The organism is Rhizobium sp. C104 (assembly GCF_022354505.1).
In the GTDB taxonomy this organism is placed as follows: Bacteria; Pseudomonadota; Alphaproteobacteria; order Rhizobiales; family Rhizobiaceae; genus Rhizobium; species Rhizobium redzepovicii.
Genome location: NZ_CP092355.1, coordinates 115,343 through 344,855, shown reverse-complemented (window position 1 = coordinate 344,855; position 229,513 = coordinate 115,343). Strand labels below are relative to the sequence as shown.

The 229,513-nt window shown below is 60.6% G+C and carries 209 protein-coding genes and 22 pseudogenes (2 of these 231 cut by a window edge); 127 read left to right on the top strand and 104 right to left on the bottom strand.

From position 1 onward, the window contains the following. A protein-coding gene (locus MF410_RS36250) for an LLM class flavin-dependent oxidoreductase (RefSeq protein ID WP_183855800.1) crosses the window boundary here: on the top strand, positions 1–193 show its final stretch. The gene continues 878 nt to the left of window position 1, outside the view; the window shows 193 of its 1,071 coding nt (coding positions 879–1,071); the start codon falls outside the window, past its left edge; the stop codon is at positions 191–193. Between the two features lie 477 nt (positions 194–670). Next, positions 671–2,641 (top strand): methyl-accepting chemotaxis protein, encoded by a 1,971-nt coding sequence (locus tag MF410_RS36245; RefSeq protein WP_239621364.1) that lies wholly within the window; start codon positions 671–673, stop codon positions 2,639–2,641. A gap of 77 nt (positions 2,642–2,718) precedes the next feature. Here the strand turns inward: MF410_RS36245 and mctP are convergent, their stop codons facing one another. The 5 genes from mctP to MF410_RS36220 all read right to left on the bottom strand — a co-directional run bounded on the left by mctP (position 2,719) and on the right by MF410_RS36220 (position 7,224). Next, on the bottom strand, positions 2,719–4,194 hold the full coding sequence (mctP, locus tag MF410_RS36240) for a sodium:solute symporter family protein (RefSeq protein ID WP_222134955.1): 1,476 nt from the start codon (positions 4,192–4,194) through the stop codon (positions 2,719–2,721). After that, positions 4,184–4,381, bottom strand: a complete 198-nt coding sequence (locus tag MF410_RS36235) for a DUF3311 domain-containing protein (protein ID WP_097626160.1) — start codon at positions 4,379–4,381, stop codon at positions 4,184–4,186. Before MF410_RS36235 ends, mctP begins: the two co-directional genes overlap by 11 nt. Before the next feature lie 250 nt (positions 4,382–4,631). Further along, positions 4,632–5,303, bottom strand: a complete 672-nt coding sequence (locus MF410_RS36230) for a response regulator transcription factor (protein WP_183780065.1) — start codon at positions 5,301–5,303, stop codon at positions 4,632–4,634. Then, positions 5,300–6,685: a cache domain-containing protein gene (locus tag MF410_RS36225; RefSeq protein ID WP_183855798.1), complete on the bottom strand. Its 1,386-nt coding sequence runs from the start codon at positions 6,683–6,685 to the stop codon at positions 5,300–5,302. Before MF410_RS36225 ends, MF410_RS36230 begins: the two co-directional genes overlap by 4 nt. Positions 6,686–6,759: 74 nt before the next feature. After that, positions 6,760–7,224, bottom strand: a complete 465-nt coding sequence (locus MF410_RS36220; RefSeq protein ID WP_003577754.1) for an Lrp/AsnC family transcriptional regulator — start codon at positions 7,222–7,224, stop codon at positions 6,760–6,762. Between the two features lie 162 nt (positions 7,225–7,386). Here MF410_RS36220 and MF410_RS36215 point away from each other — a divergent pair, with 162 nt between their 5' ends. The 5 genes from MF410_RS36215 to MF410_RS36195 all read left to right on the top strand — a co-directional run bounded on the left by MF410_RS36215 (position 7,387) and on the right by MF410_RS36195 (position 11,456). Then, complete coding sequence (locus MF410_RS36215) at positions 7,387–8,166, top strand: ATP-binding cassette domain-containing protein (protein ID WP_131711178.1); 780 nt, start codon at positions 7,387–7,389, stop codon at positions 8,164–8,166. 47 nt (positions 8,167–8,213) lie between these two features. Beyond that, positions 8,214–8,987 (top strand): transporter substrate-binding domain-containing protein, encoded by a 774-nt coding sequence (locus MF410_RS36210; RefSeq protein ID WP_239621363.1) that lies wholly within the window; start codon positions 8,214–8,216, stop codon positions 8,985–8,987. Between the two features lie 9 nt (positions 8,988–8,996). Then, the gene (locus tag MF410_RS36205; RefSeq protein ID WP_222134957.1) at positions 8,997–9,722 is read left to right on the top strand and encodes an ABC transporter permease subunit; all 726 of its coding nucleotides are present in this window, start codon (positions 8,997–8,999) and stop codon (positions 9,720–9,722) included. A 13-nt stretch (positions 9,723–9,735) separates the two neighbouring features. Beyond that, positions 9,736–10,425, top strand: coding sequence for an ABC transporter permease (locus MF410_RS36200; protein WP_064832009.1), 690 nt, complete (start codon positions 9,736–9,738; stop codon positions 10,423–10,425). A 122-nt stretch (positions 10,426–10,547) separates the two neighbouring features. Beyond that, entirely contained in the window at positions 10,548–11,456 is a 909-nt protein-coding gene (locus tag MF410_RS36195) for a homocysteine S-methyltransferase family protein (RefSeq protein WP_222134958.1), read from the top strand. An 18-nt stretch (positions 11,457–11,474) separates the two neighbouring features. Here the strand turns inward: MF410_RS36195 and MF410_RS36190 are convergent, their stop codons facing one another. Next, complete coding sequence (locus MF410_RS36190; RefSeq protein WP_222134959.1) at positions 11,475–11,912, bottom strand: helix-turn-helix domain-containing protein; 438 nt, start codon at positions 11,910–11,912, stop codon at positions 11,475–11,477. A gap of 206 nt (positions 11,913–12,118) precedes the next feature. Here MF410_RS36190 and MF410_RS36185 point away from each other — a divergent pair, with 206 nt between their 5' ends. Then, positions 12,119–13,930 (top strand): chloride channel protein, encoded by a 1,812-nt coding sequence (locus tag MF410_RS36185; protein WP_239621361.1) that lies wholly within the window; start codon positions 12,119–12,121, stop codon positions 13,928–13,930. Positions 13,931–14,059: 129 nt separating this feature from the next. Here MF410_RS36185 and MF410_RS36180 read toward each other — a convergent pair whose 3' ends face one another. From MF410_RS36180 to MF410_RS36160, 5 genes are all read right to left on the bottom strand, one after another. Beyond that, positions 14,060–14,830, bottom strand: a complete 771-nt coding sequence (locus MF410_RS36180) for an ABC transporter ATP-binding protein (RefSeq protein WP_097626151.1) — start codon at positions 14,828–14,830, stop codon at positions 14,060–14,062. A gap of 9 nt (positions 14,831–14,839) precedes the next feature. Then, positions 14,840–15,823, bottom strand: coding sequence for an ABC transporter substrate-binding protein (locus MF410_RS36175; RefSeq protein WP_097626150.1), 984 nt, complete (start codon positions 15,821–15,823; stop codon positions 14,840–14,842). Between the two features lie 38 nt (positions 15,824–15,861). Further along, positions 15,862–16,713, bottom strand: a complete 852-nt coding sequence (locus MF410_RS36170) for an ABC transporter permease (RefSeq protein ID WP_097626149.1) — start codon at positions 16,711–16,713, stop codon at positions 15,862–15,864. A 10-nt stretch (positions 16,714–16,723) separates the two neighbouring features. Beyond that, positions 16,724–18,076 (bottom strand): LLM class flavin-dependent oxidoreductase, encoded by a 1,353-nt coding sequence (locus MF410_RS36165; protein WP_097626148.1) that lies wholly within the window; start codon positions 18,074–18,076, stop codon positions 16,724–16,726. 278 nt (positions 18,077–18,354) lie between these two features. Then, positions 18,355–19,140, bottom strand: a complete 786-nt coding sequence (locus MF410_RS36160; protein ID WP_097620086.1) for an IclR family transcriptional regulator — start codon at positions 19,138–19,140, stop codon at positions 18,355–18,357. 222 nt (positions 19,141–19,362) lie between these two features. On the opposite strand from MF410_RS36160, the gene MF410_RS36155 reads away from it, so the two are divergent. From MF410_RS36155 to MF410_RS36120, 8 genes are read left to right on the top strand one after another with little or no spacing between them, the layout of a single operon-like run. Next, complete coding sequence (locus tag MF410_RS36155; protein WP_183780050.1) at positions 19,363–20,433, top strand: ABC transporter substrate-binding protein; 1,071 nt, start codon at positions 19,363–19,365, stop codon at positions 20,431–20,433. Between the two features lie 21 nt (positions 20,434–20,454). After that, positions 20,455–21,969, top strand: a complete 1,515-nt coding sequence (locus tag MF410_RS36150) for a sugar ABC transporter ATP-binding protein (RefSeq protein ID WP_183780047.1) — start codon at positions 20,455–20,457, stop codon at positions 21,967–21,969. Then, positions 21,966–22,928: an ABC transporter permease gene (locus MF410_RS36145; RefSeq protein WP_183780044.1), complete on the top strand. Its 963-nt coding sequence runs from the start codon at positions 21,966–21,968 to the stop codon at positions 22,926–22,928. Before MF410_RS36150 ends, MF410_RS36145 begins: the two co-directional genes overlap by 4 nt. Next, positions 22,925–23,866 carry an ABC transporter permease gene (locus MF410_RS36140; protein WP_183780041.1) on the top strand — a complete coding sequence of 314 codons (942 nt, stop codon included), beginning with the start codon at positions 22,925–22,927 and terminating at the stop codon, positions 23,864–23,866. Before MF410_RS36145 ends, MF410_RS36140 begins: the two co-directional genes overlap by 4 nt. Next, entirely contained in the window at positions 23,863–24,819 is a 957-nt protein-coding gene (locus MF410_RS36135; RefSeq protein ID WP_183780038.1) for an amidohydrolase family protein, read from the top strand. The genes MF410_RS36140 and MF410_RS36135 overlap by 4 nt, the downstream gene beginning before the upstream one ends. Next, on the top strand, positions 24,812–26,122 hold the full coding sequence (locus MF410_RS36130; protein ID WP_183780035.1) for an alanine racemase: 1,311 nt from the start codon (positions 24,812–24,814) through the stop codon (positions 26,120–26,122). Before MF410_RS36135 ends, MF410_RS36130 begins: the two co-directional genes overlap by 8 nt. Before the next feature lie 36 nt (positions 26,123–26,158). Then, positions 26,159–26,503: a RidA family protein gene (locus MF410_RS36125; protein ID WP_097626142.1), complete on the top strand. Its 345-nt coding sequence runs from the start codon at positions 26,159–26,161 to the stop codon at positions 26,501–26,503. Positions 26,504–26,535: 32 nt separating this feature from the next. Then, positions 26,536–27,549: a succinylglutamate desuccinylase/aspartoacylase family protein gene (locus MF410_RS36120; protein WP_183780032.1), complete on the top strand. Its 1,014-nt coding sequence runs from the start codon at positions 26,536–26,538 to the stop codon at positions 27,547–27,549. On the opposite strand, the gene MF410_RS36115 is transcribed toward MF410_RS36120, so the two are convergent. The 9 genes and pseudogenes from MF410_RS36115 to MF410_RS36075 form a co-directional block, all read right to left on the bottom strand. Beyond that, positions 27,546–28,730 (bottom strand): hypothetical protein, encoded by a 1,185-nt coding sequence (locus MF410_RS36115; protein ID WP_183780029.1) that lies wholly within the window; start codon positions 28,728–28,730, stop codon positions 27,546–27,548. The two genes, MF410_RS36120 and MF410_RS36115, sit on opposite strands and share 4 nt — an antisense overlap. Before the next feature lie 107 nt (positions 28,731–28,837). Continuing rightward, complete coding sequence (locus MF410_RS36110) at positions 28,838–29,779, bottom strand: sugar phosphate isomerase/epimerase (protein WP_183780026.1); 942 nt, start codon at positions 29,777–29,779, stop codon at positions 28,838–28,840. 80 nt (positions 29,780–29,859) lie between these two features. Beyond that, the gene (locus MF410_RS36105; protein ID WP_239621358.1) at positions 29,860–31,032 is read right to left on the bottom strand and encodes a Gfo/Idh/MocA family oxidoreductase; all 1,173 of its coding nucleotides are present in this window, start codon (positions 31,030–31,032) and stop codon (positions 29,860–29,862) included. Positions 31,033–31,063: 31 nt separating this feature from the next. Beyond that, complete coding sequence (locus MF410_RS36100) at positions 31,064–32,089, bottom strand: Gfo/Idh/MocA family oxidoreductase (RefSeq protein ID WP_239621356.1); 1,026 nt, start codon at positions 32,087–32,089, stop codon at positions 31,064–31,066. Continuing rightward, a complete protein-coding gene (locus MF410_RS36095; RefSeq protein ID WP_097626137.1) occupies positions 32,086–32,991 on the bottom strand; it encodes a sugar phosphate isomerase/epimerase in 906 nt (301 codons plus the stop codon). The genes MF410_RS36100 and MF410_RS36095 overlap by 4 nt, the downstream gene beginning before the upstream one ends. Before the next feature lie 108 nt (positions 32,992–33,099). Next, a complete protein-coding gene (locus MF410_RS36090; RefSeq protein ID WP_097626136.1) occupies positions 33,100–33,921 on the bottom strand; it encodes an ATP-binding cassette domain-containing protein in 822 nt (273 codons plus the stop codon). Between the two features lie 9 nt (positions 33,922–33,930). Continuing rightward, a pseudogene (locus MF410_RS36085) lies at positions 33,931–34,928 on the bottom strand (ABC transporter permease). 10 nt (positions 34,929–34,938) lie between these two features. After that, positions 34,939–35,985: an ABC transporter permease gene (locus MF410_RS36080; RefSeq protein WP_097626135.1), complete on the bottom strand. Its 1,047-nt coding sequence runs from the start codon at positions 35,983–35,985 to the stop codon at positions 34,939–34,941. Between the two features lie 106 nt (positions 35,986–36,091). Continuing rightward, the gene (locus MF410_RS36075; RefSeq protein ID WP_179867128.1) at positions 36,092–37,066 is read right to left on the bottom strand and encodes a sugar ABC transporter substrate-binding protein; all 975 of its coding nucleotides are present in this window, start codon (positions 37,064–37,066) and stop codon (positions 36,092–36,094) included. Between the two features lie 159 nt (positions 37,067–37,225). Between MF410_RS36075 and MF410_RS36070 the strand changes: the two genes are divergently transcribed. Beyond that, on the top strand, positions 37,226–38,260 hold the full coding sequence (locus MF410_RS36070) for a LacI family DNA-binding transcriptional regulator (protein WP_097626326.1): 1,035 nt from the start codon (positions 37,226–37,228) through the stop codon (positions 38,258–38,260). 72 nt (positions 38,261–38,332) lie between these two features. Here MF410_RS36070 and MF410_RS36065 read toward each other — a convergent pair whose 3' ends face one another. The 6 genes and pseudogenes from MF410_RS36065 to MF410_RS36040 form a co-directional block, all read right to left on the bottom strand. Further along, positions 38,333–39,007, bottom strand: a complete 675-nt coding sequence (locus MF410_RS36065) for a 4-carboxy-4-hydroxy-2-oxoadipate aldolase/oxaloacetate decarboxylase (RefSeq protein ID WP_064841711.1) — start codon at positions 39,005–39,007, stop codon at positions 38,333–38,335. Positions 39,008–39,095: 88 nt separating this feature from the next. Beyond that, a pseudogene (locus MF410_RS36060) lies at positions 39,096–39,933 on the bottom strand (ABC transporter substrate-binding protein). Between the two features lie 32 nt (positions 39,934–39,965). Beyond that, on the bottom strand, positions 39,966–40,730 hold the full coding sequence (locus MF410_RS36055; RefSeq protein ID WP_097626133.1) for an amino acid ABC transporter ATP-binding protein: 765 nt from the start codon (positions 40,728–40,730) through the stop codon (positions 39,966–39,968). Continuing rightward, positions 40,727–41,482, bottom strand: coding sequence for an amino acid ABC transporter permease (locus tag MF410_RS36050; protein WP_097626132.1), 756 nt, complete (start codon positions 41,480–41,482; stop codon positions 40,727–40,729). The genes MF410_RS36055 and MF410_RS36050 overlap by 4 nt, the downstream gene beginning before the upstream one ends. Further along, the gene (locus MF410_RS36045; RefSeq protein WP_222134968.1) at positions 41,479–42,186 is read right to left on the bottom strand and encodes an amino acid ABC transporter permease; all 708 of its coding nucleotides are present in this window, start codon (positions 42,184–42,186) and stop codon (positions 41,479–41,481) included. Before MF410_RS36045 ends, MF410_RS36050 begins: the two co-directional genes overlap by 4 nt. Beyond that, positions 42,183–42,956, bottom strand: a complete 774-nt coding sequence (locus MF410_RS36040) for an SDR family oxidoreductase (protein ID WP_239621354.1) — start codon at positions 42,954–42,956, stop codon at positions 42,183–42,185. The genes MF410_RS36045 and MF410_RS36040 overlap by 4 nt, the downstream gene beginning before the upstream one ends. Before the next feature lie 232 nt (positions 42,957–43,188). On the opposite strand from MF410_RS36040, the gene nac reads away from it, so the two are divergent. Beyond that, entirely contained in the window at positions 43,189–44,094 is a 906-nt protein-coding gene (nac, locus tag MF410_RS36035; RefSeq protein ID WP_239621351.1) for a nitrogen assimilation transcriptional regulator NAC, read from the top strand. Positions 44,095–44,106: 12 nt separating this feature from the next. Here nac and MF410_RS36030 read toward each other — a convergent pair whose 3' ends face one another. The 11 genes and pseudogenes from MF410_RS36030 to MF410_RS35980 form a co-directional block, all read right to left on the bottom strand. Continuing rightward, entirely contained in the window at positions 44,107–45,309 is a 1,203-nt protein-coding gene (locus tag MF410_RS36030) for a pyridoxal phosphate-dependent aminotransferase (protein ID WP_222134970.1), read from the bottom strand. Positions 45,310–45,371: 62 nt separating this feature from the next. Further along, positions 45,372–46,139: a 5-oxoprolinase subunit PxpA gene (locus MF410_RS36025; protein ID WP_239621349.1), complete on the bottom strand. Its 768-nt coding sequence runs from the start codon at positions 46,137–46,139 to the stop codon at positions 45,372–45,374. Positions 46,140–46,160: 21 nt separating this feature from the next. Further along, the gene (locus tag MF410_RS36020; RefSeq protein ID WP_183855771.1) at positions 46,161–47,156 is read right to left on the bottom strand and encodes a biotin-dependent carboxyltransferase family protein; all 996 of its coding nucleotides are present in this window, start codon (positions 47,154–47,156) and stop codon (positions 46,161–46,163) included. Continuing rightward, positions 47,153–47,860, bottom strand: coding sequence for a 5-oxoprolinase subunit PxpB (gene pxpB, locus MF410_RS36015; RefSeq protein ID WP_222134972.1), 708 nt, complete (start codon positions 47,858–47,860; stop codon positions 47,153–47,155). Before pxpB ends, MF410_RS36020 begins: the two co-directional genes overlap by 4 nt. Further along, a complete protein-coding gene (locus MF410_RS36010) occupies positions 47,857–48,282 on the bottom strand; it encodes an acetyl-CoA carboxylase (RefSeq protein ID WP_097626126.1) in 426 nt (141 codons plus the stop codon). Before MF410_RS36010 ends, pxpB begins: the two co-directional genes overlap by 4 nt. Next, positions 48,279–49,673 (bottom strand): acetyl-CoA carboxylase biotin carboxylase subunit, encoded by a 1,395-nt coding sequence (gene accC / locus MF410_RS36005; RefSeq protein ID WP_222134973.1) that lies wholly within the window; start codon positions 49,671–49,673, stop codon positions 48,279–48,281. The genes MF410_RS36010 and accC overlap by 4 nt, the downstream gene beginning before the upstream one ends. After that, positions 49,673–50,104 carry an acetyl-CoA carboxylase biotin carboxyl carrier protein subunit gene (locus MF410_RS36000; protein WP_131711312.1) on the bottom strand — a complete coding sequence of 144 codons (432 nt, stop codon included), beginning with the start codon at positions 50,102–50,104 and terminating at the stop codon, positions 49,673–49,675. The genes accC and MF410_RS36000 overlap by 1 nt, the downstream gene beginning before the upstream one ends. A gap of 315 nt (positions 50,105–50,419) precedes the next feature. Beyond that, entirely contained in the window at positions 50,420–50,800 is a 381-nt protein-coding gene (locus tag MF410_RS35995; protein WP_222134974.1) for a hypothetical protein, read from the bottom strand. A 33-nt stretch (positions 50,801–50,833) separates the two neighbouring features. Continuing rightward, positions 50,834–51,439: a hypothetical protein gene (locus tag MF410_RS35990; protein WP_222134975.1), complete on the bottom strand. Its 606-nt coding sequence runs from the start codon at positions 51,437–51,439 to the stop codon at positions 50,834–50,836. Positions 51,440–51,447: 8 nt separating this feature from the next. Then, entirely contained in the window at positions 51,448–52,782 is a 1,335-nt protein-coding gene (locus MF410_RS35985) for a hypothetical protein (RefSeq protein WP_222134976.1), read from the bottom strand. Between the two features lie 118 nt (positions 52,783–52,900). Further along, positions 52,901–54,776: pseudogene (locus MF410_RS35980) on the bottom strand (adenylate/guanylate cyclase domain-containing protein). Positions 54,777–55,051: 275 nt separating this feature from the next. Here MF410_RS35980 and MF410_RS35975 point away from each other — a divergent pair. Next, positions 55,052–55,306, top strand: a complete 255-nt coding sequence (locus MF410_RS35975; RefSeq protein ID WP_037093691.1) for a type II toxin-antitoxin system Phd/YefM family antitoxin — start codon at positions 55,052–55,054, stop codon at positions 55,304–55,306. Then, positions 55,303–55,725: a type II toxin-antitoxin system VapC family toxin gene (locus MF410_RS35970; RefSeq protein WP_097626124.1), complete on the top strand. Its 423-nt coding sequence runs from the start codon at positions 55,303–55,305 to the stop codon at positions 55,723–55,725. The genes MF410_RS35975 and MF410_RS35970 overlap by 4 nt, the downstream gene beginning before the upstream one ends. A 63-nt stretch (positions 55,726–55,788) precedes the next feature. Here MF410_RS35970 and MF410_RS35965 read toward each other — a convergent pair whose 3' ends face one another. Next, the gene (locus tag MF410_RS35965) at positions 55,789–56,859 is read right to left on the bottom strand and encodes a LacI family DNA-binding transcriptional regulator (RefSeq protein WP_097626123.1); all 1,071 of its coding nucleotides are present in this window, start codon (positions 56,857–56,859) and stop codon (positions 55,789–55,791) included. A gap of 221 nt (positions 56,860–57,080) precedes the next feature. Here MF410_RS35965 and MF410_RS35960 point away from each other — a divergent pair, with 221 nt between their 5' ends. The 7 genes and pseudogenes from MF410_RS35960 to ppk2 all read left to right on the top strand — a co-directional run bounded on the left by MF410_RS35960 (position 57,081) and on the right by ppk2 (position 65,038). Beyond that, positions 57,081–58,034, top strand: coding sequence for a sugar phosphate isomerase/epimerase (locus MF410_RS35960; protein WP_183779975.1), 954 nt, complete (start codon positions 57,081–57,083; stop codon positions 58,032–58,034). 60 nt (positions 58,035–58,094) lie between these two features. Next, a complete protein-coding gene (locus MF410_RS35955) occupies positions 58,095–59,327 on the top strand; it encodes an ABC transporter substrate-binding protein (RefSeq protein ID WP_222134977.1) in 1,233 nt (410 codons plus the stop codon). Between the two features lie 92 nt (positions 59,328–59,419). Next, a complete protein-coding gene (locus MF410_RS35950; protein WP_183779969.1) occupies positions 59,420–60,307 on the top strand; it encodes a sugar ABC transporter permease in 888 nt (295 codons plus the stop codon). Next, positions 60,307–61,191, top strand: coding sequence for a carbohydrate ABC transporter permease (locus tag MF410_RS35945; RefSeq protein WP_097626119.1), 885 nt, complete (start codon positions 60,307–60,309; stop codon positions 61,189–61,191). Before MF410_RS35950 ends, MF410_RS35945 begins: the two co-directional genes overlap by 1 nt. A gap of 7 nt (positions 61,192–61,198) precedes the next feature. Next, positions 61,199–62,281, top strand: coding sequence for an ATP-binding cassette domain-containing protein (locus MF410_RS35940; protein WP_239621346.1), 1,083 nt, complete (start codon positions 61,199–61,201; stop codon positions 62,279–62,281). An 81-nt stretch (positions 62,282–62,362) separates the two neighbouring features. Beyond that, entirely contained in the window at positions 62,363–64,015 is a 1,653-nt protein-coding gene (locus MF410_RS35935; RefSeq protein WP_131711147.1) for a GMC family oxidoreductase, read from the top strand. Positions 64,016–64,124: 109 nt separating this feature from the next. Next, positions 64,125–65,038: pseudogene (gene ppk2, locus MF410_RS35930) on the top strand (polyphosphate kinase 2). Positions 65,039–65,159: 121 nt separating this feature from the next. On the opposite strand, the gene MF410_RS35925 reads toward ppk2, so the two are convergent. Then, positions 65,160–66,035 carry an aldo/keto reductase family oxidoreductase gene (locus MF410_RS35925; RefSeq protein WP_097626115.1) on the bottom strand — a complete coding sequence of 292 codons (876 nt, stop codon included), beginning with the start codon at positions 66,033–66,035 and terminating at the stop codon, positions 65,160–65,162. Positions 66,036–66,131: 96 nt separating this feature from the next. On the opposite strand from MF410_RS35925, the gene MF410_RS35920 reads away from it, so the two are divergent. Then, positions 66,132–67,043: a LysR family transcriptional regulator gene (locus MF410_RS35920; RefSeq protein WP_097626114.1), complete on the top strand. Its 912-nt coding sequence runs from the start codon at positions 66,132–66,134 to the stop codon at positions 67,041–67,043. A gap of 15 nt (positions 67,044–67,058) precedes the next feature. On the opposite strand, the pseudogene MF410_RS35915 reads toward MF410_RS35920, so the two are convergent. From MF410_RS35915 to MF410_RS35900, 4 genes and pseudogenes are all read right to left on the bottom strand, one after another. Continuing rightward, a pseudogene (locus MF410_RS35915) lies at positions 67,059–67,539 on the bottom strand (pyridoxamine 5'-phosphate oxidase family protein). A gap of 95 nt (positions 67,540–67,634) precedes the next feature. Then, on the bottom strand, positions 67,635–67,829 hold the full coding sequence (locus tag MF410_RS35910; RefSeq protein WP_097626113.1) for a hypothetical protein: 195 nt from the start codon (positions 67,827–67,829) through the stop codon (positions 67,635–67,637). Positions 67,830–67,902: 73 nt separating this feature from the next. Further along, positions 67,903–68,135 (bottom strand): annotated as a pseudogene (gene rpsU, locus MF410_RS35905) (30S ribosomal protein S21). A 26-nt stretch (positions 68,136–68,161) separates the two neighbouring features. Beyond that, positions 68,162–68,314 (bottom strand): hypothetical protein, encoded by a 153-nt coding sequence (locus MF410_RS35900; RefSeq protein ID WP_165503923.1) that lies wholly within the window; start codon positions 68,312–68,314, stop codon positions 68,162–68,164. A 448-nt stretch (positions 68,315–68,762) separates the two neighbouring features. Here MF410_RS35900 and MF410_RS35895 point away from each other — a divergent pair, with 448 nt between their 5' ends. The 5 genes from MF410_RS35895 (at position 68,763) to MF410_RS35875 (ending at position 73,526) form a co-directional block, all read left to right on the top strand. Then, entirely contained in the window at positions 68,763–69,470 is a 708-nt protein-coding gene (locus MF410_RS35895; protein ID WP_239621343.1) for a VCBS domain-containing protein, read from the top strand. A 168-nt stretch (positions 69,471–69,638) separates the two neighbouring features. Continuing rightward, entirely contained in the window at positions 69,639–69,827 is a 189-nt protein-coding gene (locus tag MF410_RS35890) for a hypothetical protein (protein ID WP_003572146.1), read from the top strand. A gap of 443 nt (positions 69,828–70,270) precedes the next feature. Next, positions 70,271–71,815, top strand: coding sequence for a DUF4173 domain-containing protein (locus tag MF410_RS35885; RefSeq protein ID WP_222134979.1), 1,545 nt, complete (start codon positions 70,271–70,273; stop codon positions 71,813–71,815). Then, positions 71,815–72,519, top strand: coding sequence for a response regulator (locus tag MF410_RS35880; protein ID WP_131711081.1), 705 nt, complete (start codon positions 71,815–71,817; stop codon positions 72,517–72,519). Before MF410_RS35885 ends, MF410_RS35880 begins: the two co-directional genes overlap by 1 nt. Further along, entirely contained in the window at positions 72,519–73,526 is a 1,008-nt protein-coding gene (locus tag MF410_RS35875; RefSeq protein ID WP_131711082.1) for a HAMP domain-containing sensor histidine kinase, read from the top strand. Before MF410_RS35880 ends, MF410_RS35875 begins: the two co-directional genes overlap by 1 nt. A 90-nt stretch (positions 73,527–73,616) precedes the next feature. Here MF410_RS35875 and MF410_RS35870 read toward each other — a convergent pair whose 3' ends face one another. Continuing rightward, positions 73,617–74,216 (bottom strand): TetR/AcrR family transcriptional regulator, encoded by a 600-nt coding sequence (locus MF410_RS35870; protein WP_097626106.1) that lies wholly within the window; start codon positions 74,214–74,216, stop codon positions 73,617–73,619. A gap of 118 nt (positions 74,217–74,334) precedes the next feature. On the opposite strand from MF410_RS35870, the gene MF410_RS35865 reads away from it, so the two are divergent. Both MF410_RS35865 and MF410_RS35860 read left to right on the top strand, forming a co-directional pair. Next, positions 74,335–74,763, top strand: a complete 429-nt coding sequence (locus MF410_RS35865; RefSeq protein WP_097626105.1) for a Tautomerase enzyme — start codon at positions 74,335–74,337, stop codon at positions 74,761–74,763. A gap of 77 nt (positions 74,764–74,840) precedes the next feature. Further along, on the top strand, positions 74,841–75,236 hold the full coding sequence (locus tag MF410_RS35860; RefSeq protein WP_097626104.1) for a VOC family protein: 396 nt from the start codon (positions 74,841–74,843) through the stop codon (positions 75,234–75,236). A 42-nt stretch (positions 75,237–75,278) separates the two neighbouring features. Here MF410_RS35860 and MF410_RS35855 read toward each other — a convergent pair whose 3' ends face one another. The 7 genes and pseudogenes from MF410_RS35855 to otsB all read right to left on the bottom strand — a co-directional run bounded on the left by MF410_RS35855 (position 75,279) and on the right by otsB (position 82,174). Further along, complete coding sequence (locus MF410_RS35855; RefSeq protein ID WP_131711084.1) at positions 75,279–76,043, bottom strand: SDR family NAD(P)-dependent oxidoreductase; 765 nt, start codon at positions 76,041–76,043, stop codon at positions 75,279–75,281. Between the two features lie 40 nt (positions 76,044–76,083). Then, positions 76,084–76,812 (bottom strand): SDR family oxidoreductase, encoded by a 729-nt coding sequence (locus MF410_RS35850; protein ID WP_097626102.1) that lies wholly within the window; start codon positions 76,810–76,812, stop codon positions 76,084–76,086. 25 nt (positions 76,813–76,837) lie between these two features. Then, positions 76,838–78,098, bottom strand: a pseudogene (locus MF410_RS35845) (sugar ABC transporter permease). Continuing rightward, a complete protein-coding gene (locus MF410_RS35840; protein ID WP_131711085.1) occupies positions 78,095–78,916 on the bottom strand; it encodes an ATP-binding cassette domain-containing protein in 822 nt (273 codons plus the stop codon). The pseudogene MF410_RS35845 and the gene MF410_RS35840 overlap by 4 nt, the downstream one beginning before the upstream one ends. A gap of 68 nt (positions 78,917–78,984) precedes the next feature. Beyond that, positions 78,985–80,049, bottom strand: a complete 1,065-nt coding sequence (locus tag MF410_RS35835; RefSeq protein ID WP_097626321.1) for a sugar ABC transporter substrate-binding protein — start codon at positions 80,047–80,049, stop codon at positions 78,985–78,987. A 261-nt stretch (positions 80,050–80,310) separates the two neighbouring features. Beyond that, positions 80,311–81,195 carry an AraC family transcriptional regulator gene (locus tag MF410_RS35830; protein ID WP_131711086.1) on the bottom strand — a complete coding sequence of 295 codons (885 nt, stop codon included), beginning with the start codon at positions 81,193–81,195 and terminating at the stop codon, positions 80,311–80,313. 199 nt (positions 81,196–81,394) lie between these two features. After that, the gene (otsB, locus tag MF410_RS35825) at positions 81,395–82,174 is read right to left on the bottom strand and encodes a trehalose-phosphatase (protein WP_183779926.1); all 780 of its coding nucleotides are present in this window, start codon (positions 82,172–82,174) and stop codon (positions 81,395–81,397) included. A gap of 123 nt (positions 82,175–82,297) precedes the next feature. Between otsB and MF410_RS35820 the strand changes: the two are divergent. The 5 genes and pseudogenes from MF410_RS35820 (at position 82,298) to repC (ending at position 88,064) form a co-directional block, all read left to right on the top strand. Then, positions 82,298–83,382, top strand: a pseudogene (locus MF410_RS35820) (ROK family protein). Between the two features lie 508 nt (positions 83,383–83,890). Further along, complete coding sequence (locus tag MF410_RS35815) at positions 83,891–84,067, top strand: hypothetical protein (RefSeq protein WP_165503918.1); 177 nt, start codon at positions 83,891–83,893, stop codon at positions 84,065–84,067. A 340-nt stretch (positions 84,068–84,407) separates the two neighbouring features. Further along, a complete protein-coding gene (gene repA, locus MF410_RS35810; protein ID WP_239621490.1) occupies positions 84,408–85,571 on the top strand; it encodes a plasmid partitioning protein RepA in 1,164 nt (387 codons plus the stop codon). After that, complete coding sequence (repB, locus tag MF410_RS35805) at positions 85,568–86,557, top strand: plasmid partitioning protein RepB (protein ID WP_131711090.1); 990 nt, start codon at positions 85,568–85,570, stop codon at positions 86,555–86,557. Before repA ends, repB begins: the two co-directional genes overlap by 4 nt. Positions 86,558–86,756: 199 nt before the next feature. Continuing rightward, on the top strand, positions 86,757–88,064 hold the full coding sequence (gene repC, locus MF410_RS35800; protein WP_239621489.1) for a plasmid replication protein RepC: 1,308 nt from the start codon (positions 86,757–86,759) through the stop codon (positions 88,062–88,064). A gap of 171 nt (positions 88,065–88,235) precedes the next feature. Here repC and MF410_RS35795 read toward each other — a convergent pair. Next, positions 88,236–89,381: pseudogene (locus tag MF410_RS35795) on the bottom strand (site-specific integrase). A gap of 198 nt (positions 89,382–89,579) precedes the next feature. Here MF410_RS35795 and MF410_RS35790 point away from each other — a divergent pair. Next, complete coding sequence (locus MF410_RS35790) at positions 89,580–90,707, top strand: RHE_PE00001 family protein (protein WP_222148680.1); 1,128 nt, start codon at positions 89,580–89,582, stop codon at positions 90,705–90,707. A gap of 30 nt (positions 90,708–90,737) precedes the next feature. Here the strand turns inward: MF410_RS35790 and MF410_RS35785 are convergent, their stop codons facing one another. Continuing rightward, the gene (locus tag MF410_RS35785; protein ID WP_239621341.1) at positions 90,738–91,664 is read right to left on the bottom strand and encodes a hypothetical protein; all 927 of its coding nucleotides are present in this window, start codon (positions 91,662–91,664) and stop codon (positions 90,738–90,740) included. Between MF410_RS35785 and MF410_RS35780 the strand changes: the two genes are divergently transcribed. Beyond that, entirely contained in the window at positions 91,623–92,162 is a 540-nt protein-coding gene (locus tag MF410_RS35780; protein WP_222148678.1) for a hypothetical protein, read from the top strand. The two genes, MF410_RS35785 and MF410_RS35780, sit on opposite strands and share 42 nt — an antisense overlap. A gap of 510 nt (positions 92,163–92,672) precedes the next feature. Then, positions 92,673–93,506: a hypothetical protein gene (locus MF410_RS35775; RefSeq protein WP_239621339.1), complete on the top strand. Its 834-nt coding sequence runs from the start codon at positions 92,673–92,675 to the stop codon at positions 93,504–93,506. A gap of 220 nt (positions 93,507–93,726) precedes the next feature. Here MF410_RS35775 and MF410_RS35770 read toward each other — a convergent pair whose 3' ends face one another. From MF410_RS35770 to MF410_RS35745, 6 genes are all read right to left on the bottom strand, one after another. After that, positions 93,727–94,209: a cysteine hydrolase gene (locus MF410_RS35770; RefSeq protein ID WP_239621338.1), complete on the bottom strand. Its 483-nt coding sequence runs from the start codon at positions 94,207–94,209 to the stop codon at positions 93,727–93,729. Between the two features lie 198 nt (positions 94,210–94,407). Beyond that, positions 94,408–95,142: an IS21-like element helper ATPase IstB gene (gene istB, locus MF410_RS35765; RefSeq protein WP_222135253.1), complete on the bottom strand. Its 735-nt coding sequence runs from the start codon at positions 95,140–95,142 to the stop codon at positions 94,408–94,410. Position 95,143: 1 nt separating this feature from the next. Further along, positions 95,144–96,643 (bottom strand): IS21 family transposase, encoded by a 1,500-nt coding sequence (gene istA, locus MF410_RS35760; RefSeq protein ID WP_222135254.1) that lies wholly within the window; start codon positions 96,641–96,643, stop codon positions 95,144–95,146. A gap of 75 nt (positions 96,644–96,718) precedes the next feature. After that, entirely contained in the window at positions 96,719–97,348 is a 630-nt protein-coding gene (locus tag MF410_RS35755; protein ID WP_239621337.1) for a hypothetical protein, read from the bottom strand. A gap of 57 nt (positions 97,349–97,405) precedes the next feature. Further along, a complete protein-coding gene (locus tag MF410_RS35750) occupies positions 97,406–97,657 on the bottom strand; it encodes a hypothetical protein (protein ID WP_239621336.1) in 252 nt (83 codons plus the stop codon). Positions 97,658–97,670: 13 nt separating this feature from the next. Continuing rightward, positions 97,671–97,868 carry a hypothetical protein gene (locus MF410_RS35745; protein ID WP_131646839.1) on the bottom strand — a complete coding sequence of 66 codons (198 nt, stop codon included), beginning with the start codon at positions 97,866–97,868 and terminating at the stop codon, positions 97,671–97,673. Positions 97,869–98,275: 407 nt separating this feature from the next. Here MF410_RS35745 and MF410_RS35740 point away from each other — a divergent pair, with 407 nt between their 5' ends. From MF410_RS35740 to MF410_RS35725, 4 genes are all read left to right on the top strand, one after another. Then, positions 98,276–99,610, top strand: a complete 1,335-nt coding sequence (locus MF410_RS35740; RefSeq protein ID WP_239621335.1) for an NtaA/DmoA family FMN-dependent monooxygenase — start codon at positions 98,276–98,278, stop codon at positions 99,608–99,610. Further along, a complete protein-coding gene (locus MF410_RS35735; RefSeq protein WP_131646840.1) occupies positions 99,607–100,542 on the top strand; it encodes an amidohydrolase family protein in 936 nt (311 codons plus the stop codon). The genes MF410_RS35740 and MF410_RS35735 overlap by 4 nt, the downstream gene beginning before the upstream one ends. A 188-nt stretch (positions 100,543–100,730) precedes the next feature. Then, positions 100,731–102,335, top strand: a complete 1,605-nt coding sequence (locus tag MF410_RS35730; RefSeq protein WP_239621334.1) for an ABC transporter substrate-binding protein — start codon at positions 100,731–100,733, stop codon at positions 102,333–102,335. A 105-nt stretch (positions 102,336–102,440) separates the two neighbouring features. Continuing rightward, positions 102,441–103,532 carry a rhodanese-like domain-containing protein gene (locus MF410_RS35725; RefSeq protein ID WP_115156491.1) on the top strand — a complete coding sequence of 364 codons (1,092 nt, stop codon included), beginning with the start codon at positions 102,441–102,443 and terminating at the stop codon, positions 103,530–103,532. Positions 103,533–103,627: 95 nt separating this feature from the next. On the opposite strand, the gene MF410_RS35720 is transcribed toward MF410_RS35725, so the two are convergent. Genes MF410_RS35720 through MF410_RS35705 form a run of 4 tightly spaced genes read right to left on the bottom strand, consistent with a single transcriptional unit; the run spans position 103,628 to position 108,673 of the window. After that, positions 103,628–104,788, bottom strand: coding sequence for an acyl-CoA dehydrogenase family protein (locus MF410_RS35720; RefSeq protein ID WP_105008761.1), 1,161 nt, complete (start codon positions 104,786–104,788; stop codon positions 103,628–103,630). A 20-nt stretch (positions 104,789–104,808) separates the two neighbouring features. Then, positions 104,809–105,846: an ABC transporter substrate-binding protein gene (locus MF410_RS35715; RefSeq protein ID WP_131646842.1), complete on the bottom strand. Its 1,038-nt coding sequence runs from the start codon at positions 105,844–105,846 to the stop codon at positions 104,809–104,811. Positions 105,847–105,857: 11 nt separating this feature from the next. Beyond that, complete coding sequence (locus MF410_RS35710) at positions 105,858–107,036, bottom strand: LLM class flavin-dependent oxidoreductase (RefSeq protein ID WP_027690858.1); 1,179 nt, start codon at positions 107,034–107,036, stop codon at positions 105,858–105,860. 32 nt (positions 107,037–107,068) lie between these two features. Continuing rightward, positions 107,069–108,673 (bottom strand): ABC transporter substrate-binding protein, encoded by a 1,605-nt coding sequence (locus tag MF410_RS35705; protein ID WP_027690859.1) that lies wholly within the window; start codon positions 108,671–108,673, stop codon positions 107,069–107,071. Between the two features lie 280 nt (positions 108,674–108,953). Here MF410_RS35705 and MF410_RS35700 point away from each other — a divergent pair, with 280 nt between their 5' ends. The 9 genes and pseudogenes from MF410_RS35700 to MF410_RS35660 all read left to right on the top strand — a co-directional run bounded on the left by MF410_RS35700 (position 108,954) and on the right by MF410_RS35660 (position 117,853). After that, on the top strand, positions 108,954–109,943 hold the full coding sequence (locus MF410_RS35700) for an ABC transporter permease (RefSeq protein ID WP_105008763.1): 990 nt from the start codon (positions 108,954–108,956) through the stop codon (positions 109,941–109,943). Then, positions 109,940–110,947: an ABC transporter permease gene (locus tag MF410_RS35695; RefSeq protein WP_239621333.1), complete on the top strand. Its 1,008-nt coding sequence runs from the start codon at positions 109,940–109,942 to the stop codon at positions 110,945–110,947. Before MF410_RS35700 ends, MF410_RS35695 begins: the two co-directional genes overlap by 4 nt. After that, on the top strand, positions 110,947–111,942 hold the full coding sequence (locus tag MF410_RS35690; protein WP_105008765.1) for an ABC transporter ATP-binding protein: 996 nt from the start codon (positions 110,947–110,949) through the stop codon (positions 111,940–111,942). Before MF410_RS35695 ends, MF410_RS35690 begins: the two co-directional genes overlap by 1 nt. Further along, positions 111,920–112,855 (top strand): oligopeptide/dipeptide ABC transporter ATP-binding protein, encoded by a 936-nt coding sequence (locus tag MF410_RS35685; protein WP_105008766.1) that lies wholly within the window; start codon positions 111,920–111,922, stop codon positions 112,853–112,855. The genes MF410_RS35690 and MF410_RS35685 overlap by 23 nt, the downstream gene beginning before the upstream one ends. 12 nt (positions 112,856–112,867) lie before the next feature. After that, positions 112,868–113,926, top strand: a complete 1,059-nt coding sequence (locus MF410_RS35680; protein WP_105008767.1) for an aldo/keto reductase — start codon at positions 112,868–112,870, stop codon at positions 113,924–113,926. 71 nt (positions 113,927–113,997) lie between these two features. Then, positions 113,998–115,244 (top strand): annotated as a pseudogene (locus MF410_RS35675) (acyl-CoA dehydrogenase family protein). 29 nt (positions 115,245–115,273) lie between these two features. Beyond that, a complete protein-coding gene (locus tag MF410_RS35670; RefSeq protein ID WP_105008769.1) occupies positions 115,274–116,365 on the top strand; it encodes an LLM class flavin-dependent oxidoreductase in 1,092 nt (363 codons plus the stop codon). A 76-nt stretch (positions 116,366–116,441) separates the two neighbouring features. Next, positions 116,442–117,386 carry an FAD/NAD(P)-binding protein gene (locus MF410_RS35665; protein WP_239621332.1) on the top strand — a complete coding sequence of 315 codons (945 nt, stop codon included), beginning with the start codon at positions 116,442–116,444 and terminating at the stop codon, positions 117,384–117,386. Next, the gene (locus MF410_RS35660; protein ID WP_239621330.1) at positions 117,338–117,853 is read left to right on the top strand and encodes a hypothetical protein; all 516 of its coding nucleotides are present in this window, start codon (positions 117,338–117,340) and stop codon (positions 117,851–117,853) included. The genes MF410_RS35665 and MF410_RS35660 overlap by 49 nt, the downstream gene beginning before the upstream one ends. 91 nt (positions 117,854–117,944) lie before the next feature. On the opposite strand, the gene MF410_RS35655 is transcribed toward MF410_RS35660, so the two are convergent. After that, on the bottom strand, positions 117,945–119,564 hold the full coding sequence (locus tag MF410_RS35655) for an ABC transporter substrate-binding protein (RefSeq protein ID WP_239621328.1): 1,620 nt from the start codon (positions 119,562–119,564) through the stop codon (positions 117,945–117,947). Between the two features lie 20 nt (positions 119,565–119,584). Next, on the bottom strand, positions 119,585–121,192 hold the full coding sequence (locus MF410_RS35650; protein WP_105008772.1) for an ABC transporter substrate-binding protein: 1,608 nt from the start codon (positions 121,190–121,192) through the stop codon (positions 119,585–119,587). A gap of 299 nt (positions 121,193–121,491) precedes the next feature. On the opposite strand from MF410_RS35650, the gene MF410_RS35645 reads away from it, so the two are divergent. Then, entirely contained in the window at positions 121,492–122,502 is a 1,011-nt protein-coding gene (locus MF410_RS35645) for a LysR substrate-binding domain-containing protein (protein WP_105008773.1), read from the top strand. A gap of 31 nt (positions 122,503–122,533) precedes the next feature. On the opposite strand, the gene MF410_RS35640 is transcribed toward MF410_RS35645, so the two are convergent. The 8 genes and pseudogenes from MF410_RS35640 to MF410_RS35605 all read right to left on the bottom strand — a co-directional run bounded on the left by MF410_RS35640 (position 122,534) and on the right by MF410_RS35605 (position 129,772). Further along, positions 122,534–123,382, bottom strand: a complete 849-nt coding sequence (locus MF410_RS35640) for an NADPH-dependent oxidoreductase (RefSeq protein ID WP_105009191.1) — start codon at positions 123,380–123,382, stop codon at positions 122,534–122,536. Positions 123,383–123,404: 22 nt separating this feature from the next. Next, positions 123,405–124,729, bottom strand: a pseudogene (locus MF410_RS35635) (LLM class flavin-dependent oxidoreductase). Continuing rightward, positions 124,726–125,945, bottom strand: a pseudogene (locus tag MF410_RS35630) (acyl-CoA dehydrogenase family protein). The pseudogenes MF410_RS35635 and MF410_RS35630 overlap by 4 nt, the downstream one beginning before the upstream one ends. A 13-nt stretch (positions 125,946–125,958) precedes the next feature. Continuing rightward, positions 125,959–126,300, bottom strand: a complete 342-nt coding sequence (locus tag MF410_RS35625; RefSeq protein ID WP_105008776.1) for a DUF3088 domain-containing protein — start codon at positions 126,298–126,300, stop codon at positions 125,959–125,961. 10 nt (positions 126,301–126,310) lie between these two features. After that, positions 126,311–126,847, bottom strand: a complete 537-nt coding sequence (locus MF410_RS35620; protein WP_239621327.1) for a hypothetical protein — start codon at positions 126,845–126,847, stop codon at positions 126,311–126,313. Next, positions 126,772–127,665 (bottom strand): NtaA/DmoA family FMN-dependent monooxygenase, encoded by an 894-nt coding sequence (locus MF410_RS35615; RefSeq protein ID WP_239621326.1) that lies wholly within the window; start codon positions 127,663–127,665, stop codon positions 126,772–126,774. The genes MF410_RS35620 and MF410_RS35615 overlap by 76 nt, the downstream gene beginning before the upstream one ends. Before the next feature lie 11 nt (positions 127,666–127,676). Next, positions 127,677–128,855, bottom strand: coding sequence for an acyl-CoA dehydrogenase family protein (locus tag MF410_RS35610; protein ID WP_239621325.1), 1,179 nt, complete (start codon positions 128,853–128,855; stop codon positions 127,677–127,679). Positions 128,856–129,049: 194 nt separating this feature from the next. Beyond that, positions 129,050–129,772, bottom strand: coding sequence for a GntR family transcriptional regulator (locus tag MF410_RS35605; RefSeq protein WP_115156488.1), 723 nt, complete (start codon positions 129,770–129,772; stop codon positions 129,050–129,052). A 216-nt stretch (positions 129,773–129,988) separates the two neighbouring features. On the opposite strand from MF410_RS35605, the gene MF410_RS35600 reads away from it, so the two are divergent. The 9 genes and pseudogenes from MF410_RS35600 to MF410_RS35560 all read left to right on the top strand — a co-directional run bounded on the left by MF410_RS35600 (position 129,989) and on the right by MF410_RS35560 (position 140,089). Further along, positions 129,989–130,744: an ABC transporter ATP-binding protein gene (locus tag MF410_RS35600; RefSeq protein ID WP_196236932.1), complete on the top strand. Its 756-nt coding sequence runs from the start codon at positions 129,989–129,991 to the stop codon at positions 130,742–130,744. A gap of 12 nt (positions 130,745–130,756) precedes the next feature. Next, the gene (locus tag MF410_RS35595; protein ID WP_027690879.1) at positions 130,757–131,752 is read left to right on the top strand and encodes an ABC transporter substrate-binding protein; all 996 of its coding nucleotides are present in this window, start codon (positions 130,757–130,759) and stop codon (positions 131,750–131,752) included. A 31-nt stretch (positions 131,753–131,783) separates the two neighbouring features. Continuing rightward, positions 131,784–132,532: pseudogene (locus MF410_RS35590) on the top strand (ABC transporter permease). Positions 132,533–132,595: 63 nt separating this feature from the next. Continuing rightward, on the top strand, positions 132,596–134,914 hold the full coding sequence (locus MF410_RS35585; protein ID WP_239621488.1) for a hypothetical protein: 2,319 nt from the start codon (positions 132,596–132,598) through the stop codon (positions 134,912–134,914). A 75-nt stretch (positions 134,915–134,989) separates the two neighbouring features. Continuing rightward, positions 134,990–136,033, top strand: a complete 1,044-nt coding sequence (locus MF410_RS35580; RefSeq protein WP_239621324.1) for a LysR family transcriptional regulator — start codon at positions 134,990–134,992, stop codon at positions 136,031–136,033. A gap of 317 nt (positions 136,034–136,350) precedes the next feature. Then, positions 136,351–137,331, top strand: coding sequence for an MBL fold metallo-hydrolase (locus MF410_RS35575; RefSeq protein WP_105008782.1), 981 nt, complete (start codon positions 136,351–136,353; stop codon positions 137,329–137,331). A 165-nt stretch (positions 137,332–137,496) separates the two neighbouring features. Further along, positions 137,497–138,021, top strand: a pseudogene (locus tag MF410_RS35570) (molecular chaperone HtpG); the annotation flags it as partial. Between the two features lie 135 nt (positions 138,022–138,156). Next, on the top strand, positions 138,157–138,498 hold the full coding sequence (locus tag MF410_RS35565; RefSeq protein WP_155256961.1) for a hypothetical protein: 342 nt from the start codon (positions 138,157–138,159) through the stop codon (positions 138,496–138,498). Positions 138,499–139,015: 517 nt separating this feature from the next. Then, positions 139,016–140,089 carry a PAS domain S-box protein gene (locus MF410_RS35560; RefSeq protein ID WP_222149087.1) on the top strand — a complete coding sequence of 358 codons (1,074 nt, stop codon included), beginning with the start codon at positions 139,016–139,018 and terminating at the stop codon, positions 140,087–140,089. On the opposite strand, the gene MF410_RS35555 is transcribed toward MF410_RS35560, so the two are convergent. Together MF410_RS35555 and MF410_RS35550 are read right to left on the bottom strand one after the other, a co-directional pair. Beyond that, the gene (locus tag MF410_RS35555; RefSeq protein WP_239621323.1) at positions 140,086–140,469 is read right to left on the bottom strand and encodes a PPC domain-containing DNA-binding protein; all 384 of its coding nucleotides are present in this window, start codon (positions 140,467–140,469) and stop codon (positions 140,086–140,088) included. The genes MF410_RS35560 and MF410_RS35555 overlap by 4 nt on opposite strands. 105 nt (positions 140,470–140,574) lie before the next feature. Beyond that, positions 140,575–140,895, bottom strand: coding sequence for a plasmid stabilization protein (locus MF410_RS35550; RefSeq protein WP_222149088.1), 321 nt, complete (start codon positions 140,893–140,895; stop codon positions 140,575–140,577). A gap of 146 nt (positions 140,896–141,041) precedes the next feature. Between MF410_RS35550 and MF410_RS35545 the strand changes: the two genes are divergently transcribed. The 5 genes and pseudogenes from MF410_RS35545 (at position 141,042) to MF410_RS35525 (ending at position 143,396) form a co-directional block, all read left to right on the top strand. Then, complete coding sequence (locus tag MF410_RS35545; protein ID WP_128404303.1) at positions 141,042–141,935, top strand: SDR family oxidoreductase; 894 nt, start codon at positions 141,042–141,044, stop codon at positions 141,933–141,935. Between the two features lie 17 nt (positions 141,936–141,952). After that, positions 141,953–142,086, top strand: a pseudogene (locus MF410_RS35540) (ATP-dependent DNA ligase); the annotation flags it as partial. A 171-nt stretch (positions 142,087–142,257) separates the two neighbouring features. Next, positions 142,258–142,734, top strand: coding sequence for an Hsp20 family protein (locus MF410_RS35535; protein WP_128404304.1), 477 nt, complete (start codon positions 142,258–142,260; stop codon positions 142,732–142,734). 74 nt (positions 142,735–142,808) lie between these two features. After that, positions 142,809–143,108: a DUF982 domain-containing protein gene (locus tag MF410_RS35530; protein ID WP_028734430.1), complete on the top strand. Its 300-nt coding sequence runs from the start codon at positions 142,809–142,811 to the stop codon at positions 143,106–143,108. A 9-nt stretch (positions 143,109–143,117) separates the two neighbouring features. Continuing rightward, the gene (locus MF410_RS35525; protein ID WP_222149089.1) at positions 143,118–143,396 is read left to right on the top strand and encodes a hypothetical protein; all 279 of its coding nucleotides are present in this window, start codon (positions 143,118–143,120) and stop codon (positions 143,394–143,396) included. Positions 143,397–143,545: 149 nt separating this feature from the next. Here the strand turns inward: MF410_RS35525 and dinB are convergent, their stop codons facing one another. Together dinB and MF410_RS35515 are read right to left on the bottom strand one after the other, a co-directional pair. Next, positions 143,546–144,646, bottom strand: coding sequence for a DNA polymerase IV (gene dinB, locus MF410_RS35520; RefSeq protein WP_222149090.1), 1,101 nt, complete (start codon positions 144,644–144,646; stop codon positions 143,546–143,548). 245 nt (positions 144,647–144,891) lie between these two features. Then, a complete protein-coding gene (locus tag MF410_RS35515; protein WP_222149128.1) occupies positions 144,892–145,665 on the bottom strand; it encodes an SOS response-associated peptidase in 774 nt (257 codons plus the stop codon). A 299-nt stretch (positions 145,666–145,964) separates the two neighbouring features. Here MF410_RS35515 and MF410_RS35510 point away from each other — a divergent pair, with 299 nt between their 5' ends. Genes MF410_RS35510 through MF410_RS35500 form a run of 3 tightly spaced genes read left to right on the top strand, consistent with a single transcriptional unit; the run spans position 145,965 to position 151,454 of the window. Then, a complete protein-coding gene (locus tag MF410_RS35510; protein WP_222149129.1) occupies positions 145,965–146,723 on the top strand; it encodes an ImuA family protein in 759 nt (252 codons plus the stop codon). After that, positions 146,638–148,155: a DNA polymerase Y family protein gene (locus tag MF410_RS35505; protein ID WP_222149091.1), complete on the top strand. Its 1,518-nt coding sequence runs from the start codon at positions 146,638–146,640 to the stop codon at positions 148,153–148,155. Before MF410_RS35510 ends, MF410_RS35505 begins: the two co-directional genes overlap by 86 nt. Continuing rightward, positions 148,152–151,454 (top strand): error-prone DNA polymerase, encoded by a 3,303-nt coding sequence (locus tag MF410_RS35500; protein WP_239621481.1) that lies wholly within the window; start codon positions 148,152–148,154, stop codon positions 151,452–151,454. The genes MF410_RS35505 and MF410_RS35500 overlap by 4 nt, the downstream gene beginning before the upstream one ends. A 431-nt stretch (positions 151,455–151,885) precedes the next feature. Here MF410_RS35500 and MF410_RS35495 read toward each other — a convergent pair whose 3' ends face one another. Then, complete coding sequence (locus MF410_RS35495) at positions 151,886–153,232, bottom strand: FAD-binding oxidoreductase (protein WP_239621487.1); 1,347 nt, start codon at positions 153,230–153,232, stop codon at positions 151,886–151,888. A gap of 474 nt (positions 153,233–153,706) precedes the next feature. On the opposite strand from MF410_RS35495, the gene MF410_RS35490 reads away from it, so the two are divergent. Next, positions 153,707–153,982 carry an acyl-CoA dehydrogenase C-terminal domain-containing protein gene (locus tag MF410_RS35490; RefSeq protein WP_239621486.1) on the top strand — a complete coding sequence of 92 codons (276 nt, stop codon included), beginning with the start codon at positions 153,707–153,709 and terminating at the stop codon, positions 153,980–153,982. A 304-nt stretch (positions 153,983–154,286) separates the two neighbouring features. On the opposite strand, the pseudogene MF410_RS35485 reads toward MF410_RS35490, so the two are convergent. The 3 genes and pseudogenes from MF410_RS35485 to MF410_RS35475 form a co-directional block, all read right to left on the bottom strand. Then, positions 154,287–154,907: pseudogene (locus tag MF410_RS35485) on the bottom strand (IS6 family transposase); the annotation flags it as partial. A gap of 13 nt (positions 154,908–154,920) precedes the next feature. Beyond that, a complete protein-coding gene (locus tag MF410_RS35480) occupies positions 154,921–155,574 on the bottom strand; it encodes an SDR family oxidoreductase (protein WP_222149094.1) in 654 nt (217 codons plus the stop codon). 55 nt (positions 155,575–155,629) lie between these two features. After that, complete coding sequence (locus tag MF410_RS35475; RefSeq protein ID WP_345774751.1) at positions 155,630–156,718, bottom strand: NADH:flavin oxidoreductase/NADH oxidase; 1,089 nt, start codon at positions 156,716–156,718, stop codon at positions 155,630–155,632. Positions 156,719–156,972: 254 nt separating this feature from the next. On the opposite strand from MF410_RS35475, the gene MF410_RS35470 reads away from it, so the two are divergent. Both MF410_RS35470 and MF410_RS35465 read left to right on the top strand, forming a co-directional pair. Further along, a complete protein-coding gene (locus MF410_RS35470) occupies positions 156,973–157,866 on the top strand; it encodes an MBL fold metallo-hydrolase (protein WP_222149096.1) in 894 nt (297 codons plus the stop codon). 17 nt (positions 157,867–157,883) lie between these two features. Then, positions 157,884–158,027 (top strand): annotated as a pseudogene (locus MF410_RS35465) (alcohol dehydrogenase); the annotation flags it as partial. A gap of 143 nt (positions 158,028–158,170) precedes the next feature. On the opposite strand, the gene istB (MF410_RS35460) reads toward MF410_RS35465, so the two are convergent. From istB (MF410_RS35460) to MF410_RS35450, 3 genes are all read right to left on the bottom strand, one after another. After that, on the bottom strand, positions 158,171–158,905 hold the full coding sequence (gene istB / locus MF410_RS35460) for an IS21-like element helper ATPase IstB (RefSeq protein WP_222135253.1): 735 nt from the start codon (positions 158,903–158,905) through the stop codon (positions 158,171–158,173). Between the two features lies 1 nt (position 158,906). After that, positions 158,907–160,406, bottom strand: coding sequence for an IS21 family transposase (istA, locus tag MF410_RS35455; RefSeq protein ID WP_222135254.1), 1,500 nt, complete (start codon positions 160,404–160,406; stop codon positions 158,907–158,909). A 312-nt stretch (positions 160,407–160,718) separates the two neighbouring features. Then, positions 160,719–162,245, bottom strand: coding sequence for a sugar ABC transporter ATP-binding protein (locus tag MF410_RS35450; protein ID WP_239621478.1), 1,527 nt, complete (start codon positions 162,243–162,245; stop codon positions 160,719–160,721). Positions 162,246–162,567: 322 nt separating this feature from the next. On the opposite strand from MF410_RS35450, the gene MF410_RS35445 reads away from it, so the two are divergent. Both MF410_RS35445 and MF410_RS35440 read left to right on the top strand, forming a co-directional pair. Continuing rightward, positions 162,568–163,359 carry an SDR family oxidoreductase gene (locus MF410_RS35445; RefSeq protein ID WP_222149112.1) on the top strand — a complete coding sequence of 264 codons (792 nt, stop codon included), beginning with the start codon at positions 162,568–162,570 and terminating at the stop codon, positions 163,357–163,359. Positions 163,360–163,507: 148 nt separating this feature from the next. Continuing rightward, positions 163,508–163,963, top strand: a complete 456-nt coding sequence (locus tag MF410_RS35440; RefSeq protein ID WP_222149113.1) for a RidA family protein — start codon at positions 163,508–163,510, stop codon at positions 163,961–163,963. 312 nt (positions 163,964–164,275) lie between these two features. Here MF410_RS35440 and MF410_RS35435 read toward each other — a convergent pair whose 3' ends face one another. Together MF410_RS35435 and MF410_RS35430 are read right to left on the bottom strand one after the other, a co-directional pair. Continuing rightward, entirely contained in the window at positions 164,276–164,905 is a 630-nt protein-coding gene (locus MF410_RS35435) for a flavin reductase family protein (protein WP_222149114.1), read from the bottom strand. A 4-nt stretch (positions 164,906–164,909) separates the two neighbouring features. Further along, the gene (locus tag MF410_RS35430; protein WP_221973866.1) at positions 164,910–165,353 is read right to left on the bottom strand and encodes an SRPBCC family protein; all 444 of its coding nucleotides are present in this window, start codon (positions 165,351–165,353) and stop codon (positions 164,910–164,912) included. A 311-nt stretch (positions 165,354–165,664) separates the two neighbouring features. On the opposite strand from MF410_RS35430, the gene MF410_RS35425 reads away from it, so the two are divergent. Then, a complete protein-coding gene (locus tag MF410_RS35425; protein WP_222149115.1) occupies positions 165,665–166,051 on the top strand; it encodes a nuclear transport factor 2 family protein in 387 nt (128 codons plus the stop codon). A 779-nt stretch (positions 166,052–166,830) separates the two neighbouring features. On the opposite strand, the gene MF410_RS35420 is transcribed toward MF410_RS35425, so the two are convergent. Then, the gene (locus MF410_RS35420) at positions 166,831–167,787 is read right to left on the bottom strand and encodes a LysR family transcriptional regulator (RefSeq protein WP_222149116.1); all 957 of its coding nucleotides are present in this window, start codon (positions 167,785–167,787) and stop codon (positions 166,831–166,833) included. Positions 167,788–167,888: 101 nt separating this feature from the next. Here MF410_RS35420 and MF410_RS35415 point away from each other — a divergent pair, with 101 nt between their 5' ends. The 4 genes from MF410_RS35415 to MF410_RS35400 all read left to right on the top strand — a co-directional run bounded on the left by MF410_RS35415 (position 167,889) and on the right by MF410_RS35400 (position 170,799). After that, positions 167,889–168,992 (top strand): alkene reductase, encoded by a 1,104-nt coding sequence (locus MF410_RS35415; protein WP_222149117.1) that lies wholly within the window; start codon positions 167,889–167,891, stop codon positions 168,990–168,992. Between the two features lie 69 nt (positions 168,993–169,061). Beyond that, positions 169,062–169,559 (top strand): nuclear transport factor 2 family protein, encoded by a 498-nt coding sequence (locus MF410_RS35410; RefSeq protein ID WP_222149118.1) that lies wholly within the window; start codon positions 169,062–169,064, stop codon positions 169,557–169,559. Between the two features lie 64 nt (positions 169,560–169,623). Further along, the gene (locus tag MF410_RS35405; protein WP_222149119.1) at positions 169,624–169,767 is read left to right on the top strand and encodes a hypothetical protein; all 144 of its coding nucleotides are present in this window, start codon (positions 169,624–169,626) and stop codon (positions 169,765–169,767) included. A gap of 12 nt (positions 169,768–169,779) precedes the next feature. Beyond that, a complete protein-coding gene (locus MF410_RS35400) occupies positions 169,780–170,799 on the top strand; it encodes an alpha/beta hydrolase (protein WP_222149120.1) in 1,020 nt (339 codons plus the stop codon). Between the two features lie 170 nt (positions 170,800–170,969). Here the strand turns inward: MF410_RS35400 and MF410_RS35395 are convergent, their stop codons facing one another. The 5 genes from MF410_RS35395 to MF410_RS35375 form a co-directional block, all read right to left on the bottom strand. Next, entirely contained in the window at positions 170,970–171,857 is an 888-nt protein-coding gene (locus tag MF410_RS35395) for a branched-chain amino acid ABC transporter permease (protein ID WP_239621476.1), read from the bottom strand. Positions 171,858–171,865: 8 nt separating this feature from the next. Then, positions 171,866–172,588: an ABC transporter ATP-binding protein gene (locus MF410_RS35390; protein WP_222149121.1), complete on the bottom strand. Its 723-nt coding sequence runs from the start codon at positions 172,586–172,588 to the stop codon at positions 171,866–171,868. 9 nt (positions 172,589–172,597) lie between these two features. Then, a complete protein-coding gene (locus tag MF410_RS35385) occupies positions 172,598–173,815 on the bottom strand; it encodes an ABC transporter substrate-binding protein (RefSeq protein WP_239621473.1) in 1,218 nt (405 codons plus the stop codon). Between the two features lie 51 nt (positions 173,816–173,866). Continuing rightward, positions 173,867–175,768 carry a branched-chain amino acid ABC transporter ATP-binding protein/permease gene (locus tag MF410_RS35380; protein ID WP_222149123.1) on the bottom strand — a complete coding sequence of 634 codons (1,902 nt, stop codon included), beginning with the start codon at positions 175,766–175,768 and terminating at the stop codon, positions 173,867–173,869. Positions 175,769–176,044: 276 nt separating this feature from the next. Continuing rightward, complete coding sequence (locus MF410_RS35375; RefSeq protein WP_222149124.1) at positions 176,045–176,680, bottom strand: TetR/AcrR family transcriptional regulator; 636 nt, start codon at positions 176,678–176,680, stop codon at positions 176,045–176,047. Between the two features lie 270 nt (positions 176,681–176,950). Between MF410_RS35375 and MF410_RS35370 the strand changes: the two genes are divergently transcribed. Together MF410_RS35370 and MF410_RS35365 are read left to right on the top strand one after the other, a co-directional pair. Next, a complete protein-coding gene (locus MF410_RS35370; RefSeq protein WP_222149125.1) occupies positions 176,951–178,006 on the top strand; it encodes an aldo/keto reductase in 1,056 nt (351 codons plus the stop codon). A 754-nt stretch (positions 178,007–178,760) separates the two neighbouring features. After that, on the top strand, positions 178,761–179,690 hold the full coding sequence (locus MF410_RS35365) for a sugar ABC transporter substrate-binding protein (protein ID WP_222149126.1): 930 nt from the start codon (positions 178,761–178,763) through the stop codon (positions 179,688–179,690). Here the strand turns inward: MF410_RS35365 and MF410_RS35360 are convergent. After that, on the bottom strand, positions 179,677–180,066 hold the full coding sequence (locus tag MF410_RS35360; RefSeq protein ID WP_222149127.1) for a hypothetical protein: 390 nt from the start codon (positions 180,064–180,066) through the stop codon (positions 179,677–179,679). The two genes, MF410_RS35365 and MF410_RS35360, sit on opposite strands and share 14 nt — an antisense overlap. Positions 180,067–180,810: 744 nt before the next feature. On the opposite strand from MF410_RS35360, the gene MF410_RS35355 reads away from it, so the two are divergent. The 5 genes from MF410_RS35355 to MF410_RS35335 all read left to right on the top strand — a co-directional run bounded on the left by MF410_RS35355 (position 180,811) and on the right by MF410_RS35335 (position 186,092). Beyond that, positions 180,811–181,851, top strand: a complete 1,041-nt coding sequence (locus tag MF410_RS35355) for an amino acid ABC transporter substrate-binding protein (RefSeq protein ID WP_222149157.1) — start codon at positions 180,811–180,813, stop codon at positions 181,849–181,851. Positions 181,852–181,923: 72 nt separating this feature from the next. Continuing rightward, positions 181,924–183,111 carry an ABC transporter permease subunit gene (locus tag MF410_RS35350; protein ID WP_239621471.1) on the top strand — a complete coding sequence of 396 codons (1,188 nt, stop codon included), beginning with the start codon at positions 181,924–181,926 and terminating at the stop codon, positions 183,109–183,111. Beyond that, on the top strand, positions 183,111–184,586 hold the full coding sequence (locus MF410_RS35345) for an amino acid ABC transporter permease (protein ID WP_222149158.1): 1,476 nt from the start codon (positions 183,111–183,113) through the stop codon (positions 184,584–184,586). The genes MF410_RS35350 and MF410_RS35345 overlap by 1 nt, the downstream gene beginning before the upstream one ends. Before the next feature lie 2 nt (positions 184,587–184,588). Beyond that, complete coding sequence (locus MF410_RS35340; RefSeq protein WP_222149159.1) at positions 184,589–185,356, top strand: amino acid ABC transporter ATP-binding protein; 768 nt, start codon at positions 184,589–184,591, stop codon at positions 185,354–185,356. Between the two features lie 313 nt (positions 185,357–185,669). Next, positions 185,670–186,092, top strand: coding sequence for a hypothetical protein (locus MF410_RS35335; RefSeq protein WP_239621469.1), 423 nt, complete (start codon positions 185,670–185,672; stop codon positions 186,090–186,092). A gap of 15 nt (positions 186,093–186,107) precedes the next feature. On the opposite strand, the gene MF410_RS35330 is transcribed toward MF410_RS35335, so the two are convergent. After that, on the bottom strand, positions 186,108–186,998 hold the full coding sequence (locus MF410_RS35330) for a LysR substrate-binding domain-containing protein (RefSeq protein WP_222149161.1): 891 nt from the start codon (positions 186,996–186,998) through the stop codon (positions 186,108–186,110). Positions 186,999–187,096: 98 nt separating this feature from the next. Between MF410_RS35330 and MF410_RS35325 the strand changes: the two genes are divergently transcribed. From MF410_RS35325 to MF410_RS35305, 5 genes and pseudogenes are all read left to right on the top strand, one after another. Beyond that, the gene (locus tag MF410_RS35325) at positions 187,097–188,317 is read left to right on the top strand and encodes a pyridoxal phosphate-dependent aminotransferase (protein WP_222149162.1); all 1,221 of its coding nucleotides are present in this window, start codon (positions 187,097–187,099) and stop codon (positions 188,315–188,317) included. A gap of 17 nt (positions 188,318–188,334) precedes the next feature. Then, the gene (locus MF410_RS35320; RefSeq protein WP_222149163.1) at positions 188,335–189,120 is read left to right on the top strand and encodes an SDR family oxidoreductase; all 786 of its coding nucleotides are present in this window, start codon (positions 188,335–188,337) and stop codon (positions 189,118–189,120) included. Between the two features lie 27 nt (positions 189,121–189,147). Continuing rightward, positions 189,148–189,855: a ribonuclease activity regulator RraA gene (locus MF410_RS35315; RefSeq protein WP_222149164.1), complete on the top strand. Its 708-nt coding sequence runs from the start codon at positions 189,148–189,150 to the stop codon at positions 189,853–189,855. A gap of 737 nt (positions 189,856–190,592) precedes the next feature. Next, positions 190,593–193,103 carry a methyl-accepting chemotaxis protein gene (locus MF410_RS35310; RefSeq protein WP_222149165.1) on the top strand — a complete coding sequence of 837 codons (2,511 nt, stop codon included), beginning with the start codon at positions 190,593–190,595 and terminating at the stop codon, positions 193,101–193,103. Between the two features lie 62 nt (positions 193,104–193,165). Next, positions 193,166–193,681 (top strand): annotated as a pseudogene (locus MF410_RS35305) (IS30 family transposase); the annotation flags it as partial. Positions 193,682–193,911: 230 nt separating this feature from the next. Here MF410_RS35305 and MF410_RS35300 read toward each other — a convergent pair. After that, positions 193,912–194,175 (bottom strand): helix-turn-helix transcriptional regulator, encoded by a 264-nt coding sequence (locus tag MF410_RS35300; protein ID WP_003555700.1) that lies wholly within the window; start codon positions 194,173–194,175, stop codon positions 193,912–193,914. 118 nt (positions 194,176–194,293) lie between these two features. Here MF410_RS35300 and MF410_RS35295 point away from each other — a divergent pair, with 118 nt between their 5' ends. After that, positions 194,294–195,184: a LysR family transcriptional regulator gene (locus MF410_RS35295; protein ID WP_222135159.1), complete on the top strand. Its 891-nt coding sequence runs from the start codon at positions 194,294–194,296 to the stop codon at positions 195,182–195,184. Positions 195,185–195,454: 270 nt separating this feature from the next. Then, a complete protein-coding gene (locus MF410_RS35290; RefSeq protein WP_239621467.1) occupies positions 195,455–196,375 on the top strand; it encodes a zincin-like metallopeptidase domain-containing protein in 921 nt (306 codons plus the stop codon). A gap of 63 nt (positions 196,376–196,438) precedes the next feature. On the opposite strand, the gene MF410_RS35285 is transcribed toward MF410_RS35290, so the two are convergent. The 3 genes from MF410_RS35285 to MF410_RS35275 form a co-directional block, all read right to left on the bottom strand. Continuing rightward, positions 196,439–196,684, bottom strand: a complete 246-nt coding sequence (locus MF410_RS35285; RefSeq protein WP_222148905.1) for a WGR domain-containing protein — start codon at positions 196,682–196,684, stop codon at positions 196,439–196,441. Between the two features lie 91 nt (positions 196,685–196,775). Then, positions 196,776–198,461 carry a type IV secretory system conjugative DNA transfer family protein gene (locus MF410_RS35280; RefSeq protein ID WP_239621465.1) on the bottom strand — a complete coding sequence of 562 codons (1,686 nt, stop codon included), beginning with the start codon at positions 198,459–198,461 and terminating at the stop codon, positions 196,776–196,778. Further along, positions 198,458–198,769 carry a mobilization protein gene (locus tag MF410_RS35275; RefSeq protein WP_239621462.1) on the bottom strand — a complete coding sequence of 104 codons (312 nt, stop codon included), beginning with the start codon at positions 198,767–198,769 and terminating at the stop codon, positions 198,458–198,460. The genes MF410_RS35280 and MF410_RS35275 overlap by 4 nt, the downstream gene beginning before the upstream one ends. A gap of 290 nt (positions 198,770–199,059) precedes the next feature. On the opposite strand from MF410_RS35275, the gene traA reads away from it, so the two are divergent. The 3 genes from traA (at position 199,060) to MF410_RS35260 (ending at position 203,838) form a co-directional block, all read left to right on the top strand. Continuing rightward, the gene (traA, locus tag MF410_RS35270; protein WP_239621460.1) at positions 199,060–202,335 is read left to right on the top strand and encodes a Ti-type conjugative transfer relaxase TraA; all 3,276 of its coding nucleotides are present in this window, start codon (positions 199,060–199,062) and stop codon (positions 202,333–202,335) included. Positions 202,336–202,484: 149 nt separating this feature from the next. Continuing rightward, positions 202,485–203,105, top strand: a complete 621-nt coding sequence (locus MF410_RS35265; protein ID WP_239621459.1) for a type IV toxin-antitoxin system AbiEi family antitoxin domain-containing protein — start codon at positions 202,485–202,487, stop codon at positions 203,103–203,105. Continuing rightward, positions 203,095–203,838: a nucleotidyl transferase AbiEii/AbiGii toxin family protein gene (locus MF410_RS35260; protein WP_345774750.1), complete on the top strand. Its 744-nt coding sequence runs from the start codon at positions 203,095–203,097 to the stop codon at positions 203,836–203,838. The genes MF410_RS35265 and MF410_RS35260 overlap by 11 nt, the downstream gene beginning before the upstream one ends. Positions 203,839–204,051: 213 nt before the next feature. On the opposite strand, the pseudogene MF410_RS35255 reads toward MF410_RS35260, so the two are convergent. Beyond that, positions 204,052–204,216: pseudogene (locus MF410_RS35255) on the bottom strand (type II toxin-antitoxin system RelE/ParE family toxin); the annotation flags it as partial. A 112-nt stretch (positions 204,217–204,328) separates the two neighbouring features. Next, positions 204,329–204,610, bottom strand: a complete 282-nt coding sequence (locus MF410_RS35250) for a type II toxin-antitoxin system Phd/YefM family antitoxin (RefSeq protein ID WP_131711309.1) — start codon at positions 204,608–204,610, stop codon at positions 204,329–204,331. Between the two features lie 218 nt (positions 204,611–204,828). Here MF410_RS35250 and MF410_RS35245 point away from each other — a divergent pair. The 16 genes and pseudogenes from MF410_RS35245 to MF410_RS35165 all read left to right on the top strand — a co-directional run bounded on the left by MF410_RS35245 (position 204,829) and on the right by MF410_RS35165 (position 217,436). Further along, positions 204,829–205,820: pseudogene (locus MF410_RS35245) on the top strand (LLM class flavin-dependent oxidoreductase). 23 nt (positions 205,821–205,843) lie between these two features. Continuing rightward, complete coding sequence (locus tag MF410_RS35240; RefSeq protein WP_239621458.1) at positions 205,844–207,193, top strand: LLM class flavin-dependent oxidoreductase; 1,350 nt, start codon at positions 205,844–205,846, stop codon at positions 207,191–207,193. 17 nt (positions 207,194–207,210) lie between these two features. Next, the gene (locus tag MF410_RS35235; RefSeq protein ID WP_239621457.1) at positions 207,211–208,410 is read left to right on the top strand and encodes a M20 aminoacylase family protein; all 1,200 of its coding nucleotides are present in this window, start codon (positions 207,211–207,213) and stop codon (positions 208,408–208,410) included. Further along, positions 208,407–208,964: a GNAT family N-acetyltransferase gene (locus tag MF410_RS35230; protein ID WP_222134895.1), complete on the top strand. Its 558-nt coding sequence runs from the start codon at positions 208,407–208,409 to the stop codon at positions 208,962–208,964. Before MF410_RS35235 ends, MF410_RS35230 begins: the two co-directional genes overlap by 4 nt. A 37-nt stretch (positions 208,965–209,001) precedes the next feature. After that, positions 209,002–210,777 (top strand): amino acid ABC transporter permease/ATP-binding protein, encoded by a 1,776-nt coding sequence (locus MF410_RS36735; protein ID WP_275593063.1) that lies wholly within the window; start codon positions 209,002–209,004, stop codon positions 210,775–210,777. Between the two features lie 92 nt (positions 210,778–210,869). Beyond that, the gene (locus tag MF410_RS35215; RefSeq protein ID WP_239621456.1) at positions 210,870–211,814 is read left to right on the top strand and encodes an ABC transporter substrate-binding protein; all 945 of its coding nucleotides are present in this window, start codon (positions 210,870–210,872) and stop codon (positions 211,812–211,814) included. A gap of 68 nt (positions 211,815–211,882) precedes the next feature. Further along, entirely contained in the window at positions 211,883–212,818 is a 936-nt protein-coding gene (locus MF410_RS35210; protein ID WP_222134897.1) for an ABC transporter substrate-binding protein, read from the top strand. 7 nt (positions 212,819–212,825) lie between these two features. Further along, positions 212,826–213,862: pseudogene (locus MF410_RS35205) on the top strand (LLM class flavin-dependent oxidoreductase). Positions 213,863–213,917: 55 nt separating this feature from the next. Then, entirely contained in the window at positions 213,918–214,514 is a 597-nt protein-coding gene (locus MF410_RS35200) for a DsbA family protein (protein ID WP_239621455.1), read from the top strand. Positions 214,515–214,626: 112 nt separating this feature from the next. Then, entirely contained in the window at positions 214,627–215,187 is a 561-nt protein-coding gene (msuE, locus tag MF410_RS35195) for an FMN reductase (RefSeq protein ID WP_222134900.1), read from the top strand. 11 nt (positions 215,188–215,198) lie between these two features. Beyond that, positions 215,199–215,396 carry a hypothetical protein gene (locus MF410_RS35190; RefSeq protein ID WP_097626308.1) on the top strand — a complete coding sequence of 66 codons (198 nt, stop codon included), beginning with the start codon at positions 215,199–215,201 and terminating at the stop codon, positions 215,394–215,396. Between the two features lie 34 nt (positions 215,397–215,430). Next, a complete protein-coding gene (locus MF410_RS35185) occupies positions 215,431–215,598 on the top strand; it encodes a hypothetical protein (RefSeq protein WP_165503926.1) in 168 nt (55 codons plus the stop codon). A 13-nt stretch (positions 215,599–215,611) separates the two neighbouring features. Next, a complete protein-coding gene (locus MF410_RS35180; protein ID WP_222134901.1) occupies positions 215,612–215,764 on the top strand; it encodes a hypothetical protein in 153 nt (50 codons plus the stop codon). Continuing rightward, positions 215,761–216,342 (top strand): alpha/beta fold hydrolase, encoded by a 582-nt coding sequence (locus tag MF410_RS35175; protein ID WP_097626307.1) that lies wholly within the window; start codon positions 215,761–215,763, stop codon positions 216,340–216,342. The genes MF410_RS35180 and MF410_RS35175 overlap by 4 nt, the downstream gene beginning before the upstream one ends. Before the next feature lie 11 nt (positions 216,343–216,353). After that, the gene (locus MF410_RS35170; RefSeq protein ID WP_097626306.1) at positions 216,354–216,662 is read left to right on the top strand and encodes a hypothetical protein; all 309 of its coding nucleotides are present in this window, start codon (positions 216,354–216,356) and stop codon (positions 216,660–216,662) included. A gap of 57 nt (positions 216,663–216,719) precedes the next feature. After that, positions 216,720–217,436 (top strand): gamma-glutamylcyclotransferase, encoded by a 717-nt coding sequence (locus tag MF410_RS35165; protein ID WP_239621454.1) that lies wholly within the window; start codon positions 216,720–216,722, stop codon positions 217,434–217,436. A 58-nt stretch (positions 217,437–217,494) separates the two neighbouring features. Here the strand turns inward: MF410_RS35165 and MF410_RS35160 are convergent, their stop codons facing one another. The 3 genes and pseudogenes from MF410_RS35160 to MF410_RS35150 form a co-directional block, all read right to left on the bottom strand. Further along, entirely contained in the window at positions 217,495–218,349 is an 855-nt protein-coding gene (locus MF410_RS35160; protein WP_097626305.1) for an ABC transporter permease subunit, read from the bottom strand. Beyond that, positions 218,346–219,134: an ABC transporter ATP-binding protein gene (locus tag MF410_RS35155; RefSeq protein WP_097626304.1), complete on the bottom strand. Its 789-nt coding sequence runs from the start codon at positions 219,132–219,134 to the stop codon at positions 218,346–218,348. The genes MF410_RS35160 and MF410_RS35155 overlap by 4 nt, the downstream gene beginning before the upstream one ends. Before the next feature lie 57 nt (positions 219,135–219,191). Next, a pseudogene (locus tag MF410_RS35150) lies at positions 219,192–219,725 on the bottom strand (glycine betaine ABC transporter substrate-binding protein); the annotation flags it as partial. A gap of 167 nt (positions 219,726–219,892) precedes the next feature. On the opposite strand from MF410_RS35150, the gene MF410_RS35145 reads away from it, so the two are divergent. Then, complete coding sequence (locus tag MF410_RS35145) at positions 219,893–221,263, top strand: FAD/NAD(P)-binding protein (RefSeq protein ID WP_239621452.1); 1,371 nt, start codon at positions 219,893–219,895, stop codon at positions 221,261–221,263. 144 nt (positions 221,264–221,407) lie between these two features. Then, positions 221,408–222,103, top strand: coding sequence for a GntR family transcriptional regulator (locus tag MF410_RS35140; protein ID WP_097626301.1), 696 nt, complete (start codon positions 221,408–221,410; stop codon positions 222,101–222,103). Between the two features lie 386 nt (positions 222,104–222,489). Here the strand turns inward: MF410_RS35140 and MF410_RS35135 are convergent, their stop codons facing one another. After that, positions 222,490–222,651, bottom strand: coding sequence for a hypothetical protein (locus MF410_RS35135; protein ID WP_239621450.1), 162 nt, complete (start codon positions 222,649–222,651; stop codon positions 222,490–222,492). 432 nt (positions 222,652–223,083) lie between these two features. On the opposite strand from MF410_RS35135, the gene MF410_RS35130 reads away from it, so the two are divergent. From MF410_RS35130 to MF410_RS35095, 8 genes are all read left to right on the top strand, one after another. Next, on the top strand, positions 223,084–223,686 hold the full coding sequence (locus MF410_RS35130; RefSeq protein ID WP_131711294.1) for an amino acid synthesis family protein: 603 nt from the start codon (positions 223,084–223,086) through the stop codon (positions 223,684–223,686). A gap of 13 nt (positions 223,687–223,699) precedes the next feature. Continuing rightward, on the top strand, positions 223,700–224,545 hold the full coding sequence (locus MF410_RS35125; RefSeq protein ID WP_131711293.1) for an alpha/beta fold hydrolase: 846 nt from the start codon (positions 223,700–223,702) through the stop codon (positions 224,543–224,545). Further along, entirely contained in the window at positions 224,542–225,477 is a 936-nt protein-coding gene (locus tag MF410_RS35120) for a flavin reductase family protein (protein ID WP_222134903.1), read from the top strand. Before MF410_RS35125 ends, MF410_RS35120 begins: the two co-directional genes overlap by 4 nt. Then, positions 225,474–226,514 (top strand): LLM class flavin-dependent oxidoreductase, encoded by a 1,041-nt coding sequence (locus tag MF410_RS35115; RefSeq protein ID WP_131711291.1) that lies wholly within the window; start codon positions 225,474–225,476, stop codon positions 226,512–226,514. Before MF410_RS35120 ends, MF410_RS35115 begins: the two co-directional genes overlap by 4 nt. Before the next feature lie 4 nt (positions 226,515–226,518). Then, a complete protein-coding gene (locus MF410_RS35110) occupies positions 226,519–227,982 on the top strand; it encodes an aldehyde dehydrogenase (RefSeq protein ID WP_222134905.1) in 1,464 nt (487 codons plus the stop codon). A gap of 5 nt (positions 227,983–227,987) precedes the next feature. Beyond that, the gene (locus MF410_RS35105; protein WP_239621448.1) at positions 227,988–228,362 is read left to right on the top strand and encodes an NIPSNAP family protein; all 375 of its coding nucleotides are present in this window, start codon (positions 227,988–227,990) and stop codon (positions 228,360–228,362) included. Further along, a complete protein-coding gene (locus MF410_RS35100; RefSeq protein ID WP_239621446.1) occupies positions 228,359–229,369 on the top strand; it encodes an ABC transporter substrate-binding protein in 1,011 nt (336 codons plus the stop codon). The genes MF410_RS35105 and MF410_RS35100 overlap by 4 nt, the downstream gene beginning before the upstream one ends. Before the next feature lie 113 nt (positions 229,370–229,482). Then, positions 229,483–229,513 carry the beginning of an ABC transporter permease gene (locus tag MF410_RS35095; RefSeq protein ID WP_064841519.1) on the top strand. 842 nt of this gene lie beyond the right edge of the window, so 31 of the gene's 873 nt are visible here — the first part of the coding sequence; its start codon is at positions 229,483–229,485; the stop codon falls past the right edge of the window.

Sequence of the window (229,513 nt, the reverse complement as noted above, 5' to 3'; positions counted from 1 at the left end):
CTATACCGCGCCGGGCAGGTTCGGCGGCGGCGGTGCCGGCACCACCTGGCTGGTCGGTTCACCGGCAGACGTCGCCCGCTCGCTGCGCAAATACCAGGATCTCGGGATCACGCATTTCGTGCTGTCCGACACGCCCTATCTCTCCGAGATCAAGCGGCAAGGCGATCAGCTCTTGCCGCTACTGCGCGACTGAAGCAGGAGGCGACAGCTCGCCATCGACACGTATCGTTTGCGGCCGGTATTCTTGGCGGCGCAGAGATTGGCGTCGGCCACCTGCAGCGCCGCCTCCAAGTATTGGCCAAGGACCGACAGTCAGGCCGATCGAACAGGTGACTTCGAGCCATGGGGTCACCTCCGACCATTCGTGGTTCTGCAGCAAATACGACGAAATATACAAAAATCGCAGCATAATGACGCCCTGTGGGCTTCGTTTACACTCTCTAAAATATCTCCTCCTATTTTTAAGCATATCGGAGCGACGTTCTGAGGATCGTCACCTACGCCATGATGGCCGGCCAGGTATCCCGAAATCCCGCATGAAATCGACGTTGGTACCCTGACGCGCGCCCGCTTTGGAGGCGACGCGTGTAGTGGTGGCCGGCGGAGGCGTTCGGGGACAGATCCTGGTCACAGACACCTTTAAACCTCGCCGACACGATGGAGCGCGCGAATGAACAGCATTAAGAGTTTCGGGATCGCGATGCGTCTCGCCCTTGGTTTCAGCTTTCTGATCGTGCTGATGGCCGGCCTCAGCATCTACTCGGCGGTGCAGGTCGCGGAGATCAACAACAATCTCGGAACGATCAACGACGTCAACAGCGTCAAGCAGCGCTTTGCCATCAACTATCGCGGCAGCGTGCACGATCGGGCGATCGCCATTCGCGATGTGACCCTGGTGACGTCCGCCGATGAACGCAAGGCGGCCGAGGCATTGATCGAAAAGCTCGCGGCCTCCTACGCCGAAAACGAAAAACGCATGGCGGAGATGGTTGCATCGCCGGCGGGTGCGACGGATCAGGAAAAGACCATTCTGAGCGAGATCGCCGACATCCAGGCGAAAACCAATCCCCTGGTCGCCCAGATCATTGCGCTGCAGGAAAAGGGTGATGGCGAGGCTGCCCGCAAGATCCTGCTCGAACAGGCAAGACCGGCCTTCGTTGCCTGGCTCGGCGCCATCAACAAATTCATCGACTACCAGGAAGCATATAACAAATCGATCGGCGGTGAGGTCCGCAGCACGGCGAGCGGCTTCAAGCCGATGGTCCTGACGGCGCTCGGCATCGCAGCTCTTCTTTCGATCGTTGCGGCTGCGATTACCGCGCGTACGATCGTTGGCCCGCTGGCAAAACTGCAGCTTTCGCTGAAGGCGATGGCGGAAGGCAATCTCGATGGCGATCGCCGCCTCGAAGCGCGCGGCGATGAGATCGGCACGCTTGCGCGCGCCGTCGCCGGCCTGCGCGATGCCATTTCGGCAAAGGCTGAGCGGGAAGCCGACACGGAAGCCAAGCGGGCGGTCGCGGAACGGCATCGACTCGAACAGGATGCCGATGAACGCCGCACCCTTGCCGAGCAGACGGACCGAGCGGTCGGCCAGCTTGGTACTGCATTGCAGGCGCTGGCCGATGGCGATCTCACGCAGCAGATCGGCACGCCGTTCATTCCGTCCCTCGAAAAGCTCAGAGCCGACTTCAATGCCGCCGTCGAAAAGCTGCGCGCCGCCATGCAGAAGGTTTCCCAGAACGCCAGCGCCATCGCAGCCGGCGCGCAAGAGATCCGCTCCGCTTCGGACGATCTCGCCAAACGGACCGAACAGCAGGCCGCCTCCGTCGAAGAAACCGCCGCTGCCCTTGAAGAGATCACCACCACCGTCGCCGACTCGAGCAACAAGGCTCAGGAAGCAGGCCAGTTGGTTCGCAAGACCAAGGACAATGCGGAACGCTCGGGCAGTGTCGTGCGGGATGCGGTCGACGCCATGGGCAAGATCGAATCCTCCGCCACCGAAATCGGCAGCATCATTGGCGTCATCGACGAGATCGCCTTCCAGACCAACCTCTTGGCGCTGAATGCCGGCGTCGAAGCCGCCCGCGCCGGTGAAGCCGGCAAGGGCTTTGCCGTCGTTGCCCAGGAAGTACGCGAATTGGCGCAGCGTTCCGCCAAGGCGGCAAAGGAAATCAAGGAACTGATCAACGCTTCGAACGGCCACGTGAAAAACGGCGTCGCCCTGGTTGGCGAGACCGGAAAGGCCCTGCAGGAGATTGCGGCGCAGGTGCAGCAGGTCGACGGCAATGTCGGCGCGATCGTCGGCGCTTCGCAAGAGCAGGCGAAAGGACTGAAAGAGATCAATACCGCCGTCAACAGGATGGACCAGGGCACGCAGCAGAACGCCGCCATGGTGGAAGAAGCGACAGCCGCCTCTCATAACCTCGCCAAGGAAGCCGATGCATTGTTCCAGTTGCTCAGCCAGTTCAACATTGGCGGAGTAGCAGCACCGAAGCGCGTATCGCAGCCGGCGGCCCCGGCACAGCATGCTCAACCCGTGGCCTCGCCGGCACGCCAGATGATCGCCAAGGTGGGCAGGTCGTTCCAGGGGAATGCCACCCAGGGCAATGCGGCATTGGTTGGCGATTGGGAGGAGTTTTGATCGCCCAACCTCTCCTCAGCTTCTGCTGAAAAATAAAAGGACAAAGGGCAGCGTTTGCTGCCCTTCGTATTTTTGTCTTACGCCCGAGCCGGAACCTTGGCCGGAAGCAGGGCATTGATCACCACCGCGACGGCGATGTTTGCCGCCAGCGCCAGCAGCCCGGTATAGACGGTGAAGGGTTCACCGCCGAGGCTGATCATATGCAGCGGCTTCCAGCCGGCATCCCAGACGAGGAAGGTACCGCCGCAGAAGCCGACGAACCAGCCGGCCAGCAGGGCGGGTGCACGGAACCAGTTGGTGTAGAGGCCGAAAACCAGGGCCGGAAGCGTCTGCAGGATCCAGATGCCGCCGAGCAGTTGCAGGTCGAGTGCGAACTGCGTCGGCAGGAAGATGATGACAAGCAGTGCCCCGACCTTCACCACCAGCGACGTCACCTTCGCGACCTTGGCCTCGCCCGCGTCGCTGACCTTGGGGTCGACATAGGCCTTCCAGAAATTGCGGGTGAAGAGGTTGGCCGCACCAATGCTCATTACCGCCGCCGGCACCAGTGCGCCGATGGCGATCGCCGCGAAGGCGAAGCCGGAGAACCAGCCTGAAAACAGCGTCTTGAACAGGGTCGGAACGACATCATTGGCGCTGTCGAGCTTCAGGTTGGCGGCATGGCCCATATAGCCGAGCAGTGCCAACAGGCCGAGCAGCAGCGTATAGGCGGGCAGCATGATCGCGTTCTTGCGGATAGTCTTGCCGCTGTTGGATGCAAAGATGCCCGTCAGCGTATGCGGATACATGAAGGCTGCGAGCGCCGAACCGAGAGCGAGCGTGGCATAGGCGACATACTGGTTACCGCCGAGCAGCAGGTGGCCGGAGCCCTTGGCCTGGAAGGCCGCATCGGCAGAGGCGAAGACATTGGCGTAGCCGCCGAGCTTCGACGGGATCAGTGCGACGGCTGCGATAACCACGATATAGATCATGATGTCCTTGACGAAGGCGATCAGCGCCGGTGCGCGCAGGCCCGCCGAATAGGTATAGAGCGCCAGCACGATGAAGGCGATCGCCAGCGGGAGTTCGCCATGCAGCCCGAGCGCCTTCAGGACCGCCGTCATGCCGACGAGCTGGAGGGCGATGTAAGGCATGGTGGCGATGACGCCGGTTGCAGCGACGGCGAGTTCCAGGCCGCGCGATCCGTATTGGCCGTGGACGACGTCGGCGGCCGTCACATAGCCGAAATCCTTGGCGCGTTTCCACAGAACCGGCATGACCATGAAGACGAAGGGATAGACGACAATGGTATAGGGCAGCGCGAAGAAGCCGTAGGCGCCGACCGTATAGACTAGTGCCGGGACAGCGATCACAGTGTAGGCGGTGTAGAAATCGCCGCCGACGAGGAACCAGGTGATCCAGGTGCCGAAGTTGCGGCCGCCGAGACCCCATTCATCGATGTGGGCGAGCGTCTCGGGCTTGCGCCAGCGGCTGGCGACGAAGCCCATGACCGTGACGAGGACGAAAAAGAAGATGAAGACGGCAAGCGCCGTGCCGTTGATGTCAGTCGTCATGGCGCACGCTCCGATAAGCGATCCAGGTCAGCGTCGCTGTGATCGGCACCCAGAGAAGCTGATACCAGTAGAAAAAGGGAAAGCCGAAAAGCGACGGCTCGCGGAGATTGTAAAATGATGGCCAGAGCAGACCTATGTAAGGGATGATCAGCAGCCAGAGTGCTGCCTTGCTACGTGGTTTTTCCATGTCGGAATACCTTTCAGGCGCCGCGCGGCGGCGGTCGCCATGTTCCAGTTGTCGGCGTGGAAGGCAGGTCTTTCAGCCGGCGGCGGCAGCAGGCCCGTTTCGGGTCGCTCGAGCTTTTCCGGCGGATCGGAAGCTGATGTAACGCATGTGAATTCCTCCCAACGGCTTGGCACTTGGCCGGCCGTGACTGAAGTCCTCAGGGCGTTGGTTTTATCCCCACAAGATGGGCGCAGAGGCGAAATACCGGGGCCTACCCAGAAGTGGGTAGGCGCGGATTTCCTTCGCTTTTCGAGGCGATGCCATGGTCGAGCGCATAGCGGATAAGGCCTGCCGTGGTGGCGATGCCGAGCTTTTTCTTGAGGTTCTTGCGGTGGGTTTCCGCCGTGGCGGCGCTTATCCCGAGCGCTTCGGCGATCTCGCGGTTGCTCCTGCCGGCAACGATCAGCCCGAGCGTGTCGCGCTCGCGCGGCGTCAGAGGATCGCTCCCTTCTTCTACGCGCTCACCCATCAGCGCGTCGAAGACGCCGGAGGAGAAATAAGTACCGCCGCCCGCCACTGTCTCGATGGCCGCGACGATCTCGTCGGTCGACACGTCTTTCAGCACATAACCGGCGGCGCCATGCAGGACCGACGAGGAAATATACTCGCGGCTGTCATGCATGGAAAGCATCACGACGCGGGTTTGCGGAAGCTCGTTCCGGAACAATTCGATCGCATCGATGCCGCTGAGCTTCGGCATGTTGATGTCCATCAGCACCACCTGCGGCTGGACCTGCCGGGCGATATCAAGCCCGGTTTGGGCCAGTCCGGCAGTGCCCGCTACTTCGATATGGTCGAAGGTTTCGAGCACTGCTTTCAGCCCGTCCAGCACCAGCGGATGGTTGTCGATCAGGAGCACCTTGATTTTCGGGCGTTCGTTCATGCGGCTTCCGCCTGCTTGCCGGCGGGCAGATTGGCCGATCTCGGCATCATCGCCGTCAAAGTCGTGCCGGCCTCGCCGCTCTCGATCAGTAGCAGGCCCCGGAAGTGTGCCATCCGCTCCTGCATGTTGCGCAGGCCGAGACCCGAGCTGCCGGAAGCGCCATCCCTGGCGCCAGCGAACCCGGTGCCGTTGTCGGAGATGGTCATGCGGGCGCGGCCGCCGTCGCTCCAGAGCTTGACCGTAAGCCGGGAGGCGCCCGCGTGTCGCTCGACATTGTTGAAGGCCTCCTGGGCGACGCGGTAAAGCGCGGTGTTGGCTTCCGCCTTCAGCATGCCGGTAAAGCCCGAGGCGTCTATCTCCGTCTCGATCCCCGTCCGTTCGGCAAAGTGATGACAGAGCGCCTCCAGCGCCGCCGTCAGGCCGAGATCGTCGAGCACGCGCGGGCGCAGATCATGCGAGAGCAGCCGTATTTCCTTTATGGCGCCGTTCAGCGCCTCGACGCCGCGCTCGATGGTCAGCGCGGCCTCGTCGACATTGGTCCTGACCTTGCGGCCGGCGAGATCCATTGCATAACGCACGCCGAGAAGGGTCTGGGAGATGCCGTCATGCAGCTCGCGCGCCAGCCGTGTGCGCTCTTCTTCCTGGGTGTCGATGACCCGCTGCGTCAGTTCCTTCAGCCGGCTGTCGGCCATACGGCGCTCATGGAAGGTCAGCAGCATGCAGGTGGTGAACACGACCAGCACCGAAGGCACGGCGATCAGCGCGACGATGACGAAGGTCCGTCTGATGTTGGCGCGCGTCACTGCATTGGCGGCGGCACTCTGGGCAAAGACGTCATCCAGATAGACGCCGGTGCCGACGACCCAGTTCCATTTGTCGAGGCTGACGACGAAGGAGAGCTTGTCGGCGATCTGCCCGGTCGACGGTTTCTGCCATTTGTACTGATGAAGGCCGCCGCCTGCCTTGGCCGTGGCGATCAGTTCGGCGATGACCTTGTCGCCATCCGGGTCGGTAAGGTCGAGCCAATTGTGGCCATGCCGGAAACTCTGGCGCGGATGGACGATATTGTTGCCGGCGTAGTCGTAAACGAAGAAATACCCGTCCTTGCCGTAGTCGAGCGAGGTCAGAATTTCAGCCACCTGCTGCTTGGCGGCTTCGTCGTCGGCCCCGGCTTTGTCATAGATTGTCTGGATGGCGGAGAGGGCAAGATTGGTCAGGTTGAGGATCTCGGCTTCCTTGGTCTTCAGCATGTTCTGCTCGAACGTGTCGATGCTGTTCTTGGCGAGGTTTGCCGATTGCCAGGTGATGAAGGTGGTGATCGCAAGGATCGAAATGACGAGCGGGACGATCGCCAATGCGATGATCTGGTGTCGTAACGTCAAGGCTCGTTCCTCCCGAGAATTTGCGCCCGGAATTATGCCCTTTGCCGATTGCGAGTCCAGCGGCTTATCCGGCGCTATTCCAGGGGCACGAACAGGCCGAGCTTGACGTCGCGCAGCACGACATTGGTGTGCATGCGGCGGATCTGTGGATTGTCAGCCATGATCAGGGCGGCGATATCGTCATAGTGCTCGACGTCGCGGGCGGTGACGATGGCGATCAGATCGACGGCGCCGGTGACGTAATAGACCTGCTGGATATGATCCTGCTTCTCCGCCCAGACGCGGAACTTCGCCAGCGCGTCGTAATTGTCCCGCTCGATTTCCATGCCGACGATGAACACCATCGATGTTCCCGTCGCTTTCCGATCGACGACGGCGACCTCCGCCTTGATGATCCCCTCCTCGCGCAGCCGCTTCAACCGCCGTTGCACGGCCGAGACAGACAGGCCGACCCGTTCGGCGATCGTTTCGGCCTTCAGTTGGCAGTCGCGCTGAACGATATCGAGAATGTCACGGTCAAAACGATCCAGCTGTTCCATTGTCCAGTCCAATTCCAGTTATGGCTTTTCATAGATTTCGCCGCAGTCGAAGCGTGAGGAAGATTATTTTGCGCATAATATGCAAAAGAGGTGATAATTGCGCGAAAAAACCGCGTTGTTTTATCATTATCCTTCGCAAACTCAGTTCAGCCGGACCCCTGCATGTCGGATCAACCCTTTCCTGCTCTTCGCGTCGAAGATCTCCATAAAAGCTTCGGCTCGCAACAGGTTCTCAAGGGTATCTCGACGGAGGCATACAAGTCCGATGTGATTTCGATCATCGGCTCGTCGGGCTCCGGCAAGAGCACTTTTCTCAGGTGCATCAATTTCCTGGAAACACCGGATCGCGGGCGCATTGCGGTGAACGGCGAGGAAGTCGTGTTGAAAGCCGGTCGCGGCGGGCGGCTGCAACCGCAGAGCTGGCGGCAGATCGAGCGGTTGCGGACGGGGCTCGGCATGGTCTTTCAAAGTTTCAATCTGTGGGCCCATCGCACCGTGCTGGAAAACGTCATCGAGGCGCCGGTGCATGTCATGGGCATATCCAAGCGCGAGGCGATCGAAAAGGCGGAAGCCCTGCTCCACAAGGTTGGGCTCTTCGATAAGCGCGACACCTATCCCGCCTTCCTCTCCGGAGGCCAGCAGCAGCGCGCGGCGATTGCCAGAGCGCTCTGCGTCGATCCCGCCGTCATGCTGTTCGACGAGCCGACATCGGCGCTCGATCCGGAACTGGTCGGCGAGGTCCTGAAAGTCATCCGCGATCTCGCGGAAGAAGGCCGGACCATGCTGATCGTCACCCATGAAATGCGCTTCGCCCGGGATGTTTCGAGCCGTGTCCTCTTCCTGCATCAGGGACGGATCGAGGAGGAAGGGCCGCCGGAACAGGTTTTCGGGGCGCCGGTCAGCGCCCGCTGCCGGGAATTCACTCGTCTCAGCGCCCATTGATCCACACCAGCCGTCATCGACACCCACGAACCAGGAGAATCCTGCGAATGAAACTGCTCTCCATACTTTTTGCCGGCGCCGCACTTGCGCTTTCCGCGGTCACCGCGCAGGCCGAAGTCCGCTTCGGCGTCATGAACGAATCCTATCCGCCCTTCTTTGCCAAGGACGCCTCGGGTGAGTGGCACGGATGGGAAATCGACTTCATGAACGCCGTCTGCACGGAGATGAAGGAGAAATGCTCGATCGTCGACATTTCCTGGGATGGTCTCATTCCGGCTCTCCAGAGCAAGAAGTTCGACGTGATCTGGTCGTCGATGTCGAACACGGCGGAACGCTCGAAGGTGATCGATTTCACCGACAAATATTACAACACGCCGAGCACCCTGATCGGTCCCAAGGACCAGAAGCCGGGCGCCACGGCCGAAGACGTGAAGGGCAAGACCATCGGCATCCAGGTGTCGACGATCCAGTCTGAATATTACAAGAAGTATTTTTCCAATGCTGCCGAGGAGAAAACCTACCAGACGCTCGACGAGGCTTTCCAGGATCTGGCCTCCGGCCGCATCGACTACGTCTTCGGCGATTCCCTGGCACTCGACGCCTTCCTGAAGAGCGACGGCGGCAAGGATTGCTGCGCCAAGATGGGAGATGTCGCCGACGACAAGGAAATTCTCGGCGCCGGCGTTTCGGGCGGTCTGCGGAAAGAAGACACCGAGCTGAAAGCCAAGCTGAATGCGGCGATCGCTGCAGTTCGCGCCAACGGCCAGTACGACGCGATCACCAAGAAATACTTCGACTTCGACATCTACGGCGCGAAGTAAGCAATCCCGATGGCGACCGCTCAACAAGGCATTCTGGATCTGCTGTCTCCCTATCCTCCGGGATGGGGCGGCGTTCTTTTGACAGGTGCTGTCTCCACGGTCGCCATCTCGGCTTGCGCCTTCGCCATTGGCCTGCTCGTCGGCACCGGCGGCGCGCTCGGAAAGCTTTCCGGCAATCGAGCACTGCGCCTGGTGCTCGATCTCTACACCACGCTCATCCGCGCCGTTCCCGAACTGATCCTCATCGTCGGCCTCTATTATGCCGGCACCGACGGCCTCAACCGGCTGCTGGCGGCACTCGACCTGCCGCCGGTCAATGTGAACGGCTTCGTCGCCGCCGTCGCGGTGCTCGGCTTCGTGCAGGGCGCCTATATGACCGAAGTGCTGCGCGGCGCGATCCTCGCCATTCCCACCGGTCAGATCGAGGCGGCCAAGGCCTTTGGCATGGGGCCGATGCTGCGGTTCCGCCGCGTGTTGCTGCCGGCGCTTTTGCCGAACGCGCTGCCAGGGCTGGCCAATCTCTGGATGTCGGTCACCAAGGACAGTGCGCTCGTCGCGGTCGTCGGCTACCAGGAACTGGCGCTCGCCACCCGGCTTGCCGGGGCAAGCACCAAACACTATTTCGTGTTTTTCCTCGCTTCGGCCTTTCTCTACCTCGCCATCACCCTTGTTTCCAACGTCGCCTTCAAGCTGATCGAAGGGCGGGTGCGGCGCGGACAGCCGCGTCTCGCCTGAGGAAGCCGCGCCCATGAGTTTCACCTGGATTTCCTCCTATTGGCCGCTGCTTCTGACCGGCGCCTGGCAGACCGTGGCGCTGCTGGTCATCTCAGTCGTGTTCGGTTTCATCATCGCCATCGGACTCGCCTTCGCGCAGGTCAGCGGCGGCAGGCTGACGCGGCTGCTGGCCCGCGGTTACTGCACCTTCTTCCGCGGCACACCGCTGCTGATCCAGCTCTGGCTGCTCTACTATGGGGTCGGCTCGCTGCTGCCGATGATCCCCGGTATCCGCCAGAGCCTATTCTGGCCGATCCTGCGCGAGGGCTTCTTCTTTGCCGCCGTCAGCTTCACGCTGAATTATGCGGCCTATGAGGCGGAGGTTTTGCGCGGCGCGCTGCTTGCCGTTCCCAAGGGCGAACTTGAAGCCGGGCGGGCCTTTGGCCTGTCACCCTGGAAGCTGACCCGCCGCATCTGGCTGCCGCGCGCCATCCGCATCGCCCTGCCGACCATTGCCGGAGAGATCGTCATGCAGCTGAAGGCGACGCCGCTCGCCTTCACGGTGACGGTGATGGATCTCTATGCCGTGGCCAACAAGGTCCGTCAGGATACGCTGCTGGTCTATGAGCCGCTGCTCGTCGTCACTCTCTTCTATCTCGCCCTGACCGCAGTGATTGCCCGCGTCTTTCGAGGTCTCGAAGCGCAAGTGCCGGTTCGTCGTTAGCCGATCGGAAGAGCCCGCTATGAAACCCCGCCGCCTGTCGGAGCGAACAACACTCACTCACTCTTTTGTAAATGAAAAGCACGCCCGCCGGTGACGGTGCGGCGGCCCGAATGGAGACCCTCATGAGCAGGACACGAATCCTCGATGGCGGCATGAGCCGCGAGCTGCTGCGGCTCGGCGCCGAATTGAAACAGCCGGAATGGTCGGCCCTGGCGCTGATCAATTCGCCGGATATCGTCCGCGAGGTGCATAAGGAATTCATCGCCGCCGGCTCTGAGGTCATTACGACCAACAGCTATGCGCTGGTGCCCTTCCATATCGGCGAGGACCGGTTCCAGAAGGAGGGTGCGGGGCTGATCCGTCTTGCCGGCCGCCTGGCGCGCGAGGCGGCCGATTCCACCACCGATCGCAAGGTGCTGGTCGCAGGTTCGCTGCCGCCGATCTTCGGCTCCTACGAGCCGCAGAATTTTCAGCCTGAGCGGGTGCAGGGTTATCTCGAGGTGCTGGTCGAAAACCTCGCCCCCTTCGTCGACATATGGCTCGGCGAGACGCTGAGCCTGATCGCCGAGGGCGAGGCCGTCCGTCAGGCGGTGGCGGGATCGGGTAAATCGTTCTGGATTTCCTTCACGCTGGCCGATGACGAAGCGGATATCGAAAGCAGCGAGCCGAAGCTTCGCTCCGGCGAAAGCGTCGAGGATGCGGCGTCCTGGGCGGCGTCATCGGGCGCCGAAGCCTTCCTGTTTAACTGCAGCAAGCCCGAGGTCATGCGAGAAGCGGTCGAGACGGCCGCCGAGACGTTCCGCAAGATGGACGCCCAGATCGAAATCGGCGTCTATGCCAACGCCTTCGAAGGGGAACAGGGCGCCTCGGCCGCCAATGAAGGCCTGCACGATACCCGCGACGATCTGAACGACGATGCCTATTCGCGTTTTGCCTGCTCCTGGGCCGAAGCTGGTGCGACGATCATTGGCGGCTGCTGCGGAATCGGCGCCGCTCATATCCATCGTCTCGGCAAGACGCTTTCACGATAAGCCGCAGCGCGGCTTCGTTCACTCCACTTTCGGCGCCGTCTTCTGAAGCTCGAGCAGAAGCTCGATCAGCTTCGGCGCCATCACCCTGATTTCCGAAAGGTGGACGGCGCTCAGCCTCGTCAGAAGCTCGTCCGCCTTCTCGGTCAGGAGGAGTGTCTGACGGCGCCTGTCGACCGGATCGGCATGTCGTTCGACCAGCCCGGCATCCGACAGCCGCCCGACGAGCTCGGTCGCCGTATGCGGCGCGATGATCAGCCGCTCGGCGAGCATGCCGATGGTCATGATTTCGCCGCCGCGTTGCCCCTTGATCGCCAGCAGCGCTTGATGCTGCTGCACCGGCAGTCCTTCCGACTGGGCGGCCGACGCGCTGAAGTCCATGAACTGGCGAAGCGCGAATCTGAGGTCGGCGAGCGCCTCGTAATCCTCCTGTCTCAGCGGCGGCGGGATTTTCTTCACACTCATTCTCCTTTGCCGCTTGGTTCGCAGGAGGCGATCCATGCGCGCGCTATTGCCGATCTCGAATAGATGGGCAGCCGCCGGCCGGTCAAGTGAAGCATCTTCCGAGAGATTTTCGCCTACTTGCTTTCGTCCATTGATTTATATCGTATCACGATATAATGACGCCACTCAAGCAGACCCATTTTCGCGTAGCAGAGGCTTCCATGGCGCAGCATCAACCCAGCAACCGCCCGCATGATTTTACCGGCGGTCTTTCCCGACGCGAGGCCGGCGATTTCACTACCGACCGGCGGGTTCTCCTGCTGGTCGGGATGTCCATCATCGTCGGCACGGCGGGCGCCTTTGCGGCCTGGTGTCTCGCCAGCCTGATCGCGCTGGTGACCAATGTCATCTGGTTCGGAGAGATCGGCACTCAGCCTAACTCTCTGGCTTCAGTGCCGCGCTCGCTATGGGTGGTGATGGTGCCGCCGCTCGGCGGACTGGTCATCGGCCTGATGGCCCGCTTCGGGTCGGAGAAGATCCGCGGCCACGGCATTCCGGAGGCAATCGAAGCCATCCTGATCGGCGGCAGCCGGATGTCGCCGAAGGTCGCGGTCCTGAAGCCGCTGTCCTCGGCAATCTCGATCGGAACCGGCGGCCCGTTCGGCGCCGAAGGACCGATCATCATGACGGGCGGGGCGATCGGATCGCTCTTTGCCCAGTTCTTCCACATGAGCGCGGCCGAGCGGAAGACGCTGCTCGTCGCCGGTGCCGCCGCGGGCATGACGGCGATCTTCGGCTCGCCGATCGCCGCGGTCATGCTGGCGGTCGAACTCCTATTGTTCGAATGGAAACCGCGCAGCTTCATTCCCGTCGCCGTTGCCGCCTGCGTGTCGATCTGCTGGCGTCCGCTACTCTTCGGCACCGGACCGCTGTTCCTAACCCATTTCCAGGTTGATTTGCCCTGGTGGGGGATTTTTGCCTGTGCGGCGATGGGCATCATATCGGGGCTGCAATCGGGATTGCTGACGACGCTGCTCTACCGGATCGAGGACCTGTTCGAGGCGCTGCCGATCCATTGGATGTGGTGGCCGATGCTCGGCGGTCTCGTCATCGGCCTCGGCGGCCTGATCGAGCCGCGGGCGATGGGTGTCGGCTACGACATTATCGATGGCCTGCTCAACAATCGGCTGCTCGCGCCGGCGGTTCTGTCGATCCTCTTGGTGAAGACGATCATCTGGCTATTTGCCCTGTCGTCGGGCACCTCGGGTGGCGTGCTCGCGCCGCTTCTCATCTTCGGCGGCACGCTCGGATGGCTGGTCGGCCTCGTCTTGCCTGGCTACGATCCCGGCTTCTGGGCGCTGCTCGGCATGGCGGCGATGATGGGCGGAACCATGCGCGCGCCGCTGACCGGCACCTTCTTTGCGATGGAGATTACCGGCGACGTCAGCACGCTCGTTCCCCTGCTCGCCGCAACAGTGGTGGCCTATGCGGTCACGGTGCTGCTGTTGCGCCGCTCGATCCTCACCGAGAAGATCGCGCGCCGTGGGCAGCACATCACCCGCGAATATGGCGTTGATCCCTTCGAACTCTCCCGGGCAAGGGAGATCATGATCGCCGATGTCGACACGCTTCCCGTTACGATGACAATCGGCGAGGCCTGCGATTTCTTCGCCTCTCAGGAGAAAACCCATCGGATCTACCCGGTGGTGGACGCGGAAGGCAGATTGGCCGGCATCGTCTCGCGCGCCGATGTCCTGCTCTGGCAGGGGAAGGCGGATCTGGTCCTACAGACGCTTTCCGAAAACGTCACGGACGATTCCGTCCCCGTCGGGCATCCGGATGATACCGTTGCCTTCATCGCCGACCTGATGCTGTCGACCGGCGATGGGCGTATTCCGATCGTCGATCCGGCGTCCGGCAAACTCTGCGGCCTGATCGCCCGCAAGGATCTGTTACGGCTGCGCAGCTCCTACCGGTCGGCGGAACTGGATCGGCGGCCTTATCTGACTGCCGGAGCGAAGAGCAAGTCTTGATAGCCGCCTCCGGTTTCTTCAGCGCAATGCGGGGCCGAGACGCGCAACCCTAGGGATTTCGAGGGCTTTGGGATCGAACTGATCGATCCCTGGATCGTATAGTCTTGGCGAAGGCTGCAGCGGCAGCCTTCAATGCAGCCCGAACAGGTTCAGCAGCTGCTCGCGATGCCGGACGAATTCCGGTGCGCTGCGGTCGCGCGGGCGCGGCAGATCGATGTCGATCAGGCGCGGTTCGGCCCCCTTTTCCCGCGGCAGGATCAGGATCCGGTCGGCGAGATAGATCGCCTCCTCGAGATCGTGGGTGACGAGAATGGTCGTCACATCCTCATCGCGCCAGATCCGGGCGAGTTCCTGCTGCATGCCGATCTTGGTCATCGCATCGAGCGCGCCGAGCGGTTCGTCGAGCAGCAGGATTTCCGGCTGGACGGCAAGCGCTCGGGCGATGCCGACGCGCTGTGCCATGCCGCCGGAGAGTTGCCGGGGATAGGCCGCCTCGAACTGCTGCAGACCGACGAGCTTGACGTAGTGACGCGCCCGCGCCCTCGCCTGCTCGCGGGGGAGGCCTCTCGTTTCCAGCCCGAAGGCGACGTTGCCGAGGACATCGAGCCAGGGAAGAAGGCGCGGCTCCTGGAAGATGACGGCGCGTTCCGCGCCGACGCCGCGGATCGCCTTGCCGTCGACAAGCACCTCACCAGTGTCGGCCTCTTCGAGGCCGGCGAGAACCCGGAGCAGGGTCGTCTTGCCCGAACCGCTGGCGCCGACGATTGCAAGGCTTTCGCCGGAGCGGATGTGGAGATTGATATCTTTCAGAACCTGCAGATGGCTGCCGTTCAGCTTGTAGGATTTGGAGAGGTGACGGATTGTCACCTCTCCGCGGCGAATGTCCTGGGCGAGGCTCATCACTCTTCCTCAGTTGCTTACCGGCTTGGCATCGGCCGCGTAGATGATGTCCTTGGCCGCCAGCTGGCCCTGCTTCAGCTTGCCTTCGCGGACCAGCACGTCGATCCAGAACTGGATGTCGCGCTCGACCGGCAGGCCACCGGCGCGCACGCCGTAACCGCGGAAATACTGTGCGATGTCAGGGTTCTCGCCACGTTCGCTGAGTGCCTTTGCCAGGATCTTCTTGGTTTCCTCGGGATGTTCACGGGCATAGTCGAGGGCGCGGGCCGACTGCTCGACGAAGATCTTCGAGGCTTCGGGATGCTGCTGAATGAAATCGCGGCGCAGGACCACGAAACCACCGGCAATGTCGCCGAGCACGTCGGTATCGTCGAAGACCGCACGCAGGCCGCCGTTCTTCAGCGCAGCACCCTCGAAGGTCGTCTGCCAGTAGCCGAAGGCGGCGATATCGACCTGCTTGGAGCGCAGCACCTGCTCGAGCTGCGGCCCGGGAACGACGACCTGATTGGCGGAGTCGCTTGGCAGGCCGACGGAATGCAGGGCTTCGCGGATGGTGTAATCGAGATGGGCGCCGAGCGTATTGACGGCGATGCTCTTGCCGGCAATGTCCTTGATGCTTTTGATCGGGCTGTCTTCCAGCACGTAGAAGGTCGACTGCACCTCGTCATTGATGCCGTTCGATGGGTAGGCGGCGACGAAATCATTGCCACCGATGATCGAATTCAAGACGGCTGACGTGGCGGCGCTGCCGATCTCCACATCCCCGGATGCAAGAGCGATGAGAGAGGCCGGGCCACCCTGGGCATAGCCGACATTCTCAAACGTGATGCCGGTATCTTTGAAGTAGCCGAGTGCGTCGGCGAGTTCATGGGCGGCAAGGCCGCCTTGGCTCGCGAGATAGCGCAGCTTGACCGTATCGGTGGCGGCGGCCGGCGTGGCGAGACCGAGAGCGATCACGGCCGGCAGGAGAAGGTTGCGGGGATGGAAAGTCATGACGTGTCCTTTCGGAGGAGGAAAATCGGTGGAAGCGGTCAGGCGTTCGGCTGAGACCAGCGGCAGAGGCGGCGCTGCAGCAGAACGAGCAAGGCATTGGCGGCAAGGCCGAGAAAGGCGAGCAGCAGGATCGCCGCAAACATCAGCGGGATCTGGAAATTGTACTGAGCGTTCATGACCTGGAAGCCGATGCCCTTGTTGGCGCCGATCATCTCGGCGGCGATCAGCAGCAGAAGTGCCGTCGTCGCCGAGAGGCGCAGGCCGACGAAGATTGCGGGGACGGAGGCCGGCAGGATGACGCGGCGGAAGACGGTCAGCGATCCGGCGCCGTAAGTTCGCGCCATCTCGATGAGCTTCTGGTCCACCTCCTTGACGCCGCTGATCGTGGCGAGCAGCACAGGAAACAGCGTCGCCCAGAAGATCACGAAGATCTTCGATGTTTCGCCGAGGCCGAGCAGCAGGATGAAGACCGGATAGAGCGCCAGCGCCGAGGTCTGGCGGAAGAGCTGCAGGATCGGATCGAGCGCCTGCTCGACCGCGCGAAACTGGCCCATGAACAGGCCGAGCGGAATGCCGACCACGACGGCAAAGGCAAAGGCTGTTCCCGATCGCTGCAGGCTGATGGCGATGTCATCAAGCAGCGCGCCATTGGCAAGGTTGGTCCAGAGGGCCGACAGGATCACGTTCAGGGGCGGGAAAATGGCCGGATTGATCCAGCCCCTGGTGCTCGAAACCTGCCAGAGTGCGAGGAAGGCGATCAGCAGGCCGTAGCGCGGCAGAAGCGATGCGAGCGCATGGCGCACATGCGACGCGAAAGTGGGCCTATTGCTTTCGCTGCTCTTCAGGCGGCCGAAGCTTCTTGGGAGGACCTGATTGATTTCATAAGCCATGGATCGCTCCTCACTCTGCTGCCTGGAGAGCTGCGCGCCCCGCAGCCCATCGGTTGGTCGGGAAAGGTAGGCCGAGGTTTTCCCGCAGCGTCTTGCCTTCATAGGCGGTGCGGAACAGGCCGCGGCGCTGCAGTTCCGGGATGACCAGATCGACGAAGTCATCGAGCGCGGTGGGAAGCCAGGGCGGCAGAATGTTGAAGCCGTCGGCGGCTTCGTTCTCGAACCATTGCTGCAGCGTGTCGGCGATCTGCTCGGCGGTGCCGACGATGGTGTAGTGGCCGCGGGCCGATGCGATCCACTGATAGAGCTGGCGGATGGTGAAGTTATTTTCGTCGGCGATCTGGCGGATGAGGGCCTGGCGGCTCTTCATGCCTTCGGTCGGCGGCGCCGGCGGCAGCGGCCCGTCGAGATCATAGCCGTGCAGGTCGAGCGTGCCGCCGGTCAGGCCGTTGAGGAGGCCGATCCCATCCTCTTCGACGATGAGCGAGGTCAGGCGATCATACTTCTCCCGCGCCTCGGCTTCGGTCCTGCCGACGAAGGCGGAGACGCCGGGCATGACCAGGATGTGATCGGGATTGCGGCCGAGGCCGCGGGCGCGCGCCTTGATATCCCGGTAGAATTCCTGGGCGGTTTCGATGTGCTGATGGGCGGTGAAGATGACTTCGGCCGTTGCCGCGGCAAGCCCGCGCCCGTCGTCCGACTGCCCGGCCTGGACGATAACAGGATGTCCCTGGGGCGAGCGCGAGACGTTGAGCGGACCGCGCACGCTGAAATGCTCGCCGCGATGGTCGGTATCGTGCAGCTTCGCCGGATCGAAGAACACGCCGCTCTCCTTGTCGCGGATGAAGGCGTCGTCCTCGAAGCTCTCCCAGAGTTTGCGGACGACGTCGACATGTTCGGCAGCACGGCGATAGCGCTCGGCATGCGGAAGCTGGGTGTCGCGATTGAAATTCTGCGCCGTGAGGTCGCCCGTCGTGGTGACGACATTCCAGCCGGCGCGGCCCTCCGAGATCAGATCGAGCGAAGCGAATTTGCGGGCGGTCGTATAAGGTTCCTCATAGGTGGTCGAGGAGGTGGCGATAAAGCCGAGATGGGTGGTCAGAGGCGCGAGTGCGGAAAACAAGGTGACGGGCTCGAAGCCTGCGACACGAGCATTGCCGCCTTCGCGTGCGCCGCCAAAACCGACGGCCAGCCCATCGGCCAGGAAGTAGGCATCGAAGAGGCCGCGCTCAGCCGTCAGGGCGAGTTGCTTGTGAAACTCGAAACTGGTGGCGCCGTCGGCCGGCTGGTCGGGATGGCGCCACGAGGCGACGTGCTGACCGCCACCGGGGAGAAATGCTCCAAGCCTGATTTTCCGTGTCATTTCGCGTCCTCTCCGTTTGCCGTTGATCGCCCGGTCTTATTCAAGGCCAAGGCATAGATAGGCTGTCAGGACGCTAAACTACGTTTTCCATAAATTTTATAGAGAAACTACATTTCATAATTTCGGAGGAAGCGTGAATAGTTTTGCGGGATCGGCTTGAATCTGGAAATCGACGATCGCGGCGGCCAACAAGAGATATCTCTTGCGGCGGTCTTTTATCTTTCCATGTCGGACAGGTCGACGAGTGGCGTCCTGCCTTAGCGTGACATGATTTGGCGTCAGCCTCGTTTTGGCCGGGCCGGGGCATGCTCCAAGCCGGCGGCAGCCTTCTTCAGGCAGTCGAGATAGCGGTCCCGGTTGGCGATGCCGTCGTCGCGCGGGGTGACGAGGCAGAGCGTTGCGGCGGCATGGCCTTCCTCGCCGCGCACCGGCACGGCAAAACAATGGGTAAAGCTGTCGACGATGCTATTGAAGGTGAAGAGGCCTTCGCGCTCGGCCTGGCGCACCTCGGCGATGAAGGTCTGGGGCTCGAGCCATTCGCCGCCCGGTAGGCGGAAATCCTGCGGCGGAATGAAATTCAGAATGTCCTGATCCGAAAGATGCGCAACCAGCAGCCGTCCCGACGCCGTCCACGGGATCGGCACCGACTGGCCGACATCGGTCGAAATGCGGAACGGCCGCGCGCCTTCTCGCATGCGCACCACCGTATACCGGTTGCCATCCAGCATGCAGAACTGCGCCGTCTCCCGTGTCTCGTCGGCAAGCCGTTCCAGCGTCGCCTCGCATTCGCGGGTGAAATCGAAATGATTTTCATAGGCGGCGCCGAGGAAATAGAGTTTGCGGCCGAGATAGACCCGTCCCTCGCCGCCGGTGAATTCGAGAATGCCGTTGCTCAGCAGCAGGTTGACGAGCTCGTAGACCGAGGAGCGCGGCGCGCCGATCTGCGCTGCGATTTCGTTCGGCTTCAGCGCCTGCCGTTTCTGGCGCAGGAAATCGAGGATTTCGAAGGCGCGGTCGAGCCCGCGGGCGCGTTTGCCGGCTGCTTCGTCCTGAACTGCATCCATTGCTGTCGATCCCAATTTCTGTTCGGCCAAGCTTTTCAAATCCTCCGCCGCATCTGTCAACCGACCTCCGTGATTTCGCAGCAGACGAAAATTTTTTTCACCCCTCTTGCGAGGTAGAAAAATCGGCATAAGATCGCCTCGTCCGGTATAAAGATCATGTGTACAATATATTGGACATTGATGGCAGGCCGTCAAGGCTGCCGCACAAAAAAGGGGATCGACATGAAGAATTTTGAAAACAGCATTTCCGCTTCACTGCGCCGCCGCCTTCTCGCCGGTGCCGCCGCTGCCGCGGCCCTCCTCGTCTTTTCCACTGGCACGGCCTCGGCCGCCGCCAATTGCATCAAGGGCGATAGGAAAGCGCCCTATACGATCGGCTGGGCGAACATCTATTCGGTGCCGACCTGGATGAAGCAGACCGAAGGCACCATCACGGCCGAGGTGGAGGAACTGAAGAAGGCGGGTCTCGTCAAGGACCTGATGATCACCGACGCGCAGGGCAACGCCCAGACGCAGATCCAGCATATCCAGTCGATGATCGACGCCAATGTCGACGCCATCGTCGTCATCGCCGGCTCCTCCAACGCGCTCGACCGCGTCATTTCGGATGCCTGCGAGAAGGGCATCGCCGTCGTCAATTTCGACAGCCTTGTGAACACCGACAAGGTGACGGCGAAGATCAACACCGATTCCAACGAATGGGGTGCGACCGCTGCTAAGTGGATGGTCAGCCAGCTAGGCGGCAAGGGCAAGATCATCATCATGAACGGCCCGGCCGGCATTTCGGTGAGTGATGATCGCCGCAAGGGTGCCCAGCCGGTCCTCGACGCCAATCCGGGTCTGCAGGTGATTACCGAGACCAATACCGAATATAACGTTGCGCCCGCACAGGAAGCGATGACCAGCCTGCTCTTCGCCAATCCCGATATCGACGGCGTGCTGTCGCTCGGCGGCGCGCTGTCGGCCGGTTCCGTCCTCGCCTTTGAGCGCCAGGGCCGCGACCAGGTGCCGACGACGGGCGAAAACGCCCGGCAGTTTCTGGAGCTGTGGAAGGAGAAGGGCCTGAAGGGCTGGGCGACGATGCAGCCGAACTGGCTCGGCGCGCTCTCCGTCTATACCGCCGTGCAGGCGCTGCAAGGCAAGGACGTGCCCGCTTTCGTCAAGGTGCCGCTTCCCGTCATCGACGACAGCACCATCGGCAGCTACCTCGCCCGGGCCGACAAGTTTCCGGCCGACGGCTATATCTACTCGGATTACGACCAGGCGCTCTTCGACAAGCTGCTGGCCAAGTAATCCCGAGCTGAGGACACCGTCATGACGGAAGAACGGCCCCTGCTGGAAGCCCGGCAGGTGTTCAAGGGATTTTTCGGCAATCCCGTTTTGAAGGGCGTCGACGTCGCCCTTCTGCCGGGCAGGGTTCACGCCCTGCTCGGTGAAAACGGCGCCGGCAAGTCGACGCTGATCAATCTCCTGTCCGGCGCCCTTCAGCCGGACAGCGGCTCCATCCTCATCGACGGCAAGCCTGTCGGGCGTTTCAGCCCGGCGGCGGCGCGCGCGGCCGGCATCGCCGTGGTTCAGCAGGAGCTGAGCCTGACGGCCAGCCTGTCGATTGCCGAAAACATCGGAACCGGCGCCTTTCCGCGCCGGTTCGGCCTGATCGACTATCGAGCGCTGCATCGCGGCGTACGAGAGGTCTGCGACATGGTCGGGCTCACCGAACCGCTCGACATGCCGGTCGCCGATCTGGCCCTTGGCCGCCGTCAGGTGGTCGAGATCGCCAAGGCGCTGTTCCGCAAGCCGCGCGTGCTCATTCTGGACGAGCCGACCTCATCGCTCTCCGCCCATGAAGCCGGCATCCTTGCCCGTCTCATCGAAACGCTCAAGGGTCGCGGCACCGCCCTTCTCTATATTTCCCACCGGCTCAACGAGGTGCAGGCGCTCTGCTCGCATGTCACGGTGCTGAAGGACGGCGGCGTCACGGCCGACCAGTCGCTCTCCGGCATCGACGGCGAGGGGCTGGTCCGCCTGATGGTCGGCCGCGAGACCGGTGACCTGTTCCCGCCGCGTGTCGCCGCCAAGCCCGGCGCGACGCGCATCAGCGTCGAGGATTTTTCCGCCGGCATGGTGCGCCATATCGGCTTCTCCGCCCGCGCTGGCGAGATCGTCGGTATCGGCGGGCTGGTGGGACAAGGCCAGGAAGACCTGCTGCTCGGCCTCTATGGCGCGATTCCCGCGTCTGCTGCCCGGGCGGAAGTATCGGGAAATCCCGGTCTGCCCGCAAACGTCGGCGCGGCGAATGCGGCGGGCATCGTCTATGTGCCGGCCGACCGCAAACATGAGGGATTGGTGCTACCCCACTCCATCGCCGCCAATCTCATCCTGCCCTCGCTCGGACGGCTCGCCCGCAAGGGGCTGCGCGACCTGACGGCGGAAAGCGGCCTGGTCGCCGATCTTGCCCGGCGGCTGACGATCAAGGGCGATACGGCCCGCCTGGTGCAGGCGCTTTCCGGCGGCAACCAGCAGAAAGTGGCGCTCGCCAAATGGCTGCCGCTCGATCCTTCCATTCTGCTCCTCAACGATCCGACGCGCGGTGTCGACATCGAGACCAAGCGGGAAATCTACCTGATGCTGCGCGCCTTCGCCGCCGAGGGGCGGCTCGTCATTCTCGTCAGTTCCGATACGCCGGAGCTCGTCCATCTCTGTGACCGCGTCGTGGTTCTGCGCGAGGGGCGCGTTGCCGCGACGCTCTCGGGCGATGCGATCAGCGAAGGCGCGATCGTCGGTGCGGCCATGGGTATTGCGGCTGCGACGCAGGGAGAGGCGGCATGAGCACGATTGCGTCCTCCCGGCTCTACGGTTCGATCCAGCTCCGCCGCAACCGCGGCCTCGCCGGCCTCTATCTCGTCGTTGCCGGCTTTCTCATCCTCTATGCGGTGCTCTTTCCCGGCATCCTGTCCGTCGGCGGTTTCTCCAAATTCACGCAGAACTGGTTTCCGCTGGCGCTCGTCACCATGGCGCAGGCGCTGCTGATGCTGAACGGCGGCATCACCCTGGCGATCGGCCCACTCGTCAGCCTCGGAGCGGTGATCGCGGCGACGACGATGCAAGGGGTGCTCGGCGTGCCGGGCGGCATTCTGGCTGTCGCGCTCGCCGGCCTTTCGATCGGCGCCATCATCGGCGCCATCGTGACGCATCTGAGGCTGCCGGCAATCATCGTCACGCTGGCCGGTTCCTTCATCATCGGCGGCGTCGCGCTGATCCTGCTGCCGCGGCCGGGCGGGTTCATTCCCGATTGGCTGTCGACGGCGCTTGCCGGCCACACGCCCATCGCCTTCCTGCTGCTGGTCGTCATCCTCACGCTCTGGAAAGCCTTTCTGGCAACGCCGCTCGGCCTCGGCATCTATGCGGCCGGCGACAACCCGGTCGGCGCATTCCGCTCCGGTGTCCCGGTCGAACGGGTGAGGGTCGCTGCCTTCGCGCTCTCCGGCCTGCTTGCGGCGCTGACCGGCCTCTTCGTCGCGGCGCAGACCGGCTCGGGCGATCCCGTGATCGGCACACCCTTCACGCTGAATTCGATCGCCGCGGCCGTGCTCGGCGGTGTCGGCTTCCTTGGCGGCAAGGGCACGATGCGCGGCGCGATCTGCGGCAGCCTGCTGCTCTCGGTGATGATCAACGTGATGTTCTTCCTCGGCTTTCCGCCGGTCGCGCAATATGTCGCGCAAGGATTGATCATCGTCGGCGCGGTCGCCGTGCCGGAACTTGTTAAGGGTTGGAGGGCAAGGCGATGAACATCATCCGGTCCGCATTTCGCAATCCGCCGCTGCTTACCTTCCTTCTGGTCGCGCTCGTCTGGATCGTCGCAAGCGTCACCTTGCGCGGTTTCGGCGCCTACGGCCATCTGCGCTACCTCCTCGAACTCGCCGCGGTGATCGGCATCGTCGCGGCCGGCCAGACGCTCGTCATCCTGATGGGCGGCATCGATCTTTCGGTCGGCGCTGTTATCACAGTCACGGCGATCCTATTGCCGCTGATCTCGCCGGCCTGGGATCCGACCGGCCTTGCCGGCATCGCGGTGGGCCTTGCCATCGCCACCGGCATCGGCCTGATGAACGGTGCGGGCGCTGCCTATCTGCGCGTGCCGCCGATCATCATGACGCTTGCCATGGCGACTTTCCTGCAGGGCCTGCTGGTCATCGTCGCCGGCGGCAGCGCCGTCACCGTCAGCAATCCGGCCGTCATCCTGCTCGGGCAGGCGCGGCCGCTCGGCATCCCCTCGGGCATCTTGCTGTGGCTCGCCGTATCGATCGTCGTCCTGCTGCTCGTCCACCGCATGCCGATCGGCGCCCGGTTCCTGGCGCTCGGGGCAAACCCGCTCGCCGCCCGGCTTTCCGGCGTCAGCATCACCCGTAACACGCTGATCGTCCATACCCTGTCCGGCTTCTTCGCCGGGCTTGCGGGCATTCTCGTGCTGGGCATGAACCGGCAGGGTTATGTCGGCATCGGCGACCCCTATCTGCTGACCTCGATCGCCGCCGTCGTGCTCGGCGGCACCTCCATCCTCGGCGGCCGCGGCACCTATGCCGGCACTATCCCGGGGGCGATCCTGCTTGTCACCACGACGGCGCTGATCACCGTCGTCAATGCCTCGCCCGGCTGGCGCTCGATCATGTTCGGCACGCTGATCCTCGCCCTGCTGCTCGTTTCCGGCCGCGAGGCGCGCCGATGACGAAGTGCTATGACGGGCCGGTGATCGACCCGCACCACCATCTCTGGGACCTCAGCCTGCAGCGCCACCCCTGGCTTGAGAAGGCGCGGGCTTCCGGCGAGGAGATGGTGGTGGGAAACCTCGGACCGATCCTGCGTGATTACGGCATCGACGATTATCGCGCCGATGCTGCGCGACAGAACGTCATTGCGACGGTGCATGTGGAGGCCGGCTGGTCGGTTGCCTACCCGCTGGAAGAGAGCCGCTGGCTTGAGGGTCTCGACCGCAGTTCCGGCGTGGCCCGCCGTTATGTCGCCCGCGTTCCCCTCGACGGTCCGGATGCCGCGCGCCTGCTCGAGGCGGAAGCGGAAAACCCCAACGTCGTCGGCATCCGCGATATTCTGAGCTGGCATCCCGATGTGGCGAAGCGTTTTGCATCGCGTCCGGATCGCATGGCCGATCCCGCCTGGCGCGCGGGGCTTGCCCATGCCACGCGGCTCGGGCTGGTCTGCGACCTGATGCTCTATCCCTGGCAGATGGCTGAGGCGCTCGATCTGGTGCAGGCTTTTCCCGACACGCTTTTCGTGCTCAACCACGGCGGCAGCCCTGCCGACCGGACGAAGGACGGCATGGCGCTCTGGTATCGCGGCCTGCGGGCGCTCGGCGGCGCGCCCAACGTGCGCGTGAAGATTTCCGACCTTGTCGCCTATGACCATGCGTGGACGCTCGACAGCCTGCGACCGGTGATCGAACATTGCCTCGATTGTTTCGGTCCGGCGCGGTCGATGTTTGCCAGCGACTTCCCGGTCGCGGGTCTGCATGCTTCTTTCGACGAGGTCTATCAGACTTTTCGCACGGTTGCCGCTGAGCTCTCTCTCGACGAGCAGCGCGCCTTGTTCTTTGCCACAGCCAACGATAGCTATCGCCTAGGCTTGGACGATCCGGCCGGGATCGGCAGAGGCCGCCATGTCTGATCTTCATGCTGCGATGGACGATATGGTGCTCGATGAGCGGGTGCGAGGCTTTCCGCCGGGCCATCCGCAGTTGCCGCTTGCGGCAGTGGGAGCGCAGGGATGGAAACCTTATGACGGTAGGATGGCGCTGCCGCTGATCTCGCTCGACCGGCAGGCCTTCGCCAGTAATGTCGACTTGATGATGGCCTATGTGAAGAGCTATGGCGCCGAAATCGCGCCGCACGCCAAGACGCCGATGTCGACGGCGCTGGCAGCGGCGCTTCTGGCCGCGGGCGCCTGGGGCACGACCGTCGCCGATATCCGCCAGGCCGCCGTCATGCTCAAGGCGGGACAGCGACGGCTGATCCTTGCCAACGAGATCGGCGGGATCGCCGCCGCCCGCCGGCTTGCGGCCCTGCTCGGCCATTATCCCGATGCGAAATTGCATGTTTTCGTGGATTCGACGCCGCTCGTCGCGGCACTCCGGTCCGCATGGCAGGAGCGCGCGGATCTGCCGCCTCTCGGCCTGCTGGTGGAGTTCGGCGCCGGCCGCGCCGGTCTGCGCAGCACCGACGCCGCGGCGGCAGTTCTCGACGCGATCCTGGCGGTGGAGACGCCGGCCTTCCGGCTGACCGGTATCGCCGCCTATGAGGGTGCGGCCGCGACCGCCAATGCGGAAGAGACGATGCTTCGTATCGACGCGCTGATGGCGATGATACCCGATTTCCTGCCGAAGATACGGGCCCGCATCGGCAAGGAACGGCCGCTGCTTCTGACATCAGGCGGCTCGGTGTTTTTCGATGTCGTGGTGGCGCGGCTTTCAGCGGCCGTCGCGGCCGATCCCGCCTGCCGGCTCGTGCTGCGCAGCGGCGCGATCTTCTTTCACGATCACGGCATCTACGAACGCGGCCTTGCCGGCCTCGATGCACGCGGCGGTCTGCGCATTGGCGACAAGACGGTTTCCGCGGCGGCGGGTTTCCGTCCGGCGCTCAGGGTCTGGGCCGAAGTCCTCTCGCGGCCGGAGCCACAGCTTGCGATTTCAGGCATGGGCATGCGCGACGTGGCGATGGACCAGGGCCTGCCGCGGCCTTTGGCGCTCTATCGCAATGGCGCATATCTCTGCAATTTCGAAAGCGCCGAGGTTTTCCGCCTCAACGATCAGCATGCCTTCCTGACTCTTGCCGAGGATAGCGACGTCTCGGTCGGCGACGTCGTCGAGTTCGGCATTTCGCATCCCTGCACCTGCCTCGACCGGCATGCAATCCTCTATGGCCTCGATCCGGATCATTCGGTGACGGCCGCCTATCTCACAAGCTTCGGCTGAATTCTCCCTGCAAAAACCAAGAAAAGGAAAAGCTGCATGATCCAGCGTTATCAGAAGGGCCCGCGTATGAGCCAGGCCGTCAGCTACGGAGGTCTCGTCTATATTGCCGGCCAGGTCGCGGAAAATCGCAAGGCCGGCATCGAGGAGCAGACCCGCGATGTGCTCGGCAAGATCGACGCCCTTTTGAAGGAAGCCGGCACCGATCGCTCGCATCTCCTCGCGGTCAACGTCTTCCTGCCGGCGATTACCGATTTCGAGGCGATGAACGGCGTTTATGACAGCTGGATCGACATCGAAAACCCGCCGGCGCGTGCCTGCACCGAAGCGCGCTTGGCCGACCCGGACCTGCGCGTCGAAATGACCGCGGTCGCGGCGCTGTAACTGCGCGGCAACCGCCCCGCACTGGAGGGACCATGCATAGCGGCCTCGTCAATCCGATCGACTTTTCGCGTGAGGGCCGGCAGGCCGGCCATCTCGCCATTCCCTATTCGATCGACCGTTCGCCCTATTATCAGATCCGCGTTCCGATCCTTTGCCTGAGAAATGGCGAGGGGCCGTCTTTGCTACTGATGGCCGGCAATCACGGCGACGAATATGAGGGCGAACTGCAGCTCGGCCGGCTGATGCGCCTGCTTGACGTCACCGCAATCCGCGGCGCCGTCACCATCCTGCCGATGGCGAACCTGCCGGCGGTGATGGCGGCCAAACGTTGCTCGCCCTTCGACGGCGGCAACCTCAACCGGGCTTTTCCCGGCGATCCCGCGGGGGCGCCGACGGCGCGCCTGGCGCATTTCCTCGAACACGAACTCTTCCCGCGCCATGACGTCATGTTCGACCTGCATTCGGGCGGCACGTCGATGGCGCACCTGCCCTGCACGCTGATCGAGCGGCAGGCCGACGCCATCCGCTTCGAGCGGTCGGTCGCGCTGATGCGGGCGATGGGCGCGTCGCATGCCTTCATCGCCGACAATGGCCCGGCGGCGCCGACATCGATGGGGGCTGCGGCCAGGGCCGGTATCGTCGGTCTTTCCGGCGAGTTCGGCGGCGGCGGAACGGTGACGCCTGCGACGATGGCCTTCACGGCGGCAGCGATCGACCGACTGCTTGTAACCCTCGGCATTGTCGGGCGTCCGGTTCTCTCCCGCACGCCGCTTGCCGAACCGGGGCCGCTGCAACTCCTCTCGCTATCCCGGCACAGCCAGGGAATCTACGCCGATCGCAGAGGCTGGTTCGAGCCGGCCGCGGCCCTTGGCGCCACGGTTTCGGCCGGCGATCTGGCCGGATGGTATCATGACTTGGAATGCCTGGAGCAGTCGGAGGAAGAGCTGCGCTTTGCCGAGGACGGTATGGTCATTTCCCACCGTCTGCATTGCGACAGCCAGGCCGGTGACTGCCTGATCCAGGTCGCCGAACCGATTTCCGCTTAGAGAAGCCCGTCGACCGCCGCCTTGACCCAATCGAGACGTTTGGCCGGGATCAGGCCGTAATTGTAGAAGTTGACGCCATTAGCGCCAGCGTCGACGGCAGCTTTGGCGCGAGCCGCCAGCACCGCGGCTTCACCGACCTCGGGATAGAAGACGCGCAGGCCGACACCGAGGAATTTCTCCGATCCAAGTGCTGCCCGGCCGGCGCGGATGACATCACCGACGGCATCCGGCGTCATGTCGTAGCAGCAGAGGATCGCCCCGTCGCAGAGCTTGCCGACAGCTGAGAGATCGACGCCGCCGAGCCAGCCGTCCTTCAGGTCGATCAGCACGATCCGGCTCGCCGGATCGGCCGCCGCCTTGATCTCGCCGATCAGGCTGGTCACCGGTTCGCTGCGCCAGGCGAGATAGGCGTGTAAGTCCGGATGGTCGCGGAAGGCATCGATGCCGGCCGCCGGAAAATCCGGGAACTGGCATTCCGGGATATCACGTTCGCAGAGTTCGGCGATGAAACGCGCAACAGTTCGGCGCGCACCTTCGGCCGGCACGCCGGCCTTTGCGGCGCGCGCCGCGCAATGATCGCAGAAGCAGAGCGACAGCAGAAAATCGTCTTCGGCGTTGAGGCCGACGCCGTCTTTCTCGTGATGGTATTCATGCGCGAAGCCCATGAAGTTCGGGCTTTCGAGCTCCACCATATCCGGCTGGTAATTCACGGTGATGTCGCGGACAAGGGTGACGGCATAGGCGCGCGCCGCCGGGCTGGAAGGGCAGAGATTGTAATAGTTGGGATTGCCGAAGGCGTTGCGCGTCACGTGATCAGGATGCAGCATGCCGAGACGGCTGTTGTGGAGGCAGACCGTCCAGCAGGAGACCTTGAGACCGGTCGCGTCGCGTCCCCTGGCCAGCGCCTCCAGCATGTCGCCGCGCTCGGTGACATTCCCCGCCATCAGCGGCCGGATCAGCTTGTCCTGCCACAGGCTCTCGTCCGGCCGGAAGTAGACCGTCCCGTCCTCGGGAAAATAGGCCTTCTGCCGCGGGCTGCGCGGCTGGAGAAAGCGGCCGGCATGATAGGAGGTCGCCATGCTGATCGTGTTGAGGCCTGCCCGGTTGCGAAGCTCTCCGGCAATCGCATCGAGCCCCTGGTCTTGGATATCCCAGGGGTAAGTCCACATGGAAAGGTGCATGGCGCGCTCCGGTTCAACTCTGTCCGCTTTATAGAACATGTGTCCATAATAGTGTCCAGGCTCGTTTGAACGCGGAGGGCGGCGCGAAAGCCGCCCACCCTGCCCTGTCAGCGGCTGATCGTTGCCTGCAGCGCCTCGATGGAGGATTGGATGCCGGCCTCGGTCGACATGGTGAAGTCTTCCATCTCGAGGCTGACCCAGCCGTCGTAGCCGACCATCCTGACCACCGAGAAGAATTCCTTCCACCACTGCAGGTCATGGCCGGCGCCGACGGCGACGTAATTCCAGGTGCGGTTGGCGACGTCGGTCACGTCCTTCAGCTCCAGAAAACCATTGATGTCGGCAAGGCCCCGCTCGATACGCGTGTCCTTGCCGTGGCAATGATGGATTGCGCTTCCGAGCGCGCGTGCCGCGGCAATCGGATCGGCGCCCTTCCAGAACAGATGGCTCGGATCGAGGTTCATGCCGACCGCCGGACCGACCTCGTTGCGCAGACGGAACAGGGTTTCCGGGTTCCAGACGAGCATCGCCGAGAAGTTTTCCAGCGCGTATCGCTCGACCCCGACTTCCCGCGCGAGCTTGACCAGATCATGCCAGAGCGGGAAGGCGCGATCTTCCCACTGGTAGCGGTCGCGTTCCGGCATCTCGTCCGGCCAGCTTTTGGTATAGACGAGCCAGTTCGGCACGCTGTCTCCGCGGGCGGCTTCCGGCAGGCCGGACATGGTAACGATCGTCTTGATGCCGATTTCGCCGGCAAGACGGATCGTCTGTTCCATTTCCTTGCGGTGGCGCTTGCCCATCTCGCCGGGATCGAGCGGGTTAGCCGAGCAGTTCAGTGCCGCGATTTCAAGGCCGCGGGCCTCGATTTCCTGAAGCTTGATTTTCAAAAGCCCCTTGTCTTCAAGCAGTTCGTCGGCGCGGAAATGTGGGGCACGCGACCAGCCGCCGCCAGTCATTTCGATGCCCTCGACGCCGAGTTCAACACATTTGTCGAGCATGTCGGTAAATGACAGGTTGCCCATAACGTCGGTGCAAATGGAGAGTTTCATCGTCTCGATCTTTCCTATGGAAATTGAGGGCGCGCCTTTGTGAGAGGGTGGAGGAGATCCCGGCGCGCCCTTGGAGGGAGCTATTTGAAGTCGATCCAGGCCGCGCCCGCATCAGCCGAGCGGACGCAGTTTTCCAGCCAGCGCACGCCTTCGGTGCCGGCTTCGATGCCGGGATAATGGTGGCTCCTGAGGAAGGCTTCGTCGCCGCGGCGTTTGGCATCGATCGCCTGGGCGATCCAGAGGTAGATGTTCGCCCAGCTGTCGCCGAGGCCTTCGGTGTGCAGCGCGCCCATGCGGTCAGCCGCCAGGCTTTCCTCTTCGAGATAGGGCATGCCGTGATGCAGAGTGCGGTTCGGCTCGCCCTGCACTTCATAGATCAGTTGGTCGGGATGGGCGTCCGACCATTCGATCGAGGCCTTGGAGCCGACGAAACGGTAGCGTTGCGAGCCCATGTTGCCGGCATTGACCGAGGATACCCAGAGACGGCCGCGGGCGCCGTTGTCGTAATGCATGAGAACGGTCGCATGGTCTTCGAGCGGCGCGCGGGTCGGAATGAAGGCCTTGCGGTCGCAGAGCAGCTTTTCGATCTTCAGATGCGGCAGCACCACTTCGGAGAGGTAATAGAGGTGGGTGCCGATATCGCCGAGAACGAAGGTCGGGCCGGCGGTTTTCGGATTGGTGCGCCATTTCACCGCCTCGCCGGCGCCGACATCGTCGCCCGCATTGAAGCCGTGGGTATATTGCATGTCGACGATGCGGATCTCGCCGAGCATGCCCTTCTTGACCATCGCCGCCATCTGATGCACCAGCGGATGGCCGGTGAAGCCATAGGTGACGCCGACGATCAGGCCCTTCTCTTCGGCGAGCTTGGCGATCTCGTCGCATTCGGCGACGGTGAAGAACAGCGGCTTTTCGCAGATCACGTGCAGCCCGGCTTCCAGGCATGCCTTGGTGATCTCGTAATGGGTGAAGTTCGGCGTGGCGATCGAGACGACCTCGACGCCGTCCTCGCGCCCGGCCTCCCCGGCGATCAACTCCTTATGGTCGCCGTAGCAGCGGTCGGCGGCGACGCCGATCTTCGTGCCGAAATCGCGCCCGCGCTCGGCGTCAAGGTCGAACGCTCCGCAGACGAGCCGGTAGGTGCCGTCCCGCTGGGCGCCGGTTCTATGCTTGTAGCCCACCTGCCCGGTGCGGCCGCCGCCGACCATGCCCCAGCGCAAGGGGCGCTCGATGGATCTTTCTCCGTTGATCATCTGATCATTGCTCCTGGAATGGCTTGCCGCGTCATTCCGCCGCCATGGCGGTCGGCAGTGCGTAAAGCTTGGGTTTCGGTATCATGTTGACCGGTTCGAGGCCGCCGCTGGTCACGGCTCTCAGAGCGGCATCGGCGACCAGCGTGGCGGCGTAACCATCCCAGGTGGAAGGTCCGCCGGCCGTTCCTTTAGAGGCGGCGACGATCCATTCACGGAACTCCTGGTCGTAGGCCTCGATGAAGCGCTCGCGCCAATCCTCGGGGATCGCCTGGCGAATGCCGTTCAAATCCGAGATCACGGTCGCCGGGCGGTTTGGAAGGGCAGCGACACCCGCCTCGCAGCTGATTTCGCCGCGGATGTCGTAGCCATAGGCGACATTCACCGAAATCTCGACATCGACAAGCGCTCCCGAGGCCATGTGCAGGAGCACGAACACCGGATCGCGCAACGCGCCGCCGCGCGAGGAGCGGCGCGGCACACGCACCTCCACGCCGGTGATTTCGTCGGAGAGGAGCCAGCGGGAAATGTCCGCGTCATGGACCAGCGTGTCGTTCAGCGGCATCTCCGAGGTGTAGAGTTCTTCGGGAACAGAAGCGTTGCGATGCACAGAGTGGAAGAGCAGCGGCGCGCCGAGTCTGCCGCCGTCGATGACAGCCTTCAGGCGGCGATAATCGGCATCGAAACGACGCATGAAACCCACCTGCACCAGCCGCCGGCCGAACGCCACTTCCGCCTCCATGACGCGGAGTGCGGCCGCCTCCGAGGTCACCAGCGGCTTTTCACAAAAGACCGGCTTGCCGGCGGCAATCGAGGCAAGCAGCTGCTCCTCATGCGCCGGCCCCCAGGAGCAGATGATCACGGCCTGCACCTTTTCCGAAGAAATCAGCGCCGAAGGGGTGGCGAAGACCTCCGCTCCCGCCGGGGCGGCAGCGGCGGCGCGGGCCTGGTCGATATCGGTAACGCCGACGATTTCGACACCGGAAACGACGTTCGTCAGGCGGCGGATGTGATCCTGACCGATCATGCCGGTGCCGATGACGCCAACCTGAAGGGTCATTTCGCCCCCCAGTGCTTATCGATGTAACGCTGCATTTCCGCGCGCATGAAGGTGCCGCTCTGGTCCGCTTTGTCCTCCCAGGCGAAGACGCAGGCGGTCATGATGCCGTCGAAGCCGATCTCGGCGAGCGTGCCGAAGAACGCGTCCCAGGGAACCTCGCCCTGACCGATATTGAGGTGCTGGTGCACCCGGGCGTTGGTGCCGGGCGGATTGAGGATATATCTGAGGCCCGACGAAGCCTTGTGGTTGAAGGTGTCGCCGACATGGACATGCGCCAGCACGTCCTTCGCCTCGCGCAGCATCGCCTTGGTATCGTCGCCGAAATAGAAGGTGTGCGGGGCGCAATAGAGGAACTTGACGCTCTTCGAATTGACCGTGCGGATGATGTCGAGCGCCGGCTGCAGCGTCTCGCACCAGTCTTCCGGATGGGGTTCGACATTGATCTGGATGCCCTCGCGCTCGAAGATCGGCACCAGTTCTTCCATCGAGCGCCACCAGGCATCTTCGCAGGCCTCGATCATCGAGCCTGTGTGGCAGCAGTAGCACGATCCCTTGTCCGGGTGCGGGCCGCGGCCGAACTCGGAATTCATGGTGTCGACTTCCAACTCGACCGCGATTTCGATGGCGCGTTTCCAGTGCTTGACGGCGGCCTGGCGTTCGGTCTCGTCATTGGAAGCCCAGCGATACATCGGCAGCAGCGAGGCAATGCCGACGTCCGCCTCTTTCAGGGCCCTCTTGAAACTTCTGATCCGCTCGGGAAAGACACGTGGCGCCTTGAACCATTCGAGGAAATCGCCGCGTGGGGATAGTTCGATCCAGTCGTAGCCGAGTTCCTTGACCTTTCTGGGCAATTCCTCAAGTGAGAGATGCCGATGCATGAACGGGTCGATTGCGATCTTCATTTTGACCTCCGGATTCCAGACATGATTTTCCTTCCCCGGCGGCGGTCTATTCTGCCGCTGCCGGACGCTGTACGTTTTGCGCTGTGTCGTTTGTGGTGCCGTCAGCGGTTACTCGGCCGGCGGCGAATGGCTCTCATGGCTTGCAATGTAAGTATCGATCTGGGCCTCGAGATCCGCCATGGTTTCCCCGCCGGCCATCAAATCGGTAATCTCCTCGCGGGTCTTCTCGCCCCGGCGGAAATCGGCGGCGATCGCCCCGCGGATGAGCACCGCGAAGTGATCCCCGACCGCCATCGCATGCATCACCTGGTGGGTGATGAAGATCACCGCCAGACCGCGCCGCTTCGCCTCATTGACGATCCTCAGCACGTGCGCCGCCTGCTTCACACCGAGAGCGGCGGTCGGTTCGTCGAGGATCAGCACGCGCGCGCCGAAATGCACGGCCCGGGCGATGGCGAGCGACTGGCGTTCGCCGCCCGACAGCCCGCCGACAAGGCGGTCGCCATCGTCGATCCGGGTGATGCCGAAATCCTGGACGGCTTTGACGGCAATCTCATTGGCTTTCCTGCGGTCATAGACCTTGAAAAGACCCCAGCCCTTGGTCGGCTCGACGCCGACGAAGAAGGAGCGGCCGATCGACATCAGGGGAAATGTGCCGCCGAATTGATGCACCGCCGAGATGCCCTTTTCCTGCGCATCACGCGGCCCGCTGAATTCGACCGGGTTGCCGTCCATCAGGATGGTGCCGCGCGTCGGTTTGTGGACGCCGGCCAGGGTCTTGATCAGCGTCGATTTGCCGGCGCCGTTGTCACCGAGCAGGCAGAGCACCTCGCCGGCGCGGACCTTGAGCGAGATATCGTGCAGCACGTCGATCGGGCCGAAGCTCTTGTCGACATTCTGGAGTTCAAGGATTGGAACATTGTCGGACATGGGTGACGCTCACTTGTTTTTCTTCGGCACGAAGCTCAAAGCCATCTGCCGGAACGTGTTGTTCATCAGAACGGCGGCCATGAGCATCACACCGATAATCAGGTTGGACCAGTTGCGGTCGATGTTGGTGAAGTAGATGCCCTGGCTTACGACCGCGAAGGTCAGCGCGCCGAGAAGATCCCGGCGACCGAACCGAAGCCGCCGGTGAGCAGCACGCCGCCCACCACGATCGAGACGACCGTATTGAAGATGTAGTTCATGCCGCCCGAGACCTGCGCGGAATTGAACAGGATGGCGCCGCACATTCCGACGAAGGAGGCGGCCGTGCTCGAGAGAACGAAGAGGACGATCCTCAGCCGGTCGGTCGGAATGCCGGCATTGCGCGCGCTGACTTCGTCTCCGCCCATGGCGACGATCCAGTTGCCGTAGCGGGTCGCGTGCAGCACGAAACCAAAGACCACCGTCAGTGCCAGCCACCACAGGATGATCACCTGGAATTTGCCGTGGATGAGGTCGCCGAACACCGTCTTGGCCCAGGCGGGGGCGTTGAGCGGAACCGAAGCGGCCCCGGTCAGGATGACGGATCCGGCCAGCACGAGCCCCTGCACCGCCACCAGCGTGCCGAGGGTGATGATCAGCGAGGGCACGCTGGTGCGCACCGCCAGGAGACCGTTGACCAGCCCGACGAGGACGCCGATGGCGAGCACGCCGAGCATGCCGATGACGATTGGCAACTCGTAATAGCCCGAGAGAATGGCGATCGTCATCGAGCCCGCCGGGATCATTGCACCGATCGAGATATCGAGCTCGCCTGATATCATCAGAAGGCCGACAGGCAGGGCGACGATACCGAGATTGGCGGCAAAATTGACCCAGCTTGCCGCGCCGAAGAGCGTACCGAGGCTGACGCCGCCAAAGGCGACATAGAAGACGATCACCGCGACGAAGCTCAACACGGCGCCGAATTCCGGGCGGCGTACGAAGTGTCCAATGGAAAAGCCGTTCATCTCTTCGCCCTCACTTCTTCTTTTTCGCGGCGTAGGACATCGCCATCAGCCGGAACTTGTCGTTCATCATCACGGCGAGCAGCAGGAGCGCCCCGATGATGACGCTGCCGAGATTCGGGTCTATGCCGGTGAAATAAATGCCCTGATTGACGATCGCGAAGGTGAGCGTGCCGAAGACGATGCCCACCACCGATCCGGCGCCGCCGGTCAGAAGCACGCCGCCGATGACCACGCACATGATTGAATTGAAAATGAAGGATTGCCCGCCGAGCACCTGCGCGCTTTGATAGACGAGCACCTGGCTGACGCCGACGAAGGCGGCGGAAAAGCCCGACAGCATATAGAGGGCGATGGTCAGTTTGTCGGTCGGAATACCGGCGTTGCGGGCCGAGACCTTGTCGCCGCCGAGAGCAAAGATCCAGTTGCCTACGGGCGAGATGTGCAGCAGGCAGAAGAACGCCACCGCAAACAGGATCCACCAAAAGATCGTCACCTGGAACATGCCGCCGATGAAATCGCCGAGGATCGCTTTGACGGCCGGGCTTGGCACCAGCGATACGCCGGTGCTGCCGGCGATCAGCACGGTGAAGCCGAGCGTCAGGCCCATGACGGCGAACATCGAGCCGATGGTGACGATCAAGGACGGGACTCGGGTGCGGTTGACGAGATAACCGTTGAAAAACCCGACGAGGAGCCCGACGCCCAGGCCGGCGGAAATCCCGACGATTTCGGGCAAGCCGTAATGGCCTGATATGATTGCCACCGTCAGTGATGATGCCGGGATCACCGCGCCGATCGAGAGGTCCATTTCGCCTGCGATCATCAGGAGCCCGATCGGCAGCGCAACGATGCCGATCTCGGCGGCAACGTTGAGCCAGCTCGCATAGCCCGCAGCGGACAGGAAGACCTTGCCGCCCAGCAGGGCGAAGAAGGCGAACACCGCAATCAAGCCCAGCAACGACCCGGCTTCAGGGCGCCGGGAAAGCTGACCGATGGTCGCTTTGGCATGGCCGCCCGAAGCAGCCGACGGGGCGAGGACATCGTTTCTCGCGTTCATTTGACACCACCAATAAAGCCGCATGACCGGTAAGGGTCGGCGCTTCTGAAAGAATGGAAGCTGCCCGCGTGAGGGGCAGGCAGCTTCACCACGTTCGGCCGATCCCTTACCGGGCGCCAGCCTTCACGCCTGCCAAGGTGGCGTCGACGTTGGACGCGTCGATGACGCCGGGGCCGGTCAGGATCTCCCGGGTCGGGACGGTGAGTCCGTAATTGACGTTGCCGTTCAGGATCGAAACCGCCAGATAGCCCTGCAGGTAACCCTGCTGGTCGATGGCACAAAGCTGGCTGCCGCTCTTGATGTTATTCAGAACGGTTTCATCCATGTTCATGCCGCAGACCTTCACCTGTCCGGCTTTGCCGGCCTGCGTCACGCCGTTGACCGCCGAATTGGTATCGACATTGCCGATCGCGAAGACCGCCTTGATCTCCGGATGCTGCAACAGATGCGCCTTCAGCGCCTGTGCCACGGCAGTTGCCGAACCGAATGACGTGGCGGGCAGCGGCAACGACGAACCGGTGCCGCCCCCTTCGGTCACGCCGTCGGTCATACCTTTGCAGAAAGCTTCGATGTTTGCCGCACCTGGAAGCGTGTTGAGGCAGACGGCGTTCTTCAGGTCATGCTTGGCGAAGTAGCTGCCCGCAGCCTTGCCGGAGAGATAGTCGTTAGAGCCGACATAGTTCATTGCACCGAGGCGATCGGCGGCTTCGATGCCGCCGGCATTATAGATGATCAGCGGAATTTTCTTGTCGACGACCGCTTTGAAGGCGGGGTCCATGGCCTCCGGCACCCAGTCCGGGCCGACGATCGCATCGGCGCCCTGGTCGATGGCCTGACGGATCAGCTCGGCCGCATCGACGCCGAGATTGTCGTAGTTCTGCGGCCCGAGCCAGACGACCTTGCCGCCCTGGGCTTCCGCGACCTTGCCGGCATCCTCGGCGCCACGCTTGACGATCGACCAGAACGGATCGTCCGGCTTGCCGCCCACAACGAAGATGTTGGCGGCCATAACGGCCGTGGCAGTGCAGGTCACGATGGCGGCGGCCGACACGGTTGCCGCGAAGCGGCGAAATTTAGTCATCTCAATCTTCCTCCCATGGCCCGCCTCCCTGGCTTGCCGTGAAGAGAAACATATCACCGCTTGAAATTCGCGAAATGTGAAATCATACTAAACATGCATAAAGTATCACAGAGTATCAGTCATAATGATACGAACGCTCTGACGATGGAGGGAATGATCATGCGGCGGCCGACCATCTCGGATCTTGCCAAGGAGGCCGATGTCTCCATTGCGACCGTCAATCGGATCCTGGCCGGCACCGCCTCCGTCAAAGGCACGACCGTGCAGCGCGTCCAGGCGGCCGCGGAGCGGATCGGCTTCTACGGCGCCGGGGCAATCGAGGATAGGCTGCGCAAATCGGTGCCAAAATACCGGCTTGGCTTTCTGCTGCAGCAATCCAGCCGTGAGCTTTACCAGCTGTTCGGCAAGAAGATCGTCGAGGCATGCCGCGCCAGGCGCGATGAGGTCATCGACCCGGTGGTCGATTTTGTCGATCTCCTGACGCCGGAGAATATTGCCGGCCGGCTCAAGGCGCTCGGCGCAAATTGTGACGCCGTCGCCGTGGTCGCCGCCGATCACCCGGTGATCGCCCAGGCCATCCGCGAGCTGCACGAGAAAGGCAAGCCGGTCATTGCCTATATTACCGACCAATCCGCCCGCGAACGGGCCGCTTATGTCGGCGCCGACAATTGGAAAATGGGGCGGACGGCGGCATGGCTGATCTCGAACATGACCCACGGACCGGGGCGGATCGCCGTCTTCATCGGCAACCATCGTTACCAATGTCAGGACGTCTCCGATGCCAGCTTCCGCTCCTATGTGCGCGAACATGCGCCGCATCTGACCATCGAGGAAAGCCGCCCCACGCATGAGGAGCCGAACGAGGCCTACCGGATGGTCAAGGAACTTTTGGCGGCGACGGATGACCTCACCGGCATCCTGATTGTCGGCGGCGGCATCTCCGGGGTCTTGCGGGCGCTGAGGGAAGTGCCGCAGGAGCGGCGCCGAAGCATCCGCCTCGTCTGCCGGGACATCGGCCCGGAGACGCGAAAAGGCCTGTCAGAGGGGATGATTACCGCGGCTCTCTGTCATCCGCTGGAACAGACGTCCACGGCGCTGGTCGAAACGATGATCGAAACGATCACGCAGGGTGCCTCGGGCGGCACGATTCAGCGGACCATTACCTTCGAAATCGTGACGCCGGAGAATATCTGAGATGACAGCCGCGGCGTTCGCCGCGACTGGAAAGCCGGCCCGGGCTTATCAAGGGCCGACCCGCGTGTCGGCTCAAATGTCGACGACAAGGCCCTTGGCTTTCAGCACCGCTTCCAGATTGCTGACCTCGATGACCGATTTTCCCGCCTTGTAGGCTGCGATGTAACCGGCTTCGGCATCTTCGCGCGCCTGCGACAGCCTCGCTGCTTCCTGCGCTTCCTGTCTGCGCACGACCACCAGGCCGTCGGCATCGCCGACGATGATGTCGCCGGGATTGATGGTTTCGCCGCCGACGATGATCGGGTCGTTCACCGCCGCAATGGTTTCCTTCACCGTGCCCTTGATGCAGACGCTGAGCGAGAAGACGGGGAAACCAAGTTCTCTGAGCTGCAGCGTGTCGCGTACGCCGGTGTCGGTGACGAGACCGCCGATGCCTTTGGCAAGGCAGGCATTGGCGAGTACATCGCCGAAGGATCCCGCTTCCTCGTACTCGCCCGCCGAGACAACGATGATATCGCCGGGCTTCGCGTAGTTGATGGCGAGCTGCAGCATGATGTTGTCGCGCGGCGCGCATTTGACCGTAAAGGCCGGACCGCACAGTTTCATGCGGTAGTCGACGGGCTTGAGGCGCGAGGAAAGCGCGCCGCGGCGTCCCTGGGCCTCGTGGATCGTCGCCGGCGAAAATTTCGAAACGGCCTCGATGTCAGCTTTGCTGGGCCGTTCAGCGATGTCTTTTATATGAATCATGGGTGCCTCACATCGTTGGTAGACGGCGGGCAAATCCCGCCGTCTTATCTCGGTTGAATGTCTTCGGGAGGTTCCGAGACCGGTCGGTCTACGGGATCGGGTCGAATTTCAGCTGCGCGAGCGGCACGACTTTGTCGGTGCGGGTCATCTTGTACTCGGTGTTCGGGCCGAGCCACTTGTCCCAGATTTTGTTGATTTCACCGGACTCGTCGAGCTTGTGCAGGATTTCGTTGATCTTGGCCGTCAGCTTCGGCTGATCCTTGGCCATGCCGATGCCGATCGGTTGATAGAGCATCGGCTCCTCGATCATCCGCATTTGCTTGCCCTTGCTCTTCGAATTCATTGACGAACTTGGTCGTCGTCATGGTGTTGGCGACCATGCCGCGGGCCTTGCCCTGCTGGACGGCGAGATAGGCAGAGGCGGTATCCTGGAAGGTGAGCGGGTCGGATTTGTTCAGCTTGATCGACATCTCAGATGTCGAGCCCTTGGTCGAAGCCAGGCGCTGGCCGGCGTAATCGGCCTTCGTCTTGCCGGCATCGTCGGCTGGCACGATCAGCATCTCCTTGGCGAGATAATAGGGATCGCTGAACTGAATCTGCTCGGCGCGGCTCAGCGTATAGGCAAGGTTGGCAACGGTGATGTCGACGCGGCCGAGCTTGACCTCCGGCACGCGGGCTTCGACCGAAACCGGCTTGATCTCGGCCTTGACGCCCAATTCCTTGGCGATGGCGCCGCAGAGATCGACGTCGAAGCCGGCCATTTCGCGGGTCTTCGGATCCGGCGAAGCGAAGGGAGGAACGTCGGCGAACGTCGCGCAGCGCAGGGTCTTGGCCGACATGATGGTGTCGAGCTGATCGGCTTTCGCGGGCAAGGCGGCTGCCATGCCGGCGAATGCGACGGTGAGGCTTAGGTATTTCCACTTCATTGCTGTTCTCCTTTGTTTTTAATGGTTAGGTATCAATGCCTGAGATCAGCGAGGAACCGCTGAGCCCGGGGATGGGTCGGATTGCTGAAGAAGTCCTCGGGGCTCGCCGTTTCGATGATCTGGCCGGCATCGATGAACCAGATCCGGTCGGCGACATCGCGGGCGAAACCCATTTCGTGGGTGACGCAGAGCATGGTCATGCCTTCGGACGCCAGGCTCTTCATGACCGCGAGCACTTCGCCGACCATTTCGGGATCGAGCGCGCTGGTCGGTTCGTCGAACAGCATCACCGGCGGTTCCATGGCCAGAGCCCGGGCGATCGCCACCCGCTGCTGCTGGCCGCCCGACAGTTGACCGGGATAAGCGCGGGCCTTGTCGGCGAGGCCGACCCGGTCGAGAAGCTTGAGCGCCTTTTCGTGCGCGACATCGGCCGTTACGCCCTTCACCCGGATCGGCGACATCGAGACGTTTTCGGCGACGGAGAGATGCGGAAACAGGTTGAAATTCTGAAAGACGAAGCCAATCCGGCTGCGCATCGCGTTGAGTGCCTTTGCCCGCATGGAGGCGTGAATGTTCTGCCCGTCGAGCGTGATCGATCCGCTGTTGATCTCCTCGAGGCGATTGATCGTGCGGATCAGCGTGGATTTCCCCGAACCGGACGGTCCGCAGATGACCACGACTTCGCCGCGCGCCACCTCAGCGTCGATGTCCTTCAAAACCGGATAGTCGCCATAGCTCTTGCAGACCTGCGAAAGCCGGATCATCTGCGATTCCTGCGTTGAAACGGACATGGTCATAGCTGCTCCGATACGATTTTCGACGGCGTGACCACGGCGGCGGAGACGTTGAGAAGTCCCGCACGCCGCCGCGTGATGCGCCGCTCGAGGCGATTTGCGAAGTAGGTCAGCGTCCAGCAGATGGCGAAGTAGACGATCGCCAGGATGAGGAAGACCTGGAAGGGCTGCGTCAGCAGCTGATTGTTGACCTGGCTTGCGGCAAAGGTCAGGTCCGGCACGTTGATCACGTAACCGAGCGTCGTATCCTTGATCGTCGAGACGAAGGTGGAGAGGATGCTCGGGATCATGTTGTAGAGCGCCTGCGGCAGGATGATGTAGCGCATCGCGCCGATATAGCTGTGGCCAAGCGCCCGTGCCGCATCCATCTGGCCAGGCCCGAGCGCGACGATGCCGGCACGGACGACTTCGCTCAAAAACGCGCTCTGATAGACCACGAGCGTCGTCAGCATGGTGACGAAGCTCGGTACGTCGGCGCCGGTCAGCAGCGGCACCAGGAAATAGCTCCACAGGATGAGCATCAAGAGAGGCACGCCCCTGGTGAAATAGACAAGGGCGGTAACCGGCCAGCGCAGCAGCGGCGATTTGGAGAGCCTCGCTGTTGCAAACAGGATACTGATCGGAAAGGCGAGAGCGATGCTGAGCGCCGACAGGATCAGCGTATTGGCGAGCCCGCCGAGCGGTCCGTTCGGATATTGGCCGATCAGGAGCAGCAGCCAGTAGTCGCGGACGATGGCGATCATGTCGTGGATCATGCGCGCGCACTCCTGGCAGGATCGGCGCGCATCGACAGATAGGCGCCGATGCTCATGATCACGAGCGAGAAGAAGAGATAGAGAACCGTGCCGATCAGGTAGATCTCGAAGGTGCGGAAGCTGAGGTTCTCGATTTCCTTGACCGCATGGGTCAGTTCCGACGCGCCGATGACGACGGCGAGGCTGCTGTTCTTGAACAGGGAAACACTGTGATTGATGAGCGGCGGCAGCGCGTTACGCACGCCCTGCGGCATGATGACGAACCGCATCGCCGAGACATAACCGTGGCCGAGAGCGCGGGCTGCCTCCATCTGGCCGGGACCGACCGAGCGCACGCCCGAACGAAGATCTTCGCTGAAATAGGCTGCCTGGCAGAGCCCGAGCCCGATCACTGCGAATATCGCCTCGGCATTGTGGCTTGCAAGCCATGTCGCCACCCCGTTCGGCATCAGGGTGAATATCCCGAAATACCACAGCATCAGCTGAACAAGGGTGGGCACGTTGCGATGGTAGGATACGTAAGCGGCGACTAACGGATCGCCGAAGCGAAAGGGCGACAGGCGCACAGCCAGCAGCAGCAGTGCGAGCGCCATCGCCAGCGTCCAGGACCCGGCATAGATGATGAAGGTCATCTCGATGCCATGCAGCAGCATGGCGGCATATTCGGGATTCTTCAGGATTGCCGAAAGGTCGAAGCCGCTCACGAGCCTGGCTCCCCGGATGGATCCGTCTTCGGGTGCGGCCTTGCGGTCTGCAGGCCGCCCATGACCTGCAGCGTCGGTGTGATCTCCATATGTCCGATGTTGACGGCAACGGGAGCCGCGATGGCGAAGGCGATCGCGTCGGCGATATCGGTCGCTTCAGGCAATTCGAAACCGTCGATGAACTTTTCCCGGATGCTCGGATCATTGCCATGAACGTGATTGAAAATATCCGTGGCGACCCGGCCGGGGCAGATTTCGGTGACCCGCACCCGCTTGCCGAAAGCGTCGATGCGCAGCTGGTTGGACAGCATGCTCACGCCGGCCTTGGTGGCGTGATAGGAGGAGTTGCCTCCGAAATTATAGGCGCCGGCAATCGACGAAATGTTGATGACATGGCCGCGGTCGCGCGCCACCATGCCCGGCACGACGAGGCGGCAGATGTGTAGAACCGCGCGGAGATTGACGTCGACCAGGAGATCGATATCGCCCTCGTCGGCCTCCAGGAACTTCTTCGGCCGGTCGACGCCGGCATTGTTGACGAGAATGTCGAACTCCACCCGGCCGGCGAGCTCGGCGATCGCCGGGCGGTCGGTCACATCGATGGCATGGGCAATGCAGCCCGTACGTTCTGCCAACTGCTGCAGTGCCTCTGCGCTGCGGGCGACGGCATGGACTTCGATGTTCTCCCGGCGAAGCCGCTCAACCACGGCTGCGCCGATCCCGGAGGATGCGCCGGTCACCAGTGCGGTCTTGTAGTCGGAGAATGGCATTGTCGTTCCCTTGTGGTTGATTGAGACAGTAGCGAAGCTTTAACCCCTTGCCTAAGACCGATTATCTCTGGAGCAATAAGCAACGGTTATGGAGCCGGCGCGGTCTGCCGAAGAAGAGAAAGCGGCGATGCCGGTATTCTCTCGCGGCCCCGCTTCAGGCTGCGCCGCGTTGCAAAAGCAAGGCGCCTCTGCAAACATGCCATCCGCAGATCAGAATGGTACCCCGATCCCCATGGACATCAGACGCCTCAAATCCTTCATCGTGATCGTCGACAGCGGCAGCATCACACGAGCGGCGGATCTTTTGCATATCGCCCAGCCGGCTCTGAGCCAGCAGCTCGCGGCGCTGGAAGAGCATTTCGGCCACAAGCTGCTGATCCGCAGCCAGCAGGGCGTCAGCATGACCGATGCCGGACACGCGGTATATCGCCATGCCCAGATCATCCTTCGGCAAATGGAGCAGGCGCAGGCCGATGCATCGGCGGCGGGCAATTCGCTTGCCGGGCGCGTGTCGGTCGGCCTGGTGCCGTTCAGCAGTGCGGCGACGCTCTCCGTCGATCTGCTGGCGGAAACCCGGAAACGGCATCCCGGTATTCTGCTGCACCTGACCGAAAGCGTCGGCCAGACCTATAGCCAGATGATCATGAACGGCCGGCTGGAGATGGCGCTTCTGCATGGAACCGGACCGATCAAAGGCGTGCGCTTCGAACCGATCCTCAGCGAAGAGTTTTTTCTGGTCGCCCATCGCGACTTTGCCATCGAAGCGGATACGAAAGCCGTTGCGGTCAACGCTCTCGACGGCATACCGCTGCTCCTGCCGCCGGCCTATAACTTCGTCCGCCGCGCGGTCGACACTGCCTTCACCCGCACACGCACCAATTTGAAGGTCGTGGCGGAGGTCGAGATCGTGCGCACGCTCGCCCGCGCGGTCGGCAGCGGCCTCGGCGCGACGATCATGCCGAAGGCGATTGCCGATCGCATCGTCTCGGAATCGAGCGAGCCGCTGATCTGCCGGCTGGTCTCGCCGCGGATCGAGGAAACGCTGTCGCTTTGCGTTTCCGATCAGAATCCCCTGTCGGAGCCGGCGCTTGCCGTCCGCGACATTCTTCTCGAGCTGACGGCGCGGCTGAAAGCCTGAGGTGGCTGCCGGCTAGCGCATATCCTTGCAGAACTGGGCGATCCGTGCGCAGCCCTCACCCAGTTTTTCCAGACTTGTCGCGTAGGAAATACGGAAGAAGGGGCTCATTCCGTAAGCCGCGCCTTGCACGGTCGCGACATAATGCTCCTCCACCAGACCGATGACGAAATCGACGTCGCTCTCGATCTTGCGCCCGCCCTTGCTGGTCTTGCCGATCAGCTCCGAAATGTTGGGATAGATATAAAAGGCGCCCTCGGGCCGGTGGCAGCGCAGCCCTTCCACTTCGGATAATTTGTCGAGAACGAAGTCGCGTCGCGTCTTGTAGATAGCGGCGCGCTCCTTCAGCAGGTCTTGGGACCCGTCCAGCGCCGCGGTTGCCGCCGCCTGGGTCAGCGTCGCAATGCCGCCGCCATTCTGGCCGTTGACGTTGCTAATCGCCGAGATCAGCTCTTTCGATCCGGCGCAGAATCCGAGGCGCCAGCCGGTCATCGCGTAAGCCTTGGAGACGCCGTTCATCGTCAGGACGCGATTGTACAGTCTCGGCTCGACCTCCGCGATCGTGCAGAACTGGAAGTCGTCATAGACTAGATGTTCGTAAATATCGTCGGTCATGATCCAGACGTTTGGATGGCGCAGCATGACCTCGGCGATGGCGGCCATCTCAGCCCGAGAGCAGGCGGCTCCGGTCGGATTGTTCGGGAAATTCAGGAAGAGCCATTTGGTGCGCGGCGTGATCGCAGCCTCCAGATCTTCCGCGCGCAGCTTGAAGCCGGTCTGCTCATGGCAGGGGACCGGAACCGGTACGCCGCCGGCGAATTTGACGATGTCGGCATAGCTGACCCAGGAGGGCGTGGGGATGACGACCTCGTCGCCCGGATTGCAGGTCGCCAGCATGGCGTTGAAGATCACCTGCTTGCCGCCGCCCGAGACGACGATCTGGCTGGCGTCGTAGTCGAGATTGTTGTCGCGCTTGAACTTCCGGATGATGGCGGATTTGAGCGCCGGCGTGCCGTCCATCGGCGGATATTTCGTATCGCCGGCGAGCGCTGCCGCGTGGGCCGCCTCGATCGCATGTGCTGGGGTGGGGAAATCCGGCTCGCCGGAGGAGAGGCTGACGACTTTGATCCCCTTGGCAGCCAATTCCCGGGCGCGCTGGGTCATGGCGGCGGATGCTGAAATGGAGACGTTTTTCAGGCGGTCGGCGATAATGGACATCGACATGATCCTTCGATGAGGAATTGAAAACGAGAGACCGCCCGCAGGCGATCGGGATTGCGTTATTCGGCGAGTTCGGCGGCAGGTGCGAGGGTCGCGCCCGTGGCTTCGATCTCGGCGCGCACGATGCCAGCAAGCTCAAGGGCGCCCGGCGTGTCGCTGTGGACGAGGATGGAGCGCGCCGGCATGGCGATCACACCGCCGTCGCTGGTCCCGACGCTGCCGTCGAGGAGGAATTTTCGCACACGGGCGCGCACGGCGGCTTCGTCCTTGATGACGGCGCCCGGCAGCCCGCGCGCAACAAGCCTGCCGCCGCCGTCATAGGCCCGGTCCGCAAGGAAAAGCACCAGCGTTTTCAGGCGCGCGCGTTTGGCCGCCTGCTCGATTTCGCTGCCTGACGTGACGAAGACGACGAGATTGGCGTCGACAGTTGCGATCGCATCCATCATCAGGTCGGCGAGAACAGGATCGCGGTTGACCATATTGCCCATGGCCGCATGAAAGCTGAGATGGGAGACGGTGACGCGCTCGGCTCTGGCGATCGCCATCAGCGCGCCGAGCTGGTAGAGCATCTGCTGGCGAAGCTCGTCTGCCTGAATGGGTATTTCACGCCGGCCGAAGCCCGGCCGGTCGGGCAGGCCGGGATGGGCGCCGATGCCGACGCCATTCTGCTTTGCCAGCCGCACCATCCGCCCCATCGTATCGGGGTCGCCGCCGTGGAAACCGCAGGCGATATTGGCCGAAGAGACGATCTTCATCATCGCTTCGTCGTCGCACAGCCGGTAGGGACCAAATCCTTCGCCCATGTCGGAATTCAGATCGATCTTCATCAGTTCCTCCTTTCGCCTCGCTTAAGCCATCGCCTTCAGGGCACGCTTGACCATCCCGGATGTCAGCCTGACATCCTCGACATAACGGGCGACGGCCTGTTCGACCGCACGCGCTTCCGCATGCGTCGAGCGGACGAATTTCAGGCGGGCGCCGATGCGGGCCTGACCGAGCCGCCAGAGGTCGCATTCGATCACGCCGGCGATCTTCGGATAGCCGCCGGCGGTATTCGCATCGCTCATCTGCACGATCGGTTCGCCGCCGGGTGGAACCTGGATGACGCCGGGCACGACGCCGTGAGAGCGCATTTCGATGGAGGCAGTCGGCGTGATCGGCTCGCCGGACAGGCGGTAGCCCGTGCGGTCGCTGCGCGAGGAAATCCGCCAGGTCTGGCCCCAAAAGGCTTCGCCGTCTCCGGCGAAAAGACCATGCTCGCCGGCAGGCAGAGCGCGGATCGGCAGCGCGCCGTCGACGGGAGCTGGGAAGACGTCGCGCAGTGCCACGCCCGGCTCGACGACGGCGAGGCCAGTGGCCGGCAGCATGGCGATCTCCGCATCCTCGCCGACCGCGATCCGATCATCCTTCGCCAGCGGCCTGCCGGCATTGCCGCCAAAGCCGCCCCGCAGCGACGTGCTGCGCGACCCCATGACAACTGGAATATCCAGCCCGCCGCCGAACGAAATATAGGCGCGCGCCAGCCGCGGGGGCTGCTTCAGTTCGAGAACCTGTCCGGGCTCTGCCATATAGGCGCACCAGGGAATGAGCTCCGATCCGTCGAGGTGAGGATGACCGTCGGCGCCGGTCACGGCAAAGACGGCGCGCCGCTCGAAACGCAGGCTGAACGGGAAGGTCTGCACCTCGATCACCGCCGCATTTTCGTCATTGCCGACGAGACTATTGCCGATCCTGACCGCAAGCGGATCCATCGCGCCGCTCGCCGACACGCCGATGTCGCGGTAGCCGGGGCGTCCGAGATCCTGCACCGTGTTGAACGGGCCGCTTTCCAAGATCTCGATCATAGCTCGATCCTTGCCGGCAGGAACCGCACCGTATCTCCAGGCGCCATCATGGCGGGGTTCTGGGCGGTCGGGTCGAACATCTCGAGTGTCGCAAAGCCGATGGAGTTCCAGCCATTGGGGCCGGTCAGCATGGCGACACCGGTTTGCATGCCGCCGATCGTCACGCAGCCCTTCGGCATCTTCAGCGACGGCACGGTCTTTCGCGGCATGTAGATGCGCGGATCGAGGCCATGCAGATAGCCGAAACCCGGCGCGCTGCCCACGGCGAAGACCCGATAGGTCGCTTCATGATGGATGCGAACGACCTCGCGGTCGCTTAAGCCCGAGAAATCGCAAAGGGCCGCAAGATCGCTCGCATGTTCGCCGCCGTACTGGACGGGAATCTCGATGGTCTTGCCGTTGAGATCGATGCTCTGCGCATGCTCCCATGCCTCCAGCAGCCGGGCGACCACCGCATCTGGATCCTCGGGCGTCTCCTTGAAGATAACCAGCAGGTTGGTCATTCCGGGAATATTTTCGGCAAGGTCCGCCCAGCTTCTCACCGTCTGAGACAGGGCCCAGATCCGCCGCTGCGCGATCAGATCGAAATCGCCCGGCGCCTCGAGCAGGAAGGATCTGGCCCCGATCGAGGAAACCCGCGCCCGGCTTTGGGTAGCCGGAACGATTTCACGTTGCGAGGCATGTCTGTTCGTCGTGGCGATCATGATGGCAGCTCGATTTCGAACAGAGGGTCACCGAAGCCGACCAGGGCGTCAGGCTCGGCGAGCAGCCTCGTCAAGACACCGGAACGGCCGGCGCGAAGGGGAAGCAGCACATGCCCTACCCTGACGAAGCCGAGGACATCTGCATCGGATACGAAGCGCGGCAGAGTTTGGGGCGTGACAGCGGCGGCCGGATGTTCGGCGCAGAAATGCCCCGCCAGCGGCGCCTTCACAACGACAGGTGCAGAGTTCGAAGCGCGGGGTGTGGCTGCCGGCACGCTGATGCGGGCGTCGCCCTCCTCCGAAACGACGATGCGAAGTTGCCCGTCCGGCCGGGAGATTTCGAGACCCTTCACGCCGGCGGCCGTCAGCGCCTCGGTGAGGAATGCGATGGTTGCGGGATCGCTGAAGTCGATGGCGCTCATGCCGCCCTCCTCCGCAGCTTCAGCCAGTGCTCGAGATAGTGGATATCGGTCTCACCGCGTGCGAATGCGTGGTCCTCGAACAGGGCGCGCAGGAAGGGGATATTGGTGGCAATGCCCTCGATCTCGGTTCCGGCAAGCGCCTCGCACATTCTGGCCATCGCTTTCGCCCGCGTCGGCGCGTGGACGATCAGCTTGGCGATCAGCGAGTCATAATAGGGCGAGACCCTGTAGCCGGCATGAATATGCGTATCGACCCGGATGCCCTGCCCCTGCGGCAAAGTCAGATGAGTGACGACACCGGCCGACGGCAGGAAAGTGTCGGGATCCTCGGCGTTGATGCGGCATTCGAAAGAATGGCCTTCGCAGGTGACCTCGCTCTGGGCGAGATCCAGAACCTCGCCCTGGGCCGCTTTTATCTGCGCCTGGACGATATCGATGCCGCTCGTCAGTTCGGTGACGGGATGTTCGACCTGAAGCCGCGTGTTCATCTCGATGAAGTAGAAAGCACCGTCCTCATAAAGGAATTCGAAGGTGCCGACGCCGCGGTAGCCGATCTGGCAGCACGCCTGGACGCAGGCCATGCCGACCGGCTGGATGATCTCAGGCGCGATCCCGGGCGCGGGCGCCTCTTCCACCACTTTCTGATGGCGCCGCTGCATCGAGCAATCCCGATGTCCAAGCCAAACGGCATTGCCGTGATCGTCGCAAAGAACCTGGATCTCGATATGGCGCGGATGCTCCAGGAATTTCTCCATGTAGAGGGCGGGCGAGCCGAAGGCCTTGCGCGCCTCTTCCCGGGTCAGTGCAATTGCCTCATGCAACTGATCGGCTTTCGGGACGACGCGCATGCCGCGGCCGCCGCCGCCGCCGGACGCCTTGACGATGACGGGATAACCGATCTCCAGCGCAATGCGCTCGATTGTGGCCGGGTCGTCGGGCAGCGCGCTGTCGGGACCGGGAACGCAGGGTACGCCGGCCGCCATCATCGCCCGCTTCGCCGCGATCTTGTCGCCCATGGTCGCGATCGACGAAGCGGTCGGACCGATGAAAGTCAGCTCGGCCTTTTCGACGGCGTCGGCGAATGCGGCATTTTCCGACAGAAAACCGTAACCGGGATGAATGGCGCCGGCGCCGGTCAGGCGTGCGGCGAGAAGGATGGCATCCTGATTGAGATAGCTCCTGCCCGCAGCCGACGGGCCGATGCAGAGAAAATGGTCTGCGGTCGTGACGTAGGGCGCTTGTCGGTCCGCTTCGGAGCAGATGGCGACCGTTTTCAGGCCGAGTTCGCGGCAGGCGCGCTGAACCCGGGCGGCGATCTCGCCGCGATTGGCGATGAGGACGGTATCGAAGCGGCGTTCTGAAGCAGCGGATTGTTCCGAGGTTTTCGGCATCAGACGATCTCCGCCAACAGGTCGCCGGTCTCGACCTCGCCATTGTCGATATCGGTCACGTGCGTGATGCGCCCGGATCGCGGTGCGGCGATCGTATTGAAGACTTTCATCGCCTCGATGATGAAAAGGGTCTGCCCCTCCTCCACCGCGTCGCCGATCGCGACAAATGGCGGCTCGCCGGGCGCCGGCGCCCGGTGCAGAACGCCAAAGACGGGCGCCTTCACCGCATGGGAGGTTTTCGCGACGCTCAAAGGCGCATCGGAGACGAGGTTTATCGTCGATTCCGGCTTTTGCGAGGGCTCGGCAACGCCTGCCTCTGCCGGCGACGTGCGAAAGATCCGAACCGTCACGTCCTTTTCTGTCACGGTCAACTCGGTAATATTCGATCGTCCGACAAAGTCGATCAGCGTCTTGATCTTCGAGAGGTCCATATGCGTGCTCGGAATTTCAAATTCCACCGCGCAGACCTGAAGTCTCACGTTGCCCGGTGTCGTGATTTTCGTAGCACGACGTATGGGCTGATGGGGTCAGACGAAGTTTTGATGGAGCGCAATCCGCGCCCTGTGGAAGATATCGCCGAATGCCCCGATGGCAGCCGGCGCCGTCGAGGTGAATCGAAATCGTGGAAGAGCAATGCGGTTTTGGAGACGGCTCGCGTGCTCATCTGTTGCAGGTCGGAGGAAGCGCCTGATGAACGACGTCAACCCTTTGGACCGCAACCCGTGATTGACAAAGTGACCGCGACGTCAGACGAGTTTGAACGTTTTTCGTGCCGCTTCGAACTTACCGTTCATATCATCCAGTTTTATAGCAACCCAAAATTCTGTTTTTTCGTCGAACGGGCCGGCGTCAAGCTCCGGTTTAACAATTAACGACAACACTTTATCTGTGCTTGTACCAGAAGTGTCAGTATCGATTTTGATTTTATATTTGTCTTTCTGCTTCTCGTCGTAGCCATTTGGGTTTGAAACGTCATCACTACCGTCTTCTTGGGTAGATATATAAACGTATATCTTGTTGTTGAGGCCAGAGCCTATGATCTTGAATGGAGTTCGAACAAGTAACGGAGCAACAACAATCTCCGGCTCAAGGCGCACGACTTTAACTTTAGGGTTCACGATGGCCATATAATCCTCCCGAGTTCCGTCCTTATAATGGGTTTAGTCGTTATCGCTCGATCTGCGAGGGATGAACCCGCCCGATCTTGACATCACACCACCAGAGCGGGACAAGGCGCCGCCCGATCGGGACATTGCGCCGCTGGTCATTCCTCTAGGGTCGGTTGAAACCTCGGCCGACAGCAGGATTTGCTCAAGGGTCCCTGTTTCGGCATCAAGCCTCATTGAGACATCGCCTTTGTCATAAATCCACACCCTCATGTCCTTAGCGAGTGCCCCGAATTGGGAACCAAGGCCGGTTCGTGCACTCGAACCAGGGGATCGATACAATCTGTCATACTCGATATCACCGGCCACGTTCCTCGGGGGTGGATCGTCTGGATCGGCCCCAGGACCGTGGACAACGAAGATGGCTGGCCGACCAAGTTCAATGAATGCTCCCTCGAAGGAGAAAGCAAAGATACGCGCCAGAACCGCGTCGGCTGCACCGAGCTGGTCTCTCAGGAAATTATTTCTTCCTGCAATTGGTACGCTTAGATTCTGATAGATCGGTCCACCTCTGAGAATCAGATCACTCAGTGGGCGCCCGAACAAATGTACCGCTGATAGGCCGAGTAAGGTTTCATTGTCTGCCACTTCTCCCTCCATTTACCGGATTATTGACTGCTCATTGATCTCGACAGCAGAACTTTCTCGCGAAAGGTCATTTTCGGAAGCTCCAGATAATCTATCGGCAGCAACGTCCGAGCAGAGTGGACGTGACTATGATGGCCGCCGCCTTTGAGATGCGGGCCAGCGTGCATTTCACCAATCGCCCGTCGCCTGAAGTTCCTACTGATGATCCGTGCGAACTGACCGCCACTTTCGTCCTGATCAATCGCAAGCATCGTTCTCGCGACGTCGCCGTAATCGAGGAAGTCGGGAGCGAGAGCCCACAAGGTTTCCGCCAGATATGTCCCGACGATATCGCGGGCGTCGAGCAATGCTTCGACAAACCCATCCGAATTCCACGCGAAAGCACGGTCGAAAGCATACTGCACGGGCGCCTCGGCGGCTGGATCGAACTCGGCAACATCTGCCAGATCTTCAACCGCGTGGGAGATCAGGCCGCGCGCCACTAGGCTCTCATGAAAAATGTCGACGAGGATGTCGAATATCGCACCGGTCAGCGGCTGCGAAAGCTCGTGCTCGTCCTTCCACCCACGACGCGCAAACTCGGCCATCGTCCGTTTGTTGTTTGCCGACCGTATCTGGCGATGCGGCGAAAATTCCGAAAAGCGTGACAGGCGGTTTGCCCGGTAGAGGTTCCCGCGCGTCTCCGCGAGAACATTGTCGATTACCGACGGAAAATGCATGGCCGCGATCAGCGACACGCAGTCGGAGAAGGCCTCCTGAAAACCAAGATATTCGGGATACTCAGCTTCGGGGTGCGGCACGCCCAAAACGCTGAAGATGATCGCGTGCCCCACCTCATGCGCGACGACGTCGAAATCCAGGCTGAAGGGAAGGACGCGCCCGTCGCTCTCGAACTGGTTGCCGACTTCGAGGAAACCATAGCCATATTGTGCATTGTCCCAGCGCCGCAGGATCGAGATCTCCAGACGGTCATAATGATCACGAAAATGCCAGGTGAGCGGTTGGCCGAGATAGCGCTCCCACACATCCAGTGTGAACCGCACGCATCCAAAAACATGCGCGGCTTCGAAGCCAGCCATCGACGGTCGGAGATAGTCGAAATTGCCGCACGCGTCGGGGGTGGCGGGCTCAAGGATTTTCCCGGTCCAGGGCGGCAGACACACGTATGGCGTACCGAGCGGCCCGCGGTTCACGCCGTAAGGACCGGTCTTGCCGACCGGCTCCACAACGAACATGCGATCGTCGGCCGGGCCCGCTGTCACGCTACCCAACGGAGACGAAACTTCGACGATCTCGGGACGAGACCGAGGATCTTCAAATGGAGGCTGTACAAAAAGTCTGAACCGGGTGCCCATCCGCTCCCCCCTCAAAAGACTTTTATGCTGCCAGTTTAAGTTGACGATCGGCGCTCGCAAGCATTTTAGCAAGTAGTAAAATAGAATTAGAGCCAGCCTGCAAAAATGTACCGGGGCGTTATTCTGACAGTTCAACCAACCCTAAATAGCGGGGGTGACTGCGAATCGGATCGAGGTCGGAATCGTTCTTGAACCACAGCCGCATCTCGATGCCGACCTGAGGCATCCAGACCTCGAGCAAGTCTATCGCTCGCTCGATTTCGCCAAGCAGTGCATAAGTGCAAGCAGCATTGTACTGAATGTTGATATCATCTGGATCCGTTGCCAGAGAACGGGCCAACCACTCCAGAGCCTGATCGCGGACACCGAGAAAGGCCAGCGCCGTCGCTCCCAGGCAGGCAACATTGGCATTCTCCGGATGTAGCCGCAGTTCTTCCTCCGCCTTTTTCAAGGCGATCCGCGCATAGCTGCTGGCCTTGTCTATTTGCCCGAGCGAACGAAGGACGTTCACAAGCATGATCGGCGCACCATAATCGGCAGGCTTGATTTCCATCGCACGCTGGAAGTGCGTTGCCGCGAGTTCGAATTGACCTTCGGTGACGCAGAATTCGGCATAGTACCGATTTGCCTCGTGGCAATTGGCGTCGAGCGACAAAGCCTGCTCGAATGCAGAAACTGCCTCGGTGCGATTGCCGGCGACCGCCAAAGCAAATCCCTTCGCCGCATGGGCCTCCGCCAGATTGGGATCGATAACGAGCGCCATCGTCGTATTCGCCAGAATGTCCTCTACCGGAATCCCGGTGCCGAACTGGGATCGCAAACGCGCATCGCAAACCGCGAATTCCCGCATAGGCGCGGGCATAATTCGGATCCAATTCGATGGCTCGGGCGAAGCTCTGCCTGGCCATCAGATGGTTCGAGCGCGAGGCAATATGGTAGTATTCCCGCCCTCTGAGGAAATGCGTATAGGCTTCGACACTCTCTGTCGGCGCTTGCTCGATTGCCTCCTTTTCCTCCGGGAGCAGCTTGACCCTTAGTTGCTCGACAATTGCCTTCGTGATCTCGTCCTGAACCTCGAAGATATCGGTGAGGTCGCGGTCGTAACGTGCGGCCCAGACGTGACCGTCGCTAGCTGCGTCGATCAATTCGGCATTGATCCTCAGATGGTTGCCGGCTTTGCGGACACTGCCCTCTACGATGTAAGCAACGCCAAGCTCCCTGGCGATGCGCTGCAGGTTCTCGCTGCGGCCTTTCCATGTGAAGACGGTGTTGCGGCTCAGGACAAAGAGGCCTGAAACATTCGATAGATCAGTGATGATGTCCTCGGTGATGCCGTCGCTGAAAAACTCCTGGGCGGGATCGTCGCTGATGTTGGCAAATGGCAGGATTGCTACGGATGGCTTGTTGACGGGTGCCTGCGTGTGGCCGTTTGTGGCAAGCGGCATGCCTTCACCGGAGGCGACATTGCCCCAATCGGCAAAATAGACGTGCACCGGACGGGAGATGTTCTTGACGGTCTTTTCGCCCTGGTCTGCGAAATCGAGGCCGAGCTTGTTTGCGACTTCGTGGCGCACGGCCGCCGAACAGGCGATACCACCAGGCGCCGCAAGGGCTTGCAGCCGGACTGCCACATTAATGCCGTCCCCATGAAAATCGTCCTCGTCGAAGACGATGTCACCCAGATTCAAGCCTATTCGGAACGCAAAATGCCTGTCCGCAGGAATTCCGATGTTGCGCTCCAGCATGCCGCGCTGGATTTCGACCGCACAACGTGCAGCACTCAGCACGCTGCCGAACTCGACAAGGAAACCGTCCCCCATTATCTTGATGATATGCCCGCCATGGGTTTCGACGGCAGGATCGAAGAGCTCCCGGCGATGTAGACGAAGGGCGTTGAGCGTCTCCTCTTCGTTTGCCTCCAGAAGACGGCTGTAGCCCACCACATCGGCAGCCAAGATAGCCGCCAGCCGACGTTCAAGAAGCTCTGCACACATGCCCGTCTCCCCAACGTGCTGGTGGCAATACTATGCAATTCTAGAAGCTAGCCGGTAATGTTGCCGGACGATTGTATTACTGACAACTAAAATCTCCCTCTCCCGGCCGAAAGAACTCCCGGAGTTGCAAGCTCACGGCAAGATCGGCATGCCACGGGCCCTGCTTAGTCAGAGATATGGCTGATATTGTCGACGAATGAATTCAACGACGACACAATGCTTGTTCTGACGGCCGGCAATGTTATATGTAGGTAAATACCTACATGAGGCATGCCATGACCGTTACCACGCTTTCCAGCCGCGAGCTCAATCACGATGTCAGCAGTGCGAAGAAAGCTGCAAAAAAGGGGCCCGTCATCATAACGGACCGCGGCAAGCCGTCCCATGTGCTTCTGACATATGAAGAATTTCAACGTCTTTCCGGCAGCCGCCAAAGCCTGGTCGATGGGCTTTCCATGCCGGGCTTATCGGAAATCGACTTCATGCCAACGCGGGTCGAGATCAAAACCCGCGGAGTTGACCTGTCTTGAGCTATCTGCTGGATACGAATGTCATCTCGGAGCTGCGCAAGGTTGGTGATGGCAAGGCTGATCCTCAAGTCGTGGCGTGGATCGAAACCGCGAACGCTTCAGACTTTTATCTCTCTGCAATCTCCATTCTCGAATTGGAACGAGGCGTGCTTGCGATCCAGCGACGAGATGCGCGCCAAGGCTCACGCCTGCGCACATGGCTGGACGACCATGTGCGCCCGGAATTCGTTGGCCGGATCCTGCCAATCGACGATGCCATTGCAACGCGTTGCGCGCATCTGCATATTCCCGACCGGCGCAACGAGGCCGATGCGTTGATTGCTGCGACCGCACTCGTTCACAATCTCACCGTGGTGACGCGAAACGTGAGAGATTTCGACGGCACCGGTGTCGTCATTGTCGATCCTTGGCAAGGCTGAGCAGCAGAGCTGCTTGCATGGATCAGATCGCGGCGTCAGAGATACACAGCCGGTGTTGCCGCGTCAGCTCTTCGGAGGAGCGATGCTTTCCCGCAGGATAAGCTTGCTGCGGATGATGGTGCGCACCGAGACCGGGTTTTGCTTTTGGCCAATGGCGTCGAGCAGGAGTTCCACCGCGGCGCGGCCCATCTCTTCCACCGGCTGCTCGATCGTCGAGAGCGGCGGCGCGGAGAATTCGCAGACCGGGGAGCCGTCGAAGGAGACGACGGATAGATCGTCGGGAATGCTCAAACCTGCGCGCTTGATGCGGCTGACGAATGAAATGGCCATGTCGTCGCTGGTGGCGATGACCGCCGTCGGTTTTTCAGCCAACTCCGCGAAATCGTCTGCCGCCTGCACGCCGATATCGAAACCGTGCTGATAATCGAGGCGACCACCCGAGCGATGCACGGACTCCTTCGGTAAGCCGGCTGCCTCAAGCGCCTCGAGCACACCGCCATAGCGCTCGACGTCGTGATAATTGCCTTCAGGTCCTGCAAGATAGAAAAACCGCCGATGGCCCAGCCGGATCAGTTCGGCCGTGACATCGCGCACAGCTTCGCGGTCATTGGTCACGACGCTCTGCAGGCCCGCATCGCTCATGTCGAGCAGCATCGACACGATCGGCAGGCCGGAATTTGCCAGCGAGCGCCCGTCGACCTCGGGAAGCTTCGACGACAGAATGATGGCGCCGCGGACGCTGCCGCCGAAGGCGAGATCGAGAATGTGCCGCTCGGAAATCTCATCACGATCGAGGTTGGCGATCATCAGATTGTAGCCACCTTGGATCAGCGATTTGTTGATGCTCTGCAGGACCTGCGGAATGATCTGTGAGACGCCGTAATAAAGCGATCCGGGCAGAATGATCATGATGATGTTGGATTTGCCGACCCTGAGGCCGCGCGCCATCGCATTCGGCGTATAGCCGAGTTGCTTGGCCGCGGCGTTGATCTTGGCGCGGGTCTTTTCGTTAACCCGCCCCGGGTTGGCGAGCGCACGGCTGACCGTCGATATCGCAACGCCGGCGAGCCGCGCGACATCGGCCATCAATGCGCCCGATTGATCCTCGCTGACCACATCCTTGTTTTTATTCACGTTTATTTCTTTCTCTCGGATGCTTCGATTTGCAACTTTAAGACAGGCTATGGTCGATAGCAAACGTTTGCCAAAAATCGCTTGCCAAAAAGATCAGCTTGGCTATCATCTTCAAATGGCAAACGATTGCCATTTCTTAATGCGTTGAAAACCCATAACTTATTGGATGCGGGACTGCTGTTCCGCACGCCGATGGGTCGTGCCTCGAGAATGGACAAATTATGGCGACTGGCGACAGGCTGCACTTCGGCGTCGATCTCGTGACGTTCTTTCATCCCGGCTTCTGGGGCGTCGATAGCGATGATGCGATCGTCGCCTATGCGCGCGCCGAACCGCGCCCCTTCTGGAACAAGATCCTCGACAGCGTCCAGGCCTCCGGCGTCACCGGGGTCGAACTCACTTTTTCTCCCTTCAACTGGCAGGATGCGATCAAGACCTATGGTTCGGTCGACGCTTTCGCGGCCGAGCTGGAAAAACGCGGCTTGACGCTCTGCAGCGGCTTCTTCGCGGAATTGGAGGCGGCGGGTGATTTTGCCGACCCCGCGGCTCAGCGCGCGCTGATCGACAAGGCGGAACGCTATGCCGACTTCCTGAAAGCCTGCGGCAGCGACATCATGGTGATCGGCGCGCCCTTACGCCAGACGCTCGGTGCCCAACCGGTACAGTTTCATGATTTCGACCGCGCCAAGTTGATTGCCGATTTTCTGAACCGGCTCGGAGCGATCCTCTACGCCAGGGGCGTGCGGCTGGCGCTGCATACCGAGGCGCATTCGATCTTTGCCGCCGCGCGTGACGTCGATCTGATGATGCTTCTGACCGACCCGGCCTATGTGCATATGTGCCCGGACACGGCCCATATCATCGTTGCCGGTGCCGATCCCGTTCAACTCGTCGATCGCCATCACGAGCGGATGATCATCGCCCATTGGAAGGATGCGATCGGCCCCATGCCCGCCGACACGCCGATCGACAAGCATATCCACGATCGCCACCGTCCCTATTTCTGCGACTTCGGCCTCGGTCGGGTCGACTGGCCGGCCTGGATCCGACTGCTGCGCGACCGGGCCTATGAAGGTTGGGCGATCCTCGAACTCGATGCCGCGCCGGATCCGGTCAGCGACATCGCCAATGGGCTAACGCTCGTCCGGCAGGCGCTCCTGCCGATCTATCGCTGACAAGACAATCCTGAAGACAACGAACGCCCCGCAAAGAGGGCATTTTCAAGAGGTGGAACAATGAAGACCATGATGAAGCTTTTTCTTGCCGGTGTGGCATTCGCCGGTCTCTTCGCTTCGGCGCATGCTGAGGACAAGCCAACAATCGAGATCATGTCGTCCTGGACGTCGGGCGGCGAAGCGGCAGCCCTCAACGTCATCAAGACCGAATTCGAAAAGCGCGGCGGCGTCTGGAAGGATTCCTCGATCGCCGGCTTCGGCGCCGCCGACGCGGCGTTCCAGAACCGTATTGTCGCCGGTGACGCGCCCGGCGCCAAGCAGGGTGTCATCGGTCTCGCCGCTGCGGATTTCGTCGGCCAGGGACTGTTCAACCCGATCGACGATGTCGCCGCTGCCGGCAAATGGGCCGACGTCCTGCCGACATCGATCCATGATCTCATCTCTTACGACGGCAAGGTCTATCTCGCGCCGACCGGCGCCCACGGCGAGAGCTGGGTCTTTTATTCAAAGGAAGCCTTCGGCAAGGCCGGCATCGCCGAGGAGCCCAAAACCTGGGACGAGTTCTTCGACGACTTCGACAAGCTGAAGGCTGCCGGCATCGTTCCCGTTGCCTGGGGCGGCCAGCCCTGGCAGCAGACCAAGGTCTTCAACATGATCCTGCTCTCGCAGGTCGGGATCGACGGCTTCCTGAAGATCTATGTCGACAAGGACAAGAGCCAGGCCTCCATTGACGGCGTCAAGAAGACCCTCGAAATTCTCGGCAAGCTGCGCGGCTATGTCGATGCCGGGGCTGCCGGCCGCAACTGGAACGACGCAACAGCCATGCTGATCACCGCCAAGGCCGGCGTCCAGTTCATGGGCGACTGGGCAAAGGGCGAATTCACCGTTGCCGGCAAGGAACCGGGCAAAGATTACGGCTGCATGATCGTGCCGGAGTCCAAGGGCATGGTGTATATCGCCGATTCCCTCTGGTTCCCGAAGACCGGCAATGCCGCGACCGACAAGGCGCAGAAACTTCTCGCCGAAGTCGTCATGGATCCCGCCGTCCAGGTCCAGTTCGCTTTGAAGAAGGGCTCGGTTCCAATGCGCACCGATGTCGACAAGTCGAAGCTTGATGTCTGCGCCCAGAAGGGTGTCGAGCTCATGGCTTCCGGCGCGATCGTCCCGGATCAGGCAATCGTGCTGACACCTCAGCAGGTCGGCGCGCTCGACGATTTCGTCGACGAATACTGGAGCGGTGGCTCGAACGATGCGGCCTCTGCGGCTGAGAATTTCTTCGCCGTCTTCGAGTAGAATAGTGCCGGCGGCGTCGGCCTGATCCCGGCGCCGCGGCCGCCACCCCTGCCTCGCGCGGTGTGCCCCGCTTTCCGTCAACGAGCTGGCCGATGTCCATCAAACGCAAACTCAATCTCTCCGCCACGATCGCCCTGCTGCCGACTTGGTTCGCCGCGGTCGCGGTCTTCATTGGCACCATGGCCTGGTCGATCCGCCTGTCCTTCACCAACTCGACGCTTTTTCCATCCTTGACCTATGTCGGATTTGCCCAGTATTCGAAGCTGTTCTCTTCCGCCAAGTGGCTCGCATCGCTGCAAAACGTGTTGATCTTCGGCGTGCTCTACGTCGCAGGCTGCCTGTTGCTCGGCTTTCTGCTGGCCGCGGCGCTGGATCGAAAGATCCGCTTCGAAAGCGCCTTCAGAACCATATTTCTATATCCCTATGCCATGTCCTTCGTGGTGACCGGGCTGATCTGGCAATGGATGCTCAATCCGACGCTCGGCATCCAGGCGAGCGTGCGGTCGCTCGGTTGGGAAAGCTTCGTCCTCGACTGGGTGGTCAATCGCGACATGGCGATCTATGCGCTCGTGCTTGCCGGCGTATGGCAGGGTGCGGGGCTGGTGATGGTCATCGCGCTTGCCGGCATGCGCAGCATCGAGGCCGAGCAATGGAAGGCGGCGCGCATCGACGGCATTCCCGTCTGGCGCATCTACACCTCGATCATCCTGCCGCAGCTCGGGCCGGCGCTGGCCGCGGCCGGCATGCTGCTCGCCATGGGCGTGATCAAGACCTACGACATCGTCGTCGCCATGACCAATGGCGGTCCCGGCAATGCGACTGAGGTGCCGGCAAAATTCATTATGGACAATCTGTTCGGGCGCCAGAATCTCGGCCTCGCCACAGCCGGCGCAACAGTACTTGTCCTCGGCGTCATCATCGCCGTCGCTCCCTTCCGCTACGCGATGCATATCCGCGCCAGAGCAAAGGGAGCCGCGTGATGACCGGTCCCCATCCGAACGGCCCGAAACCGGCGCGCCTGACGGCCGGGCGGATCGGCCTCTATGCCTTCCTGGTCGTTGCCGCGCTTTTCTTCCTGCTGCCGCTCTACACGATGGTCGTCACCTCGCTGAAATCGATGGACGAAATCCGGCTCGGTCAGATCTTTGCCCTGCCGGCGACGCTCGATTTCTCCGCCTGGGTGACCGCCTGGTCGGGCGCCTGCATGGGAACCGTCTGTGTCGGCATTCGTAGCGGCTTCTGGAATTCGGTGGCGATCACCCTACCCGCGGTGGCGCTCTCGGTCTTCATCGGCGCCGTCAACGGCTATGCGCTGTCGCTCTGGCGGCCGCGCGGGGCAAACCTGCTCTTCGGTCTGCTGATGGCCGGCGGTCTCATCCCCTATCAGATCTTCCTCTACCCGATGGTCCGGGTGATGGCGAATATCGATCTCTACAATTCGCTCGCCGGCATCATTCTCGTGCATGTCATCTTCGGCCTGCCGCTGGTGACGCTGCTCTTCCGCAATTATTTCGTCAGCGTGCCGGAAGAGCTCTGCAAGGCGGCACGCGTCGACGGCGCCGGCTTCTGGCGCATCTTTTTCGAGATCATGCTGCCGATCGCCGTGCCGATGGTGGTTGTTGTCTCCATGCTGCAGTTCACCGGCATCTGGAACGACTTCCTGCTCGGCCTGGTTTTTGCCGGGCGCGACAACCTGCCGATGACGGTGCAGCTCAACAATATCGTCAACACCACGATGGGCGAGCGGACCTACAACGTGAACATGGCGGCGACGATCCTCACCGCCATCGTTCCGCTCGCCATCTATTTCCTATCCGGCCGCTGGTTCGTGCGCGGCATCGCCGCCGGCGCAGTCAAGGGGTAACGTTTCCATGCAATCTGCCGTTTCCGTCAAGGACCTGAAGATCGCCTATGGCGACCATAAGGTGATCGAGAAGCTGTCGATCGATATCGCCCCGCAGGAATTCCTGGTGCTGCTCGGCCCTTCCGGCTGTGGCAAGTCAACGCTTCTGAGCGCAATTGCCGGCCTCCAGGATATTACATCAGGCGAGGTGTGGATCTCAGGCAAGAACGTCAGCTGGGAAGAACCGAAGGACCGCGGCATCGGCATGGTCTTTCAGTCCTATGCGCTTTACCCGCGCATGTCGGTCCGCAAGAACCTTTCCTTCGGCCTTCGTGTCGCCGGTCTGCCGAAAGCCGAGATCGAAGCCCGTGTCGCCCGAACGGCCGCCCTCCTCCATCTCGAAGCGCTGCTCGACAGGCGCCCAGCGGAGCTGTCCGGCGGCCAGCGCCAGCGTGTCGCCATCGGCCGGGCGCTGGTGCGGGAAGTCGATGTCTTCCTCTTCGACGAACCGCTGTCGAACCTCGACGCCAAGCTGCGCAACGAATTGCGCGTCGAGATCAAGAAGCTGCATCAGCGCCTCGGCAACACCATGATCTACGTGACCCATGACCAGGTGGAGGCGCTGACGCTTGCCGACCGCATCGCCATCATGCGCGACGGTCTGATCCAGCAGCTCGCTTCGCCGGCCGAGATCTATCGCCGTCCGGCCAATCTCTTCGTCGCCGGCTTCATCGGCGCGCCGGCGATGAATTTCGTCGAAGGCCGGATCGAGCGCAGCGGCGCCTCGCCGCTCTTCCGGAGCAAAGGGCTCGCCGTCGAGCTCTCCGGCTATGCCTTTAGCGCGGGGGCGGCGGAAGGACCGGCAACACTCGGCTTTCGCCCCGAACACCTCGTGCTCGACGGGGCGACAAGCCGCCTGCCCACCATTCCCGGCCGCGTTTCCGTCGTCGAGCCGATGGGGTCGGATGCGGTCGTCTGGTTCGACTGGGCCGATCAAAGCCTCTCGCTGAGACTCATGGGCGACGTGGATCTGCAGCCGGGCGACGCGGTGGCTCCCGGGCTCGATATCGCCAAGGCGTCGCTCTTCGTCGCCGACGGATCGCGGCTCTGATGCGCCCCTTGGTTTTCTCGCAATTGCCGGCGCGCTGCGTGCCGTTTTGAGCAATTGCTCCAGGACAGGATTTGGAAAGACATGTCTGAGATCGTCTATGATGCGCTGGTGATCGGCTCCGGCGCGGCGGGTTCTTTCGCGGTCAAGGAACTGACGGCGCAAGGACTATCTGTGCTCCTTCTGGAGGCAGGTCCTGCCGTCGGGCCTCAAGATTTCGACCCTGCACGCAAGAAGGCGCCCGCCAGCAGCATCAATATCTGGGAGCGCGCCCGGGCCACGATCAAGGGTCAACCGATCCAGGCGCGGGCGGCTTTTTTTACCGAGCGCTTCAGCCATTTCTTTGTCAACGACCGCAAGAATCCCTATACGACGCCAAAGGGCGAGCCTTTCCTGTGGATCCGCGGCCGCCAGGGCGGTGGGCGCCTCCACAGTTTCGGCCGGGTGCTGCTGCGCTGGACCGACGACGATTTCAAGATCCGCTCACGCGCCGGAAAGGGCGTGGACTGGCCGGTCTCCTATGACGAGCTGGTGCCTTTCTACGACGAGATCGAGGCCTATCTCGGGCTCTACGGCAACAAGGACAACGTGGCCACGCTGCCAGATGGCATCTATGCGAAGCCGGCAAGCCTGACGCCCGCCGAACAGATCTTCAAGCAGGCGGTTGAAAACCGTTGGCCGGAAAGGCATGTCGTTTCCTGGCGCTACATCGCGCCTGACGCCGACCGGATGCCGCGACCGCTGCGAGAAGCAAAGGCGACCGGCAACCTGACCATCCTCTACGACGCCGTCGTTCGCCGTATCACCACGGATGAGAAGACCGGCCGCGCCACCGGAGCGGAGTTCATCGATCGCAATACGGGCGAAGTATCGACCGCGCGAGCCGCGACGGTGGTGCTTTCGGCCTCGCCGATCGAGAGCGTGCGACTGCTGCTGAATTCGGCGTCGGCGAAACATCCTGATGGGCTCGGCAACAGCTCGGGCGCCCTCGGCCGCTATTTCATGGATCAGCTTCCGTGCCTCGCGTTTGGGTCCTTTTCGAAGGCGAAGGGTTGGGCGGTCGACGAGTCTGCGCCGACCGACCCGTTCTACAATCCGTCAGGCGGGATCTTCATTCCCCGCTTCGGCGAGGGCGACGCCGCCCGTGGCGATTTCGACTACCAGGGAAGCGTCGGCCGCGCGCCGGTCTCCGGGGACACAGATGCACGTCTCGCCTTCTTCGGTTTCGGCCGGATGCTGCCCTATGCAGACAATCGCATCACGCTCGACGTCAGGCGTAGGGATGCCTGGAACATTCCCGTGCCGCATATCCGCTGCGTCATGCAGGCGGAGGAGCAGGCGCTGCTTCGCCTGCAGGAGGAGACGCTGATCGCCATGGTGAGCGAGGTCGGCGGAGAACTCGAATTCATCGGCTCGCCCACCGGCCTCAAGGAGATGGGCAAGGGCGCTTTCCCCGACGCCGATGCTTTCAGCCGCTTCATGTTTCGCACATGGTTTCGCAAGACCATGTGCATGGGTGCGGCAATCCACGAAACCGGCGGTGCCCGCATGGGCGAAAGCCCGGACGTGTCGGTGCTCAACCCTTTCAATCAGGTCTGGGATGCCCCAAACCTCATCGTCACCGACGCCAGCGCCTTTCCCGGCAGTGGCATCGCCGGCACGACGCTCACCGTCATGGCCCTGACGATCCGCGCCTGCCGAAACCTGGTCGACCGGTACCGGGCGGAGCAGCTTTAAGGCGCGCTTGGAACGAGAGGCGGGAGTAACCGTTTCAGCTCGATCAGTGGTCGTCATATAACCTTCGCACTGACATGCTCCTGTCAACAAAAGCAGGAAGGGAAAAACCATGTCGCAATCACATCAGGACCAGCTCAGCCGGATAAAGGCCGAAATCGCCGACAGCTTCGATGAGGAGCTGGAAATGCAGATGGAGGAGGACCGGCTGGACGATCTGGTCGCCGAGGGAATGTCGGAACCGGCCGAACAGACGCTCGAGCGAAAGATCTATTTCCGCGAGCTCTTCCGGCTGCAGCACGAACTGGTGCGGCTGCAGGATTGGGTTCAGCACAAGAAGCTGAAGGTCGTCGTGCTTTTCGAGGGCCGGGATTCGGCCGGCAAGGGCGGCGCGATCAAGCGCGTCACCCAGAGGCTCAATCCGCGCGTCTGCCGCACCGTCGCGCTGCCCGCCCCGACCGAGCGGGAGCGCCATCAATGGTATTTCCAGCGTTACGTCCCGCATCTCCCAACCGCTGGCGAGATCGTGCTCTTCGACCGCAGCTGGTACAATCGCGCCGGCGTCGAGCGCGTCATGGGGTTCTGCACCCGGAAGAACTTGAGGAGTTCTTCCGCTCGGTGCCTGAATTCGAACGGATGCTGGTCCGCTCCGGCATCGTGCTGATCAAATACTGGTTTTCGATCACCGACGAGGAGCAGGAATTCCGCTTCAAGATGCGCATCCACGATCCGCTGAAGCAGTGGAAACTTTCACCGATGGATATGGAAAGCCGTGTCCACTGGGAGGAATATACCAAGGCCAAGGAAGAAATGCTGGCGCGCACCCACAGCAAGGATGCACCCTGGTGGGTGGTGCAGGCGGTGGACAAAAAACGGGCGCGATTGAACTGCATCGCCCATCTGCTCGAACAGATCCCTTACGAGGATGTTCCGAAACCGGATATCGAGCTGCCGGATCGTATCCGCCACGCCGACTATAACAGGGCGCCGGTTCCGCCTGAAATGCACGTGCCGGAGCGATATTGAGGCATAACTCTACCTGCCTTCACGGTCGCAGATGACGAGCGGACCCCAGCTTCGCCGAAGTTTCGGCTATCGCTATCCCACGTGTGAGCGTGGTGCAGCGATAGTGCGCGGCCTTAGAAGATCAGGCGGCGATGTTTCCGATTTGGTTGAGTTCGTCGATAGTCTCATCCGGCAGAACGAGCGCGGCAGCGGCGAGGTTCTCCCTCAGATGGCCAACGGACGAGGTGCCGGGGATCAGCAGGATGTGCGGCGCGCGGCGTAGCAGCCAGGCGAGTGCCACTTGCATGGGCGTGGCATCAAGGCGTGCGGCGACATCGGACAGGGTGGACGACTGCAGCGGGGTGAAGCCGCCGAGCGGGAAGAAGGGCACATAAGCAGTGCCATCGCGGGCGAGTTCGTCGATCAGGCGATCGTCGGCCCGATGCGCAAGATTGTACTGATTCTGCACGCAGACAATCTCGGTGATCCCGCGCCCTTCGGCGATCTGCTTCGATGTGGCGTTGCTTAAGCCCACGTGACGGACCAAGCCCTGCCGCTGGAGATCGGCAAGCACCGTCAGGGGTGCTTCTATCGAGCCTTCCGCGGGGCCATGAACGTCGAACATGATTCTGAGGTTGACGACGTCAAGCACCTCAAGCCCTAAATTACGAAGATTGTCGTGGACCGCCGCCGTCAGTTCTTCCGGCGAAAAGGCAGGGTTCCATGATCCATCCGTGCCGCGTCGTGCGCCGAGCTTGGTGACGATGACAAGGTCGTCACGATAAGGATGGAGCGCTTCACGGATGATCTGGTTGGTGACGTGCGGACCATAAAAATCGCTGGTGTCGATGTGGTCTACGCCGCTCTCAACCGCCTCGCGCAACACGGCCAAGGCCGCGCCATGATCCCTGGGCGGGCCAAAGACGCCTGGCCCGGCAAGCTGCATGGCTCCGTAGCCGAGGCGCTTCACGTTGCGGTCGCCGAGTTTGAAGGTTCCGGATCGATCGATGATGGACATGACCTCACTCCTTTCAAGAGATGACGCCAAGATAGGCGTTGTCGGCGCGCTTGATAATTCGCTACAATCCGCACAGGCTGTGCGGAGTGGCGAACAGTGAAAGTCGATTTGGGCGATCTCAATGCCTTCGTTGCGGTGGCGCGGGCCGGTGGTTTTCGCGAGGGCGCGCGTGTAAGCGGCGGCAGTGCTTCCTTCCTCAGCGAGGCGGTGCGTCGGCTGGAGGCCGAGCTCGGCGTCAGGCTCTTCAACCGCACGACACGCAGCGTCGTTCCGACCGAAGCGGGTAGAGGCTTGCTGGAGCGGCTCGGCCCTGCGCTGACCGAGGTGGAATCTGCGCTCGACGTGGTCAACGGATTTCGCGACCGGCCGGCCGGCTCGCTGCGGCTCAATGTACCGGTCAGCGCGGCGCGGCTGGTGCTGCCCGCCATCGTTCCGCCGTTCCTCGAAGCCTATCCCGACATTCGCCTTGAGGTGATCACCGAGGAGAGTTTCGTCGATGTGCTCGCTGCCGGGTGCGATGCCGGCATCCGCTACGACGAACGGCTGGAGCAGGACATGATCGCCGTGCCGATCGGGCCGCGTGTCCAGCGCTTCGCCACCGCAGCTTCGCCTGTCTATCTCGACCGCCATGGCCGGCCGCAGCATCCGAGCGAACTGCTCGGCCATGCCTGCCTGCTGGGCCGTTTTGCCAGCGGCGCGCTGACGACGCCATGGGAGTTCGAGCGAGACGGTGAGGTGGTGCGGGTCGAACCGTCAGGACCGTTGATCGTCAGGGTCGGCGGGGCGACCGATCTGACCGTCGACGCAGCGATCTCGGGCACCGGAATCATTTGCGTATTCGAGGACTGGCTGCGCCCCCACCTCGACACCGGCGCCCTCGAGCCCATCCTGGAACCCTGGTGGCAGCGCTTTTCCGGGCCGTTTCTCTATTACCCCGGACGGCGACTGGTGCCGGCGCCGCTCAGGGCATTTATCGATTTCGTCAAGGCCTCGAACAGGCAGGCTTGAACAGCGCTGGATCCGTCAAAGCTGGACCTCGGCATTGTCGCCCATATCGGGCTTGCTGTTCGAGACCGCTGCGGCGGCCATCTTGATATAGCTGATGATCGTGCCTGGACTGTCCCAGTATTCGGCCGAAGACGGGGTCATCTTGAGGATGCGGATGGAAGGATCGTCGGGATTGTCCCACCACGCCTTGGCCGGCGTCGCCCATAATTCCCTGATCTTTTCGCGGTCGTTCTGCACCTCGGCCGTGCCCGACAGAGAAACGTATTTCTGCCCCTTGGTATCGGCAAAGGCGAGGCACACATTTGGCCAGCGGGCGATCTCATCGTCCTTGTGGCTGGCCACATCGGTCAGAAAATAGACCGCGTTCTCGAGACTGCGCGCTATAGGCGGACATCGGGCGGGCACGCAGATCGTCACCGCTGCGGGTCGTCAGCATGCAAAACCCTATTCTGTCGATCAGTTCCCATACCCGCGTCGCATTGTTATGCTCGGCCATCGTCATCTCCATTTGGCAAGAGGAGACGAAGTAACCATTTGCCGTGGCCAATGTTCCGCAAACTCGACCACTGCCACCGTCCCTGCGCTTGTTTCTCAATGCACGCTTGGGGTTTCCATGACCATTGCGAAGTCTTCAGCGACCAGTTCGCTGACGGCGATGAGAATTTCCTCGCGGGAAAAGCCTGAGATCAATGCGCGTTGGATGAGATCCTGCAGATCCGGCTCCACGACATCGCGGCAATCCTCGAGGCGTTCTTCTGAAACGGTGAGGCTATTCAATTCGTCCATTGTCTGTCCTTTCCAGGGAATGCAACCGTCGAAGCTCGGCAAGCCGGTCGTACGCTCTTTGACTGGAATTGCTCTAACGGGCGGCCGTCCGCTTCGGCTTGGCGATCAGGCCTTCGCGCTGCAGCTGCTTGCGTGCCGCCTTACGCTGCCGGCTGATCGCCTGCGCCTTTTCCCTGACGCGCCGTTCGGAAGGTTTCTCATAGGCGCGCCGTTCCTTCATTTCGCGGAACAGGCCTTCGCGCTGCATTTTCTTTTCAAGACCCTGAGGGCCTGATCGACATTGTTGTCTCTGACAACTACCTGCATTTCGAATTCTCCGATGTAAGGGACGCTTAACCGAGCTGCTCGGCGATGAGCGCCTGCAATTCACGGCGGGTGAGAAGGCATGGAAATGGCTTCCAAGTCTTGGCAGCGCGGCGAACGGTCTCGTCACCCTCACGCGAGTTCGCCGCCGCAATCGCGGTGGCTGTATTGGTATTGATCAAAAAGAAATCCTTTACCGGCCATTGCCGGCTTCATCGATTGTTTTGGATTTGACCACCGCGCTGCCTCAAGGGCGTGCGCCGATTCAGCCGATGTACAAGCGTCCCGTTCCTAAGCCTGCGACGGCTTCGAGTTCCACTTTGGCCCTAAAATAGTTGGCGTGGCGTGCAATTGCAACAGCTGAGCCGGATCGTTCGGTTTCAGGGCCCGGAATCACCCTTAGATATATTCATTGCGGATGTTCAAGTTAGCCGGGTATAGATTCGCTCGAATTTTCTTCAATTTGGCGTGAAAACGAAATTATTCGCCCAGAAATTAAGCAACGCCTGTATCGGTGATGACATTAACCTTTCATTAAATAACCTATTGACTTGCAGTATTAATAGGTTGTTAAAGGGGCCGCTTGCTGAGGTCAAAACTGACCCGCCATAATAATTTAAGGAGAGAGCGATGGCTTCGCCGATACACGCAACCGATGATAGTGCAACATTTCTAGAAACTGACGTAATTTCCGGTAATCTGCTTTCCAACAATTCATCCGATAACGGCCACCTGTTCCTGCGCGCCTTCGACGGCGAGACCGTTGGCGCCAAGAGCGGCAACAGCCAGATCACCGAGATCCATGGCGACTACGGCACGTTCTTCGTCAAGCCGGACGGTAGCTACACCTATGTCCTGAGCGATGCTGCCAAGATCGGCTTCGCCAACGGCGAATCGTACCAGGAAAAGGTTTCCTACAAGATCTCCGACGGCAGCGGTCATACCGACGTCGGCCTGTTCACTTTGAACATTCAGGGCGTAACCCAGGTCAAGCCGATCGCGGTTGATGATGTCTACAACTTCACCGAAGGCCATGCCATTGGTGGCAACGTTCTGGATAACGACATTGCCGGCGACAACGGCAAGATGTTCCTCCGCCAGTTCCTGACCACCAAGGTAGACGGCACTGCCGACGCTGTAACCGACGTTGCCGGGACCTACGGCACGTTCCATGTCAAGTCGGACGGCACGTTCACCTACGACCTGAACACAGATCTGAATGACGGTCAAACCTACACGGAAGTTCTCCGTTACTACAAGATCTCCGACGGCGAAGGCCACACGGACACTGCCAAGGTGACGCTCAACATCACCGGCACCGACGCTCATATCGCCTGATCAGTTGCGATAGTCTGTGAGACGTGACGCCCGCCGTGCAATCGGCGGGCGTTTTCGTATATTCGTGTGTCTTGACGGCACCTGACTTATTCCGCCGAAAATAATTCTTTTTAGCTAGTTCTTATATAAGCTAGGGAAGCGTAGTCTCGAAGTTCGGAGGACACGCCCTTGACCGAACACATCGAACCCAAGCAAATTGAGACCGATGATCTGACGAAAGTCTGGTCGGTAACCGAGTACTGCGCTCGCCATCGGATAGATGCCGAGGAACAGGCGCTGTTGCTCAAACTTTTCGGGCCATTCGCGACAGCCTGCGAACTGCTTCACAATGCCAAGCGCGCACCACGATTCAGATGAGCCTTGTATATTTCCTTTGATCTTCTGGCACATACCAACTCGTCGGCGAACGAGGCTGCCAGACGTCGCGTGACTGGGTGACACCCGGCCACCCTGACTGTTAAAAAAGCGCGGCGCCATTCCACGCGAATGGGCAGCGCCTGCCGCGAGAAGCGTGAATGACAAGCCGTCTTCGGGCGGCCGTGAGCCTTTCCGTATCTTCACGTCCCCGAAGATTCCTGAATTGCTCCTCACCCTCTGCACAAAATCTGCAATCCGGCGCGGCATGTTTCCGCCATGAGCACGAACGACATCCAGCCCGGCGACCCATCCCCAGCTTTGCCGGAACGCCTGCGCAATGACGGGTGGTGGCTTGCACAGGAGCCTCAAGACTCGCCTGCCGCGGCGAGGTTGGGAAGCAGGCTCATCGTGATCGAAACGCAGCATCCGCAAGAGGAACAGCAATGGATACAGCCAATACTTTGACAGAACCGATGCCAATCAGACGCGGCAGCGGCCGAACTGTCGCGCTGCTTGCGCTGGTGGGATTTGCGGATTTTCTGATTTTTGGCCACCAACTCGGTATAAACCTTTTCCTTTTCGCGCTCGCCGTCTTCGCGGGCATTCTGCTTTCGGCCAGGAGGAGACCTCGGCTTTCGATGGCGGCGTTCCTGCTCAGCTTTTCGATTCTGGCGTCGGCGCCCCTAGTGGAATCGCCTTCGCTGACTGGTGTTGCCCTTTGCCTCGGCGCGCTAATGTCGGTTGCGCTCATCAGCGCCAGGCTCCTCCCCCGCCGCCTGCCCGCCCTGCCCCTCGTATTCTTCCGTTTCGCCCTCGTCATTCCCCTGCGGCTTGCCGAAGATATCAGGAAGTCTCTTGCGACACCGGGAAAACGTTTCTCCTTCACCATGGTCCGACAGGGCGTCGGCCTCTGGCTCATGCCGCTCATCCTCGCGGCGGTCTTCGTATCCCTCTTTGCAACTGCGAACCCGCTTATTGAAATCGCGCTGCGCAGTATTGATTTTGCCGTTCTGCTGCAGTTTCTCGATCTTTGGCGGATCGGCTTCTGGATGATAACAGCCGTTGTCGTCTGGGCGATGTTGCGGCCGCGCCTGAAGCGTCGCGCCAAGAGGCCGCCGGCCGGCCGGCCGTTCATGATCGTGCCCACCAGGAGTGCGCCGTTCGGTCATGCTTCGCTGCTGCGGTCGCTCATCCTGTTCAACGCGATCTTTGCCGTGCAGACGCTTCTCGATCTCGTCTATCTCTGGGGCGGCGCAGATCTGCCCGAGCACATGAGCCATGCCGAATATGCCCATCGCGGCGCCTATCCGCTGATTGCCACAGCACTTCTTGCCGCAGCTTTCGTCCTCGTCGCCATGCGGCGCGGCGGGCCCGGTGATCATAGCGCGCTGATCCGCGGCCTCGTTCATGCCTGGATCGGCCAAAATGTCCTGCTCTGCCTCTCCTCGATGCTGCGGCTTGGACTTTATGTCGAGGTCTATTCGCTGACAGAACTGCGTGTCGCCGCCGGTCTCTGGATGGGTATCGTCGCCATCGGCCTTGTCTTAATCCTGCTGCGCATTCTGCTCAACCGATCCAATGAGTGGCTGGTCGCTGCGAATCTTGCCTCCCTGCTTTTGGTTCTCTACATCAGTTCCTTCTTCGATTTTTCGGCTTTCATCGCCCGTTTCAATGTCGCCCACAGCCAGGAGATCAGCCAGGAAGGTCCGCCGCTCGACCTCTCTTATCTCTCCTCGCTCGGTCCCTCCGTCATTCCGGCGCTCGATCTCTATCTCCAGAAGCTGCCGCGCCATCTGATCGACCAAAGAAGCAAAGCGGTGACAGCTCGCTTTTACCTCGTCAGGGATTTTGAGATGCAGCCGCGCGACTGGCGGAGCTGGACCTTTCGGTCTGCACGGCTGGAGACCTATCTTCTATCTCCTGCAGCCATTGCAAGAGAGAACGAGAACGATGACAACAAGCAGGACAAACCAACACAGGACCGCTGATGGCGCCCCGCATTCTTGTCGTCGATGACGAACCTCACATCCGCGATGTGATCTGTTTCGCTCTTGAGCGTGCCGGTCTGATATCGACGGCCGTTCGCAACGGCACCGAGGCGATCGCGGCTTTCCGCCGCGGCAGCATCGATCTGATCATTCTCGATATCGGCATGCCGGATATGGATGGTCTTGAGGTCTGCCGCCAGATCCGTAAGACATCGGGATTGCCGATCCTGTTTCTTTCCGCGCGCGACGAGGAGATCGACAGGGTGCTGGGTTTGGAAATCGGCGGGGATGATTATGTCACCAAGCCGTTCAGCCCGCGCGAACTCGTTGCCAGGGTCAAGGCGATCTTGAAGCGCAGCGGCAGCGAAGCGGAGCCTGAGAGGCGCCGCGCCATCTTTGTCGCCGGCGAGCTCAGCCTGGATCGCCTAGGCAGGACGGTCATGTTCGGGCACAGCGCCATTTCGATGACGGTGCTCGAATTCGCCATCCTGGACGCATTGTTGTCACGCCCCGACATGGTCTTCAGCCGCGAACGACTGATGGAGGCGGCCTATGGCGCCGGAACCTATGTCGCCGACCGCACGATCGACAGCCATATCCGCAACATCAGGGCCAAGTTCCTGGCGGCCGGCGGCCAGGGGATCATCGCGACGGTTCACGGCATCGGCTTCAAACTCGGCAGTAAAAGCGGGAGGAAGGCCTGATGCCGGCACCGAAAGTCAGGACGAAATGGCGCCCGACGCTGGCGCTGATCGTCTATGTCGTACTTCTCGCCGTCATGGCGCTGCCGATCCTGATCGTCATCTGGTTTCGTGCGGTCGAGGCGAGTTCGAACCGGATGGCGCCGGCGGAAATCGTCGCTCTCGCGGTTGTGGCCATGCTGACGCTCGCTATTGCCTATGTGCTGACGCGCACCATCACCGGCCCGATCGACGCCTTGATCGCCCGCACGGAAGAGATTGCCCGCGGCGGCAAGGGAGCAATCCGGCCGCTCGAAAGCTACGGAACGCGCGAGATCGCAGTGCTGTCGCAAAGCTTCCTCGATCTCGCCGGAAAACTGGTCGATCGCACCGAATATGTCGGCTCATTCGCCGCACATGTCTCCCACGAACTGAAATCGCCGCTGACGGCCATTCGCGGGGCAGCGGAACTTTTGCGCGACGACGATGCCGAAAGGCCGATGACGAAAGCGCAGCGTTTACACTTTCTCGATAATATCGTCGCCGATGCAGCCCGGCTCGATGCGCTGTTGCAGCGGCTGAGAGAACTTGCGCAAGCGGAAACCCCGGTAGCCGAGGGCAAAAGCAACATCTCGGATATCCTGCCCGCACTGCGCGGGCAATTCCCCGCCCTTTATATTTCCGGGAAAGGCGATACGGAGACATCAGTTGCTCTTCCACGGGAAGCGGCCGATATCGTCTTCGCCAATCTCGCCGAGAATGCCCTTCAGCAAGGCGCCACGCTGTTGGAATTGAGCGTGTCGGCGGATGCCCGGACAACCGTTATCCTAGTCCGTGATGACGGCGGCGGTGTTTCCGAGTCAAATCGCCAACGTATCTTTCAGCCGTTCTTTTCAACCCGCCGCGAACAAGGCGGCACCGGCATGGGTCTCGGCATCGTTCGCGCCATGCTGAGCGCCCATGGCGGTACGATCCGCCTGCTGCAGACGGCCGGCGCAGGCGCCGAGTTCGAAATCACCTTACCCGTGTAATTCTCTTATGATTGGGAAGGGGTTCACTTCTGCCTGAAGATTGTTCCCACGTTGACCTTCTGGACCTGATGCCGCTCGGAAGCAAGCGGATCAGTTGTGCGGTTTTATTGCCGTCAACGCCGCCTGCGCGATGATATCTGCAATGCGTTCGGACAGCGCCGGGTCGGACACGGCGCGCGCAAGGGTGACACCGCCGCTCAGCGTGGCGAGAAGCAGGATCGCCTGATCTTCCCGGCTTGTTTCGGATCCGCCCTCCATCTTGTGCTCCGGCAGGCCGGCGGCAACTTCTTCGACGAGGCGTTTGATCTCCGCCGTATAGGCGCTTCGCGTTTCATCATCCGCGCGCATCACGTCGGGCGAAAGGCTCGGCAGAGCACAGCTCTCGCCCAAATCGCATGTTCTTTTATAACCGAGATAGTAGCTGACGAATGTCGGCAGCCAGTCTTTCGGCTGATTGGTCTTCAGCGCGGCGATTCCCTGCCGCAGATCTTGGAGCCCCTCCAGCACGGCCGTGCGAAAGGCTTCGGCCTTCGATTTGAAATGTCCGTAGAAGGCGCCGTTCGTCACGCCGGCGGCCTTCGTCAGCGCGTCGATTCCGGCGCCGCCATAACCGTCCTTGCGGAAGACCTGACCCGCGGCTGTGATGACGCGGGCCCGGGTTTCCAGTTTGTGTTCGGCGCTGTAACGCATGAAAACCTCATTTAGAGAGCAATCTCTCTTTATTGCTTGCTAAGAGAGTGACCGGTGTGTATGCATAAAGAGTGATCGGTATATCAGAAACGGTCACGATTCAAAGAGGAGATATCGGATGCCTATCACACTCACCGTGCCGGAGGGCCTGCTCTCGCCGGAGGCTCAGGCGCAAGCCTTTGCAGGATTGACGGACGCTTTGCTTGATGTCGCCGGTTTGACCGGCAACGCCTTCATGACCGCCAATGTTATCGGCACCATCAACGTGCTGCCGCGCGAGCACGTGCTGGCGGCGGGAAAGCCGATCGCCGCAGCATTCGTCGAACTTAAATTGCCGGAGGTCGCGCTGGCGAGCGCTGAAGCGAAGCAGTCCTTTATCGAAAAAGCGGCCGATGTCGTCGAGCAGGCCGCCGAAGGCCGGCTCAAGCGAGAGCATATATGGTCGAACATCGTCTATGCTCCCGAGGGAGCGTGGGGAATTGCTGGCGACAGCTATAGCAATGCCGATTTCGTCGGCGCCATCCAGCAAGCGGCCGCCGCGTCGTAACGATGGCGGCGGATGTGCGAAACCTCAAACCTGACACAGCAATGCGCCGCCATCCGGCGGCGCGACGGAGCCAACCCATGCAGCTTGCCAACTATCTGTTCTTTTCCACCGGCTGCGAGGAGGCGCTCGCCTTTTATGCCGAATGCGGGCTTGGCCGGGTCACGCAATTGAAACGTCAGGGCGCAAATGGAATGCCCGTTGCCAGCGAAGCCATGAGGGGCAAGGTGATGCATGCGCGTTTCGAAGGACCCGGCATTCTGTTCTTCGCCTCCGACAATCACGATGCCGAGCCGATGCGAGGCTCCGCCCATATGCTGATCATGGATGACCGCGACAGGACCGAGGAGCTCTTCGCCCAGTTGGCCGAAGGCGGCAGGATAACGACGCCGCTGGCGGTCCAGCCATGGGAGAGCTATTACGGCAAGCTCACCGATCGTTTTGGCGTCCAGTGGATGCTCGATTGTCTCGTGTGAGCATATGCAGCAGCGGGCGCCCTGCCGCCCCGTGTCCGCTCATCACCGCGTGGTATAGCCACCATCGATGACAAGCACTTCGCCGGTCACATAGCTTGCCGCCGCCGAGCAGAGAAACAGGGCAGCACTGGCCACCTCCTCCGGCTGCCCGACGCGTCCCATCGGGGTCATGCTGCGCCAGATCGGGAACCAATCGGGATTATCGATGCCGCCGCGCGACAGGTCGGTCTCGATATAGCCAGGCGCGATGGCGTTGACGCGGATATTCTCGGCGGCGACTTCGCTCGCCAGGCTCTTGGTCATCATATGAACCGCCGCCTTGGAGGCGTTATAGGCGACCTGGTTCTGCGGAATGTTGGAGACGATGCCCGAAATCGAGCCGATATTGAGGATGGCGCCGCCGCCCTGGCGCCGCATCGGAGCGAGTGTCGCGCGGCAGGCGCGGAAGACAGCGTCGACATTGACGGTCATGATCTCGCGCCAGATCGCATCGGCGAATTCGCCGCTGTCGCCATGAATGGCGATGCCGGCATTGTTGACGAGGATGTCGAGCCGGCCCGCCCGTGACAGCGTCTCTGTGACGAGCGCGTCGGCGGCATCGTCTTTCGTCAGGTCGGCGGCGATGAAATCGCAATCGACACCAGCCTTGGCGAGCCGATCTTCCGCCGCCGCATTGCGGGTCCTTCCCGTGATGACAACCTTGGCGCCGGCCTCGCCGAGTGCCTCGGCGATCGCAAGCCCGATGCCGCGCGTGCCGCCGGTTACCAGCGCCACCTGCCCGTCCAGGCGAAATCTATCGAAGATCATGGTGGTCCCTTTCTGGTTTTGGGAAAGCGACGAGCGTTCATCAGATGTCGGTACTCTGCGGCAGGATGACGAGATCGCGGATTGTGACGTTGCGCGGGCGCGTCAGCATGAAGAGCACCGCTTCGGCCACTTCCTTCGGCTCCATCAAGCCGCCGGCGGCAAGTGCCTCATCCAGCTTCTCCTGCGGCCAATCGCTCAAAAGAGCGGTGACCACGGGGCCTGGCGCGACCGCCCCGACGCGCAGGCCATACTTCGCCACCTGCCGCCGCAGCGTATGGACGAAGGCCTGCACCGCATGTTTGGAGGCTGTGTAGATCGGCTCCCATACCACGGGAACCAGACCGGCGACGGAGCTCGTCAGGATGATATCCCCGGTCTTGCGCTCGACCATATGCGGCAAGACGGCATGCACCGAACGGAATGCGGCGTTGATGTTCAGATTGAGCATCCGGTCCCAGGCGTCGGGATCGCCGCCAAGCACCTCGCCGCCGATATAGGAGCCGGCATTAGCGTGGAAAATATCCAGTTGGCCCGCCTTCGCCAGGATCTCAGGCATCATCCGCGCCACGCCTTCCGGGTCGGTGAGATCGATGACCAACGGAATTGCATTGGCGCCAAGCGTCGAGCAGATTTCCTTTAAGGCCTCCTCATTGCGATCCACCAGCACGACCCGAGCGCCGGCGGCAAGCAAAGCCTTGGCGCATTCCAAGCCGATGCCCGATGCCGCTCCGGTGACGGCCGCGACTTTTCCAGACAGATCCTGTCCCATTTTCTTCCTCTGTTTTCTTAAGTGGTTAAGCGCGGCCGTGCGAAATTCGCGATCGGCGGGCTAGCGAGTTCGACGATGACGGCGACGGCGAGGACGGCGCCGGTGATCATGTATCGAAGCGACGACGACAGATCGAGGAGCGTCAGTCCGCTGGCGATCGACTGGATGACGATGATGCCGAGAAGCGCCGAATAGGCGCTGCCCCGTCCGCCGAACAGGCTGGTGCCGCCGATGACCGCTGCGGCAATGGCGTTGAGATTGACGTCGCCGGTACCGGCCTGCTGGCTTGCGGTCGCCAGTCGCGCTGCCGAAAGCACGCCGCCGGTCGCCGCAAGCAGGGCGCAGGTGACGAAGGCGCTCGCATAAATGCGCGACACATTGATGCCCGAGCGGCGGGCGGCCTCTCTGTTGCCGCCGACGGCTTGCATGGAGCGTCCCCATTTGGTGCGCGTCAGCGCATAGTTCATCGCGGCGACGAGCCCAACGAAGAGGCCGAACATCCAGGGAATGCCGCGCGACTGGTTGAGGTAGAAGGCAACCGCTTCCAGGGCGACCGTGATGACGACGGCGCGCAGCAACAATCCGCCCGTCGATTTCGCCGACAGTCCGGCTGCCCGCCGGCGCGCCGATGTGCGGTAGCCGGCGAAGAAGAAGGCAATGCCGGCAAGCGCCACCAGCAGATAGGCGACCGGATCCGGCATGACCATGATCTGGCCGAAATTCACCAGCCAGGAGCCATAGGGGAGATTGATCGAACCGGTCGCTCCCAGAATATAGAGCTGCAGGCCGAGAACCGCGAGCAGGCCTGACAGGGTGGAGACGAAGCTCGGCATGCCGAAGCGGTTGAACAGGAAGGCGTAGAGCGAGCCGATCAGGGCGCCGACGATCATCGCGATGAGGACCGCGAGCACCACCGGCCAGCCCTGGTTGACCCAGAAGACGCCGACCAGCGCCGAGGCGAAGCCGCTGACCGAGCCGACCGAAAGATCGATCTCGCCGACCATCAAGATGCAGACGATGCCGAGCGAGATGACGCCGACCGTCGAGCAGTCGAACAGCAGGTTGACGAGATTGGCGCTGGAGAGAAACACCGGATTGAGCGCTTGGAATACCGTCCAGATGATCGCCAGGCCGACAATGACCGGCAGCGAGCCGAGGTCGCCGGAACGGATGCGATCCCAAAAGGCGCGGATCGAGCCGGCAAGACTATCGTCATGGCGCACTCTTTCGTCGCGCCGGTCGAGAAGTGCGGGTGCCGCCGGTTCATTCTGCAAGGTCTTCATCATGCCCTGCCCTCCTCGTTCTCTCGGCTTTGCGCCTTGCGGCGCGTGGCGCGGCGGGAGACGGAATTGTTGGATGCGCCGGTGATCGCGCTGACGAGCTCTTCATTGGAAGCATCGGGCATGAAGGTGCCGTTGTTGCGTCCGAGCCGGAGGACAACGATGCGGTCGGCGACCGCGCGCACATCCTCCATATTGTGGCTGATCATGATGACGGCGAGGCCGCGTTCACGCACGCGCTCGATCAGGTCCAGCACTTCGGCGGTCTGGGCGACACCAAGTGCTGCCGTGGGTTCGTCGAGCATGATCAGTTTCGGCTCGAGCAGCAGAGACCGCGCAATTGCCACCGTCTGGCGCTGTCCGCCGGAGAGCGAGGCGACGGGCTCGCGCACGCTGGGGATTCGGGCCGAAAGCTCGTTCAGAAGCTTCCAGGCGCGGATCTCCATGGCAACCTCGTCGAGCTGGAAGGGGTTGAGCTCCTTGCCGAGAAAGATATTGGCGACGACGTCGAGATTTTCGCACAGCGCCAAATCCTGGAAGACGGTGGCAATGCCGAGGTCGAGGGCAGCACTCGGGCTCAACAGATTTGCCTGCTTTCCCTCGAACAGGATCGTGCCCGAGCTCGGCTGATGCACGCCGGCCAGGATCTTGACCAGTGTCGATTTGCCGGCGCCATTGTCGCCGACGAGCGCCACGACCTCGCCGGCATACACGTCGAGTTCGATATCGGTGAGCGCCGACACGGCCCCGAAGTGTTTCGATATTCCGCGCAGGCTGAGAACAGGCTGGCGGGAGCCGTCAGGAATATGAGAGGTTTCAGACATCGCCTGACCTTCCGAAATGAAAACCGGAAGCGCGGCCGGCGTCCGGCCGCGCTTCCCCTTTGGTGCGATTACTTGGTGATGCCGAGCTTCTTGCAGCCGTCGGCATAGCGGCCGGTGCAGAGTTCCTCGGCGGTGTTGATCTTCTTGTCGATGATCTCGGCCTTGAGGTTTTCAGCGGTGACGACGGCAGGGACGAAGAGCTGCGCCGGCGTGTCGTAAAGCGTCATTTCGGCCTTGATCGTTTCTCCTGCCAAAAGCTTGACGGCGACGTCTGCCGCAGCCGCGGCGACGATTTCGCTCGGCTTGGAGATCGTGTTGTACTGATCCCCCGATATGATCAGCTGCAGCGCGGCGATCGTCGCGTCATTGCCGGTCACCGGCGGCACGGGATCGACGCCGGCTGCCTTGAAGGCGGCGATGGCGCCGCCGCCGGTGCCGTCATTGGCGGCGACGACGCCGACGATCTGCTTACCGAAGCGGGTGATCTGGCCGGCCGCCCATTGCTGCGCGTTCGCCGGCTGCCAGTTCGGCGTGTCGAATTCGGCAAGCGTCTTGTAGCCGCCGCTGGCAAGACCCTCGTGAATGCCGTCCTTGATCAGCCCGGCGGCCGCATCGGTGGGTGAACCATTGATCTGCAGGATGCCGCCGCCATCGGTCGGCACATTCTTCGCCTTCAGATGCTGGACGAGCGATTCCGCGATTGCCTTGCCGATCGCCTTGTTGTCGAAGGAGACGTAGAAATCGGCCTTGCCCTTCGGGATCGGGCGGTCATAGGCGATGACCTTGACGCCCTGGCTTTGGGCGAGCTGAACGAGAGAGGCGGCCGCTGCCGAATCCACCGGGTCGAGCACGATGACCTTGGCGCCCTGCGTGATGGCCGAGTTGAACTGCTGCTGCTGCTTGGCGATATCGGCATCGGCATTCTGATAGAGAACCTTGCAGGATGCGCAGAGCTTCTTCATTTCCGCGACGAATCCCGGATGGTCATGCTCTTCGTATCGGGTCGAGCCCTGGTCGGGCATGAGGAATGCGACCGTTGCATCCGCAACGGCGTTTTGCGCAAAGGCGGACGTCCCGCCAAGCAGGGAAAGGGCAAGTGCCGCGGCGCCTGCCGCTTTTGTCGAGAATTTCATCATTTCCGTCTCCTCCCATTGGAAAAATTGTGTAGCTTCGTTCGTTGCAGTGTCTGTAGCTGCCGTTCGGTTGAACGACCCACCACGCTTGTCCCGGCGGTTTGCTGTTTTCTGAGGGCAAGCGTCTCCTCTCGCGAACCGCGCGTTGCGCGCTCGCGTTCAAATCAGCATCGGTTTTGGTTCCTCCTCCTCGTCCTCCCTATCGCCGTCTTCGGCGGACCGTTGCTTTCTACTCCCTGGAACCGTGCCTGTGTGGCTTCCTCAAGCCGCCTTCGCCACGTTGATATTGTCACCCAGCAACCGCCGGAAACGGGAAGGCGTCATGCCCTTTTCCGCGAGAAATTGACGGTTGAAGTTGGACAGGTTGTTGAAGCCGACCTCGAAGCAGATATCGGTGATTGATGCGTGGTCGTCGCTCATCAGTATCTGACAGGCGAGATTGATGCGCAGGCGTTTCACATATTGCACGAGCGACATGCCGGTATGCCGGCGGAAGGCGCGTGAAAAGGCGCCTGTGGACTGTTCGGCAATGCCGGCGAGATCGGCTTCGTCGAAGGATTTCGTCAGGTTCTCCCGGATATAGGCGAGTGCCTTGTTGATGCCGGCCGACATGTAGCCGGACGGATCGGGCAGATAGCTTGGGCTGGCGAGAAGCTGGGCATCCTGCGCCCGGCTGAGCAGGCCGACGATCATCATGAAGAGCTCGATGCGGCGCACGCCCTGCGCCTGCTGCACCTCGTTCATCAGCGGCGCCACCTGCCGGCTGGTGTCAGTGCCGAAGAGCACGCCGCGGCGCGACGCTTCGAGCACCGGCTCGAAGGGGCCAAGCTCGGCCAGCACCTTCATCGTGTCGCTGATAAAATTCTCGCTAAACTGGATGAGCTGGCATCGAAGCGGAATGCTCGACCCCTTCGGGACGTCGCTGATCCAGTTGTGGGGAAGATTGGGGCCGGCAAGCACAAGATTGCCCGGTTCGAACTCGCCGATGAAGTCACCGACGAAATAGCGTCCGGTTGTCGCCACGACGAGATGCAGTTCGTATTCCGGATGAAAATGCCAGCGAACCGTATGGTAGGGATAGCCATGCGCCTTCGTTGCGAAGGATTCGCCCGGCCTGATCTGAACGACTTCCAAGTCAGGTTCCATTGTTTCCTCCTCCGAGGACGGGTTCCAAGCCCGCACGCCAAATTCCCTTTTGGCTTTATTGTTGAAGGCGAGTGTAGTGGGCTCGTTTCAAGCCCGCCACCACGATTCCCGGTCAAAACTGATACTTTTTTGATGATTGATGCTGCGCAGTCGATGCAAAAGGCAACCGCAACCCACATTGGGTATCGTTCAAGTCGGATCAGGCAGCCAAAGCGGCAATAACGTTTCTGACCAATGCCGCCGAAGACAGCCGGCTCGTTGCGCAGCTCGGGGCGCCGATCGCCCCGACACGCACCGACACGCCACCGCGAGCATTGGCGATCGCAAACATCGACTCGTCGGTCAGATCATCGCCGATGGTGATCGGGCAGCGGTCCTTGAATGGGTCGGACTGAAAAAAACGTTCCAGCGCATCGCCCTTGCTTGAGCGCGCCGGCCGCAGCTCGAAGACCATCTTGCCGAGTTGTAGCGCCCAGTTCGGCCCGGCGACCTTGGCATAGTGATGCATGCGCTCTTCGAGCACTTTTTCATATTCGGGCGCGAGCCGATAATGGGCGGCAACGGCCGCGCCCTTGTCCTCGATCAGCACACCTGGATAGTGTTCGGCTTCCTCGGTCAGGGCGTGCTTCAGCGCCTGAAATTCGGGACTGGCCTCGAGCGTGTGCATCCCGGCGGCACTTCTGATTTCCGCGCCGTGAAGGCCTGCCGTCGGAAATGCAAAGGGTTTGAACAGCGCGTCCGCATAGGCAAGCGATCGTCCGGTGACCAGCGCCAAGGCGCCGCCGAGCTTGTTCGACAGGCGGTGAAGCTGTGCGGGAAGAGCCTCCGGTACTTCGATCGCATCCGGCGTGGGCGCGAGATTGAGCAGCGTTCCGTCGATGTCGAGAAACATCGCCCAGCGTTCCGGTTCTTCCAAGACCAGTGAAAGCATTTCCTGGGTAGCGGCGTCGTCCTGCACGGCATTCTCCAAACTCTGCAATGATTGAAGCTAGGTCACGGGTCGACGAGGACAAGGTGAGGTTTCGGACGCCGGAACATCCGGGGCTAGTCCGCGTTGTATCTCGCCGCCCGTTCGAGCCCTCGCCACGCAGAAGGTATTTTGATGGCCAAAAGCAGTTCCGAGCCCCGTGATGAGGTCAATGCCCCGTTGGCACATGGCGCGTTAACCCTGCCATTGGTGACGATCGACGACTATAACAACGAACTGCGTGACAAGGATGGTTTCGTTGGCGACAACGCCAATAAGAAGACGTTCCAACAGAAGCTCGACGATTGGAGAAAACGCATTCGCAAGGTCGGAGACGATCCGATTGGCAATATTGCGACGGAGAAGCTCTCCAAGAAGAAAATCGACGCCATTTTGAAGAGCGATGATTTGGCGGCGGCGGCGTTGGTCATGGGGGCCGTGGAGGACTTTGCCCGGGACTTTGCCGATGTGATAGGCAAGTTTCTGAAGGACAAACGCTGGGGAAAGACAGAACGCATCGTCGTTGGCGGCGGCTTCCGGCGGAGCCACTTTGGCGAATTAACGATCGCCAGGACGATGGTTATTCTCAAGGCCGCCGGCATCGATGTCGAGGTCGTGCCGATCGTTCACCACCCCGATGAGGCCGGACTGATCGGCGCGGTCCACCTGATGCCGCGCTGGATGTTCAAAGGCCACGAAGCGATCCTCGCCGTCGATATCGGCGGCACGAATGTTCGTGCCGGCGTCGTTCAATTCGGCAAGGACGATGTGCCGAATTTTGCGGATGCGAGCGTCTGGGAATCCGCCATCTGGCGCCATGCCGACGACGAGCCAAGCCGCACTGCGACCATCGAGAGGTTGGCGGCGATGTTGCGGGATCTGATCGGCAAGGCTGAGAAGGCCAAACTCAAGCCGGCGCCCATCATCGGGATCGCATGCCCCGGCATCATCAAAGCCGATGGTTCCATCGAACGCGGCGGGCAGAACCTGCCGGGGGAAACTGGGAGAGCGACAGCTTCAACCTTCCCGCCGCGCTGATGAAGGCCATTCCTGAAATCGGCGACGACAGCACATTCGTGATGATGCACAACGACGCCGTCGTGCAGGGATTGTCGCAAATCCCTTTTATGACTGACGTGTCGCGATGGGCCGTGCTGACAATCGGTACGGGCCTGGGCAATGCGCATTTTACCAATCGCGAGACAACGAAGGCGCGATAGGCTCAAGCACCGCCTCACGCTACGCCTACGACCACCGAATTCGGTTCTTCCGCCGCTGCGGACCATCTATGGTAAATAGCAGGTAAACAAGAGGGAATTCCCCAGACGGAAGCGAATTCGCCAATAAGTTCCGTCAGGAAGTGCCGGCTTGAGCTGGAGTTAGGTCAAATGGGCCAGCCGCAACTCTGCGACATCGCAATCATGCCAATGCTGCGGAGCATACCCACCGCGACCTGATTCGCCTAGGATGCGCCGTTGTGATCTTACAGTTGATGTGATCGTGTCGCCTCACGCTCCATTGCCGGCATGGGAGGGATGACACTGATCCCCGATCGTCGGCGTCACCTTCGGAGGCCGCAAGCGGCGCGGCCGTAGAGAGAAGAAGGCTCCTACCCCTCCCCTTCGCTTCGGAAAAGATGGTGATAACGCTGAGGGGTTGTTTTCGGCGGGTCAAATTGCGCTTATCTCTGCAGCGTTAAACAAGCCATGCGCAGACGAAAGATGGATTATGAACTTCAAGGGAATAAGCGCTCCGCTCAACGCCGGTCGTCTCGAACAAATGCTCGGCCTTGCCCCGTCACGCCGCGATCCTGAAACCCAGGATGCACACGACAAGTCTTCCGGCAATGGACCCGTGCGCGGGCCGGAAACCGAAAACCTGTACCATGCGTCCGCCTATAAATGAGAGACTGATTGCTAATCCGCCTGCGCTCAGGGACATCCGTCTTCGGTGAGTTGGCGCCGATGCCGACTCGCATCGAGTATGTCGCGATATTTTGAAGGCTGGCTTCCGCGGATGTGGAGACGGCCGCTGTTGTCAGCTGACAACAGCGCTAAGATTCCGGAATTGCACATGATTTTTCTGTCGAATCCGGTTTGTTATCCATTCGCTAACCAAGAAAACGCTTGACGTCATTGCCAGACTCACGATCATTTGCGCAAAATTACCCGATTTATCAGGATTTGCGTGAATGCCGACCAAGGCCGCGATTGTTGAGAAAGCCAGGAGAGCGAGTTAAGTCTCGATCGACGAGACGATTGCCCAGGATTCGACGATGCTCAGCAGCCAGCTCCAAGTGCTGTTCGAGCGGTTGTTTTCGCCCGACGCCCGCAAATCGCTGCGGCGCTTCAGCAGTACCGAGGCCGCCAAGCTGCTCGGCGTCACCGACAGCTATGTTCGCCACCTCGCCGCCCAGTTGGAAACCATCAATCCCGAAAAGACGGCATCCGGCCGCCGGGTGTTCTCGCTTGAGGAAATCCATGCGATGCGCCAGCATCTCGGGCGCACCAAACCTTCCTACCTGCCGATGCGCCGGCCGGGTGATCATCTGCAGGTGATCGCTGTCACCAATTTCAAGGGCGGCTCCGGCAAGACGACGACATCCATCCATCTGGCGCAGTTCCTGGCGCTGCGCGGCTATCGCGTGCTTGCCGTCGATCTCGACCCGCAGGCGTCGATGTCGGCGATGCTCGGCTATCAGCCGGAATTCGACGTCGGTGAAAACGAGACACTCTATGGCGCCATAAAATATGACGAGACACGCCGTGACGTCGCCGACATTGTTCGCCAGACCTATTTCCCCGGTCTCGATCTCATCCCCGGCAATCTCGAACTGCACGAGTTCGAACACGATACTCCAAAGGCCCTGGCCGACACCAACCGCGACGACAAGGACATGTTCTTCATGCGGGTCGGCAATGCGCTGCATTCGCTGGAAGAGAGCTACGACGTCGTCATCATCGATTGCCCGCCTACCCTCGGCTTCCTGACGCTGTCTGCTCTCTGCGCCGCCACGGCCGTGCTTATTACCGTTCATCCGCAGATGCTCGACGTCGCGTCGATGAACCAGTTCCTGACGATGACCTCCGACCTTCTGTCCGTGGTCAAGGAGGCCGGCGGCAATCTCGATTACGACTGGATGCGCTATCTCGTCACCCGCTATGAGGCCAATGATGGACCGCAGGCGCAGATTGTCGCCTTCCTGCGCAGCCTGTTCGGTGAGCGTGTGCTGACCTCGATGATGGTCAAGTCGACGGCGGTTTCGGATGCGGGTCTGTCCAAGCAGACGATCTACGAGGCGGGACGCGAGACGATGCATCGCCAGACCTACGACCGCGGCGTCGAATCCGTCGATAACGTCAATGCCGAGGTCGAGCAACTCATTCGCAGTGCATGGAGCAGGACATGAGCCCAAAAGGTCGCGACATCCTGAAGAGCATGGTTGGCGCCGTGGAGCCGGCACGGCCGGATGCGCAGAGCGCGCCGCCGCCGCACCGGCCCTCGGGCGCGGTCAAGGCGATGAACCTGTCGCTTGGACGATTGGGGGAGGAAGCGGCGGCCGCCAAGGCGCTGCGCGAATCGCTCGCCTCCGGCGACAAGGTGCTGGAGATCGACCCGGCTGCCGTCGAAATGTCCTTTATCCGCGACCGCATCCCGGTCGACCAGGATCCCGAGTTCGAGCGGCTGAGGCAGTCGATCCAGGAAAGCGGGCAGCAGGTTCCGATCCTGGTGCGGCCGGACCCTGTCAAGGCCGGGCATTACCAGGCCGCCTACGGCCACAGGCGTCTGCGTGCGGCGGCGGAAATCGGGGTTCCGATCAAAGCTGTGGTGCGCAAGCTGACGGATGAAGAACTGATCCTCGCACAGGGTCAGGAAAACGGTCCGCGGGTCGACTTGAGCTTCATCGAACGGGCGCTGTTTGCCCGACGCATGGATGAACATGGCTTCAACCGCGACATGATTGCCCAGGCGCTGGCGACGGATAAGCCGGAAACGTCAAGGCTGCTGCAGGTGGCGCAGACGATCGACCCCGAGATCATTCTTGCCATCGGTCCGGCGCCCAAGGTCGGGCGGCCGCGCTGGTTGGCCTTTGCCGAGAAATTCAGGGAGGCCGGGGGGCAGAAGAGGGCGAAGGCCGCAATCGGCGTTGCAGCTTTCCAAACCCTGGAGAGCAATGGCCGCTTCGACGCCATCTGGAAGGCGCTTGAAGAAAAGAGCGCGCCGCAGCGGGACGAGCAGACGCTTCGGACCCAAGGCGGCACGCAGCTTGCTTCGGTGACCCGCTCCGGGAAGACGTTTCGCATCACCGTCAAATCGGCGGCGTTTTCAGAATTCCTGTCTCAGCGGTTGGTTGGCCTCGCCGCTGAGTTCGAAGAGGAAAGTGAGGGAAAATGAGGCAGTTAGACCGATTGTCAGCTGACAATTCGGATAGGAGATAACGCGCAAAAGAAAAAAGCCCCCGAACGTCACCGTCACGGAAGCTTTCCTCGTAGTCTTGAACACCTCCGAGAATCGCACTTCCGAGAATCGCTGTCAAGAGTTTTTGGCGCCGTTTTGGCGAGCGGATTTTTTTTGCCTCGTCGAGGTGGAAGAGATGGAAACCGGAAGTATAACGACGCCCTTCGGGCGGCGGTCGATGACGCTTGGCATGCTCGCAAGCCAAGTGATGGCAGGTGAGATCAAGCCTGATCAGTCGGTCGACAAATGGAAGCTGTTTCGTTTGCTGTGCGAAGCAAAGCCACTGCTCGGCATCAGCGATCGCGCGCTTGCCGTGCTCAATGCGCTGTTGAGCTTTTATCCGAAGAACGAGCTGGCGCAGGGAAACGGTTTGATCGTCTTCCCGTCGAATATCCAGCTTTCGCTCAGAACGCATGGCATGGCCGAACAGACTGTGCGGCGTCATCTCGCCGCGCTCGTCGAGGCAGGTCTTCTGGTGCGCAAGGATAGCCCCAACGGCAAGCGTTACGTCCGCAGGGACAGGGCAGGTGAGGTCGACGAGGCGTTCGGCTTCTCGCTCGCGCCGCTGCTTGCCCGGGCCGAGGAGATCGAACAGCTCGCCGCCGCGGTAATGGCCGAACGGTTGCATGTCCAGCGTCTGCGTGAACGCATCACCCTTTACCGCCGTGACATTGCAAAATTGATCGAAGCGGCCGTTGAAGAAGAGATCCCTGGGGATTGGCAAGGCCTGTACCACAAATTCAGGGACCTCATCGAAGGCCTGCCACGATCGCCGACGACAGCGCAGCTTGAACTGTTGCTGGATGAATTGACGGCTCTGCGCTCAGATATTCTTAACCGGCTGGAAAGGCGGGTTAAATCAACAAAACAGCGCGGCAATGCCGATTATATCGAGCGTCACATACAGAATTCAAATACCGAATCTATCTCTGAACTTGAACCAAGCTTCGAAACGAAGCAGGGCGCGATAGCTGAGCCAGACAACGACCGAGGGGCCGTGACGGTAGAGAAGGGAAGGGGTAAGGCAGCCCATCCCATCGGGGAGAAGGAGGAAGAGCAAAGTCGACGGCCGGGGGTCCGCAATGATGGTGGCGGGCTGAAATCCTTCCCACTCGGCCTGGTTCTACAGGCCTGCCCGGAAATCCTTGCCTATGGGCCAGACGGCGCAATCCGCAACTGGCGCGATCTGATGGCCGCAGCCGTCATTGTTCGATCGATGCTGGGTGTCAGTCCATCGGCCTACGAAGAGGCCGCCAATGTGATGGGTCCGGAAAACGCCGCGACCGTGATGGCATGCATCCTGGAGCGAGGCGGCCACATTAATTCGGCCGGTGGCTATCTTCGTGGCCTGACGCGGCGAAGCGAAGAGGGCGAATTCGCGATCGGCCCGATGCTGATGGCGCTTCTGCGGGCAAATGCGCCGGCCGGGCGGAAAGTTGGATAGGCCTTCGGCTCCGTGCGGGCGGCGGCGATAGCTAAGCTCGGGCAAAAGTCTGCAGGGTGCTTCGAAAAGCTCTGGCGCGAAAGCCTTCGAAAGGAGATCTTTGTTTTGCGGATCGTATGATTGCGAGGTTTCGCTTTCGCAGGTAGCTACCGCTGCAAAGAGGTGCAAGCTTCACAACAGGCGAGCGGCCCGACCACTTCGCCGAGTTGCACTGTTATAATAACTGGAAGCCTGCTGCACCGATCGATGGCGCGACTGTTCCATGGCCTCGGGGAGAGGGATGCCGCGGGTGGCGGCTTCGGTAAGATACCCTGACCGTAATCCATGTGCCGAGAACTCCCCACGGTCTAATCCAGCCAGTTCCACCCGCTGCTTGATGATCGCGTTGACCGACTGCGGATCGATGGCCCGTCGCGACACAGTCCCCCATCGCCCGATCGCCCGAAACACGCTCCCCCTGTCGATCTTCGCCGCCGCCAGCCAGGCATTCAGTGCTTCCACCGGCCGGCCCGTCAGATAGACCACGTCGTCCTGCTCGCCACTGCTGGTCTTGGTGCGACCGAGATGGATGGCGAGAGAAGGGAGGGGAGGGCCGTCCGGCATCGCGATCGGTGCCTCGACGCTCAGTTGCTCTGCGCGAAGCCCGGCAATCTCGCTTCGTCTCCGACCACCGGCGGCAAACGCGACCATCAGGATCGCCCGGTCGCGCAGATCACGCAGGCTATCGGTCGCGCAGGTCGCCAGCAATTTGGCCAGCACGTCGCCGGTGACCGCCTTGGCGCTCTTGCGACCCCGCGTCCGGGGACGGCGCGCACGGCGAGACGGATGGCCGACTTGAGGGCAGGGGAGGCGAAGGCGCCGTCCAGACCACGCCATTTGGTCAGCGTCGACCAGTTCGCCAGCCGCCGGCGCACCGTCGATGGCGCGTGCGGACCGATGTTTGAGGAACCCCTGGCTCCGGAGGCTGTCGTCGACATCGGCCGGCATGCCGTGATCGGGCTCGGCTGCACGCTTTTCAGGATCCCAGAGATGATGGGCGACAAATTTCAACAACAGCGCCTCGGGCGCCGGCCAGGGCAGGGAGCGTCCGGTGGCGGCCAATCCCCAAGCTTCGAGATAGGCGAGATCCGAAGTCAGGGCGCGCAGCGTATTGTCACCCATGCCCTGGTTGACGAGATGGCGCAGCGTCTCGACATCGTGGTCGGTCAAAAGTTCGGCGAGCTCGTTGCGGCGTTCGATCGGCAGGACGGCGGCGATGGTGTCGAGTTCTTCGGCGCGCCGCTCAACCGCGGACAATGATTTCTTGGGTTTGGCCACAGGCGCTCCAAAAGCACGGTCTCGGCGGCCTCCATGGCCGTGATTTGCTGCGATTCTTTCTGATGTGCGGGTCGAAATCAATCTACCATCGATAAGAGGTACTTATCGATGGTTAGAACACCAGCCCACGACCATACTATGTGAGGAACTGTAATATTTGTATAGAGTTCGTTTCATAAATCATTTACCATAATTTCAATGGCTTACGATCTCGCGAGAATCAGCATGACAGCCCTGATGCGGCCGGCTTTCGACGCCGGTCTCGCGCTCACCCGTCTGGACGAGCGCATCGCCCGTTCTCCCGTCGGCCAGGGATGGATCGAACGATCCCAATTCACCGATGCCTGCGCCTCGCTGTGGATCGACGGCGAACTCGTGCATCTCGAAGACCTCGTCCTCCACGACGCTACCCGCGATATTCGCACGCCCACCCACGAACTGACAATTGCTCGCGACGTCCTGCGCACCCGCCGGCGGATCGCGGCGCAGGAACCCGGCTGGGCGCTGTCGAACGACGGCATTCGCACGCTGCGAAAAACCGCGGAGATCACGCAGCCCGACACGGACGAGGCGACGACCGCCGATGCCATTCGGCCCGCAGTCGCGATCGATCGGGAAGGGGAGGGGGATGACGACGACGTCGCCGAAAATCTCCCCGGCCTCGACTATGCCGCCATCGATGCGCTGCTCGCCCGATCGGACGCGGCGATCGAGAACGCGAAGCGGACCGGCCGGACTGGCGCGGAAAAAGATCCGTTGGTCTACGATCTCGACTGGGACGAGGGTTCCAGGCTCATCGAATGGGGCGGCGTATTGCGCGAGGCGGAGAACTTGCCGGCGGTGCTGCAGACCATTGTTGCCGTGGATGCCTGGAACGAGCTTTCCGTGCTCCAGCACGCGCCCTGGCTGGGCCGGCTGCTGGCCGCCTCGATCCTGCGTCAGGACGGCATCACCAGCGGCGCGCATCTCGTCGCCGTCAATCTAGGCCTCAAAACCATTCCCGTCGATCGCCGCCGGCATCGCGACCGGGAAACGCGGTTGCTCGCTATCGCACACGGGCTCCTCGCGGCCGCCGAGATCGGCATGAAGGAGCATGACCGGCTGGCTCTGGCGCGAACAATGATGGAGCGGAAGCTGGAGGGTCGCCGGACGTCTTCAAAACTTCCGGAGTTGGTTGAGCTGGTGATGGCGCGGCCGCTGGTGTCAGCCAAAATGGTCGCCAAGACGCTCGAGGTCACGCCGCAGGCGGCGCGCCGGATTGTTTTGGAGCTCGGCCTGAGGGAGATGACCGGGAGGGGGAGGTTTCGGGCGTGGGGGTTTATTTGAAAGTGGCCGCACCTTGCGACGCTGAACCCACTAGCTTGTGGAGTTACCTCCAAATAGAGCCTGTCCCTGGCGAAAGTTCATCATGATCTCGACGCAGAGCAACACAACGATCTGCATAAAGATACGCGCGCACCGATCAAGATAGGTCACGTAGGTCATGGACTGCTCCTCCCCGGTGCCCCCCTTACCGGCACGGTATAGAACGGTGTGACGATCCGCGGAAAGCTTGATCCCTCGATGGTGCGAAGCATTTCGGATTTGGTTGTCGATTTCGACGCAGAGGTCCGTGAAGACCGCGTTGCCGGCGAAGGGATTGAACTTGCTCGCGTTGTCGAGTTCCCGATATTTCTTCAAGGTCAGCCGTTCTCCCTGGCCGTATTCTCGCCCGGCATCCAGGTTGTTGAGCATGGTGAAAAGCTCCACCAGACCTGCGAAGGTCTCAAAGGCATCCCCATAGAAGGTCTTCACACTCTCGAAATTCGTCGAGCCAGCGGCCGCGTCTTCTGGCGCTCGGGCGCCAAGTCGGACTTGGTACAGCACCTGAGAAAATTCAGAATAGTTCCGGAAGAAGTCTGTCAGGATCGCGAAGTATGCGTCTCGCCTGGTAGCTCTGAGGTCTGCGAAGTAGTGTTCCATCAGGCCGCTCGCATCCTTGGCTGCCACAATGCGTTCGACCTCTTTGCTAATTTTTTCGAATATCTCGGAATTGTCGGGGCCGACGAGCCTCCGCAGAAACCGGATAACCCAATCGTCCAGACCGTCGAGCCTTTCGCCTTCGTAAAATAGCTCACCAGTAGTTTCGATCTCGCGCCTTGAAAGCTTCGACTTGCCCCTTGTTTCAAGTCCGATCGCTTTTCTCAGATGCGTCCACTCTGTCGGAAACGACAGTCCTCGTCCGCGCGAGGCGCCGGCCATTTGATCGAGCGATATACCGCGCGCCTCGATCGCCTTGACCATCGTCCTCATTTGCTCAAGCCGGGGAAAGGAAAGCGGCGAATTTGCCTGATCTTTTGGAATTACAAAGTTGGGGTCCAGATTAACAGTAAGGGCCTTGGCATCTTCGTCGCAAAATTCAGCGTTTTCGGAACACGAAAAAGCCCCTTCGCGACTTCCGGTCCCAAGGGTAAGCACGACCTCAAGTTCCTCTCCGCAGTTCCTACACGCGAAATGATGCGGCTGTCGCTTTGCATCGCCAATAGCTATGCGCAGCGTGTGGACCTGATCACATGTCAGGCATTGGAGATATTTACGGATGATCACAGCTATTTTCTCACCTGCGGGCGGACAGCCCAGACTTCATGGATTGTTGCGGACCAGCTGATGAGGAAAAAGGCCAAAGCGACCTTCGTCAATCATTCCGGAGAAATGAATGACTCGGTCACTAAGCTCTACGTCCGACGGGGGGGCCATATTCTCTACGATGATCGCCTGGCTGTCGCTTCCAAGACCAAATAAACAGCGCCCTTTAGAGGGAGCTCGCTGGGTGAATATTCGGCGCCGAAAGGCGCGTTCCTCATCAAGCATCTGGTCACTACGTCGCTGCTGAAGTCGAGGGCTTTAGACGTGCGCTAGAAGCTGTCGAGAGTGCCCTCATTCGCCGGCTGAACCGCCATCTCGACAGGCTGCAGGACAAGCTTGGAAAACCAGTCCTGCTTTCCGAGCACTGACTGCCATCGATCGTGACCCGGATGGGGAAGACCTTGGGCTTCGGGCGGAGCCTAGGCGACCGCTATGTGGGCAGCATGAGGGACGCTTCACAGATGCCACCGCCAGGATAGGGACACTCCCTCTACTACTAGCCCACAATGACTAAGGGCGCAGTCGGTGAAGACCACGCCCAGCCAAATTCCGTTTAGACTCTCCAAGTGCCATGGTAAGGCCATGGGCTCGCAACACCATTGTGCCACCACTCAGCGAGTTACTATGTTATAGGGACAAGAGACTCGCATTGCAAGGGGGGACCAGGTGTCCAGCATCACCAAGCGGCATGTGCCGACATCACAGCTCCTCGGTGAATACCTGACCTTCGTCCCCACCCCTCAGCAGGTGGACCACTTCAGGGTAGACATGCGCACCCTCAACCCCACGCTGCTGCGCGACACCATCCGCGAAGGGGTACAGGTCCGGGCCCTGCAGCAGATACCCATACATGACCAGAGGCTCGTGATCCACAGGATCTATACCCGCAAGGTCAAGGAATTCTCGGCAATCTATCCCTTCGTGTTTGCCGTCGAAAACGCCTTACGGTCGGTTCTGGCCGATTACCTGGAAGAGCGCTTCGGGCGGATGGACTGGTGGACCTTGATCCGCAATGCTTGGCAGCATGGACAGACCTATGCCGCCTTCTCGAGCATCCTGGGAACGACCGTCAACCCTGCCTTCGTCAAGGCAGTGTGGCGGGTCTTCGACACCATGACCAACCAGCAGCAAGCCAGCCTTGCAGGCAATGACAAGAGTGACGAGTTTTACTACTGCCTTACACTGGGTGATCTGTGGGCGATCATGCAGGGGGACTGGCCGCTTGTCCGCGACATGTTCGCGCCGGACGCCGCCCTCGGCTTTACTTTCACTAAGACCCTCTTCGTCGATACGATGCGGATCATCAAGGACACGCGCAACGAACTCTTTCACAGCAACCCGATCAAGGACCGCAAGAAAATCGTCGAAGCCTGCGAGCGCATCCTGAACGGCCTGCAGTTCCATCTCGGCGACTACGACCACGATCTCAGCGTCGCCCAGTATGTCCGCGTACCGTCGAGCGTTGCCCGGACCCACCGCCATGTCATCCCAGCTCGGTAGCCAGCGAAATTGCAGACCCGCCATGGTGGGCCTGCAAGGCTGTCTGTCAATCAGCATCCAAAATTTGCACGCCGAAACACACTTACGGATTTCCGCCGCGATCACCGCCGATTCACCCTCCGCGCCGCCTTGGATGTTGGCGTTGAGGCCAGCAGGTTGGTCTGCAAGGTAATGATGAGCCCGTTGATCTGTTCGATCTGGTGAGATCGTTCTCTCGCAGCTAAACGGCCACATCCTTTAACCAGTCTATGACTGCGTGGCTTTCAGCAACCCATCCGAAGTTTTTGTCGACAACGTCCAGCATCGTTTCAGTCGCGCGCGGATCATACGTGGCCACGCCATCTGTGATCACCACTGCCGGGTAATGCAGCTGATAGGCTTGTCGGGCCGTGTCTTCGACACAGCATTCGGCCATGACACCCGTTATGACAACGCCGTCGATCTTAAATTCCCGTAGCATCGCGTCGAGCCCGGTTCCAAGGAAACCACCATAGCCGCGCTTCATTAGCTGGATTTCATTGTCGTTGGGTGCGAGTTCGTCGATGATTGCACAGCAGTCCCGTACTGCATCGATATCGGCATAGTGACGGAGATGACCGGGCCGGCATCCTTTGATGTCCTCGGCAAGTCCCCGCGCCCAGGTGAACTTGTCTTGCATACGCTGGTAAGGGTCGTTTTCGACGCCTATCCACTTTAAAAACACGATCGGCAGCTCGCGCGCCCTGAAGGCATCGATCAGGCGCTGTTGCGGGAGAATGTGTCAATCGGCTTGGTAACGGGACCCCTTATCGGCTCCCAAAAGTGACCCCTGCCTCTGGTTGCATAGGGTCAGCGCGCGTAGGCCCGGAGCTTTTCATTTAGCGCAGGGGCCTGCGGGCGCGGGTTGGTTGTCTTTTCGGCTTTAGCTTTGAGAGCGGTTTTTGAAGCGCCAGGATTCATTTCCGGTTTCCAGGATCTCGCAATGGTGGGTGAGCCTGTCGAGAAGAGCGGCGGTCATCTTGGCGTCGCCGAACACAGCGGGCCATTCTCCGAAGGCTAGGTTGGTCGTGACGATGACCGACGTCCGCTCGTAAAGCCTGCTGATCAAATGGAAGAGAAGCTGGCCGCCGGCCTGAGCGAACGGGAGATAGCCGAGTTCGTCCATGATGACGAAGTCGAGCCTGGTGATGAAGTCGGCAAGCCGCCCCTGTTTGCCATTGCGTGCTTCTGTCTCAAGCCGATTGACGAGATCGACAACATTGAAGAACCGGCCCCGCGCTCCGTTGCGGATAAGAGCACGGGCAAGCGCGATGGACAGATGGGACTTCCCTGTGCCGGTCCCGCCGACCAGAACAACATTGTGTTGCTCGGCGAGGAACGCCCCGGTCGCGAGCTGGCGCACTAACCCTTCATTGACCGGTGTATCGGTGAAGTCAAAGTCGTTGATATCCTTGGCCAGCGGCAATTTGGCGATGGCGATCTGGTATTTGATCGACCGGGCCTGCTTCTCAGCAATCTCTGACTGCAACAAGTCACCGACAATACGGGGCGGTTCATGCTGGCGTTTGATGCCGGAAGCCATTGTCTCGTCGTATGCGCTGCGCATGCCAAACAGCTTCAGCGTGCCCATCATGTCGAGGATTTGGGATCGTTCCATATCAGCTTGCCCTCCTGAGGCTGTCGTAACGTGCGCAATCGGCCAGAGGCTCATGGGTCAGGCGAAGCGCATCGGGAATGGAAAGGATGGCGGCCGGTTGCGGATCACGCTTACGGGCCAGAATGTTGATGATGACGGCGGATGAGAACACGCCCTGATCGAGCGCCTCCTGGCAGGCTGCTTCAACGGTGGGAAGCCCGGCCTCACCGACACATTCCAGGATCGCCACCATCTGCCGGTCGCCGTCATGCATGGCCTTCAACCGGCGGCGCACCTTCTCCATGGCGGCGGGCAAAACCCAGTCATGGAACGGGGCGCCGTTGCGTAGGGCTCCCGGCTTGCGGGTCAGGACCGGAACGTAATGCCATGGATTATAGATCGTCTCGCCGCGGCCGAAGCAGCGGTCGTGCTGACCGATCTCGATGCCATCTTGCCGGATGACGATGCGGTCGGCATAGGCATGTACCTCTGCCGGGCGACCGACCGCGGTGGACAGCACCGAGTATTTGTTGTTGTCGAAACGCACGAGGCAGGTCTTGCCGATCGAGGCCTGGACGGCGTGGAAGCCATCGAACTTGCCGGGATAACTGATCATATGCGGCCGCTCCGCATCGAACACCTCCCAGATCGTGTGCTCCGTCTGATCGACATGCTTATGGGCGCGGGCATAGCTGATGCACTTGTCCAGCAGCCAGCCGTTCAGCTCATCGTAGGATTTGAAGCGCAGACGTGGGGTGAAGAAGCGCTCTCTCACCAGATTGACCTGGTTCTCGACCTGGCCCTTCTCCCAGCCGGACGCCGGCGTGCAGGCCACCGGCTCGACAAGGAAATGGCTGCACATCTGCAGGAAACGACGGTTATATTGCCGTTCCTTGCCAACGAAGACCGTCTCCACCGCCGTCTTCATATTATCATAGATGCCGCGCGTGCAGGCTCCGCCGAAGAACGCGAACGCCTTGTCATGGGCGTCGAAGACCATCTCCTGCGTCTCTCGCGGATAGGCCCTCACAAACATCATTCGGCTGTGGCAAAGCCGGACATGAGCCACCTTCACCGTTGTCGTCACGCCGTTCAGTACGACAATCTCGTGGCTCCAGTCGAACTGGTAGGCTTCGCCGGGCGCGTAATAAAGCGGGACATAGGCTTCCGCCGTCACGGCCCCGCGCTCTTTCGACCATGTCCTCGCATAACGCCGAACGGTGTCGTAACCGCCTTCATAGCCGAGGTCGCGTAAATCCTCGTATATCCGGATCAGCGTCAGGCGCTCGCGGGAAGCCTTGGCCTCATTGGCAAGCAATATCCGATCGAGTTGTTCGCGCCATGGTCCGAGCTTCGGCTGAGGTTGACGGGCTCGCTCGTATTTGAACTCCGTCTCATCGGTGCGCAAAACCTTCCGCACCACTTTCCGCGATATGCCCAACTCCCGGCAGATCGCCTTGATCGACTTGCCTTGCACATGGGCCAGCCGTCGTATCTTCAGAATTGTTTCCACAATAAGCATCCAAACAAAAAGCCTCCGATGAAACCGGAGGCTGTTGTAACCCCATCGCAGATGGGGGTCCCGTTTGGACGCCGATCACCCCAAATGCGGGGTCCTTATTCCATGCCTAATCACAGAATTCGTCACGTTGAGGAAGATCTGTTCGTCTCCAAACACGGTGTATCCGCCGCCCAAGCCCTTTTCCGTTGCGTCTGCTGCCTCGAAGAATTTCTGCGCGACGGTGGCGTTAAGGCTGTCTTGGTGAAACCGCACGACAACAAAGCCCGTCTTACCTGTTGTGTCATTGAGGCGAGAGGCAAGGACGCTATATTGGCGGAAGACGTAGCCCAGGGAGCCGGCAAGCCGATCAGCCGCGGTGTTGTCAAGATCCCCCTCGGTCTGAAGTGACGCATTGGTTTTCAGGAGATACCCGCCGGGCGTCACCTCTGTCTCCAAGGTCGCAGGGTCGATACCATTGGCTGTTACGATCTTCGGCACGATCTCTTTTAGCACTTCGGCTGAAAATGCCGCTCGATCATCATAACTGGCCTGGGAAAGCCGCGGCAGATGGAAACCTGCGGAGGGCGTCGCCTCGTAGGACAGAAGCACCTTTTGGTCTGCAAGCGCCGTATTCTGGAACGCAAACGGGATGATGGCAGCCAGAACGGCTGCTCTCAATGTGGTTCGCAACACGCCGGCTCTTTGGGCGAAAAATCTGCTTTGCATGCCTTGTAGTCCTGGTTGAACGTTGCAATGTTTTGTTGTCGATGACGATGTTGAAGATCACCTGTTGAGGGCTGACGGCGCTGTTCCTGCCATGGTGTGAGGAGCCAGAAGCTCTTTCAATGGCAGTGCCGATACCGGCGCGAAGAGATTTCGATAGTGAAGCTCGGCGCATTTCGATTGGAGTTCCTTGTCCGTGCCGTCTTCGAAATGGTCGTCGAGGAGCAGGGAGCGATACTCTCGAGCGAGCAACCTCGTTTCAAGATCGTCGCGCAGTGCGGAAAGCCGGAAGAATTGGCGTAGCCTGCCCATGGTGTCTCTCCGATTAGGCGGCGTGATGAACGCCGGCGTTTGATGCCGACATCAGTTTGTGGATTGCCCGCAGCACGTCCGACGGCGAGGCAAAGTGCTGGCCGTCGAGGTCATGAACATGAAACTTCACGGCGATGAACTTCAGCAGGTCCTTGTCTGGAACGACGATACCGACCGGAACGCCGGCGTATTCGATCACCTGTTTGGCCATTGCGATCATCCGATAAAATCGGCCCTCTTGCGAAGTGCACTCGGCGGAGGCACGTTATAGTCTATTAATTTTATAGACTATATAAGAAGGAGATACGGGAGACCATTCCCATCGATGCCAACTTCTCCCTGTAGTTTGAGAAAATATTTCTAATTTGAGAGCGTGCGGCTTTCGGGCATGGGTCTAAGTGGCACCCAGACCTTGATTTCCGACGGCGTCAGCATCAGCAAACAAATTATTCTTTTCCAACGCAAAAGAAATTCTGCCTTCCGGCCAGCCACATCCTAAGGATAACTGAACGGGCCGCGGCGACTGCATAATTCATAGTGTGCAGAATCCTCTGTACGTCCAAAAAGACGCGCAGCACCGTAGTCCCGAGCAAGGCAGCGCAGGCGGACACGTTATTCATGCAAAAGCGACTTATCCTTACGGCTGGTATCAACAGTACCGGATATCTTGCCGATTCCTGGCGCCATGTCGGCGGTTCGCCACTCGTCTTCGCGGAGTTCGACCATTATCTGCGCACGACCAGGATTGCCCATGCCGGCACTCTTGATGCGGTGTTCTTTTCAGACCATCCGGCGCTCGGCGCCGATCCTGCGCAGCGGCCACTGCACAGCTTCGAACCGCTGACCCTGTCGACGGCGCTTGCTGTTGCCGTGCCAGATATCGGCTTCGAGATTACGGTTTCCTCCACCTACAGCGCGCCCTATGATCTGGCGCGCCGGCTGGCGACCCTCGATCACATTTCTGGCGGCCGCGTCATCTGTAATATCGTCTCGTCCTTCAACCCTGCCGTCGCGGCGAACTATGGCTCTGCACCTTTGCCGCCGCGCGAGGCGCGCTACAGGCAGGCACATGAATTCATGTCGGTGGTCGGTGCGTTGCTGGACAGCTGGGAGCTGCGTCGGCCAGCCGATCCACAGGCTGGGCTTTGGGATCGGGATTTTGCCCGTCCGATCGGGCACAGGGGCGAATTCTACAATGTCGCCGGGCCGCTCAACGTGCCTCGCGACCGGCAGCGGCGCGCCCTCATCGGCCAGGCGGGAGCCTCCGGGCCGGGGCTCGATTTTGCCGCGACATATGGCGAGATCATTTACTGCTCGCTGCTGTCGCTATCGGCGGCTCGCGCCTTTCGTGACGAGCTCCATAATCGGGCCATCGCGAAGGGGCGTGACGTCGACTCTTTGCGGGTTGTTCCCGGACTGGTTCCGATTATCGGGCGCAGCCGGGAAGAGGCGTTGGAGCGGCACGAGGCGGTGTCGGGCACAGGCAGCGAGGAGGGGCTGTTGCGGCGCTTCGCCAGGGATGCCGGGATCGACTATGGCGCGCTTGATCCCGATGCGCCGGTCTCCGGCGATCTCTTTAAGACGACGGCCGATCAGCAGCGCCCGGCAGGTTTCTCGCAGGCTCTGGCCGAACTTGCGCGCCACGAGCGTATCACGCCGAGGCAATTCGTTCGGCGCATGGAGGGAGGCCACAGGCTCGTGGCCGGCACGGCTGACGATGTCGCGGCCGACATTATCGCCTGGTGGCGTTCTGGCATCGTCGACGGTTTCAACATCCAGGCTCCGGTCCTGCCCGACGATCTCTCCGACTTCGTCGAACAGGTAGTCCCACGCCTGCAGGATGCCGGCATATTCCCGCGGCATTATGAGAGTGGAAGCCTGCGGGAGCGCTTCAGGCTGACGCAGGAAGCATCATCATCAGATCGTTATCTCAAGGAAAGCGGCAGCGCATGAGCGGCAGATTGGACATCGTCGATATTCATACTCACCTCTGGCCGCGAGAATGGGGCCATGATGGCGCCAGGCGCCTTTCCTCCGGGCTTTCCGACGATAGCCTGAGGAAGGTCGTCGATCCGGCCGCGCTGCTCGACGAATTCGAGGCGGCGGGTGTATCGCTTGCGGTGTTGAGCACGACGGTTGAAAGCCTGTTCGGCGTTGCGGGATCGATCGATGCCGAGGTGATCTCCAATGTCAACGATTGGCTGGCCGGACTGGTTAAGGCCAATCCTGGGCACCTTGCGGCATTGGCGACCGTCGATCCTTTTTCAGGCGAGATCGCTGCGCGCGAGGCAGAGCGAGCGCTTGGCGAACTCGGCCTGTCAGGCCTCGTCATCGATTCTTCCCGTGACGGCAAATTCCTGGGCGACGCCAGTGTGCGGCCGACACTTGCGGTCGCAGCCAGGTTCAAACGACCGGTCTTTGTGCATCCGGTCAACGCACCGCAGGCGGATATTCTGATCGCAGGCGCCGGCAAGCTTGGTAACTCCCTTGGCCGTGGGCTGATGAACGGCGTCGCCTTCCTGTCGGTGTTGGAGAGCGGCCTGCTGGACGAATTTCCCGACCTCGATTTCGTTTTCGCGACCCTTGGCCTCGGCGCCATCGTGCAGGCATCACGCGGCGGCCGTTACTCCCGGCAGAACCGCGCCGAGGGCCGTAGGCCGAATATCTATTTCGATACGATGGGTGACGATCCCTCGATCATCGCCATTCTCGCGGAATTCTTCGGTCCCGACAGAGTGCTTGCCGGAACCGACTGGCCGATCCTGCCATCGCTTTCGCAACAATCCCTGGGCAGGAGTTTCAAGAGGGCCGGCCTCGACGCGGCGGCGCAGGCGCTTATTGCTGGCGGCAATGCGCGACGGCTTCTCGGCCGCGCCGACCGGTAGATCGACGGTTCGGCAGATGCTCGATCGTTGCAGCGATCCGGAGACAGGCTCGAAACGCTGACAAGCTTTGCTTTCAAAGAACGATAGAAAATCTGCCTTTGAGTTAGAGGGCTGTACAGGGATCATCCGGACAACGGGGCATGGGGCTCCGTCCGCGGCCTGCCGTGTTTGTGCTTTCGGAGCAGCCTATGTCGATCAATCGCCGCCAGTTCAACCAATTGCTACTCGCAAGCGGGGCGGGCCTCGCGATGGTCGGCGTGCCTCGTTTTGCTGAAGCGGCCGCTGAAACACCGGTCAGGGGTGGTACGCTCAATTGGGCCTATTATCCCGACCCGAGCGCACTGATCGCCATCAACACGTCATCGGGCACCGGTCAGGCGATCGGACCGAAGATCAATGAGGGCCTGTTCGATTTCGACTACGACCTCAATCCGATCCCGCTGTTGGCGACGGAATGGTCGGTCAGCGACGATCAGCTGCGCTATACCTTCAAACTCCGCGAGGGCGTGAAATGGCATGACGGCGCAGACTTCACCGCTGCCGACGTGGCCTTTTCGATTCTTCGGTTGAAGGAAGCCCATCCCCGCGGCCGCATCACCTATCAGAACGTGACCGCGGTCGAGACGCCCGATCCGCATACGGCGATTGTCGTCCTCTCCAAACCCGCGCCTTATCTGATCACGGCAATCAGCAGTTCGGAATCGCCGATCGTACCGAAGCATGTCTATGAAACCTTCAAGCCGGAGGAACAGCCCAAGCTTGCGCAGACGATCGGAACCGGACCGTTCATCCTCAAGGAGTGGGTGCCGGGCAGTCATCTGATCTTCGACCGCAATCCGAACTATTGGGACGAAGGCAAGCCCTATCTCGACCGGGTCGTCCTTCGCGTCATCCTCGATCCCTCGGCTCGCGCTGCCGCGCTCGAAACCGGTGAAATCGACATCGGCGCCAACCCGGTGCCCCTGTCGGACATAGAACGCCTGAAGGCCAATCCAAACCTGGTCGTGGATACGACGACCTACGCCTATTCCGGCCCGCAGCAGCAGCTGTTCTTCAACTATGAGAACGAGATTCTCACCAAGCGCGAGGTTCGGCTGGCAATCGCCCATGCCATCGATCTGCAGAAATTGCTGGATATTGCGCTGTATGGCTATGGCGCCGTTTCGCCGAGCCCAGTCAGCACCGCATTGCCGAAATGGTATGATCCGAGCATCAAGGCCCGGACGCCAGATCCGAAACTCGCAGAAAAACTGCTCGATGAGGCCGGCTATCCCAGAGGCGCAAACGGCAGCCGTTTCAAGCTTCGCCTCGCCTATAACTCTTTCCTCACGCCTTCTTACGCCGACTTCATCAAGCAATCCCTCGCCGTCGTCGGTATCGAGGCGGAGATCCTCAAGTTCGATCTCGCGACCTACCTCAAGACCGTTTACACCGACCGCGCATGGGATCTGGTCATCGAATCTCTTTCGAACACCTTCGATCCGAGCCTCGGCGTCCAGCGCGCCTACTGGTCGAAGAACTTCAAGATCGGCCTCGTCTTCTCCAACGCCAGCCACTACGTCAATCCCGAGGTGGACCGGCTTCTTGAAGCGGCGGCAGTCGAGCCCGATGAGGCGAAGCGACGCGACCTCTGGTATCAGTTCCAGCGCATCATTCACGAGGATGTTGTCTCCGTCGATCTGGTCGCGGCCGGTTCACAGATCATTGCAAGCAAAAAGGTCAGGAACTTCGCGCCGGGTGCGCAGGGCATCAACAACAGCTTCGGCCAGATATGGCTCAGCCCGGAGAGCTGATGCTGGTGACCATGCGATGACGCGGGTGGAGAGACGTCGTCCACGTCTCTCCACCCGCCCCAATATCTTTCAAAGATCAACATCAATGCGTGATGGAGGTCCAGCGTGACCCAGAAGACAATCTCCCGAGACACATTCCGCAACTGGCTCGCAGACGGTGAGGAGCTGGCGGTGTTCGACATCAGAGACCCGGCAGCTGTCGGCTATGCGTCGCCTCTCTTCGCCACCAATTTGCCGGCCGAACTTGTGGAAAGCGAGATCGGCCGCTTCGTCCCGCGCACCGTCGTGCGCACCGTTCTTGTCGATGGAGGCGATGGCGCCGCTATCCTGCTTGCCGAAAATCTGGGGAAAGCAGGATGGGCGAATGTCTTCGCGCTCGATGGCGGCATTCCCGCCTGGACGGCGAAAGCAGAGGCTTCCCTTCCGACATTCGACACGCCAGGCGTCGATTTTTCGCTTGCAGTGCGAGACGAAAGGAACACGCCGGTCATCTCGGTTGAAGAATTGAAGCGCTTGCGCGATGCCGGTGAAGACGTCGTCGTCATCGATACGCGCACTGTTGCCGAATTCAGTCGCGATCATGTCCCCGACGCGGTCAGCGTGCCGGGTGCGGAGTTGCTATTGCGCTTCAAGGACGTCGTGCCGTCGGATAAGACCAAGGTCGTCGTCTCCTGCGCCGGCTTGCCGCGCGCAATCCTCGGCGCCCAGACGCTGATCGACGCGAAGGTCGCCAATCAGGTCTCCTATCTGCATGACGGGACGAAGGCCTGGACCGGCGCCGGCCTGGAACTCGAAACCGGCAGGAGCCGTGTCTACGGCGAGGCAAGCCCAGCGGCGCTCGATTTCGCGCGCGCGCATCTCCAGACACTGAGCGCCGATGACCGTTTTCCCGAGATCGATGTCGCCACCGCCCGCAAGTGGGCGCACGATCCCGGCCGAACGACCTATCTTCTTGATGTGCGCACGCCCGAGGAGTTCGAGAAGAGCCATCTCGACGGGACGCTTTCGTCGGAGGGCGGCCAGTTGCTCGGCGTCGCCTACCGCACCATCGCCGTTCGCGGTGCGCGCGTCGTCCTCATCGACGACCCGCTTGGGGTGCGGGCGCGCACCGTTGCGCATTGGCTTCAGCGCCGTGGCTTCGAAATCGCAATATTGCTGGTTGATTTCTCGGCTCAGCAGCTGAGCGCAGTTGCTTGATGTGAAATTCAGGGGAGCTTGCAAAAGCGAGGTCTCCGCAGCGGTTCGCTGGGAACCATGCGAACGGCTGAAACCGCCGCAATCCCCAGCCTTCGTCAGATCCCCGTCGCCGCCAAACGTGCAAGGGCATTCTTTGCGGCGATCGTTCTGATCATATGGTTCTGTGGCGCGTGCGAGCGGGCGGTCATGGCATCGCGATGCTGGCGTTCGAGCTGGAAGTCGCGGTTCAGACCGGGATTGCCGGCCAGGTCGAGGGCCAGGCTCGTTACGGCGACGCTATTGTCGATGACGACATGGCGAACGTTCATGCCATCCATGCCGACGGCCCTGCCGGCATCGACATCTTCGCCGAGCGATCTGAGCAGTCTGGCGCTGGTCGCGAGCCGGACTTCGATCTCGCCCAGTCCGTCCTGGATGCGGGGCACCGTCGCAATCGGCGCGCCGAGGCTTGCCGGCGTATGGCGGGCGGCAAAGGACAACACCCGGTCGCGCGCGGACAAGGCAACGCCGTGATAGACGGCGCCGATCAGCGAAAAGAAGAAGGCCGTCGCATGCTCTTCACGCCGTATCGGTTCCGATGCGGGCTGCGCCTCGATCACATCTGAAAATGGGATGACGACATCGTCAAGAATGATGTCGTCGCTGGCCGTCGCATGCATGCCGGCCGCGTTCCAGGTTTTTTCTATCTGCAGGCCGGGACTGTCGGTCGGGACGAGGAAGGACGCCAGACGTGGCTCCGGCTCATCGGTGAGCGCCAGCAGCGATACCCATCTCAAGATCGGAATACCCGTGACGTAAGTCTTGCGACCGGTGATCCGCCAAGTGTCGCCGTCGCGCCTGGCGACCGTTTCGGGAAGCGCTCCATGGGCGGGCGAGCCGATGCGAGGTTCGGCCTGAGCGGCGTTGATGAGGGCAGGCCCGAGACGATTTGCCGACAAGACCCGCTGTGCCAGATGGTTCGGCCAGTTTCCGAAGCGGCGCAGGCTGTAGTGACTGTTGTAGTGCATGGCGAGCACCAGTGCGGTCGAGGGTTCGCCACGAGCGATCTCGCTGATGACGGCCTGTGCTTCGACCAGACCGCCGCCATGGCCACCATGTTCTCTGGCCGTCACGAGGCCGAGCAGACCGGCCTCGTAGAGATGGGTGAAGTTTTCGAAGGGAAACTCCCCCGTCGCATCGAAATGGGCCGCGCGCTCGGCAAAGTCGATGGCCAGCCGCCGCGCCTTGCCGACGGGATCGATTGCTTCCTGCAACATGGTCTTACACGCCTTTCTTCTCAGGCTACGGCGCGCTTGGCGAAAGCTTCGAGATGACGGCGATCGACCCACTCGGCAACATCGAAGTCGGCAGCGAGGAAGCCGAAATCGCGCAGGAAATCCTGGTAGTGGCTGACGGCCTCGACCAGTTCGGGCTGCAGACCGAGGCCGAGGTGGCGGTGAACCTCCGCACCATTGGCGGCGAGCACCTGTTCTTCGGTCGCGCCGGCTTCGCGGGCGACGAAACGACGTGTCTCTTCCGGATGCGCTTCAGCCCAGGCGCTGGCCTTGAAGATCGATTCCAGCAGCCGGTGAACCAGATCGGGACGTTCTTCGGCAAGCAGCTCGTCCACGGTCAGCACACGAGGTGAGCCGGAATTGATGCGGATCTTCGGATCGGGATGGAAGCCGAATTCGGCGACCTGAACGGCGCCGACCAGATTGGCAACGTTAATGCCCGCCGTTCCCTTGACGTAGATCGCATCCACCTCGCCGCGAATGAGCGAAGCGATTTCCTCGCCATATGCCTGCCGGCGCTTCAACCCGAAGAGAGAAGGGCTCTCCTGGCTCGCAAGGACGGAATCGGCAAGCGCGATGTCGACGACCTCGACGTCTGCAAGCTCCAGCCCTTCAAGCGAAAGAGCGGAGATGAGGCCCTTCAGCGCGGTCGCCCGCATGAAGTCGACAATGCCCTCCGGGCGGCGGGCGATGCCGAAGCGGCGGCCTTTGAGATCCCTAGTGCTCTTGATGCCGGTCTGCGGCAGCGTGATGATCGCCTGGAACTCATCCGTCCAGGTAATGCCCACCAGTCGGGTTTTGCGGCCTTCCGATCGGGCGCGGATCGGGGGCACGTTGCCGCCATGGCGGAATGACCAGTCGAGCGTGTGGTTGAAATGGCTCTGGCGGATGCTGCGATCGGGCGAGTCGATGATCGATCTCAGCGTCACGCCTTCCTTGCGGAAGTTCTCCTCGAGATAGCCGAGCTGTGCGGCAAGCCCGACGGGCGTCGGCACCGGGCAGCGGGTATACCAGATTTCCGAAATGGCATTGCTCGTCATGATCGTCCCTTTCAGTGGCGCAGCCCCGCCTGTTTCATCAGCGGCAGCACCTCGCTGCCGAAGAATTCGAGATCGTCGCGGAAATCGAAGAAGCTGAGTTGCAAACCGTCGACGCCGGCTGCCTTCAGCTTGACGAATTGGTCGACGACGCTCTCGGGCGATCCAATCACCCTGATATTGCCGCCGACAAAACGATAGGCGTCCTGCGGATCGCGGCCCTTCCACGCTTGCGCGTCGGAATTCAATGACTGGAAACCCTGTGGCGAGCGCTGGTCGGCATGCGCGACGATGCGGTCAGCGAAGGCCCATGCCTCCTTCTCGGTCGGACGGCAGATGACCATCGGATTGAGCAGCGTGCGCACGGTGCGCCCGACATCGGTCGCAGCGTCCTTGACCCTTTTGGTGTGTGCCGGCAGCGACTGCAGCGCGCTGTCGATGTCGGCACCCGTCGGACTGGTGATGAAGACGATGTCGGAGTAGCGCCCGGCAAAGGCAATGCCGGCATCCGAACCGGTGGCGTTGACGAGGATCGGACGGCCGAAATTCGGTTTCGGCGTCACGAAGCCGCCGCCAAGTTTCCAGCTGCTTTCGCCTTCGAAGGAGAAGTTCTCGGTGTCGCTCCAGAGACGCTGGACGACTTCGAGGAATTCGGCCGCAAGTTCGTAGCGCTTGTCGTGTTCGATGCGCGGCCAGCCGAACATCTCGTGTTCGACCGCGCGATGGCCGGTGACGACGTTGATACCCCAGCGCCCGCCGGTGATGTGGTCGAGCGTCGCGCCGAACTTTGCCAGATGCAGGGGATGCCAGGGGCCGTAAAGAACGTGCATGGTCGAGATCAGCATGATCTTCTTGGTCAGGCCCGCAAGTGCCGCCGTGGAGACGAAGCTGTCGAGCGCCTGGCCGTCGAAGACGCCGCCATAGCCGCCCTTCGGCAGCCATTGCGACAGGGCAAAGACAAGATCGAAGCCCAGTTCCTCTGCTCTGAGAGTAAGGGCCTTGTTGTAGTCGAACCGCCAGTCCGTCGAGCGTTCGAGCGTCGACTGCGTCCAGCCGCCCGCCTGGATCGGCAGGAAGAGACCGAGAAGAACCGGCTGTTTGAGAGCCTGCGACAGCGGGCTCTCAGGAAAATCGGTCGGGGCGGCGAATTTCGGCAGACCGACGATGGAGCCGGGAAGATGTTGAACGGACATGGTTGTCCTCCGCTTGATCGTTGGCTCGTCGCTCAGGATGCTGCCACATAGGCGTAGGCGAGGCTGCTGGAGACCCCTTCGCCGCCGACCGTGTGATCGGCGATGCGCTTGTTGTAGATGGTCAACTCCGGCTGGCTGACGATATCGATCGCAGGCAGGTCTTCGACGAGGATCCGCTGGATCTCGCGCCACTGTTCGACGCGCTTGTTCGGATCGACCTCGATTGCCGCGGCTTCCAGCAGCGCGTCGACCTTGGGATTGCTGTAGGCCGAACCGTTCGAGAAGGGAACGCCGGGCTTGAAGTTCTTGCTCCAATAGAGGCGCTGTACGCCGACGGTCGGATCGAAGAGGTTGCTCATTCCCTCGAAAGCGAAGTCGAAGTCGCGATCGGTATAGATACGCTTGGTATAGGTGGCGAAATCCTGGCTGCGCACCGTCGCGTCGATACCGACCTTGGCGAGCGCCTGGCGGATATATTCGGAGCCACGGGGGTAGCTTTCTCCGCTCGGCACATAATCGAGATTGATGCGCGCGCGAATGCCGTCGCTGCCGCGAGGGTAACCCGCCTCATCAAGCAGCTTTTCGGCTGCCGCTAGATCGATCGGATAGGTTTTCAGATCCGGATCGTACCATTTCGTCAGGTTGGGACTGATCGGGCCGGGAATGGCGCTGCCATAGCCGTAGTTGATGGTGTTGAGGATGACTTTCCGATCGATGACGTGGGCAAAGGCCTGCCGCACGCGGATATCCTTGAAGAACGGACGCTCGAGATTGAATTCGATGCGGCTGATACCATTGGCATACTGATAACCGCGCGGCTCGAAAGCGATATCGGGGAGGGACTTGAAGCGTTCCAGGTCGCTGAGTGGCACGGGTGTGGAGGGCGCAAGATCGATCTCACCGGTCTCAATCGCGATCGAGCGTGCTGCTGCATCGGGAATGAAACGGACGATAAGCTGATCGAGATAGGGGCGCGGCTGATCCCAATAGTCGGAATTACGCTCGTAGACGATATGGCTGCCGCGGATCCATTCCTTGAACTTGAACGCCCCGGTGCCGATCGGCGCAAGATTTGCCGGGTTTTCGGCCACCTTGGTGCCCTCGTAGATGTGACGCGGCACGATCGGCGTTTCGGACGCCGCAAGCGCCGTGATCAAATAGGGCGCCGGCTTGGATAGCGTCAACACTGCCGTCAGCGGATCGGGGGTCTGGACGTCCACCAGATTGAGGAAAGTGTTGCGGCCGCGCGGGTGAACTTCCTTCAGCGTCTTGATGGAGAAGGCGACATCGGCCGAGGTGAACGGCTGGCCGTCGTGCCACTTCACGCCGTCGCGCAGCTTGAAGGTATAGGCCAGCCCGTCCTGGCTGACCGACCATTCCTTGGCCAGAAGCGGCTTCGGATTGAGATCGAAGTCATAGGTCAGCAGTCCTTCGATGACTTTCGGCGAAACATAGACCGAATTGAAGGCCGTGTTGGCGATGGTCGTCAGCACCGGCGGTTCTGCCGAAAGCAGCAGTGTTGCCGTGCCGCCGCGCGCAGGTGCTGCGAGGGCTGGGATGCGGGCTGTCGCGGTCACGCCGAGTGCGACGGAAGCCAGGAGAAAGCTGCGGCGCGTGGATGCCGGAAATACTGCCATAGGTTCAACCCTCGTCTGCGGGCCGCGTGATGCCGGGCGGCCCTTGCTGTTTCGACTTTCCAACGACAGGCCATCTCGTAGAGTTTTTTACCCGGCCGGAAAGCATCCTTGATCTTTGGTTCCGAAAAGAGACTTATAGACAGTAAATAATTCCAAGATGCGCCGTTAATTGTAGGCAAGTTGGAAATATTTACCAATACGGATTTGACAAAACCCACCGATTTAGTCAACTACTATTGCATCGCTAAGCCGAAATCTTCTCAAGCGGCGAGGAAAAACAATGTCAACTTACGGGCGGCTCGGCCGCACCATCAGAAAGACGATCCTCCAGGCCGTTCCGACGATGCTGGGCATTGTCGTCCTGAATTTCTTTCTGCTGAAGCTCGCGCCTGGCGATGCCGCAGATGTCATGGCGGCGGAGTCGGGATCTGCGACGGTCGAGACCATGGCCGCACTGCGTGAACGTTTCGGGCTCGACAATCCGATTCTCGTTCAACTGGCCAACTACCTCAACAATCTCGCGCATTTCAGCCTCGGCTTTTCGCCGCGCTATGGAATGCCGGTCGCCGATCTCATCGGTCAGCGTTTGCCGGGCACGCTGATGCTGATGCTGGCGGCGCTCGCGATCGCCATCATTGTCGGCCTCCTGCTTGGGTCGCTGATGGCGACATTCTCCGGCCGGGTTGCCGATCGCGCAATCTCGATCGTCTCGCTGCTTTTCTATTCCATCCCAGGCTTCTGGATAGGGCTGATGCTGATCCTGCTGTTCTCGGTCAAGCTCGGCTGGCTGCCGAGCGGCGGGGATAGCACCATCGGCTCACGGCTGACCGGACTGCCTGCGCTCCTCGACCGTGCCCGCTACATGGTACTGCCGGCAACATCGCTGGCCCTCTTCTATCTGGCCATCTATGCACGCCTGACACGCGCTGCCATGCTGGAAGTGAAGTCGCAGGATTTCGTTCGCACGGCCCGCGCCAAGGGCGTCTCGCCATTTTTCCTGACCACACGCCATATTCTGCGAAACGCGCTGATCCCGATCACCACGATGGCCGGCATGCACTTCGGCGGCATGCTCGGCGGCGCCGTCGTCGTCGAAACGGTCTATAGCTGGCCGGGTCTCGGCCGACTTGCCTTCGAGGCCGTCATGGCGCGCGACTTCAGCGTTCTCCTCGGTATCCTGCTGCTTTCGTCCTTCATGGTGATCGTCGCCAATGCGGCTGTCGATCTTCTGCAGGCCTGGATCGATCCGCGAATTGGAGCAAGTCGATGAACAGCCATAAACTTGGAACCTATGCGGCAGAGACGATCGATCTCGCGCCGCCGGCAAGGGCAGAGGCCGCACGCCCCGCAACCCAACCGGCAGCCCAACCGCGCTGGACTCACGTCCACGCACCGGATGTGCGCGCTTCCGCCGTTCACGGCACGGCCTGGCGTGGCTTGCGCCGCGAGTTCAAGGTTTTTCTGTCCAATCCGAATGCATTGTTCGGCGTTGCTTTCCTGCTCGTCGTTGCCGTGTCGGCACTTCTCGCTTCGCTGATCTATCCCGGCGATCCGATGGAAATGGTGGCGAGACCGTTTCTCTGGCCAGGCCAGGATGCAGCTTATCCACTCGGTACGGATTCGATGGGCCGTGACGTGCTTGCCGGAATCCTGCATGGGGCCCGCATCTCGCTGACGGTCGGCATCGCCGCGACACTGCTCGGGCTTTCGGCCGGGATATTGATCGGTGCGGCCGCTGGCTATTTCGGCGGATTGGTGGACGACATCCTCGTCAAGTTGGTCGAGATCTTCCAGACTATTCCGAGCTTCGTCCTGCTCGTCGTGCTGGTCGCCATCGCTCAGCCGACCACCGGAACGGTGACGGTGGCCATCGCCCTCGTCAGCTGGCCGACCGTTGCACGCCTGACCCGGGCCGAATTCCGCGCGATCCGGGAGAAGGATTACGTGCTTGCCGCGCGCAGCCTCGGCTTTGGCCATGCGCGCATCATCTTTCGGGAAATCCTGCCCAACGCCCTGCCGCCGCTGATCGTCACATCGTCAGTCATGGTGGCCAGCGCAATCTTGATGGAGTTGGCGCTCTCGTTCATGGGACTTGGCGATCCCAATCGCGTCTCCTGGGGTTCGATGATCGGCGCCGGCCGCGACGTGATCCGCACCGCTTGGTATCTCACGGCCCTGCCAGGCCTGGCGATCGTCTTCACCGTGCTTGCCCTCAACCTGATCGGCGACGGCCTCAATGACGCGCTCAACCCGCGTTTTTCGGAGGAGCGCTGATGGCAGCCTTGCTTGACGTTCGCGACCTTTCCGTTCGCTTTCCCTCGGCCGAACCCGTCAAGGGCGTAAGCTTCACCGCCAATCCCGGCGAGATGCTGGCGATCGTCGGCGAATCCGGATCGGGAAAGTCCCTCACGGCATTGGCGCTGATGGGGCTTTTGCCGAGGCAGGCGCGGGCTGGCGGTCAAATCGCCTTCGACGGCCACGACCTGCTGTCGCTTCGCGAGCGGGACCTGCGGCGCATTCGTGGTCGCGACATCGCAATGATCTTTCAGGAACCGATGACATCGCTCAATCCGGTGCTGACAATCGGCGATCAGATCGTCGAGGTGCTGCGCATCCATGAGGATCTCAGCCGCCGGCATGCCCGCGCCAGGGCGATCGAACTTCTGGAGCTTGTCAGTATCCCGGAACCTGCCAGGCGCATCGATGACTATCCTCACCAGCTCTCCGGCGGCATGCGCCAGCGGGTGATGATTGCGATTGCCGTTGCCTGCAATCCGAAGCTCCTGATTGCCGATGAAGCAACGACCGCGCTCGACGTCACGATCCAGGCGCAAGTGCTGCAGCTGCTCGACAATCTCCGCGTCAAACTGAACATGGCCGTCATCCTCATCACCCACGACCTCGGCATCGTGGCGCAATGGGCCGATCGTGTCGTCGTCATGTATGCCGGACGTAAAATCGAGGAAGGCTTTCCAGGCCCCGTGTTCGACGCGCCGTACCATCCTTACACCCGCGGGCTGCTTGCCGCCTCTCCGCGACTGAAGGCCGACTATCACTACAGCGATGGTCCGCTTTCCGAAATCCCGGGTTCGATCGTCTCGGCATCAGGCGAAAAAGGCTGTTCCTTCCGCCCGCGCTGTCCCGTCGCCCGGCCGGCCTGTGGTTTGGCGGTACCGGAACTGCTGTCGGTTTCCGCCGAGCGGCAGGTCGCCTGCCCCTATGTTCCGGTCCTTTCGGAGGTAGCCCATGTCGCTCCTGTCGGTCGATAGTCTCTCGACCCATTATCCCGGGGCCGCCGGTACGGTGAGAGCCGTCGACGGCGTATCGCTTGAGATTGCCGAGGGCGAAACGGTGGCATTGGTCGGTGAATCCGGCTGCGGCAAGTCGACGCTCGGCAAGTCCTTGATGCGCCTCGTCACGCCTTCGTCCGGCCGCGTCCGTTTTCAAGGACGTGACGTCACGGCGATGTCGGCGAAGGAATTGCAGTTAATTCGCCGCAGCGTTCAAATGATCTTCCAGGATCCCTTCGCCTCGCTCAATCCGCGCCAGACGATCCGCACGATCCTGACGGCGCCGCTCGCTGTCCATGGCGTCAGCGGCCGCAAGCGGCGCGAAGCAATCGCCGCCCAGATGGCAGAGCATGTCGGCCTGCCCGCTGATGCGCTTGATCGCTTCCCGCATGAATTCTCCGGCGGCCAGCGCCAGCGCATCGGCATCGCCCGCGCGCTGATCCTGCAGCCGCAGCTGGTGATCTGTGACGAGCCGGTTTCGGCGCTCGATCTCTCCATCCAGGCGCAGATCCTCAATCTGCTCGTCGAGATGAAGACCGAACTCTCGCTTTCCTACCTCTTCATTTCCCACGACCTGTCGGTCGTTCGCTACTTCGCCGATCGCGTCCTCGTCATGTATCTCGGCCGCATCGTTGAAAGTGCGTCGACGAGCGATCTCTGGCGCGGTGCAAAGCACCCCTATACGCAGGCGCTGCTTGCCGCCGTTCCCGACCCGAGCCGCCGCAAGCAGGCGGCTCCCATCACCGGCGATCTGCCGAGCCCGCACAATCCGCCGGCCGGCTGTCGTTTCCACACCCGTTGTCCGCTTGCCACCGACATCTGCCGGACCGAGGACCCAACGTTTCGCCAACTCGCCGACGGCCACGCCGTTGCCTGTCACCACGCTCAATGAATGGAGAATGAAATGGTCGATTATCGCTACCTCGGACGCAGCGCGCTGAAAGTCTCGCCGCTCAGCTTGGGAACGATGATGTTTGGTGGGCCGACACCGGATGACATCGCCTTCCGCATCATCGACAAGGCGCGCGAACAGGGGATCAACTTCATCGATACCGCCGACGTCTATCACGACGGCAAGTCGGAAGAGGTGGTCGGGCGCGGCATCAAGGCGCATCGCGATCACTGGGTACTGGCGACAAAGTTCGTCAATTCCCACACCAAGGGGCCAAACCTTGGCGGCCATTCGCGCAAGTGGGTAATCGAGACGGTCGAGAATTCGCTGCGCCGCCTCAACACCGACTATATCGACATTCTCTATTTCCACCGCGCCGTCTTCGACGCACCACTGGAAGAGCCGCTGCGTGCCATCGCCGACCTCATTCGCGCCGGCAAGCTGCGTTATTTCGGCGTTTCCAACTTTCGCGGCTGGCGCATCGCCGAGATCTCGCATCTTGCCGATCAGCTCGGCATCGATCGTCCGGTGGCAAGCCAGCCGCTCTACAATATCGTCAACCGCACGGCCGAGGCCGAGCAGCTTCCCGCAGCGCATTATTACGGTCTTGGCGTGGTCTCCTATTCACCGCTCGCCCGCGGGGTGCTGACCGGCAAATACGAGCCTGGCAAAGAACCGGCCGCCGATACCCGTGCCGGCCGCGGCGACAAGCGTATTCTCGAGACCGAATGGCGACCGGAATCGATTGCCATCGCCAAAGAGATCGCAGCACACGCGACCCGCAGGGGCATCAACCCGACCGAATTCGCATTGGCTTGGGTGCTGAACAACAGGCTGATCTCAGCAGCCATCACCGGTCCGCGCACCGAAGAACACTGGGACAGCTACGTCAAGGCCCTCGGCGTCAAGCTCGATGCCGAGGACGAAGCCCTGGTCGATCGGCTGGTCGCGACCGGCCACCCCTCGACGCCCGGTTTCAACGATCCGAGCCACCCGGTCGAAGGCCGCGTGCCGCGCAGCCCGGCATCGGGCGCCGACAATGTGGTGCCATTGACACGCGCCGTCGCCTGACAACCCCGGCTGGACCCGCAGATCGCGGATCCAGCCGGTCCTTTCCAATTGGTGCTGAGAAGGTCCACCGCATGCCGAACCCCGCCCCTTCTGCCCTGTCGCCAGTCGCCGGGTCCGCATCTGTTGCAACCGACCTTGCCGCACTGCTCGCCAAGGTGCCGGAGCTTGCGGCCGAAATTGCCAGAGAAGCGGCAAAGCGCGATCTCGAGCGCGAGCTGCCGTTCGAGGCCTTTCGTCGGTTCAAGGAGGCAGGGCTCGGGGCGCTGCGCATTCCAGTCGCGCTCGGCGGACCGGGGGCTCCGTCGTCGACTACATTGAGACGATCATGACGCTTGGCGCGGCCGACTCGAATGTCGCCCACGCACTGCGCAGCCACTTCAATTTCACCGAAAGCCTGCTTCTCAACCCGAATTCGGCCATCGACCGCACCCAGCTCGGACGTGTGCTTGCCGGCAAGCTCTTTGGCGGTGCGCACACCGAGCAGGGCACCAAACGGCCGGGCGAAGTAACGACACGACTGACGAAGTCAGGCGAAAGCTTCCGGCTCAACGGCCGCAAGTGGTACGCGACGGGAACCGCCTTTTCCGACTTTGCCTCCTTCAGCGCCAGGAATGACGAGGATCAGCTGGTCAGCCTTCTCCTGCCGGTCGACCGGAGGGGCATCACCATCCTCGACGACTGGGATGGGATGGGCCAGCGGCTGACGGCAAGCGGCGGCGTGTTGCTCGAGGATGTCGAAGTGCTGCCGCACGAAATCTCCACGCGCGGCCTCAATACGCTGGTCGGGCGCCACACCTCGACGCTGCGCCAGCTCCATCTCGCCGCTTGCATGGCCGGCGCCGTCCGAGGCGCCGTGGCCGAAGGTACCGACTACGTGCGGCGGCAGGCGCGTTCCGCCGCCCATAGTGCGGCCGAAACCGCCAATGCCGATCCGTTCGTTCAGAAGATATTGGGCGAGATCGCCGCCGGCTCGTTTGCTGTCGACACGCTGATCCGCGAGAGCGCCCGTGCGCTCGACCGCTCAGTCGAGGCCTTCGGTGCTGGAGATCCGGACAGGCTGGAGGCGGCGCTGATCGAAAGTGCTTTGACGACGGCACGCACGCAAATCGTCGCCTCACAGATCGCCCTTGCGGCGGCCACCAACGTCTTCGAACTTGGCGGCGGTTCGGCCACGTCCCGTCATCTCAATCTCGACCGGCACTGGCGCAATATCCGCACGGTTCTGAACCACAATCCGCTGCTGCACAAGGCGCGCGTGGTCGGCGATTATTACATCAACGGAACGACGACACATTTGGAGGAAGGCAGGGTCTTCTAGCCCCGTCGTCTCGTGGGAAAGGCTGTTTCATGACTTCGGAATTCATCGGGCATGTCTCGAACCGCGAAGGTTCGGATATCGTGCCACCGCAGGGGTCCGTTATTGACAAGGACTATATCCTGAGACATGCCCGGGCGGCCGAAGGAGCCGGCATAGACCGGTTGCTGATCGGTGCATTCTCGACCTGGCCTGACAACAACCAGATCGCGGCGCATGTCTTTTCCCACACCAGCCGCATCGGGGCGCTTCTGGCTCACCGCACCGGCTTCATGGCGCCGACACTGGCTGCCCGTCAGCTTGCGACGCTCGATCAGTTTTCCGACGGCCGTCTCTGGGTCCATATCATTACCGGCGGCTCCGACGCCGACCAGCAACGCGACGGCGATTTTCTCGATCACGACCGACGCTACGAGCGCACCGACGAATATCTGACCGTGCTCAAGAAGGTCTGGGAAAACGAGGCGCCTTTCGACCACGAGGGTGAGTTCTACAAATTCAAAGGCGCGTTTTCGCAGGTCAAGCCGGTCCACGGCACGCGCATCCCGATCTCTTTCGGCGGCTCGTCGGAGGCAGCCTTCAAGGTGGCGGGAAAGCACGCCGATATCTATGCGCTCTGGGGCGAGCCGCTGGACGGCGTGCGTGAGACGATCGGCAAGGTGCGGGAAGCGGCAGCGCCGTTCGGCCGGGCCGATGACATCCGCTTCACGCTCGCCTTCCGCATTGTCGTTGCCGAGACCGAGGATAAGGCATGGGAAAGGGCTGACGCCATTCTCGAGCGGGTCAAATCGGTCGCGCGGCCGGGCGGCAATGGCGAAAAACTGCCGTCCAATGTGGGTTCGTTGCGGCTTCGCGAAGCCGCAACGCGCGGCAAGGTTCTCGACAAGCGGCTCTGGACGGAGGTTGCCGCGGCAAGCGGAGCGGGCGGCAATTCAACGGCCCTCGTCGGCACGCCAGACCAGGTCGCCGAGGCGATCCTCGACTATTACGACGCCGGCGTTTCCAACTTCCTGATGCGCGGGTTTTATCCGACCGAGGATACCGTCGCCTACGGGCGCGATGTCGCGCCGCCGGTCAAAGCGGGCATCGCGGCACGCCAGGCGCGTGCTGTCGCGGCGGAGTAATTGGCCAGGCAACGATCGCCATCCGCAGCTTTCATATTCCAATCTGATCCCCTGCCGCCGGCGGGAAGGAGTTTTCATGCGCATAGACCATCGTCCTCACCATTCCATTGTTATCGTCGGCGGCGGCTTTGCGGGGGCGTTGACGGCGCTCAACCTCCTCGATCGAACGGCAGTGCCGCTCGCCATCACCATCATCGAACGGCGGGAAGAGCTCGGTCGCGGTGTCGCCTACAGCACGACCGAGCCCGCTCATCTGGTAAACGGACCGGCCGACAATTTCTCGCTCTACGTCGATGATCCCGGGCATCTGTCCCGATGGCTTTCAGAAAAGCCCGCCGCCAATGGCTGGCAGCCGCCGGAGAATATCGGCTCGAGCAGTCCGCCGCGTTACCTTTACGGAACCTATGTGCGCGACGAGCTGAAGCGTGCCGTCGGCGAGGCCCGGTTCGGATCGAGCCTGCGCCATATTCGCGCCTCGGCGTCAACTTTGTCGTCCACCCCGCATCGGATCCAGGTTTCGACGAGCGACGGCCTTGTCGTGGAAGCGGACGAGGCGGTGCTGGCGCTCGGCGTTTTTGCGCCGGATCCACCGACGCATGAGGTTGCCGGCCATCCGCGCTTTGCCGTCAATCCCTGGGATGCGGCAGCACTCGACAGGCTGAAGGACTGTGAAGAAATCCTGCTCATCGGCGCGAGCCTTTCGATGGTCGACGCCGTTGCGAGCATGGAGGCAAGAGGGTTCCATGGCCACTACAGAGTGATATCGCGGCGCGGCCTGTTCGTCGAAGGCAGGCGGGACGTCGCGGCCGCACGAGACTTCCTTGCCGACAAACCGCTGCCCTCGACCGCCCGGTCTCTGCTTTCGCTTGTTAAGACCGAACGACGTGCGATCGCGGCGAGCGGCGGTGACTGGCAAGGCCTGCCGCTTGCCATCCGCCCGCACATCCTCTCTCTCGGCAAAAGGCGGAGGACTTGGAAAGGCTGCGCTTTGCCCGGCACCTCCGAGCCTTCTGGGATGTGACGGCGCATCGCTCCGCTCCGGAGAGCAACCTGATCGTCGAGAGGGTTCTTTCGCAAGGTCGCCTGTCTCACGGCGTGGCGCGGCTCATCGATCTGGCCGTCGACAAGAAGGGCATCGCCGCTAAACTGAAAACGCGGACCGGCATCGAAAGACACGTGTTCGATGGCGTCATCGATTGCCGCGGTCACCAGTTGCACGACTGGCGGCGCATCTCCGATCCCTTCATACGCCAGCTGCTTGCGAGCGGCGAAGTGCGCCCCCATACCACCGGCTTTGGCATCGACGCCACGCCCGAGGGGGATCTCATCGATGAGGAGGGACAGATCCACCGCAATCTCAGCGCCATTGGCCATCCGCTGCGCGGCGTTGCCTGGGAGTCGAGCTCGATCACGGAACAGCGAGCGCAAGCGATCGCGCTTGCGGATCGTATCCTGCTGAAATTCACGCCTGCCCGAGCCGCATCCTGACGGCGCCGTCGGACAAGGAGAAAACCTGACAAAGGAAGGGGCGCATCGCCGATGCGCCCCTTATCCTTGCAAGCCGGCCGCCATTGCCCACTCAGCCTTGCCCGTCCTTGATATAGACCTCGGCGAAATTCGCCTGGACACCTTCGGCGCCGGTCGTGTGGTTCTTCACGCGTTTGTTAAAGACAGTGACGTTCTCGAGCGCGATGAGGTTCACGACCGGAACTTCGTCAGCGATGATCTTCTGGAACGCGTTGAATTCCTGCTTGCGCTTGTCCTCGTCGATTTCGACCGACGCCGTTTCCAGAAGGCGATCGACCTCGGGATTGGCATAGTGGCTGGCATTGGAGAAGGGCAGGCCGAGTTTGAAATTCTTCGACCAGTAGACGCGCTGCACGCCGAGCGTCGGATCGAACTGGTTGCCGAGGTACTCGGCCGTCACGTCGAAGACGCGCTCCTTGTAGACCTTCTGGATATAGGTCGAGAAATCATAGGAATTGATCGTTCCGGCAATGCCGATGCGTGCCAGGTTCTGCTTCAGATATTCAATGACGCGCTTGAAACCCTCATTGTAGGAATTGTGAGTCAGCCGCAGCTTGAAGCGGATGCCGTCTGCGCCGCGCTTGTAGCCGGCCTCATCGAGCAGTTGTTCGGCAGCCTTGAGGTCGAAGGCATAGGGCTTGATCGAGGGATCGTAGTAGCGCGGCAGGAAGACGCTGATCGGTGTCGGAGAAATATGGCCGTAGCCATACCAGACGGTGTTCAAGATGACGTCGAGATCGATGGCGTGGGCAATCGCGCGTCTGACTTTGACGTCCTTCAGATACTCGTTGTCGAGATTGAAGATCAGCTGGGTCAGGTCACCCTTGGTTTCGTATCCGCGGGAATCGACGCCGATGTTCGGCAACGCCTTGATCCGCTCGAGATCGCTGAGCGGTATTGGATTGTCGCCGCCAAGGTCGAACTCACCGGTTTCGAATCCGGCCGCGCGCGCCGCGCCGTCCGGCACGAAACGGATGGCGATCTGATCGAGATAGGGCTTGCCGGCATCCCAGTAATCGGGATTGCGCTCCAGAATGATATGCGAACCACGCACCCACTCCTTGAAGACGAAGGGGCCGGTTCCGATCGGTGCGCTGCCGTTCGGATTGACCGGCACGTCGGCGATCGCGACATTGTCGTAGACATGCTTCGGCACGATCGGCGATTCTGCTGCATAAAGCGCGCGCAACAGATAGGGTGCCGGTTTGGAAAGGCGGATGATCGCCGTCAGAGGATCCGGCGTCTCGACTTTCGTGACATTGGCAAAAGTTCCCCGGCCTCGTGGGTGGACCTGTTTCAGGAGCTCGATGGAATAGGCGACGTCGTCTGCGGTAAAAGGCTTGCCATCGTGCCATTTGACATTCGGACGAAGCTTGAAGGTGTAGCTGAGCCCGTCATCGGCGATCGACCATTCGGTCGCAAGCTGCGGCTTAGGCATCAGATCGAAATCATAGGTCAGAAGTCCCTCGGTGATCTTGGGACTGATCTTTTGGGTGCCGCCTGCCGTATGCGCCAGCGCAAGGATTGTCGGCGGCTCCGGCTCGACGATGAAATTGAGTGTTCCGCCACTCCGTGGCGACTGGTCATTTGCTCTGGCGGCGAAGGACGGCAGAAGCGTGCCGGCCGTCGACAACAGCAGCAATTGGTTGAACCGGCGTCGATTGATGCTCATCGGACCATTCCTTGTCAGCGTCAGGCGTTCTTGAGGATGTAGGTGGAGGAAAGGCTGCCGGAGAGGCCGTCTGCGACGACCGTATGGTCCTGCACCTTCCTGTTGAAGATCGTCAGCTGCCGGAAGGAGACCAGCGTGATGTCGGGCAGGTCACGGGCGATGATCACCTGCATGCGGTTGAAGAGTTCGACGCGTTTGGCGTGATCATTCTCGACCGCCGCCTGTTCGAAGATCGCATCGATTTCCGGATTGCTGTAGCCGGAGCCGTTGGAGAAGGGCACGCCCTTCTTGAAGTTCTTCGACCAATAGAGGCGCTGGACGCCGATCGTCGGATCGAAGGTGTTGCCCATACCATTGGTGACGAAGGCGAAATCGCGATCGGTATAGACGCGTTTCAGCCATGTCGGCACGTCTTGACCGCGCAGGCTGACCTTGACGCCGATTTTCGACAGCGCGTCGCGCAGATAGTTGCCGATCCGCGTGTAGGTATCGCCATAGGGCATGACGTCGTGCGGCACCTCGAAACGGATGCCGTCGGCCCCTCGCGGAAAGCCGGCCTCGTCAAGAAGTTCTTCCGCTTTGGCGGGATCATAAGCATAGACCGGCACGTCGGGATTGTAGAAGGCCTTGAGGAAAGGGCTGATCGGGCTTGGGGCCGGAACGGCGTAGCCGTAGAAGGCGATATCCGCAATCTTCTGCCGGTCGATCGCGTGGGCTACCGCCTGGCGGACCTTGTCATGTTTGAAGTAGTCGTTGGCGAGATTGAACTCGATGCGGTAGACGGTCGGTGAATAGTCGTTGCCGCGGTCGTCCACGGCAAGCGTCGCCGACGCCTTCAAACGATCGATTTCGCTGAGCGAGACGGGCGTGTCGGGTGCGATGTCGACCTCGCCGGTCTCCAGTGCCGCGAGCCTGGCGCTCGCATCGGGAATGAACTTGATGACGATACGATCGAGATAGGGCTTCCCTTTGTCCCAGTAATCAGGATTGCGATCGAGAATGATGTGACTGCCGACGGCCCATTCCCGGAAGATGAACGGCCCGGTTCCGATCGGCGCGCGGCCGTTCGAATGGGCGGCGAAGTCTTTCGTGCCGTCATAGACATGTTTGGGCACGATCGGCGACTCGCTCGCCTGCAATGCGCCGATCAGGTATGGCGCGGGCTTCGAAAGCCGGATGATCGCCGTATACGGATCGGGGGTCACAACCTCCTTCACACTGGAAAAGGTGGCACGACCGCGCGGATGGACCTCCTTGAGCGCCAGGATCGAAAAAGCCACGTCCTCGGACGTAAAATCTCTCCCGTCATGCCACTTGACGCCCTCTCGCAGCTTGAAGCTGTATTCCAACCCGTCGTCGCTGACATGCCATTCAGTGGCGAGCTGTGGGATCGGCTTGAAATCGAGGCCATAGGCGAGCAGGCCTTCGGTGACCTTGCCGCTGACACGGGTTGTCGGGCCTGCCGTATGGGCAAGCGTGACCAGCGTTGGTGGCTCGGGCTGGACGAGAAGGTTGAGCGTTCCGCCCGCGACGGGTTGTGCGGCTTGCGCAAAATCCCTGAAGGGCAGGATGGCACCGACCGCGCTCAAAGCGAGAATCTGGTTAAGCTGACGTCGGCGAATGTCCATTCATACCCCTTGATCCGGAACGAACCCTTTCGGGCAATGCTTTTTCGCGACCATCATCGGGCGGGAAAAGCCAAATCGCGAAGAATGTTTTTCTGCCAGTGACCGAAAGAAAAGCTTGCGTTCGCTCGCGAGCCGCCGGCACGCACGCGCCTATAGTCTAGTGTTTATATAGACAATTCGCGGGTTTTAGTTTTTGCTCCTCATCTGAGCGGCTTAGGGAGAAGAAAATGTCCCCGCCTGCAGGCCTCGCGCAAAGCGGATGCTCGTCTAGCCGGGCCTGTTTGTGGTGCAATCGCCTCATGAACACCTCCGTCCAATCTCGCAAGACAGTCATCCAGCCGACGCTCGCGCGGCTTCCGCCGCTGACGTCGTTGCGCGCCTTTGTTGCGACGGCGCGGCATCTGAATTTCATCCGCGCAGCAGAAGAGCTGCACGTCACTTCAGCCGCCGTCGGTCAGCAGATCAGGCTGCTGGAAGATTATCTCGGTCAGTCGCTGTTTCATCGTGCGCGCGGCCAACTGCAGCTGACGCCAGCGGGCCTGGCATTGGTCCCTGGTCTCACGGCCGCCTTCGATGCCGTGCTGTCGGCGATGACGCAGTTCGTCACGAGCGACCACGAACAGCCGATCCGTGTGTCCGTCGCTCCTTCCTTCGCCAGCAAATGGCTGATTCCACGGCTCGATGCCTTGCGTCGTGCAGCGCCCGGCCTGCAAATCCTCGTCGATGCCTCGACACAGCTGACGGATCTCGATGCGGGCGATGCCGATTGCGTCATCCGCTACGGCAGCGGAGCCTATTCCGGCCTCGCCGTCGACTATCTCTTGTCCGAAGCGGTGTTGCCGGTCTGTAGTCGCGAATTCGCCGATCGCCACGATCTCTGGAAAGGGGCGGAAGCGATCGAGGGGGTGCCGTTGTTGCACGAGGAGGGTGCCGAACACGACCACTCCTGTCCCGATTGGCACAGCTGGTTGCGCGCAGAGGGGCTTTCGTATCGGCTGTCGCAGGGCGGCTTTCACCTCAATCAATCCTCGCTCGTGCTCGATGCGGCAATGGCGGGGCAGGGGCTTGGCCTTGGCAAGATAAGGCTTGCTGAAGCCGAAATCCGGTCCGGCCGGCTCGTCAGTCCTTTTGGAGCGCCGCAGCCGGTGAGCTTTTCCTATTTCTTTGCGACAACGCAGCACAAATCTCGGCTTATGCGCGTTGATCTGTTTCGTAATTGGCTGCTTACTGAGGCGCGCGCCTCGCAGACGATCGATGCGATCGCGATGGGCAGCATCCGTCCGGCGCTCGGCATGATCGCGGCCGAATAAGAGCCTGCGTCAAGCCGGGGCCGATCCGTCTTCACTTCAGTTTGAAGCCCAGCCTGCGCGCGACATCAACGAGGACATGACGTCCCTTGAGGGATTCGACCGTAGCGATGCGGCTGCTCACCTGGTCGGTCCAGTCTACCAGAGGCATTGCCTGCTCGCTCTGGAAGCTTTGGAGCACACGATTATAACCGGCAAGATCTTCCTGCGGCAGCTCGCCGTCATAGCTCTCGCGATGCAGCACCGTGGTCTGCGGCAGGCGCGGCTTTACACCTGCAGGCACCGCCGGATCGGGAAAGCCGACCGTGAGGCCGAACACCGGGAAGACGCCGTCCGGCAGGCCGAGTTCACGGGAGACGGTCTCCGGATCGTTGCGGATCGCACCGATGTAGCATGTCCCGAGCCCGAGCGATTCAAAGGCGACGACGGCATTTTGCGCAGCAAGAGCTGCGTCGATGACGCCGAGAAGGAAGCTCTCGACATAGTCGAGACCCTCTGCCGTCGAGCCGCGCTCTGTCGCGATTGCGCGCGGGCGGGCCAGATCGGCGAGCCAGATGAGCAGGAGCGGCGCCTGTGCGATCTGCCGCTGATTGCCGGCAACGGCATTCAGTCGGCTGCGGCGATCCGCATCCTCGACGGCGACCACGCTCCAGGCCTGCAGATTGGATGAACTCGGCGCCGACTGGGCGGCGGCAATAGCAAGTTCGACCGTTTCGTATGGCACCGGGGTGGGCAGATAGTGGCGTACACTCCGATGACTGAGGATGGTATCGACCGTCTCATTCCAGCGTCTGCCCAGGCGTTGGTCATTGCGATAGCGCTCTCCGCCAAGCTCCCTCAGGCGATCGCTCTCATCTGTCTTGGTCGCTACGGAAGGGGTCATCTCATTCTCCTTGTTGATCTCGTCATTCCGCCGCTGCGGCATAAGGGTTGGCCGGACGGGCGAGACCAAGATGCTCGCGCAATGTCCTGCCGGTATATTGCCGCCGGAAAAGGCCGCGTTGACGCAGGATCGGCACGACCTCGTCAACAAAGACCTCCAGGCCGTGGGGCAGCACATCCGGCATGAGATTGAAACCGTCAGCGGCCCCCGCGCTGAACCACCGCTCGATATCGTCGGCGACATCCTTCGGCGTGCCGACGATGGTACGATGGCCAGTGCCGCCGTTGAGTGCCCGGATGAGGCCGCGCACGGTCAGACGCTCGCGCCGCGCAAGCGCCAGTGTCGCCCGGAAGAAAGTATGGCCGCCGTCCGGCGGGAGCGGAATATCTTCCGGAAGCGGCGCATCGAGATCGAGGCCTCTCGGATCGAGCTGCAACACCCCTGCAAGGCGCGACAGGCTGTATTCCAGTGGGATCAGTTCGCGGAGCTCCTCCTGGCGGCGGCGCGCCTCTCCCTCGGTGCTGGCGATGATCGTTGCAAGGCCGGCCAGGACCAGGATGCCGTCCGCCGGCCGGCCGAAGCGGCTGGCGCGCCGCCTGAGGTCGGCAGCGTACTCCAGGGCTTCCTCGAAGGATTGCGAGGCGGAAAAAACGGCTTCGGCGTGTTCGGCGGCAAGTTCCCTTCCGTCATCGGAGCCGCCGGCCTGGACAAGGACCGGGTGGCCCTGCGGGGGGCGCGGGATGTTGTGCGGCCCATGGACGGAAAAGTGCTTTCCGCGATGGGCGATGGCATGGACCTTTGCCGGATCGACAAAACGCCCCGTCGCGACGTCGCCGACAAAAGCATCCTCTTCCCAGCTGTCCCAGAGGGCCTTGACGATTTCGGCGAATTCGCCGGCGCGCTCATAGCGGCTGCCGTGGGCGACCGGTTTTTCCAGTCCGAAATTGCGGCTTTGAGACAGGTCCGCGCTGGTGACGATGTTCCACCCGGCCCGCCCCCCGCTTGCATGATCGAGCGTCGCGAACCGCCGCGCGAGATTGTAGGGTTCGTTGTATGTCGTCGACGCCGTGGCGATCAGACCGATCCGCTCCGTATGGGCCGCGACCAGGGCCAGTACGATGGTCGGCTCCAGCGACGTCAATGGCCGGAAGTCCACCCGGTCCGAGATCGCCGCCTGGTCGGCGAGGAAGACCGCGTCGAAAGTGCCGCTTTCGGCGATCCTGGCGACATTGATGTAGTGGTTGACGTCGAATGAAGCGCGCGGATCGCTGCCCTCCATCCGCCAGGCGGCGGGGAGAAGCCGGAATGCAGGATGTTGATGTTGAGATGAAGATCGCGCCGGCTCATTGAAAGATCCCAGGCTCGGGATATTCGCCCGTCAGAAACCATGTCCCGACATTGCGGGTCTTATACTCTGCCGGATTGTGCAGCGTGTGAATGCGGACGTTGCGCCAGAAGCGGTCGAGGCCGTAGGGGCGGACGGCCGAGCGCGCTCCCATGACCTCGAAGATCTCGCTGGTCACTTCGAGCGCGACGCGACCCGCAAGGACATTCGCCGAGGCGACGGCGATCGCGGCCGTCCCCCGGTCGGCCTCCGTCAGATCCTGTCCTTTTTCATAGACCGCATCGACCGCTGTCAGGGCGCGGTCGGCAAGCGCGGTTGCCGCCTGGACCTTGATCCAGAGTTCGCCGTACTGGCGTTTGATCCAGGGATCGTCCTGATGACGCTCGACACCGGAAAAAATCCAAGGGCGCGATCTGGAAACAGTGTAGTCCCGCGCGGCGATAAACGCTCCCTGGGCGCTGCCGATGAAGACGTTCAACAGCACGCTTTGCTGCTGCAGCGGCGCAAGCAGCGCGATCGGATCGCGCGGCCGCTCGGGCACGATCTCATCGGCGTGGATTTTCACGTCCTTGTAAAAGACCCGGCCACTTCCCGTCTGCCTCTGTCCGATGCCGTCCCAGTCGTTGGCGATGGTGACACCTGCGCGTGTGGGCGGGATATAAGCGATGCTGCGCGCGTTGGTCTCTTCGTCCTCCCAGGCAACCAGCAGATAATCGGCCACATGCGACCCCGAGGCGAACGGCCTGAACCCGTTGAGGACAACCCCATCCGCTTCGCGCCGCCCGAAAAGGCTTTTCGAAAAGCTGTTGCTGGTATTGCCCCAGAACCAGCGTCCTGCCGCCGAACGACGGAGAAGGTCGCGGGCGTGAGCGTCTGGTCCGGAGTTGATCGCATTTTGCAAGGGGCTGAAATGGTATCCGAACAGATGTCCGAGCGATCCGTCGGCCTTGGCGAACTCGCGAACGATCCGCATCGCCGTCGAGTAACGCTCGCCGATGCCGCCGAATTCCTCAGGGATCAGCAGGTTGACCAGTCCGCTTTCCTTCAACAGCCGGATCTGTTCTTCCGGTCTGCCGCCGGTTTGGTCTCGCTCGATCGCATCCCTTGCGAAAATATCGCGCAGCTCCGTCGCCTTGGCGATATGGGGGTTCGTTCTGTCCGGCTCGAAAAGCTCAGGCGAGGGGTGGGTCGTTCGAAGCTAGCGGGTTTTACGGTCATGGCTCGTCACTCCTCATTTGTGCAGGCGCGGAAAGCCGTGCCGCTCGGAAAGCAGCTCGAGAATGCGATCGGTCGTGTTGACAAAACGCTTGCCGTTCCAATCGCCCGCATCAGGCGGGGCTGCCTCGGCAAGAATGAAGACCGGCAAGGACTGGTTCTCTTCACCGACCTCTTCGATGACTTTGCGACGCGGACGAGGGAAGGGTACCCGCTCGACATCGATCGTTGCTGCAAGCTGCGGAAAACTGGCAAGCAGCCCTTCGATCGCGTTGCAATGAGGGCAGACAAAGGTGATGCCGGGATGTTTCGGATCTGAAAAGCCAGGCTCGATCAGGTAGAGTTTGTCACGCGCCATTGATCTTGTCCTATTCCGCGGCTGCCGCATTGTTGACGGCAAAGCGATTGACTGGACGCTTGAGGCCGAGATTTTCTCGAAGTGTCGTACCCTCGTACTCGGTGCGGAAGAGGCCGCGGCGGCGCAGTCTCGGCACGACGAGTTCAATGAAATCGGCAAGGCCGCCCGGCATCATCGGCGCCATGATGTTGAACCCATCCGCACCGTAGTTTTCGAAGCGCTCTTCCATCACGTCCGCGATCTGAGACGGCGTACCGACGACCTGCCAGTGTCCACGGGCGCCGGCGATCCGCAGATAGAGTTGGCGGATGGTGAGGTTTTCCCGGCGGGCGAGATCGAGCACCAGTTCCTGGCGGCTCTTGCCGGCGTTGGTTACCGGCAGATCGGACGGGATCGGCCCGTCGAGCGGATAGGGGCTAAGGTCAACGCCGCTCAGCTGTGACAACAAGTTGAGGCCAACCTGCGGCTGGATCAGCTCCTGCAGTGCTTCGAACTTCTCCTGAGCTTCCGTCTCGCTGCGGCCGACGACGGGAAAGATGCCGGGCAAGATCTTGAGATCGTCGGGGAGCGGCCGTATGTGCCGAGCTTTCCTTTGACGTCGGCATAAAAGGTCTTGGCCTCATCAAGCGTGATGTGCGCGGCGAAAATCGCTTCTGCGGTGCGGGCGGCAAGCTCTTTGCCCGGCCCCGATGCGCCCGCCTGAACCAGGACGGGGCGTCCTTGCGGCGAACGCGGAATGTTCAGCGGGCCGCGCACCTTGAAGTGCCGCCCCTTGTGGTTGAGCCTGTGCAGCCTTACCGGATCGAAATAGCGGCCACTTTCCCGATCACGGATAAAGGCATCGTCATCCCAGCTGTCCCAGAGACCGAGCACCACGTCGGCGAATTCCTCGGCCCGATCGTAGCGGTCGGCATGCAGGATCTGCGCCTCATGACCGAAATTATAGGCGGCCTCCGGGTCTGACGACGTCACCAGGTTCCAGCCGGCGCGGCCGCCGCTCAACCGGTCGAGCGATCCGAACTGGCGGGCAAGGTTGTACGGGTCGGAGAAACTGGTCGAGGCCGTGGCAATCAGGCCGATGTTGCTCGTGACGCTTGATAGGGCAGACAGGAGCGTGATCGGCTCAAAGGGGTAGACGCCGCTATGCGCTTTCCGGCTTGCGGCTTCGACATCCTTCAGCCGAGCGGCCACGCCGTCAGCGAAGAATATCGCGTCGAACTTTGCCGCTTCGGCAAGCTTGGCGAGTTCGAAATAGTCCTCGAAATCGGTTCCGACCGAAGCCTGCGGATGACGCCATGCCGCAACGTGATGGCCGGTAAACAGCAGGAATGCGCCAAGCTTGATCTTATCTTTACGTCTACCCATGAGATGTCCCTTCAGCGGTACATTGCCGGCACCGGGAATTCGCCCGAAAGGAGCCAGGTGCCGATCGTCCGCTTTTTATATTCAGCTGGATTATGGAGAGTGTGGGTGCGGACATTGCGCCAAAAGCGGTCGAAACCGTTGGCATTGGTTGCCGAACGCGCGCCCATGACCTCAAAAATTTCACTTGAAACTGCCTGGCCGGCCTCGCCCGCGTAGACGTTGGCTGTCGCGATGTCGATTGCCGCAGCACCCCGATCACCGGCAGTCAGACCGGCCCCCTGGTTGAAGGCTTCGTCGAGGCTGCGGGCAGCCTTGTCTGCGAGTTCGGTCGCGGCGAGCGTCTTGATGTAGAGTTCGCCATATTGCCGTTTGATCCACGGATCGTCGGTGTGTTTTTCGACGCCGGAATAGATCCAGGGACGCGACAGGGTCGAGCTATATTCCCTGCCTTCGTCCAGAGCGCCTTGGGCGCTACCGACGAAGACATTGAGAAGGACGCTCTGTTGTAGCAGCGACGTCAGCGAGGTATAGGGCGTCAAAGGGACCTGCGGCGAACTGATCAGCTCTTCGTCGAGGATCTCCAGATCTTTGAAGCTGACGGTGCCGCTGCCTGTCTGGCGCTGGCCGATACCATCCCAGTCGTCTTCGATCACGATGCCGGCCCGGTCAGCCGGAACAGCAGCAGTCAGCCGCTCTCCCTCCGGATTTTCCCATGACACCTGGATGTAGTCCGCAATGTGGGATCCGGAGGAAAACGGGCGCGAGCCGTTCACGACCCAGCCGGTGTCGGTGCGCCGGCCCGACGAGGTTTTCGACATCGCATTGCCGGAGTTGCCCCACATCAGATTTCCGGCGGCTGACGCGCGCAGCCAGTGGTCTTTCTGCGCGCTCGAGCCACGAAAAAGCACGAGGTTGAGGGGAAGATGATGATAGCCGTAGAGATGGGCCAGCGAGCCGTCGGTGCGGGCAAATTCTCGCACGACACGCAGGATCGACAGCCAGGAGGCTCCCCGTCCGCCGTAGCCGACCGGGATCTGGGCCGACGGCAAGCCGCTTTCTTTGAGAAGCCGGATCTGCTCAACCGGCCTGCCACCCTGCTTGTCGCGCTTGACCGCGTCTTGATGAAAAATCGTCTTTAGCTCGATGGCCCTGGCAATGAAGGGATCCGTTACATTGCGTTCGAAAGACATTTCAGCCCCATACCTCTCCGCCATGTGGCAGCGCTTCGGGCTCAAAGGTTCGGCGAATGTCGGTTCAAGTCCAGCAATATCTATTTGAGTTCACGGCAAGAGATTCTTCTCGCGCCAGGTCGCGACGTGGCACGCGAGTTGCCATTGACGTCGGCTCGATGGTCGAGTCCTGCCAAGAGCAAGTACTCGAACACTCAGCGGTCGGGCATTCGACTGCCGAGGACAAATTGGTACCGCTCTGGTCGAATAAAAAATTCAGACTTTTCGGCGCAAGCGCCCGTTTCGAAATAGGAGCTCCGTTCCAGCACAAGCAGGACCGCATGTTCAGCCGCTCCGATCAGCGACGTTATCCGAGGCGAAACAGCACGCGCCCCGATCGCAATCTCAGCGGAGACAATGTCGGCGCCGGCTTTGTCTTTCAGTAGTGCATAAGTTGGTTGCTGTTCGGCGATCTCTCGCTCCAGCTCCGACATGAATGCCGGCAAGAAGCTTCGGCCCAATGCAATCGGCTCGTCGTTCACCACATGAAGCCGTTCCAGAAGTGCGCATGTCGTTCCGAACAGCGGGATGAAAGCAGACGGTGTTTCAATTGCGGTCAACTCGACAATCCGCATCGTAGCATCGAAGCCCTGGACTTTCAGCGATTCATGAAAGCTACGCAGTGTATCAATTTGATGGCGCACCTGCTTGCCGGCCACGAAAGTGCCTTTGCCTTTCCGGCGTTCAATCAACCCATCTCTATCGAGCTGTTGGAGCGCCAGCCGCACGGTGACGCGACTGACTGTGAAGCGTGCCATAATTTGCGATTCCGACGGGAGCCGTCCGGACGGCTCATAGGCGCCTTCGGTGATCTCGGCACGAAGCCGATCGGCGATCTGCTGGTACATGGCCACCGGGTTATTGCGTATGAGACTCATCTATTTTCCATAGGGTCGAAAACACCACGAAGCAGCGAAGCTTTGGAATAGCGTTCCCTTTTGCTGCCACACAAGGGGAACTCTTCACGTTGATGACCTGTATTATAATGTATTAGAAATTGGGACAACTCCAATCCAGGGTCGTCCTAACGCAACATGGCATCTCCAGTTATCCCAAGGCAGGTTTCATCCGGTGCCGCCTTCTCGGTGGACCGCATGGCTTTCGCCTATCCCGAAAGCCGACGCGCCGTGTTCGAACGGTTTTCGCTGAAGGCTCGGCCGGGAGAATTCGTGGCGATCCTGGGTCCGTCCGGTTGTGGCAAGTCGACGCTCCTTAATCTTCTCTCGGGCTTCCTGCGCCCGCAATCTGGGCATATCACCATAGACGGTGTGGCTGTTGTCCCGGAGCATCCGGTCCTCGGATATGTATTTCAGTCGCCAAACCTCTTCCCTTGGTTGAGTGCCCTGGAAAATGTTCGCTTTGGCCTGCGCATGAATCGCCGTGGATCTGCGCAGGAGCAGAGAGCCGTCGCGCTTAATTTTCTTCGACTTGTCGGTCTGGAAGAGCAGGCACATGAGCCACCTCACCGATTGTCGGGCGGCCAGCGTCAACGGGTTGCGCTGGCGCGCTCACTGGCGCTCGAGCCGCGCCTCCTGCTCATGGACGAACCCTTCGCAGCGCTCGACGCCCTGACGCGCGCATCCCTTAATGACGAATTGCTGCGCATCTGGTCGGGCTTGGGGAAGACCGTACTGTTCATCACCCATGACATCGACGAAGCGATCTATCTTGCCGACAGGGTTCTCGTCCTTGGGCTACCGCCGACGGGCATCACCGCTGAAGTGGCGATCGACCTGCCGCGTCCTCGCGATCAGCGCGGCACGAGAGCCAATCCTTTATTCGCGCAACTTCGCGAACAGCTCTCGGAGGAAATTGCCAAAGTCATGATCAGCAATCAACCCGTTACCTGAAGGGAGCATCCGATGAAACACATTCTACCTGCAGTTCTTCTCGCCCTTGCAGCCGCTTTGCCTGCCCATGCCGAGGACCCGCGGCCGCTTCGCATTGGCTGGGTCCAGGCTATGGCGAATGCACCTGCCCTGATCGCCGAGGAGAAAGGTTATTTTCGCGACGAGGGGTTGAACGTCGAGCTCAAGGGTTTCGGCGATGGTCCCGTCATCCAGCAGGGGGTGGCTGGAGGCGAAATCGATGTGGCCTATATCGGTGCGCCCCCGGTCTATCAATGGGCGGCGCGCGGTCTTGAGGCGAAAATCATCGCCAAGGTCAACTATGGTCAGGCAGCGGTAATCGCGAAGACTGACGGTCCGATCCACGCCCTTTCCGATCTCAAGGGCAAGAGGCTTGCCGGCGTCAACAGGGGCAGCGGCATGGACGTGCTGCTGCGTGGCTACGTTCTCAAAGAGGCCGCCGGCCTCAGCCCGGACGCAGATCTTGCGCTGTCGCAAATGCCCGTGGGTAACATGAACGCTGCCCTCGATACCGGCGTCGTCGATGCAGCCTTTTTGTGGGAGCCCTTCATCAGCCAATCGGTGCTCCGCGGTACAGGTCGCGTCGTCTTCGACGTGAACGGAGCTTTGCCCGGCTATCCCTGGTACGTCATAGCAGCGCCTGCCAAGACGCTGAAGGAACGCCCGGACGATCTCGTGAAATTGTTGCGAGCGAATTCGAAGGCCATTGCGTTTCTGCGTGAGCATCCCGAAGAGGCCGACAGGATCATCGCCCGGAGCTTTAAGCTGGAATCCCTGACGGCCGCGGACGGACGTATCGTTCCGCCGGAAGCGATCGTCACGGAGGCGAGGAAGCGCCTTGGGTGGTCGGCGGAAATCGAGCCGTCCGATCGTGCCTTCATCCAGCGGCTCATCGACTACTCGGTGGCCCTCGGCTTTCTCGAAAAGCGCTTGAATGTCGACGACATCATTGACGACAGCTTCGCCGCAAAAGCGGCCGCTCAGCGATGAGATCCGATCGATGAAAAAGTTGGCAGCGCGGCTGCGTTTTCCGCAACCGTCCTGGCGCTGGGCAGCGCTTCCGTTCCTCCTTGTCGTGTGGAGCATCGCGGCAAGCCGCGTTCCCTCCTATGTGCTGCCGCAGCCGTGGGACGTCGCGGCCGAGGGGTTCGCTGGATCCGGTCGGGCGAGTTGGGTCGCCAGGTCATGGCGAGCTTGTTGCGCGAATTCGGCGGCTTCGGCGCGGCCGTCGTGGCCGCTGTGCTCATCGGCGTGTCTGCCGGACTTTGGCGGCCGTTTCGCGAATTCGTCCAGCCGCTGCTCGGTCTCTTCATGGCCATCCCTCCGATCGCCTGGGCGCCGTTGTCGCTGATCTTCTTCGGCCTTGGATATCTCTCCATTGCCGTCGTCATATTCATCGCATCGGCCTTTCCGATGGCCCAGACGATTCAGGAAGGCGTGCTTTCCATCAGCAGCGGCGAGGTGCGTGCAGCGCGCATGCTGGGTGCCAAAAGGCTGCAATTGCTGGCCCATGTATATCTTCCCGCCTCTCTCCCGTTCCTCACTGCCGCCTTGCGCATCGGTTTTGCCCAAGCGTGGCGGGCGCTTGTTGCAGCCGAGATGATCGGCGCATCTCAAGGTATCGGCTGGATGGTCGCCATGGGCGGGCAGGTTGGCAATTCGGCGCAGGTGCTTCTCGGCATCGCGCTGATAGGAGTTACCGCGTGGCTGATGGAGAGCCTCGTGTTTCGACGGATAGAGCGCCGCTACGAAGGCTGGCGCGGACAATAACGGACGTTCCCCATGACAAAGATTTTGCCAGACAAGACGATTCAAGCCAGCGCCCATTCTCCGATGGGCCTTGCCGATCATTTCGATACTCTGCCCTTCCTCGGCCGTCTAAGCTGTCAGAGGCAGACGCTGACGGCGGGCGAGTGGACCGAATTGGAGCTCGTTTATGAGGTCGGAGCTGTCGGTCTCGCAGACGGAGCGTGGCTGAAGCTTGCCTTCAAGTTCTATTCCGACTGGGCGCTGTTCCAGACAACGGAGCCGACGGGCGCCAACTATATTTCCGCCGAATACCACGCCGGTCCTCTGGTTTCGGGGCAAAGCCCAGGTACCGTTCAAGCACTGAAGGTGCGTTTCGATCAAAAGGGACACGAACGTCCCTTCCAGAAGGCGGTCATCATCGACGTCGTCGACGGCTATCTCAACCCCGGCGACAGGATCGTCATCCGTCTGGGCGATCGGCGGCAGGGCGGCGCCGGCACACGTGTGCAGACTTTCGTGGAGAAAGTGTTCCGTTTCCGGCTGTTCGTCGACCCGCTGGGCAGCTCAAAATTTGCGGAGGTGCCAGGCGACTGCAAATTGGAGATCGCGGCCGGGCAGCCGCATGCCCTTCAGGTCATCGCGCCGCGGCTGGTTGGCAGCGGTCACTTCTTCGACGCTATCGTGCGCGTCGACGATATATGGGGAAACACTTGCCAGGACCGCGACCTGCATGGTGCGCTCGTCATTACTGCCCCGGATGGCGGGCAACGAACGGAGCTGGTGGCCTTCGCCACGGAAGGCTGGACATTTGCGCGGATTTCCGCCCTTTCCTTCGCTGCTGCCGGCGAGTGGAAATTGGAAGCATGGCTGAATGACGAACCCGGCGTTGCCCCGGGCGTCGCTTATGTCCAGAGCGAAGAGGGAGCCTTGCGCCCTCTCTATGCCGATCTGCACGTTCATTCCGACGACACCGTTGGCACCAATGATGCCACCTATAATCTCACCTATGGGCGCGACATCGCCGGACTTGACGTGGTGGGCTACACCGTCAACGATTTCAACATCACCGAGACGAACTGGGACGCGGCCGTCAAGACCATCCACGAACTCAACGAGCCCGGCCGCTTCGTCTGCTATCCAGGCACCGAATGGTGCGGCAACTCCGCTGCCGGTGGTGACCGAAACGTCGTCTTCCTGCGCGACGGTAAGCCCCGGTTTCCGTTCGACGAGCAGGGGCGCTCACTTCGCTCTTTCGAATGGAATGAGACGACGGCGGGAGCGATCCGTCCTGGGATATGGCCGGTTGACCGGCTCTATGGAGCCTATGAGGATGATCCGGAAGGCCATTTGATGATCCCGCATGTGGGTGGCCGGCGCTGCATTCTGGACTGGAACCATCCGGAGCTGGAACGCCTCATCGAAATTGGCTCCGCCTGGGGACAATTTCATTGGCTCTACGCCGAAGCTCTAGCTCGCGGACACAGAGTTGGCGCTTCCGCCGCCAGCGACGAACATCAGGGCCGATGCGGCGGTGGTGCGCCGGCCACCGGAACCTTCGGTGCACGTGGGGGACTCACCGGCGTCATCGCCGACGGTTTCGACCGTGCTGGCGTTGGCGCTGCACTTCGGGCGAGGCGCACTTTTGCCACGACTGGTGAACGGAGTTTTGCGGTTCTGTCCCAAGGCAAACATTTCATGGGCGAGGTGTTTGATGCCCAGCCCAATGAGCCGCTCTCTTACCGCCTGCTCGGCCACGCCGGCTGGGAGGAAGTTCAGCTTTTCGACGGCGACCAGATGGTGTGGCAACGCGATCTGCATGCCGAAGCTGGCTTCAGCGAGCGCAGTATGCGGATCCGTTTCGGCGGCGCGCGAATAAAGGATCGCTATCGCGCGGCCTATTGGAGCGGCGAGGTGGCTGTTACCGGTGCAGCGCTTCTGGATGTGCGCGGCATCGGCTTCGATCATCCCGAACAAAGCGTTTGGCGCACTGGGTTAGGCACTCTCAGCTTCAGGACGGCAACACATGGCGACGTCGACGGAATCGAAGTCAAGCTTTCGAATCTGCGCGACGCGCGCATCGTCGTCGCCGCTAAGCTGCACGGCTACAGCAAGATCGGCGATCCGCTTCAGCCGCCGCCACATGTCCATGCTCCCGAGGTGTTGCTAGAGGCATGCGGAAACGAGCTGATCGCAAAGGGCTCCATCTCGGTCGATCTTCCGGGCGTCGAGCTTAGACTTCTGTTGGAGCGTGTCACCGATCGTCCCCTTCCACGCGATCTCTCAGGCGAGATACCGCTGTCGGGACTAAAATTGAGCCAGGGCCGCGAACACCCTCTTTTCCTGACAGCGAGACAGAGGGATCAATCCCGCATTTGGACGTCACCGCTGTTCATGACAGCTTGAAATGAGCATAAGCTACAATCCGGAAGGTGGTGACTGGCTTCCACTATCGGAACGTGAAATGCTGCCAAACGGCCGATGCCTGGAGAAGGCGTCCTGGTACCCAATACGGTCGCCAGCCGGACTGGCTTTGACTTCGCCTTGGAAAAACGCTGCGGAATCCGTTACTTTGACATTGGTCGGATCAAAATCAGGACGTTGGACTTGGCGCATCGTGTGGGCGATCTGGAAATCAATCTTTTGCTCACGCTCGACGCGCTGCTGCGCGACGAAAACGTCACGCATGCGGCCGCAAGGCTAAATATTACCCAATCTGCCTTGTCCGGTCGGTTGAACAAGCTTCGGCAGATCCTCAATGACCCGCTGTTTCTTCCGGCGTCGACTGGACGGGGCGTAACGGCGACGCCGCATGCCCTGGCAATGAAGCCGGAATTGGAGCAACTTCTCGAGCGCTTGAAGCAATTCGCGCAGAGGGCCCATCTCTTCGATCCCGCATCGAGCGATCGCACATTCAGGATCGCAGCTTCGGACAATCCTGCGGCAATCCTCGCTCCCGACCTGCTTCCTCTTATTCATGATCGGGCGCCCGGCCTCAGGATCGCGTTCATCTTTCCCGACAGGAGCAGGATCGGCGAGCTGTCGGAGCATGGCGACCTCGATCTCTACATCGGCGCACCGGATGATGCGCCCCAGGATCTGATTGGCCGCAGCCTGTTCGACGACGAACTGGTAACCGCCCAGCGGATCGGTCATCCCCGCGGAACCGGACCGTTGTCCCTCGATGAATTCTGTTCGCTTGACCATCTGTTGATTTCGTCAAACGGGGGCATGTTTTCGGGGATTATTGACGGAGCCCTGGCTGAGCACGGTCGAAGCCGCAGAGTGACGGTGTCCGTTCAAAGTTATGCGCTCGCTCCTCTCCTCGTGGCGACGACCGACTGCCTGTGCACGCTGCCGAGGCGGTTGCTCCAACGCTTCACCCACAGCCTTGACCTTTTCGAACCACCACTCGCCCTCGGCAGGTTCGCATTGAAATACTTCTGGCATCCGAAGATGGCGGCGGACCCCGCGCATCGCTGGCTGCGGTCCATGGTGGCTGAAGCGGCGCTTGACAAGGCCTGAGGCGGAATGCAGCCATCAGGCAAAGCGATAGGTCACATGATCCATTGCGATTGGTCCTCGACGTCGGAGAATGGCACTTTTGGGTCGGCCGCAAGAACGGCCGCCGAGAGCTGGATCTCGCTCTAGACGTCGAGCCGATCGACATCTTCGAGCGTCGTTCAGTTCAAGCATCAGTTGAGCGGCCGCAAGCCAGCTTGTTGTCTCGCCACTGACGCTCCGGCCCGCAATCCAGGCCACTCGCTCACTCTTTGTCGCTCCTCGCCGACCATCTGTCCGGCGACGGATTTCAACGTCCAAAAAAGCAGGAATGAAAGAACATGACAACTGCAAGAACCCTACTCTTCTCGACCGCCGTGGTCCTTCTGACCGCGGGTTCTGCACCCGCCTTCGCAGTCGACAACGCACCGGCGACGGCGAGCTACCAGCAGGTCACCGACGGCTACTCCTTTCCTTTTGGTGATTTGCGGATCACAGCCCTTTCGGATGGCACCGTCCCGCAGGATCTCTATAAGCTCCTGATCGGAACATCCCACGCCCATACCGACGATCTCCTCGACAAGGAATTCCTCGCAAACCCCGTCGAGGCATCGATCAACGCCTTTCTGATCCAGGACGGGACGCGCACCATCCTTGTCGACACCGGCTCCGGCGACCTCTTCGGACCGGGGAATGGCGGCAAGCTCCTCGACAGCCTTTCCGGCGTCGGCGTGAAGGCCGGTGACGTGACGGACGTTCTCATCACGCATATTCACACGGACCATACGGGCGGCCTGGTGCGCAACGGTCGACCCGCATTCCCCAACGCCACGGTCCATGTGAGCGCTCCGGACCTGAAATTCTTCCTCGATCCCTCCAATGCCCGGAAGACAGGCTATGCGGATCAGTATTTCGACGAGGCGGCCAAGACGATTGGTGTCTATGAAAAGCTGGGGAAGGCGAAGACATTCGGCGACGGCGACACGATCTTGCCCGGCATCGCGACCTCCTTACATCCAGGCCACACGCCAGGCAGCGCCTTCTTCACCGTCACGAGCAAGGGCCGATCCATGACTTTCATCGGTGATGTGATCCATGTCGCAGCGGTCCAGTTTCCCGATCCGAATGTAACAATCGTCTACGACGTCAATCCACGGGACGCCGCGGCCGTGCGGAAGGAAACCTTCTCAGATTTTGCCGCGCGACGCGAACTCGTCGCCGCGCCGCATCTTCCCTTCCCTGGCGTCGGCTACATTCGTGCTGAAGGCCCGGACTCGTTCTCCTGGCATCCGGTCGAATATCGCAACCGCGCCGGCCAATAGAGCCTGACGAAACGTGCCGCCCCCGATTGGATTCAAAGGCTTGAGCCTTGCCAGGCCAGTGAACGAACCGGGGCGGTGCGCCTATCCGAACCTCCATGTAATCCTCGGGCATTGGGGCGAGCTGGTGCTCTTCTATCTGAAGCGGCTTGTCATGCTCGATCGGGTGTCCTGCTGCTAACTGACTTGGTCGATAGCTTCTGGGTGGTGAACGCGCCGGAATTCGAAGGAAAGGCGTTCAAATCGATCACGCAGGGAACTGCGGATCTGGCGCAGTATCCAAGGCCCGACAATCAAACGCCGCCGGAGCAGGACAGCGCCGGTTTGGCGACATTTATTGGCTTCGCAAGAGAAAAACCGGCCGTCAAGGCGCCTATGTTCGGGCATCCCGACCGCTTGACAGAGAGCGCGGTCTGCCTAGTTGCGCCGGTGGACGGCTACGACAGGCAGATGGAAAAGATCCTGCAAAACGCAGGTCGTCTCCAGGGAGCCACCAAACCGATCCTCGAAATCAACTTGGCACATCCCGTGATTAAAGCCATCGCGGCCGTAGAGGACGATGCCTCTTATCAAGAGGACGCAACGTTCCTATTGCTCGACCAAACGCGCATCCTCGACGGCGAACGGCCACGAGATCCCCGAGAATTCGCGCAACGGCTGGCGAGGGTTTTCGAGAGGTCAGTTCGGTCGTAGGGTTAGCCTGTTCACACTTTGCTTACCACTCGACGTGGCGATCTCGCTCGGCTCCATGTCAGGAGCCGAGCCTTCCCGGCCCCTATGGCTAAGGGTTACATTAGCTTGCTGTCGCGGCCCTCGCGGCTCGGGACAATGCGCATCATCACCGGCTGGCTGGGGTTCGATGGCTGCGAGGAGTTCTGTCAATGCTCCAAAGTGCTCCCGCGCCGTCCTCAGTACATCAGCGCCGGCAATAGGAAGATCGATGACGGCTTCAAGCGCACGAACGACACGGCGGGCAGCTCGGCGGATTTCACGAGAAGACATATCGGATTTCAGGATCTCCGTCGCCAGGATGAATTTGGCGCGGTAGCTCGTCGCGTTCTGGGAGGAGAGCTGCCATTGGCGGTAAATCTGTTGCATCTCGTGTTAACGCGTCAGCTGCCGAAAACGTCGCTCATCATCTGCAAACACAGTGAATCGCATTTTAACTAAAACTTAAGCGTAAGTTAGCAGAGTTTTATTAAACTGTTGCGCTTGGAGGCCGGCGCTCGCATTGTTTCAGTGCCCTTCTAATAGCCAGATAGGGCGACGGCCGCCGCGGGCACGCCTCGATGAGAATCCCGTCACATAGGAAGTCGAAACGTGCCGTGTCCGCCGGACGGCTGGGCGCCAGTTCGCCAGCCTACGGCGTCTGGGTGTCCGGGAGATTTCGCTTCGAGTTCGCGGACGCCCTGTGCTGACACGAAGCATCAATCACCGCCACGAATGACATGAGTTCCATAAATTGCTGTTATCCCACGCGATCGAAACAACGTGGTCGCTGGTTCAGATCCGTTCAAGGCGAGGGCATTTTGCCAGCGATCTCGCATTCGGATGGCGTCATACGGATTTGCGACCCCGAAAATGATTCTGACTGTTGTTGGTGGTGTTTAGCGAATATGGTCGGCGGTGCATTAGCGGTCTCGGCCGTCTCGATTTGTTGAAAAATGCGTTGATTGACGGGGCGTAAATGTCGATTTCCGATAACCAGCAACACGAGGGCCAGGCCCAGCTCGGTTTGCGACAGCTGGAGGCCGACATAGAAGCTGCGCAGCATGGACGTAATGCTGCAGCTTTTCTTGCAGCGATCGTCGAATCCTCCGACGATGCGATCGTTAGCAAGAGCCTCAGCGGAGTCATCACGACCTGGAACAAGGGCGCTGAGCGTCTTTTCGGTTATACGGCAGACGAGGCTATTGGACACCCGATCACGATCGTCATTCCACCCGATCGTCTCGATGAGGAACCAGCCATTCTCGCCCGCATCCAGGCCGGCGAGCGCGTCAATCACTTCGAGACGATACGACGACGTAAAGACGGTACCTTGGTCGATATTTCCCTTACCATTTCGCCCATTCGGGACGACAACGGAAAGATCATCGGCGCATCGAAGATCGCCCGCGACATCTCAGAGCGCAAGCGAGCCGCCGAGCATCAGGAGCTTCTGCTCCGGGAAATGCATCACCGGGTAAAAAACCTCTTCGCCATCACCGGCAGCATCATCACCCTTGCAGCGAGGACGGCAACGACGACTACCGAACTGGCCGCCGAGATGAAAGACAGGTTAATGGCTCTGTCCCGAGCGCATGAGATGACATTACCGAGTTTGAACGGTGAGGCCGCGACCGGCACTCCACAGACCACCCTATTTCAGCTTCTGTCGAATATTCTCGCGCCGTACGAGCGGGACGGTGCCAATCATTGGCAGCTGATCGGAGATGACATCGATATCGGCGGCACAAAAATTACAAACTTCGCGCTGCTGTTCCATGAACTCGCGACCAATGCCGCGAAATATGGCGCGCTGTCCGTCGAAGAGGGAAAGCTTGATATCGCAGCGACGATGAAGAGTGAGATGCTGGAGATCGTCTGGCTTGAGAGCAGCGGTCCTCCGCAGGCTGCATTAGAGCCACGTTCGATCGGTTTTGGAAGCCGGCTTGAGCAGATAATTAGTCAGAGCCTCGGGGTCGAGATCGCGCGCGACTGGATGCCAAATGGACTCTCGATCCGACTGTCCGTCCCCCGCGGCGCTATCAGCGGCTAAAACGAGGCAGCGCAGCCAGCCTCGTGTCTCAAACGGCCGGACTGAGTTGCAGGACGTTGGCGCCGATCGACGCGTCGGTGGCTCGTTCGAGGCGGTTTGGCAGGATCGTCACGTAGAGCTCCATCGAACCACGACCGACCTCGAGCGCCAACAGGTGACCACCGAACCGCCTCGAACGAAGCGTTGCCGGCGGTTGCGTGCAGATGCGGCAGCGGTTTTCCGTCCTTCCAGGCAAGCGAGCCGGTCAAATTGGTCACCTCAACGTTTTCGTAGCTCTTCGGCTTGTATTCGCGGGCTTCGAAATCGAAGAAGCCGAAGGTAATCTGGCCAGCGAACCCGAAACCAGACAGCATGGCCGACGGTATTTCTTCGCCGACCATCAGCGTTCCCAGGCGGGCAAGTACGTCGTCTCCCTGTCTCAAGACCATCAGGAATCCGCCAGGTGTTGGGATGTAGCGTTTCTGCTCAGTCACGGGACACGACAATCAATGGTGGGCGCGGTGCTCGGCGTTCCGTTTCTGGGTCGCAGCCGCCTTCTTTGCCGAAGCCGAACGGTCTGCGGCCGATCGCGACGCTGCCGCCTTGCCACCTTTTTCGCCACCTTTGTGGGCCGCGGGATGACCGGTATGCTTGCCTTGCCCGGAACCGCCGGCCTTCTTGCCGCCGCCATCATCCTTGTTGACGGTTGCCCAGGCTCGGCGCTCGGCTTCCTTCTCGGACACGCCGCGGTCTTCGTAACTTTCGGCGATGTGGTCTGCCTTGCGTTCCTGCTTGTCGGTGTACTTGGACTTGTCACCACGGGGCATGACATTTCCTCCTTCGTTGATAATCAGACGAACGACAGCGCAAAAAGTTTGTTCCGAGCCAGCGGCGTTACAGGAACAAAGGGATGAAACGGGCGTTCGCAGACAGTCATTCCGCATGCAATTCGCAAAAAACCTTGGGTGTCATTATGAGCGACAAGACCTCTTTGAACGATCCTCGCACGCTTTATCCAGCACCGCCTTTCCCAGACCAGCCGCAACAGGCGCCCGGTCTCGCTCGCAAGATGGATCCCACGCCGGATCACGGCGAGAAGAGTTATCGCGGCTCGGGCAAGCTCACTGGCCGGAAGGCACTCGTCACCGGGGGCGATTCCGGTATCGGCCGTGCTGCAGCAATCGCCTTCGCCCGTGAGGGGGCCGACGTGGCCATCGCCTATCTTCCGGACGAAGAGGCGGATGCCAAGGAGGTGATTGGCCTTATCGAAGCCGAGGGCCGTAAGGCCGTCGCGCTTCCGGGCGACATCAAGGACGAGGCATGGTGCCGGCAACTGGTCGACAAGGCGGTCACTGGTCTTGGCGGTCTCGATATCCTCGTCATCAATGCCGGTCGCCAGCAGTACCGCGAGAAAATCGAAGAGTTGTCGACGGAGGATTTCGACAAGACGATGAAGACCAATCTATATGCGCTTCATTGGATCGCACAAACCGCCGTGCCCCATATGCCGGCGGGATCCGCGGTGATCACCACCGCCTCCATCCAGGCTTACCAGCCGTCACCGATCTTGCTCGACTATGCCACGACAAAGGCCGGTATCGTCGCCTATACGAAGGCCCTTGCCAAGCAACTGATTGAGCGTGGCATTCGCGCCAATGTCGTCGCACCCGGACCGGTCTGGACGGTTCTCCAGCCGAGTGGTGGGCAGCCAGACGAGAAGGTGAAGAACTTCGGCAAGGACAGCGACTTCGGTCGTCCGGGCCAGCCGGTCGAACTGGCTCCCGTATTCGTCCTGCTTGCATCGCCAGAAGCAAGCTTCATCAACGGCGAGGTCTATGGTGTCACGGGCGGCAAGGGCGTAGCTTGATGGGATCGTCTTCACAGGTTGTCTTCGCCCAGCCGACGCTGATTGCCGAGATCGAATTCCAGGGCTGGACCGACGATGGCAATCTCCGGCACGCATACTAAAAGGCTTGCGCGAAGTTCAGGATAATGCCGCAGTTTATGCGCTTGACTGAGCCGATGGCCGGGTGAAGAAACCGCGTCAAATTTTTTCTACTGCTGCTCTTGAATCCAAATATGCCAAAAACCAAATCGATTGCCGCCAGCCGCTAAAGAAGGGCTGGCCTTGCTGGAGGCACCGTCTTTCGGCGCTTCCGTACCCATGTTGCTTCAAGGAGGATATGGCTATGGCAACATCTTACGACTACGCACCTCTGTTCCGCTCCAGCGTCGGCTTCGACCGGGTTTTCAATCTTCTGGAAAACGCCCAGCGCGCCCGGTCGATCAGCGACTGGCCGCCCTATGACATTGTCAAGACCGGTGACGACACCTATCGGATCTCGATCGCGGTCGCGGGCTTCACCCAGGACGAACTCGACATCACCTTCCAATCCAATCTACTGATGGTCACGGGCAAGAAGCAGGAAGCGGCTGCCGAGGGCTACCTACATCGCGGCATTGCCGGCCGGCCGTTCGACCACCGGTTCGAACTCGCCGACCACGTCAGAGTGAACGGGGCTGATCTGAGCAATGGCCTCCTGTCGATCGATCTGGTTCGCGAGATCCCGGAGGCACTGAAGCCGCGCAGGATCTCCATCCAGACCGAGCCCGCTCTGGTGCCTTCGGCCGCCCCGGCGCAGATCGAAGCGCAGAAGGCGGCTTGACCCGCATTGACCGCAGAACAAGGGCGCCGTGACTACGGCGCCCATCAACATTCCGGGTTGGGAAGGAGAGAGCGATGAAACCCGATATGTTTAGACAGCCTGTTTCCATTCTCGTCGGCCTTGGTTTCCCAGCAGAGGTTCGCTGCGTCATGGATGCCTACCGGCATCTTTCCGAATGGCCGACATCACTCAGGGACAGCACGCATGCGATTGCCCTGAAGGCCTGCAGTGCGGCACTGCGTGGCGAGATTGAAGCGGAAACCGCGCGTGGTCTGTTTGCGGCCTTCGCCGAGAAACATGATCTGCTGGCGCCGGAAACCAATATGATCGCGGCCTCACGCCTGCGGCGTGACCGGGATCCACAGGTACAGTGAGGTGGTTCGATGACGCACGACATGTTGCAGCAGGCGGCCAGCAACGCGAGGGCGATGGGACCAGCGGTCTTGCTTCAGGGTATGCAGCTTCAGCGGCCAATCGACGTGGTGAGAGCGCCGGCTCTTTCCGTCGATGATAAGCGAACGATCCTCGCGGCCTGGGCCTCCGACTTTTACGCTATCGATTCGAAGCCGGCCCTCCGGCAGGTGCCGGGAATGCCAGAGCCGATTTCGATCGATGAGGTACAGTCCGCGCTGAAAGAACTCGATCGGCGCTATGGTATCTGACGGACTGCGCGTTCAAGCGGCCTGCTTCGACGATTTGGCGAGCCGCTTGATCGCCTGTTCGAGGGAACGCTGTCCATCGAAATAATCCTGCCAGGCGCCGCCGCACCTCCCCCGCGGCAGACTTTTTCGTTTTCGGAGGCTTGTTCCTGCTACAGGTTGAGATCGAGTTGCGGCTTCCCCTCGGTCGCGGCGTTGGTCTGATCGTTGGTCAGCGACGAGAGCGTGACGCCCAGCAGGCGCACGGACAGCTTGAAGGGATAGACGGTTGCCAGAAGTCCGGATGCCGTGTCGAACACGTCAGTAACGCTTGCGAACGGGATTGTGCCAGTCCGACTGCGCGTCGCCTGGGTGAAGTCCGAGTATTTGACCTTCACGGTTACCGTCTTACCGCTAATTCCCTGCGCCTCGCAGTAGCGCCAGACCTTCTCGGCAAGCGGTTTTAGCTCAGCCGTTGCGTGTTCGAGATCATCGATATCCTCGGCGAATGTGTCTTCGGCTCCCACCGATTTGCGGATGCGGTCAGGCCGGACCTGGCGCTCGTCAATGCCACGGGCGATGCCGTAGAAATAGGGTCCCGACTTGCCGAAATGCTCCTGCAGGAAGATGAGCGACTTTGATTTCAGATCGAGCCCGGTCTCAATCCCGTATTTACGCATGCGCTCGGCGGTGGCCGGCCCGACGCCATGGAATTTCTTGACGGGCAGGGTCTCGACAAAGGCTGGCCCATTCTTCGGCGTGATGACGGCCTGGCCGCTGGGCTTGTTCAAATCGCTGGCCATCTTTGCGAGGAACTTGTTGTAGGAGATGCCGGCCGAAGCGTTGAGCCCGGTGACCTGCTTGATCTTGGCGCGGATCTCCTGGGCAATCTCGGTGGCGATTTCCATGCCCTTCAAATTCTCGGTGACATCGAGGTAGGCTTCGTCCAGCGATAGGGGCTCGATCAGCGGCGTATATTCGGCGAAAATTTCGCGGATTTGCCGGGAAACTTCCTTATAGACGTCGAAGCGCGGCGGCACGAAAATCAGGTCTGGACATTTCCGTTTTGCGGTGACCGACGGCATGGCCGAATGGACACCATAGGCTCGCGCCTCATAGCTTGCGGCGGCCACCACGCCCCGCGCTGCGGATCCGCCGACGGCGAGTGGCTTGCCACGAAGTTCCGGGTTATCACGCTGCTCGACCGACGCGTAAAAGGCATCCATGTCCACATGGACGATTTTTCGGATCGGCGTTGGCGTCATATCGTTCATGGCGGTTTCTGCAAAAAAGCTACAGGCTCGGTGTCCCCTTTGCAGGCCTTGCCCGAAACAAAGAGAGAACATAGCAGTCTTCGCGGCGATATCAACACGCGTTTTCCCGAAGCAGGGCTGCGAATCGATCACTTCGTCTTAAGCCCGCACTTGCTGACAATCTCAAGCAGGCCAAGGTCGACAAGTTGGACCACACAAGTGATTATGCACCGATGTGGATCGAGTTGCATTAGACCGGTCCAGATTCAGAAAAGGCTCGGCTGCGCGACCGGTTCTCCGGCCTTTGTTACGATCGTCGAGCCGTAAGGCTCCCGGGATACTACGATCAGCGCGTCGTTGGGCAACGGACGGGCAAGCGCTTTGGCCTCGTCCCATGGCGCGCGCATCCAGACATCGGTCTCTTCTTTGGTCAGCAGAAGAACCGGCATGGCTCTCCCGTGGATGGGCTTCACAAGGTCATTCGCATCCGTCGTCAGAAAACTATAGAGATCATCGGTCGTCAGCCCGTCCTTGACCTTCCGCACGCTCGTCCATTGCGGCACATGGACGCCCGCAAAGAACATCAGAGGCTTGCTTTCATCGCGTGCGAACCAGGCGTTTGGAGTCCTGCCGCCCTCTTCCTTGGCGGCTGGATCGGGCTCCGCGAAGCTGGTCACAGCGACAAGGCAGCGATGCTCGACACCAAACCAACGCTTCCAGTGCGGGAAATTGAGAGTGCGGACATTCGTGGTGCCGCCATCCACCTGATCACGCAGCAAGGCCTCGAAGTCGACGTCCTTACCCTTGGCTCGCAGTTTTTTGGCCTTCTTCTCAGCTTCTTTCTTGAGAGCGAATAGCGGGGAGGGCAGACCCCAGCGCGCATGCACCAGCTGCTTTCTTCCGTCGGCCGTATTGCGCAGGATCGGCCCGATCTGATCCGGGTTCATTTGGTACGCTGGCATGAGGTTGATCATGCTCTCGGCGTCCTGAGCCCACTTGGCAACCCAATCCTTGTCTTCCATGCGGTACAGATTGCACATGGGCAGTGGCCGCTCCCGTGAACACTGCGAGCATCGTAACCGATGGAATTGCGAAATGCCAACCGGCCGATAGTAAGTTGCGAATCCGACGAAATTTATTTCCGCTTCGACCAAATCGCCGCAATTGGCGCATGGCCATGATTCGCAAAGCGAATCTCTTGGTTTCCTGAAAGTTGAGAGATAATATTCCTATTCTCGGTTGCTTGACTCTTCGAGCGCGTCGGAACAGATAGAGAACATCTGCATTTGAACGACATGAAGTCGAAACTCCAACACGGCCTTCAAGGGACGCGTGAATGATGACTGCTGCCCGCAACAGGGTAATTACCGATCTACGCGACCGTATCGCCTCGCTCGAGGGCGGATCGACGAGAAAGGTCGGCTGCCTTGCTTTTGGGGTTTCCGAAATTGACGCAGTGCTTCCAGGCGGCGGTCTGGCCTATGGCGCCCTACACGAGTTTGCCGGTGGCGGGTCCGGAACGGTCGATGGTGCGGCCGCTGCCCTCTGTGTGGCGGGGATCGCTGCGCGAACCAAGGGGCAGATCCTTTGGTGCATGACGCGTCCAGACCTGTTTTTCCCGGCCCTGGCTTTGGCGGGTCTTCATTCCGATCGCGTGGTCTTTGCCGAGGCCGATAGGGAAGAGGATGTCCTGGCGACCATGGAGGAAGGTCTTGGCTACGGTGGCCTGGGCGCCGTGGTTGGCGAGCTCGTCCGTCTTCCGATGACCGCCTCGCGCCGGCTTCAGCTTGCGGCCGAGAAGACCGGAACGATGGGGCTGGTCGTGCGACGATGGCGACGCCAGACCGAGGCATCGGATTTTGGTCAGCCGACGGCGTCGACATCAAGGTGGCGCGTCAGCGTACTGCCATCGGAAGAGCTACCGGTTCCAGGCGTTGGGCGGCCGCGATGGCTCCTGGAGCTGATGAGAGTGAAAGCGGGTGAGTGCGCAGAGTTTATTGTAGGAGCGTGCGATGCCACGGGTCGTATCCATTTATCTACCGGATCTCGCGATCGACAGGATCAGGCGGGCCGATGGCGTGGGAATGCTCACCGCTGAGCGGTCACTTGTCGTCGTCGCGAAGAGTGGTTCCAAACGCTGGATCGCGGCGGCTGATGAAACAGCCCGATCGGCGGGCCTTCATATTGGCATGCCGGCCGCGAAGGCGCAGGCCATCGTCCAGGGCCTGCAGATGGTCGACGCCGATCCGATCGCCGACACTGCGGCCCTCGAACGCCTCACGGTCTGGGCGTTGACGCAGTACACGCCGATTGTCGCAATGGATGCGCCCGACGGCATCGTCATGGACACCGAAGGCGCCGATCATCTCCAGGGCGGCGAGGATCTGATGCTATCCGGCATCGTCAATCGCTTCCGTGCCAAGGGGCTGACTGCGCGGGTCGCGATTGCCGACAGCTGGGGTGCCGCGCATGCGCTGGCACGGGTGAGCAAGCGCGATACCGTAATCGCTGCGCGCCATGAAACATCGCGTTTCGTCGAACGGCTACCGATATCATCATTACGTTTGCCTGCGGAAACCGTCATCGGCCTGCGGACCCTCGGGTTTCAGACGATCGGCGAGCTGTCGGCCACACCACGCGCGCCGCTTGCCCTTCGCTTCGGTCCCGAAATCGGCCGCCGTCTCGACCAGATGTATGGGCGGCTGCCGGAGCCGATCGATCCGATCCGTCCAATGGATGTCATCGAAGTCAGCCGCGCCTTCGCCGAGCCGATCGGCGCGCCCGAGACCATTGCCAAATATGTCTCGCGGCTTGTGGTTGAACTCTGCGAAGCGCTCCAGAAAAAGGGCCTCGGCGTTCGCCGCGCGGATCTTCTCGTCCACAAGGTCGACAACACCATGCAGGCGATCCGCGCCGGAACCGCGAAACCCGCCCGCGATGTGGCCTGGTTGACGAAGCTATTCAAGGACCGGATCGAGAAGATCGAGCCGGGCTTCGGGATCGAGAAGCTCTCGCTGGTGGCTGTCATCGCCGAACCGCTCACTGAAGTGCAGAAAGCGTCCTCCCTGATCGAGGAAGAGATCGTGGATATCGCGCCGCTGATCGACGTGATCGGCAATCGCGGGCAGCGTGTCTATCGGATAGTGCCTGTGGCGAGCGACGTGCCCGAGCGCAGCGTCACGCGCGTGAGTGCGGTTGCCGAGGAGACCGGTGCGTTATGGAGCTTGCATTGGCCTCGACCCGTTCGGCTCCTCTCCTGTCCGGAACTCATCGAGGTGATCGCGCTCCTGCCGGATCATCCACCTGTGTCGATGACCTGGCGCGGCAAGCGCCGCCGGGTGAAACGCGCAGACGGCCCGGAGCGGATTTTCGGCGAGTGGTGGACGAGAGGCTCCGAGTTTGATGCAGTACGCGACTATTTCGTGATCGAAGACGAGGGCGGCGAACGGTTCTGGATATTCAGGTCGGGTGATGGCATCGATGCGGCGACCGGCTCGCACAAATGGTTTCTGCACGGGATTTTCGCATGAGATATGCCGAGTTGCAGGTCACGACCCATTTCTCATTCCTGCGCGGGGCATCGTCGGCGGATGAGCTGTTTGCGACCGCCAAGGCGCTCGGCATCGAGGCGCTCGGCGTCGTCGACAGAAACTCGCTCGCCGGCATCGTCCGGGCGTTGGAAGCCTCTCGTGCCACAGGCGTCCGCCTGCTGGTCGGTTGCCGTCTCGATCTGCAGGACGGCATGTCGATCCTGGTCTATCCGACCGATCGCGCCGCCTATTCGCGACTGACCCGGTTGCTGACGCTCGGCAAGGGTAGGGGCGGTAAAGCCAACTGCATCCTGCATCTCGACGACGTCGCGCTCTATGCCGAAGGTCTGATCGGTATTTTGGTGCCTGACCTGCCCGACGAGACCTGCGCCGTGCAGCTCAGAAAGATGGCGGAGATGTTCGGGGACCGGGCCTATCTGGCGCTTTCCCTTCGCCGGCGGCCAAACGACCAGATGCGGCTGCACGATCTGTCGAACATGGCCACACGCTTCAAGGTGAAGACCGTTGTGACGAACGACGTTCTTTTCCATGAGCCGTCGCGCCGTCAGCTGCAGGACGTCGTCACCTGTATTCGCACCAGAACCACGATCGATGACGTCGGTTTCGAGAGGGAGCGTCATGCGGATAGATTCCTGAAGCCGCCCGAAGAGATGCAGCGGTTGTTCCCCCGTTACCCGGACGCATTGGCCCGGACGATGGAAATCGCCGATCGCTGTCGGTTCTCGCTCGAGGAGCTGACCTATCAATATCCTGAGGAGGCGATCGTCCCAGGCAAGGACGCGCAAGCGTCTCTCGAGCATTATGTCTGGGAATGCGCGCCTACGCGTTATCCGGAAGGTCTGCCGCCGAACGTTCTGAAAATCATTCGGCATGAGCTCGACCTCATCCGGGCTATGAAATACGCACCCTACTTCCTGACCGTGTTTTCGATCGTCCGATATGCCCGCAGCCAAGGCATTCTCTGTCAGGGGCGGGGCTCGGCGGCAAACTCGGCCGTCTGTTATATCCTCGGGATCACGTCGATCGATCCCGAGACGAACGATCTCCTCTTCGAGCGGTTCGTTTCCCAGGAGCGCGACGAGCCGCCGGATATTGACGTCGACTTCGAGCATGAGCGCCGCGAGGAAGTCATTCAGTGGATCTATAAGACCTACACCCATCAGAAGGCAGCTCTGTGCGCGACCGTGACCCGATATCGTGCGAAAGGGGCGATCCGCGATGTCGGCAAGGCACTCGGTCTGCCGGAGGATATGATCAAGGCTCTCTCGTCGGGCATGTGGTCCTGGTCGGCCGATATGGTCGGCGACCGGAACCTGCGCGAACTCAACCTCAATCCCGACGACCGTCGCCTCGCACTGACGCTGAAACTTGCGCAGCAGTTGATGGGCGCGCCCCGGCATCTCGGCCAGCATCCCGGTGGATTCGTGTTGACGCATGATCGGCTCGACGATCTCGTCCCCATCGAGCCCGCATCAATGGCCGACCGGCAGGTGATCGAATGGGACAAGGACGATGTCGAAGCCTTGAAGTTCATGAAGGTTGATGTTCTGGCGTTGGGGATGCTGACCTGCATGGCAAAAGCGTTCAAGCTGATTGACGAGCATAAGGGCGAAACGATCGATCTGGCGAATATCGAGCAGGAAGACTCTGCGACCTATGCGATGATCCGCAAGGCCGACACTCTCGGAACGTTCCAGATCGAAAGTCGGGCTCAGATGGCGATGTTGCCGCGGCTGAAGCCGCGGACGTTTTACGATCTTGTCATCCAGGTCGCCATCGTCCGGCCTGGACCAATACAGGGCGACATGGTGCATCCCTACCTGCGCCGCCGCGAAGGCAAGGAACCGGTCGTCTATCCGACGCCCGAACTGGAAGCGGTGCTTGGAAAGACACTCGGCGTGCCGCTCTTCCAGGAGTTGGCCATGAAGGTGGCGATGGTCTGCGCCGGCTTCACCGGCGGCGAGGCCGATCAGCTTCGCAAATCGATGGCCACGTTCAGGTTTACCGGTGGCGTCTCGAAATTCAAGGACAAGCTGGTTTCCGGCATGGTGAAGAATGGATACTCGCCGGAGTTTGCTGAAAAGACCTTTTCGCAGCTCGAAGGTTTTGGCTCCTACGGATTTCCGGAAAGCCATGCGGCGAGCTTCGCGCTCATCGCCTACGCCTCCAGCTATGTGAAATGCCATTACGCCGACGCGTTCTGCGCGGCCTTGATCAACAGCCAACCCATGGGTTTCTATGCGGTCGCCCAGATCGTCGGCGACGCCCGCAACCATGGTGTGGAGATCCGGCCGGTCTGTATCAACCGCTCTCGTTGGGACTGCACGCTTGAGCCGGTCGTGGGTGACGAGCGCCGCCATGCTGTCCGCCTGGGTATGCGGCTGGTGCGTGGCCTGGCCTCAGTCGATGCGGCACGCATCGTGGCCGCCCGTGCCGATCAGCCCTTCGACAGCGTCGATGACCTGTGGCGGCGCGCGAGCGTTCCGGCGGCATCGCTGGTCGAACTGGCGGAGGCCGATGCTTTCCTGCCATCGCTCGAACTTCAGCGACGAGAGGCGCTGTGGGCGATCAAAGCTTTGCGCGATGAGCCACTGCCCCTCTTTGTTGCCGCGGCCGAGCGCGAGATGAAGACGATCGCCGAGCAGCAGGAGCCTGATGTCCAACTCCGGCAGATGACAGATGGGCACAACGTCATCCAGGATTACAGCCATACCGGTCTGACCCTGCGCGAGCACCCGATCGCGTTCTTGCGCAAGGACCTTGCAGCTCGAAGCATCGTCACCTGCGGAGAAGCGATGTCGGCCCGTGATGGCCGCTGGCTGATGACCGCAGGCCTCGTTCTCGTCCGTCAGATGCCGGGTTCGGCCAAAGGCGTGATGTTTCTGACGATCGAGGATGAGACCGGTCCGGCGAACGTCGTCGTCTGGCCGAAGCTCTTCGAGCGGCGCCGGCGCGTCGTGCTCGGATCGAGCATGATGGCGATCAACGGACGAATCCAACGGGAAGGGGAGGTCGTGCATCTCATCGCCCAACAGCTCTTCGATCTCTCCGGCGACCTATCAGCCTTGGCGGATCGTGATGGGGAGTTCAAGCTGCCGACGGGGCGCGGTGACGAGTTCGCCCATGGATCTCCGGGAAGTTCCGATTCAAGGGACCGTGCTCCGGCGGTCAAGCCGCGGGATATTTTCGTCCCGTTATGCCGAGTTCGGCATAAGGGAACTTATCCCGAGCCGGAGCCTATGCCGAACTCGTTTCCTAAAGCCCGAGATTTCCGGTAAAGCCGCGTGGCAAGCTCGGCATAATATCCAGTCTCCGCTGTTACAATTTAGCGGACACGAGCATGACCACTTTACCAGCAAAGAACGCAGTTCTTTCGCAAACTGTCGACGACTGGCCACATCACGCCTGCGTACGCTCCGTCGTCAACTCGATGACGGATGGAGGTTACAGTGCCAAAAGCAACCAATCGACGATCCGAACGATAACGACGTTCATCGAATGGAATAGGGGGTGCCGGAACGGCGACCCGACACATCTTGCCTACGATGATATTGATCGCTTCATCGAATGTCGTGCCGCCGCGAGTACATTGCGACACGGAGAACGGCGCTCTCTCGGGCGTCTGAGAGCACAACGGCGTTTTTACACTTTCTCCGGATGCTTGATGTTGGCATCTCTGCGCCGGCAGTAGCAGACATAGTCGAACTCTTCAGATCGCTGGTCCCAAGCGAATTGCGCTTCCGTCGGTGAAGCGCGAGAGGCGGAAGCGGTGAAGATTATGGCCGATCCCGTTTCCTTGGATCAGGTCGGATGCGACCCTGCCAATTCCAGGGCCAATACCAAAACCATGGCCGCTCATTCCCGTTGCGACGAAGAGCCCGTTGATCGCGGCCACCTGATCCACGACAGGGACCACGTCCGGCATGGCGTCGATCATCCCCGCCCAAGTCGTTTTGAGACGAACCGGGCCAAATCGCGGATACAGGCTGTCGAAGCCGCGCCGTATCGAGGTCAAGTCACTCTTGCCCGGAGCGGGGTTGAGCACCCGCATTTGTTCGAAGGGACTGGGGGTTTCCGCATTCCAGTCGCGTGGGGTCGACCAGCTATCTGGAAAGCCCGAGGGCGCTGCGGGAAGATAACGGGTGCCCAAAGGGTGGGCGAGTAGCGCCGGAAGATATTTCGTCGCATGACGGAACGAGTTTGGGCCGACGTACAGAAGGTGACTACCACCGGGAGCCAAGGTGTACCCACCGTCATGCCTGCGCCTAAAGGCGATATCATCGTCCATGGCCGCACCGGCGTGGAATGCCGGCAGAGGCTCTGTCGCCGCGACCGTTGCCCTAACGCTAAGCTGCGGGATCGACACACCATGCTTTCTGAGTAACAGGGATGACCATGCACCGCCCGCCACTAGCGCGATGGAGGTCGCGATCTTACCGTGCTCGGTGCAGACCCCTGCGACCCTGCCCCCAGCTATATCGAGTGCCCGAACAGCACAATTTTCGATGATCCGTACGCCCTTGCGAGCGGCGAGCCGTGCAAAAGCCGGAACAGCCAGCCATGGCTCGGCTCGCATGTCGGACGGGGTAGTCATTGCCCCGCTGAACCTCCGACTCATACCTGAGGCCACGGACGACACATCGTCGCCGTCTACAAGGCGCGTGTCGAGATCGTGGGCAGCGGCGATCTTCATGAAGTCTTCGAACGCAGCCATGTCCTTGGCCGTCCGGGCCAGATAGGTAACGCCAGTTTGTCGGAGGCCAATGTCTTCACGACATTCGTCCGCCAACTGTCGCCAGAGGCGGCAGGCTTCGATCACTATTGGCAGCTCGTCAGCGTCTCGCCCTTGCTTTCGTATCCAGCCCCAGTTGCGCGAGGACTGTTCGGCGGCAATGCGTCCTTTCTCAAGCAATGTCACTTGCACATCTCGATTAGCAAGGAAGATGGCGGTGCACACTCCGACAATTCCGCCTCCGATGATCACCACCTCGGAGGCATTAGGGATCGGACTGGAATGCTGAACGGGATCGGCTTCGGAGAAGGGAAACATTGGAATCTTTTCTTGATTGGCTTCCGCTGATCCCTAGCTCGTAGGCAATAATCGTTCAAGTTAGATGTCCGCAAGGGCGAAAACCCGCCTTCCAGTGCTTTGAAAATATGCCGAGCTTGCCACGCGGCTTCACCGATAGGGTGACCGAGCGCGCATGCGCCACACTGCGCACTGAGACTGGCATTGAAATCGCCTCGCTTGGCTTGCAGATCCACGGTGGCATGGGATACGTCGAGGAGACCGGGGCTGCTCAACACTGGCGCGACAGCCGGATCACCACGATCTACGAGGGGACGACCGGCATACAGGCAAACACGCTTGTCAGGCGCAGTGTCCTGCGCGACAACGGTGCTGCCGTAGCCGAGTTGATCGCCGAGATCGCGGCGGAGGGTCGCGCACTCGACGGGACCGGTCTCGCGGACGAGGGCGCAGCCCTCGCAAGCTGCAGCGGATGCGGCAACAGCAACGGTCGATCATCTTATCGCGGCGAACCAACGGGATACCCGGCTCGCGTTCGGTGGTGCCGTTCCGTTCCTCACCTTGATGGGAACGCTTCTCGGCGGCCAAATGCTGGCGCGTGCCGCCAAGGCAGCGCTCACCGAAATCGACCGGGGCAACAATGACCCTTGGTGGACCGCCCGTGTCGGTCTTGCCCGCTTCTATGCTGGGCACATCCTGCCACAAGTCGCCGCTCAGCGGACGGCGGTGATCAAGGGTGCAAGCACGGTTTTCGCCTTCGATGAGAGGCTTCTGTGACCGCCGTGACCGCCTGAGGACAATGGGTGTGGATAGCCTGAGCCGGTGCCGGGAGCGTTCGGCTGCAGCTTGGACCGGAATGCTGACAGCGAACGTCGCCTCAATGTTGAACGTGGTCCGTATTGATCGGCCACAAGCATCGAGAGGAAGCGGCCATGAACTAGGCATCGTAAACTTACCGGCAACGAGGGTTGACCATGGCGTCGGCCTATTTCGTCGGTCATGCCCGGCGATTTTCGCCCACAGGTTCATCGCCGCAGAACGCAATTCCGCGATACTGGTTGGAGGGGATGTCGTGGCGGGAGATGTGGAACAGGTTGGCAATCGGGTCGTGGATGGAGATGAAGCGTTGTAGATGTCGCTGTGACTTGAAGCGCTTCATGATCCGCTCTCGCCGCCGGACTGGTTGGCGAGAATCCTCCGCCCGATTGTTCAACCCTTTGTGGGAACGATACTCAACACCGGGCATGATCTCCCGCTTTGCGGCGTCATAAGATCGAAGCTTATCGGTGATCATTAACCGCGGCGCTCGGCCCTGGCTCTTCAGGAGCTTACGCATCAGGCGTTTGGCCGCCTTTGCATTGCCGCGGCTTTGCACCAACACCTCCAGAACAAACCCGTCCTGATCCACCGCCCGCCATAACCAATGCTTCTTGCCCCGGATCGAAATGACGGCCTCATCGAGGTGCCATTTGTCGCCGAGCCGACCGGATGAGCGGCGGCGGATCTCGTTGGCGAAGGTACGTCCGAATTTCTCCGCCCAAAGCCGCACCGTTTGATGCGAGACAATGATCCCACGGGCAGCCAGCCAGTCCTCGACCATGCGCAGGCTGAGAGGGAAACGGAAGTAGAGCCACACGGCGTGGGCAATGACTTCAGCGGGAAAGCGATAGCAATAAGATTGGCCGCACAAATCGCGGCCAATCTTATAAGTGCATTCAGCGTCCCAGTTTAGCCACCGCCTCGGCGACAGCATCGTCCCCGTTCGTCAACTCGACAATGGATCGCCGGACGGCAGGTTCTTCGATGAGTGCAACGATCGTTTCGGCGACATCATCGCGCGTCACGGTCCCATAGGGAATGGCGGCGTTGGCCTTGATCATCCCGGTGCCAGGTTCGTCCGACAGGGTTCCCGGCCTAAGGATGACCCAATCGAGCTCGGTGTCAGCAAGGTAGGCGTCCGCAAGTTTCTTGACGGCGATGTAGTTCTCGAAGCCTTCGCTGTTTTCCTTTTCGCGCCACGCCTCGGGAAAGGCAGAAACCAAAATGAAACGACGCACGCCCGCCAGTTTCGCCGCATCGACGGCTGTTTCAAGACCTCGGCCATCGATTGCATTCGTTTGTTCGACGCCCGCCCCGCCTGCGCCGGCCGTGAACACGACGACGTCACATCCGTCAATAATGTTTGCGAGACTCCGTGCATCGATGATCTGGATGCTGCCGAAAATCGGATTCGCGCCTGCTGCAGCAAGCGTGCTTTCCTGCTCGCGCTTTCGGTGCAATGCGTCGACCCGGTGACCGCGCACCGCCAATTTGCGGACAAGGCGGATTCCGACTTTCCCTGCAGCGCCGATAACAAAAATACTGGCCATAAAAGTATCCTTCGTCGTGCCTTTAATAGAAGTGTGGGTCTCGGGCCGCGTCACGCTATGCCGCCGCGCTGGACTGCGAAGTGTATGGTCCGAGTTGATGCAGCTTACGCTCACGATGATTCAGCCACCATCCGATCTGGGGCGGCCAGCTGCCGAATGGTGATGCAGGATCGGCCGCGTTGAGGGCCTGCTCTGCACGTAGAGCAAAATTTGGCTCACGTAGCGCCTCCCGGCCGATCGCGACGAGGTTAGCCTGGCCCGAGGCAACGATCGCTTCCGCTTGAAACGGATCGACAATGAGCCCGACCGCCATTGTGGCGAGGCCGCTTTCTGTCTGTATGCGTTCAGCGTAGGGAACTTGATGCCCGTAGCCGGTAGGATACTCATAGGGGCGTCCAATCCCGCCGGAAGAGCAGTCGATCACATCCACGCCGATCGCCGCGAGCTCCTTGGCGTAAGCTATGCTGTCATCGAGAGATACGCCTTCGCGGCTGCCGTCAACGGCAGACACTCTCACGAAAAGAGCTTTGTCTTGCGGCCAGATTTCCCGCAGCGTCTTCGCGATCTCGAGCGGAAGGCGCATACGTCCTGCAAGCGTCCCGCCATAGATATCATTTCGTTTGTTCGTCAAAGGAGACAAGAACGAGTTGAGCAGATACCCATGAGCGGTGTGAAGCTCGAGGACTTCGAAGCCCGCTTCAAGCGCGCGGCGCGCCGCGGCGGCGAAATCGTCCTTCACCTGTTGGATCCCCTTGATGTCTAGCGCGCCGGGGACTAGCCAGCCCGTATCAACGGGCAGGGGGCTAGCCGAAACGATAGGCCACGGATGATCACCGCGGGCGTGGTCGTCCCCTGTAAGCGGGCCGTCGCCGTAATAAGGTCGCTGCATGGCCGCTTTTGGTCCAGCATGAGCAATCTGGATCCCAGGGGTAGAGCCCTGCTTCTTCAGGAACGCGGCAATTTCGGCGAGGCCGGAGACCTGCCGATCATCCCAAAGTCCAACATCTCCATGTGTAATTCTGCCTTCAGGCGAGACCGCCGTCGCCTCGATCATGACCAGGCCGAAACCGCCAAGCGCAAACTTGCCGTAGTGAACGAGATGATAAGGCGTCACGAAGCCGTCGATGGCTTCGTACTGGCACATTGGGAGAGAGCCAGCCTGTTCTTTAGCGAGACTTGTCGAATGGTGAGAGGTTGAAAGAGGGATGACATCTGAACCGAGAATCCTTTTGCGATGCTAATTGTCTGTAACGAACATTACAGACGGAAATGTGTTGTCTCAGACTTGAAACTTCAACCCCCAGGATGTGCATCCCCGCGGTGCGACGACAATCCTCATTGACAGATTAACATACAATCTGTCAAACAAAGCGCGCAACGCTTTGGGAGGAGCCGACGATGTCATTCGACGAAGCACACCGAACGAAACTGCCGTATTTCTATCCATTCAAGTTCGGGGACGGCCAGATAACGGTCCTGTCAGACGGACCGCTGGAACTGGGTGATCCGAGCGAAAATTTCCTCGGTGTCACGCCTAAGACGGTCGGGGAAATGCTTGAGCGCAGCTTCTTGCCACTGGATAACGTGGTGCTTGAGCAGAATGTGCCGCTCGTCGAAATCAACGGCAAGACCATCCTTTTTGACACCGGAATGGGCACGTCGAAGGCTTTCGGGCCGACCACTGGCCGCTTGCTGACCAGCATGCAAGAGGCTGGTCGCAGTCCTGACGAGGTAGATGCGGTCGTGCTTTCCCACGCTCACATCGACCATACGGGCGGCCTATGCAACGAAGCGGGAGAACTGAACTTTCCGAACGCGGAAATTTACATAAGCGAAAGCGATTTCAACGATTGGACCGACGGTTCCACGCTCGATCCAGTATTCAAATTCCAAGTTGAGAACGCCAGACGGAATCTCCTCCCTCACAGAGATCGGACCTTTTTCTTCCGCGATGGACAGGAGATTCTCCCCGGCGTCCAGGCGTTGCACGCGCCAGGCCACACGCTCGGCCATCATTGCTTCATGATTGAGTCCGGCAACGACAGGCTGTGCTTCCTTGGCGACCTCACCCACCATCACGTCCTTCTGATGGAGCGGCCCTGGATGGAGTTCAAGTACGATACAGACCCGACTTTGTCCGCCAGGTCGCGCACCAGGGTACTGGATATGCTCGCGACCGACCGCATTCAGGTGATGTCATATCATTTTGCCTGGCCCGGAACCGGACACGTAGCGCGCGAAGGAGACGGCTTCCGTTACTTCCAGTCGCCGATGCGGCTATTAGCTCACTGATAATCGAGGATTCTCCAATGCAAATGCGTTCCGTAATTCTTCGGGAATCGGGCTTGTCGAAGCCGTACGCCCAGTCGAAACCGCTCGTTATCGAGACAGTCGAATTAACTCCCCCAGGCCCGTTGGAAGTTCTGGTCAAAATCAAAGCCGCCGGCGTGTGCTGTCAATCGGCTTGGTAACGGGACCCCTTATCGGCTCCCAAAAGTGACCCCTGCCTCTGGTTGCATAGGGTCAGCGCGCGTAGGCCCGGAGCTTTTCATTTAGCGCAGGGGCCTGCGGGCGCGGGTTGGTTGTCTTTTCGGCTTTAGCTTTGAGAGCGGTTTTTGAAGCGCCAGGATTCATTTCCGGTTTCCAGGATCTCGCAATGGTGGGTGAGCCTGTCGAGAAGAGCGGCGGTCATCTTGGCGTCGCCGAACACAGCGGGCCATTCTCCGAAGGCTAGGTTGGTCGTGACGATGACCGACGTCCGCTCGTAAAGCCTGCTGATCAAATGGAAGAGAAGCTGGCCGCCGGCCTGAGCGAACGGGAGATAGCCGAGTTCGTCCATGATGACGAAGTCGAGCCTGGTGATGAAGTCGGCAAGCCGCCCCTGTTTGCCATTGCGTGCTTCTGTCTCAAGCCGATTGACGAGATCGACAACATTGAAGAACCGGCCCCGCGCTCCGTTGCGGATAAGAGCACGGGCAAGCGCGATGGACAGATGGGACTTCCCTGTGCCGGTCCCGCCGACCAGAACAACATTGTGTTGCTCGGCGAGGAACGCCCCGGTCGCGAGCTGGCGCACTAACCCTTCATTGACCGGTGTATCGGTGAAGTCAAAGTCGTTGATATCCTTGGCCAGCGGCAATTTGGCGATGGCGATCTGGTATTTGATCGACCGGGCCTGCTTCTCAGCAATCTCTGACTGCAACAAGTCACCGACAATACGGGGCGGTTCATGCTGGCGTTTGATGCCGGAAGCCATTGTCTCGTCGTATGCGCTGCGCATGCCAAACAGCTTCAGCGTGCCCATCATGTCGAGGATTTGGGATCGTTCCATATCAGCTTGCCCTCCTGAGGCTGTCGTAACGTGCGCAATCGGCCAGAGGCTCATGGGTCAGGCGAAGCGCATCGGGAATGGAAAGGATGGCGGCCGGTTGCGGATCACGCTTACGGGCCAGAATGTTGATGATGACGGCGGATGAGAACACGCCCTGATCGAGCGCCTCCTGGCAGGCTGCTTCAACGGTGGGAAGCCCGGCCTCACCGACACATTCCAGGATCGCCACCATCTGCCGGTCGCCGTCATGCATGGCCTTCAACCGGCGGCGCACCTTCTCCATGGCGGCGGGCAAAACCCAGTCATGGAACGGGGCGCCGTTGCGTAGGGCTCCCGGCTTGCGGGTCAGGACCGGAACGTAATGCCATGGATTATAGATCGTCTCGCCGCGGCCGAAGCAGCGGTCGTGCTGACCGATCTCGATGCCATCTTGCCGGATGACGATGCGGTCGGCATAGGCATGTACCTCTGCCGGGCGACCGACCGCGGTGGACAGCACCGAGTATTTGTTGTTGTCGAAACGCACGAGGCAGGTCTTGCCGATCGAGGCCTGGACGGCGTGGAAGCCATCGAACTTGCCGGGATAACTGATCATATGCGGCCGCTCCGCATCGAACACCTCCCAGATCGTGTGCTCCGTCTGATCGACATGCTTATGGGCGCGGGCATAGCTGATGCACTTGTCCAGCAGCCAGCCGTTCAGCTCATCGTAGGATTTGAAGCGCAGACGTGGGGTGAAGAAGCGCTCTCTCACCAGATTGACCTGGTTCTCGACCTGGCCCTTCTCCCAGCCGGACGCCGGCGTGCAGGCCACCGGCTCGACAAGGAAATGGCTGCACATCTGCAGGAAACGACGGTTATATTGCCGTTCCTTGCCAACGAAGACCGTCTCCACCGCCGTCTTCATATTATCATAGATGCCGCGCGTGCAGGCTCCGCCGAAGAACGCGAACGCCTTGTCATGGGCGTCGAAGACCATCTCCTGCGTCTCTCGCGGATAGGCCCTCACAAACATCATTCGGCTGTGGCAAAGCCGGACATGAGCCACCTTCACCGTTGTCGTCACGCCGTTCAGTACGACAATCTCGTGGCTCCAGTCGAACTGGTAGGCTTCGCCGGGCGCGTAATAAAGCGGGACATAGGCTTCCGCCGTCACGGCCCCGCGCTCTTTCGACCATGTCCTCGCATAACGCCGAACGGTGTCGTAACCGCCTTCATAGCCGAGGTCGCGTAAATCCTCGTATATCCGGATCAGCGTCAGGCGCTCGCGGGAAGCCTTGGCCTCATTGGCAAGCAATATCCGATCGAGTTGTTCGCGCCATGGTCCGAGCTTCGGCTGAGGTTGACGGGCTCGCTCGTATTTGAACTCCGTCTCATCGGTGCGCAAAACCTTCCGCACCACTTTCCGCGATATGCCCAACTCCCGGCAGATCGCCTTGATCGACTTGCCTTGCACATGGGCCAGCCGTCGTATCTTCAGAATTGTTTCCACAATAAGCATCCAAACAAAAAGCCTCCGATGAAACCGGAGGCTGTTGTAACCCCATCGCAGATGGGGGTCCCGTTTGGACGCCGATCACCCCAAATGCGGGGTCCTTATTCCATGCCTAATCACAGAAAGACGATGCCTATTCCGAACGTCTGAAGGGCAGTCTTCAGATGAACTGTCGGATTGTGGCTCTTTCCGCGCGTCTCCAAAATCGCTTCGTTGGACATTGCATTTCCTTTCGACGGGCACATTGGATCGCCGCTCAAAGCGATCGCTGAGCTGCTGTGTGGTGGTTCACGAAGGTTATGGTTTGGAGACCGTCGCTTAGGCTGCGAGGTCCATTATGTTCTTTTGCGTCGCAACGGATGCATCGAGGGTGTGCGAGAGCTTGCCCCGACGGAAGATCGCTATCCTATCGCTCACGTGGAGCACTTCGGGTGCTTCCGAGGATACCATCAGTACCGCGTTGCCCCGTGACGCAAACTCGCGCAGAAAACGATATATTTCCTGCTTAGCGCCTTCGTCGATGCCTCTTGTCGGCTCATCGCATATGAGAAGCTTCGGATCGCTGGTAAGGCACCGGGCAATGATGACTTTCTGCTGGTTACCTCCACTAAGGCTCTCGACCGTGAGGTTGGGAGAAGCGCATTTGACGCGTTGGGAGGCGATCATGGCGTCGACGATACTGATTTCGCTACGTCGCCTAATCCAGAAAAACCGACTGAGTTTCCGGATGATGGAAAGGGTGATGTTGTGAGCGATCGAAGCTTGGAGAACGAGGCCGGTCATCTTCCGATCCTCCGGAATCATTGTCATCCCGGCTTCGATGGATGCTCTGGGGTTACCGGGACGGACGGCTTTACCGTCTAATTTGACCTCACCGCTGCTTGGCTTGCGAACGCCGTAGACCGCTTCGAGAAACTCGGTGCGGCCCGATCCCAAAAGACCGTAGATCCCCACGATTTCGCCGGCGCGAACATCAAGCGAAATGTTGTCGAATGTTCCCGGCTCGCTCAAGTTTCGAACTTCAAGCACCTTTTTCTCGGTAATCCGGGTGTCGAAATTGCGCTCCGTCTCGACTTCGCGGCCAACGATCTGCGTCACCAGATGTCTGCGATCGATATCGGCTATTCGCCCAGTTTCGATAAACTCTCCATCCCGGAAGATCGTGTATTCGTCCGCGATCTCGAAAATCTCGGTGAGTTTGTGGGAGACATAGATTATGCCCCTACCCTTCGTCTGAAGGCGGCGGATCGCCTTGAAGAGAATGTGCGCTTCGTGCTCGCCGATAGCGGATGTCGGTTCGTCCATGATGATGATATCTGCGTCGCGGCTGAGGGCCTTCGCGATCTCCACCAGTTGGGTCTGGGCCAGCGTGAGTTCATCCATCCTCGCGTTCGCCGGGACGTCGAACTCCAGGTCCGATAGGAGCCGTCGTGCGTCTCTTTGCATCGTCTTGTGGTCCACGAATACTCTGAGCTTCCTCGGTTCATGCCCCAGGAAGAGGTTTTCGGCCACGGTCATGGCGGGAACCGGGTTTAATTCCTGCGAGATCATCACGACACCCTTTGCCATGGCCTCCGAAGGTGTGTGGAACTCGACACGGTGGCCCTTGACGAATATTTCCCCGCCATCGCGCGCAAGGGCACCCATAAGAATGTTCAGGAAGGTGGACTTCCCCGCGCCGTTCCCGCCGCACAGGGCGTGGACGCTACCGGGGCGTACCTCAAGTTTCCCGTGTTTGAGCGCAGGGACTCCGTTGAAGGACTTTGCTATTCCGGCAGCGCTGATCAGTGGTTGAGCCGTCGACCCTTGGCCGGAAACTCCCGAAACGTTCACAGGCATTATCATGATCCTCCTACAGCGGCGTCGGGCTCCAAGTCCTCCACTCAAACCTGCCGCTTCTGTCAGATTGTCTGAAAATCAGTTTGAGTCAATACGCGGGGAAATACTTTTTCTGGTTGTGCAGCGGGCAAAGATGGATCAGGAATGCCTCTAATAACGCGAATAACTCACGAGAATGGCGATTCCGTTGATGAAATGGTGGCTTTTTTGTCCCTTGTATCTTATCAGACAATCAGACCAAGTTGCGGAGGCTATGACGGCGTGAGCCATCCCCTCCCAAAATCCAACGATCTGATTGTTGGGTGGACGAGATACGGAACCAAAATGCATGGGCATTTTCGACAAACCATTCGATGACGCAAACCACCGGGCGCTTGTGACGGGAGCCGGCAACGGCATCGGTCGATCGATCGCCCAGGCACTGACAGGAGAAGGTGTCAGAACTCTTTTCGCGGATGTAAGTGCCGAGCGCGTTGAGGCAGCTCTTGCGGGCGCTCCCCGCCCTGAACTCGCCGTGCCATGGGTCGGCGATCTGTCCAAGCGGGAGCGATGCGACGCTCTCCTGTCTTTCGCTGCAAAGGAAATCGGAGTGACAACCCACTTCGTTCACAGCGCCGCCCCGCCGAGGAAAGAGAGCGATCATTCGCTCGCCGTGACGGACGAAACCTGGGAAACCATGCGCTCGGTCAATGTCGACGCCGGTTTCCACCTTTCCCGGGAACTGGCCAAACCATTGATACGTGCCGGGCGTCCCGGATCGTTTCTGTTTCTCACGTCGCTCCATGCCGGCACCCCTCGCAACCTGCCGCACTACAGCACCTCGAAAGCTGCACTCGCCATGTTGGTCAAGGAACTTGCAAAGACCCTCGGTCAGTTTCAGATAAGGGTGAACGCCCTAGTGCCCGGTATCATCGGTGCGGGCGGTTTCGTCGCCGACCCCTCTATGGTCCGCTTCATTCCGCTTGGCCGGATCGGTAGTAGCGACGACCTCGTGCCAACTGCTTTGGTCGTGCTGTCCGACAGGCTATCGGGCTACGTGACGGGGGCGTCGTTGGTGGTGGATGGAGGCGCTTCGCTGACAAACTGGTTTGACGCCCCGTCGCTTGGCAGGGACATTTAACGCAAAGTTCGGAAAGCAGGAGCCAGACAGTGAATGCCGCCTGCCTCCTCACGCCATCAATTATCGATGACATCGATATTCGCTATGCGGGCCATCGATTGGACAGATGCTTAGAAACGTGACGAACCAGCAAATGGAAGGCTAACTGATGTCGATCTCAAACCGCATTGCCGAACTCAAACTTGAGTTGCCCATCGTCAAGGCACCCGCCGCCAACTATGCCAACGCCGTTCGCTCGGGAAGCTATGTCTACTGCTCGGGAACGGTCCCGGTCACCCCCGAGGGCGAGATCCCGAAGGGCAAGGTTGGGCGCGATCTCACGACCGAACAGGGTGCCGAGCATGCTCGATACGTAGGCCTGCACCTCCTCTCCATTCTCAAGGAAGAGGTTGGAAATCTCGATCGGGTCAAACGAGTGGTCAAGATTCTAGGCATGGTCAATGCCACGCCGGATTTCGAGGAGCATTCGAAAGTCATCAATGGTTGCTCCGACCTGTTCGAGTCTGTCTTCGGCGTGAAGCACGCCCGGTCGGCCGTCGGCATGGGCAGCCTGCCCTTCGGCATCAGCGTCGAGATCGAAGCGATTTTTGAGCTTGTGGAATGATAGCGATTCCATGGGGCCCGACCTCAGCTGTCGATGGATCCGATCGTTATCGGAAGCGCCCTGATGTCCGCCCTTCAGACGGTCGCATCTCGCAGCGGTCGACGCGGTTGAGCTCGGAATAGTCGATGTTCAGGAAGTAACTCCTCGGAGTGCAGCGGCGTTGGTGCAGCACGTTATATCCCACAACTCCAAAGCCTTCGACGGCCGGTGATTGGAGAAAAAAGGCCCGGTGTAAGCCGGGCCTGAAGGTGCGGAGCTGTGATAGTACTCCGCGGGGAAATCAATGCTCGCGTCACCGCGCGAGGTACCGCCCTAGACCGAAACGTCCACGGCGTCGCCGACCGCATAAAAATGACCGCCTGCAACATAGTGCAGGCTTCGCCATTCCGGGTCGGCATTTTCGAACTGCCAGTGCCCGTCTCGAAATATCCGGCGATCGGCCCACGCGCCGACGACTTCGGCTAGGAAGAGATCGAACCAATCTTGAATACCCTTGACGGGTATCACCTTACAAGCAAGCCAGGCGGAACAGCCCGATACGAACGGCAAGTCAAAACCGTCCATCCGGAGCAGTTCCACGCCCGACCGGGCGAGTTTGTCCGGGGTCGTCTTCAGGGAATTGCTTCCAAGCGCGAATGTAAGTGCTGCTTGGCGAGCCGTTGGCACCTGAACGACGAATTGCCCGCTCTTGTCGATCAATTCCCTTGTCGCCGTCTTAGCATCCAGAACCACCGTCAATTTCGGCGGTGAAAAGTCGAGGGGGCACGCCCAAGCGGCGGCCATTACATCGTCAACGCCTCCGCTGCGTGCGGATACGAGAACGGTAGGGCCGTGATTTATCAACCGGACGGCCTTTTCAAGCTCGACCGGAGCGATGTGCGAGCCTGCTGACAGCCAGCCCTCTCGCGGTACCGCTCCGGAAGTATGACCAGCAAGCGTCATGATGTCAGCGTGACTGACGCAAGTAGGCCTGCAGGCTATCGCTGCCGCCGATGATAAGTCCCTGCATCAGCTTCTCGTACTTGCCCTCCGGATCGGGCTCCCTGAGGTCGAACGTTGCAGACCAACGTATGAAGGAACCGCGCTCCCGGGTCAGCGGCGTGACCGCGACCGTGAGGGTGTAGTTGTCGAGCGGCAAGGGAGCCTCCTCGAAACGATACGTCAGACTGCGTCTCACATCGTCCGTGGCGAGCAGGCGTTCTACGATTACGCCGCCGTCGCCGAGGATGAGTTTGCGAACGCACCCAACCATGCCGTCCGGCAGTTCGTTGTCGATCCGGCTCTCCGCGATGTCGGAATGCCACTTGGAAATCTCACCGAATTTTTTAAGCACGTTCCATGCATGATCGGCGTCGCTGTCGATTACGTCGTTGAATTCGACCGATGGCATTTTTGAACCTCCCGATAACACTGCGAGCGTGACGGCCAGCAAGCCGCCAATGATTAGTAGTGATCCCTACAGACACTTTGTGTAATCTTTGCTACAGATGGTCAAGGGTACATTTTCAGAAACTGCGCTGCGGCTTCCGACCCCGTCAGACCCATGCCGCTCAAGCTCAAATTCGGCTTGACTACTACCGCTAAATTGTTCAGATTACCATCTGTAGCGACCACTACAGATGGACGACCAGGCGCACGAGGTTCGCTTCGTGCGAGCGATTTCGTTCGCGGGAACACCCGTCAATCCACCGGAGAAATTCTATGACCAAGAATATCAAGACCATCCCGACGTCGGACTACGAAGAGATCATCGCGACTGTTCAGCACTACGTTGACGGTCTGCGAGTTGGCAAATCCGGCGACGTCGCAAAGGCCTTCAACAAGGACGCCGTGATGTACGGCTTCACCAATGGAAAGCTGCTGGGCGGTCCCATTAAGAACCTGTACGACTTCGTCGACGAAAACGGCATGGCTCCGGAAATCAAGGTGCGTCTCGATATCCTCGGCATCACGCCGACGACCGCCGTTGTTCGCGTCGACATGGAAAAGGACGCTATTGGCGCTGACTACACCGACCTCCACACGCTAATCAAAATGGACGGCAAGTGGCAGATCATCGCGAAGGTCTACCACATGTACGAGGGCTGATTCCTCTCGCGGAAGCCCGTCACCACGTATCGGACGCCGGCCCCGGATTCGAGTCGAGGCTCTCCTCTCGATGGTTCTGCCCCAGGGTCGGCGCTCCGCGTTAAGGTAGCGCAGTGTGGCACAGCGCTACCTTAACACCTCGCTCCCGTCGGTACTCTAGCTTGATCTCTGCGCAGGCTATCTTGGAAAGCGTCATCGAAACTCTCGTGGACACTTGCGGTAGGGCCAACCACCGAGCGGTGCTGGGGCCGGAGACCGAGTCATGAAAAACCCAGCTGTCAATCGGCACCCAAGATTGGACGTCGAAGAGGGGTGAACATTCTCCGCGCCGATCGACAGATATGGCCCGCCACCGCTGCCAAAAACGTGCTGCAGGCCCTTCACAGACAAGCTCCTGGGTATCGCAGGGCCGCTGCGCCTGAGCACGACCTCCGACCAGGGGCGCGAGATGGCGCTGCTCAAGAAGCGCAGCGAGCGCGGGCATCGCCGTGTACTTCTGCGATCCTTACAGCTGATGGCGGCGGGGCTTATACGAGAACTTGAATGGTTTGGTGCGTCAGTATCTACCCAGGAGCACAAATCTCTCGGGCTGCAGCCAAGCACAGTTCGGTGCCATTGCCGATATGATCAACGACCGACCGAAAGGGTCTCGGCGTACGATCTCCGCTGGCTGTCTACCGTGAAATTCTCATCAGCAGTTCCCAGCACGTCGCCCTCGTTCATTGAAATCCAGGTGTTGCGCTTCAGGTTTGAATCCACCGCACCAATAATCAGTAAGGTTATCCTGCGCTAGCATCCAGCATGAAATCAACGAACGCGCGAAGCTTTCCCGGCATATGTTTGCGGTGTGGATAATACAGATGAAACGCATCGTCCATCCCGCTGTGCTGCTTGAGAATGTGCCGCAATTGGCCGCTGGTCAGCTCCTGTTTCGCAAACTGCTCGAATACGAAACCGATGCCTTGCCCCTGTACAGCCGCGTCCACGACAGACCTCATTTCGTCAAATAAAAGACGCCCCTGCACGTCGATTTGAATGATTTGACCCTCCGAACCGAACTTCCATTCAAACCACCGGCCTCCCACGGAATAGCGTTGCCGAATGCAGTTGTGGTCCAGCAGATCATCAATGGTCTTGGGTTCCTTTCGATTTTGAAAATAGTCTGGGGCGGCTACCACAATTCTTTTCTGTACCGGTCCCAGCTGAATGGCCACCATGTCGTTCTGCACTCGCTTGCCCATCCGAATGCCGACGTCAAAGCCGGCATTGACGATGTCGCCGAGCACGTTGTCCAACGATATCTCGACATGGATCAACGGAAAACTCGCCAGAAAGGCATCTATGTGGGGTTCGATCAACATGCGGTATGCGACGTATGAAGAATTGACGCGCACGGTGCCAGACGGCTGATCGGTTGCCAGCAAAGCTTCTGACAAGGAGTCTCTGATCAGTGCGAGCGCGGGTGCCATTTTTGAATTCAGTGACGAACCCGCCTCGGTCAGGCTGACGCTGCGCGTGGTGCGGTTGAATAGTCGGACATTCAATTGCGCTTCCATGGCTTTGATGGTGCGCGACACCGCGGTCGGCGTGACGCCCAATTCTGCTGCCGCCCGGGCAAAGTTCAAATGCCGGGCCGCCGCCTCGAACGTCAGAAGCCCCGGAAGATGCACCGGTAGCGAGGCGGGCACTCCCGCACGGCCGGCATGCGCCGCCTGGATTATGATCTTCTTGTTCATACTGTATGCCTGTTTGTGACTATATACGTCATTGTCACCGATCTCTATACTGCGGGCAACACAAATTCATCATGAAACTTGGTTGCCGCAGGGATTAAAAAATGACGCTCAGCAGTTCTTTCAGCGATCTTTTTTCGCCAATACAAATCGGTGCGCTGAGGCTCGCAAACCGCATCGTCATGGCTCCGCTCACACGTAGTCGCATGGGGACAGATGGCGTGCCTAATGAAATGCACGCCCGCTACTACGCACAGCGCGCGAGCGCGGGCTTGATCATCAGCGAGGCGACCAACATCTCCGCGCAGGGGCGTGGCTATGCGTTGACGCCGGGCATCTGGACGGAGGAACAGGTAGCAGGCTGGAAAAACGTGACCGATGCGGTGCACGCAGCCGGTGGCCTGATCGTGTGCCAGCTGTGGCATGTGGGCCGTTTCTCGCATGTGGACCTGCAGCCGGACGGTGCAGCCCCGGTGGCACCCTCCGCGATTCGGGCAGAAGGGCAGACCTATACCGAAAAGGGGATGTTGGATGTCTCGATGCCGCGTGCATTGGAAACGTCCGAGATTTCCGGCATCATCCAGCAATACCGGCATGCTGCGGAATGCGCACAACGCGCCGGTTTCGATGGCGTGGAAGTGCATTCCGCCAATAGCTATTTGCTGGACCAGTTCCTGCGCGATTCGACCAACCAGCGTGACGACGAATACGGCGGCAATATCGAGAATCGCTGCCGGCTCACGTTGGAAGTCACTGCGGCGGTGGTCGAGGTCTGGGGTCACAACCGCGTCGGCATCCGACTTTCTCCCGTGACGCCGGACGCTGGCAACACGCCGCTGGACAGCCAAGTCATGCAGACATATGGCCATTTGATCGAGCAGTTGAACCGCTTCCATTTGGCGTATATGCACTTTGTCGAGGGTGCCACGGCCACCTCGCGCTCCGTGCCCGACGGCGTGGACCTCGACGCATTGCGCGCACGGTTCAAGGGCCCCTACATCGGCAACAACAACTACGACCTCAACCTCGCGGTGAATCGCCGCGCGGAGGGCAAGGTCGATGCCGTCGCCTTCGGCCGTCCATTCATTGCCAATCCCGATTTGGTCCGTCGCTTGAAAGAGGGTGCTGAACTGGCTGTGGCCCCCCGTGAAACCTATTACGGCAACGGTGCCAAGGGCTACACCGACTGGCCTGTGCTGGCGGGCTGAGCAGGTTGATCACCGAAACGGTATCGATGTGGAATCGAAGAGTCATGGCGACTCCTTAGGAGTGATCGAGTGAAGACGACTTTCATCAAGACTTTGATTATTGCGGCAGTCGCTGTTGGCATGTTCACAACCGCCCAAGCCGCAGACTCGCCAATCCGCCCAACAGCTAACCAAGGAAAAACCATGAGCAAACCAACATACGTGCAGGATTACCAAGCCATCTCCGAAGTGCTGAACAAGTACATCGAAGGCTGCAAGCAGGCCAAGAGCAGCATTATGAAGTCCGCTTTCCACCCCCAGGCAACGATGTACAGCGTTGGCCCGGATGGCAAGCTCACCGGCGGCGCGATTCCGATCCTGTTCGAGGGGGTCGACAAGGATTTCCGCCCGTCTCCCGACGCGACGGCCGCGATAACCCGCATCGAGATTGTCGGTACGGCGGCTGGCGCCCGCATCGACGCCAATGACATGTCGGGCATCTCGTTCACCGATTTCTTCCATCTGCTGAAGGTGGATGGCCAGTGGACGGTGGTCAGCAAGATTTTCCACACGCACGTGGCGCGTTAACCAGCCATCTGCACAACTCATCCGAGACCCAAGACTGAGTCGGCCTGCCGGTTGACCTAGTCCAGTGGGAATGGTGCCCTGGATCGTGGTGCGCGCCACCGTGCCGCGCATCAAACTCGGCTTTGTCCACATCGAGGACATCGGCACCGCCACACGCGCCCGCGTCGACACCGACGCCTCAGGCTTCTGCTTTACACTCACTCACTGAAAAGAAAATATCATGAAAACCCTCACCTCCGCGGTCGCCCTGTCCGCTCTGGCCCTGGCGGTTGGTAACGCTTCTGCAGCCGACCGGCCGGGCGTCGAACACAACATAGCAAAATTCTTGCAATCTCTTGAGGGCGGCAAGACGCTCGACACCATGACGCCTGTCGAGGCCCGCGCCGCGCTGGCGGGTGCCCAGGCTGCCCCCAATGTGGCCTTGCCGGCGGCTGACGTCAGCGAGAAGACCATCCGCGTCAATGGCAGCGACCTGAAGCTGACGATCGTTCGTCCAGCCGGCAGCAAACAGAAGACCTTGCCTGCGTTCATGTACTTCCACGGCGGCGGCTGGGTGCTGGGCGACTTCCCGACCCACGAACGGCTGGTGCGTGACCTGGTGACAGGCTCGGGTGCGGTGGCGGTCTTCGTCAACTACACCCTGTCGCCTGAGGCGGGATACGGCGTCGCCATCGAACAAGGCTATGCCGCCACGAAATGGGTGGCCGAGCATGGCAACGAGATCAAGGTTGACGGCAAGCGCCTCGCCGTAGCTGGAAACAGCGCAGGCGGCAACATGGCCGCCGTGGTTGCCTTGATGGCGAGCGAAAAGGGCGCGCCTGAACTGCGTTCGCAAGTGTTGCTGTGTCCGGTGACGGATGCAAACTTCGACACGCCATCGTACAAGGAGTTCGCCAACGGCTACTTCCTGACGAAGGACTTGATGGTGTGGTTCTGGGACCATTACACGACCGATGTCGAGGCACGCAAGCAGATCTACGCTTCGCCGCTGCAGGCGGCGACCGAGCAGCTCAAGGGCTTGCCGCCGACGCTGATCCAGACCGCCGAATTCGACGTCCTGCGCGATGAAGCCGAGGCTTATGCCCGCAAGCTCGACGCTGCGGGTGTGCATGTGAAGTCCGTGCGCTACAACGGCATGATTCACGATTTTGGGCTGTCGAACGCGTTCAGCCATCTGCCGGCACCCCGCAGCGCGATCGCGCAGGCATCGCAAGAACTGAAGACCAACCTGGGCGAATAAATCAAAGGCATGTAACCCGCAGCTCATGGCAAAGGCTCGAGAGTTCATGATAAAAAATACCGACGCGCTGGAGGAAGCGCGTCGGCGAGAGATGTATGAGCATAACCAGCCGCGTGCTTTCCGTTCTCCTATGATTGAAAAATACGCGCCAGAAAACACGCCTCCTATCCTCACTTTACAGGCATCGCTGCTGCAGGAAGGAGGCCACGAGGACGGAAAAGCAGGAACCCAATCAGGATCGAAAGGATGAGGGGATCCCGGAAAACCAGGTAATCAGACGGAAGGACGATTTGTAGCGCGACTTCCATGACTCCAAGGAAAAACCCTCCTGCTACCGCGCCCGTCAAACTGCCCATACCGCCGACGATCGTTGCGACGAATGCCTTTACCAGCGGCGTGAAGCCCATATCCGGGGTTACCGACCCGCGCATTGAAACCCACAGCAGGGCGGCGACGCCAGCGAGCAAGCCGGACAGCGCGAAGGCTATGGCGTAGACCGTGTTCACCTTGATGCCCATCAATCTCGCTACGTCGAAGTCCTGGGCCGATGCAACAAGCGATAGACCGAACCGCGTGCGGTTCAGGAAAAGGTTGAGGGCGATGGCCAGAAGCGCAACGGTGAAGATTGAGATCAACTGCGCAGCGCCGATGTAAACGCCGCCCACATTGAAAGCGCCCGTCAGGAAGCCGGGCATGTTAAGGGGCTTGGGCAGCGCGCCAAACGCGACCTGGAAAATCACCTGGAGAGCTCCGGATATAGCGAAGCTCGTGACCAGAAGCGTCATGGGGTTAGCCCCGCGCAACGGCCGAAACGCGATACGTTCCATTGCGACCGCGGCGACCATGCAAGCGATCAGCGAGAGGATTACCGCCAACGGAAACGGTATGCCCGCACCCAGCGAATAGAACAACGCATAGCCGAAGAGCGTGAGAAGCTCCCCGTGGGCGAAGTTGATGAAGCCAAAGATACTGAATACGATTGCCAGTCCAAGGGCGATCAGCGCGTAGACACCGCCGAGGCTTAGGGCGTTGATGAGATATTGAATGAAGATTTCCATGGTCGCACCTATGCCGCTTCGATCGGGTCGGCGACCCCGAGGTATGAGTGCCGGACGAGATCGCTTTTAAGGATGTCATCCGAATCCCCACTCGCCACGATACGTCCGCTCTCGAGCACGTATGCCCGGTCGGAGATCGAGAGGGATTGGAAGACGTTCTGCTCCACGAGCAAGATCGTGAATCCCTCGTCCCGCAATTCGCAGATAAGATCGAAGTTTTCGGCCACGATCTTCGGCGCGATTCCAAGAGAAGGTTCATCGAGAAGAAGGACCTTGGGAGAAGACATCAACGCTCTCGCGATGGCGAGCATCTGCTGCTCTCCACCCGAAAGGGTTCCCGCAAGTTGGTTGCGACGCTCATGAAGGATCGGGAACCGGGCGTACATCCGGTTCAGGACCTCTGGGTTGCGCCAGTCCTTGAGGACCATGCCGCCTAAAAGGAGGTTTTTCTCAACGCTCAATCTCGGAAAAACGCGCCTCCCTTCCGGAGAAAGGGTCATGCCCCGCCGAACAATCTGGGCAGCTCCCACTCCCGATATGTCTTCACCGGCCAAGGTGATCGTACCCGATTGCGGTACGATCAGCTTCATCAGTGCGGCAAGAGTGGATGTTTTGCCGGCACCGTTGGGACCCAGGAGAGATACGATCTCGCCCTGGCCCACTTCGAAGCTGATCCCCTTGACGGCTTCGATCGGTCCATATCGAACGACCAGATTTTCAACGCGGAGCATGACGTAACCTTACATAATCGGAGCAGGGATATCGGCAGCGTCGATCGTGGCGGCCTTCATGAAGACGCCCTTGCCGCTTTTGATCTCGAGGAACGAGATCGGCACCATGGGACGGCGCTCGAAGCCCGTGTAGGAGACCTTGCCGTTGGGAACGTCGAAGTCCTTGATCTTGTCCAGGGCGGCGCGGATCGATGCGGAATCCGTCGCGTCGGCGTTCTTGATCGCTTCGATAAGGACCAGTCCGGCGTCATAGCCCACGATCCAGGCCGAGTTATCCACCTGGTCAGGATGCGACTTGCCGAAGACGCTGGCGATTTCCTGGTATTTGCTGCCTTCGACCGGCATGCGGTTGGAGAGGACGATCGTATTCTCGACCAGATCGCCGAGAGCGTAGAACGACGGGAAGTCGATGCCGTCGGCACCCACGATGCGTGACTTGATCCCGGCCGCTCTCGCCTGGCGCAGGAAAGCCGGCAGGTCCGGTTCGAACGCTGCGGTCATGATTGCGTCGGGCTCCGCGGGGAGCGCCTTGATCTCGGCGATGATACCCCCGAAATCGGCTTGTTCGAAAGTGAAGTTTCCTTTGCCGACGACCTTGCCGCCGTACTGTTCGAACGTTTTGGCGAAGTATTCCGGGACGTATTCCGTGTATGTGTTATCCGACGACTTGAGAAGATAGGCGGTCTTGATGCCGAGGTCCTTTGCTGCGAAGACGCCCGTGGAGCCGCCACTGACGTTGTCACTGAAGTTGGCCAGATACATCCAGTCGCCGACTTTCGCGGGGACGTCGACCTGGGTGGATGTTCCAGCGAACATCAACACGCCTTTCTTCTGGCCGGACCGGCCCGCCGCGACGGAACTGGTTGCGTCACAGCTCGTGAAGAGCACGTCGACACCCTTTTCAAGCAGACCGTCGACCGACTTGATCGCCTCCACGGAGCTCGACGCGGTATCCGTTCCTTCGGTGACTTCGATCTTGTACTTGCCGCCAGCGCCGCCCTTGGCGTTCGCCTCGTCGAAGGCCATGCGAAGGCCGAGGGCATAACCGACGTCGTAAGCGGCAGCCCAGCCCGTGTGTGCCAACGAGAAGCCGACGCGCACTGTCTTGTCCGCGGCGAACGCAGGCGAAACGCCGGCAATGCCGACTGCGGCGACACCGCCGAGCATTGTGGCGAGGACGGTTCTGCGGCTGACGTGCGAAGCAATCCTGTGATCTGACCCAGTCATTTGAAACCCCTTTTTGGTTGTTCGTGATCCATTCGGCCTGCGGGAACTCCCTCAGGGCCTTTTCTTTCTCCTGGCGGCGCGTACCTCCTGGCTGCCAAGATATGCTTCGATCACATTCGGGTCGTTCTGGACCTTCTCGGCCGAACCCGAAGCGATCATCTCGCCCTTGTTGAGGACGTAGACCTCGTCGCAGAGGCGCATGATCAGATGCAAATCATGCTCCACGATAAGGATGCCGAGCGCGAATTTCTCGCGGATGGACAGAATTGCCTCGATCAGGCCGGCGGTCTCTTTCGGGTTCATTCCGGCCGCGGGCTCGTCGAGGAGAAGGAAACGCGGCTCCAGAGCCAGCGCGCGCGTGATCTCCAGTCTGCGTTGTGCACCGTAGGGCAGGGCGGAGGATTTCGTGTCGGCGAGCTTTGCCAGATCGAAGTGCTCGAGGAGGGACAAGGCGTAGCTTTCCACCCCCGTCGCTAGGTGGCCGCGCGCGAGCGCGGCCGATACCACGTTTTCCAGAACGGTCATTTCGCTGAAGAGGCGGATGTTCTGAAAGGTTCTGCCGAGGCCAGCACGGGCGATCCGGCTCGAGGGCCATCCGACTATTTCCTGCCCGTCCAGAATGACCTGTCCGCGGGTCGGCTGGTGGACACCGGTCAGATTGTTGATGAGCGTCGTCTTGCCCGCGCCATTCGGCCCGATGAGGCCAACGATCTTCCCCGTTTCGACCTTGATCGACACATCGTTCAGTGCGCGGACACCGCCGAAATCGATTCCGATGGCATTCGTTTCGAGCGTGGCAGCGGGTCTTTCCGAACGGCTTTCCACCGCAGGAAGGGACGCAACGTCGACGGTCGACTCGGACAGCCTGGGACGTTTGAACATGGAGAGGGACAGCTCTCGACTCCCCATGATTCCGGCCGGGGCTTTATACATCACAACGAGGATCATCAAGCTGAGCAGGATTTGGGTAAGGCCCCAAATCGGCGGAAAGCTGATACCGGCAATGCCGCCGCCGCTTTCGATGGGTTTAACGATCTCGACCAGGGCGGTGATGAGAAGGGTGCCGATAACCGCGCCGGATATTGACCGCTTGCCGCCGACGACCAGCATTGCGATAAGCTCGAATGTAAGCGTGAGGTAAAAGTCATGGGGCTGGAACGCGCCGATTACATGGGCGAACAGCGCGCCGCAGAGACCCAGCACCACGGCACTGAGTGCCCACGCTTCCAACAGTCTGCGATTCGGATTGATGGCGCTCGACGTCGCCGCCACCTCGTTGTCTTGAAAGGCGCGGAGCTGCAAACCCAACCGGGAAACCTTGTAGGCGAAGGCAACAGCGATCGTGGCAAACACGAAAATGTAAGCCGTAGGCAGATTGACGAGTTCGGGCACTCCATAGATGCCCTTCGTCCCGTTGGTGATGTTCGTTGCACCCTTGAGCACGAAATTGACGATCACCAGCAGCCCGAATGTCGAAACGATCGCCGATGTCTCCCGCAGTCGCGAGAGTGGCAACCCCGTCACAACACCGAAAACCAAGGAAATAACGGCTACGGTCAGAAGAGATTCACCTAGCCCCATATTTGAGTTGGCGAGGAACGCGGGAAGGTGCCGTAGTGAATCAGCCTTGATTTCCGGCGGTGTGGTGAGAAGGGCCGTTGTATATGCGCCGACCGCGAAGAAACCGACGTGGCCGACCGTCAGAATGCCCGAGTTTCCTGTGTAGATGTTCAACCCGACAACAGCCGCGACATTGATCAGCACGAGGATTACGAGGCGCTCGACCGACGGACCGATCAGGGCGAATGGCAGGGATACCAGAAGCAGGACGACGCACAGAAGAAGCGCAGATCCGGCGGCTTTGCGGAACCTGCGTTCACCCCACAAGCTAGCCTTAGGGGCGTCAAGGTTCGTTGACACGGCGGGGAGCCCGCCTGCCTTCACTTGTTGCATGCTAAATTCCCCTCTACCTTTTTCGGCGAGTTCTATTTTTCTGTAGTGGTTGCTATAGACGTTAATAGCGAGTGATACAGACCGTCAACCATTTTTTGATGGCTATTGCATTTTTAACAGACAATCTGACAATGATGCAATCTCGACGATCAGAATCCACGATCGTAAAGGAAACACGCGCGATGCGGGCATTTCGCACGACCGCTCCTCCTGGGCCCGACGCAAGGGAACATCGAGCACAGGCTGGGTAAAAAATGTTGAGGGGGTTCTAGCTGTTTAAGCGCTGTGTCGCTTTGGAGGGACGGGTGCCGGCGGAATTAGGGTCATAGCGACTGCGGCCACGCGCTCCAGCTCTTCATGAGATACACCGTCCCGGGCTTGGATCGACATACCGTGGAACATCGTGTTGAGGGTCGACGCCAGTGTGTCGACATCGGTCCCCTCGGAAAACTCGCCATCGGCGACGCCCCTTTTGAGGCGAACGAGGAAGCATTCCTTCCCTTCTTCGCGCAATGCTTTGAGCGCATCGTTGACGTCTTGCGAATCCTTGGAAACGTTGGCGGCTCCGAGGACGACCATACAGCCGCAAGGGGCGTCTTGGGACGTTAGAATGACGGCGGCGTCCCGAAAGAAGCCCGCCATTGCCTTTCGGACATCCGGTTCATCTTCCAGCCGTTCCCACGCGTCGTTCCAGTAGACGTTTTCATAGTGATTGACAGCTTCCATGAAAAGCTGGGCCTTGTTGCCAAAGGCTGCGTAAACGCTTGGTGGGTTGATTTCCATTGCCTCGCACAGTTCGGCAATCGATGCAGGCTCGTAGCCACGCTTCCAGAACACCCCGAGTGCCTTCTTCAGGACCGCCTCGCGGTCAAACGTCCTTGGCTTCCCTTTGCTCTGATGCTGGGGGATCATCGAATTCTCCGAATGCTCTCACGAACCGTGCTTTTAATAACGTACATAATCCATCTGTATCGATCTTTAAAGAGTTCCCGTTTGGTTGGATTTTATCGCTCGTGTGACCTTGCCCGCACCGAACATTTCCAATAAGTGTATCGATCGCTACAGTAGATTAGCAGTGAATCTGACAATCTGCAGGCGGCTGGATGGCGGCGTCCGCCTAAGCACGCTCGGCGTGGCGTTCGCCCATATCAATCAAGCTTGACTAACAGGGAGGTTTCGAGAGTGACCGGTAATTCAGAAGGCAAATATCCGACCCGGCAACTGGGAAAGTCAAAAGTCGCAGTAACGTCGGTAGGCTTCGGCACCGTGCCGTTGGCTGGGTTCAAGGCCAAGGCATCCTATGCGGATTTCGAGGCCGTCATCAAAGCCGCCTATGACGGTGGCGTGCGATATTTTGACTGCGCGCCAATGTATGGATTCGGTAAAGCCGAATATTACCTCGGCCATGCATTGCGGGAACTCGGCATTCGCAACGACGTGGTCGTCAGCACGAAGGTCGGACGCGTCATGAAGGCCGCCAGCAGGGTCAAGAAACTCGATACCGTCTACGGAATCGAGTGGGTCGATCCCCTACCTTTCCTGGACACTTACGACTACACCTACGACGGTATCATGCGGTCGTTCGAGGACAGCCAGGTCCGGTTGGCCCTGGACTATATCGACGTGCTCCTCGTTCACGATCTCGGCCGGGCGTGGCATGGCGATGAGGCTGATGTTTACTGGAAACAGATAAGGGAAAGCGGTTACAAGGCGCTCGATGAACTTCGCAACGGCGGTGCGGTATCCGCGCTCGGCCTCGGCGTTAACGAAACGGAGGCCGTGGTAACTGTGGCACGGGAGTTCAACATCGACTGCGCGCTCATTGCGGGTCGCTACACACTGTTGAACCAGGGTCCACTTGCTGGTGATTTCGCCGAGCTTCAGCAGCGCAACGTTTCGGTTATCGCGGGCGGTGTTTTCAATTCCGGCATTCTCGCGACGGGCGTCAAGGGCGCGGGGGCGACCTACGACTATGGTTCCGTGCCTGATGAGGTCGTGCGCAAAGTCAGAACCATCGAGGAAATCTGCGAGAAATATCGGGTGCCCTTGAGCTCCGTAGCAATCGAGTTCGTCTTGATGCACCCCGCCGTTGCGACGGTCGTGCTCGGCGCGCAGAACGTTGCAGAGGTCAAGCAAAACCTCGCGTCGTCGGGAACCGCTATCCCGGCTGAACTGTGGACGGATCTGAAGGCCGCCGGGATTATTCCCGAAAATGCGCCAATGCGCCAAGTGGCCTAAGGTGCTATTAACAGGTCCCGCACTTAGCCTCGCGGCGGAGTGTGGGATCGCGCCCTCGGAAGTATGCAGCGCCATATACGTATGGACTATCCCCATAAATCCTAGACTCTGCGACTCGTACAGTCAGTCCGTCCTTGACCTTCCGCATACTCGTCCATTGCGGCGCATGGACGCCGGCAGAAAACATTAGGGGCTTGCCGGCTGGCGTATGAATGGCTGTCGTCGGTGGACCGGGGAGGGTACGCGACGGCTTACCAAGCATTTGCCGCCGGTGGACTGTTAATCTTCCTGCCAATCGGGTTCGAATTCCTGAAAATGTCGGGGGACTGATGGGGTTCTCTCATTTAGGGCGACGATTCTTTCAAGAATGAGAGGGTCTACAAGCAACGATGAATGGACCGCAAAACGAAATAGATAGAAGCTTGCCGCGATCACGCGAAAGCTGACGGAGAGATTGGACAAATGGCGTGTGTCAGCTTTGCATCGTTGTGGTGTCTTCGGTGAAAGACGCTCGACATTGGCGCTGTTGAAGACTGCGGATTTAAATCATCAAATTCGGCACCAAAAAATTTGGGGTTCGCGCGAGACAACGTAGCGGCGAAGGAGGGGCTAGTCGTCAGCATCGAGATTGTCTTGATGTCTTATGGTGATGTTCGGCCTTTGTCTGGCGGCCCTGATAATTGTTTTTCGCCAGTGTGCTGGAAACCCGGCGTGAGGAGGGTGCAGCCGGGCACCGCTTTGTGGAGGAAGTAAAATGAAGAAGTTTATCCTGGGCACTGCGATGGCGCTCGTCATGTCGACGGCCGCTCACGCAGAAACCGTCGGCGTCTCGATGGCGAAATTCGACGACAATTTCCTGACGGTTCTGCGCAACGGCATGACCGATTATGCAAAGACACTCAGCGGTGTGACGCTGCAGGTCGAAGACGCACAGAACGACGTTTCCAAGCAGCAGAGCCAGATCCAGAATTTCATCGCCTCCAAGGTCGATGCGATCATCGTCAACCCTGTCGATACCGATGCGACCACGGCAATGTCGAAGCTCGCGGCCGATGCCGGCATTCCGCTGGTTTACGTCAACCGTCAGCCGGTCAACGTCGACACGCTGCCGGAGAAGCAGGCCTTCGTCGCTTCCAACGAACAGGAATCCGGCACGCTGGAAACCAAGGAAATCTGCCGCATTCTCGGCGGCAAGGGCAAGGCCGTCGTCATCATGGGCGAGCTCTCCAACCAGGCTGCGCGCATGCGGACCCAGGACGTTCATGACGTCATCAAGACGGATGAATGCAAGGGTCTGGAGATCGTCGAAGAGCAGACGGCGAACTGGGATCGTACCCAGGGCGCCGACCTGATGACCAACTGGCTCTCCAGCGGCATCGAATTCGACGCCGTGATCTCCAACAACGACGAAATGGCGATCGGCGCCATCCAGGCGCTGAAGGCAGCCGGCAAGGATATAAGCAAGGTTGTCGTCGGCGGCGTCGACGCCACCCAGGACGCGCTTGCCGCCATGCAGGCAGGTGATCTCGACGTCACGGTGTTCCAGGATGCCGCCGGCCAGGGCAAGGGCTCGCTTGATGCAGCGCTCAAGCTCGCCAAGGGCGAGAAGATCGACAAGAAGGTCTACATTCCCTTCCAGCTCGTGACGCCTGCCAACGTCAAGGACTTCGTCACCAAGAACTGAGGCGAACGCCAAGAGGATGCGGGCTTTGTCCGCATCCTTTTCTCGGGCGCTCGAAGTTCCACAAATCCTTCAATTCGATATGCAGTTCACGCGCGCCGTCCGGATTGAAGAGGTCATCAACATTCGATGCAAGGTTATGAGAGAAACCCGCACGCTGATACTTCTCGAAGGAAATTTGACGGTGGAAGCCGAAATTGTCGGCTTCTTCGATAAGCTGGCAATGTTTGCGATCCGCGATGCCCCTCGAACAAGCCAGGGAGGCGGTCGTCACGCCAGCGTCAACCGATGCCGAACTGCTATGGGCAATCACCCCGGCGTGCCAGAAGCGCATCCTAGATGCTTCGTCATAGAGGCGTTTCGAAAGCAGCGCTGACATAGCGCATCTGCGGACTCCCTTCACGATCTACGTTCCAGACGCGCTCGATGAGGCCGACCGGAGGTCGATCGCTGCTTTTGTTGGAGATGGGAAAGTCAGTTCCGACTACACGAGGTATATCTAGAGCCTTGGGAAAGAACTGGGACGGCGTAGAGCTTCCGCCGGGATCGATCACGCCACCTGGTGCGATTTCAACTTGGCGAGTGGCGACGGAAGCGTTGTTCCTGCCTGTCGCGGTCCTGTTCCTGGGGCTTTGATCGCTTGGGTGGTCGGAGCAGGATTCCGAGGCGCGCGACAACGGGCGATCTCGAGTTGCAAACCATTCATTACGAACCTCTGAAACTGTCCGCCGGAGACAGCATCCTCTTTGACGCGGACCAGTTACACGCCTATGTCGCCCCGGGGACGATGCAGAGATTTTGATGATGAATAGCGTCGCTGAAGTCGCTACGCCACCCCGAGCAGAGCCTGCGCAGCGACGCGATCGTCAGAACCCGCAAGAATCCCTCGAAGTTAAGCTTTCTCGCTTTTCGAAGCCGAGGAAGGATACGTTTATCGTTTTTCACTGCTGTGTCACATTGCGCCTTCGAGAGGCACGGGTCTTTGACGTTGGGTGTTCAAGCAGGCGGTGCCCTCTCCTTGACAGTCAGAAGTCGTACGTTTTTGGCGAGCCGAACGCACACCCGCGGTTCTCGCACAATCGTATGGACTGGACATCGAATAGAAAACCGGAGGGAACAGCAGATGAAGATTATCGGAAATACCGGACTACTGATCGGTGCGCTTGCGGCAATGCTGGGCGCGGTGCCAGCCAACGCCACAACGCTGGAGAGCGTCAAGCAGAAGGGCTTTGTCCAGTGCGGCGTAAGCCAGGGCAGCCCCGGTTTCTCGCTGCCGGATGCGCAGAACAACTGGACCGGAATGGACGTCGATTTTTGCCGCGCGGTGGCCGCCGCGGTATTCAACGATCCGAAAAAGGTCAAGTTCACACCTCTCTCCGCGAAAGAGCGCTTTACCGCCCTTCAGTCGGGCGAGGTCGACATACTTTCGCGCACCTCTACGTGGACGATGAGCCGCGATACGTCGATGGGCCTGTTGTTTGCGGGCGTGCTTTACTACGACGGGCAAGGCTTCATGGTGAAGAAGTCCCTTGGAATCGACTCGGCGTTGAAGCTTGACGGCGCGGCAGTTTGCGCTGGTACGGGTACGACCACCGAATTGAACGTCTCCGACTATTTTAATGCCAAAGGCCTGAAGTTCACGAGCGTTGCGATCGACGACTCCAACCAACTGCGCCAGGCGTACGAGGAGGGCCGTTGCGACGTGCTGACGAGCGACCAGTCCGTGCTGTACAGCGAGCGTCTTCAGCTCAAAGCGCCGGACGATCACGTTGTCCTTCCCGAAATCATTTCGAAGGAGCCGCTCGGTCCGGCGACCCGTCAGGGTGATGACCAATGGTTCAACATCGTAAAGTGGACCTACTTCGCCCTCCTGACCGCTGAAGAAGACGGCATCACAAGTTCGAACGTGGACGAGATGCTGAAGTCCACGAACCCGGAAATTCAGCGCTTGCTCGGCGTGAAAAACGCCGACGGCACCGCCGCAGGCTTCGGTGGCGGTATCGGCGTCGACGAAGACTGGGTTGTACACATCGTGAAGGGCGTCGGGAACTACGGGGAGATGTTTGACCGGAACCTGGGCGACAAGTCGGACCTCAAAATCGCACGTGGGAAGAACGCGCTCTGGAAGGACGGCGGGCTGCAGTACGCGCCGCCGATCCGGTAACCGCCAGTGCGGCGGCCCTCTCTGGCCGCCGCATCGGGCCTGTCAGGTTTCCACTACGCACAGGTGAATCCAGTGACGTCCGTAAAAACGATTAGCCGCGGCAGCGACGGCGGGTTTTGGCGCAATCCCAAGCGCCGTGCCCAGGCCTTCCAGATCACACTCGGGTTGGCCTTGTTTCTTTTCGTCTGTGTCATCTCGGCCAATACCGCCGCGAACCTGGGAAAGCTGAACCAACAGCTCTCCTTCGGGTTTCTCGGCAGATCCGCGGGGTTCGAGATCTCCCAGACCCTGATTCCGTACAAAAGCGTTTCCACCTACGGGCGTGCATTGCTGGTGGGTCTGGCGAATACGGTTTTGGTCTCCGTTCTTGGTATCGTCGCGGCGACCGTCCTTGGCTTTGCAGTCGGGATCATGGGGCTCTCGAAGAACTGGATCGTGTCACGTGTGGCGGCTGCCTACATCGAGTTCTTTCGAAATATTCCGTTGCTCCTTCAGGTGTTCGTTTGGTACTCGGTCGTCATTGTCCAGACGCTTCCGTCCCCGCGTGAGGCTTGGACTGTCTTCGGCTATGCCTACATCTCCAACCGCGGGCTGATGATCCCGTCGCTTTCGGAAGCACCCGACAAAGGCGCTGTCATCTGGCTCCTGGCGGCAATCGCCCTGGCGTGGGTTGCGATCCTGATCATCTCGCGGCTGGTTTACGCGGACGAGGGTGCGAAAACGAAAACGGGATTGCGCCTGTCCCTCCTCTTTCTCGCCATCGGAGCGCTGCTTGTCTTGGTCATGGGTCGACCATTCGAACTGGAGGCGCCGACGAAAACGGCATTCAGCTTCTCCGGCGGCATTACCATCATTCCCGAACTGATCGCTTTGCTGTTCGCTCTCTCGGTATACATGGCGACCTACATCGCCGAAGCGGTGCGCGCAGGCGTCATGGCCGTCAACCGGGGACAGGTGGAGGCGGCCGCCGCACTCGGGCTTGGCCCCCTCAGGACGACGAAGCTTATCGTCGTCCCACAGGCAATGCGCATCATCATTCCACCGTTGAGCACTACCTACCTCGGTCTTATCAAGAATTCCTCGCTCGCGGTCGCCATAGGTTATCCGGACCTCGTTGCAACCGGGGGCACGATCCTCAACCAGACGGGAAAAGCCATTGAAATTGTTACAATCTGGATGGTTGTCTATCTATCGTTGAGCCTCGCAACCTCGCTGCTGATGAACTGGTTCAACGCAAACTCCAAACTGGTGGAACGCTGATGGCCGCCTTTGTCAGAACCGAAGACAGTCCATGTTTGCCGCCTCCGCCCAGCGCTTCCGGTATCTGGGGCTGGCTTCGGCTCAATCTCTTCGCAGGACCTGGCCAGACCGTCTTGACGCTGTTGTTCGGAGCGACTGTGCTGTGGTTTGCCTGGACCGTGCTGAAATTCGCGGTCCTCGCGGGCATCTGGGACGGCGTTGATCGTAACGCTTGTCTTGCCAGCCCGACGGGTGCTTGCTGGCCTTTGGTGAGGGAAAAAATCGGCCAGTGGATATACGGCTTTTACCCGATCGATCAGCGCTGGCGGGCAAACGTCTGTTTCGCGCTCCTCGTCGCGGTGGGCATACCCATGCTCGTCCCGGCGTTGCCGTTCAAGCGCGTAAACGCTTTGCTTTTGGTGACGGCCCTCCCGCTGAGTGTGGTGATCCTCCTTTCCGGAGGCAACCTCGCGTTCGGACCGGGGTCCTATATCACCGTCGCAGTCTGCCTGTTGTTGATGACCGTGGCTGTGCCATTAGCGTCAACCGGGATAGAAGAAGTCCTGAGAACAAATCGGCTCTGTGTACTTGCCACCGGGATCGCGCTGGCTGCTGGCCTATGTTCCGCCGTATTGGCAGCAGTTTCGACGATGCCTGTGCTCGGTTCCGTTTCGGGCCTGATCGCGGTGTGCGTGACGGTTGCCGCGAGCCTCATCTCCATTGGGGCGTTGGCGATGCGACGCCAGATGAGTTCGGGCCAGGGGTTCGCCCTGGTTGCGGTGTCGGCGTCGGTGTTCGCCGGCATGGCGGCATTGGATTACGACTTCGGGCTTTCGACCGTAGACACTGCCCAGTGGGGCGGACTTCTCGTTACGCTCATCGTCGCCGTTGTTGGGATCATAACGTCGCTGCCGTTGGGGATTGTGTTGGCGCTCGGCAGGCAGTCAAGCATGCCTTTCGTGAGGACGCTTTCGGTCGGCTTCATCGAAATCGTGCGCGGAGTTCCACTGATAACCGTGCTGTTCATGTCGAGCGTGATGCTGCCGCTTTTCCTTCCGCCGGGCATGTCGTTCGACAAGCTCCTCCGCGCGCTGATCGGAGTAGCGCTTTTCTCGTCGGCCTACATGGCGGAGGTTGTTCGCGGTGGCATCCAGGCGATCGATCGAGGACAGTACGAGGGGGCAACCGCCCTTGGTCTTCGGTACTGGCCCATGATGATAAAAATAATCCTGCCCCAGGCTCTCAAAATCTCCATCCCGAACATCGTCAGCAACTTCATCAGTCTCTTCAAAGACACGACGCTGGTGCTGATCATCGGGGTCTTCGACCTGCTTGGGATCGTACAGACCACGTTGCGGGATCCGAAATGGGCCACTCCGACATCCGCTGCGACAGGCTATCTCGCGGTGGCGCTAATGTATTGGGTGTTCTGCTTCGGCATGTCCCGCTATGCGAAGTATACCGAAAGAAGATTGCACAGGGGGCACAAGCGGTGACTATGGCGGAACCAAAACAAGCGGCGCTCGACGGCGCATCCGATGTCGCAGTGGAAATCGTCAACATGAACAAGTGGTACGGCGATTTCCACGTGCTGCGCGACATCAACCTGAAGGTCATGCGCGGCGAGCGCATCGTCATTGCCGGCCCGTCGGGTTCGGGCAAGTCGACGATGATCCGCTGCATCAACCGACTGGAAGAGCATCAGAAGGGCCAGATCATCGTCGACGGCACCGAGCTCACCAACGATCTGAAGAAGATCGACGAGGTGCGTCGCGAAGTCGGCATGGTGTTCCAGCACTTCAACCTCTTCCCGCACCTGACGATCCTCGAAAACTGCACATTAGCGCCGGTCTGGGTCCGCAAGATGCCGAAGAAGCAGGCGGAAGAGGTCGCCATGCACTTCCTCAAGCGCGTCAAGATCCCCGAGCAGGCCAACAAATATCCGGGCCAGCTTTCCGGCGGCCAGCAGCAGCGTGTGGCGATCGCCCGGTCGCTGTGCATGAGCCCCAAGATCATGCTGTTCGACGAGCCGACTTCGGCGCTCGATCCCGAGATGATCAAGGAAGTGCTCGACACCATGGTGGGCCTTGCCGAGGAAGGCATGACCATGCTCTGCGTCACCCACGAAATGGGATTTGCCCGCCAGGTAGCGCACCGCGTTATCTTCATGGACCAGGGCCGGATCGTCGAGCAGAATTCGCCGGCCGAATTCTTCGACAATCCGCAGCACGAGCGCACCCGGCTCTTTTTGAAGCAGATACTGTAGGCCGCGCCAGTTTCCATGAAAAGCGTTCTCATCCTTCAGCATGTGGACCGGGACTCTCCCGGCAAGTATCTCGAGTCCTTCGCGAGGGACGGCTTCGTGCCAACCACGGTTCGGCTGTGGGCGGGCGAAGAGGTTCCCCACCTTGCGTCCCATGATCTCATGTTCGTGCTTGGGGGGCCGCAGGATGTGTGGGAAGAGGATAAATATCCATGGCTGCGCATGGAAAAACAGGCGATCAAGGAATGGGTCGCAGAACGGGCAAAACCATACTTCGGCGTTTGCCTCGGTCACCAACTCCTGGCAGACTCGCTAGGTGGGAAGGTCGGCCTTTCGGACGTCGGCGAGCACGGAGTTCTTCAATATCGATATCCCGCACAATCCCAACCCGTTGGTGGCGGGGCTTTCCGAACGTCACAAGGTCGTCCAATGGCATATGGCCGAAGTCTCCGACGCGCCACCCGGCGCACAAATTCTCGGCAGTTCGGAAGTTTCGCCCATACAGGTCCTCGCCGTCGGCGAACACGCATTGTCGACGCAGTTTCATTCGGAGTGCGGCGCGCAATCGCTAATGGCGTGGACGCAAACCCCCGGCTACATCGACCTCTTCGAGGCCCACAAAGGAAAGGGCTCCTACGAGAAATTCCTCCGGCAGGCATACTCCGCCATGAGCGAAATCAACACGACAAGCGAACGCCTCTACGACAACCTGGTCTCTGCAACGAAACTCGTCGCCTGAACCCACTCCGTCGACTCAAAGCCGCAACGTGAGCTCTTTCGCCTTTGCGGCCTTGCAGGCTTCCTGCGAAAAGGCCTCGACCAGCCTGTCCTTCGATGAAAGCTGCCTGTAGATGACCCCGACATTTCGAGTCGGAGCCCCGTCGACGGCGATCTTCCGTAACTGAAGTCCCTCAGGCCAGGGTGGCAGCCAATCCGGGATCAGCGATACCCCGAGCCCGCGGCCCACAAGGACCACAATGGCCTCCAGGGAGTCGAGTTCGTAGCGATCCAGGAGAGAAAGTTTCTCCCGCCGAAGATAGCTTTCGACGGTGCGTCCGCCCCAATGCTTGCGATCGTAGCGAATGAACGGAGCCTGCCGCAAGATGGTCAGGACATCCGTCTCCTGTTCCGTCGAACTCGTGAGAACGATCAACCGGTCGCGCCGAAGTTCCCGCCAGACGTGCTCTTTGGATATGGCAAAAGGGGGTTCCACCAGGATTGCCGCGTCGAGCGTACCGTCCAGCACTTTCTGATAGAGATCAACAGACTGACCAGGTTGTACCTCGACCAGGATTCCGGGACGTGTCTCCTTCATAGCGGTCAGTATTTCCGGCAGAAGCCCCGTGATCATCGAATGAATGACGCCGACCCGTATCGTTCCCACCTCCTCGTTGCGGGTGGCGATCGCCTTTAGGCTCTCCGTTCCTTCGATCAGCTTGCGGGCCATTTCGAGTATCGCTACCCCCGCCTCGGTCGGCCGCGTCGAGTGTCCTGATCGTCGAAGCAGCACCGCCCCGACATCGGCCTCCAAAGCCCTGATCCGCTGAACTACGGCCGACGGGGTCAACGACTCCATTCGAGCGGCGGCAGCAACCGACGTCAGCTCGACGACATTGAGGAACGTCTTAAGGAACCGGGTCTCCAAATTAAGAATTCCTGTGTTTCAAAATCACGAAAACACATATTTTCTAATGTCGGAGTTAATGTCAATCTCTCCTCGATCTTTCGACCTAGGGGAATACGATGACTCTCCAATTCAACCGTGAAAGCCTTTCCGCAAGGCTGAAGACGGTAAAACCTTCGCCAACGATCGCAATCACCAGGCTTGCCGCAGAGCTGCGTCGAAACGGAAAGAACATCGTTCCGCTTTCACAGGGGGAGCCCGACTTCGATACGCCTGACCATATAAAAATCGCCGCCAAAAACGCCATCGACAACGGCGAAACGAAATACACCGACGTCGACGGTACACCAGCTCTCAAGCGTGCGATCGTCGACAAGTTCAAGAACGAAAACGGGCTTGATTATGAGGTGGCCAACATTTCGGTCGGCACGGGAGGCAAGCAGGTCATTTTCAACGCTTTCTCGGCAACTCTCGACCAGGGTGACGAGGTTATCATTCCGGCCCCGTATTGGGTATCGTATCCCGATATGGTGTTGCTCACGGGCGGTGTTCCGGTGACGGTCTCGTGCGGCGAAAAATCCGGATTCAAACTTACGGCCGAGGCGCTCGAGGGCGCGATCACGCCGCGCACAAAATGGCTGGTTCTCAATTCGCCCAGCAACCCGACAGGAGCGGGTTACTCCGCCGCGGAGCTGAAGGCTATCGCCGAGGTTCTGCTTCGTCATCATCGGGTTCTGGTGATGACCGATGATATGTACGAGCATATCCGTTACGATGGCTGGGAATTCCAGACGATTGCGGCCGTCGAGCCCCGGCTGCGCGAACGGGTGCTGACCTGTAACGGCGTGTCAAAGGCTTACGCGATGACCGGATGGCGCATCGGCTACGCAGGCGGTCCGGTTGACTTGATCAGGGCCATGGCGACCATCCAGTCCCAAAGCACGACAAACCCGAGTTCGGTGTCGCAAGCCGCCGCTGTGGCGGCACTCACAGGTCCGCTTGACTTCCTGACCGAACGCAATGCGGTCTTTCAAGAACGTCGCGATCTCTGCCTCGCCGCTTTCAACGGCATCGATGGTTTGAGCTGCAAGACGCCCGATGGTGCCTTTTACCTTTTTCCATCGTGCGCTGGCGTTATCGGCAAGCAGATGCCGAATGCTAAGGTGCTTGAGACCGACGTCGATTTCGCGACGTACCTCCTGGAGTCCGTCGGCGTTGCCGTCGTGCCGGGTTCGGCTTTTGGCCTCGGGCCGTATTTTCGAATTTCCTTTGCGACATCGACGGATCGACTTCGTGATGCCTGCGAGAGGATCGCAGACGCATGCGCGTCGCTCAAGTAAATAGCGAGGAATGAGCAATGGATTTGGGAATTGCAGGTAAGTGCGCACTGGTCCTGGGCGCTGGCGGAGGCCTGGGCGGCGCGATCGCCGAAGCGTTGGCTGGTGAGGGCGCGAAGGTCGTTGTTGCGGACATCGATCTGGATGCCGCCGAACAGACGGCTACGTCGATCACCTCCAAGGGTGGCGAAGCCTTTTCGATCAAGTGGGACATCAGCGATCTCTCCGTGATCGACCAGAACGTCTCTCTCATCGAGAGTCGCTTCGGCAACGTGTCAATCTTGATCAACAACACGGGTGGCCCGCCGCCGACCCCGGTTTCGGGTCAGGCACCTGAGCAGTGGTCGAAATTCTTCCAGTCGATGGTCCTCTCGGTAATCGCGCTGACGGACCGCGTTCTCCCCGGAATGAAGTCATCGGGCTGGGGGCGCATCATCACGTCTACATCTTCGGGGGTCGTGTCGCCGATCCCGAACCTTGGGCTTTCCAATGCGTTGCGCAGCACGCTTGTCGGCTGGTCAAAGACGCTGGCTAAGGAAGTCGGCGGCGCAGGCATTACCGCCAATATCGTATTGCCAGGCCGCATAGCAACTCCGCGGATCACCTTCCTCGATGAGCAAAAGGCGAAGCGGGAAGGACGTTCAGTCGAGGACGTTGCTGCCGAAAGCACCGCGACCATCCCGGTGGGACGCTACGGCAAGCCGAAAGAATACGGAGACACGGTAGCCTTCCTGGCGAGCGACCGCGCCTCTTTCATCACCGGAAGCATCGTCCGCATCGACGGCGGCATGATTGCCAGTATTTGATAACGAAAAAAACGAGAGGTAATGCCAATGGCAACCGATTCAGAAATCAAATCCACGCTCGCGACAGTCACCACCGCTACGCTCACGACTATCCTCTTAAAGAAGGGCTTGCGCAATGTCTGGATGCGTGGAGCCATGCCCATCAAGCCGGGTCAGGGTCGCATCGTCGGCCGTGCGTTCACTCTTCGCTTTGTCCCGGCCCGCGAAGACCTAGCTACCCCGGAATCCTGGTCTTCCCCGAGGTCCACCCGCGCCGCTATCGAAGCGATGCCGGAAGGATGCATCGCGGTTGTCGACGCCATGGGCATCAAGGATGCCGGCATTTTTGGCGACATCCTCTGCGCGCGTATGGCTAAGCGGAACGTGGCGGCGCTCGTTACGGACGGCGTGGTACGCGATCTCGACGGCGTACTCGGTACGAACTTTCCTGTTTGGTGCTCTGGCGCGGCCGCTCCTCCGTCCGTGGCTGGCCTGACGTTTGTTGACTGGGACCAGCCCGTTGGTTGCGGCGGCGTAGCCGTGTTCCCTAACGACGTTATCGTCATCGACAACGACGGTGCCGTTGTCATCCCGGCTGCCATGATCGACGACATTCTCGACGCTGCTACCGAGCAGGAGCGTCTCGAAGGCTGGATTATGCAGGAAGTCAACAAGGGTGCGGCGTTGCCGGGGCTATACCCCGCGAATGCGGAAAACAAGGCGCGCTACGAAGAGTGGAAGAAGAACAACGCCTAATAAACGATCGTAGAGACGCCAGGGTCGGTGCTCGGCTCTGGCGCTTCTGAAAACATCAGGAAGGGTCGCAGAATGGAAATCCTGCTAATCGGTGTGGCCGTCACCGCCTTCTTTTGCTTCGCTATGTCGATGCAACTTTGTTGAACTACCGACGCCGAAACTGACGTCACGTCGAGGGCAGCGTTCTAGCCACTAGATATGTTGCGTTTGACGAGAACGCTTATCCGACTGCTGTCGTTTCGTACTTGCTCGAGAGCTGCGAACGTTCCGAGAAGTCGGTTCGTATTGCTGGCGTTGACTCGGGGGTGCCGGGAGCTTCATCAAGCTATTGGTGCACCTGCCAGATGGGTCCTGACCGTGGCGAGGGCCTGGGGAACGACATTATTCCTTAACGTCACTCGCTTCCAATATTGAAACGAATATTTCACCATTGGCGGGATATGAAATGTTTATTCCACTGATGCGTCATGCGTACGGCAGGGATTATGTGCAGAGCCGGTTCGAGGGGACCGGTATCTTCACCCGAGATTGATTGTTCTTCTTCAAGCCATTTCCTTCCGACGGATCTACGAATTTCTGAAGGTCGATAGGAAGGAGGGCGAGCAGCCGCTGGTTACGAGCAAACCTGTGTGGCTGCCGCCTCAGGCGGAAGGAGGGTTTTCACTCGAAGGGAGGCGACCTGCAACAGCCCCTGCGCCAAGCGCCGAAACGAGACGCTGTGAGCCGAGGAGGGAGTCATGTTGGGAAGACTGTTGTCACGTGTTCGCATCCAGACGCAGGTGATGGTATTCATCGTTCCGTTCGTCTTCAGCATCATGGCCGTGGGCGCGACCGGTTTTTATGCGTCAAGCCTGCTTCAGGGGCGGATGGATATTTCCAATTCCGTCCTGCAGTCCTTAAGCGGATTTCGGGATTTGTCGGCCGCGATGGGCGAGTTCCTCGCCAATGCCACGCAAGAAAACCGGGATGTCGTCGCCCGCAAACTCGCCGATCAGCGCGTTCTTCTGAAATCCGGCATCGACAAGCTCGCCGCGGATCGCAGCGGTCAGCAGGAACTGGAGCAAGCGCTGTCTTCCATCGATGGAATTTCGGCTCGCATGGATACACTGTGGCAGCTTCAGGAAACTCGGTCGGCGCTCCTTACCGATCTCCAGAAGGCGCAGAGCGTCGTCGTGTCGTCCCAGACGGATATCGTTGAAGGCTCCAAGGTTCTCCAGCGGGCCGCCGACATGCAGGAAGATGAAGCCCGCAATACACTGGGCGATGCACAGCGCATTTCAGACTTCGCCTCCTTCGCCCAATCGTTAAACGACAAGGTTCAAGCCGCCGACCCTATCAGCGGCCCCGATATGGAGGAACTCGCCCGGCAGCAGCGCATCGTGGGAATGGCCCTTGGCGGCGAGGCACCGGAAGCCAAAAAGGCGATTGACGATGCCATTGCTTCGTTGAAGCCGCTTGTCGAAGCCTCCGGCCAGACCGAGGAGCATGCAGCCGGTCTCAGGAATGCGACGAGCCATATCGTCGGCAGGCTGCCCGAATTGCAGGAGGTCGCCGCACGGCGCGTGAAGGCGGTAACGGATAAGGCGGCCGAGACCGCCAAAACGGTCGAGCGCGCCAAAACCAGCCAGAGAGACGGCCAGAAACTCACGACCTCGGCTTACGTGATTCAGATCATAATGGCGAAACTTACCTTGGCGCCAACGGACGCCAATCTCCAGCGGCTTTCGCAGGAAATCACGGCCGTCAGGAAGGGTCTGGACACGCTGATTTCCAATGCCGGCGGTGTCACCCAATTCGATAATCTCAAAGCCAAGCTTCCGCCGGCGCTGGACAAGATGCAGAAGGCTGCCACCGACCTCGTTCGCATCAGCGCCCAGCGCCAGGACGAATTCCGTTTGGCCGCGGCCGACGTGGACCGGATGTGGTCTCAGCTGACGGCCTTCGCCGAAATGCAGCGGCAGAATGCGGCTGACGAACGCACGGACGCCAATTCGATGTCTCTGGGAACGACGATCCTTGGCGTGGTAATCGCAATCCTCGCAGGCGTCGGGCTGACCGTTACGCTCAAGGGGCCGATCAATCAGATCACTTCGGCTATGAGGCGCCTGGCGGACGGCAAACTCGAAACATCTATCGTCGGTGACAGCCGAGCCGATGAAATCGGCGATATGGCCCGCGCGCTGGGCGTGTTCAAGAATAATGCCATCGCCAAGATCCAGATCGAGGAGCGCAGCGAGGTCGAGCGATCGAAGGCCGAGGAGGAACGGCATCGCAGTGATGAAGAAAAACGCACGGTCGAAGAGCAGATAGACTTCGCGGTTACGGCGCTGGCGGAAGGTCTCGGACGTCTGGCACGGGGCGACATTTCTCAGACGATCGCAACCCCCTTCTTCGGTCGATTGGAGCAGCTTCGCAACGATTTCAACTCGTCGCTCCTCCGGCTGCAGGAAACGATCGACCAGATCCGCACCAACACCCGGATGATCGAAGGGAACGCCGGTCAGATGGATCTTGCCGCGAGCGATCTTGCAAAGCGCACCGAGCAACAGGCCGTCGCACTCGAAGAGATAGCCGCAGCCATCGAAGAGATCACCACCACGGTTCGTTCGTCTGCGGCCTGCGCCGATGATGCCCACCAGATCATCACGGACACCAAACAGGTGGCCGATTCCTCGTCCCAGGTCGTTGCAAGCGCCATCGACGCGATGAGCAAGATTGAAGCGGCATCCGACGAGATCGTTCAAATCATCGGCGTCATCGATGAAATCGCGTTCCAAACAAACCTGCTTGCCCTGAACGCCGGCATCGAAGCGGCCCGCGCCGGCGAGGCCGGAAAAGGCTTTGCGGTCGTGGCCCAGGAAGTGCGCGATTTGGCTCAACGCTCCGCGGAGGCCGGCCAAAGGATCAAACAGCTCATCGGACGTTCGCAGACAGAGATTACCAACGGAGCGCGAGTCGTCCGCGAGACGAGCGAAGTCCTTGAAAGCATCTCGGCAAAGGTGGTCACCGCATCTGAGCAGATGGACGTCATCGCTCGCTCGAGCAGAGAGCAGTACAACGCGCTCCACGAAGTGAATTCTTCCGTCAACCGGATGGATCAGATGACGCAGCAGAATGCGGCCATGGTCGAAGAAACCAGCGCAGCGACGAAGGAACTCGCAGACGAGACGAGGATACTCCTCCAGTTGATCGATCAGTTCCAGCTGCGCGAGACGAGTGCCCCGCGGCGGACGACGGCAGTGGCATAGGTTGGCATTCCGGCGCTCTTGTTCCATAAATCTGCTTACGCCGCTGAGACTTGCCGCTCGACTACAGAATCTCCCAACGACCTGATTTTATTGATGATCGATCACAGTTCGGGCATTGGGAGGGCGATCTCCTGATCTTCCGGCGTGAACTCGGAGAGACCAACGTCACCTCTCTCGTCGAGCGCAAGAGCCGCTATACGGTGATGATCAAGAACCGCAGCCGTCACTCGCGACCGATCATGGACAAGATCATCCATGCCTTCTCACCATTGCCGTCTTTTGCACGCCGAAGCTTCACCTTTGATCGCGGCACGGAGTTCTCCGCTTTCAGGGCTTTGGAAGATGGGATCGGCGCCAGGAGCTGGTTCTGCGATCCCAATTCGCCTTGGCAGAAAGGCGCTGTCGAGAACACCAACAAGCGCATTCGACGCTTCATGCCTGGCGATACGGATCTGTCCAACGTCGCTCAGAAGCAACTTGTCGACCTCGCCCATCACCTGAATTCGCTGCCAAGAAAGTGCTTGGGCTACAAAACACCGGCCGAGGTCTTCATGGCGCATTTGCGTGAATGCGGCTGATCCCCTACCCTTCAAACGCCCATGTTGCACTTGGTGTAGATTCTCCATACTGTTTGGTTCTATTCCCAGCAGAGTCGAGCTTAAACACCATATCGGACAGCACAGACCAATCAGAGTGCTCATTTGCACTGCGATTTCCGATAGCGATTGAAGCGCGAAAGAACCTGCCGCCTGACATTGTGACGATCCCTCAGATCAAATCGGAGCCAAGGCTTTTCCTGCACGGATGATCAAGCCTTTGGCTTTCGCCCCGCCTTCATTGGTTCTGGCTTGCCTTCGGACGGTAACGGTTCAGAGAAAAACTCCGAGATATCAATCGAGAGCGCGATTGCAAGTCGATCCATAAGATCAATGGAGGCATTGTGCTTGCCTCTCTCCAAATCGCTGATAACGGTTCGGTCCACCTGCGCGTCCACAGCGAGGTTCTCCTGTGTGACTTTCCGCGAGACCCTGAGATTTCGCAGGTTCCAAGCTATGCGAGCGCGAGTGTCCATATCTCATGGCCACCATCTTGCATTGCGTTAATCCATCGGATATATCCGACATATTACCATTGTTGTCGTAGTTGATCGTCGAATGATGCGATGAAGGGCTTCAAGAGGAGACGTGCAAATGGAACTACGCCAGCTCTCCTACTTCGTCGCGGTGGCCGAGGAACTGCATTTCGGCCGGGCGGCCGCCAAGGTGCGCATCGCCCAGCCGGCGCTCAGCAATCATGTGCAGGCGCTGGAGCGCGAACTTGGCTGCGCGCTGTTCATCCGCTCGACCAGGCGGGTGGAACTCACCAGGGCAGGGGAGATCTTCCACGAGCGCTGCGTCGGGATCCTGAGCGAGGTCGATCTGTCCGCCGAGATCACCAGGGCGGTGGCCGGCAAGACGATAAGGCAGATCAGGATCGGCACCGTCTATCCGGCGACCACCGGCGTGCTGCCGGCGTTTCTTTCAAAGATCGCCCGCAAGTACCCGGATATCCGCATCCATATATCAAGCGGCAATACCGGCGACATCATCCGCGGCCTGGAAAACGGCCAGATCAATCTGGGCTTCATCCGGCCGGTGGAAAACATCGGCTCGTTGCGCTTCTCCTCGATCGCCCATGAACGGTATCTCTTGGCGGTCGCCAGGACAAACCCACTGGCGGAGCAGACGGAGATCGCCATCGACGACCTGCGCTCGGAAAAGATCATCGCCTTCAACCGCAAGAACCTCTCCTACACCGAGCGGTACTTCAATGAGAAGTTCGAGGAATACGATCTGACCGGCAACATCGCCTATAGCTGCGACGACACCTATTCACTGGTGTCGCTGGTCTCGGCCGGCCTTGGCATCGGCTTTGCGCCGGAATGGACCGAGGGCCTGCCGAACCGGGCCTTCGAGCTCAAGGCGGTCAGGGGCATCGACTTCAGGATCGGGCTTGGTGTTGCCTGGAACAAGGAGGATCCAACCGCCTCGCGCGATGACATCGTCGATATCGCGAGGTCTCTGGCACGGCCGGGCAGGTGAGGCGAGTTGCGCCGCAGCTCATTTGTGACGTGAGCGACATGACGCCGCCTCGCGGGGTTTGCCATGTCCGCCTCCGTCTGAACCTCCCCCTTGATTGCGGCCATCGCGTCCTGCCCCGGCTTTTGGTCCTGCCAGGCTCGCGCCGCCGGCAACGGCTTTGCCGTCCTCCACTTCGTTGCGGCCCTGCGGGTGCAGGCAGCGCTTGCAGCCCGGCTTTCGGACCGCCGTAGCAGGTCGCGATGGCCGCGACCTCGAAACGGAGGTTCCAACATGAGCAGCCAGCAATCCAATCAACGATCCGATATCTACAGCCGCATCACCAACACGATCATCGCCGATCTCAAACAGGGCGTGCGGCCATGGACCAGACCCTGGACGACGGGACATGCAACGGCCGAGATCAGCCGGCCACTGCGCCACAACGGCCAACCCTACGCCGGGATCAACGTCCTGCTGCTCTGGTCGGAAGCCATCTCCCGTGGCTTTGCCTCATCACGCTGGATGACGTTTCGCCAGGCAATCGAGCTCGGCGGCGCCGTTCGCAAGGGCGAAACCGGCACGACCGTGGTCTTCGCCAGTTCGTTCATCCGCACCGAGACGACCGAGACGGGGACCGAGATCGAACAGGACATTCCATTCCTCAAAGCCTACATGGTGTTCAATACCGATCAGATCGCCGGTCTTGATGGCCGCTTTGACGACGGCGCACCTTGCCAGGATCCGATGAGCCGCATCGGCGATGCCGGCCGCTTCCTTGCCAATACCGGGGCGCTGATCCGCCACGGAGGATCGGCTGCCTATTATGCCGCTCAGCGTGATTACATCCAGATGCCATGCCCAGATGCCTTCCGGGACGATGCTTCCTATGTCGCCGTCCTCAGCCACGAGATCACGCATTGGACCGGCGCACCGCAAAGGCTTGATCGCGATCTCAGCCGCTACGCCAAAGATAGGAGCGATCGTGCCCGCGAGGAACTGATTGCCGAACTCGGCAGCGCGTTTCTCTGCGCCGATCTCGGCATTGTCCCAGAGCTCGAACCACGCCCCGACCACGCATGCTATCTCGATGGCTGGCTGAAGGTTCTGGGCAACGACAAGCGTGCCATCTTCTCGGCGGCAGCACATGCCCAGCGCGCGCTCGACTTCCTGCATTCCCTGCAGCCGGAACTCGACGAGGAGGAGGCGGCGTGAGCCGTCTCTTCCTTCACTCAACTGTCTCTTCCTTCACTCAGGCATAAGAGACGCGGATGCGGATCACCGTAGGACCCGATAGCCTCGCGACCGCTTCCTGCGCAATAGGGTGAGCAGGAGATCGACGGCTTTTGCCTCGCTGTCGAAGATATTGATCTTCTGCTGCCCGCGGCTGCCGATGCGTCCCCAGCTGCGCACCAGCGATGTCCCGCCGAAGAGGTTCGGCTCGATCGACAGCGCATAAAAGCGGGCCATGTTCTTCGATGGGTCGATGCGTTCGATGTAGAGACGATAGGGCTGAACTGTCATGCGGGCAGAATCGCAAAGACCAGATGCCCGCGTCCAACGACATTTGTGAATCGATCCGGCTGGATCGATTCACGTTGGTGATGTCGCCTCGTCAGATCTGTGATGCAGTGAACAATCCGACGAATTCCGGATCGGAATAATAGCGCAGCTTTGTCGCGACGATGGGCCGCTGGCCGGCGATGAACAGCAGCTCGGTCTCGGCATGCATGTTGCGGACTTCGTCTGGCGTCAGAAGTGGTCGGGCGACATGCTGCTCGGCGAAGGAGAGGCCGGTCCTTTCCGCATCGAGGGCGCGCGCCGCGGTGTTGAACACTACGGTCTCCTGGCCAAGCAGATCGGATACCAGACGGGCGCTGTCGTGATCATTGACGCCGAACACTTGCAGCACGCCGGCGTTGGACAGAAACGTGCCGGCACGCTGGCCATAGGTGGCGCGCAGCTGATGAATGTCCTGGATGATCGGCCAGAGTTGCACACCGTAACCTGCCATCAATCCCATGGCCCGTTCGATCGGCGCCAGATGACCAAGGGCGGTAAACTCGTCGAGCAGATAGAGAACCGGTGGCGCAGATGAATGCGGCGAGGGTAGGGTTCGCGCCATCTCGGTCAGGCTTTGGGCCACCAGCAAACGCAGCCAACGCGAGTAGGCCGCAAGCCTGTCTGGCGGCAAGACCAGGAACACGGTCGCCTTGTCTGCCTTGAGGTCAGCGAACCGAAAGTCCGAGCACCCCAACACCCCGGTCATGCGCGGACTGTCGAGGAAATGCGTGTGTCGTTGGGCCGCCGAAAGCACTCCGCTGGCCTCACGGTCCGACTTGCCGAGGTGGCGATTGGCAGCCCGCGCAATCAGTCCGTTGACCGCGTCACTTGCCTGCATCTCGTCCAGCACGGCGCGGAACGCTTCCGGCGCCAGCGTCAGCAAATGCCTGAGGGTGGTCAGCGTGCGCCTGTCGTCTGGCTGGCTGGCGATCACATGCAGCAGCAAACCTGATATCAGTGCCTTTGCTTCCTCGTTCCAATGCGCATCACCTGACAAGCCCGGTTCGTCGAACACGAGTGCGTCGGCAAGTGTCGTTGTATCCTCGGCGACATCGACGCTGTCTGGATCAACGCCGTCGATCGGATTGAAGGCAGCCGAAGGTCTGCCGGTGATGCCGAATGGATCGACGATATGAACCGGCCCGAACGTCTCGCGTGCATCACCGGCGATGATCGCATTCTCGCCTTTCGGATCGATGCAGATGATCGAGCGGTCGGCGGTCAGAAGGTTCGGGATGATGGTGCCGACACCCTTGCCGCTGCGCGTCGGTGCCATGGTCAGAAGATGAGCCGGCCCGTCATATCGCAGCAAGCCGACCGGAGACCTTGCGCACGGCCGATCAGCAATCCACCTGTCTGCCTTTGTCAAAGGCGCAATCTCTCTTCGGCCGGCAAAGCGCGCAGACCCGTGCGTGTCGTCGCTGACAGTCCCAAAATGCGTGATCAACGGAACCGACAACAATCGAATGAGCAGCACGATGGCAAATGCCATCACCACCCAGTCGCCGACATGCCAGACGATGTCACCTCTGCTACCGCCGAGGATCACGCGTCTGAGGTAGTCGATCCCGAAGTAGACGGTGAACACGACAAGCAAATAGCCGACCGCACCCATGACAAACGACTTGGCATATCGCAGCGGAAACGTGATCAGGGCGACGATCGCCCAGAGCGGATCGCGGGACGCCAGGCGCATCATGTTTGCGAAGGCAGTCTTGATCTGGTTGGCATGGATCATGATGCCGCACTCCCGTTGCCGATATTGCCGAGAGACGGGTCGTGCGGCCGTGGTTCGAGCAGATCGTCGAACAGATCCCGATCGCCATCGCGGGTGAGGAATTTTGGCAGTTCGGATCTGAGCCAGGCTGCCAGTCCTCCGCCGATCTGCACATCGCGATCATTCTCCAGCCGGTGCAGCACCAGTGCGCCGATCAACACCTTGCGGCGTGTGTCGATGGCACGTTCCTGCTTGCTGAGCCGGATCTGCAATGTCTTTCGCTGCGCCTCCAGCTGCGCCAGTCGTTCGCCGATGGTTTTGCGCGCCATGATGATCTTCTTCCTTGCTCCTCGTTCAGCCATTGGCCGCGGCGATGAACGGATGATCGCAGCCGCTGGCGGGCCTGAAACGAGGTTGTCTGCGAAGAGCGGCGCTTCGAAACCCGCAAATCTGCGCGTGGAAGCGACCGGGTGAACGGCTTACGAGGTCATCGGGAGATTGCCGCGTGCTCCCACCAGTGCCCGAAGGAGCCAAGCGACGAAGGCACAAGGGCGCACTTACGAGTTGCTGGCGCAACTCAAAGCGCGGGCCGGCGGACCGCTAACCGAGGGGACATGTGATGGCGATCTATCACTTCAGCATGAAGCCGATCGCCCGCAGCGGTGGCCGCAGCGCTGTGGCGTCCGCCGCCTATCGCGCCGCCGTGAGACTGACCAACGAGCGCGATGGGCTGACGCATGATTTTAGCAACAGGACAGGTGTCGAGCATGCCGAGATCGTCTTGCCGGCTCGTTCTTCTGCCTATTGGGCGATGAAGCGATCTGCCTTGTGGAATGCCGCCGAGCGTGCCGAGAAGCGAAGTGACGCCCGGATTGGCCGGGAATTCGAAGTCGCCCTGCCGCACGAACTGACGCCGGATCAACGCCTGGTGCTGACGCAGGCGTTCGCGCTCTATCTCGCCAATCGCTATGGTGCTGCCGTCGACTTCGCGATCCATCGGCCAGGCGAGGGAAGCGACATCAGAAACAGCCATGCGCATTTGATGATGACGACGCGCCAGCTGACAGAAGCCGGTCTTGGCGACAAGACCTTGCTTGAGCGGGAGAACAGGTGGCTTCTCGCCAACCACCTGCCGCCATCGCAGCTGCAGCTGAAGGAACTGCGCCAGGCTTGGGAGCATCTGGCCAACTCTCACCTTGAGAGGGCCGGCCTCGATATCCGTATCGACAACCGTTCGCATCTGGAAGCCGGGATCACGATCGAGCCGACCGAACATGTCGGTGTGCATGCGACCGAGATCAATCGGCAGGGTGGGGCAGTCTCGCGCGCGCGCATCTCACCGCAATCGGCCGAGCGAAATGCCGAGACCATCCGCAGGCGCCCGGATGAGATCCTGAAGCTGATTACCAACGAGAAGAGCGTCTTCAACCGCTATGACATTGCCAGGGCTCTGCATCGTTATATCAACGACGATCCGCAGACCTTCCAGAATGCTTTTGCCGCGGTCATGGCGTCGAAGGCTCTGGTCGAGCTCAAACCCGACAGTTCAAGCCTTCGCGGCCGTGACGGGGAGGCGCGCTATTCGACGGTCGAGATGGTGGCGATCGAGGGCGCGATCGCAACAGCCGCCGTGGCGATGAAGGCGCGCCAAAACCACGGTGTGGCGAAGCGCAATGTCGATGCTGCGATCGCCGCTCAGGACAGATCGATCCAGGCGGGGAACCCTTCCCCGGGGCAGGGGCTGTCGGCGGAACAACGCCAGGCGATCGAGCATGTCACGGGTCCAGCTCAGATCGCCGTGGTGATCGGCTTTGCCGGTGCCGGCAAGAGCACGATGCTGGCGGCTGCCCGCCACGCCTGGGAAGCGCAGGGCTATCGTGTTCATGGTGCGGCTTTGGCCGGCAAGGCGGCGGAAGGCCTGGAGCAATCGTCCGGGATCGCAAGCCGCACATTGGCGTCGTGGGAATACAGCTGGCAGGCTGATCGCGGACGGCTCAACGCTCGTGACGTCTTCGTCATCGACGAAGGCGGAATGGTCGGCAGCCGTCAGCTCGCCCGCTTCGTCGACGAGGTCAAACGGGCCGGCGCCAAGCTCGTGCTGGTCGGCGACCATGAACAGCTTCAGGCGATCGGGGCAGGCGCGCCGTTCCGGGCGATCGCCGAAGCCGTCGGCCATGCGCAGCTGTCGGAAGTTCGACGGCAAAGAACCGATTGGCAGAAGCAGGCCTCGATCGACTTCGCCTCGCATCGGACCGCAGCCGGACTGTCGGCCTACGAGGCACGGGGAAGCCTTCATCTGAAGACGGATCGCGCTGAATGCCTGAAGGCGATCATTGCCGATTACGTCGCTGACCGATCGGCAAATCCCAACGACACGCGCATTGCGATGGCCCATCGACGCGACGACGTGCGCGCCATCAATGCCGGCATTCGTGCTCGGTTGCAGGATCGCGGCGAGTTGGCAAAGGGCAGCAACCCGGCTGGTGATAAGGGTGAGGAACTCACCTACCAGACCAACAATGGGAAGCGATCCTTTGCGCGTGGCGACCGCATCGTCTTCCTGGAGAATGATCGTGATCTCGCCGTCAAGAATGGCATGCTGGGCGAGGTCATCGCCGTCGCGCCGGACGCAATAGACGTCCGGCTTGACGGCAAGGCGCAGACGCAAGATGGCCAGCGCCACGTGACTATCCCGGTCAACAGTTACCAGGCCTTCGATCACGGCTACGCAACGACGATCCACAAGACGCAAGGCGCTACCGTCGACCGGAGTTTTGTTCTGGCGTCGACGACGATGGACCGGCATCTGACCTATGTGGCGATGACCCGTCACCGCGAGGCGGTCCAGCTCTATGCGGGGCTCGATGCGTTCAAGACAGTGCGCTCGCTGACAGAGACACTGAGCCGATCAGGCGTGAAGGAGACGACGCTCGACTATACGCATGACCTTGCCAATCGGCGCGGCGTGGAGGATCGCCGGGGGCAGGGCGAGAGTGATGTCGCATCTCAGGAAATCAGCAAAGGGATACAGCGCATTCCGGACACGGCGGTTGCCAAGCCAGTGGAGAAACCGCAGCCGCTTGCAGCCCGCACCATCGCCGATAACAGTCCTGCACACCAAGATCTCGGCGACCATGAACGCCGCGTGCTCATTGCGGCCGTGAAGACCTATGCGATGAGCGTCGAAGAGGTTGGACGGTCAAAGGCGATGCCGGCATTCGAACGAGATTGGGACGCGGCAAAGCAGCTTGCGCCGCAGGTGTTCAAGGACGCGCCAGCGACCATGGGAGCCTTGCGCGGCCGGATCCTGGATGAGAATGCAGATCCGGTCGCGCTCGCCTGCCAACTCAGCACTTCGCCCGAGACGATCGGTGCGCTCGCCGGCAAGACCGGCCTGTTCGGAGACAACGCCGAACGCAAACACGCGCTTTCCCGGATCGATGCGCTGGCGTCGCATGTTCGCCAATCCGGCAAGACCTGGCAGCGTCGCCTCGCTGCCGAATGCGGCTCGGAACGCTGGAAGCGGGAAAAGCAGGACGTGGTCGAGGTTCTGGGCCCGAGCCGCCGGAGCGAGGCGCTGCTGCGCCAGCTCGACGATCTCCCCTATAGCGACAAGGCAAAGTTCGTCGAGCAACTGGCGGGGACACCGGAAGGGCGTCGAGCGCTTGCCGAGGCAAAGGACATCGTCAGCGCGATCGAAACGCGCTTCGGTCGCGCCGATCCCTCAGATCTCGCCGACCAGCTGAAGCGTGTGGGACCCGATCAGGATGGTGACGTCGAGCGTATCCGCGAGGTTGCTCGCCTTGCCGGTCGTAGTCATCGTGCCGAGCTCACGCAGCAGATGGAGCTGAAACGCTCGCTGAAGCGCGGCAAGTCCTTGGGGCTTGGGATGTAGAGTTCCATCACCGACTTGCGGCCTTTTTTGATTTCTGGCAGGCGGACGAAAAGGGGGCGCCGCTTTGTCGAAATGGGGATTTCCGAGCAAGCGGCCTTGTGATAAAACCTCTGCTATATATTCGATGAATAGAGGAATCGTCACAGGCGATGATATTCACTACCGCCCAGAGACTTCGAGCGCTCGACCTCCTGAAAGCGCGGGGGATGCTCCGGCTGAAGGATTTCGTTGCCGAAGGCATTGGACCGGAGACGCTCGCCCGTCTCGTTCGGGAGGAGGCAGTAGTCCGCCCGGCACGAGGCCTGTATCAACTCCCGGACACTCAGGCTGAGGCGGCCCATGCACTCGCTGAAGCGGCTGTTCTGGTTCCAAAGGGCGTGGTCTGCTTGACCTCGGCCCTCCAATACCACGAACTGACGCTGCAGATGCCCTCGGCTGTGTGGATGGCGATCGACCGCACTGCCTGGCGCCCCAAGTTCGATTATCCGCCTATCAAGTTCGTACGCTTCAAGGGGTCCGCTCTCACCGAGGGCGTCGAACGGCATCGCATCGAGGGCGTCGAGGTGCCGATCACAAATCCGGCGCGTTCGATCGTCGATTGCTTCCGCTATCGGGCGAAAGTCGGCCTCGACGTTGCGATGGAGGGGCTGCGCGAAGGGCTCCGCCGGCGCAAGACCACAAGCGACGACCTTTGGACATATGCGAAAGAGGCCAGGATCTGGTCGATCATGCGACCCTATGTCGAAGCGACGGTGGCCGATGGCGCGTGAACTCAAGAAAAACGTCGGGGCATCGGTGCGCGCCCGGCTGCTGGATCGGTCTCGCGCAGAGCGTACGGACTTTCAGATCCTACTGACGCGCTACGCGCTCGAAAGACTCCTGTACCGGCTGAGCCTATCGGAGCATCGCGACCGCTTTATCCTCAAGGGCGCGATGCTGTTCGTAACCTGGGTCGCCGACCCGTTTCGGCCGACGCGGGACCTCGATCTGCTGGGCTACGGCGAAAACAGCCCGAAGGCCATCGCCGAAACTTTCCATGCCATTTGCACGCAGCCGGTCGACGATGATGGCGTGGTCTTCGACGTGAATGCACTCGAAGCCGCGCCGATCCGTGAGGAAGTCGAATATGGTGGCGTTCGTGTCCGTACCACTGCGATCATCGGAGGCGCGCGCATTCCCATTCAGGTGGATGTAGGTTTCGGTGACGCCGTCACGCCTGGACCGGTCGACATAGAATATCCGTCGCTGCTCGATGCGCCGGTGCCGCGTCTGCGGGCCTATCCGGTCGCGACCGTGGTCGCCGAGAAATTCGAGGCGCTGGTAACGCTCGGCATGGCAAATAGCCGCCTGAAGGATTTCTATGATCTCTGGCTGATTGCCGAGACGTTCGAGCTGGAGCGGTCCACCCTCGCTGAGGCGGTGCGCCAGACCTTTGCGAGACGAGGGACGGGTATTCCGATGGAGAGACCAACGGGTCTCAGCGAAGCCTATGCTGAGGCCTAGGATCGGCAATGGCGGGCGTTCCTTGGTCGCGAACGGATGGCGGCCGCACCACCTGCCTTGGGCACGGTGGTTGCTGATCTCGGACGCTTCCTATTGCCGCTGACGCAGCCTGTGGAAGGGGAATGGCGCTGGAAGCCTTGTGAGGGCTGGATTCATCCCAAGTAGAGCAACTTGGATATCCAAAGCGCTGAAATACGATATTCCGGACGTCAAGAGGAGCCTTCGCTCGAGAAAGCTTTGCATCTCGCGCCGTCCGTCTACGACGCAGTAGCCGACGACATCGGTGCCCATAATGCGATAGATCATGCGCTACGGCTTATGGTGTAGTTCCCGATATTCGGAAATTCCGATCCCCGCAAACTCCTTCGGAATATTTCCGCCGGCGCATGCTCTCGATTTCAGTCAGGAAGTGGCCCTGGCGTCTCCGTGCCGTCGCGCTGGCGATGAAGCGATAGCGATCCTCAATCTCGGCGAAATGACACGAGATGCCTCAAGGCTGGCTGTCAGCCAGACGATTTCGGATGCACGCGAAGGATTCCGCAGCGGGGCGCAGTTTGCCCTCCTCGACCTGCCGGCTGGTGAGCGCCAGCACCTTCAGGAACGCCAGTGTTTCCTGTGTTTCTTCGTATTGGCCGATGTCCTGAAGGATGGCTTTCGCTTCTCCGTGAAGCGTAATGACGATCGGTTGCGGATTGTCCTTCAGCTGCCGAACGATCTTGGGCGCATGCGCCTTGAGATAGCTGATCGGCCTGACCTGTTCTGACAGCTTCATGCGGTTACTCCCTTTCGACCAGAACATAGACCATCAAGTGGCAATTGAAGGAAGCATTGCGCTGTCGGTGAGATGGTCCTGGCAGGCGAATTTCCATCTTATGTGCCGCCGTTTTTTTTCACGCAACCGCTGCGAAAGAGAATGCCATTTCTTATAATGAAGTTTGTCTACTGATTTTATAGATTAAGCTTTGCAACCAGCGAGCGGATCGTGATCTCATGACCTATCTCCTCAGCCTTCTCGACAAAAGCCCGATTGAACAGGGTTTCACCGCTGCGGATGCGTTGCGAGCAACGGTCAAGATTGCCGCCCGCGCAGAGGAACTCGGTTATCACCGCTTCTGGGTGGCCGAGCATCACAACATGTCCAATCTGGCGAGTTCCGCGCCGGAGGCGCTGATCGCCTATCTTCTTGCCAGGACCTCGAAGATCCGCATCGGCTCCGGCGGCGTCATGTTGCAGCACTACAGCGCCTATAAGGTTGCCGAGACGTTCAATCTTCTGGCATCGCTTGCACCCGGCCGTGTCGATCTCGGTGTCGGCAAGGCGCCGGGCGGATTTCCGCTGTCGACGCGCGCCCTACAGCTCGCCGTCGATCCGTCCAGGAAGCCGGATTTTGCAAGCCAGCTTTCCGATCTCAACACCTATCTCGCCGCCGATCCGAATTATGACGGTGCGCAGGCGACCCCTTTCCCCCGACGGCGCCCGATCGCTTCTTGCTCGGGGCCAGCGTCGAAAGCGCCGAACTGGCGGCCGAGAAGGGCTGGGAACTGGTCTTTGCCGGGCACCTGAACGGCGATCCTGACAATCTGCGCAGAACCTTCGAGACCTATGAGCGGGCATCCGGCGGCAAGCGGCCGATCCTGGCGCTCGCAGCCTTTGCCGCCGAAAGCGAGGACTACGCCCGCGAGAGGATCGGCCATCTGCGCATCGTCAAGGTATTCCTGCCGAACGGCCAGACCGTCAATGTCGGCAGCGAGGAGCAGGCGGCTGAATTTGCCCGCCAGGCTGGCGTCACCGATTACCGCATCGAGGAGAAGGTGCCGAGCGTGCTGCACGGCACGGCAAAGCAGATCCGCAAGGAATTGGACGAGCTTCACCGCCGCTACGGCGTCAAGGAATTCGTGCTCGACACGCCGGCGCTTTCGGTTGCCGAGCGCCTGGCCTCCATCGAGCTGCTCGCCGAAGAGCGGCTTTCCCTCGTCGCCTGACCGTTTTGAAGGAGATCGATCCCATGGCTCAGAAACACGTCACGTTCGGCATCATGCTGCAGGGTCCCGGCGGTCACATGAATGCCTGGAAGCATCCAAGCGGACCAGCCGATGCCAGCGTCAATTTCGACTTCTTCGTCAAGACGGCGCGCAAGGCGGAGGCGGCCGGCATCGCCTTCGCCTTCGTCGCCGACGGGCTCTATATCAACGAGCAGTCGATCCCGCATTTCCTCAATCGGTTCGAGCCGATCGCCATTCTCTCGGCGCTTGCGGCCTCGACTTCGAAAATCGGCCTCGTCGGCACAGTCTCGACCTCCTATAGCGATCCCTTCACCATCGCGCGCCAGTTCGCTTCGATCGATCTCATCAGCGGCGGCCGGGCAGGGTGGAACGCGGTGACCTCGCCGCTCGAGGGTTCGGGGCGCAATTACAGCCGAGAACATCCCGAACATGAACTGCGCTACGAGATCGCCGAGGACTATATCGATGCGATCAAGGGCCTGTGGGATTCCTGGGATGACGACGCCTTCGTCCGCAATCGCGAAACCGGCGTCTATGCCGATAAGACCAGGATGCACCGCCTCAACCACATGGGCCGCTTTTTCCGCATAGAAGGACCACTCAACATCGGCCGCTCGAAGCAGGGGCAACCGGTGGTCTTCCAGGCCGGCGCTTCGGACTCCGGCGTCAGGCTTGCCGGCAAGCATGCAGACGCCGTCTTTACCAATGGCGGGCCGTTCGAGGAGGCGCAGGCCTTCTATCGGCAGCTGAAGGACAGCGTGATTGCGCATGGGCGCCCGGCGGCCGAAGTCGGCATTTATCCCGGCATCGGCCCGATCGTCGGCAAGACGGCCGAAGAAGCGGAAGCCAAATATCAGGCGATCCGCAATCTCGTCACGATCGAAGAGGCGCTCCTCTATCTCGGCCGCTTCTTCGATCACCATGATTTCAGCGTCTACCCGCTCGATGAGGCTTTCCCTGAACTCGGCGATATCGGCAGGAATAATTTCCGTGCCACCACCGACCGGATCAAAAGAACGGCGCGGGAAAAAGGCCTGACGCTCCGCCAGGTCGCGCTCGATTCCGCGACGCCCCGCACGGCCTTCATCGGGACGGCGGAACATATCGCCAACGAGATCATCCGCTGGGTGGACCATGGCGCTGCCGATGGCTTTATCCTCGGCTTCCCCATTATCGCCGAAGGCTTCGCCGACTTCGCCGAACATGTCCTGCCGATCCTCACGGCGCGCGGTTATTTCGATCCGGTCCTGAGGGGCGAGACGCTGCGCGATCATCTAGGCCTGCCCTTCCGGGAAAGCCGCTATGCGGCCGGCGCCGATCAGCTCGATCAGGGAAGGGCTGTCGGCGCCTGAGGCGCCGGCGAACCGCCATGGACACTATCGCTCGGAACCCGCGCAGCAACGATCCGGTCGAGAAGGGCATCGCCGCCTATCTCGACGAGATCATCGCCCTTCGCCACGATCTGCATCAATATCCGGAGCTTGCCTTCCAGGAACTCAGGACCAGCAAGCTCGTGGCCTCCCGCCTTTCCTCCTGGGGCTATGAGGTGGCGACGGGCATTGCCGGCACCGGCCTCGTCGCCAACCTCAGGCGCGGCGAAGGCAAGAAGCGCATCGGCATTCGCGCCGACATGGATGCGCTGCCGATCGAGGAGGCGACCGGTCTTGCCTATGCCAGCAGCAATCCCGGCGTCATGCATGCCTGCGGCCATGACGGTCATACCGCGATCCTGCTGGCTGCTGCCCGCTATCTCGCAGAGAGCGGTCATTTCAGCGGCACGTTGAGGCTGATCTTCCAGCCCGCCGAGGAAATCGGCGCCGGTGCCCGCGAGATGATCTCGGAAGGCCTGTTCGAACGCTTCCCCGTCGATGCGGTCTTCGGCCTGCACAACTGGCCGGGTGTGCCGACGGGCCAATTCGGTTTCGTCGCCGGCCCGGCCATGGCCTCGGTCGATCAGGCGGTGGTCAAAATCGTCGGCAAGGGCGGGCATGGCGCGGAGCCGCACCGTGCCGTCGATCCGGTGCTTGCTTCCGCCTCCTTCATCACCGCGCTGCAAAGCGTCGTCTCGCGCAATGTCGATCCGCAGGATATGGCGGTTGCCACCGTCGGCTCGATCCATGCCGGCTCCGCCTCCAATGTCATCCCCGAGAGCGTGGAGATGAAGCTCACCATGCGGGCCTTCAGCGAGACGGTTCGCCAGTTGCTCCAGGCGCGCATTCCAGCCCTTGCCCGCGCCCAGGCCGAAAGCTTCGGCGCGGTGGGGGAGGTGAACTACCGGCTCGGTTTTCCGGCGCTGGTCAACCACGCCAAGGAAACGGCATTTGCCCGGGATGTCGCCTATAACGCGCTTGGCCTTGCGGCGATCGAAAAGGATTTCCGCCCGCGAACAGCGAGTGAGGATTTTGCCTTCATGCTGCAGGCAAATCCCGGCAGCTATCTCTTCGTCGGGAATGGCGACAGCGCGCCTCTCCACAGCGCCCACTACAATTTCAACGACGCGATCATCGCGCCCGCCGCCCGCTACTGGGTGCGGCTCGCCGAGACCTTCCTCACTGATGACAACGGGTGATGAACGATATGAGCGATACGTTTCTCTATACCAGCCCTCTCGACCCGCGCGCCAAGCCGCTGATCGATGAATTGATCTACGAATACGACAGCCGTTACGGCAACTATTTCAATGCCGAAGGTGCTGCGGCCGAGCTCAACCGTTATCCTCCTGAGGCTTTTGCGCCGCCTCAGGGCAACTTTCTCCTGTTGATCCGTGATGGTGAAACCATCGGCGGTGGTGCCTTCAAGAATTATGACGACCGCACGGCCGAGTTCAAACGCATCTGGACGCGCTCCGATCTGCGCCGTCAGGGCTTTGCCCGCAAGGTGCTGGTGGAGCTGGAGGCTCAGGCCGCTCGCCAGGGCTATTCCCGCATCTATCTGACGACCGGCTTTCGCCAGCCCGAGGCCGTCGGCCTCTATCTGAACTACGGCTACACCGCTCTCTTCGACACATCCGCCGATCCCGAGATCTACAAGAGCCTGCCCTTCGAGAAGGACATCACTCATTTCGCTGAGCCTGCGCACGAAGATGCCGAACCGCGCCTGCGCGTGGCCGGTGCAAATTTTTGAAAACGGCAAAGACCGACAATCATAAAAGGGAAGCACAATGGCACTGACGACGGATTTCGCCGACATCGACGCCGGTAGCAGGGCGGCAGAATCGAAGGATCATTCCCGTTACCGCATCGTGCCGGCGCGCCATCCGGGCCGCCTGGCAGGCACGATCTTTGCCGCCCTCGTCATCATTGCCGTGCTCTATTCCATCTTCACCAATCCGCGCTGGGGTTGGAGCGTCTTCGCCGAATGGTTCTTTGCCGAACCGGTGCTCGTCGGTCTCGGCAGGACGCTGCTTTTGACCGTACTTGCCGCCATATCCGGCTCCATCCTCGGAACGGCCCTGGCGCTTGCCCGCGTTTCCAAGTCGCCGCTGCTCTCCGGCCTTTCCTGGGGCTATATCTGGCTGCTGCGCTCGATCCCGGTCATCGTGCTGCTGCTAATCCTGAACAATCTCGGCTACCTCTATGAGACGATCAAGATCGGCATTCCCTTCACCGATACAGTCTTCCTCGACTATCCCACCGTGCAGCTGCTGACGCCCTTTGCCGCCGCCTTTCTCGGCCTGACGCTCAACCAATCGGCCTTCTTCGCCGAGATCGTGCGCGGCGGTATTCTCTCGGTGGATCACGGACAGTTGGAGGCCGGCGCAGCACTCGGTCTGCCGCGCCGCCGCCAGGCCTTCCGCATCGTGCTGCCGCAGGCCATGCGCTCGATCCTGCCGACTGGCTTCAACGAACTCATCGGACTGGCGAAGAGCACCTCCATGGTCTACGTGCTGGCGCTGCCGGAGCTCTTCTATACGGTCCAGGTGATCTACCGCCGCAATCTGGAAGTCATTCCGCTGCTGATGGTCGCGACCGTCTGGTATCTGATCATCATGACGGTGCTGTCGATCGCTCAGCGCTATATCGAACGCTACTTCTCGAAAGGCGCCGTGCGCAATCCGACGCCGTTGCCCTTTCAGTCATTTTTCGAGCGTTTCCGCCGTCCGCTGCCTGTCCTCGATACGGTGACCGACACCGTGCGCAAGATCGGTTTCCAGGATGCGGCGACGCTGCGGGCCGCAGGAGGCGCGGTGCGCATTCACGGCATTTCCAAAAGCTTCGGCTCGCTGAAAGTGCTCGATGATGTCGAGCTCAGCCTTCCCGCCGGCAGCGTGACCGCCATCCTCGGTCCGTCCGGCTCGGGCAAATCGACGCTTCTGCGCGCTATCAACCACCTGGAGCGTGTCGATGAGGGGTTCATCTCGGTCGACGGCGATTTCGTCGGCTACAGCAGGAAGGGCGACACGCTCTACGAGCTCAAGGAGAAGGATATCCTCAAACGCCGCGCCGATATCGGCATGGTCTTCCAGAGCTTCAATCTCTTTCCGCATCTGACCGTGCTCGAAAACCTCATCGAGGCGCCGATCCAGGTTCGCGGCATCGGCCGTGAGGACGCGGTGCAACTGGCGCAGGAGCTGCTGGCGCGCATCGGCCTCAGCGACAAGGTCAACGCCTATCCGCGCCAGCTTTCCGGCGGCCAGCAGCAGCGTGTGGCGATCGCCCGCGCACTGGCGCTCCGCCCGAAGGTACTGCTCTTCGACGAGCCGACCTCGGCGCTCGATCCGGAGCTCGTCGGCGAAGTGCTCGACGTCATCCAGGAACTTGCCCGCACCGGCACGACGCTCGTCATCGTCACCCATGAGGTCGGTTTTGCCCGCGAAGTCGCCGACACGGTCGTCTTCATGGAAAGCGGCCGCATCCTGGAGGCTGGCCCGCCGGCCCGCATCTTCGCACAAGCGGAACATCCCCGTACGCGGGAATTCCTCGCCAAGGTTCTCTAGCGCCTGACAGCGCTGGCGAAATGCCGGGCTGCGACGGGCTGCTCCGGCCGAATAACAATAACCACAACCTAAAGATGAAATGGAGAAGGGGCATGACATTTACAGATAGGGCAAGGCTTCTGATAGCGGGAGCCGTCACTATTGCCGCGATCGGTTTCGGTTCCGCTCAGGCGCAGCAGAAGTTCGATCTCAGCCCCGAGCAGCCCAACCGGCTGCGGGTGGAAAAGAACGAGAAGCGCATTGCCGAAGTCAAGGACTTCAAGTTCGTCGAAAATGGCGTCTTCACCGTCGGCATCAGCTCGAGCGGCAATCTGCCGCTACATGATTATGCCTCCGATTCCAAGACGGTTATCGGTAACGACGTCGATCTGGCGCAGGCCATTGCCGACAGCCTGGGCCTGAAGCTCGAATTGGTTTCCGTTGCCTGGGCCGATTGGCCTCTGGGGCTGACCTCCGGAAAGTTTGACGCCGTAATCTCCAACGTGACCGTCACGGAAGAGCGCAAGCAGAAATTCGACTTTTCGACCTATCGCAAGGACGAGCTTGGCTTCTACGTCAAGGCCGACAGCCCGATCACCGCGATCAAGCAGCCGAAGGATATTGCCGGCCTGAAGGTCATCACCGATGCCGGCACCAACCAGGAGAAGATCCTGCTGGAATGGGACCGCCAGAACGTCGCCGCCGGCCTGAAGCCCATCGAGGTGCAATATTATGACGACGACGCGGTCAAGGATCTGGCCGTTCAGTCCGGCAGGGCCGACACCGTCTTCAGCGTGAACGCGACGCAAGCCTATTCGGCGGGGATCAACGGCAAGACCAAGCTCGTCGGCACCGTCAGCGGCGGTTGGCCGATCACGGCCGAAATTGCCGTCACCACACGCAAGGGCAGCGGCCTGGCAGCGCCCTTGACCGATGTCGTCAACGACCTGATCGCCAGCGGCGCCTATCGGAAGATCCTCGATAGGTGGAACCTCGGTCCTGAGGCGATCGACAAGGCCCAGACCAACCCGCCGGGCCTGCCGAAGAGCGGCTCCTGATCGATCACTATTGGGCCGGCGGCAATGCTGCCGGCCTTTCCTGCCTGACAATTTGGAGATTGAAGACGATGATTGCCTTTCCGGCATTCCGGACCCTAATGATCGCCGCCATGGCGTCGGCCCTTTCCTTCGGCGCAACCCATGCAGCCGAGGATTTCGACCTCAGTCCGGAACAACCGGGCCGGCTTCACGCCGCCAAGAACGATGCGGCGATTGCCGCAATCCCCAAGGATTTCAAGTTCGTCACGTCAGGCAAGTTCACCATCGCCGTCAGCCCGGGCGGTCCGCCGCTTGCCACCTATGCCACCGACGCCAAGACCGTGGTCGGGGCAGATCCCGATTATGCCTATGCCATCGCCGAGAGCCTCGGCCTGACGCTGGAGATCGTGCCCGTCGCCTGGATCGACTGGCCGCTTGGCCTCGTCTCGGGCAAGTATGATGCCGTCATTTCGAACGTCGGCGTCACCGAGCAGCGCAAGGAAAAGTTCGATTTCTCCACCTACCGCCAGGGCTTGCATGGCTTCTTCGTGAAATCCGACAGCCCTGTGACCTCGATCAAGGAGCCCAAGGATGCGGCGGGCCTCAGGATCATTGTCGGGGCCGGGACCAATCAGGAGCGTATCCTGGTCAAATGGAGCGAGGAGGATGTCGCCGCGGGCCTGAAAGCGATCGAGCTGCAATATTACGACGACGAGGCAGCAAGCCTTCTCGCGCTGCGTTCCGGCCGGGCCGATGTCATCGTCCAGCCGCATGCACAGCTCGTCTTCATCGCCGCGCGCGACAAGAATATCAAGCGCGTCGGCACGCTGAGTGCCGGCTGGCCGGATCGCTCGGACGTCGCGATCACCACCCGCAAGGGAAGCGGGCTTGCCGATGCGCTGACTGTCGCCACCAATGGCCTGATCAAGGACGGCACCTACGCAAAAATCCTCGATCACTGGCATCTGTCCGAGGAAGCCTTGCCGGCATCCGAGACCAATCCGCCCGGCCTGCCGAAATACTGATCATCGGATGGCACGAGTGGGCAACATATCCATCAGCCATATCGGCTTTCTCACCCCCGGCAACTATCCCGACGACGATCCATTGTCGGGATTGGAGCAGACGCTCCAACAACTGCAATTTGGCGAGGAGCTGGGTTTCGACAGCGCCTGGGTCCGCCAGCGTCATCTTGAGCCGGGGATCTCTTCGGCGAGCGCCTTCCTGGCGGCGGCCACACAACGCACCAGCCGGATCGAACTCGGAACGGCGGTCATTCCGATCGGCTATGAGAGCCCCTATCGGCTGGCCGAAGACCTGGCCACGGTCGATATTCTCGCGCGCGGGCGCCTGAACATCGGTGTCAGCGCAGGCCGGCCGCTGCATGCCGAATTGATTGCCCCGCTCGTCTTCGACGGCGATTGGACCGGCCACGATGTCTCCCATGATCGCGTGCTGCGCTTTGCCGACAATTTGCGCGGCACCTATCTGGGCGACGAGCAGACGTTCATCAACACGCCCTTCGGCCCGCAGCGGCCGCGCCTGCAGCCCTATGCAAAGGGCCTGATCGACCGCATCTGGTATGGCGGCGGCTCGCAGCGCTCGGCCGGATGGGCCGGCCGCAATGGCTTCAATCTGTTGACCGGCAATGTGATAAGGGGGAGGGGACGGATGATTTCTTCGTTGCCCAATCGAGGTTGGTTGAAACCCACCGTGCCGCCGGACCTCAGCGCCGTATTGCGCTTGGCCGCGTTATCGTGCCTTTCGACAGCGCCGACAAGGCAACGCGCCGCCGTTACCGCGATTATGCCGAGAGCCGCCATGGGCGCACACTTTCGCCGCAAGGCGAGCGGCGCACCTTATTCGCGCGCGATGTCGTCGGCACCGCGGACGAGATCTTGGCGCAGCTTTATGCCGATCCGATCCTGCCTGAGGTCGGCGAGCTGAGGCTGGAGCTTCCTTACGAGTTTGAGCACGAGGAATACCGCCAGATCCTCTACGACTTCGTGACATCAATCGCACCCGAGCTCGGATGGAAAGCCCAGCCCCAAATTCGGGCCGCTTCCTGAAAAGGCGGAGGTCGAGTCGACGCCAGAAGCATCATCCCACGAGGAACATTCATCAGTGACCAAAAAGGTAGAATACTTCTTTTCGATCGGATCGCCCTGGTCCTACATCGGCTTCGACGCCTTCATCGAATTGGCGGCCAAGAACGACGTCGTCATCACGCCCTATCTGACGACGGTGGTCGAGGAAAATGGCGGCATCTTCTCGCGCAACCGTCCGGAGATCCGGCGCGCCTATTGGACGCGGGACCTAAAACGCTGGGCGCGCGTGCGCGGGAAGGAATTGCGGCTCGAACACCGCCCGGAGCTGAGCGATCCGACGACGGCCTCCCTTTTCGTGATCGCCGCCTATCTCGATGGGCAGGATTGGATCGGCGTCAGCAAGGCCTTGCAGCATGCCTTCTGGAGCGAGGCGAGGGATATCGGCAAACCCGATGTGCGCGAGGCGATCGTCACATCGGCAGGTTTCGATGGCGCAGCCCTTCTCAGGCGGCAACCCGACGAGGACGTCCAGAACAAGTGGTCGGCGGACCGCGTGCATGCGCGCGACAGCGGCGTTTTCGGTTTCCCCACCTATGTCCATGACGGCGAGATCTATTGGGGACAGGACAATCTGCCCTTCCTCGAGCGACATCTTCGCGGCGACAGACCGTAGGAAGATCACCAAGACGAATGTTTTTTCCGCCGAGCGTCAAAGGAGAGACGCTCATTCCTTTAATCCAGTAATTTTATAGACAATATTTGAGGCGATATAGAGAGGAAAAACCATGTCAGGTTTCAAACTCGTCGGCATCGCCGGCAGCTTCAACCGTCCATCGAAGACACTGGCGCTCGTTCGGCATGTCGCCGACCGCGCCAGCTACCGATACGGCTTTACCAGCAAGACCTATGATCTGCATGATCTCGGCCCGTCACTGGGCCACGCCTTGTGGCGCAAGGACCTCGATGAGCAGGCCGGGCGCGTCGTCGACGAGATCGTCAGGGCCGATGCCTTGATCATCGGCTCGCCGACTTACAAGGGCTCTTATCCCGGTCTGTTCAAACATTTGATCGATCTGATCGACCCGCAGGAACTTCGGGGCAAGCCGATCATCATTACCGCGACGGGCGGCGGCGACCGGCACGCGTTGATGGTCGAGCATCAGCTTCGGCCGCTATTCGGTTTTTTCATGGCCCATACGCTGCCGACGGCGGTTTATGCCTCTGACCGCGATTTCGCAAACTACGCGGTTTCATCGGAGGCGCTCTCGAACCGCATCAGCGAAGTGATCGGCGAGTTGGCAGCCTTCTTTCCTGAAGCAAGCCCGGCAATAGCGGCGGCGGAATAGGGATCGTCGCGATGGCCCGGTCTCAGGAGGCAGCAATGGACGATGCGGAGCGGCCGGGATCAGGCGAGCAATTGTGGAGCGTCTTTGAATTCGCCCGACGATATCGCCTCGCCAAGCGGGAAGAGAACCGCCTGTTGATGCTCTACGGACCGACTGCATCGTTTCGCGATCTTCTTGCCAATGCGCAACGTCATTCGCTGATTTCCTAACCGCCGAAGATATTGGTCCCGACAGGAGGTTTGTATGAAGCTTGATTTCTTTTTCCGGCTGAAACGAGTGATCGGCTACTTCCTCCAGCGCAAGGCGCGGAAGCCTGTAATCGGATTGTTTGCTCGTGACGAAGAGCGAGACCGGTCGGCCCGCGAATATGAACTCCATTATTGGGGTGCGATGCCCGGACTTTGGTATTGAGGAGGGCGGTGTGATGGCAATCGTCGTCGAGACCGGCCTCCGCCGGCGCGGCCCGAGAAGACCGGTAGGCAGCGTCATGCCGCAATTCAGGCATGCGGCGGGAATCTGCACGATCGTCGGTTCCTTCACGTTCCTCTTCGCCCTTGCGGTCGGGCGGATCCAATGAGTGCCGTCCTTATTCTTCCCGGACTTTTCGGCTCAGGAGAGGGGCATTGGCAACAGCACTGGCTGCAGGATCAGCCAGGCAGCCTTTGCGTCGCCCAGGACGACTGGGCTCATCCTGACCTCGACTCGTGGCTGGCGCGCCTGGAAGGCGTGCTCGAAGAGGCCGGTGAGGCCTATCTGGTTGCCCATAGTCTCGGATGCCTGCTCGCCGCCCGGCTGGCCGGGCGAAGTGTTGCCCGTCGGGTGAAGGGAGCGTTGCTCGTTGCTCCCTGCGATCTGCCGGCCACGGACATTCTGCACCCCGGGCATATCTCTTTCGGCGGCATGCCGACGGCGCCTCTGCCATTTCCGAGCATCGTTATCGGCAGCATGAACGACGCCTATATGGCGGTCGATCGACTGACCCTGTTTGGTCGCCTGTGGAAGGCCGAGACCAGGAATATCGGCCTTGCCGGCCACATCAATATCGCCAGCGGTTTTGGCCGCTGGCGAACCGGCTACCAGCTGTTGGATGCCTTGAAGATGCGCGCCGGCGATCGAAGGCGCAACGTTTTCGCGCGGCCGGCTTTCGCGCTGTGAATGGAAACGGAATGTCCGATCTCATCGACGATCTCCTGCGCCTCAGCGAAGATCCGAATGCTGACCCGAGGTGCCGGCGCCGGCAAACCATGGATCGATTGGTAGAGACGCTGCTTGCCATGGCTGATGCCGAAATTGGGCCTGAAGAGGTGCAACATCGTCATTCGATCATCCATTTGACGACAATCATCCGCGACATGACGGGCAGGATCGCAGAGGCCGACGATACGACATTTGCGGCGATCGTCAGGGAGGCCGCGATGCTGATCCGCAGCTTGCAGCGGCGCCGAGCCGATGCGGCCAGATTTACGGTGCATTGAAACGTGACCGGTCTTATCGCGCATAAGCAGCCCGGTATGCGACGAAGCGAGGTTCGGATGCTCAGCGCAACCAGGATGGCTCTCACGGACGAGCTCGTGTCGCTCAGCCTTCGCCCCGAGCGCGATCCCGGCCCGGAGCCGCACCGGACACCGCTGACCGAGATGGAGACGGAGATGTTTGCCAGGCGGCTGCTCCAGGAATCCGATGGCGCGCCGCTCTGGGTCTTCGCCTATGGATCATTGATATGGAAGCCGGACTTCGATGCCGTCGAGTGGCAGCGCGGCGCAGCAAGGGGTTGGCATCGGTCCTTCTGCCTTAAGATGACCCGCTGGCGGGGAAGCCGGGCGCAGCCCGGCCTCATGATGGCGCTTGATCGCGGCGGACGCTGCAACGGCATCCTCTACAGGCTTGCCGATGGGGATCGTCTTGGCCAGATTCGGCGGTTGATCCGCCGTGAGGTCGGCACGATCGAAGATGCCGCGACGGTTCGCTGGATTCCGGTTGAAACCGCACATGGCTTCGTGCGCGCCCTGGTCTTTTGGGCCGGCCCGAAGGGGGAGCGCGTTTCCCGCAAATTGCCGCTGGAGACGGTGGCGGCCGTGCTTGCCAGGGCCTGCGGACATATGGGCTCCTGCGCCGAATATCTTTATCTGACGGTCAAGCATCTGGAAGAACGCGGCATCCGCGATCGCAATTTGTGGCGGCTTCAGGAACTCGTCGCCGCCGAACTCCTGTCGATACACGGCTTCAGCGGGGTAACACAAAGCCGTTAAGTGCTGCGCGTCTTTTCAGACCCGCGGCGCTTTGAGGTTTTGAATTGGCTGCATTCCCTCAGAGCTTGCCTTTCCACGGCACAAGGTAGGTCTCCAGGAAACGGATGGCGGCCGAGAAGGTGAAGGCGCAGACCGCGATGATGCCGATGCCGACGAAGACGACGTCGGTTGCCAGGAACTGCGATGCCGACATGATCATGAAGCCAATCCCCCGCGTCGAGGCGATCAATTCGGCGGCGACCAGCGTGCCCCAGCCGACGCCGAGGGCAATGCGGATGCCGGTGAGGATTTCCGGCAGGGCGGAGGGCAGGACGATATCGATGAATAGCTGCAGCCGGCTCGCACCCAGCGAACGGGCGGCATTGACGCGCTCGATCGGCAGCGAACGGACGCCTGCCTGGGCCGAGAGGCAGATCGGCGCGAACATTGCCAGCACCAGGAGCGTGATCTTCGACGTTTCGCCGATGCCGAGCCAGATGATCATCAGCGGCAGGTAGGAGAGGGGCGGAAGCGGCCAGTAGAACTCGATCGGCGCATCGAGCACCCCTTTGGCCCAGCGGTTCAGGCCCATGAGCAATCCGAGCGGAATGCCGACGGAGATGGCGATCAGCGCTGCGACGACGATGCGGAACAGACTCGCGAGGATATGCTCGGAAAGCGATGCGCCGGCATAACCGTCACGATAGACGAGGCCGATCTGCGTCAGCACCTCGTCCGGCCGCGGCAGGAACAGGTGCGGCACGAGACCGAGCGCGGAGACGAGCCACCACAGCAGCAGAATCGCCAAGGCGGTAGCGACGCTGATCGCCATCGTGGATTTCTCGCCGGCGCCGAAACTTGCCATCTTCACCAGTTTGACCTGGCGGTCCTCTCTCCGCGCCGCGACCGGCGATCTCTGGACGATATCGCTCATGCGACGCTCCTCAAATCTTCGCTGCTGTGGAGAATGGCGCGTATCTCCTCGCGCAGCTCGGCAAATTGCGGCGAGGCCTTGATCGATCGTGCGTCGCCGGTTTCGGCGAAGCGGCTGATGAAATCGAGATCGAAGCGGGCGACAACGCGCCCCGGCCGAGGCGACATCACCAGAACCTGCGTGCCGAGAAACAGCGCCTCTTCGATCGAATGGGTGATGAAGAAAATCTTCTTCGCCGTCTTGTTCCAGACGGAAACCAGCAGTTCCTGCATCTGCTCGCGTGTCAGGCTGTCGAGCGCTCCGAACGGCTCGTCCATGAGCAGGATGTGCGGATTGGCTGCAAGGGCCCGGGCGATGCCGACCCGCTGGCGCATGCCGCCCGACAGTTCGTAGGGAAAGGCATTGGCGAATTCGTCGAGGCCGACGAGCCGGAGCAGTTCGAACGCGCGCGCCTGTCGCTCCTTGCGGTTGACGCCGGCAAATTTCAGTCCGAGCGCGACATTGTCGGCCACCGATTTCCAGGGCAGCAGCGAATCTTTCTGAAAGACGACGCCGCGATCGGCGCCCGGCCGTTCGACTGCGCGGCCATCAAGCGTGATCCGGCCATCCGACAGCGGAAGGAAACCGGCAATCGCGTTGAGAAGGGTTGATTTGCCGCATCCCGAGGCGCCGAGCGCGACGACGAAACCCCGTTCGGGGATATCGAAGGAGACGCGATCGAGCGCGTGGACGGTCCGCCCATCCCGAGCTGCAAAGAAAACGCTGGCGTGATCGACTTTAAGCATGGTCCGCTCGCTAGTTCGATGCCGGCGCCACAACAGCCGCGCCGGCATCGGGGAGGATCAGTTGCTGACGCTGGTAAGCGCGTCTGCGGTGACGAAGGCGCCGTAATTTGCCAGCACGTCGGACACCTTGCCCTGCTCTTTCAGGAACGATGCGGTGTCCTTGAGGATCTTGCCGGCGCCGGCCTTTTCGCCGCCGCCGAGCCAGGCGTCCGATGCCTGAACCTCTGGGGTGAGCAGCGTCAGGTTCTTCAGGGCCGAGGCCTGTTGCTCGGCCGTTCCGCCGAGAAGCTTTGCGAGCGACTTGGCGTTGTCGCTGTCGGGACCCCAGGCTGCTTTGTCGGAGGCAAAGGAGGCGTAGTATTTGTTGATGACCGAAGCGAAGCCCTTCAGGAATTCCGGGTTCTCGGTCGCAAACGTCGAGGTGGCGACCCAGGCGGAGAATGTCGGTGCACCCTTGTCGGCCACGTCCTTGGAAGTCACCAGAACCTTTCCGTTCTTCTTGAGTTCGGTGAGCGCCGGATCCCAGACGAAGCCACCGTCGATATCGCCGCGGTTATAGCTCGCCACGATCTCCGGCTGCGGGACTGCGTAATCGTCGAGAAGGGGCTGGCGGGAGGAATAACAAACTATATTTATAGACTATAGAGATAATTGTTTTCGTGATTCTGCCGCTCGTGCGGTCCGCAGGACCGGCGAGCGACGTCAGGGCTTAAATGACGAGATGTCTCGACAGCGTTTGAAGCTTCAGGGAGAATGCATTGATATACGATGTGATCGTCGTCGGTTCCGGTTTTTCAGCGATCGCTGTGACCTGCAATCTCATCCAGCAGCTTCCCGCTTCGGCGAAGGTTGCCGTCGTCGGCGACGATCCCAGTTTCGGGCGCGGGACGGCATACCGGACGGAGCTCTATCTCCATCGCCTCAACGTTCCTGCCGGCCGCATGAGCCTGCTGCCCCACCATCCCGACGACTTTGTCGACTGGCTGAAAAGCAATGGGCGTCCGCTGCAGGCAGGCGATTTCGCCTCGCGCAGCGATTACGGGCTTTATGTCAGGGATACGCTTGCCCGGCTGCTTCGCAAGCGGGAGCGCCGTTGCCGGGTCGATTTTATCAAGGCCAAGGCGGCGGGCTGCGTGGAACGCTATACGAGCACGCTCGCGTTCCATCTCGGCAATGGCGACGAGATTGCCGGCAAAAACGTGGTGCTTTGTCTTGGCGTCGGAAACGCCAACCTTCCGGTCGATCCGACCGGCGTCCCGCCATTTTTGCGATCCCACATCGTCGAGAACCCGTGGCGGCTCTCCTGGCTGAGGCGAGTCGCGCCGTCCGATACGGTTTGTGTTCTCGGCTCCGGCCTGACGATGATCGATCAGGTTCTGGCACTTCGCGCCCATGGCCACAGAGGCAGGATCGAGGTGCTTTCGCGGCGCGGCCTGGCACCGCTCGGCCATGCAAGGACGCTGCCCGCGCCTCTGCCGATCGACGTTCACGCGCTTCCCGCTACGATCAGTGGCCTGTTGAAGATCTTGCGGGGCAAAAGCAGGGAGGTCGCCGACTGGCGAAGCGTGATGGACGGCCTGAGGCCGGTGACGCAGGCTCTCTGGCAACGGCTTTCGAACGAGGAGCGGGCCCGCTTCCTGCGCCACGCGCTTCCCTGGTGGAACATCCATCGCCACCGGGTCGCGCCCGACGTATTCGCCGGCTTCGAGAAACTGGTCTCGGACGGTTCCGTTCGCTTCCACGCCGGCTTTTTGAAATCGCTCGAGGCCAGGGAAGGCAGGCTCGTTGCCGACTATAGGATCAGGGCCAAGCGTGAGATCGCCGAAATCAAGGCGGACTGGCTGGTCAACTGCACGGGGATGGAGCGCGCCGGGATCAGCCATTCGCCGCTTCTGAAGGAAATGAGCCGGTTTCAGCTGATCGTGCCTGATCGGCTTGGCCTTGGCATTCAGGTGGATGCGGCTTCTGAGGTGACGGCTCCATCTCGAATTTCGCCGGCCCGGCTGTTTGCCGTCGGCGCCTTGACGGCGGGGCAATTCTGGGAGATCACCGCCGTCCCCGACATTCGGCTGCAGGCGAAGGCCGTGGCCGAGGAGATCGTCAGGGCAAGACCAAATTCCGGCGCATAGGCTGACAAACTCGGGATCGGCGCAGTGCTGTTGAATTGCTGGCCGCCGACAGCTAAAGTATTTGGTAGGCCATAATACGATTCCCTGAATTCGGCTGCCGCAGAAGTTGAGCCTGCGAAGTCAATCCAAACACTGAGGTACAGCATGAGCGGTGCTCTGAAGGACGCAGCAATCAGGGTGGAGCGTCCTGCGAAGACATTGCGGGAATTGGCGCTCGACAAAGTCCGCGAGGCCATCGTGAACGGATATTTTCGTCCCGGGGACCGCCTTGTCGAGCGCGACCTCTGCGCCCAGCTCGGCGTCAGCCGGACGGTGGTGCGCGAGGTTCTGAGACATCTGGAATCGGAAGGGCTCGTCGCCAATCTGCCGAACAAGGGACCGATCGTCGCCCTGCTGGATATCGAGGAAGCCAAACAGATCTATGAGATCCGCGGTGCGCTCGAAGGCATGGCGGCACGGCTATGCGCGGAGCGCGGCAGCCCCGAGATCGTCGCCGCGCTCGAGGAATCCCTGACCGCCATCCGCAACAGCTATCGCGACCAAGATATGGCGGCTGTGCTTGCCCATACCTCGTCCTTCTACCAAACGCTGTTCACCAGAGTCGACAGGCATGTCGCCTGGGGCGTTGTCAACCTCCTCACCGTGCGCATCAACCATCTGCGCTCGATGACGATCAAGACGGAAGGGCGCGGCACCGAGGGGCCGCTCCAGATGTCGAAGATTATCGACGCCATTCGCCGTGGCGACGGCGAGGGGGCTCAGCGGGCCGCGATGGATCATGTCGCGGCCGCCAGCGCAATTGCCGAGGCGGTGCTGTCCGCTCAGAAGCCTGCCGAATAGGTTGACACGTCAACCACCGCTGCCTTTGCAGGAGGCTGCCAGTGGGGGCCTCGCATCGACACTGTCGATGCCTGTCGCCTGCATCCGTAATCAGTTCCTGGCCGGCGTTGCGTCGGTCCGGAACGATTTTATCGTTCTCATGCGTTGGGAGGCTGAACAATTGCATTGGCGATTATAACTTTGCGAGACTTTAGACAATTCAACACCAGATATAGCATTGCTTTGCCATAATTTAATTTCAGCTCTTTTCATACTAAGTACCAAAGCCCGTACTCCGTGGTTTGCAACCTTTTCATATCATTTTTTATGGTGGTTGATGGTCTCGCTACCTACGAGACCCCGAGAGGCGGCAAGTAACTGACACCTGAGTAAGTCTCAGCGCGGTATCACGATGGCAAGCAGCCATCCTCCGGTGATCCGACGCCGTCGCGCGCCGAGCTCGACATACGAAGCTGTTCATCCAGGCGGCCAAGCCGCTCCACATCAAGGACGGTCGTGTCAGCCTGAAGGGGATTGAAGCTGATCTGAAAAGCAGGGGCAAGCTTCAATTGGCGCTCGTAAAACAATCTGTACATTGACCGAGTACCGAACCCGTTGCTGCATATCCAGACCCAGAGCGGTTCCGTCTCTGGAGCAGCACCTGTCAGCTACCGTATATCCGTGTCCCTTGGATGTTCAGGGCAATGAGGGGAATTCAAACTCCAAGCTTGACACCCAACTTTGCTCGATGTGATGGTATACCATAATCACTAATATCTAAGGCGGTCATAAGGGCCGGGATAATATTGGCGTTGTACGTGTCGCGTCACTACGGACGCGTCACGCCGTCCGGCTCTAGAGCTGAAGGAACAAGCGTTTCCGGGCGACGGGAGCGCACACGCCAAGCCAATCTTCGGACTTTATTTTGTCTCGGCCAAAACCAAGTTGACACACATATATTATGGTATACCATAATACCAAACAGAGAGACGAGATATTCCATGGCCATTCAAATTCGCAAGACAGGACTGCAGATTGAAACGACGCTGATCGAAGGCGGCAAGGCCGCGGCGGTGCCGCTGAAGATGTTTACCGCTTTCGCGGTCGTGAAGAACCCATGGGCGGACCAGGGCTTCGTCGAAGACCTCAAGCCCGAAATCCACGCCGGTGCACCGGTTCTCGGCGAATTGCTGGCCAAGATGATCATCGATGCGGTCGGATCCGGCGATGCCGTCGAAGCCTATGGCAAGGCCGCCGTGGTCGGCCTGGACGGTGAGATCGAACATGCCTCCGCGCTCATCCACACGCTTCGCTTTGGCAATTTTTATCGTCACGCCGTCGGCGCCAAGTCCTATCTCGCCTTCTGCAATACGCGCGGTCCCGCCAATGCGCCGATCATGATCCCGCTGATGGACAAGAACGACGAAGGTCGTCGCTCGCATTACCTGACCATCCAGACCTCGATCCCCGATGCGCCGGCCGCCAACGAGATTGTCGTGGCTCTCGGCGCGTCGGTGGGCGGGCGCCCTCATCACCGCATCGGCGACCGCTACCAGGATCTGAAAGATCTTGGGCAGGACGTCGCCAATCCCGCGGGCGTTTGAAAGGGGCTCCGAGATGCTGACAGCCGGATCGATCTCAGGCGCCGCTGCAGCAAAGAGCGTCGCCGGTGACTTGCCCCGAAGGAAGACGGCAAGCGGAACGGCCTACCACGAGGCCGGCAGCGGTAAGCCGCTGGTTCTCATTCATGGCGTCGGCATGCGGCTCGAAGCCTGGGCGCCGCAGATCACCTTTCTGTCGGCCGGCCATCGTGTCATCGCCGTCGACATGCCGGGACATGGCGAGAGCGCAAAATTGCCGGCGGGCAGCCGCCTCAATGAGTTTGTCGCCTGGTTCGGGCGTTTTCTCGACGAGATGGCAATCGATACGGTGAATGTTGCCGGCCACTCCATGGGTGCGTTGGTATCCGGAGGAGCGGCGGCGACGTTCGGCGAACGGATCAGCCGTGTCGCGTACCTTAACGGCGTTTACAAGCGCGATCCCCAAGCAAAAGCTGCCGTGCTCGCACGGGCCGCGGCCATTCCGGTGACGGGCGTGGACAAGGAAGGTCCCTTGGCTCGCTGGTTCGGCGATGACGCTGACAGCGTTGTTGCGCGGGAATTGACGCGGAAATGGCTCAACCTCGTCGATCCGGAGGGTTATGCTGTCGCTTACGCCGCCTTCGCCGGCGGCGACGAGACCTATGCCGATCGCTGGAAAGACGTGGCTGGGCCGGCCCTGTTCCTGACGGGGTCCGATGATCCGAATTCGACACCTCTGATGGCGCAGCAGATGGCGGCGCTTGCGCCGAAGGGCTGGGCCCGCATCGTCGAAGGCCATCGTCATATGGTGAACCTGACCGCGCCTGATATCGTCAATTCGCTGCTCGCCGAGTGGCTGTCGTTCGGGGAGGATGAACGATGACAATCCAGACTGTCGACCCAAGAGCATTGCGAGATGCATTCGGCGCTTTTCCCACAGGCGTGACTGTCGTCACCGCCTGCGACGGAGATGGAAATCCGATCGGCTTCACCGCGAACTCCTTCACATCGGTCTCGCTCAATCCGCCCTTGCTCCTCGTCTGCCTTGCCAAGACGTCGCGCAATTTCGCCACCATGACCGGTACGCCGCATTTTGCGATCAACGTGCTGTCGGAAACGCAGAAGGACGTGTCGAACACGTTTGCGCGGCCGGTCGAAGACAGATTTGCGGCGGTCGAATGGGCCAAGGGATCGGCCGGCTGCCCGATATTCTCGAATGTGGCCGCCTGGTTCGAATGCGCCATGGAACAGGTCGTCGAGGCTGGCGACCATGTCATCCTGATGGGCCGCATCGAATCCTTCGACAATAGCGGCCGCAATGGTCTCGGTTATGCGCGCGGCGGCTATTTCACGCCGACGCTCGCAAGCAAGGCGGTTTCCGCGGCAAGCGAAGGCAATATCGAACTCGCAGCCGTCGTCGAGCGCCGCGGAGAAGTTCTTCTGCTCGGCGACGATGTGCTCTGCCTGCCGAGCGTCGACGCTCATGATGGCAACCCGACCGAGGCGCTGCAGGAATATCTGGAGACGCTCACCGGGCTGAAGGTGAGCATCGGCTTTCTCTATTCGGTCTACGAGGGCAAGAGCGATGGGAAGCAGCATATCGTTTATCACGCCGTTGCCGGAGACGGTGAGCCGGCCGGCGGCAGGTTCGTAAAACCTGACGCCCTGGCTACGGCAAAATTCAAGACCAGCTCGACCGCCGATATCGTCAACCGCTTCGCGATGGAAAGCTCGATCGGCAATTTCGGCGTCTATTTCGGCGACGAGACCGGCGGCACCATTCATCCTATTCCAGCCAAGGGCGCAAAAGCATGAAGTTTTCCCTCTTCGTCCATATGGAACGGCTCGACGCCAACCAGAGCCATAAGAGCCTCTATGAGGAATTCGTCGCGCTCTGTGAGATCGCCGACAAAGGCGGCATGCATGCGATCTGGACGGGCGAACACCATGGCATGGATTTCACCATTGCCCCCAACCCCTTCGTGACCATTGCCGATCTCGCGCGGCGCACATCGCGGGCAAGGCTCGGGACGGGGACGGTGATCGCCCCCTTCTGGCATCCGATCAAGCTTGCCGGCGAGGCAGCCATGACCGACATCATCTGCGACGGCAGGCTCGATATCGGCATTGCGCGCGGCGCCTATTCCTTCGAATACGAACGGTTGCTGCCGGGTCTCGACGCCTGGGGTGCCGGCCAGCGCATGCGCGAGCTCATCCCGGCGGTCAAGGGCATATGGGCCGGCGACTACGCCCATGACGGGGAGTTCTTCAAGTTCCCCGCGACCACGTCGGCGCCGAAGCCGCTGCAGCAGCCGAACCCGCCGATCTGGGTCGCTGCGCGCGATCCGAACTCGCATGAATTTGCCGTCGCGAACGGCTGCAACGTCCAGGTCACGCCGCTCTGGCAGGGCGATGACGAGGTCCAGTCGCTGATGGACCGTTTCAACGATGCCTGCGCCAAGAATCCCGATGTCGAGCGGCCGAAGATCATGCTTTTGCGCCACACCTATGTCGGCTCGTCGGAAGAAGACGTCGCCCAGGCCGCCCATGAACTCAGCGTCTACTACAACTATTTCTTCGCCTGGTTCAAGAATGAGAAGCCGGTGACCCAGGGCCTGATCGAACGGATTCCGGACGAGCAGATCCGCGCCAACGCCATGCTGTCGGACGAGGTCATGCGCACCAACAACGTCGTTGGCGACGCCGAAACCGTCATCCGCAGGCTCAAGGCCTATGAAGCGCTCGGCTATGACGAATATTCCTTCTGGATCGACACCGGCATGAGTTTCGAGCGCAAGAAGGCGTCGCTCGAGCGCTTCATCGCCGAGGTCATGCCGGCATTTCAGGAGTAGCACCATGCGGCGTTTCCAGCATTACATCGACGGCGAATTCTCGGATGGCGAAGCGAGCTATCCGAGCATCGATCCGGCCACCGGTGCGGTCTGGGCTGAAATGCCCGAAGCGCGAGAGGGCGATGTCGATCGGGCCGTGAACGCTGCCGAGAGGGCGCTTTATGATGGCCCCTGGGCGAAGATGACGGCCACGCAGCGCGGCAAGCTGCTCTACAAGCTCGCCGACCTCGTCACTGCCAACGCGCAGGTCCTCGCGGAACTGGAAACACGCGACACCGGTAAGATCATCCGCGAAACATCCGCGCAGATCGCCTATGTCGCTGAATATTATCGCTATTATGCCGGCATATCAGACAAGATCGAAGGCTCCTATCTGCCGATCGACAAACCCGACATGGATGTCTGGCTTCGCCGCGAGCCGATCGGCGTCGTTGCGATGGTCGTGCCGTGGAACAGCCAGCTCTTCCTGTCGGCGGTCAAGGTCGGCCCGGCGCTCGCCGCCGGCTGCACCATGGTGGTCAAGGCCTCGGAAGACGGGCCGGCGCCACTGCTTGAATTTGCCCGTCTCGTGCACGAAGCTGGCTTTCCCGCCGGCGTCGTCAACATCATCACCGGTTTCGGCCCCTCCTGCGGTGCGGCTCTTGGCCGTCACCCGAAGGTCGCCCATGTCGCCTTCACCGGCGGCCCGGAAACCGCCCGGCACGTCGTTCGCAACTCGGCCGAAAACCTCGCCTCCACCTCGCTCGAACTCGGCGGCAAGTCGCCCTTCATCGTCTTTGCCGACGCCGACCTCGACAGTGCCGCCAACGCCCAGGTCGCCGGCATTTTCGCAGCGACCGGGCAGAGCTGCGTTGCCGGATCTAGGCTGATCGTCGAACGCTGCGTCAAGGACAAATTCGTCGCCCTGCTGCGGGAGAAGGCCGAGGCGATCCGGATCGGCGCGCCGCTCGACATGACGACCGAGGTCGGCCCCCTTGCTACCCGGCGCCAGCAGGACAATATCGGTGCACTCGTTACCAGGTCGGTCGAAAGCGGCGCCCGTCTCGTTACCGGCGGACGCAAAATCGATGGTGAAGGCTTTTACTTCCCGCCGACGATCCTCGATTGCGACAATGTCGCTTCGCCGTCGCTGATCGAGGAGTTCTTCGGGCCGGTCCTTTCCGTCGTCTCGTTCGAGACCGAGGCAGAGGCGCTGAGGCTTGCCAACGACACCCGCTATGGCCTGGCCTCCGGCATCTTCACGCAGAACCTGACCCGGGCGCACCGGCTGATGAAGGGCATCCGTGCCGGCATCGTCTGGGTCAACACCTACCGCGCCGTCTCGCCGATCGCGCCCTTCGGCGGCTTCGGCCTGTCGGGCCACGGCAGGGAAGGCGGCATGGCCGCGGCGCTCGACTACACCCGCACCAAGACGATCTGGCTCCGGACCTCGGACGATCCGATCCCCGATCCCTTCGTGATGAGGTGATGCCGATGTTTTACGAAATCCGCACCTACCGGCTGAAGAACGGAACGATCCCGCAATATCTCAAGGTCGTCGAGGAAGAGGGCATCGAGATCCAGAAAAGCCATCTCGGCACGCTGGTCGGCTACTTCTTCTCGGAGATCGGCACGATCAACGAGATCGTCCACATCTGGGCCTTTGCGAGCCTGGATGATCGGGAGGCGAGACGCCAGAGGCTGATGGCCGACCCACGGTGGCAGGCCTTCCTGCCCAAGATTCGCGACCTCATCGAGGTGGCGGAAAACAAGATTATGAAGCCAGCAAGCTTCTCCCCCGGAGCGAGCAGCACTGACGACATAAGGAATACCCGCAGGACAAACCAGAACAGGGATAAGGGAACATGAAAACGACATTTGCTTTCGCGGCGGTTGCCGCATTCATCGCAGTCTCCGCGCCGGCATACGCCGACAACATGGTCTTCTCGAGCTGGGGTGGAACGACCCAGGATGCACAGAAGGCGGCATGGGCGAGCCCCTTCACCGAAAAGACCGGCATCACCGTCGTGCAGGATGGCCCGACCGACTACGGCAAGCTAAAGGCCATGGTCGAGGCCGGCGAAGTCACCTGGGACGTCGTCGACGTTGAGGGCGACTATGCCGCCCAGGCCGGCAAGAACGGCCAGCTCGAGAAGCTCGACTTCTCCGTCATCGATAAATCCAAGCTCGATCCGCGCTTCGTCACCGACTATTCGGTCGGCAGCTTCTATTATTCCTTCGTCATCGGCTGCAATGCCGACGCCGTCAAAGCCTGCCCGAAAACATGGGCAGACCTGTTCGACACCGCGAAGTTCCCCGGCAAACGCACATTCTACAAGTGGTCGGCTCCCGGCGTGATCGAAGCCGCGCTGCTCGCCGACGGCGTGCCTGCCGACAAGCTCTATCCGCTGGACCTCGACCGCGCCTTCAAGAAGCTCGACACGATCAAATCGGACATCATCTGGTGGTCAGGCGGCGCCCAGTCGCAGCAGCTGCTCGCATCCGCCGAGGCACCCTTCGGCAGCGTCTGGAACGGCCGCATGACGGCGCTTGCTGCGACCGGCATCAAGGTGGAAACCTCCTGGGAACAGAACATCACCGCTGCCGATGCGCTCGTCGTGCCGAAGGGCTCGCCGAATGTCGAAGCTGCGATGAAGTTCATTGCACTGGCGACCTCGGCCGAACCGCAGGTCGCCCTGGCAAAGGCCACCGGATATGCGCCGATCAATGTCGACTCGGCCAAGCTGATGGACCCGGAAACGGCCAAGACCTTGCCGGATCAGCAGACCGCAAGCCAGGTCAATGCCGATATGACCTACTGGGCTGATAATCGCGATGCCATCGGCGAGAAATGGTACGCTTGGCAGGCGAAATAAGCTGAAGCTTGAGATCAACGGGCACGGCGAAGGTCGCCGTGCCCCCCGCAGCGCCAGTGCCAATCGGTTGCACCTATGCGCCTCGCGGAAATTGACGGGTGGGAAGGACTGTCATGTCGACGTTTAGCGATGCCTCCGGCGTAA

Bases quoted from the DNA above. Each gene is read 5' to 3' on its own strand.
- MF410_RS36040 (WP_239621354.1), bottom strand. From the start codon at position 42,956: ATGCCATTCTCCGACTACAAGACCGCACTGGTGACCGGCGCATCCTCC.
- MF410_RS36170 (WP_097626149.1), bottom strand. From the start codon at position 16,713: ATGGCTTATGAAATCAATCAGGTCCTCCCAAGAAGCTTCGGCCGCCTG.
- dinB (WP_222149090.1), bottom strand. From the start codon at position 144,646: ATGAACGATATGACGCCAACGCCGATCCGAAAAATCGTCCATGTGGAC.
- MF410_RS35100 (WP_239621446.1), top strand. From the start codon at position 228,359: ATGAAAACGACATTTGCTTTCGCGGCGGTTGCCGCATTCATCGCAGTC.
- MF410_RS35280 (WP_239621465.1), bottom strand. From the start codon at position 198,461: ATGATCCATGCCAACCAGATCAAGACTGCCTTCGCAAACATGATGCGC.
- MF410_RS35995 (WP_222134974.1), bottom strand. From the start codon at position 50,800: ATGGCCATCGTGAACCCTAAAGTTAAAGTCGTGCGCCTTGAGCCGGAG.
- MF410_RS35315 (WP_222149164.1), top strand. From the start codon at position 189,148: ATGGCAACCGATTCAGAAATCAAATCCACGCTCGCGACAGTCACCACC.
- MF410_RS35180 (WP_222134901.1), top strand. From the start codon at position 215,612: ATGGCAATCGTCGTCGAGACCGGCCTCCGCCGGCGCGGCCCGAGAAGA.
- MF410_RS35860 (WP_097626104.1), top strand. From the start codon at position 74,841: ATGCAGCTTGCCAACTATCTGTTCTTTTCCACCGGCTGCGAGGAGGCG.
- MF410_RS36200 (WP_064832009.1), top strand. From the start codon at position 9,736: ATGAGTTTCACCTGGATTTCCTCCTATTGGCCGCTGCTTCTGACCGGC.
- MF410_RS35580 (WP_239621324.1), top strand. From the start codon at position 134,990: ATGCCTGGAGAAGGCGTCCTGGTACCCAATACGGTCGCCAGCCGGACT.
- MF410_RS35130 (WP_131711294.1), top strand. From the start codon at position 223,084: ATGGCCATTCAAATTCGCAAGACAGGACTGCAGATTGAAACGACGCTG.
- MF410_RS35120 (WP_222134903.1), top strand. From the start codon at position 224,542: ATGACAATCCAGACTGTCGACCCAAGAGCATTGCGAGATGCATTCGGC.
- pxpB (WP_222134972.1), bottom strand. From the start codon at position 47,860: ATGATCGCCACGACGAACAGACATGCCTCGCAACGTGAAATCGTTCCG.
- MF410_RS36130 (WP_183780035.1), top strand. From the start codon at position 24,812: ATGTCTGATCTTCATGCTGCGATGGACGATATGGTGCTCGATGAGCGG.
- MF410_RS35470 (WP_222149096.1), top strand. From the start codon at position 156,973: ATGTCATTCGACGAAGCACACCGAACGAAACTGCCGTATTTCTATCCA.
- MF410_RS35235 (WP_239621457.1), top strand. From the start codon at position 207,211: ATGGACACTATCGCTCGGAACCCGCGCAGCAACGATCCGGTCGAGAAG.
- MF410_RS36010 (WP_097626126.1), bottom strand. From the start codon at position 48,282: ATGAGCGCCATCGACTTCAGCGATCCCGCAACCATCGCATTCCTCACC.
- MF410_RS35140 (WP_097626301.1), top strand. From the start codon at position 221,408: ATGAGCGGTGCTCTGAAGGACGCAGCAATCAGGGTGGAGCGTCCTGCG.
- MF410_RS35650 (WP_105008772.1), bottom strand. From the start codon at position 121,192: ATGGACATTCGCCGACGTCAGCTTAACCAGATTCTCGCTTTGAGCGCG.
- MF410_RS35830 (WP_131711086.1), bottom strand. From the start codon at position 81,195: ATGGAACCTGACTTGGAAGTCGTTCAGATCAGGCCGGGCGAATCCTTC.
- MF410_RS36090 (WP_097626136.1), bottom strand. From the start codon at position 33,921: ATGTCCGACAATGTTCCAATCCTTGAACTCCAGAATGTCGACAAGAGC.
- MF410_RS36160 (WP_097620086.1), bottom strand. From the start codon at position 19,140: ATGGATGCAGTTCAGGACGAAGCAGCCGGCAAACGCGCCCGCGGGCTC.
- MF410_RS36135 (WP_183780038.1), top strand. From the start codon at position 23,863: ATGACGAAGTGCTATGACGGGCCGGTGATCGACCCGCACCACCATCTC.
- MF410_RS35125 (WP_131711293.1), top strand. From the start codon at position 223,700: ATGCTGACAGCCGGATCGATCTCAGGCGCCGCTGCAGCAAAGAGCGTC.
- MF410_RS35645 (WP_105008773.1), top strand. From the start codon at position 121,492: ATGAACACCTCCGTCCAATCTCGCAAGACAGTCATCCAGCCGACGCTC.
- MF410_RS35165 (WP_239621454.1), top strand. From the start codon at position 216,720: ATGCTCAGCGCAACCAGGATGGCTCTCACGGACGAGCTCGTGTCGCTC.
- MF410_RS35750 (WP_239621336.1), bottom strand. From the start codon at position 97,657: ATGGGCAGGCTACGCCAATTCTTCCGGCTTTCCGCACTGCGCGACGAT.
- MF410_RS35935 (WP_131711147.1), top strand. From the start codon at position 62,363: ATGTCTGAGATCGTCTATGATGCGCTGGTGATCGGCTCCGGCGCGGCG.
- MF410_RS35950 (WP_183779969.1), top strand. From the start codon at position 59,420: ATGTCCATCAAACGCAAACTCAATCTCTCCGCCACGATCGCCCTGCTG.
- MF410_RS36105 (WP_239621358.1), bottom strand. From the start codon at position 31,032: ATGATCAACGGAGAAAGATCCATCGAGCGCCCCTTGCGCTGGGGCATG.
- MF410_RS35960 (WP_183779975.1), top strand. From the start codon at position 57,081: ATGGCGACTGGCGACAGGCTGCACTTCGGCGTCGATCTCGTGACGTTC.
- MF410_RS35575 (WP_105008782.1), top strand. From the start codon at position 136,351: ATGACAACTGCAAGAACCCTACTCTTCTCGACCGCCGTGGTCCTTCTG.
- MF410_RS35585 (WP_239621488.1), top strand. From the start codon at position 132,596: ATGGGCCTTGCCGATCATTTCGATACTCTGCCCTTCCTCGGCCGTCTA.
- MF410_RS35940 (WP_239621346.1), top strand. From the start codon at position 61,199: ATGCAATCTGCCGTTTCCGTCAAGGACCTGAAGATCGCCTATGGCGAC.
- MF410_RS36175 (WP_097626150.1), bottom strand. From the start codon at position 15,823: ATGACTTTCCATCCCCGCAACCTTCTCCTGCCGGCCGTGATCGCTCTC.
- MF410_RS35945 (WP_097626119.1), top strand. From the start codon at position 60,307: ATGACCGGTCCCCATCCGAACGGCCCGAAACCGGCGCGCCTGACGGCC.
- MF410_RS35530 (WP_028734430.1), top strand. From the start codon at position 142,809: ATGAAACCCGATATGTTTAGACAGCCTGTTTCCATTCTCGTCGGCCTT.
- MF410_RS35500 (WP_239621481.1), top strand. From the start codon at position 148,152: ATGAGATATGCCGAGTTGCAGGTCACGACCCATTTCTCATTCCTGCGC.
- MF410_RS35745 (WP_131646839.1), bottom strand. From the start codon at position 97,868: ATGGCCAAACAGGTGATCGAATACGCCGGCGTTCCGGTCGGTATCGTC.
- MF410_RS35855 (WP_131711084.1), bottom strand. From the start codon at position 76,043: ATGATCTTCGATAGATTTCGCCTGGACGGGCAGGTGGCGCTGGTAACC.
- MF410_RS35955 (WP_222134977.1), top strand. From the start codon at position 58,095: ATGAAGACCATGATGAAGCTTTTTCTTGCCGGTGTGGCATTCGCCGGT.
- MF410_RS35625 (WP_105008776.1), bottom strand. From the start codon at position 126,300: ATGGCGCGTGACAAACTCTACCTGATCGAGCCTGGCTTTTCAGATCCG.
- accC (WP_222134973.1), bottom strand. From the start codon at position 49,673: ATGCCGAAAACCTCGGAACAATCCGCTGCTTCAGAACGCCGCTTCGAT.
- MF410_RS35895 (WP_239621343.1), top strand. From the start codon at position 68,763: ATGGCTTCGCCGATACACGCAACCGATGATAGTGCAACATTTCTAGAA.
- MF410_RS35875 (WP_131711082.1), top strand. From the start codon at position 72,519: ATGCCGGCACCGAAAGTCAGGACGAAATGGCGCCCGACGCTGGCGCTG.
- MF410_RS35850 (WP_097626102.1), bottom strand. From the start codon at position 76,812: ATGGGACAGGATCTGTCTGGAAAAGTCGCGGCCGTCACCGGAGCGGCA.
- MF410_RS35290 (WP_239621467.1), top strand. From the start codon at position 195,455: ATGAGCAGCCAGCAATCCAATCAACGATCCGATATCTACAGCCGCATC.
- MF410_RS35885 (WP_222134979.1), top strand. From the start codon at position 70,271: ATGGATACAGCCAATACTTTGACAGAACCGATGCCAATCAGACGCGGC.
- MF410_RS35925 (WP_097626115.1), bottom strand. From the start codon at position 66,035: ATGTCCATCATCGATCGATCCGGAACCTTCAAACTCGGCGACCGCAAC.
- MF410_RS35340 (WP_222149159.1), top strand. From the start codon at position 184,589: ATGGCGGAACCAAAACAAGCGGCGCTCGACGGCGCATCCGATGTCGCA.
- MF410_RS35835 (WP_097626321.1), bottom strand. From the start codon at position 80,049: ATGAAATTCTCGACAAAAGCGGCAGGCGCCGCGGCACTTGCCCTTTCC.
- MF410_RS36095 (WP_097626137.1), bottom strand. From the start codon at position 32,991: ATGAAGATCGCAATCGACCCGTTCATGCATCGGCATCTCTCACTTGAG.
- nac (WP_239621351.1), top strand. From the start codon at position 43,189: ATGGACATCAGACGCCTCAAATCCTTCATCGTGATCGTCGACAGCGGC.
- MF410_RS36220 (WP_003577754.1), bottom strand. From the start codon at position 7,224: ATGGAACAGCTGGATCGTTTTGACCGTGACATTCTCGATATCGTTCAG.
- MF410_RS35450 (WP_239621478.1), bottom strand. From the start codon at position 162,245: ATGATAATGCCTGTGAACGTTTCGGGAGTTTCCGGCCAAGGGTCGACG.
- MF410_RS35285 (WP_222148905.1), bottom strand. From the start codon at position 196,684: ATGACAGTTCAGCCCTATCGTCTCTACATCGAACGCATCGACCCATCG.
- MF410_RS35355 (WP_222149157.1), top strand. From the start codon at position 180,811: ATGAAGATTATCGGAAATACCGGACTACTGATCGGTGCGCTTGCGGCA.
- MF410_RS35390 (WP_222149121.1), bottom strand. From the start codon at position 172,588: ATGCTCCGCGTTGAAAATCTGGTCGTTCGATATGGACCGATCGAAGCC.
- MF410_RS36065 (WP_064841711.1), bottom strand. From the start codon at position 39,007: ATGATTCATATAAAAGACATCGCTGAACGGCCCAGCAAAGCTGACATC.
- MF410_RS36075 (WP_179867128.1), bottom strand. From the start codon at position 37,066: ATGACTAAATTTCGCCGCTTCGCGGCAACCGTGTCGGCCGCCGCCATC.
- MF410_RS35310 (WP_222149165.1), top strand. From the start codon at position 190,593: ATGTTGGGAAGACTGTTGTCACGTGTTCGCATCCAGACGCAGGTGATG.
- MF410_RS36245 (WP_239621364.1), top strand. From the start codon at position 671: ATGAACAGCATTAAGAGTTTCGGGATCGCGATGCGTCTCGCCCTTGGT.
- MF410_RS35435 (WP_222149114.1), bottom strand. From the start codon at position 164,905: ATGACGCTTGCTGGTCATACTTCCGGAGCGGTACCGCGAGAGGGCTGG.
- MF410_RS35215 (WP_239621456.1), top strand. From the start codon at position 210,870: ATGACATTTACAGATAGGGCAAGGCTTCTGATAGCGGGAGCCGTCACT.
- MF410_RS35565 (WP_155256961.1), top strand. From the start codon at position 138,157: ATGCGCATCATCACCGGCTGGCTGGGGTTCGATGGCTGCGAGGAGTTC.
- MF410_RS35695 (WP_239621333.1), top strand. From the start codon at position 109,940: ATGAACAGCCATAAACTTGGAACCTATGCGGCAGAGACGATCGATCTC.
- MF410_RS36145 (WP_183780044.1), top strand. From the start codon at position 21,966: ATGAGCACGATTGCGTCCTCCCGGCTCTACGGTTCGATCCAGCTCCGC.
- MF410_RS35115 (WP_131711291.1), top strand. From the start codon at position 225,474: ATGAAGTTTTCCCTCTTCGTCCATATGGAACGGCTCGACGCCAACCAG.
- MF410_RS35345 (WP_222149158.1), top strand. From the start codon at position 183,111: ATGGCCGCCTTTGTCAGAACCGAAGACAGTCCATGTTTGCCGCCTCCG.
- MF410_RS35515 (WP_222149128.1), bottom strand. From the start codon at position 145,665: ATGTGCAATCTGTACCGCATGGAAGACAAGGATTGGGTTGCCAAGTGG.
- MF410_RS35990 (WP_222134975.1), bottom strand. From the start codon at position 51,439: ATGGAGGGAGAAGTGGCAGACAATGAAACCTTACTCGGCCTATCAGCG.
- MF410_RS35655 (WP_239621328.1), bottom strand. From the start codon at position 119,564: ATGAGCATCAATCGACGCCGGTTCAACCAATTGCTGCTGTTGTCGACG.
- MF410_RS35700 (WP_105008763.1), top strand. From the start codon at position 108,954: ATGTCAACTTACGGGCGGCTCGGCCGCACCATCAGAAAGACGATCCTC.
- MF410_RS35385 (WP_239621473.1), bottom strand. From the start codon at position 173,815: ATGACTGGGTCAGATCACAGGATTGCTTCGCACGTCAGCCGCAGAACC.
- MF410_RS35555 (WP_239621323.1), bottom strand. From the start codon at position 140,469: ATGGTCGGCGAAGAAATACCGTCGGCCATGCTGTCTGGTTTCGGGTTC.
- MF410_RS35440 (WP_222149113.1), top strand. From the start codon at position 163,508: ATGTCGATCTCAAACCGCATTGCCGAACTCAAACTTGAGTTGCCCATC.
- MF410_RS35430 (WP_221973866.1), bottom strand. From the start codon at position 165,353: ATGCCATCGGTCGAATTCAACGACGTAATCGACAGCGACGCCGATCAT.
- MF410_RS35475 (WP_345774751.1), bottom strand. From the start codon at position 156,718: ATGTGCCAGTACGAAGCCATCGACGGCTTCGTGACGCCTTATCATCTC.
- MF410_RS35610 (WP_239621325.1), bottom strand. From the start codon at position 128,855: ATGTCTTTCGAACGCAATGTAACGGATCCCTTCATTGCCAGGGCCATC.
- MF410_RS35395 (WP_239621476.1), bottom strand. From the start codon at position 171,857: ATGGAAATCTTCATTCAATATCTCATCAACGCCCTAAGCCTCGGCGGT.
- MF410_RS35910 (WP_097626113.1), bottom strand. From the start codon at position 67,829: ATGGACGAATTGAATAGCCTCACCGTTTCAGAAGAACGCCTCGAGGAT.
- MF410_RS35710 (WP_027690858.1), bottom strand. From the start codon at position 107,036: ATGTCCGTTCAACATCTTCCCGGCTCCATCGTCGGTCTGCCGAAATTC.
- MF410_RS36180 (WP_097626151.1), bottom strand. From the start codon at position 14,830: ATGAGCCTCGCCCAGGACATTCGCCGCGGAGAGGTGACAATCCGTCAC.
- MF410_RS36150 (WP_183780047.1), top strand. From the start codon at position 20,455: ATGACGGAAGAACGGCCCCTGCTGGAAGCCCGGCAGGTGTTCAAGGGA.
- MF410_RS36230 (WP_183780065.1), bottom strand. From the start codon at position 5,303: ATGAACGAACGCCCGAAAATCAAGGTGCTCCTGATCGACAACCATCCG.
- MF410_RS36020 (WP_183855771.1), bottom strand. From the start codon at position 47,156: ATGATCGAGATCTTGGAAAGCGGCCCGTTCAACACGGTGCAGGATCTC.
- MF410_RS35480 (WP_222149094.1), bottom strand. From the start codon at position 155,574: ATGGCCAGTATTTTTGTTATCGGCGCTGCAGGGAAAGTCGGAATCCGC.
- istA (WP_222135254.1), bottom strand. From the start codon at position 160,406: ATGCTTATTGTGGAAACAATTCTGAAGATACGACGGCTGGCCCATGTG.
- MF410_RS36140 (WP_183780041.1), top strand. From the start codon at position 22,925: ATGAACATCATCCGGTCCGCATTTCGCAATCCGCCGCTGCTTACCTTC.
- MF410_RS35320 (WP_222149163.1), top strand. From the start codon at position 188,335: ATGGATTTGGGAATTGCAGGTAAGTGCGCACTGGTCCTGGGCGCTGGC.
- MF410_RS36000 (WP_131711312.1), bottom strand. From the start codon at position 50,104: ATGGACCTCTCGAAGATCAAGACGCTGATCGACTTTGTCGGACGATCG.
- MF410_RS36155 (WP_183780050.1), top strand. From the start codon at position 19,363: ATGAAGAATTTTGAAAACAGCATTTCCGCTTCACTGCGCCGCCGCCTT.
- MF410_RS35175 (WP_097626307.1), top strand. From the start codon at position 215,761: ATGAGTGCCGTCCTTATTCTTCCCGGACTTTTCGGCTCAGGAGAGGGG.
- MF410_RS35545 (WP_128404303.1), top strand. From the start codon at position 141,042: ATGAGCGACAAGACCTCTTTGAACGATCCTCGCACGCTTTATCCAGCA.
- MF410_RS35595 (WP_027690879.1), top strand. From the start codon at position 130,757: ATGAAACACATTCTACCTGCAGTTCTTCTCGCCCTTGCAGCCGCTTTG.
- MF410_RS35110 (WP_222134905.1), top strand. From the start codon at position 226,519: ATGCGGCGTTTCCAGCATTACATCGACGGCGAATTCTCGGATGGCGAA.
- MF410_RS36210 (WP_239621363.1), top strand. From the start codon at position 8,214: ATGAAACTGCTCTCCATACTTTTTGCCGGCGCCGCACTTGCGCTTTCC.
- MF410_RS36070 (WP_097626326.1), top strand. From the start codon at position 37,226: ATGCGGCGGCCGACCATCTCGGATCTTGCCAAGGAGGCCGATGTCTCC.
- MF410_RS35275 (WP_239621462.1), bottom strand. From the start codon at position 198,769: ATGGCGCGCAAAACCATCGGCGAACGACTGGCGCAGCTGGAGGCGCAG.
- MF410_RS35505 (WP_222149091.1), top strand. From the start codon at position 146,638: ATGCCACGGGTCGTATCCATTTATCTACCGGATCTCGCGATCGACAGG.
- MF410_RS35445 (WP_222149112.1), top strand. From the start codon at position 162,568: ATGGGCATTTTCGACAAACCATTCGATGACGCAAACCACCGGGCGCTT.
- MF410_RS36115 (WP_183780029.1), bottom strand. From the start codon at position 28,730: ATGCACCTTTCCATGTGGACTTACCCCTGGGATATCCAAGACCAGGGG.
- MF410_RS35560 (WP_222149087.1), top strand. From the start codon at position 139,016: ATGTCGATTTCCGATAACCAGCAACACGAGGGCCAGGCCCAGCTCGGT.
- traA (WP_239621460.1), top strand. From the start codon at position 199,060: ATGGCGATCTATCACTTCAGCATGAAGCCGATCGCCCGCAGCGGTGGC.
- MF410_RS35755 (WP_239621337.1), bottom strand. From the start codon at position 97,348: ATGCAAAGCAGATTTTTCGCCCAAAGAGCCGGCGTGTTGCGAACCACA.
- MF410_RS35670 (WP_105008769.1), top strand. From the start codon at position 115,274: ATGACTTCGGAATTCATCGGGCATGTCTCGAACCGCGAAGGTTCGGAT.
- MF410_RS35415 (WP_222149117.1), top strand. From the start codon at position 167,889: ATGACGCTCAGCAGTTCTTTCAGCGATCTTTTTTCGCCAATACAAATC.
- MF410_RS35865 (WP_097626105.1), top strand. From the start codon at position 74,335: ATGCCTATCACACTCACCGTGCCGGAGGGCCTGCTCTCGCCGGAGGCT.
- MF410_RS35425 (WP_222149115.1), top strand. From the start codon at position 165,665: ATGACCAAGAATATCAAGACCATCCCGACGTCGGACTACGAAGAGATC.
- MF410_RS35250 (WP_131711309.1), bottom strand. From the start codon at position 204,610: ATGAAGCTGTCAGAACAGGTCAGGCCGATCAGCTATCTCAAGGCGCAT.
- istB (WP_222135253.1), bottom strand. From the start codon at position 95,142: ATGGAACGATCCCAAATCCTCGACATGATGGGCACGCTGAAGCTGTTT.
- MF410_RS35685 (WP_105008766.1), top strand. From the start codon at position 111,920: ATGTCGCTCCTGTCGGTCGATAGTCTCTCGACCCATTATCCCGGGGCC.
- MF410_RS36055 (WP_097626133.1), bottom strand. From the start codon at position 40,730: ATGACCATGTCCGTTTCAACGCAGGAATCGCAGATGATCCGGCTTTCG.
- MF410_RS36215 (WP_131711178.1), top strand. From the start codon at position 7,387: ATGTCGGATCAACCCTTTCCTGCTCTTCGCGTCGAAGATCTCCATAAA.
- MF410_RS35360 (WP_222149127.1), bottom strand. From the start codon at position 180,066: ATGTCAGCGCTGCTTTCGAAACGCCTCTATGACGAAGCATCTAGGATG.
- MF410_RS35295 (WP_222135159.1), top strand. From the start codon at position 194,294: ATGGAACTACGCCAGCTCTCCTACTTCGTCGCGGTGGCCGAGGAACTG.
- MF410_RS35375 (WP_222149124.1), bottom strand. From the start codon at position 176,680: ATGATCCCCCAGCATCAGAGCAAAGGGAAGCCAAGGACGTTTGACCGC.
- MF410_RS35705 (WP_027690859.1), bottom strand. From the start codon at position 108,673: ATGGCAGTATTTCCGGCATCCACGCGCCGCAGCTTTCTCCTGGCTTCC.
- msuE (WP_222134900.1), top strand. From the start codon at position 214,627: ATGTCAGGTTTCAAACTCGTCGGCATCGCCGGCAGCTTCAACCGTCCA.
- MF410_RS35815 (WP_165503918.1), top strand. From the start codon at position 83,891: ATGAACTTCAAGGGAATAAGCGCTCCGCTCAACGCCGGTCGTCTCGAA.
- MF410_RS35190 (WP_097626308.1), top strand. From the start codon at position 215,199: ATGGCCCGGTCTCAGGAGGCAGCAATGGACGATGCGGAGCGGCCGGGA.
- MF410_RS35170 (WP_097626306.1), top strand. From the start codon at position 216,354: ATGTCCGATCTCATCGACGATCTCCTGCGCCTCAGCGAAGATCCGAAT.
- MF410_RS35400 (WP_222149120.1), top strand. From the start codon at position 169,780: ATGAAAACCCTCACCTCCGCGGTCGCCCTGTCCGCTCTGGCCCTGGCG.
- MF410_RS35185 (WP_165503926.1), top strand. From the start codon at position 215,431: ATGAAGCTTGATTTCTTTTTCCGGCTGAAACGAGTGATCGGCTACTTC.
- MF410_RS35720 (WP_105008761.1), bottom strand. From the start codon at position 104,788: ATGTTGCAGGAAGCAATCGATCCCGTCGGCAAGGCGCGGCGGCTGGCC.
- MF410_RS36025 (WP_239621349.1), bottom strand. From the start codon at position 46,139: ATGAAGATCGATCTGAATTCCGACATGGGCGAAGGATTTGGTCCCTAC.
- MF410_RS36080 (WP_097626135.1), bottom strand. From the start codon at position 35,985: ATGAACGCGAGAAACGATGTCCTCGCCCCGTCGGCTGCTTCGGGCGGC.
- MF410_RS36185 (WP_239621361.1), top strand. From the start codon at position 12,119: ATGGCGCAGCATCAACCCAGCAACCGCCCGCATGATTTTACCGGCGGT.
- MF410_RS35535 (WP_128404304.1), top strand. From the start codon at position 142,258: ATGGCAACATCTTACGACTACGCACCTCTGTTCCGCTCCAGCGTCGGC.
- MF410_RS35880 (WP_131711081.1), top strand. From the start codon at position 71,815: ATGGCGCCCCGCATTCTTGTCGTCGATGACGAACCTCACATCCGCGAT.
- repB (WP_131711090.1), top strand. From the start codon at position 85,568: ATGAGCCCAAAAGGTCGCGACATCCTGAAGAGCATGGTTGGCGCCGTG.
- MF410_RS35155 (WP_097626304.1), bottom strand. From the start codon at position 219,134: ATGCTTAAAGTCGATCACGCCAGCGTTTTCTTTGCAGCTCGGGATGGG.
- MF410_RS36030 (WP_222134970.1), bottom strand. From the start codon at position 45,309: ATGTCCATTATCGCCGACCGCCTGAAAAACGTCTCCATTTCAGCATCC.
- MF410_RS35690 (WP_105008765.1), top strand. From the start codon at position 110,947: ATGGCAGCCTTGCTTGACGTTCGCGACCTTTCCGTTCGCTTTCCCTCG.
- MF410_RS35665 (WP_239621332.1), top strand. From the start codon at position 116,442: ATGCGCATAGACCATCGTCCTCACCATTCCATTGTTATCGTCGGCGGC.
- MF410_RS35680 (WP_105008767.1), top strand. From the start codon at position 112,868: ATGGTCGATTATCGCTACCTCGGACGCAGCGCGCTGAAAGTCTCGCCG.
- MF410_RS36165 (WP_097626148.1), bottom strand. From the start codon at position 18,076: ATGACACGGAAAATCAGGCTTGGAGCATTTCTCCCCGGTGGCGGTCAG.
- MF410_RS35640 (WP_105009191.1), bottom strand. From the start codon at position 123,382: ATGACCCCTTCCGTAGCGACCAAGACAGATGAGAGCGATCGCCTGAGG.
- istB (WP_222135253.1), bottom strand. From the start codon at position 158,905: ATGGAACGATCCCAAATCCTCGACATGATGGGCACGCTGAAGCTGTTT.
- MF410_RS35790 (WP_222148680.1), top strand. From the start codon at position 89,580: ATGGCTTACGATCTCGCGAGAATCAGCATGACAGCCCTGATGCGGCCG.
- MF410_RS35380 (WP_222149123.1), bottom strand. From the start codon at position 175,768: ATGCAACAAGTGAAGGCAGGCGGGCTCCCCGCCGTGTCAACGAACCTT.
- MF410_RS35615 (WP_239621326.1), bottom strand. From the start codon at position 127,665: ATGGGTAGACGTAAAGATAAGATCAAGCTTGGCGCATTCCTGCTGTTT.
- MF410_RS35985 (WP_222134976.1), bottom strand. From the start codon at position 52,782: ATGGGCACCCGGTTCAGACTTTTTGTACAGCCTCCATTTGAAGATCCT.
- mctP (WP_222134955.1), bottom strand. From the start codon at position 4,194: ATGACGACTGACATCAACGGCACGGCGCTTGCCGTCTTCATCTTCTTT.
- istA (WP_222135254.1), bottom strand. From the start codon at position 96,643: ATGCTTATTGTGGAAACAATTCTGAAGATACGACGGCTGGCCCATGTG.
- MF410_RS36735 (WP_275593063.1), top strand. From the start codon at position 209,002: ATGGCACTGACGACGGATTTCGCCGACATCGACGCCGGTAGCAGGGCG.
- MF410_RS35605 (WP_115156488.1), bottom strand. From the start codon at position 129,772: ATGAGTCTCATACGCAATAACCCGGTGGCCATGTACCAGCAGATCGCC.
- MF410_RS35365 (WP_222149126.1), top strand. From the start codon at position 178,761: ATGAAGAAGTTTATCCTGGGCACTGCGATGGCGCTCGTCATGTCGACG.
- MF410_RS35300 (WP_003555700.1), bottom strand. From the start codon at position 194,175: ATGGACACTCGCGCTCGCATAGCTTGGAACCTGCGAAATCTCAGGGTC.
- MF410_RS35260 (WP_345774750.1), top strand. From the start codon at position 203,095: ATGGCGCGTGAACTCAAGAAAAACGTCGGGGCATCGGTGCGCGCCCGG.
- MF410_RS35265 (WP_239621459.1), top strand. From the start codon at position 202,485: ATGATATTCACTACCGCCCAGAGACTTCGAGCGCTCGACCTCCTGAAA.
- MF410_RS36100 (WP_239621356.1), bottom strand. From the start codon at position 32,089: ATGACCCTTCAGGTTGGCGTCATCGGCACCGGCATGATCGGTCAGGAT.
- MF410_RS35600 (WP_196236932.1), top strand. From the start codon at position 129,989: ATGGCTTTCGCCTATCCCGAAAGCCGACGCGCCGTGTTCGAACGGTTT.
- MF410_RS35240 (WP_239621458.1), top strand. From the start codon at position 205,844: ATGGCTCAGAAACACGTCACGTTCGGCATCATGCTGCAGGGTCCCGGC.
- MF410_RS36110 (WP_183780026.1), bottom strand. From the start codon at position 29,779: ATGAAACTCTCCATTTGCACCGACGTTATGGGCAACCTGTCATTTACC.
- MF410_RS35510 (WP_222149129.1), top strand. From the start codon at position 145,965: ATGACTGCTGCCCGCAACAGGGTAATTACCGATCTACGCGACCGTATC.
- MF410_RS35870 (WP_097626106.1), bottom strand. From the start codon at position 74,216: ATGCGTTACAGCGCCGAACACAAACTGGAAACCCGGGCCCGCGTCATC.
- repC (WP_239621489.1), top strand. From the start codon at position 86,757: ATGGAAACCGGAAGTATAACGACGCCCTTCGGGCGGCGGTCGATGACG.
- MF410_RS35740 (WP_239621335.1), top strand. From the start codon at position 98,276: ATGCAAAAGCGACTTATCCTTACGGCTGGTATCAACAGTACCGGATAT.
- MF410_RS36205 (WP_222134957.1), top strand. From the start codon at position 8,997: ATGGCGACCGCTCAACAAGGCATTCTGGATCTGCTGTCTCCCTATCCT.
- MF410_RS36120 (WP_183780032.1), top strand. From the start codon at position 26,536: ATGCATAGCGGCCTCGTCAATCCGATCGACTTTTCGCGTGAGGGCCGG.
- MF410_RS35550 (WP_222149088.1), bottom strand. From the start codon at position 140,895: ATGCCCCGTGGTGACAAGTCCAAGTACACCGACAAGCAGGAACGCAAG.
- MF410_RS35160 (WP_097626305.1), bottom strand. From the start codon at position 218,349: ATGAGCGATATCGTCCAGAGATCGCCGGTCGCGGCGCGGAGAGAGGAC.
- MF410_RS35715 (WP_131646842.1), bottom strand. From the start codon at position 105,846: ATGACGAGCAATGCCATTTCGGAAATCTGGTATACCCGCTGCCCGGTG.
- MF410_RS35420 (WP_222149116.1), bottom strand. From the start codon at position 167,787: ATGAACAAGAAGATCATAATCCAGGCGGCGCATGCCGGCCGTGCGGGA.
- MF410_RS35975 (WP_037093691.1), top strand. From the start codon at position 55,052: ATGACCGTTACCACGCTTTCCAGCCGCGAGCTCAATCACGATGTCAGC.
- MF410_RS35735 (WP_131646840.1), top strand. From the start codon at position 99,607: ATGAGCGGCAGATTGGACATCGTCGATATTCATACTCACCTCTGGCCG.
- MF410_RS36050 (WP_097626132.1), bottom strand. From the start codon at position 41,482: ATGATCCACGACATGATCGCCATCGTCCGCGACTACTGGCTGCTGCTC.
- MF410_RS36235 (WP_097626160.1), bottom strand. From the start codon at position 4,381: ATGGAAAAACCACGTAGCAAGGCAGCACTCTGGCTGCTGATCATCCCT.
- MF410_RS35525 (WP_222149089.1), top strand. From the start codon at position 143,118: ATGACGCACGACATGTTGCAGCAGGCGGCCAGCAACGCGAGGGCGATG.
- MF410_RS35325 (WP_222149162.1), top strand. From the start codon at position 187,097: ATGACTCTCCAATTCAACCGTGAAAGCCTTTCCGCAAGGCTGAAGACG.
- MF410_RS36125 (WP_097626142.1), top strand. From the start codon at position 26,159: ATGATCCAGCGTTATCAGAAGGGCCCGCGTATGAGCCAGGCCGTCAGC.
- MF410_RS35785 (WP_239621341.1), bottom strand. From the start codon at position 91,664: ATGGTCAAGGCGATCGAGGCGCGCGGTATATCGCTCGATCAAATGGCC.
- MF410_RS36195 (WP_222134958.1), top strand. From the start codon at position 10,548: ATGAGCAGGACACGAATCCTCGATGGCGGCATGAGCCGCGAGCTGCTG.
- MF410_RS35730 (WP_239621334.1), top strand. From the start codon at position 100,731: ATGTCGATCAATCGCCGCCAGTTCAACCAATTGCTACTCGCAAGCGGG.
- MF410_RS35210 (WP_222134897.1), top strand. From the start codon at position 211,883: ATGATTGCCTTTCCGGCATTCCGGACCCTAATGATCGCCGCCATGGCG.
- MF410_RS35105 (WP_239621448.1), top strand. From the start codon at position 227,988: ATGTTTTACGAAATCCGCACCTACCGGCTGAAGAACGGAACGATCCCG.
- MF410_RS35840 (WP_131711085.1), bottom strand. From the start codon at position 78,916: ATGTCTGAAACCTCTCATATTCCTGACGGCTCCCGCCAGCCTGTTCTC.